182 protein-coding genes, 7 tRNA genes and 3 rRNA genes (2 of these 192 only partly in view) are annotated in these 230,686 nt (G+C 41.0%); 103 read left to right on the top strand and 89 right to left on the bottom strand.

The annotated features are described in order from the left end of the window. Together G6053_RS26805 and G6053_RS26800 are read right to left on the bottom strand one after the other, a co-directional pair. Positions 1–908 carry the 5' portion of a hypothetical protein gene (locus G6053_RS26805; protein ID WP_165309125.1) on the bottom strand. 124 nt of this gene lie to the left of the window's left edge, so 908 of the gene's 1,032 nt are visible here — the first part of the coding sequence; the start codon lies at positions 906–908; its stop codon lies beyond the left edge, outside the window. Then, the gene (locus G6053_RS26800) at positions 905–1,660 is read right to left on the bottom strand and encodes a glycosyltransferase family 2 protein (RefSeq protein WP_206531826.1); all 756 of its coding nucleotides are present in this window, start codon (positions 1,658–1,660) and stop codon (positions 905–907) included. The genes G6053_RS26805 and G6053_RS26800 overlap by 4 nt, the downstream gene beginning before the upstream one ends. A gap of 405 nt (positions 1,661–2,065) precedes the next feature. Here G6053_RS26800 and G6053_RS26795 point away from each other — a divergent pair, with 405 nt between their 5' ends. Beyond that, the gene (locus G6053_RS26795) at positions 2,066–2,677 is read left to right on the top strand and encodes a glycosyltransferase (protein ID WP_241254849.1); all 612 of its coding nucleotides are present in this window, start codon (positions 2,066–2,068) and stop codon (positions 2,675–2,677) included. Here G6053_RS26795 and G6053_RS26790 read toward each other — a convergent pair. The 14 genes from G6053_RS26790 to G6053_RS26725 form a co-directional block, all read right to left on the bottom strand. After that, positions 2,674–3,783, bottom strand: a complete 1,110-nt coding sequence (locus tag G6053_RS26790; protein ID WP_165309124.1) for a glycosyltransferase family 1 protein — start codon at positions 3,781–3,783, stop codon at positions 2,674–2,676. The two genes, G6053_RS26795 and G6053_RS26790, sit on opposite strands and share 4 nt — an antisense overlap. Next, positions 3,780–4,805 (bottom strand): glycosyltransferase family 9 protein, encoded by a 1,026-nt coding sequence (locus G6053_RS26785; RefSeq protein ID WP_165309123.1) that lies wholly within the window; start codon positions 4,803–4,805, stop codon positions 3,780–3,782. The genes G6053_RS26790 and G6053_RS26785 overlap by 4 nt, the downstream gene beginning before the upstream one ends. Positions 4,806–4,809: 4 nt before the next feature. Then, on the bottom strand, positions 4,810–5,415 hold the full coding sequence (locus G6053_RS26780; protein ID WP_165309122.1) for a DUF4254 domain-containing protein: 606 nt from the start codon (positions 5,413–5,415) through the stop codon (positions 4,810–4,812). A gap of 108 nt (positions 5,416–5,523) precedes the next feature. Further along, positions 5,524–7,005: an NADH-quinone oxidoreductase subunit N gene (locus G6053_RS26775; RefSeq protein WP_165309121.1), complete on the bottom strand. Its 1,482-nt coding sequence runs from the start codon at positions 7,003–7,005 to the stop codon at positions 5,524–5,526. A 6-nt stretch (positions 7,006–7,011) separates the two neighbouring features. Beyond that, positions 7,012–8,613 (bottom strand): NADH-quinone oxidoreductase subunit M, encoded by a 1,602-nt coding sequence (locus G6053_RS26770; protein ID WP_165309120.1) that lies wholly within the window; start codon positions 8,611–8,613, stop codon positions 7,012–7,014. A gap of 3 nt (positions 8,614–8,616) precedes the next feature. Then, complete coding sequence (locus G6053_RS26765; RefSeq protein ID WP_165309119.1) at positions 8,617–10,671, bottom strand: NADH-quinone oxidoreductase subunit L; 2,055 nt, start codon at positions 10,669–10,671, stop codon at positions 8,617–8,619. Positions 10,672–10,674: 3 nt separating this feature from the next. Next, a complete protein-coding gene (gene nuoK, locus G6053_RS26760; protein ID WP_108635057.1) occupies positions 10,675–10,983 on the bottom strand; it encodes an NADH-quinone oxidoreductase subunit NuoK in 309 nt (102 codons plus the stop codon). Then, entirely contained in the window at positions 10,980–11,522 is a 543-nt protein-coding gene (locus G6053_RS26755) for an NADH-quinone oxidoreductase subunit J (protein WP_108635058.1), read from the bottom strand. Before G6053_RS26755 ends, nuoK begins: the two co-directional genes overlap by 4 nt. A 4-nt stretch (positions 11,523–11,526) precedes the next feature. Next, on the bottom strand, positions 11,527–12,090 hold the full coding sequence (locus G6053_RS26750; protein ID WP_104383959.1) for an NADH-quinone oxidoreductase subunit I: 564 nt from the start codon (positions 12,088–12,090) through the stop codon (positions 11,527–11,529). 3 nt (positions 12,091–12,093) lie between these two features. Then, a complete protein-coding gene (nuoH, locus tag G6053_RS26745) occupies positions 12,094–13,167 on the bottom strand; it encodes an NADH-quinone oxidoreductase subunit NuoH (RefSeq protein ID WP_165309118.1) in 1,074 nt (357 codons plus the stop codon). A gap of 225 nt (positions 13,168–13,392) precedes the next feature. Further along, positions 13,393–14,679, bottom strand: a complete 1,287-nt coding sequence (locus G6053_RS26740; protein WP_108635060.1) for a citrate synthase — start codon at positions 14,677–14,679, stop codon at positions 13,393–13,395. A gap of 191 nt (positions 14,680–14,870) precedes the next feature. Continuing rightward, positions 14,871–15,116 carry a hypothetical protein gene (locus G6053_RS26735; RefSeq protein ID WP_108635061.1) on the bottom strand — a complete coding sequence of 82 codons (246 nt, stop codon included), beginning with the start codon at positions 15,114–15,116 and terminating at the stop codon, positions 14,871–14,873. A 6-nt stretch (positions 15,117–15,122) separates the two neighbouring features. After that, positions 15,123–16,130 (bottom strand): SPFH domain-containing protein, encoded by a 1,008-nt coding sequence (locus G6053_RS26730; RefSeq protein ID WP_108635062.1) that lies wholly within the window; start codon positions 16,128–16,130, stop codon positions 15,123–15,125. A gap of 5 nt (positions 16,131–16,135) precedes the next feature. Continuing rightward, the gene (locus tag G6053_RS26725; RefSeq protein WP_165309117.1) at positions 16,136–17,506 is read right to left on the bottom strand and encodes a transposase; all 1,371 of its coding nucleotides are present in this window, start codon (positions 17,504–17,506) and stop codon (positions 16,136–16,138) included. 348 nt (positions 17,507–17,854) lie between these two features. On the opposite strand from G6053_RS26725, the gene G6053_RS26720 reads away from it, so the two are divergent. Continuing rightward, positions 17,855–18,217, top strand: coding sequence for a BlaI/MecI/CopY family transcriptional regulator (locus tag G6053_RS26720; protein ID WP_104383965.1), 363 nt, complete (start codon positions 17,855–17,857; stop codon positions 18,215–18,217). A gap of 4 nt (positions 18,218–18,221) precedes the next feature. Continuing rightward, positions 18,222–20,303 carry a M56 family metallopeptidase gene (locus tag G6053_RS26715; RefSeq protein WP_165309116.1) on the top strand — a complete coding sequence of 694 codons (2,082 nt, stop codon included), beginning with the start codon at positions 18,222–18,224 and terminating at the stop codon, positions 20,301–20,303. Between the two features lie 49 nt (positions 20,304–20,352). Here the strand turns inward: G6053_RS26715 and pth are convergent, their stop codons facing one another. The 3 genes from pth to G6053_RS26700 all read right to left on the bottom strand — a co-directional run bounded on the left by pth (position 20,353) and on the right by G6053_RS26700 (position 22,717). Further along, on the bottom strand, positions 20,353–20,916 hold the full coding sequence (pth, locus tag G6053_RS26710) for an aminoacyl-tRNA hydrolase (RefSeq protein WP_075994222.1): 564 nt from the start codon (positions 20,914–20,916) through the stop codon (positions 20,353–20,355). A gap of 80 nt (positions 20,917–20,996) precedes the next feature. Beyond that, entirely contained in the window at positions 20,997–21,593 is a 597-nt protein-coding gene (locus G6053_RS26705) for a 50S ribosomal protein L25 (protein ID WP_104383968.1), read from the bottom strand. Positions 21,594–21,760: 167 nt separating this feature from the next. Continuing rightward, the gene (locus G6053_RS26700; RefSeq protein WP_108635065.1) at positions 21,761–22,717 is read right to left on the bottom strand and encodes a ribose-phosphate pyrophosphokinase; all 957 of its coding nucleotides are present in this window, start codon (positions 22,715–22,717) and stop codon (positions 21,761–21,763) included. A 799-nt stretch (positions 22,718–23,516) separates the two neighbouring features. Between G6053_RS26700 and G6053_RS26695 the strand changes: the two genes are divergently transcribed. From G6053_RS26695 to G6053_RS26645, 11 genes are all read left to right on the top strand, one after another. Next, positions 23,517–26,531, top strand: coding sequence for a DUF2723 domain-containing protein (locus tag G6053_RS26695; RefSeq protein WP_165309115.1), 3,015 nt, complete (start codon positions 23,517–23,519; stop codon positions 26,529–26,531). A 230-nt stretch (positions 26,532–26,761) separates the two neighbouring features. Next, positions 26,762–28,153 (top strand): amino acid permease, encoded by a 1,392-nt coding sequence (locus G6053_RS26690; RefSeq protein ID WP_241254847.1) that lies wholly within the window; start codon positions 26,762–26,764, stop codon positions 28,151–28,153. A gap of 258 nt (positions 28,154–28,411) precedes the next feature. Next, on the top strand, positions 28,412–28,975 hold the full coding sequence (gene pyrR / locus G6053_RS26685; RefSeq protein ID WP_108635067.1) for a bifunctional pyr operon transcriptional regulator/uracil phosphoribosyltransferase PyrR: 564 nt from the start codon (positions 28,412–28,414) through the stop codon (positions 28,973–28,975). A 101-nt stretch (positions 28,976–29,076) separates the two neighbouring features. After that, on the top strand, positions 29,077–30,015 hold the full coding sequence (locus tag G6053_RS26680; RefSeq protein WP_108635068.1) for an aspartate carbamoyltransferase catalytic subunit: 939 nt from the start codon (positions 29,077–29,079) through the stop codon (positions 30,013–30,015). A gap of 379 nt (positions 30,016–30,394) precedes the next feature. Continuing rightward, positions 30,395–33,433 carry a tetratricopeptide repeat protein gene (locus G6053_RS26675; protein ID WP_165309114.1) on the top strand — a complete coding sequence of 1,013 codons (3,039 nt, stop codon included), beginning with the start codon at positions 30,395–30,397 and terminating at the stop codon, positions 33,431–33,433. 6 nt (positions 33,434–33,439) lie between these two features. Beyond that, positions 33,440–35,191 (top strand): TonB-dependent receptor, encoded by a 1,752-nt coding sequence (locus G6053_RS26670; protein ID WP_108635070.1) that lies wholly within the window; start codon positions 33,440–33,442, stop codon positions 35,189–35,191. A gap of 40 nt (positions 35,192–35,231) precedes the next feature. Beyond that, entirely contained in the window at positions 35,232–36,641 is a 1,410-nt protein-coding gene (locus tag G6053_RS26665; RefSeq protein WP_165309113.1) for an SPOR domain-containing protein, read from the top strand. Positions 36,642–36,666: 25 nt separating this feature from the next. Next, positions 36,667–37,374 carry a MotA/TolQ/ExbB proton channel family protein gene (locus G6053_RS26660; protein ID WP_108635072.1) on the top strand — a complete coding sequence of 236 codons (708 nt, stop codon included), beginning with the start codon at positions 36,667–36,669 and terminating at the stop codon, positions 37,372–37,374. Then, the gene (locus tag G6053_RS26655) at positions 37,374–37,784 is read left to right on the top strand and encodes a biopolymer transporter ExbD (protein ID WP_108635073.1); all 411 of its coding nucleotides are present in this window, start codon (positions 37,374–37,376) and stop codon (positions 37,782–37,784) included. Before G6053_RS26660 ends, G6053_RS26655 begins: the two co-directional genes overlap by 1 nt. 58 nt (positions 37,785–37,842) lie before the next feature. Then, positions 37,843–38,670 (top strand): energy transducer TonB, encoded by an 828-nt coding sequence (locus tag G6053_RS26650; protein ID WP_108635074.1) that lies wholly within the window; start codon positions 37,843–37,845, stop codon positions 38,668–38,670. An 11-nt stretch (positions 38,671–38,681) separates the two neighbouring features. Beyond that, positions 38,682–39,989: a folylpolyglutamate synthase/dihydrofolate synthase family protein gene (locus G6053_RS26645; protein WP_108635075.1), complete on the top strand. Its 1,308-nt coding sequence runs from the start codon at positions 38,682–38,684 to the stop codon at positions 39,987–39,989. A gap of 9 nt (positions 39,990–39,998) precedes the next feature. Here G6053_RS26645 and G6053_RS26640 read toward each other — a convergent pair whose 3' ends face one another. Both G6053_RS26640 and G6053_RS26635 read right to left on the bottom strand, forming a co-directional pair. Further along, the gene (locus tag G6053_RS26640; RefSeq protein WP_121120471.1) at positions 39,999–41,018 is read right to left on the bottom strand and encodes a type I asparaginase; all 1,020 of its coding nucleotides are present in this window, start codon (positions 41,016–41,018) and stop codon (positions 39,999–40,001) included. 13 nt (positions 41,019–41,031) lie between these two features. Then, entirely contained in the window at positions 41,032–41,799 is a 768-nt protein-coding gene (locus G6053_RS26635) for a TatD family hydrolase (protein ID WP_108635077.1), read from the bottom strand. Positions 41,800–42,119: 320 nt separating this feature from the next. Between G6053_RS26635 and G6053_RS26630 the strand changes: the two genes are divergently transcribed. From G6053_RS26630 to G6053_RS26620, 3 genes are read left to right on the top strand one after another with little or no spacing between them, the layout of a single operon-like run. Then, complete coding sequence (locus tag G6053_RS26630; RefSeq protein ID WP_241254846.1) at positions 42,120–43,514, top strand: TolC family protein; 1,395 nt, start codon at positions 42,120–42,122, stop codon at positions 43,512–43,514. 1 nt (position 43,515) lies between these two features. Continuing rightward, positions 43,516–44,472: a biotin/lipoyl-binding protein gene (locus tag G6053_RS26625; RefSeq protein WP_108635078.1), complete on the top strand. Its 957-nt coding sequence runs from the start codon at positions 43,516–43,518 to the stop codon at positions 44,470–44,472. A gap of 11 nt (positions 44,473–44,483) precedes the next feature. Then, positions 44,484–45,662, top strand: a complete 1,179-nt coding sequence (locus G6053_RS26620) for an ABC transporter permease (protein ID WP_165309112.1) — start codon at positions 44,484–44,486, stop codon at positions 45,660–45,662. 78 nt (positions 45,663–45,740) lie between these two features. On the opposite strand, the gene G6053_RS26615 is transcribed toward G6053_RS26620, so the two are convergent. The 3 genes from G6053_RS26615 to G6053_RS26605 form a co-directional block, all read right to left on the bottom strand. After that, a complete protein-coding gene (locus tag G6053_RS26615) occupies positions 45,741–46,748 on the bottom strand; it encodes an FKBP-type peptidyl-prolyl cis-trans isomerase (RefSeq protein ID WP_108635079.1) in 1,008 nt (335 codons plus the stop codon). A gap of 23 nt (positions 46,749–46,771) precedes the next feature. Next, positions 46,772–47,782 carry a DHH family phosphoesterase gene (locus G6053_RS26610; RefSeq protein ID WP_165309747.1) on the bottom strand — a complete coding sequence of 337 codons (1,011 nt, stop codon included), beginning with the start codon at positions 47,780–47,782 and terminating at the stop codon, positions 46,772–46,774. Between the two features lie 117 nt (positions 47,783–47,899). Continuing rightward, positions 47,900–50,539: a hypothetical protein gene (locus G6053_RS26605; RefSeq protein WP_165309111.1), complete on the bottom strand. Its 2,640-nt coding sequence runs from the start codon at positions 50,537–50,539 to the stop codon at positions 47,900–47,902. A gap of 269 nt (positions 50,540–50,808) precedes the next feature. Between G6053_RS26605 and G6053_RS26600 the strand changes: the two genes are divergently transcribed. The 5 genes from G6053_RS26600 to G6053_RS26580 all read left to right on the top strand — a co-directional run bounded on the left by G6053_RS26600 (position 50,809) and on the right by G6053_RS26580 (position 57,041). Next, positions 50,809–51,198, top strand: coding sequence for a DUF423 domain-containing protein (locus G6053_RS26600; RefSeq protein WP_108635082.1), 390 nt, complete (start codon positions 50,809–50,811; stop codon positions 51,196–51,198). Positions 51,199–51,346: 148 nt separating this feature from the next. Beyond that, on the top strand, positions 51,347–53,830 hold the full coding sequence (priA, locus tag G6053_RS26595) for a primosomal protein N' (protein WP_165309110.1): 2,484 nt from the start codon (positions 51,347–51,349) through the stop codon (positions 53,828–53,830). A 225-nt stretch (positions 53,831–54,055) separates the two neighbouring features. Then, entirely contained in the window at positions 54,056–54,712 is a 657-nt protein-coding gene (locus G6053_RS26590) for a protein-L-isoaspartate(D-aspartate) O-methyltransferase (RefSeq protein WP_108635084.1), read from the top strand. 34 nt (positions 54,713–54,746) lie between these two features. After that, positions 54,747–56,570, top strand: coding sequence for a DNA mismatch repair protein MutS (locus G6053_RS26585; RefSeq protein ID WP_108635145.1), 1,824 nt, complete (start codon positions 54,747–54,749; stop codon positions 56,568–56,570). A gap of 69 nt (positions 56,571–56,639) precedes the next feature. Continuing rightward, a complete protein-coding gene (locus tag G6053_RS26580) occupies positions 56,640–57,041 on the top strand; it encodes an acyl-CoA thioesterase (RefSeq protein ID WP_104383990.1) in 402 nt (133 codons plus the stop codon). An 81-nt stretch (positions 57,042–57,122) separates the two neighbouring features. On the opposite strand, the gene G6053_RS26575 is transcribed toward G6053_RS26580, so the two are convergent. Beyond that, positions 57,123–57,497, bottom strand: a complete 375-nt coding sequence (locus G6053_RS26575; protein WP_165309109.1) for a DUF779 domain-containing protein — start codon at positions 57,495–57,497, stop codon at positions 57,123–57,125. Positions 57,498–57,499: 2 nt separating this feature from the next. After that, positions 57,500–59,002: an aldehyde dehydrogenase family protein gene (locus tag G6053_RS26570; protein WP_108635086.1), complete on the bottom strand. Its 1,503-nt coding sequence runs from the start codon at positions 59,000–59,002 to the stop codon at positions 57,500–57,502. A 199-nt stretch (positions 59,003–59,201) separates the two neighbouring features. Here G6053_RS26570 and G6053_RS26565 point away from each other — a divergent pair, with 199 nt between their 5' ends. Beyond that, on the top strand, positions 59,202–60,113 hold the full coding sequence (locus tag G6053_RS26565; protein WP_165309108.1) for an AraC family transcriptional regulator: 912 nt from the start codon (positions 59,202–59,204) through the stop codon (positions 60,111–60,113). Here G6053_RS26565 and smpB read toward each other — a convergent pair. Further along, positions 60,110–60,565, bottom strand: coding sequence for an SsrA-binding protein SmpB (gene smpB, locus G6053_RS26560; RefSeq protein WP_108635088.1), 456 nt, complete (start codon positions 60,563–60,565; stop codon positions 60,110–60,112). The genes G6053_RS26565 and smpB overlap by 4 nt on opposite strands. A 411-nt stretch (positions 60,566–60,976) precedes the next feature. Here smpB and G6053_RS26555 point away from each other — a divergent pair, with 411 nt between their 5' ends. From G6053_RS26555 to G6053_RS26535, 5 genes are read left to right on the top strand one after another with little or no spacing between them, the layout of a single operon-like run. Continuing rightward, positions 60,977–62,176 carry a pyridoxal phosphate-dependent aminotransferase family protein gene (locus G6053_RS26555; RefSeq protein ID WP_108635089.1) on the top strand — a complete coding sequence of 400 codons (1,200 nt, stop codon included), beginning with the start codon at positions 60,977–60,979 and terminating at the stop codon, positions 62,174–62,176. A 13-nt stretch (positions 62,177–62,189) separates the two neighbouring features. Further along, positions 62,190–63,311, top strand: a complete 1,122-nt coding sequence (locus G6053_RS26550) for a hypothetical protein (RefSeq protein ID WP_165309107.1) — start codon at positions 62,190–62,192, stop codon at positions 63,309–63,311. After that, complete coding sequence (locus tag G6053_RS26545) at positions 63,308–64,300, top strand: NAD-dependent epimerase/dehydratase family protein (RefSeq protein WP_165309106.1); 993 nt, start codon at positions 63,308–63,310, stop codon at positions 64,298–64,300. Before G6053_RS26550 ends, G6053_RS26545 begins: the two co-directional genes overlap by 4 nt. Before the next feature lie 9 nt (positions 64,301–64,309). After that, a complete protein-coding gene (locus G6053_RS26540; protein ID WP_108635092.1) occupies positions 64,310–65,002 on the top strand; it encodes a CDP-alcohol phosphatidyltransferase family protein in 693 nt (230 codons plus the stop codon). Between the two features lie 2 nt (positions 65,003–65,004). Then, a complete protein-coding gene (locus G6053_RS26535) occupies positions 65,005–65,400 on the top strand; it encodes a GtrA family protein (RefSeq protein WP_108635093.1) in 396 nt (131 codons plus the stop codon). Between the two features lie 585 nt (positions 65,401–65,985). On the opposite strand, the gene G6053_RS26530 is transcribed toward G6053_RS26535, so the two are convergent. Continuing rightward, positions 65,986–66,156, bottom strand: coding sequence for a hypothetical protein (locus G6053_RS26530; RefSeq protein ID WP_165309105.1), 171 nt, complete (start codon positions 66,154–66,156; stop codon positions 65,986–65,988). A 576-nt stretch (positions 66,157–66,732) separates the two neighbouring features. On the opposite strand from G6053_RS26530, the gene G6053_RS26525 reads away from it, so the two are divergent. The 6 genes from G6053_RS26525 (at position 66,733) to G6053_RS26500 (ending at position 73,297) form a co-directional block, all read left to right on the top strand. Then, a 16S ribosomal RNA gene (locus tag G6053_RS26525) occupies positions 66,733–68,259 on the top strand. A 122-nt stretch (positions 68,260–68,381) separates the two neighbouring features. Continuing rightward, positions 68,382–68,455 (top strand) — tRNA-Ile (locus tag G6053_RS26520). A 97-nt stretch (positions 68,456–68,552) separates the two neighbouring features. Further along, positions 68,553–68,626 (top strand) — tRNA-Ala (locus G6053_RS26515). 265 nt (positions 68,627–68,891) lie between these two features. Then, positions 68,892–71,777 (top strand): 23S ribosomal RNA (locus tag G6053_RS26510). A gap of 151 nt (positions 71,778–71,928) precedes the next feature. Next, positions 71,929–72,040, top strand: a 5S ribosomal RNA gene (gene rrf / locus G6053_RS26505). The 16S, 23S and 5S rRNA genes sit together here with 2 tRNA genes alongside, the layout of an rRNA operon. A gap of 315 nt (positions 72,041–72,355) precedes the next feature. After that, a complete protein-coding gene (locus G6053_RS26500) occupies positions 72,356–73,297 on the top strand; it encodes a TIGR01212 family radical SAM protein (RefSeq protein WP_165309104.1) in 942 nt (313 codons plus the stop codon). A gap of 136 nt (positions 73,298–73,433) precedes the next feature. Here G6053_RS26500 and G6053_RS26495 read toward each other — a convergent pair whose 3' ends face one another. After that, positions 73,434–73,901, bottom strand: a complete 468-nt coding sequence (locus G6053_RS26495) for a nucleoside triphosphate pyrophosphohydrolase family protein (RefSeq protein WP_108636676.1) — start codon at positions 73,899–73,901, stop codon at positions 73,434–73,436. Between the two features lie 106 nt (positions 73,902–74,007). Beyond that, positions 74,008–75,657, bottom strand: coding sequence for a pseudouridine synthase (locus tag G6053_RS26490; protein ID WP_165309103.1), 1,650 nt, complete (start codon positions 75,655–75,657; stop codon positions 74,008–74,010). 242 nt (positions 75,658–75,899) lie between these two features. Here G6053_RS26490 and G6053_RS26485 point away from each other — a divergent pair, with 242 nt between their 5' ends. After that, a complete protein-coding gene (locus G6053_RS26485; RefSeq protein WP_165309102.1) occupies positions 75,900–76,712 on the top strand; it encodes a lytic transglycosylase domain-containing protein in 813 nt (270 codons plus the stop codon). Positions 76,713–76,807: 95 nt separating this feature from the next. On the opposite strand, the gene G6053_RS26480 is transcribed toward G6053_RS26485, so the two are convergent. Continuing rightward, positions 76,808–77,455 (bottom strand): outer membrane lipoprotein carrier protein LolA, encoded by a 648-nt coding sequence (locus G6053_RS26480; RefSeq protein WP_165309101.1) that lies wholly within the window; start codon positions 77,453–77,455, stop codon positions 76,808–76,810. A 1-nt stretch (position 77,456) separates the two neighbouring features. After that, positions 77,457–80,192: a DNA translocase FtsK gene (locus tag G6053_RS26475; RefSeq protein ID WP_108636680.1), complete on the bottom strand. Its 2,736-nt coding sequence runs from the start codon at positions 80,190–80,192 to the stop codon at positions 77,457–77,459. A gap of 274 nt (positions 80,193–80,466) precedes the next feature. On the opposite strand from G6053_RS26475, the gene G6053_RS26470 reads away from it, so the two are divergent. Then, on the top strand, positions 80,467–80,976 hold the full coding sequence (locus tag G6053_RS26470; RefSeq protein ID WP_165309100.1) for a GNAT family N-acetyltransferase: 510 nt from the start codon (positions 80,467–80,469) through the stop codon (positions 80,974–80,976). Between the two features lie 110 nt (positions 80,977–81,086). Here G6053_RS26470 and tyrS read toward each other — a convergent pair whose 3' ends face one another. Next, positions 81,087–82,367 (bottom strand): tyrosine--tRNA ligase, encoded by a 1,281-nt coding sequence (tyrS, locus tag G6053_RS26465; RefSeq protein ID WP_165309099.1) that lies wholly within the window; start codon positions 82,365–82,367, stop codon positions 81,087–81,089. A gap of 103 nt (positions 82,368–82,470) precedes the next feature. Here tyrS and G6053_RS26460 point away from each other — a divergent pair, with 103 nt between their 5' ends. Both G6053_RS26460 and G6053_RS26455 read left to right on the top strand, forming a co-directional pair. Further along, positions 82,471–83,154 carry a hypothetical protein gene (locus tag G6053_RS26460; protein WP_108636683.1) on the top strand — a complete coding sequence of 228 codons (684 nt, stop codon included), beginning with the start codon at positions 82,471–82,473 and terminating at the stop codon, positions 83,152–83,154. A gap of 78 nt (positions 83,155–83,232) precedes the next feature. Then, positions 83,233–84,927, top strand: coding sequence for an amino acid permease (locus G6053_RS26455; protein WP_108636684.1), 1,695 nt, complete (start codon positions 83,233–83,235; stop codon positions 84,925–84,927). A 60-nt stretch (positions 84,928–84,987) separates the two neighbouring features. On the opposite strand, the gene rlmF is transcribed toward G6053_RS26455, so the two are convergent. Continuing rightward, positions 84,988–85,899, bottom strand: coding sequence for a 23S rRNA (adenine(1618)-N(6))-methyltransferase RlmF (rlmF, locus tag G6053_RS26450; protein WP_108636685.1), 912 nt, complete (start codon positions 85,897–85,899; stop codon positions 84,988–84,990). 76 nt (positions 85,900–85,975) lie between these two features. Next, the gene (locus tag G6053_RS26445; RefSeq protein WP_108636686.1) at positions 85,976–87,922 is read right to left on the bottom strand and encodes a KUP/HAK/KT family potassium transporter; all 1,947 of its coding nucleotides are present in this window, start codon (positions 87,920–87,922) and stop codon (positions 85,976–85,978) included. 259 nt (positions 87,923–88,181) lie between these two features. Here G6053_RS26445 and G6053_RS26440 point away from each other — a divergent pair, with 259 nt between their 5' ends. Then, a complete protein-coding gene (locus G6053_RS26440; RefSeq protein WP_108636687.1) occupies positions 88,182–88,613 on the top strand; it encodes a T9SS type A sorting domain-containing protein in 432 nt (143 codons plus the stop codon). Positions 88,614–88,695: 82 nt separating this feature from the next. Here the strand turns inward: G6053_RS26440 and ispG are convergent, their stop codons facing one another. Both ispG and G6053_RS26430 read right to left on the bottom strand, forming a co-directional pair. Next, positions 88,696–90,699, bottom strand: coding sequence for a (E)-4-hydroxy-3-methylbut-2-enyl-diphosphate synthase (gene ispG / locus G6053_RS26435; RefSeq protein WP_206531824.1), 2,004 nt, complete (start codon positions 90,697–90,699; stop codon positions 88,696–88,698). Positions 90,700–90,744: 45 nt separating this feature from the next. Next, on the bottom strand, positions 90,745–91,692 hold the full coding sequence (locus G6053_RS26430; RefSeq protein ID WP_108636689.1) for a DUF5668 domain-containing protein: 948 nt from the start codon (positions 91,690–91,692) through the stop codon (positions 90,745–90,747). Between the two features lie 244 nt (positions 91,693–91,936). On the opposite strand from G6053_RS26430, the gene G6053_RS26425 reads away from it, so the two are divergent. The 3 genes from G6053_RS26425 to G6053_RS26415 all read left to right on the top strand — a co-directional run bounded on the left by G6053_RS26425 (position 91,937) and on the right by G6053_RS26415 (position 94,528). Beyond that, positions 91,937–92,671 carry an ABC transporter permease gene (locus G6053_RS26425; protein WP_108636690.1) on the top strand — a complete coding sequence of 245 codons (735 nt, stop codon included), beginning with the start codon at positions 91,937–91,939 and terminating at the stop codon, positions 92,669–92,671. 9 nt (positions 92,672–92,680) lie between these two features. After that, positions 92,681–93,439 (top strand): ATP-binding cassette domain-containing protein, encoded by a 759-nt coding sequence (locus G6053_RS26420; protein ID WP_108636691.1) that lies wholly within the window; start codon positions 92,681–92,683, stop codon positions 93,437–93,439. 183 nt (positions 93,440–93,622) lie between these two features. After that, on the top strand, positions 93,623–94,528 hold the full coding sequence (locus G6053_RS26415; protein WP_165309097.1) for a class I SAM-dependent methyltransferase: 906 nt from the start codon (positions 93,623–93,625) through the stop codon (positions 94,526–94,528). A 94-nt stretch (positions 94,529–94,622) separates the two neighbouring features. Here G6053_RS26415 and G6053_RS26410 read toward each other — a convergent pair whose 3' ends face one another. The 3 genes from G6053_RS26410 to G6053_RS26400 all read right to left on the bottom strand — a co-directional run bounded on the left by G6053_RS26410 (position 94,623) and on the right by G6053_RS26400 (position 99,219). After that, a complete protein-coding gene (locus G6053_RS26410; RefSeq protein WP_165309096.1) occupies positions 94,623–96,401 on the bottom strand; it encodes a hypothetical protein in 1,779 nt (592 codons plus the stop codon). A gap of 84 nt (positions 96,402–96,485) precedes the next feature. After that, complete coding sequence (gene purU / locus G6053_RS26405; RefSeq protein WP_165309095.1) at positions 96,486–97,328, bottom strand: formyltetrahydrofolate deformylase; 843 nt, start codon at positions 97,326–97,328, stop codon at positions 96,486–96,488. A gap of 37 nt (positions 97,329–97,365) precedes the next feature. Next, a complete protein-coding gene (locus G6053_RS26400; RefSeq protein ID WP_108636695.1) occupies positions 97,366–99,219 on the bottom strand; it encodes a DNA topoisomerase IV subunit B in 1,854 nt (617 codons plus the stop codon). A 167-nt stretch (positions 99,220–99,386) separates the two neighbouring features. Here G6053_RS26400 and G6053_RS26395 point away from each other — a divergent pair, with 167 nt between their 5' ends. Beyond that, on the top strand, positions 99,387–100,535 hold the full coding sequence (locus tag G6053_RS26395; protein WP_165309094.1) for an SPFH domain-containing protein: 1,149 nt from the start codon (positions 99,387–99,389) through the stop codon (positions 100,533–100,535). A gap of 22 nt (positions 100,536–100,557) precedes the next feature. Further along, the gene (locus G6053_RS26390; RefSeq protein WP_165309093.1) at positions 100,558–101,667 is read left to right on the top strand and encodes a hypothetical protein; all 1,110 of its coding nucleotides are present in this window, start codon (positions 100,558–100,560) and stop codon (positions 101,665–101,667) included. Positions 101,668–101,832: 165 nt separating this feature from the next. On the opposite strand, the gene G6053_RS26385 is transcribed toward G6053_RS26390, so the two are convergent. From G6053_RS26385 to G6053_RS26370, 4 genes are all read right to left on the bottom strand, one after another. Then, complete coding sequence (locus G6053_RS26385; protein ID WP_165309092.1) at positions 101,833–102,822, bottom strand: hypothetical protein; 990 nt, start codon at positions 102,820–102,822, stop codon at positions 101,833–101,835. A gap of 32 nt (positions 102,823–102,854) precedes the next feature. Then, positions 102,855–103,964 carry a hypothetical protein gene (locus G6053_RS26380; protein ID WP_165309091.1) on the bottom strand — a complete coding sequence of 370 codons (1,110 nt, stop codon included), beginning with the start codon at positions 103,962–103,964 and terminating at the stop codon, positions 102,855–102,857. Positions 103,965–103,974: 10 nt separating this feature from the next. Next, positions 103,975–104,709: a hypothetical protein gene (locus G6053_RS26375; protein WP_165309090.1), complete on the bottom strand. Its 735-nt coding sequence runs from the start codon at positions 104,707–104,709 to the stop codon at positions 103,975–103,977. A gap of 301 nt (positions 104,710–105,010) precedes the next feature. Next, positions 105,011–105,508 (bottom strand): cupin domain-containing protein, encoded by a 498-nt coding sequence (locus G6053_RS26370; protein WP_104385737.1) that lies wholly within the window; start codon positions 105,506–105,508, stop codon positions 105,011–105,013. Positions 105,509–105,707: 199 nt separating this feature from the next. On the opposite strand from G6053_RS26370, the gene G6053_RS26365 reads away from it, so the two are divergent. The 9 genes from G6053_RS26365 (at position 105,708) to atpG (ending at position 113,814) form a co-directional block, all read left to right on the top strand. Further along, entirely contained in the window at positions 105,708–107,933 is a 2,226-nt protein-coding gene (locus G6053_RS26365) for a helix-turn-helix domain-containing protein (protein ID WP_108636701.1), read from the top strand. Positions 107,934–107,981: 48 nt separating this feature from the next. Continuing rightward, positions 107,982–108,209, top strand: a complete 228-nt coding sequence (locus tag G6053_RS26360; protein ID WP_233789610.1) for an AtpZ/AtpI family protein — start codon at positions 107,982–107,984, stop codon at positions 108,207–108,209. Continuing rightward, positions 108,202–108,600 carry a hypothetical protein gene (locus G6053_RS26355; RefSeq protein WP_108636702.1) on the top strand — a complete coding sequence of 133 codons (399 nt, stop codon included), beginning with the start codon at positions 108,202–108,204 and terminating at the stop codon, positions 108,598–108,600. Before G6053_RS26360 ends, G6053_RS26355 begins: the two co-directional genes overlap by 8 nt. A 94-nt stretch (positions 108,601–108,694) precedes the next feature. Further along, on the top strand, positions 108,695–109,783 hold the full coding sequence (gene atpB, locus G6053_RS26350) for a F0F1 ATP synthase subunit A (RefSeq protein WP_165309089.1): 1,089 nt from the start codon (positions 108,695–108,697) through the stop codon (positions 109,781–109,783). A 36-nt stretch (positions 109,784–109,819) separates the two neighbouring features. Next, complete coding sequence (gene atpE / locus G6053_RS26345) at positions 109,820–110,008, top strand: ATP synthase F0 subunit C (RefSeq protein WP_028070619.1); 189 nt, start codon at positions 109,820–109,822, stop codon at positions 110,006–110,008. 111 nt (positions 110,009–110,119) lie between these two features. After that, the gene (locus G6053_RS26340; protein WP_104385733.1) at positions 110,120–110,620 is read left to right on the top strand and encodes a F0F1 ATP synthase subunit B; all 501 of its coding nucleotides are present in this window, start codon (positions 110,120–110,122) and stop codon (positions 110,618–110,620) included. A 28-nt stretch (positions 110,621–110,648) separates the two neighbouring features. Beyond that, positions 110,649–111,191 carry an ATP synthase F1 subunit delta gene (gene atpH, locus G6053_RS26335; protein ID WP_165309088.1) on the top strand — a complete coding sequence of 181 codons (543 nt, stop codon included), beginning with the start codon at positions 110,649–110,651 and terminating at the stop codon, positions 111,189–111,191. Between the two features lie 54 nt (positions 111,192–111,245). After that, positions 111,246–112,820 (top strand): F0F1 ATP synthase subunit alpha, encoded by a 1,575-nt coding sequence (gene atpA, locus G6053_RS26330; RefSeq protein ID WP_108636706.1) that lies wholly within the window; start codon positions 111,246–111,248, stop codon positions 112,818–112,820. Positions 112,821–112,911: 91 nt separating this feature from the next. After that, a complete protein-coding gene (gene atpG, locus G6053_RS26325; RefSeq protein WP_165309087.1) occupies positions 112,912–113,814 on the top strand; it encodes an ATP synthase F1 subunit gamma in 903 nt (300 codons plus the stop codon). A 73-nt stretch (positions 113,815–113,887) separates the two neighbouring features. Here atpG and G6053_RS26320 read toward each other — a convergent pair whose 3' ends face one another. Then, a complete protein-coding gene (locus tag G6053_RS26320) occupies positions 113,888–114,934 on the bottom strand; it encodes a beta-ketoacyl-ACP synthase III (protein ID WP_165309086.1) in 1,047 nt (348 codons plus the stop codon). A 77-nt stretch (positions 114,935–115,011) separates the two neighbouring features. Between G6053_RS26320 and G6053_RS26315 the strand changes: the two genes are divergently transcribed. From G6053_RS26315 to G6053_RS26305, 3 genes are all read left to right on the top strand, one after another. After that, positions 115,012–115,293 (top strand): ATP-dependent Clp protease adaptor ClpS, encoded by a 282-nt coding sequence (locus G6053_RS26315; RefSeq protein ID WP_077437687.1) that lies wholly within the window; start codon positions 115,012–115,014, stop codon positions 115,291–115,293. 103 nt (positions 115,294–115,396) lie between these two features. Next, complete coding sequence (locus tag G6053_RS26310; RefSeq protein WP_165309085.1) at positions 115,397–117,844, top strand: TonB-dependent receptor; 2,448 nt, start codon at positions 115,397–115,399, stop codon at positions 117,842–117,844. Positions 117,845–117,911: 67 nt separating this feature from the next. Continuing rightward, on the top strand, positions 117,912–118,721 hold the full coding sequence (locus tag G6053_RS26305; RefSeq protein WP_108636710.1) for a DUF1080 domain-containing protein: 810 nt from the start codon (positions 117,912–117,914) through the stop codon (positions 118,719–118,721). Positions 118,722–118,835: 114 nt separating this feature from the next. On the opposite strand, the gene G6053_RS26300 is transcribed toward G6053_RS26305, so the two are convergent. Then, entirely contained in the window at positions 118,836–119,540 is a 705-nt protein-coding gene (locus G6053_RS26300; protein WP_108636711.1) for a YjjG family noncanonical pyrimidine nucleotidase, read from the bottom strand. Between the two features lie 118 nt (positions 119,541–119,658). Here G6053_RS26300 and G6053_RS26295 point away from each other — a divergent pair, with 118 nt between their 5' ends. The 13 genes from G6053_RS26295 to G6053_RS26235 all read left to right on the top strand — a co-directional run bounded on the left by G6053_RS26295 (position 119,659) and on the right by G6053_RS26235 (position 134,164). Continuing rightward, positions 119,659–120,534, top strand: coding sequence for a HAMP domain-containing sensor histidine kinase (locus tag G6053_RS26295; protein WP_104385725.1), 876 nt, complete (start codon positions 119,659–119,661; stop codon positions 120,532–120,534). Next, the gene (locus tag G6053_RS26290; protein ID WP_070563139.1) at positions 120,524–121,231 is read left to right on the top strand and encodes a response regulator transcription factor; all 708 of its coding nucleotides are present in this window, start codon (positions 120,524–120,526) and stop codon (positions 121,229–121,231) included. The genes G6053_RS26295 and G6053_RS26290 overlap by 11 nt, the downstream gene beginning before the upstream one ends. Before the next feature lie 10 nt (positions 121,232–121,241). Next, entirely contained in the window at positions 121,242–121,760 is a 519-nt protein-coding gene (locus tag G6053_RS26285) for a hypothetical protein (RefSeq protein WP_241254845.1), read from the top strand. Then, complete coding sequence (gene hemE / locus G6053_RS26280; protein WP_108636712.1) at positions 121,760–122,797, top strand: uroporphyrinogen decarboxylase; 1,038 nt, start codon at positions 121,760–121,762, stop codon at positions 122,795–122,797. The genes G6053_RS26285 and hemE overlap by 1 nt, the downstream gene beginning before the upstream one ends. A 268-nt stretch (positions 122,798–123,065) precedes the next feature. Further along, the gene (locus tag G6053_RS26275) at positions 123,066–123,662 is read left to right on the top strand and encodes an RNA polymerase sigma-70 factor (RefSeq protein ID WP_108636713.1); all 597 of its coding nucleotides are present in this window, start codon (positions 123,066–123,068) and stop codon (positions 123,660–123,662) included. A gap of 76 nt (positions 123,663–123,738) precedes the next feature. After that, complete coding sequence (locus G6053_RS26270) at positions 123,739–124,755, top strand: FecR family protein (protein WP_165309084.1); 1,017 nt, start codon at positions 123,739–123,741, stop codon at positions 124,753–124,755. Between the two features lie 48 nt (positions 124,756–124,803). Next, complete coding sequence (locus tag G6053_RS26265) at positions 124,804–128,166, top strand: TonB-dependent receptor (protein ID WP_165309083.1); 3,363 nt, start codon at positions 124,804–124,806, stop codon at positions 128,164–128,166. 41 nt (positions 128,167–128,207) lie between these two features. Next, positions 128,208–129,731 (top strand): RagB/SusD family nutrient uptake outer membrane protein, encoded by a 1,524-nt coding sequence (locus tag G6053_RS26260; protein WP_165309082.1) that lies wholly within the window; start codon positions 128,208–128,210, stop codon positions 129,729–129,731. A gap of 5 nt (positions 129,732–129,736) precedes the next feature. Further along, positions 129,737–130,012 carry a LysO family transporter gene (locus tag G6053_RS26255; protein ID WP_165309081.1) on the top strand — a complete coding sequence of 92 codons (276 nt, stop codon included), beginning with the start codon at positions 129,737–129,739 and terminating at the stop codon, positions 130,010–130,012. Then, positions 130,002–130,604, top strand: coding sequence for a lysine exporter LysO family protein (locus tag G6053_RS26250; RefSeq protein WP_165309080.1), 603 nt, complete (start codon positions 130,002–130,004; stop codon positions 130,602–130,604). Before G6053_RS26255 ends, G6053_RS26250 begins: the two co-directional genes overlap by 11 nt. Positions 130,605–130,654: 50 nt before the next feature. Beyond that, a complete protein-coding gene (locus G6053_RS26245; RefSeq protein WP_165309079.1) occupies positions 130,655–132,511 on the top strand; it encodes a trehalase family glycosidase in 1,857 nt (618 codons plus the stop codon). Between the two features lie 213 nt (positions 132,512–132,724). After that, entirely contained in the window at positions 132,725–133,285 is a 561-nt protein-coding gene (locus G6053_RS26240; protein ID WP_108636720.1) for a CopD family protein, read from the top strand. A gap of 57 nt (positions 133,286–133,342) precedes the next feature. Beyond that, positions 133,343–134,164: a DUF4476 domain-containing protein gene (locus tag G6053_RS26235; protein ID WP_165309078.1), complete on the top strand. Its 822-nt coding sequence runs from the start codon at positions 133,343–133,345 to the stop codon at positions 134,162–134,164. A gap of 89 nt (positions 134,165–134,253) precedes the next feature. On the opposite strand, the gene G6053_RS26230 is transcribed toward G6053_RS26235, so the two are convergent. The 5 genes from G6053_RS26230 to G6053_RS26210 form a co-directional block, all read right to left on the bottom strand. Continuing rightward, entirely contained in the window at positions 134,254–135,684 is a 1,431-nt protein-coding gene (locus G6053_RS26230) for an NAD-dependent succinate-semialdehyde dehydrogenase (RefSeq protein ID WP_165309077.1), read from the bottom strand. A gap of 161 nt (positions 135,685–135,845) precedes the next feature. Then, positions 135,846–136,280: a DUF393 domain-containing protein gene (locus G6053_RS26225; protein ID WP_165309076.1), complete on the bottom strand. Its 435-nt coding sequence runs from the start codon at positions 136,278–136,280 to the stop codon at positions 135,846–135,848. 81 nt (positions 136,281–136,361) lie between these two features. Continuing rightward, complete coding sequence (locus G6053_RS26220; protein WP_108636724.1) at positions 136,362–137,576, bottom strand: bifunctional 3,4-dihydroxy-2-butanone-4-phosphate synthase/GTP cyclohydrolase II; 1,215 nt, start codon at positions 137,574–137,576, stop codon at positions 136,362–136,364. 71 nt (positions 137,577–137,647) lie between these two features. Further along, positions 137,648–139,132, bottom strand: a complete 1,485-nt coding sequence (locus tag G6053_RS26215) for an LptF/LptG family permease (protein ID WP_108636725.1) — start codon at positions 139,130–139,132, stop codon at positions 137,648–137,650. Positions 139,133–139,233: 101 nt separating this feature from the next. Beyond that, positions 139,234–139,611, bottom strand: coding sequence for an START-like domain-containing protein (locus G6053_RS26210; RefSeq protein ID WP_028070596.1), 378 nt, complete (start codon positions 139,609–139,611; stop codon positions 139,234–139,236). 65 nt (positions 139,612–139,676) lie between these two features. Between G6053_RS26210 and G6053_RS26205 the strand changes: the two genes are divergently transcribed. From G6053_RS26205 to G6053_RS26195, 3 genes are all read left to right on the top strand, one after another. Next, a tRNA-Met gene (locus G6053_RS26205) sits at positions 139,677–139,750 on the top strand. Positions 139,751–140,042: 292 nt separating this feature from the next. Next, positions 140,043–140,116, top strand: a tRNA-Met gene (locus tag G6053_RS26200). A 119-nt stretch (positions 140,117–140,235) separates the two neighbouring features. Beyond that, positions 140,236–142,152, top strand: coding sequence for a peptide-N-glycosidase F-related protein (locus tag G6053_RS26195; protein ID WP_165309075.1), 1,917 nt, complete (start codon positions 140,236–140,238; stop codon positions 142,150–142,152). Between the two features lie 54 nt (positions 142,153–142,206). On the opposite strand, the gene G6053_RS26190 is transcribed toward G6053_RS26195, so the two are convergent. The 3 genes from G6053_RS26190 to G6053_RS26180 all read right to left on the bottom strand — a co-directional run bounded on the left by G6053_RS26190 (position 142,207) and on the right by G6053_RS26180 (position 145,202). Next, positions 142,207–143,886, bottom strand: a complete 1,680-nt coding sequence (locus G6053_RS26190; protein ID WP_165309074.1) for a hypothetical protein — start codon at positions 143,884–143,886, stop codon at positions 142,207–142,209. Between the two features lies 1 nt (position 143,887). Further along, the gene (locus G6053_RS26185; RefSeq protein WP_108636728.1) at positions 143,888–144,664 is read right to left on the bottom strand and encodes an ABC transporter ATP-binding protein; all 777 of its coding nucleotides are present in this window, start codon (positions 144,662–144,664) and stop codon (positions 143,888–143,890) included. A gap of 148 nt (positions 144,665–144,812) precedes the next feature. Continuing rightward, a complete protein-coding gene (locus G6053_RS26180) occupies positions 144,813–145,202 on the bottom strand; it encodes a hypothetical protein (protein ID WP_108636729.1) in 390 nt (129 codons plus the stop codon). Between the two features lie 205 nt (positions 145,203–145,407). Between G6053_RS26180 and G6053_RS26175 the strand changes: the two genes are divergently transcribed. Further along, positions 145,408–145,668, top strand: coding sequence for a hypothetical protein (locus G6053_RS26175; protein ID WP_108636730.1), 261 nt, complete (start codon positions 145,408–145,410; stop codon positions 145,666–145,668). On the opposite strand, the gene G6053_RS26170 is transcribed toward G6053_RS26175, so the two are convergent. From G6053_RS26170 to rplM, 6 genes are all read right to left on the bottom strand, one after another. After that, the gene (locus G6053_RS26170) at positions 145,665–146,489 is read right to left on the bottom strand and encodes an AraC family transcriptional regulator (protein WP_108636731.1); all 825 of its coding nucleotides are present in this window, start codon (positions 146,487–146,489) and stop codon (positions 145,665–145,667) included. The genes G6053_RS26175 and G6053_RS26170 overlap by 4 nt on opposite strands. A gap of 189 nt (positions 146,490–146,678) precedes the next feature. Continuing rightward, entirely contained in the window at positions 146,679–147,548 is an 870-nt protein-coding gene (locus G6053_RS26165; RefSeq protein ID WP_241254844.1) for an SDR family oxidoreductase, read from the bottom strand. A gap of 210 nt (positions 147,549–147,758) precedes the next feature. Next, positions 147,759–148,595, bottom strand: coding sequence for a translation elongation factor Ts (tsf, locus tag G6053_RS26160; protein WP_108636732.1), 837 nt, complete (start codon positions 148,593–148,595; stop codon positions 147,759–147,761). A 198-nt stretch (positions 148,596–148,793) separates the two neighbouring features. Next, the gene (gene rpsB, locus G6053_RS26155; RefSeq protein WP_104385702.1) at positions 148,794–149,591 is read right to left on the bottom strand and encodes a 30S ribosomal protein S2; all 798 of its coding nucleotides are present in this window, start codon (positions 149,589–149,591) and stop codon (positions 148,794–148,796) included. Positions 149,592–149,609: 18 nt separating this feature from the next. After that, positions 149,610–149,996 carry a 30S ribosomal protein S9 gene (gene rpsI / locus G6053_RS26150; protein ID WP_108636733.1) on the bottom strand — a complete coding sequence of 129 codons (387 nt, stop codon included), beginning with the start codon at positions 149,994–149,996 and terminating at the stop codon, positions 149,610–149,612. An 11-nt stretch (positions 149,997–150,007) separates the two neighbouring features. Next, the gene (gene rplM, locus G6053_RS26145) at positions 150,008–150,451 is read right to left on the bottom strand and encodes a 50S ribosomal protein L13 (RefSeq protein WP_077437655.1); all 444 of its coding nucleotides are present in this window, start codon (positions 150,449–150,451) and stop codon (positions 150,008–150,010) included. A gap of 235 nt (positions 150,452–150,686) precedes the next feature. On the opposite strand from rplM, the gene G6053_RS26140 reads away from it, so the two are divergent. The 5 genes from G6053_RS26140 to G6053_RS26120 all read left to right on the top strand — a co-directional run bounded on the left by G6053_RS26140 (position 150,687) and on the right by G6053_RS26120 (position 156,573). Next, the gene (locus G6053_RS26140; protein ID WP_165309073.1) at positions 150,687–152,408 is read left to right on the top strand and encodes a hypothetical protein; all 1,722 of its coding nucleotides are present in this window, start codon (positions 150,687–150,689) and stop codon (positions 152,406–152,408) included. Beyond that, positions 152,398–153,201 (top strand): DUF4292 domain-containing protein, encoded by an 804-nt coding sequence (locus tag G6053_RS26135; protein WP_108636735.1) that lies wholly within the window; start codon positions 152,398–152,400, stop codon positions 153,199–153,201. Before G6053_RS26140 ends, G6053_RS26135 begins: the two co-directional genes overlap by 11 nt. A gap of 108 nt (positions 153,202–153,309) precedes the next feature. Then, positions 153,310–154,623: a peptidoglycan DD-metalloendopeptidase family protein gene (locus G6053_RS26130; protein ID WP_165309072.1), complete on the top strand. Its 1,314-nt coding sequence runs from the start codon at positions 153,310–153,312 to the stop codon at positions 154,621–154,623. A gap of 93 nt (positions 154,624–154,716) precedes the next feature. Then, complete coding sequence (tatA, locus tag G6053_RS26125) at positions 154,717–154,917, top strand: twin-arginine translocase TatA/TatE family subunit (RefSeq protein ID WP_108636737.1); 201 nt, start codon at positions 154,717–154,719, stop codon at positions 154,915–154,917. Between the two features lie 183 nt (positions 154,918–155,100). Further along, positions 155,101–156,573: a LysM peptidoglycan-binding domain-containing protein gene (locus G6053_RS26120; RefSeq protein WP_165309071.1), complete on the top strand. Its 1,473-nt coding sequence runs from the start codon at positions 155,101–155,103 to the stop codon at positions 156,571–156,573. An 8-nt stretch (positions 156,574–156,581) separates the two neighbouring features. Here G6053_RS26120 and G6053_RS26115 read toward each other — a convergent pair whose 3' ends face one another. Beyond that, positions 156,582–157,094: a phosphoribosyltransferase family protein gene (locus G6053_RS26115; protein ID WP_104385696.1), complete on the bottom strand. Its 513-nt coding sequence runs from the start codon at positions 157,092–157,094 to the stop codon at positions 156,582–156,584. Positions 157,095–157,199: 105 nt separating this feature from the next. Beyond that, positions 157,200–157,781, bottom strand: coding sequence for an NlpC/P60 family protein (locus G6053_RS26110; protein WP_104385695.1), 582 nt, complete (start codon positions 157,779–157,781; stop codon positions 157,200–157,202). Between the two features lie 531 nt (positions 157,782–158,312). On the opposite strand from G6053_RS26110, the gene thrA reads away from it, so the two are divergent. From thrA to G6053_RS26085, 5 genes are all read left to right on the top strand, one after another. Further along, positions 158,313–160,760, top strand: coding sequence for a bifunctional aspartate kinase/homoserine dehydrogenase I (thrA, locus tag G6053_RS26105; RefSeq protein WP_165309070.1), 2,448 nt, complete (start codon positions 158,313–158,315; stop codon positions 160,758–160,760). Between the two features lie 88 nt (positions 160,761–160,848). Next, complete coding sequence (locus tag G6053_RS26100) at positions 160,849–161,787, top strand: homoserine kinase (RefSeq protein ID WP_165309746.1); 939 nt, start codon at positions 160,849–160,851, stop codon at positions 161,785–161,787. A 128-nt stretch (positions 161,788–161,915) separates the two neighbouring features. Then, a complete protein-coding gene (gene thrC, locus G6053_RS26095) occupies positions 161,916–163,223 on the top strand; it encodes a threonine synthase (protein ID WP_165309069.1) in 1,308 nt (435 codons plus the stop codon). Between the two features lie 239 nt (positions 163,224–163,462). Beyond that, the gene (locus G6053_RS26090) at positions 163,463–164,650 is read left to right on the top strand and encodes a class I SAM-dependent rRNA methyltransferase (RefSeq protein ID WP_108636741.1); all 1,188 of its coding nucleotides are present in this window, start codon (positions 163,463–163,465) and stop codon (positions 164,648–164,650) included. Between the two features lie 55 nt (positions 164,651–164,705). Next, positions 164,706–165,902 (top strand): MFS transporter, encoded by a 1,197-nt coding sequence (locus G6053_RS26085; protein ID WP_165309068.1) that lies wholly within the window; start codon positions 164,706–164,708, stop codon positions 165,900–165,902. A gap of 67 nt (positions 165,903–165,969) precedes the next feature. Here G6053_RS26085 and G6053_RS26080 read toward each other — a convergent pair whose 3' ends face one another. The 7 genes from G6053_RS26080 to G6053_RS26050 form a co-directional block, all read right to left on the bottom strand. Then, positions 165,970–166,731 carry an SGNH/GDSL hydrolase family protein gene (locus G6053_RS26080; protein ID WP_108636743.1) on the bottom strand — a complete coding sequence of 254 codons (762 nt, stop codon included), beginning with the start codon at positions 166,729–166,731 and terminating at the stop codon, positions 165,970–165,972. Between the two features lie 26 nt (positions 166,732–166,757). Then, positions 166,758–167,954, bottom strand: coding sequence for an aspartate aminotransferase family protein (locus G6053_RS26075; protein ID WP_108636744.1), 1,197 nt, complete (start codon positions 167,952–167,954; stop codon positions 166,758–166,760). 61 nt (positions 167,955–168,015) lie between these two features. Beyond that, positions 168,016–168,435, bottom strand: a complete 420-nt coding sequence (locus G6053_RS26070) for a hypothetical protein (protein ID WP_241254843.1) — start codon at positions 168,433–168,435, stop codon at positions 168,016–168,018. Further along, a complete protein-coding gene (locus G6053_RS26065) occupies positions 168,435–169,499 on the bottom strand; it encodes a hypothetical protein (RefSeq protein ID WP_108636745.1) in 1,065 nt (354 codons plus the stop codon). The genes G6053_RS26070 and G6053_RS26065 overlap by 1 nt, the downstream gene beginning before the upstream one ends. Before the next feature lie 33 nt (positions 169,500–169,532). Beyond that, positions 169,533–170,078 carry an RNA polymerase sigma factor gene (locus tag G6053_RS26060; protein ID WP_108636746.1) on the bottom strand — a complete coding sequence of 182 codons (546 nt, stop codon included), beginning with the start codon at positions 170,076–170,078 and terminating at the stop codon, positions 169,533–169,535. A 21-nt stretch (positions 170,079–170,099) separates the two neighbouring features. Next, entirely contained in the window at positions 170,100–171,053 is a 954-nt protein-coding gene (locus G6053_RS26055; protein WP_104385685.1) for a transketolase C-terminal domain-containing protein, read from the bottom strand. A 2-nt stretch (positions 171,054–171,055) separates the two neighbouring features. Continuing rightward, positions 171,056–171,904 (bottom strand): transketolase, encoded by an 849-nt coding sequence (locus G6053_RS26050; RefSeq protein ID WP_108636747.1) that lies wholly within the window; start codon positions 171,902–171,904, stop codon positions 171,056–171,058. Positions 171,905–172,092: 188 nt separating this feature from the next. Here G6053_RS26050 and G6053_RS26045 point away from each other — a divergent pair, with 188 nt between their 5' ends. Next, positions 172,093–174,510, top strand: coding sequence for a glycoside hydrolase family 3 N-terminal domain-containing protein (locus G6053_RS26045; RefSeq protein ID WP_165309067.1), 2,418 nt, complete (start codon positions 172,093–172,095; stop codon positions 174,508–174,510). A gap of 112 nt (positions 174,511–174,622) precedes the next feature. Here G6053_RS26045 and G6053_RS26040 read toward each other — a convergent pair whose 3' ends face one another. The 4 genes from G6053_RS26040 to G6053_RS26025 form a co-directional block, all read right to left on the bottom strand. Then, positions 174,623–175,177: a NifU family protein gene (locus G6053_RS26040; RefSeq protein WP_108636749.1), complete on the bottom strand. Its 555-nt coding sequence runs from the start codon at positions 175,175–175,177 to the stop codon at positions 174,623–174,625. A gap of 72 nt (positions 175,178–175,249) precedes the next feature. Beyond that, the gene (gene purB, locus G6053_RS26035; RefSeq protein WP_108636750.1) at positions 175,250–176,599 is read right to left on the bottom strand and encodes an adenylosuccinate lyase; all 1,350 of its coding nucleotides are present in this window, start codon (positions 176,597–176,599) and stop codon (positions 175,250–175,252) included. A 124-nt stretch (positions 176,600–176,723) separates the two neighbouring features. Continuing rightward, the gene (locus G6053_RS26030; RefSeq protein ID WP_108636751.1) at positions 176,724–176,948 is read right to left on the bottom strand and encodes a hypothetical protein; all 225 of its coding nucleotides are present in this window, start codon (positions 176,946–176,948) and stop codon (positions 176,724–176,726) included. Positions 176,949–177,099: 151 nt separating this feature from the next. Then, the gene (locus G6053_RS26025; RefSeq protein ID WP_108636752.1) at positions 177,100–177,324 is read right to left on the bottom strand and encodes a hypothetical protein; all 225 of its coding nucleotides are present in this window, start codon (positions 177,322–177,324) and stop codon (positions 177,100–177,102) included. A 339-nt stretch (positions 177,325–177,663) separates the two neighbouring features. Between G6053_RS26025 and G6053_RS26020 the strand changes: the two genes are divergently transcribed. Then, on the top strand, positions 177,664–179,022 hold the full coding sequence (locus G6053_RS26020) for an acyl-CoA dehydrogenase family protein (protein WP_165309066.1): 1,359 nt from the start codon (positions 177,664–177,666) through the stop codon (positions 179,020–179,022). Positions 179,023–179,115: 93 nt separating this feature from the next. On the opposite strand, the gene G6053_RS26015 is transcribed toward G6053_RS26020, so the two are convergent. The 5 genes from G6053_RS26015 to rplS form a co-directional block, all read right to left on the bottom strand. Beyond that, positions 179,116–179,898 (bottom strand): META domain-containing protein, encoded by a 783-nt coding sequence (locus G6053_RS26015; protein WP_165309065.1) that lies wholly within the window; start codon positions 179,896–179,898, stop codon positions 179,116–179,118. A gap of 121 nt (positions 179,899–180,019) precedes the next feature. Further along, positions 180,020–181,843, bottom strand: a complete 1,824-nt coding sequence (gene yidC, locus G6053_RS26010) for a membrane protein insertase YidC (RefSeq protein ID WP_165309064.1) — start codon at positions 181,841–181,843, stop codon at positions 180,020–180,022. Between the two features lie 39 nt (positions 181,844–181,882). Continuing rightward, on the bottom strand, positions 181,883–183,493 hold the full coding sequence (locus G6053_RS26005; protein ID WP_108636756.1) for a CTP synthase: 1,611 nt from the start codon (positions 183,491–183,493) through the stop codon (positions 181,883–181,885). Between the two features lie 125 nt (positions 183,494–183,618). After that, positions 183,619–184,704, bottom strand: a complete 1,086-nt coding sequence (locus G6053_RS26000) for a carbohydrate-binding family 9-like protein (protein ID WP_165309063.1) — start codon at positions 184,702–184,704, stop codon at positions 183,619–183,621. 336 nt (positions 184,705–185,040) lie between these two features. Continuing rightward, complete coding sequence (rplS, locus tag G6053_RS25995; RefSeq protein ID WP_077437627.1) at positions 185,041–185,388, bottom strand: 50S ribosomal protein L19; 348 nt, start codon at positions 185,386–185,388, stop codon at positions 185,041–185,043. A gap of 342 nt (positions 185,389–185,730) precedes the next feature. On the opposite strand from rplS, the gene G6053_RS25990 reads away from it, so the two are divergent. Both G6053_RS25990 and G6053_RS25985 read left to right on the top strand, forming a co-directional pair. Continuing rightward, a tRNA-Pro gene (locus tag G6053_RS25990) sits at positions 185,731–185,804 on the top strand. A gap of 433 nt (positions 185,805–186,237) precedes the next feature. Further along, positions 186,238–188,802: a tetratricopeptide repeat protein gene (locus G6053_RS25985; RefSeq protein ID WP_165309062.1), complete on the top strand. Its 2,565-nt coding sequence runs from the start codon at positions 186,238–186,240 to the stop codon at positions 188,800–188,802. Positions 188,803–189,021: 219 nt separating this feature from the next. On the opposite strand, the gene G6053_RS25980 is transcribed toward G6053_RS25985, so the two are convergent. Genes G6053_RS25980 through G6053_RS25945 form a run of 8 tightly spaced genes read right to left on the bottom strand, consistent with a single transcriptional unit; the run spans position 189,022 to position 206,799 of the window. Then, positions 189,022–189,558 (bottom strand): hypothetical protein, encoded by a 537-nt coding sequence (locus G6053_RS25980; protein WP_165309061.1) that lies wholly within the window; start codon positions 189,556–189,558, stop codon positions 189,022–189,024. A 7-nt stretch (positions 189,559–189,565) separates the two neighbouring features. After that, the gene (locus G6053_RS25975) at positions 189,566–190,819 is read right to left on the bottom strand and encodes a condensation domain-containing protein (protein WP_165309060.1); all 1,254 of its coding nucleotides are present in this window, start codon (positions 190,817–190,819) and stop codon (positions 189,566–189,568) included. Beyond that, positions 190,816–192,087: a condensation domain-containing protein gene (locus G6053_RS25970; RefSeq protein ID WP_165309059.1), complete on the bottom strand. Its 1,272-nt coding sequence runs from the start codon at positions 192,085–192,087 to the stop codon at positions 190,816–190,818. Before G6053_RS25970 ends, G6053_RS25975 begins: the two co-directional genes overlap by 4 nt. A 3-nt stretch (positions 192,088–192,090) precedes the next feature. Further along, complete coding sequence (locus G6053_RS30865) at positions 192,091–194,496, bottom strand: nucleotide disphospho-sugar-binding domain-containing protein (RefSeq protein ID WP_165309058.1); 2,406 nt, start codon at positions 194,494–194,496, stop codon at positions 192,091–192,093. After that, the gene (locus tag G6053_RS25960; RefSeq protein WP_165309057.1) at positions 194,489–195,271 is read right to left on the bottom strand and encodes an alpha/beta hydrolase; all 783 of its coding nucleotides are present in this window, start codon (positions 195,269–195,271) and stop codon (positions 194,489–194,491) included. The genes G6053_RS30865 and G6053_RS25960 overlap by 8 nt, the downstream gene beginning before the upstream one ends. Further along, positions 195,262–195,561: a phosphopantetheine-binding protein gene (locus G6053_RS25955; protein ID WP_108636764.1), complete on the bottom strand. Its 300-nt coding sequence runs from the start codon at positions 195,559–195,561 to the stop codon at positions 195,262–195,264. The genes G6053_RS25960 and G6053_RS25955 overlap by 10 nt, the downstream gene beginning before the upstream one ends. Then, positions 195,549–199,793: a type I polyketide synthase gene (locus G6053_RS25950; protein WP_165309056.1), complete on the bottom strand. Its 4,245-nt coding sequence runs from the start codon at positions 199,791–199,793 to the stop codon at positions 195,549–195,551. Before G6053_RS25950 ends, G6053_RS25955 begins: the two co-directional genes overlap by 13 nt. A 19-nt stretch (positions 199,794–199,812) precedes the next feature. Beyond that, positions 199,813–206,799, bottom strand: a complete 6,987-nt coding sequence (locus G6053_RS25945; RefSeq protein ID WP_165309055.1) for a type I polyketide synthase — start codon at positions 206,797–206,799, stop codon at positions 199,813–199,815. 575 nt (positions 206,800–207,374) lie between these two features. Here G6053_RS25945 and G6053_RS25940 point away from each other — a divergent pair. The 5 genes from G6053_RS25940 to G6053_RS25915 all read left to right on the top strand — a co-directional run bounded on the left by G6053_RS25940 (position 207,375) and on the right by G6053_RS25915 (position 210,790). Continuing rightward, positions 207,375–207,448 (top strand) — tRNA-Pro (locus tag G6053_RS25940). 697 nt (positions 207,449–208,145) lie between these two features. Continuing rightward, positions 208,146–208,946 carry a hypothetical protein gene (locus G6053_RS25935; RefSeq protein WP_108636767.1) on the top strand — a complete coding sequence of 267 codons (801 nt, stop codon included), beginning with the start codon at positions 208,146–208,148 and terminating at the stop codon, positions 208,944–208,946. After that, the gene (locus G6053_RS25930) at positions 208,947–209,813 is read left to right on the top strand and encodes a nucleotidyl transferase AbiEii/AbiGii toxin family protein (RefSeq protein ID WP_165309054.1); all 867 of its coding nucleotides are present in this window, start codon (positions 208,947–208,949) and stop codon (positions 209,811–209,813) included. 524 nt (positions 209,814–210,337) lie between these two features. Next, complete coding sequence (locus G6053_RS31070) at positions 210,338–210,484, top strand: nucleotidyl transferase AbiEii/AbiGii toxin family protein (protein WP_165309053.1); 147 nt, start codon at positions 210,338–210,340, stop codon at positions 210,482–210,484. A 232-nt stretch (positions 210,485–210,716) separates the two neighbouring features. Continuing rightward, positions 210,717–210,790, top strand: a tRNA-Pro gene (locus G6053_RS25915). A gap of 294 nt (positions 210,791–211,084) precedes the next feature. On the opposite strand, the gene G6053_RS25910 is transcribed toward G6053_RS25915, so the two are convergent. Beyond that, positions 211,085–212,095 (bottom strand): substrate-binding domain-containing protein, encoded by a 1,011-nt coding sequence (locus G6053_RS25910; RefSeq protein ID WP_206531823.1) that lies wholly within the window; start codon positions 212,093–212,095, stop codon positions 211,085–211,087. A 247-nt stretch (positions 212,096–212,342) separates the two neighbouring features. Here G6053_RS25910 and G6053_RS25905 point away from each other — a divergent pair, with 247 nt between their 5' ends. From G6053_RS25905 to G6053_RS25860, 10 genes are all read left to right on the top strand, one after another. After that, on the top strand, positions 212,343–215,477 hold the full coding sequence (locus G6053_RS25905; RefSeq protein WP_241254842.1) for a TonB-dependent receptor: 3,135 nt from the start codon (positions 212,343–212,345) through the stop codon (positions 215,475–215,477). 17 nt (positions 215,478–215,494) lie between these two features. Further along, complete coding sequence (locus tag G6053_RS25900; protein WP_165309052.1) at positions 215,495–217,060, top strand: RagB/SusD family nutrient uptake outer membrane protein; 1,566 nt, start codon at positions 215,495–215,497, stop codon at positions 217,058–217,060. A 31-nt stretch (positions 217,061–217,091) separates the two neighbouring features. After that, positions 217,092–217,976: a DUF5017 domain-containing protein gene (locus G6053_RS25895; protein ID WP_165309051.1), complete on the top strand. Its 885-nt coding sequence runs from the start codon at positions 217,092–217,094 to the stop codon at positions 217,974–217,976. A gap of 113 nt (positions 217,977–218,089) precedes the next feature. Continuing rightward, positions 218,090–220,624, top strand: coding sequence for a glycerophosphoryl diester phosphodiesterase (locus G6053_RS25890; RefSeq protein ID WP_241254841.1), 2,535 nt, complete (start codon positions 218,090–218,092; stop codon positions 220,622–220,624). Between the two features lie 32 nt (positions 220,625–220,656). After that, positions 220,657–222,078: a hypothetical protein gene (locus G6053_RS25885; RefSeq protein ID WP_165309050.1), complete on the top strand. Its 1,422-nt coding sequence runs from the start codon at positions 220,657–220,659 to the stop codon at positions 222,076–222,078. Positions 222,079–222,113: 35 nt separating this feature from the next. Continuing rightward, positions 222,114–223,550: an SGNH/GDSL hydrolase family protein gene (locus tag G6053_RS25880; protein ID WP_165309049.1), complete on the top strand. Its 1,437-nt coding sequence runs from the start codon at positions 222,114–222,116 to the stop codon at positions 223,548–223,550. A 157-nt stretch (positions 223,551–223,707) separates the two neighbouring features. After that, positions 223,708–224,385 carry a GDSL-type esterase/lipase family protein gene (locus G6053_RS25875; RefSeq protein WP_165309048.1) on the top strand — a complete coding sequence of 226 codons (678 nt, stop codon included), beginning with the start codon at positions 223,708–223,710 and terminating at the stop codon, positions 224,383–224,385. A gap of 66 nt (positions 224,386–224,451) precedes the next feature. Beyond that, positions 224,452–226,734, top strand: coding sequence for an FAD-dependent oxidoreductase (locus tag G6053_RS25870; RefSeq protein WP_165309047.1), 2,283 nt, complete (start codon positions 224,452–224,454; stop codon positions 226,732–226,734). Between the two features lie 41 nt (positions 226,735–226,775). Continuing rightward, a complete protein-coding gene (locus G6053_RS25865) occupies positions 226,776–228,458 on the top strand; it encodes a sodium:solute symporter family protein (RefSeq protein WP_108636777.1) in 1,683 nt (560 codons plus the stop codon). A gap of 133 nt (positions 228,459–228,591) precedes the next feature. Continuing rightward, complete coding sequence (locus G6053_RS25860) at positions 228,592–229,572, top strand: DUF1080 domain-containing protein (RefSeq protein WP_165309046.1); 981 nt, start codon at positions 228,592–228,594, stop codon at positions 229,570–229,572. A 73-nt stretch (positions 229,573–229,645) separates the two neighbouring features. On the opposite strand, the gene G6053_RS25855 is transcribed toward G6053_RS25860, so the two are convergent. Together G6053_RS25855 and G6053_RS25850 are read right to left on the bottom strand one after the other, a co-directional pair. Continuing rightward, complete coding sequence (locus G6053_RS25855; protein ID WP_108636779.1) at positions 229,646–229,939, bottom strand: Smr/MutS family protein; 294 nt, start codon at positions 229,937–229,939, stop codon at positions 229,646–229,648. Between the two features lie 46 nt (positions 229,940–229,985). Then, the gene (locus tag G6053_RS25850; RefSeq protein ID WP_206531822.1) at positions 229,986–230,402 is read right to left on the bottom strand and encodes a hypothetical protein; all 417 of its coding nucleotides are present in this window, start codon (positions 230,400–230,402) and stop codon (positions 229,986–229,988) included. Positions 230,403–230,676: 274 nt separating this feature from the next. On the opposite strand from G6053_RS25850, the gene G6053_RS25845 reads away from it, so the two are divergent. Beyond that, positions 230,677–230,686, top strand: the start of a protein-coding gene (locus G6053_RS25845) for a copper homeostasis protein CutC (RefSeq protein WP_165309044.1). The gene runs 737 nt beyond the window's last position; only the first 10 of its 747 coding nucleotides appear in the window; the start codon lies at positions 230,677–230,679; the stop codon falls past the right edge of the window.

The raw sequence follows: 230,686 nt of genomic DNA, 5'->3' as shown, positions 1-230,686 counted from the left end.
TTTTGATATGAAAGAGTAAAAAATTGATCTTCGATATTAGAAAGATCATAGTTAACTATCAAATAATTCGTTGAATTATAGAAGTCATATGTTTGTATCGATACATTATCAGTAATAATCTTTTTCTCAAAAGCCATTGCTTCAAAAATGCGGAAGCTTAGGCCTTCCTGCCCATCACGCATTAAATCAATAATAACTTTGGATTTTTTATATTCCTCTAGAACAATGTTTCCATCTAACGGCTTATCTTTAAATTCAATCAATTTATAGCCAGAGGGTTTGAGTATAAAATTGCGTAATTTCTCTTTCCATACCTGTTTCCCCACGACGATAATTTTGCTTTTTATTTTCATTGTAGAGAGACGAGAGGCTAATTTACGGAGCAATTTAATGCGCCTTTTGTCATAAGATGTTATATAGAATAAGTCGTTTTCAATCGTATCGCATTGAAGAGGCTGATCAGAAAGATAGTTATAATTGGTGATCTTCTCAAAACCATATTTTTTTACATCCTTATCTTCAAATGAATAGATCTTATCAAACAGATCCAATTTGTCTTCTACAGGAAAACGCTCTAGATTGTCGTATAGATAGGAAATCAGATATGGAGTATAAGATTTGATTTGCTTAATGGTCTCATAGTCCAAATTATGGGGATTGAGTACAAGGATCTTGTCCTGAGGGCCGAGCTTAGCCAGCGAATCAAGCACATATTGTTGACGTTTGATGTGCTTGATGTTTTTGTTTAGGAAGATTTTGCTCAGGGCATTGCGGAACCGTTCACCGAAACTTTTGTACCGATAGGATCCCATATTAATATGAGAGGCATCAATACCCTTTTCTTGTAACTTCTTTACAATATGGTGGTCGTAATTCCAGTAATCAAAGCTTATAATACAAATCTTCATTTTTTTTCTTCTCTTTTCAACGACATAAAAGTTTCATGTACGCTGAGACTCTGTAAGTAGCAAAGTTGATATCCTCGTCTTCCGTCAAGAATACCTAGTTTCAAAAAGTATGCCTTAAAAAATTTAAAGGACACTTTTGCCAGGTGACTCAATAGCGAATAACGTTTGTTTTTCGCATAGAGCTCCTTGCCTTTAAGCGCTCCATAATGAACCATTTTCTCTTTGTAAGATGCATAATCAGCAAAAGAATAATGCCATATTTTATTTTTTAAACTACCAATCGTACCGTTGACTATCAATGTCTCGTGGACCTTCTTCTTGCTGTCGTATGTAGCCTTACCCTTTTTGAAGAGACGGAAATTCTTGTCGTTTTGTGTTCCGGAAAAATTGATCCGCTCACCGCAAAAGAAAAATAAGCGATACATATAATATGCGTCTTTCGCTTGTGGGTCATTGATGGTCTCCACTATTTCAGTCTGGCATGCCTTAGTCAGGCGTTCATCCGCATCCAAAAATAGCACCCAGTCGTTACTGGCGTATGTCAATGCCAAATTCCGCTGTTTGGTAAAATCTTCGAACTTATTTTGATAGATTTTTACTTTAGGATGCAATCGGGCAAGTTCCAGGGTACGATCGGTACTGAACGAATCCACTAAAATGATTTCGTCGGCAAATTCTAAACTTTTAAGAACTTCGCTAATATTATCCTCTTCGTTGTATGTAATAATTAAAGCGCTTATTTTTTGACTCACTTATACGATTTAATTAAAAAGTTGGACCATACTATATCAATCATAACGTATTAGTTTCTCATTTCGTTACATTAGGCTGGAAAAAATGACAATTATTGTTTTGCAATTTAGTCCTTAAGCTCAAAAAGCTTTTTCATTGTGACAAATATATTACATATTTTTTGTAATAAAACAAAAAAACGGAAATGCTTTTTTACGGAGGATTGTCAAAGAAATGTATTTTCGATTATCAAATACAAAAACTTAAACCTTATTAATTATATATGATTATTTTTGCACGAAAAGTAATAGCAAATTATTTTTTATGACGTTATATTAGCGTTATTTACGTGTTTAAATTCAATATAGTAAGTGGCTATTCCAAAAGTTATATACCAGACTTTCAAGACAAATAAAATTCCTTTATTGACCAAATTTTATATCTGGCGATTTTTAAGAAAAAATAAAGGTTACCGTAGAGAGTTTTTTGATGATGCTCAAGTGGATGCGTTTGTTAAGGAGTCTTTTGACGAACGCACTTATCGTGCTTATTCACGGCTTCAAATAGGTGCTGCAAAGGCTGACTTTTTTAGGTACGCGATCTTGTACATTAGAGGCGGTATATATTTGGATCTTGATAGTGATATTACGGGTAAATTAGATCAGGTAATTCGAACAGATGATGTCGCTGTAGTGGCGCGGGAGAAAAAGTGGCAACAATATTTTGCGCAATGGGCGCTTATTTTTGACAAGGGACACCCCTTTCTGGAAGAAACCATCAAACTCATTGTTGAAAATATTGAAAACAATAGATTTCCGCACGATGTGCATTCGATGACTGGTCCGACTGTTTATTCGCTGGCAATCAATAATGTTATTGCGCGTAATCCGGAGGTCTCGTACCGCATTTATACTGATGATTACAAAGGCATCATGAAATTTAAGTATAAATTGGGGAAGATCCTTATCTATGGGGATCGCTCTAAACACTGGAAGAAACTGCAAAAAGTCATTCCCGTCGTAAAGGCTGAAAATTAAAGTGTAAGGTATTGCTCTGCCCACTGACTGGCCAAATGCTCATCATTAAACTTTTGAACATAATCCAGACCTTTGATACGCATGTCTTGGCGGAGCATAGAATCCTCAATAACCGTTTTGACTGTATGGCGGATATTTTCAATGTCATGTGGTGATACATATTGCGAAAATGGGCCTCCTGCTTCTGGAAAAACTCCTGAATCTGTAGTAATTACAGGGGTGCCTGAATACAACGCTTCAATAATGGGGATACCAAATCCTTCATATATAGATGGGTAGATGAATGCGATAGCTGAGGAATATAAAATAGAAAGCTCTTGCATGTCCAAGCCACTAAGAAAATAGACCCTATGCTCCATTTGATGCTTGCTGATAAACTCTTTAATCTGAAGTTGGTATTTGGTACTTTTTCCCACTATGACTAAAGGTATGTCAATATTTTCTATTGCCTTGACAATGGAAAGTGCATTTTTCCGTTCTTCTATCGTTCCTACATTCAACAGGAACTCATCGGGTAATCCTAAGCGTTTTTTCAAGGCCTCCTTTTCAATGGCCGTCTTTTCTATTTTAAATGCCTCGTGGCAGCCTTGATAGATGATAGCTATCTTTTCAGGCGGGATATCGAAAAATTCAACAATATCATTTTTAGTCTGTTTACTGATCGCAATAATTTTATCTGCCCGACGACAGGCATGCGCGAATTTCTTTTTATAGATCCAACGGTCAATCGGATGGTATAACGAAGGGTAACGCATGAAAATTAAATCGTGCATACTCACTAGCGATTTAATTTTGGCAGAAGCTAGATCGACAGGAATTTCTCCAGAAAGACCATGAAAAATATCGATCTGATCTCTTTTCAAATCCGAAACTATTCTTTTGGTTCGCCAGAGATTGGGGAAATTTTGGTTGATATATCCCTGTGGTTTCTTAATCTGTTCAGGACTGACGAGATTCGCATAGCGTTCGATAGATGTACTGGGCGTATAGAGGATATAGTCATTTTGCGGAGCAAACTTTGATAAAATGCGTATCAGATCCCGGCTGTAATTGCCCAAACCTGATGCGTTGTTAAAAAAGCGTTTTGCATCAAATCCTATCTTCATCTTATCGCTGTTATTTTTTCGATCACCATTTCCGGTGTAATTAAATCAATTGCTTCTGTACCGTCACAATCGCAAGGTTTGTTGCCATACACGGAGCTAGGGCGGTTGGGATGCTCCACTTGGATACAGTCCTCCGCTTGTTGCCCATACCCGGTAAATCCTGCGTACGGATGTGTTGCCCCCCATAACGACAGGCATCTTACGCCCATCAATGAAGCCATATGCAACCCAGAGGAATCCATGCTGATCATCAGGTCCAGATTGGATATGATATCCAGTTCTTCCCGCAACGTAAATTTTCCAATCGTATTATAGGTGTTTGGAAAACGTTCAGTCCAGTTTTGTGCAATTTGAAATTCTTCCTTACCGCCTCCAAAGAGCAATACATCATATCCATGATGTGTCAGGTAGTCCATGATCTGTTCCATCTTTACCTGTGAAAGGATTTTATAGCGATGTTGTGCAAACGGGGCGATGCCAATTTTTTTGCGATCAAAATTACCGAACATGCTGAATGCTACTTTGGGGACATCCTGCAAATTAAGCGCCAATTTATGACTAAGCTCAACGTGGAACCCCAGCGCACGAAATACATCGGCATAACGTTCAACAGTCAGTTTCAGTTGATGCTTAACCTTATGTTCCTTCCGTGTAAGAGCTTTTTTTTCTGCACGGCCTTTGTCCAGTTGTCTGACCCTCATGCCAGCAAGCGAAAATAACACCGCAAGTACGCGCGAGCGTAAATTGTAGTGTAAATCTGCTACAGCGTCTGCACCATATTCTGCCAGTTCCTTTTTCAACCGGACCAGTCCAAAAAAACCTTTATGAATTGTCTTCGGCTCAAAGGAATGGAATCTGACATTCTTTATGCCCTCAAAAAATGGGGCAAAAAACTGACGGCTCACCATGATAATCTCTACCGTAGGATACTGCTGGCAAAATTCTTTCAATACAGAAGCCACCATGGCGACATCGCCCATGGCAGAAAACCGGGTTACTATAATTCGCTGCGGCAATGGCATGTCCTTATTTTCCGGATGTATAAAGTACAGGGTTCAGTTCGGGGTCGTTATACATTTTCATCTGCTTATAGACTTTCATGTATTTTTCACCCGATTCTATAGCCGTCAATAATTCGTCGATACTTTGTGAAAGATCCATACGTTGCTCCAGCAAGATGTTCAATTTTTTCTGACAGGCAGAGATATGCGCTTCTGTGGCATCTGAACGGAGCGTTTCTTGCTCCATATGATAGATTTTTAAAGCGAGGATGGACAACCTGTCGATGGCCCAAGCCGGACTTTCGGTATTGATCTTTGCTGAGGGCAATGCTTCGATATCTTGGTATTTCTGCAAAAAGTAGCTGTCTATATATTCGACCGTATCCGTGCGGTACTGGTTAGACTCATCGATGCGCCGTTTCCAATATAATCCGTCCTTGGGATCGATGGCAGGATTACGTACAACATCTTCCATGTGCCATTGTACGGTGTCAATCCAGCACTTTAAGTACAGGAGATGTTCTAGGGATTGTTTGTCATACGGATTCTGGATTGGATGATCAATCTGATCGTATACGTGGTAATCCTGGATAGCACGTTGAAAAATGGGATTTGCTATTGCACTAATCATGGTACAAATATAAAATATATTATGGAGTTATCCTTAATTACAAGCGCTGTATAAACACAGTAAAATTAGGGATGGATCACACTATTGAAGAAAGAGCGGTGATGATTTTTAAAAAATAGAAAGCAAGGTGTCCGGGAACAGTCCAAGCAAGATCACCAAAAGGGTGCACAGCAAGCCAATACCGAGTAGCAAAGGATTGGATTTGCCAGCATATGGATCCACACTGTCTTTTAAGAATGCGTTCAATGGAATCTTAAAGTAATAAAATAGGGAAATCACCGAGGTTAGGGCTCCCACGATTAATAAAGCAAGCAAGGCAAAGGATTGGAAGCTTTGATACTGTTCGAATACCTTTGAAAATATAAGGAGCTTACCGACAAATCCAGCGGTGGGAGGCAAACCGATCAAAGCGATCAGCACTAAAGAAAAAGCGGTGAACAATACGGGAGATTGCTTGCCCAATCCTTTGTAAGCGTCAATGGAAGTGCTGCCCAAGCTGACTTCCAAACTATCAATAAAGATAAAGACAGCGATATTCATCAGGGCATAAATTGATAAATAGAATAGTAAGACATTCGATTCATTATTTTGATAGACCAATACCGCCATCAACAATATGCCCGTATGACCGATAGAAGAATAGGCCATCATCCGCTTGGCATCTTGTTGACGCAGGGCTGCCAGATTACCGATCAGCATGGTTGCAATGGCAATGATGATGATCGCGTAAGCCAGAAAATCGCTGAAATAAAAAGATACAGTAAGCCAGGCTGCAAGTAGCTTAGAAAGAAGTACCACAACGGCAATTTTCGGTACAGTCGCCAGGTAGGTGGTGATCACTGTTGGTGCTCCCTGGTAAACATCGGGACTCCAGACGTGAAAAGGAAAGAAACTCAGTTTAAAACCAATACCAGTCAGCAGAAAAAGGAGGGCAATGTTAATCATTAGCTGCGGAGCCTCCATCAGCCCCGCAATATGACTTGGCGCATCAAAATTTAAGTTTCCCGTGAAACCGTATAGCAAGGATAAGCCATAGAGCATAACCGCAGCGCAGGTCGATCCAAAGAGTACATATTTCATCGCTGCTTCGGACTGTGCTTTGTTGGACGAAAAATAACCGACCATAACGTAGGAACTGATGGATACGGTTTCTACTGCGATGAAGATCATTAGCCAATTGCTCGACATCGTCAAAAGATTCAACCCTAAGGTCGCCGTTAAGAGTACGGCATACAAATCTCCCAGAGGTCGATCATGCTGATGACGCTGCTGAATAAAAATTGTAATGAGCAGGGTTGAAAGTAGGATAATCAGCCGTGCCGATGTTGCGAATGTATCAATGTGGATCATGTCGAAGAATCCAACCATCTCCACATGGCTTAATCCTTGTCCCAATAGGTAACAACCACTCAACAATAATCCAGCTATTGTAATCGTAAACGATGCTTTGTCCCAATATTTATCAACGAAAAGACTGGCGATAATAGTACCTATAAAAGTAATGATCAGTGTTAATTCCGGTTTGAAATAGGGAATACTACCAATAATTTGATCAATAAATGAACTGATATATGGACTGAATGCGAGCATGCTGGATTAAATAAATTGTTGGATAAAGCTGACCAGATTCAATACACTTGCATTGAGGTTGCTGAATACCAAGGATGGCATTATACCCAGTAAAAGAGCAAGAGCCAAGGTTGGAAATAGAATCAGCTGTTCACGGCTATTGATATCGGTCAGTTCATTGGCCCAAGATTCCCCTCCTTTCAGCCTGATCTCTCCAAAAAACATCCGTTGTAGTGTCCATAACAGATAAGCTGCACTCAAGAGAATACCGATAGAACCTGCTAAGGCCATCCAGCGTGGAAGGCCTGTACCTACACTGGCGGCGTTGAACGAACCGATGATAACAAATGCTTCGCCGATAAATGCAGAGAAGCCAGGGAGGCCCAATGAAGCAAAGAAAGCAATGGCAACATAGCCTGTATACTTGGGCATAAGCTGAGCTAATCCTCGGAAACTATAGATGTTTCGATCATGTACACGGTCATAAACCACACCGACAAGAAAGAAAAGTGCCGCCGATAGAAAACCATGGGAAATCATTTGGAACATGGCGCCTGAAATACCTTCGGCTGTCAATGAGGCTATACCAAGCAATACAAAGCCCATATGGGATACCGATGAATAGGCAATCATCCGTTTTAAATCTTTTTGTGCCAAGGCATTTAATGCCCCGTAGATAATGGAGATGACGCCGATCAGTCCAAGCCACCAATTGGATAGCGCGGCCATGTCCGGGAAGATACTATAGCAAATACGGATAATGCCATAGCCACCTATTTTCAACAGGATACCTGCTAAGATAATGGATACCGGTGTCGGTGCCTCGACGTGTGCGTCAGGTAACCAGGTATGCAACGGTACGATAGGCACTTTGATCGCAAAAGCGAAAAAGAGCACCACAAAGCCAACTAATCTGGCCGAAACACCCAATATTTCCTGATAGCCATCCCAAGCGAAGATTGAATCTCCTAAATAATTCTGTGGATTCATCATGTAGATCATATTGAAGGTATGTGCCCCAGTTTCGGGGTTGATAACCGAAAAATATAAACCTACAATGATTAATAACATAAATACCGAACCAAAAAGGGTATAGAGAAAGAATTTTATCGCAGCATATTCACGCCTAGCCCCGCCCCAGATACCGATTAAAAAGTATAACGGTAGGAGCATGACCTCATAGAACAGATAAAATAAAAAGAAATCCAAAGCACAAAAGATGCCCATTACAGCCATGTTGAGGACCATAAGTAAGGCGAAGTATCCTTTGGGGCTTTTCTGTATATTCCAGGAGGCACCGATTGCCATCAACATCACGAAAGCGCTGAGCAGCAGTAATGGCATGGAAATACCATCTATCCCGATCAGGTAATCTATCTCTAATTTTCCGATGGAGCCCAAGTCCAAGCGAATCCATGCAAGTTGTTCAACAAATTGGTATCCTGCCAGATCTTGTACGCCGGTCTTGCTGGCGTCAAAATGTGCATAGCATATGCCGGCGAGTACAAATTGGACAGCCGTGAATGCTAAGGCAATATATTTGTAACTCGATTTGTATCGTGTTGGTAGGGCGAGGATAAACGCCGTCGCCAGAAGCGGTAAAAATATCAGTAAGGATAAAATAGGCATTTCCTAGAAAAATATGAGATAAATTAAACCAAGTAAAACGAATAGAAAAACGGAATACAATGCAGTCTGTAATTTGCCGTTCTGTACCAGGCGAACCTGGTTGCCGGTCCAGTAGGCAACAGAAGCAACAGCATTGACAAAACCGTCTACAATATATTTGTCTATCCACACGCTCAATCTGGAGAGGGATAGGACGATAAACTGAATAAAAGCAACTAGTGAATCCACAACATAACGGTCAAACCAGTAACAGAACTTCGCTAGTTTCAGTGTGCCATCAACAAAGATCCATTGATAGAGTTCATTGATATAGCCTTGGTTGAACGCCGCTTTCAGCGCCAGACTATTGGTGTTAAGTGAATAGGTTTGTTGTACATACCATTTCCAACCTATTATCCAACTGATGACCGAACCGATCAATAAGATCAATGGAATAATCAAGTGTGCACTGTGACTTGGTGCAAACATATATTCATCCGACAGAAGGCCATCCATCAACCAGGAATCGTGATAGGAAATAGGGTTGAGTGAAAATAGGGGGAATAGACAGCATAGCCCTAATATGGCCATTGGAATCAACATGGTTTTTGAGGCCTCGTGCAGGGGATCACCATGTAATTTGTCCTTGACCTGATCCATGATGCGAAAATTACCTAAAAAGGCCTTAAAGATTAAGCGACCAATGTAAAATGCGGTCAGTATACTGATGATGATAAGACTAACAGGTATAATGAGGTAAAAACCACCTTTTGATAAAGCCCATTCAAAGGAAGATATCACGATACTATCTTTGGAAAGATAACCTGATGTGAGTGGAAAACCCGCAAGTGCCAGTGATGCGACACTCATCAGGATAAAGGTTTTGGGCATGTATTTTTTTAGTCCGCCCATATTTCGAAGATCCTGCGGGTCAAAATCAAGTTGGCTATGTGTTTTGAGGTGTGCCATCTCATGGATAATGGCTCCCGCAGACAGGAATAATAAGCATTTAAAGAAGGCATGCGTTACCAAATGGAATAGCGCAGCATCCCAGGTTCCAATACCGATTCCGACCATCATAAAGCCCAATTGTGAGATGGTTGAAAAGGCAAGGATGCGCTTAATGTCGTATTGACCTAATGCAAAATAGGCTGCGGATGCGGCGGTGATTGTACCGATGATCGCGATAAATAACAATGCACTTTCGTTGAATAACGGAAATACGGTTGCCAGCAAAAATACACCTGCTGCGACCATGGTGGCGGCATGGATCAACGAAGATACCGATGTTGGCCCTTCCATGGCATCTGGCAGCCATACATGTAACGGGAATTGAGCTGATTTGGCCATTGCCGCAAGGAAAAATGCCAGTCCTACTATTGTGAGCCAAATCTGATCCATACTGTTCACCGGAGAGACCCATTGTCCATTGGTGACAGCAGATTGATAGATCAATCCGGTTTCACCAAAAAGGTCAATTAGATTGAGCGTTTTAAATTGCGTAAATATGATTGCTAAACCAATCAGAAAACCGAGGTCTCCGATGCGGTTTACTATAAATGCTTTCTTGTTGGCCTGTACGGCCGTTTCGCGTGTAAACCAGAAACCAATTAGGAGGTAGGAGGCAAAACCAACCAATTCCCAAAAGATATACATGAGCAACAGGCTATCCATAATCACCAGTCCGAGCATCGCAAAACAGAAGAGACTAAGGTACATCCAGTAACGATGGATGCCTGGGTCTCCTTTCATATAGGCTCTCGAATAGATATGTACAGGAAGGGCGACTGTGGGAACCAGCAATAGCATAAGTACGCTCAGGTTGTTCAATAGGATGCCTACCTTAAAAGTAGAAGCACCAATGGTGAACCAGTTGATCTCAGCAGACGCAATCGGATGATTCCAGATGGCCAGCCAGGTGAATCCACCGGATATAAAACTACATGCAATGGCGATCAGGGAGATGGTCCCTGACTGATCACGTTTGCCAGCCATCGCTTGATATAAAAAGGCAATAAATGGTGCGGCTACTGCAAACAGCGCTGTGTATATGGGTGATATGTGGGCAACTGGATCCAATTCTTACTTATCTTTTAATTCTTTTATTTCATCCGGATTGATGGTTTTATAGTGTCTATAGACATTCAGGACCAATGCTAATCCAACTGCAACCGCAGCAGCAGCAAGGACAATGGCGAATAAGGCAAAAATCTGTCCGCCATAACTCACTTTATCGTATTTACCAAAAGCTACAAAGTTTAGAATAGCTGCATTAATCATCAGTTCAATACCTACTAAGATCATAATGGCATTTTTCTTTGAAAGCACGGTATAAAGGCCAATACAGAATATACAGGCACTAACAACCAAAAAATGTGTTAGTGTGATCATCTATTGCGCTCCTTTCTGGATAAATGCGATGCTCCGATAAGTGCCATCATCAAAAAAACTGATATGACTTCAAATGGCAATACATAGAAGGTCATAAATCGTAATCCGATTTGTTGAATATTATTATCTGTTGAAATAATCTCGGTATTATTTTCCCTAGCCTGCTGAATCCATGTCGGCGGTGACTGCTGCCATTCCCGTATTCCGAAAATCATGAGGGTCAGAAAACCCAAGGTTAATACAATGGCCTGCCATCGCGGCATACTGAGAAAAGAGCCACTGCTGTCCTGAAGATCTTTCAGAAGTTCTTTGTTGGAAAGCATAAAGGCAAATAACATCAGAATTAATACACCGCCCACATAGACCATGATCTGTGTGATGGCTACAAAATCGGCTAAGGCAAAGAGGTAAAGGCCCGCCATGGCAAAGAGGACGATAAAAAATAAAAATAGGGCGCGGGCTATATTTTTAAGATTGACCAATAGTAGCGCAGATCCGATTGCCAGTACAGCGAAGGCATAAAATAAAATAATTTCCATGTTCTTATTTTTGCTTTGCTGCCTCCTTTTCAGCTTGAAACTGCGTCCATTCGGCTTTGCGCTGCGCAACTTGTTCGTCGGTCATGTCCGAAAATCCGTAGATCAGATCGGTCAACTTCTGCGAGCTGCGATCATATTCGTTGGTCATGACAATACATTCGGTAGGGCAGACAACAGTACATAGGCCACAGTACATACATTTGGCCATATCAATATTGAATTTGGCCGGATATAACCGTTTGACACTACCGTCTGAAGTTTTTCCGATTGCTTCCGGCGATTTGATCGCCTCAATTTCAATGCAATCTACCGGACATGCTTTGGCACAGAGATCACATACGATGCAATCGTCAATATCCACTTGCAATTGATAACGGGCAACTTCGGGAATAGGCATTTTTTCAGCGGGGTATTGTACGGTGACAATGCCCTCCTGATGGTCAAAGTAATTATCGTTTTTGATATTCAATTCCTGACGCGAACGTCGAGCGCCAAACAAGTGCTTCACAGTCAAAGATAGTCCTTTGATTGCTGTACGAAATGCGTGGGAAGCCGTTTTAAATATCATATCTTATGCTATAATTAAAATTCTCCAAATGGCGGAAATGGCCATGCAAACAAAAGCTAACGGGGTCAATACCTTCCAGCATAAGCTCATCAATTGATCTGCACGTAATCGGGGTAAGGTCCACCGGATCCACATTTGTATTCCGACGATAAATAAGGATTTGGCTAAGGTCCAAAAGATTCCCCAGACAAGGCCTGTTGTCCAGTCTGCCAATCGTACTGCGCCGATATTAGGGAGCGGTGTATTCCAGCCCCCCAGAAACAGGACTACACCCAACATAGCCACCAAAAACATCATGGCATATTCGGCCAGGAAGATAAAGGCAAATTGTATCCCGCCATATTCCGTATGGAAACCACCGACCAATTCAGATTCCGCTTCGGGAATATCGAATGGTGCCCGGTTACATTCGGCAAGTGTTGCAATAAAGAATATGATATAGGTTACAATTAAGTGGGGGGCCTGAAAAATATTCCAGGCGAAAATGCCGCCTATCTCATTAACTTCCCAAAACCCTAAAAATTTGATACTTCCGTTGGTCAGAATGCCCTGGCCGATTGCGATTTCGTTGAGATTTAAAGTCTGTGTTAACATCACGACGGTAATCAGGGAGAGTCCAACGGGTATTTCATAGGAAACCATTTGGGCGATTGCACGCATGGATCCCAGTAGGGAATATTTGTTGTTCGATCCCCAGCCAGCCATCAAAATCCCCAATGCGTCAATGGAGATGATGGCCATAATAAAGAATAATCCGGTATGAGTATTCGCCGGAATAAAATCTTTGGCCCAAGGAATGACCGAAAACCCGGTGAAAACAGCCACAAAAATAATGATTGGGGCAATTCTAAAAAGAATTTTGTCGGCTAATGTGGGTGTTATTAATTCTTTTTGAAGTAATTTAAGGATATCCGCTATCGTCTGTAGGCTACCATATTTTCCGGTTTCCATTGGTCCGAGACGATCTTGGACAAATCCCGCAATCTTACGCTCGGCATATACTGCAAATAAGGTAAATGCTGCTATAAAGGTGAAAATAGCAATTGGAACCAAGATATGTAGTATTGTATCTATCAAGTCTTATTTATAATGATTTTTAATAAGCGACCAATGAATACGCAAACTTAACGAAAAACAGGGAATTTCGATAGGGAAAAATTAAAATATACTAAACAAGTAGATTATCGTGACATATTGGGGATATCAGTATTTAGATTTGAGTATGAAGATTTTGCTTGAGTAAGCCTTATCAGCATAAAAAAAGCATCCCTAGGGATGCTTTTTTTATGCTGATAAATCGAATTAACGATTTGAGAACTCAACGTAATTACGTTCTGTATGTCCAACATACACTTGTCTTGGACGGCCGATTGGCTCTTTGTTTTCACGCATTTCTTTCCATTGTGCGATCCATCCCGGAAGACGACCCAACGCAAATAATACGGTAAACATATCTGCTTTAAAGCCTAATGCACGGTAGATAATACCTGAATAGAAATCGACGTTTGGATAAAGCTTTCTATCGATAAAGTATTGATCATTTAATGCTGCTTCTTCAAGTTTTTTGGCGATGTCCAATACGGGATCCTGAACGCCTAATTTCTCTAAAATATCATCACATGCTTTTTTGATGATTTTAGCACGTGGATCGAAGTTTTTGTATACACGGTGACCGAATCCCATTAAACGGAACGGGTCATTTTTGTCTTTTGCTTTTGCAAGGTATTTTTCTGCATCACCACCATCATTTTTGATCGCTTCAAGCATTTCAATTACGGCTTGGTTAGCACCGCCATGCAACGGGCCCCACAAGGCATTGATACCCGAGGCAACAGATGCATAAAGGTTGGCATTGGATGAACCTACGATACGAACTGTTGATGTAGAACAGTTTTGTTCGTGATCAGCATGTAAAATAAGCAATTTGTGCATGGCATCAATCACAACAGGATCGAATGTTTTTTCGTCGTTAACCTCGCCGAATAACATGTTTAAGAAGTTATCTATGTAACCTAAGTTATTTTTAGGATAAACGACCGGATGACCTAGTGATTTCTTTTGAATCCAGGAAACGATCGTTGGCATTTTGGCCAAAAGATTGATGATCGTTTGATCTTCTTCTTCGTCTGTTAGGTTTGGATTTAAAGATTCAGGGTAAAATGCAGATAAGGCGCCTACTAAACAAGAAAGTTGGCCCATTGGGTGGGATTTGGAAGGAAATCCAGCGAAGAAATTTTTCATGTCTTCGTGAATCATCATTTGCTTTTTAATGTCAGCTCTGAATTTTTCCAATACCTCTTTTTTAGGAAGCTCTCCATAGATAAGTAAATAAGCAACTTCCAGGAAAGTCGATTTCTCTGCCAATTGCTCAATTGGATATCCTCTATATCTCAATATACCTGTTTCACCGTCAAGGAAAGTAATCGCACTTTTTGTTGCACCCGTGTTTTTGTATCCCGGGTCTAACGTAATAAATCCACTTAGATCTCTTAATTTGGAAATATCAACTGCTTTTTCATTTTCAGTACCGACAATGACCGGAAGGTCATAAGAAGTGCCGTCTAAATTTATAGATGCTTTATCTGACATGTTTATATATTATCTTATATCTGATTTGTATGCTAATCTCACAAATTTAACTATTTGATATTTAAAACTGAAAGTTCTTTTGGAATTTAAATGACATCATTACGTCATTTTGGATAATATTGAATAACAATTTACTTAAATACGCAAATAGTTTATTCAAATTTAACACTATCTTATTATGTCCCGAAATATTAATCTATTTTTCGCTGAGCGACTTTTCCCTTATCTTCATATTTCCCGTTTTTGCCCGAGCCAAAAAAAGGTAGGATGACGAAGCATACCAAAATAATAGATGTTAACGTTAAAATTCCTGTTGTCCATAGGATTTTGCCGAAATTTTCAGCATCCAGGAAATGGATACCCCAGAGCCCCAATAGAAAATAGGTGGCGACGAATAGGATAACCAGGGTGAATAATATGCCAAAGATGTATTTCATGATGGGTTATATTTTGTTAAGAATCTGTTTTTTGAGCGCGTCGAATTCGTCCTGTGTAATAATGTTTTCGCGCAGTAGCAATTGTAGTTTTTGCAGTTTTTCGACAAAATCTCCTTCTGCTTGTATATTGTCTTTGATCTCTTCTTTTTGTAGATCAAATTGTTTGCCCAGCTCCATGCCCACACCAAGTTGTGCACCAATACCTGCCAGTCCACCTTCATTTTTAGCGGCATCCCGGAGTGCGCGTAATTTTTCCAATTCCACATAACTCAAACCTGCTTGCTGTGCAGCTTGATTTTGTGTCGTCAAGTCAGCAATTTCACCAATTCGACGTTGTGTGTTTGAGTCAAATTGGGTTCCCAAGATCTTAAAATCTGTAATTTCTAAACCAAGATCTTTAAAATCCTGTTCAACCGCTGTTTTGATGTCCGTGGACAAAATAGGCAGCTGACTATCGATTTCGTTATAACCTAATTTCTTCTGTGCAATCTGTGCGACAATCTGTTGTGGAATCCGGTTGTTAATAATATCTTGAATGGCTGCCGTGCTAACTGTGTCTTGATTGGCGACGATATTTTTATAGAAATGTACCGGTTCTTTGATGACGTAAGAAAAAGTACCGTTCAAGCCTATTTCCACGGGCAGATTATATTGCGGGTCAATATATTTGATCGGGTTTCCCGTTCCCCAGGATTGATTGACAATGGCGGCCGTACGGAAGAAATAAATATAAAGCTTATGCTCTGACTCGAAATTTTGTCTTAATCGCGCTAATGTGGTGAAGAAAGGATGGTTATCCGTTTTTAAATTATAGGTACCTGCCTCCGTAAGGAGGTTTTCGCCTTTTCCTTCATAGACAAGGATACAGCCCTGTCCCGGGGCAAGAATAAGTTTACTGGAATTCTTAATTTCATTCCTTTCGGAAGGAAATTTATACCATAATACACGAGGGTCTTGATTTTTCCACTCAATGACCTCGGATAATTGGTTGTTAAAAAGATTGAATAGTCCCATAATATTTAATTTAATGTGTCGAATTTGGGATTATACCCTTCGAATTTATTGATTTGTTTTCCACTATTATCAAAATAGTAATAGTCGCTCGAACCTTTTACAATAAAACCGTCTTTGAGTAGACAGCCATTTCCATAAATGGATTTAAGGTCTGTGGCGACTGTTTTCTGTATCGCACCGGTCGATATATCCAATAGCTGGATCTGTAGCGGATCATCTTCCGCAGGTGTTGGTTTGTACGCGATCAGAAGCGTTTTGTCATTCTGAGCAACCACGACAGGCTGAAAATAGAGCCGACCCGGTGTAAAGTCTTTAAAACTAATCAGACGGGCTCCTTTAATTTGCCATGGATTGATCAGTACCTTTTTGTAGGGATCGCGGTCGGTAAAAATACCCGATCCACCAAAATCTTTATCCCAGGAAAAGCGGGGGCTATCTTTGGGGTAGCCATATTGATAGTAATACGTGTATTGAATTAACTGAATTTTTTCCTCTGGATAGGAGCTGGATTTACTTGAAAAAGTGAATTCCGTTTTTGTCGTTGGATTAGGGAGTTTTTTCCTCCGTTCATCGTAAAGCTGCTTATCCGGTATTGATTTATTGATTAAAGGGTAATAGGCGATATTTTGCCCTTCATTGTTCATAATCTGATAGGCAGAACCATAATCTTCGTATTTGAATTCAACTTTGGCAATGCCGGTGCTGAGTGCCGGAGCATCTTTGACGTAATTTTCAAGGACACTTTTGTAGGTTAGACTATTTTTGTCCAATTGATAGATATACTTGGATTTGATGATGATGTAAAGGTTTTGGTCTTCAAATACCTGTAAATTAACGTCGCTACTTGATAACTCGACGGGAGTTTCCATCAGCTGCTTTACCCATTCCTTTTTGCCAGTTTTGGGGTCAAATAATCCGATATATACTTTGTTGTCTTTGCCTTCATCAAATCGGTTCCTGGAAGTTCCGACATTGCCCACGACGACGACGTGTGGAGAGTTATCTTTGTCCAGAAATAATGTATTGCTTGCGTAATTCCACTCCAGCGGTTCGGCTTCTTCTTTTTTCTCTGCAGTGTTGGACGAACTATAAGTTGAATAATTTGGTTCTGATTTTTTAGAGAATATAGAACTCAATACACCAATAATGAACATGAGTGCAATAAAGCCCACAACAGCAAACAATACGATTCGGATAGCTTTATATTGATCGGTATTGTTGCGTGGGTAGTTGTAATTGTGATTGATGTTGATGTCATCATTATCTAAAAAAAACTCGGTTCCGCAACTATCACATTTGTAATAGTCGGGACGTATTGTGCTGACTTTTATGCTGCCACAATGCGGGCATTTGATCGCTTTGATGCTTTTAGCCATTTATATTTTGTTGTATTTGTTTTGAATTACTCCTGTTTAAAGTTTCATTTCTAGCACAGAAAGGCATGTATGATTTCATCATAATACTGCCGGTCAAGTAGCGAAAATAAAATAATATACAGTCGAAAGTTAAAATAAAAAACAAGGTATAACAAATTTTCGGCCAGTCATCTTATATTCGATAGGATTGATTTTAAATATGTCAAATATTGATTCATATTGTAACGTTACAAAGAATCGGGGCTTTAGATGTTGTTGACGAGGATATAATTAAAAAATGTAAAATATTTTTGGTATTTACGAATAATTCGTAGATTAGTGAAAGATTAGTAAAGAAAGAATTTAGATATGGAAAAGTTAACAGCACAAGAGGAACAGGCAATGCAATCTATCTGGAGCCTAAATGGAGGTTTTATCAAAGAGATTCTAGATAACATTAAAGGGGAGAAGATGCCTTATACAACTTTAGCTTCAACTGTAAAAAATTTGGAGCGCAAGGACTTTGTGAAAGCTGTGCGTTATGCCAATGCAAAACGTTACGAACCTATGGTCAGTGAGCAGGATTATAAGGCGAAATTTATGAACTCTTTTGTAGGTGATTATTTCAAAAATTCTTATAAAGAGATGGTTTCTTTTTTCGTGAAAGAGGAGAAGCTAACCGAGGACGAGCTCAAGGAGATTATGGATATGATTAAAAATAACAAATCTTAATACGATGGAAAATCTGCTGACCTATATTATACAAGTCAATCTGCTGTTGAGCATCATCTATTTGGGGTATGTTGGGCTATTGAAAGGCTTAACTTTCTATTCATTGAATAGAGCATACTTTTTAACAGGTGGATTATTTGCTTTTATATATCCGTTTTTGGATTTAAAATCGCTTTTTGTACGAGGTGGATTAGACGTGGGGCTGGTGGGTGAGCAGATTTCATTTTATATGGAAGAACAGGATATGCAGGAACGGTTGACGCTGGGTGGGTTGGTAGAGTTCGTTTTTATGTTGGGCGCGGCATTTCTATTGTTGAAATTTGTTTTCCAGTTATTCAGCCTCTTAAGGGTTCATCTGCATTCCAAAGCCGATCAGTGGAAGACGTATTTTTTTAGGAATGTGTTTATCCCTATTGTGCCATTTTCGTTTTTGAATAAAATTTATGTCAATAAGGGACAGCATATGGATGCTGAACTGAAAGATATTTTTAAGCATGAGGATATTCATGTGAAAGGCCTTCACAGCTTGGATATTTTACTGTTTGAAATCATATTGGTGAGCTGTTGGTACAATCCTTTCGTCTGGTTCATGCGCAGAGCCATTCGCCAAAATTTGGAGTTTCTGACTGATCAACAGGTGCTCAATAAAGGAATTGACAAACAGACTTACCAATATAGCCTGTTGAATGTGTCCAAAAAGGGCACTTCAATCGGGTTGAGCAATCAATTTAATTTTAAACTATTAAAACGTCGCATTATGATGATGAATAAGAAGAGGTCATCCAAGATAGAACTGAGTAAATATGCCTTTCTTTTGCCTATATTTTTACTAACGGGAGCTGCATTTACCGTAAGCAAAGCGGAGGGTAATATCGAAGATGTCGTTGAAAAGGCAAATGAGACTACGCTTTTGAAATTAGCTGCAGGTTCACAGCAGGGTGATCCACTATCGGTCAAGATGGCCAGTGAAGCGGGAAAAGTACTCAAGGAAGCCCACGGTACGGATACGATTAAGATAGATACAACTCGCCGGTCGAAGGGGACTACCGTATGGAGCGGTCAGATTGGTTCTTTGAAAATCAAAGGCGCTTCTGATGCGACTGGTAATCCGCTGTTTGTGGTGGATGGGGAAGTTATTAGTAAAGAAGAACTAGATGCAATTGCTCCAGAGCAGATTGAATCAATATCAGTATTAAAAGATAAATCTGCTACAGCAATCTATAGTGAGAAGGGTGAAAATGGTGTCTTGTTGATCACTACCAAAACAGGAAGTAGTACTGGCAAACTTCAAGGAAAAGTGACAGGTCTCTTTGTCAGACAGGACTCCGTTAGTAAAGCTAAGGCCGCAGTGATCAAGTATCCTGCTAATATTCTGTATGTGGTTGATGGTGCACGAATAAGTTCGGGGGAAATGAGAGATATGGATCAAAATAATATTGAAAGTATTCATGTTATTAAGGATGGCTCTGCTTGGGCAAAATATGGTGAAGAAGGGAAAAATGGTGTTATTGAAGTGACCACAAAAAAATGGGCAAAGGAAAATCCGGATAAAGTAGATAAAACGTCACACATACCCAAATCGGAAAATAGCCCTGATGATCGGGTAATTACGGTAGTGGGGTATAAAAAGGGTAATAAGGGGAATGATGCTAAAACAATAACGTTTGAAGGAAAAGCTGTCCAAAGTGATAGCCCGGGGAAAACCGCGAAATTTGTGGCGCGAACGACAACATCTGCGAAGGTAGAGGAAGAACTTAAGAATATTAATGGCATCCGGATCCGTGGTCTATCGGGAAAAGAAAAACCGTTGTTTGTTGTTGATGGCCAGGTGCAATCTAAAGACCGCAATGATCTGAAATCCGGAGATATTGCGTCCATCGAAATTCTTAAAAATCAAAGTGCACAGACTCTTTATGGTACAGCAGGGTCGAATGGTGTTATTCTCATAACGACAAAGAAAAAAGCGGGGGAATTGAATGATGGGAAGGGAGATGGGGAACCACTGAATGGAAAGATAAAGAAAATAATCAATACTGAACTTGATAAAGAACGAAATCGCGCTGCGACAGCAAGGGACAAAGGGTAATAATCATTATTTTCGGATAGAATAAAATAAAAGGGACTGCGGTCCCTTTTTATTTTGTATTGAGGTTCGTCATCGTCAACTCAATGCCAATATTAACAAAGCTTTGGATCATCTTAACGGAATGGTCTATCAATGCCGGAAGTTCCGCCTGTTCTTCTTTATCGAAGGGACCAAGGACATAGTCCACCTGTCTGCCTTTGGGATAATTATCTCCGATACCAAAACGTAGGCGAGGGTATACCTGTCCCCCACAAAGCTGCTCGATGGACTTAAGTCCATTGTGGCCAGCACTGCTGCCTTTAGGCTTCATACGTAGAGAGCCGAAGGGAATGGCCAGATCGTCAACGATCACCAGTACATTCTGGATAGGTACTTTACATTGCTGCATATAATAATTGACCGCTTTGCCACTGAGGTTCATATAGGTAGTCGGCTTGATGACGGTGACATTGTGCCCTCGCTGTTTAAATTCGCTATAATAGGCTAATTTTAACAGCGAGAAACTAGCGCCAGCTTGTTTAACGAGCTCGTCGGCAACCATAAAACCAATATTGTGCCGCGTATCGGCATATTCACTACCGATATTTCCCAATCCAACGATAAGATAATTCATGACGCAAAAATAAAAATTTAATAAACAAAAAAGCACCGAATTTCGGTGCTTTCTGTAGTATTTTAAGAATCTTGTTCAGATTATTTTTTACCACCTTTAGCTGCTTTAGCTGCTTCTTGCTCAGCTTGACGCAATGCACGTGACATGATAACGGATACGATTGTATCGTCAGCATTGTTCAATACTTTTGCGTTGTCCAATTGAACTTGAGCTACACGGTATGATTTACCAACTTCTAAAGATTCCATTGGTACTTCAATTTCTTGTGGCAAGTTAGCAGGTAATGCTTTTACGCGTAAATTGCGTAATTTTTGAACTAATTTACCCCCCATTTTAACACCTGGAGATGTTCCTGTTAATTTGATAGGAATATTTAAAGACACTTCTTTGTCATCAAATAATTCTAAAAAGTCAACGTGAGTAACTAGGTCTGTCAATGGGTGGAATTGTGCGTCTTGAACGATAGCTCTTTTTGTTTGACCGTCAACGTTTAATTCTACGATTACAACGTCAGCAGTGTAAAGAACTGGTTTCAAATCAGCTGCGGATACAGAAAGAGCAGTTTGTTCTTTACCTCCGTAAAGTACTGCCGGTACTAAACCTTGGTAACGTAATTCTTTTGCATCTCTTTTCCCTACGTTCTGTCTTACAGAACCGCTAATAGCAATTGATTTCATCTTTTAATTTTTATAAATTTTGAGGTGCAAAGATAATTTAAATTTTGGTATTATCAAAAAAAACTGCTGATATTGAGGGGGAAAGAAAAAGACTCCAGTATTTCAGCCGAAGGCTTACCATACGAGAGTCTAAATACTAATATCTCAATACGCTATACTAAAAAAGACTATTCGACATCAAATAAATCAGAGATAGATGTATGTTGGTTGACGCTGGTGATTGCTTTTGCAAACAGATCAGCTGTAGACAATACTTTAATTTTTGTGGATTGTTTTGCTTTTTCTGGATCCAATTGAATGGTATCTGTTACGATCATTTCTGATAATACGGAGTTTTCAATTGTTTCATAAGCTTTGCCGGATAACACCGCGTGTGTACAGACTGCTCTTACAGATCTCGCACCATTTTCCATGATCAAAGCCGCAGCTTTTGAAAGTGTGCCGGCTGTGTCACAGATATCGTCGATCAATACAACATCCTGATCCGTTACATCACCAATGATAGACATTGATTCAATTTCATTTGCACGTTTACGGCGTTTGTCACAGATGATCACTTCTGCATTGAAGAATTTAGCAAAAGTACGCGCTCTGTATGACCCACCCATATCCGGTGATGCAATTGTCAAGTTAGGGAGTTTTAGGGATTTGATGTAGGGAACAAAAATAATGGAGCCATCGAGGTGATCAACAGGGATATCGAAAAAACCTTGGATTTGTGCGGCATGTAAATCCATTGTCATGATACGGTGAATTCCAGCTGCTGTCAACAGATTGGCAATCATTTTTGCGCCAATGGCAACTCTTGGTTTGTCTTTTCGATCTTGTCTTGCGAAACCGAAATAGGGGACCACCGCTGTAATGTAGTGCGCTGAGGCTCTCTTTGCAGCATCTGTCATCAACAATAATTCAAAAAGATTGTCGGTAGGTTGGTTGGTAGATTGGATGATAAATACATCGGCTCCACGTACAGATTCATTGTAGAATGGTTGAATCTCACCGTCGCTAAAACGCGATAATGTTTTGTCTCCTAGAGGTTTCCCGTAAGATTGTGCGATTTTTTCAGCCAGTTCTGTAGTGCCAGAACCTGCAAATAGTTTAACCGTGTTGAATTGCAAAGGCATGGTTTTGTATATTTATGTTGGGTTATTGTATTGTCGTTTATTCAATATTTTTATTCCCTAATATTTTTTAAAGTTAAACATTAAAAAAAATGGATTGTTTGCACAATCCATATACTCTTAACTTTAAAAGTTGTCCGACCTGGATTCGAACCAAGACAAACAGAACCAAAAACTGTCGTACTACCCTTATACTATCGGACAATGTCTCTAAAAAGTCAACGTTTCCGTCTTTTTCTTTTTGACGACGCAAAGATAGAGATTTGTTTTAAAAATCAAAATTCAAATTAAAAAAAATCTAAACCCTTTTATAAATAATAAGCCTTGCATATAACGCAGAAAAGGCTTGCGATTGCAAGCCTTTTCTATTGTTTGTTGTCCGACCTGGATTCGAACCAAGACAAACAGAACCAAAAACTGTCGTACTACCCTTATACTATCGGACAAACAATTCAATTGTGTTCGTTATCGTGATGATGTCGTTCACATTTGATGATGCAAATATACGGACTATTCCTATTTCTGCAAATAAAAATGTGTTGTAAAGTGCATTGGGCTTGATTTTCAAATAAATAATTTTTGTTTTGCCCTAAAATTTAAGACATACTTACTGTTTTTTAGCTTAGGTATTGGCCTGCTCCAGCTTATCAATGGCTTTGTTCTGCTTTCTTTACAGCCAATATTGCATCGCGTAATGAAAATTTTCAATTAATATGTGTTAAAAAATCAGAATAAAGTTCATTTCTTATTAACTTATCCTTATTTTCGAGCCGTATTATAATACTTTTACAGTTATCATTTTATGAACTATACTAAAATCAACAATCTTTTAGGATGGATATGTGCGCTCATTGCAACAGTAGCATATGTCATGACTGCCGAACGATCGACGAGTTGGTGGGACTGTGGTGAGTTTATTGCCTCAGCCTTTAAACTTCAAATTGTGCACCAGCCGGGAGCACCATTATTCTTAATGATTCAAAACATCTTCTCCAATCTTGCCGGAGGTGATGTCACACGGATCGCTTTTTGGATGAATGTGGGATCTGCTGTTTGTAGTGGTCTGACGATTCTGTTTTTGTTCTGGACGATCACAGCACTGGCAAAGAAAGTCGTTGCAAAAGGAGTCGGCGAGTCCTATACTGCAACGGACTTGATCAAAATATTTGGTTCAGGTGCTGTCGGTGCATTGGCTTATGCGTTCACGGATACATTTTGGTTTTCCGCTGTTGAATCTGAGGTGTATGCCATGTCTTCGCTTTGTACCGCTGTTGTATTTTGGGGGATCTTAAAATGGGAAAATCATGCTGATGAGCCTGGTGCTGACCGTTGGCTGATCTTTATCGCCTATGTGATGGGCTTGTCAATCGGGGTGCACTTATTGAACCTTCTTGTGATTCCGGCCATCGCCTTAGTGATTTATTTTAAACGCTCAAAAACAGTGACTTCTTCGGGAGCAACCAAAGCATTCCTGATCGGTGTTGTTGTGCTGGCCCTGATTTTATGGGGTATTATCCAATACACTGTCAAAGCTGCCGCTTATTTTGATTTATTCTTTGTGAATAGTCTGGGCATGGGCTTCGGTACTGGATTTAATCTGTTTTTTATATTGCTCATCGCTCTTTTTGTTTATGGTATCTGGTACTCGATCAAAAAAGCAAAACCGATGCTGAACCTGATTTTGATCAGTACCGCATTTATCATCTTTGGTTATAGCTCGTTTGCGATGATCATGGTACGCGCCAAAGCGAACCCGACCTTGAATAACAGTGATCCAGACAATGCCTTTTCTTTTGTAAGTTATTTGGGCCGTGAGCAATATACGAGTGAGCCACTTCTAAACGGGCCGACTTTCGATGCTCAAGTAGTGGATGCTGAGGCAACTTATACTTATCGAAAAGATAGTGATAAATATACGAAAGTAGAGAATGGCATGAATTATAAATACGATAAGACGATGTTTTTCCCGCGTGTTTATAGTTCAAGAGATCAAGGTCATATTGATTATTATCGTGATTACTTAAAGATCCCAGAAGGACAATCGCCTACATTTGGGGATAATCTGAAATTCTTCTTCAGCTATCAGATCGGACACATGTACGGCCGTTATTTCCTTTGGAACTTTGCCGGCCGTCAGAATGATCAGCAAGGACAGGGGTCTTTTACAGAAGGGAACTGGATCTCCGGTGCTAAACCTGTTGATCAGATGCATGTGGGTGGACAAAATGCCATTCCGGATTCGTTGAAAACTGATCCTTCAAATAATAAATACTATTTCTTGCCGCTAATCATAGGCTTGATCGGCGCATTTTGGCACTTTGGCCGAAGACAACGTGATGCCGGAATCGTAGGATTACTGTTTTTCTTTACAGGCCTAGCTATTGTCTTATACTTGAATCAAAGCCCATTGCAGCCACGTGAGCGTGATTATGCCTATGCGGGTTCATTCTACGCCTTTGCGATATGGATCGGTTTGGGCGTATTCGCTATTGCGGATTATTTAAGTAAAAAGGTGGATGGGAAGATGGCCGCAGGGGTGGCTACAGCGGCCTGTTTACTGGGGGCTCCAGTATTACTGGGATTCCAAAACTGGGACGATCACGATCGTTCGGAGAAAACAACCGCACGTGATTTAGCCAAAAACTACCTGGCTTCCTGTGCACCCAATGCCATTTTATTCACCTATGGTGACAACGATACGTATCCATTATGGTATGTGCAAGAAGTTGAAAATTATCGTCCCGATGTAAGGGTGGTCAACCTGAGCTTGTTGAGTTCTGACTGGTATATGCGTCAGATGAAACAAAAGGTGAACCAAGCGGATGGATTGCCAATCAATATTGATGACGAAAAGTTCAAAAAAGGTGTCCGTGAGGTGCTTTATTATCAAGATATGAAAGTACCCGGTCACGTAGATCTTGATTTGGTGATGCAGATCTTATTGTCTGATGACCAAAAAAATAAATTAGAATTGCGTGGTGGTAAATTTGAAAACTTTTTACCGACCAAAAATTTTAGTCTTCCGGTAAACAAGGATGCTGTGCTGAAAAATAATGTGGTTCCCAAAGCATGGCAGGAATCTATTGTCGATACCATGACATGGACGTATAATCGAAACTATGTGTCAAGAGCGGAACTGTCGATCCTAAATGTTCTGGTGAACAATAACTGGAAGCGTCCGATTTATTTTGCGGCGACCGTTCCAAACGATAACTACCTTGGATTGGATAAATATCTGGTACAGGAGGGTTTTGCTTTACGTTTAATGCCTATTGCGACTCCTGCGGGATCTGAAGGAACTTTAGTGAATACACAGTCTGCTTTTAAGGATATTACAACAAAATATCAATGGGGTAATATGGCGAATGCTTCTTATTTAGATCCTGAATCCTACCGCATGATCACCATGATCACCAATACAGTGATGGGCGGAACAGCAACACAATTAATGATGGAAGGTCATAAAGACGAGGCGCGTAAAGTGGCCGTTGAAACTTATGAGAAGATGCCGAAACGTGTGTACTTGATGCGTGATATTTTAGGCTATATTCCAATTGTCAATGTATTGTATGAAACAGGTGAAAACAAGCGTGCGAATGAAATTGTCAATCGTAATCTGAAATTTATGACGCAGAATATGCGCTGGTATCAGGATATCGCTCAAACAAAAGCTGAACTGGAATATTCCAATATCGGGACGGCTTTACGGGCTCTGGGTGCTTATAAAAGTATATTGGCTTCCACTTCGGAAAAACAATTGCTGCAACAGGTGACTGAACTGGAAAAATCGTATAAACAACAATATGGTGTAGAATAATCTTTCACACCATCGTTCAATCAGGAGGAGCTGCCCTAGGCTGCACCTGTTCAAATAATAATTTTTTGAATAGGATGTAGCTGAGGGCAGCTCTTTTTTTTCTAAAAGTGTATTTCTTATTGGTCAGCAAGAATCTTCAGTCGGTTTCATGGCTTTTGGTGCTTGTGAATGCATGAAGGTTTTTTGATTATTTTTTCTTAGCTTAATGGCATAAAAACCAACCTGATATTATGATGAAACGTCAACTGAAATTGTGGGATGCGATTATGCTGGTCATGGGCTCGATGATCGGAAGTGGGATCTTTATTGTGTCGAGTGATATGATGCGGCAACTGGGCTCAGGATACTGGTTGGCAATTGTATGGATACTGACTGCTATCGCGACTGTTGCGGCAGCTATTTGTTACGGTGAGCTATCCTCAATGTATCCCAAAGCTGGTGGACAATATACTTATCTCACCGAAGTGTTCGGAAAACCGATTGGCTTTTTGTATGGTTGGAGCTTATTTACGGTTATTCAAACGGGTACGATAGCAGCTGTTGCGGTTGCTTTTGGTAAGTTTACCGCCTATTTGATTCCGCAACTGAACGATGCTGCACCGCTTTTTCAACGCGGTGAGTTTAAGATTACCTGGATACAGATACTGGCGATGGGCGTGATTCTCTTGCTAACCTATATCAATACGCGCGGGATTAAGAGCGGCAAGTCTGTGCAGTCTTTTTTTACTTCAGCAAAAATTATTGCATTAGTTCTATTGATCGTCGGCGGCCTGTTCTTGATCAAAGAAAATCATTTTTCGGAGAATATGGCGTACAGCTGGGAGGCTTTTCAGAATTTGAAAGGTGAGGGTTGGACGGGAATTTCCGGTGGCGCTTTAATGGGGGCGCTGGCAGCGGCTATGGTGGGGTCGGTCTTTAGTAGTGTTGCCTGGGAAAATGTGACCTTTGTGTCGGGTGAGATTGTGAACCCTCAGCGCAATGTGGTTCGTGCGCTCGTCATCGGAACCAGCCTTGTTATGCTTTTATACATCTGTTGTAACTACATCTATCTTTCTGCGCTGAGCCGTGAAGAGATCGCTTTTGCCACCAATGATCGGGTCGCAATCGCTGCTGCTGAAAAGATGTTGGGACATACCGGTACAATAGCGATGGCCATCTTGGTGATGATATCAACCTTTGGCTGTGTCAATGGTCTTGCGCTGTCCGGAGCACGGGTTTTTCAGACCATGGCCAAAGATGGTTTATTCTTAAAACAAGCTATCCCCAACAACAAATATGATGTGCCTGCCCGCTCATTATGGTTACAGGGGATCTGGGCCTCCTTGCTCTGTTTAAGTGGCCAGTATGGTAATCTGTTGGACATGATCTCTTTCGTTATTGTCATCTTTTATATGATTACGGTACTGGGCGTTATTATTCAGCGTATCCGTAAACCTGAGTTGGCCCGTTCCTACAAAACATTTTTATTCCCTTTTACACCGATCATCTACCTGCTTATTGGTACGGTATTTTGCCTACTGTTAATCATCTACAAGCCGCAGTATACCTGGCCGGGTTTTATACTGGTATTGATAGGGCTGCCTGTATATTTTTTTGCACGGGGCAATAAGAAAAATGACTAAAACAGGTGTATCGCTTCGGTGTTTTTTATACCGGATAGGTGATATGGACCGGAAAGCTGGGTACCCTCGGAACTGATATGTGCCGTGTGGTGCCAGAAAGAATGTCAATGAGCTCGTTTATCTGCATTGATGAGCGGTTGTTTTAAATTTGTTAGTCTCTTCGTTAATGCTGGAAACGAGTTGAAATATTGAAATTAATTGGGAAACGAGCGATAGTTTTTGTTAAAAAAAGTGTAGCTTTGCTCAAACATTCCCATAATGAAACAGTCGATTTTATTAGACGGACCAAAATTTCAAATCACCATTCAAAGACTATGTCGTCAATTGATTGAGAATCACGGTGATTTTTCAAATGCTGTCGTCATAGGTATTCAACCAAGAGGAACTTTCTTAGCTAGACGTATCGTCAAAGAACTTGAACGCATGATCGAAAAACCGATCTTGGTCGGTGATCTGGATATTACATTCTATCGGGACGATTTCCGTACAAAAGGTAATGCAGGTCCGTTGTTAGCAAATAGTACAAATATCAATTTTATTGTAGAAGGTAAAGACGTTATTTTTATTGATGATGTCTTGTGGACAGGACGCACCATTCGCGCAGCCATGGATGCTGTACAGGCATTTGGAAGAGCAAGAAGCATTGAACTGCTTGTTTTAGTCGATCGTCGCTTCTCCAGGCAGATTCCGATTCAACCCGATTATATTGGAATACAAGTTGATTCTATAGATTCACAAAAAGTCATTGTGAACTGGAAAGAATCTGACGATCAGGATAGCATTATCTTGGTCACGGAGAAAAAACCTTTGGGTAATGATTAGAAATCCGGTTCAGTAAAGAAATAACGGAAGGTTCTAATAGGCCCTTGGGAACGAACACTTCAATTAAAAAATGATTAGTAAATACTTGAATATACTATAAAATGTCAGCTGCAGTAGAACAATTAAGTACTCGCCATTTGTTGGGAATCAAAGATCTAAATGAACAAGATATCCAATTGATTCTGGATACAGCGAGTAATTTTAAAGAGGTATTAAATAGACCGATCAAAAAGGTGCCTTCTCTACGGGATATCACCATTGCCAATGTGTTTTTTGAAAATTCAACACGTACGCGGCTTTCTTTTGAACTTGCTGAGAAAAGACTATCTGCTGATATTGTCAATTTTGCGGCTTCTTCTTCTTCCGTGAGTAAAGGGGAGACTTTGATTGATACCGTCAACAATATCCTTGCGATGAAGGTGGATATGATTGTGATGCGACATCCCTACGCCGGAGCAGGTGTGTTCTTAAGTAAACATGTCGATGCGCAAATTGTGAATGCTGGCGACGGGGCACATGAACATCCTACGCAAGCGCTCTTGGACTCCTTTTCTATACGCGAGCGCTTTGGCGATGTAGCGGGACGTAAAGTTGCTATTATTGGTGACATAACCCACTCCCGGGTAGCCTTATCAAATATTCTATGTCTTCAAAAACAGGGTGCTGAAGTCATGGTATGCGGACCAACCACATTAATTCCTAAGCATATTACTTCTTTGGGTGTAAAGGTGGAGCATGACCTGAGAAAAGCACTGAATTGGTGTGATGTGGCAAATATGTTACGCATCCAGCTGGAACGTCAGGATATTGCCTATTTTCCATCTTTGAGAGAGTACTCCATGTTATATGGTCTAAATAAGGAAATCTTGGATTCTTTGGAAAAACCGATTACGATTATGCACCCCGGACCGATCAACCGTGGGGTCGAAATCACCTCCGATGTTGCCGATAGTGAACACTCCATTATCCTGGATCAGGTTGAAAATGGAGTTGCTGTTCGGATGGCGGTATTGTATCTTTTGGCCGGACAACGCGGCTAACTGAATTTTGATTTTGAGCCAGTTTTAGATACCGGAGGACGAAATTGACAGATTCATCAATCAACAATATTATGCCTGACTTTATTTTTGGTCGGGCATATTTTTTGTGCAAAATTTCCGTTATAATACTGGATTATTCACAGATGTTAATAACTTTTGTGTAAAATAGCTCAATTAAAGTATAATTTAGTAAAATGAATAAAACTATCTCTCAAAAGGGGGAAGTTTGAATTGATTTTCAATAAATTTTGGCTTACCTTAAAGCGGCCAATCAAAGAGGAGAGGTCATTAAATTTGCATGTCAAGGCAAATTTACCTCGGTTTGAAGGGAGATTCATTTACATTTGCAGATAAATAACATATTAAGGTTTCACATATTATGTATAAGAAGATTTACCAGGTGGGAGTTGCACTAACCGTTATGGCGACGCCAGCATTAGCGCAACAGACAGAATGGCAACAAATCAACAAGGCATACAAGACTGGAATGGAATTGTATGAACGCGGAAAATTCGGATCCGCATCGGCACAATTTGATCGTGTGGAGGCCTTGCGGACGAAATCCAACCTACAATTGGACGAGACGGAGGAGCTATCTTTATTAAAGGAAAATGTGCGGTATTACCAAGCGGTATGCGCCTTGGAATTGGGCGAGTCAGATGCCGAAAATCGTTTCCTAAAATATATTAAAGATTTCCCTGTAAGCGCCAATTCTAAAGCCGCTTACTTTCAGATAGGTAAATCATATTATGCTAAAAAGGATTATGTTAAGGCAATTGAATGGTTTACAAAGATTGACAGTAAAAATCTCGCCGGTAAAGAAAATGTAGAATATCGCTTTAAATTGGGTTACGCCTCTTTCATGACGAAAGATTATAAGACAGCAAAGCCCTTATTTGAGGGATTGAAAGATCAGAAAACTGAATTTCAGGAAGCCTCAATCTACTACTATGCGTATTTATGTTATTTAGATGCGGAATATAAAACGGCATTGAATGAATTTGAACGTCTAAATGGATCTAAACAATTCGAAAATAGTTACCCTTATTATATCACTGCACTGTATTTCCTGGATAAACGCTACGACGATGTGTTGGACTATGCGTTACCAATTTTGTCAAAAACAAAACAAGAAAATGAAACAGAGATGTTCCGCATTATCGCGGCGACATACTTTATCAAAGGTGACTTAAAAACATCAAAAGATTATTACGATAAGTTCCAGGCACAAGATCAGGGCAAGACCCAAAATAATCAAGATAGCTATCAGATCGGTTATATCGCTTACAAGCTAAAGGATTACGATAAGGCTATCACAGAGCTGGAGAAAATGACGGAGCCTGATGCTTATTACCAGTCGGCCATGATTACCCTGGGGGACAGCTTCCTGAAAAAGGGAAATAAGCAGTCTGCACGTAACGCGTTTTTCAGAGCCTCCAAATTGGATTTTGATCCAGCGATGAAAGAAGAGGGGTTGTTTAACTATGCGAAGCTGTCGTATGAATTGGAGTTCCATCAGGTCGCCCTGGCTTCTACGCAGGAATATTTAAAAACTTATCCAAAATCACAACGCCAGGAAGAAGCGAAAACGCTATTGGCGGAAGTCTTGTTGAGCACTAAAAACTACCGTGATGCGGTCGATATTTTAGAGTCTATTCCAAAACGGGGAAAAGAGGCTAATGCTGCTTATCAAAAAGTAACCTATTACCGGGGTCTGGAGTATTATAATGAGCGTGCTTTTGAAAATGCAATTTCTTTGTTCATGCGTTCTGAACAGCATCGTTATGACGAAGAAATCTACGCTTTGGCTACTTACTGGAAGGCAGAAGCGATGTATGAAGTACGCAAATACGGTGAGGCCGTAACGAATTTCAATAAATTCTTACGTTTGCCGGGGGCAAATAAAACCGATGTATACAGTTATGCAAATTACGCCTTGGCTTACGCAGCTTTCCGTAACGGAAACTATAATACGGCTGCGAATTACTTTGAACGCTTCTTAGCCTCTGGTGGTTCTAAAGGCATAGAGATGAATACACGTAATGATGCCATCGCACGTTTAGGTGATTCATACTTCTCATCGAAAAATTACGGAAGAGCATTAACGGAATATAACAAATTAATATCGTCTAAAGCGCCTAGTCAGGATTATGCTTTATTTCAAAGAGGTATTATTCAAGGATTGCAAGGCGATAATAATGGCAAAATTTCAACATTGAATGCTGTTATTGCTCAGTTCCCAAATTCTAATTATGCGGATGATATTGCTTTTGAAATTCCTTACACCCGTTTCTTGATGGGAGAAAGCGATCAGGCAATTGCCGGACTTCAAACGATGGTTGAAAAATATCCGCGAAGCAGTTATGTGCCACGTGCTTTAGTAACAATCGGGTTGGTTCAATATAATCAGGACAACAATGATGCAGCTTTGGCAACGTTCCAACGTGTCGTTGATCAATACGCTTCTACGGATGAAGCTAGACAGGCCATGCGATCAATTGAGAATATCTATCTGGATAAAGGGGATGCGACGGGGTATATCAAATATGCCACGGGAACCAATTTAGGTGATGTCTCGAAGTCAGAACAAGATTCACGTTCGTTCTCAACAGCAACGACTTTATTCTCGAGAGGCAATTACAAAGGAGCAGTCGAGGCTGTAAATGCTTATTTCGATAAATTCCCAAAACCAAATCAAGAGAAATATGCGCGCTTTGTTCGTGCGGAAAGTAATGCGGCATTGGGAAATACCGAAGATGCCTTACACGATTATAACGTTATCTTGAATGACTGGACTTCACCGTATACGGAACGCACGTTGATTTCTGTTTCAAATTTATATTTGAAACAGAAGAAATATAATGAGGCAACACAGTTGTTGAAAAAATTGGAGCTTACCTCTGAATACAAATCTAACTACGGTTTTGCAATCAATAATCTAATGGTTTCTTATTATGAAATCGGTGATTACAAAGAAGCGTTAAACTACACGAACGCGGTGAAAAATTACGAGAAATCTTCTGAAGAAGAGATCGCGAACGCATTCTTGTATGCAGGAAAATGCTATGTGAAGCAGAATAAGAAAACTGAGGCGATGAAGGAATTCAGTTTAGCAGCTTTGAAGAGTCGTACCGTATACGGTGCGGAAGCAAAATATAATGTCGCTGTTATTCAATTGGAAAATAAACAGTACGATGCCTGTATAAAAACGGCAATGGATTTGTCTGACAATTTCTCCTCTTATGAATATTGGGTAGCGAAAAGCTTTATCACGATGGCTGATGCCTATGCGGGTAAAGGCGATACATTCCAGGCGAAAGCGACATTGGAATCAATTGTGGATAACTACGATGCGAAAGACGATATTTTGCCTGCTGCAAAAGAGCGTCTAAATAAATTGAACAACAAAAAGAAATAGGATACAATGAAGAAGTTGCAAAATAGAAATGTGAAGAAATATACCTTAGCGGCGCTTTTGATGGGCGTGGGATTGAATTCTTTTGCACAGGAAACAGGCAAGAAGAATGATCCTGAAAAACCGGTCACTATTGATTCTTTTGATGTTGTTCGCGATTACAAACCGATTCTTGCAGATGCTGTAAAAATCCGTCGTAGTCCTGATATGACCAACAAACGGGAATATCAGCCCAAATTAAACTACGGTAATATCATTGATAAAAAATTGGATATCAATACTGGTCTGAAACAATTGAATGTGCAGGAAATACCATTTGCACAACCTTTTGAACACAGCAGCAATTATGTCAAATTTGGAATAGGTAATTATAACTCGATTTTAGGTGAAGCATATTTGGCATCCGAGCAGTTTGAAAATACGCGTTTTGGGCTATTCGCAAAACACTTAAGCCAAAAGGGCAATATTGATGGACAGAAATTCAGTACACAGGATATTGGTATTTTCGGACGCCGTGTGCTGGATGCCGTGACTGTAAAAGGTACCTTAGGCTACAATAGGTATGGCACAAATTTCTACGGTCAGACATTTGACCAACCAGGGACGACATTATTGAATACCACCCCGGATAAGCAAACATTCACCGATATCTATTTAAATGGTGAACTGGCAAGTAACGTTGATCCAAAAAATGAGCAGGCGATGAGCTACGCTGCAAAGGTAGATGGTTACCTATTTAAGGATGCTTATAAGGCAAAAGAAAATTCTTTTGCGCTGTCCGGTTATCTCAACAAACGCATGAGCGCTTTCAATGTTGGAGCCAACCTGAGTGTCACCATGAACGATGTCAAAAACGAAAATGATACGGCAAATGTGAAGAACAATTTGTTTTTGATCAATCCGTACATTCGATTTAAGGGGGATAACTACAATGTCACTTTGGGAGCCAACCTGACTTCGGAATTTGGTGATGAGTCCCGTTTTAATGTTTTTCCATCGGTTGAAGCAGATTTTTCTTTGGCTCCGGAATATATCTCTTTATTTGCCGGAGTTAATGGTAATGTAAGACAGGGATCCTTCCGAAATTTTGCGAAGGAAAATCCTTATTTGGCACCAAACGTCAGGATCGCCAATTCAATTGAAAAATTGAATGTATACGGTGGTTTAAAAGGTAATGCCGGTGCAACATTTGGCTATAAGGTGAAGGTGTTTTACAAACAGATCGAAGGATTACCTCTGTTTAAGAATAGTGCGTTTGGCGATAATCAAGGCGGATATATTCCTTGGGCTTTTGATGTGGTTTATGATGGCCAGATCAATAAAGCTAAGCATATGGGATTGGAAGGGGAGATCAATGTACGTTTATCACAATTGGTTAATCTAGGTGGTAAAGTATTTATTGATGACTATAACCTGAGCGACGAAGAAGAGGCTTGGGGCTTACCTAAATTTAGGTTGCAGGCCAATGCGCGTTTCAATATCTCAGATAAATTCTTCGTCGATGCAGAGCTTTCTAGCCAAGGTAATACCTATGCGTATGTTTACAATTATAACAGTGATGGTACTCGTATAGCGGATAGTGGTCACAAGGTGACGATTGCTTCCTTTGCTGATTTAAATGCTGGTGCTGAATACCGAATTAAAAAACAATTTGGTGTTTTCGTGAAAGCAAATAATATCTTTGGAAAGGAATATGAACGTTACATGTATTATCCAAGATTGGGCTTCAATGTAATTGGTGGTCTTAATTATTCGTTTTAACGAATTAAGATTATAAATTTGCATTTTAAATCAGAGAACAATGAATCTAGGCAAAGACATCAATAGTTTATTAAGACGCTATGCGGAAGTATACGTGCCCGGAATAGGTGTGTTCAAAAGAATTCATTCTCCGGCTCAATTCGATAAACAGAACAATGTGTTTTTGCCCCCCATTTCTTATGTTGAGCTGGACTATTCCGCACAACGGGGATTCAATATCGTGCATTATATCCAACAGCAGGAGCATTTGAGTTTGGTGCAGGCGCAGCAAATATTGGATGATACCGTTAGGGCATTGCGAAATGATCTGGGACAATTTGGTCAAGCGAAGCTGGATGATCTCGGTCTGTTGATAAGCTATGGTTCGAGTTTGGTTTTTAAACCGCTGGACCTCTCTGGCTTTAATTTTCAACCTGTTGTCAATCTTGTTGGCCCTGAAATCGAAACAGTTATTCCGGTGCGCGAAGATGAACACGGGCTTGCTGATTCGGTCGAATCTGTCCCATCAGAACCTGTCGTTTGGGAAATCAATGCAGAAGAACCTGTCGTTGAAGCAACAGACAGTGTTGAAAATGAAGAGCAAGCTAAGCAGGAGGAACAAGAGTCCGCGGCTCTTGCCGATGCAGATTCGCTTCCTGTTGCTGAAGCTATTGTTGAATCGGAGATTGAGTCCGATACCCCAGAAGCTGAAGAAGAGGCTAGCCCTGTGGATGCCGAACTATTGGACGCCGTGGCAGTACCAGCTATAGCTAGTCCGGAGGATACCATAACATCTACGGAGGAGCAAATTGACACGCAGAAAGAAGTTGGCGCAATTGCCGCTGCAAATTCTGCTTATGCACCCCATATTTATGAGGAGGAGCCACGCAATTCGAATGCGATCTGGTACTGGCTGACAGCAGCCATTGTGCTGGTCATGATTGCTGTAGGCGTATTGTATACGAATCCGGGATTGAAAAATTCGTTGTTTGGTGGAGCCCAGCCCGCACTAAAAATCGCTGCTGATACAGCCGTTCAGAAAAATAATCTGCCAACTGCTGATTCATCATCCAACGTGCTCGCCGCGGACAGTTTAAAAAAAGTGGATTCCTTAGCAAAAACAACGGCGGATTCACTAAAGGGCACAGCCGTAGAAGTAGGCAATAATACAGCGGCGGCTGGGAAAGCTGCTCCTGTTTTGCAGGCGGATCCAGTCATTAAAGAATCCATACCCGTAGCACAGCCGAAATATCAGGTTGTGATCGGTTCGGCACGGACAATGGCTCAGGCAGAGCAAGAGGCAAAACGTCTTCGGATGCTAGGCTACAAGACTGCACGCGCTGTGGAAGGAAAGTATAAAAGGAATAGAAAGAAGATCATCTTGAATACCTACATGACAAAAGCAGAGGCTGACCTCGCTCAAAAATCTGTAGCGGGAAAAATTGAAGGTGCTTGGGTAGAAACATTATAGAAACTATATAAAACTATTAATAATTATGTCATTAGTGCAAGATACAGCAAGGGCTGCTGTAGATACGTTTAATCAAGCTGCGCAACAACCATTACCTGCTGCTGCTAGTACAGAAAACATGAGTTTGATCGATATGATGATCAAAGGGGGATGGATAATGATTCCAATCCTATTACTGTTCTTTATTGGATTGGTTATCTTTTTTGAACGCTATCTGACCATTCGCAGAGCCGCCAGATACGATAATAGTTTGATGTCTCAGGTGAAAGCAAATGTATTGTCTGGAAATTTAGACTCTGCGTTGGCTGTATGCCGCTCCAGCAACTCGGCCTTAGGACGCATGTTGCAAAAAGGACTGTTACGCGTGGGCAGGCCGATCAAAGACATTGAGGGGGCTATCGAGAATGTCGGTAAATTGGAAGTAGCCAAATTGGAGAAAAATATCAATATCCTTGGTATTATCGCCGGTATCGCTCCGATGCTTGGTTTCGTTGGTACTATCTTTGGGGTAATCAAGATTTTCCATGAGGTAGAATTGGCGGGTGGTATCGACATTGCATCCGTATCCGGTGGTCTATATGTGAAAATGGTATCTTCAGCGTCAGGTCTTGCTGTCGGTATCCTGGCTTATTTAGGCTATCATATCTTAAATATGATGGTTGAACGATTGATTTTACGTATGGAAACCGATGCAGTAGAATTTATTGATTTATTGGATGAACCGGGAAGATAATGAACTTACGAAGTAGAAAAAATAAACCATCTGCCGAAGTACATACTTCAGCGCTAAACGACATCATGTTTTTCCTGATGTTGTTTTTCCTGTTGGCGTCGGCAGTTTCGAATCCGCAAGTGGTCAAGCTATTGTTGCCAAAGTCAAGCGCAGGTGAACAATCTGTTGCAAAAAAGACAATTACAGTATCTATTACAAAGGAGTTGGGCTATTTTATCGATAAAAATCCTGTTCCGGTAGAAGGTTTGGAAGCGGCAATCCAATCGCAGATGGCCAGTGGCGAAGAATTGACCATTATGCTGTATGTCGATAATACTGTTCCTATCCAGAACGTGATCTCGGTCATGGATGTAGCCAATCGTCTGAAAGTGAAAGTGGTGCTGGCAACAGAACCTAAAAAAGATAAGTAGGGGCAATTAAACTTTTTTGAAGTTTATTGCTCATATGTTAATATAGGAGATTTATACAATGCGATATCATCTTCAACATGAAGAAAATAATTTCCCTAAGGCTTTGGGAATATCTACATTGGTCATGGCATCACTGCTTTTGATTGGTTTCTTTGTAGTTTTTAAGGCGCAGGAACCGGATGAGTATGGTATGGGCGGTATGATTGTAAACTATGGAACTTCTCCAGAGGGGATGGGCGACGATTACATGAGTGTAGAAGAACCCTCTATTGATCCGAATGCAAATAGTGAGCGACCGGATCGGATAGATCCTGTGGAGACTCCAACACCTACACCAACACAACAAGTTGCCGAAAAAGCAGTTGTCACGCAAGATATGGAAGAGGCTCCAGCCGTCACAAAAACGGAAAAGAAAGTGGTATCAAAAGCGCCCGAAACAACTAAGCAGACAAAAGAAGTAGCACCACAGGCAAATGCGAAAGCGCTTTTCAAAGGCAATAAAAACAATGGCAAGGGTGCTGGAGACGGTACTGGCACAACACCGGGAAACCAAGGTTCTAAGTTGGGCGATCCCTTGGCAAGTAATTATGGTGAGGGGGGATCAGGTAACGGCAATATGATGTTGTCTATTGAAAACCGTAGTTTTACCCAGCGACCAAGCATTGACGATAATGGTCAACAAGCCGGTAAGGTTGCTGTGGAATTCAGAGTGAATAAGCAAGGCGTGATTACCTATGCGCGTGCGGGAGTAAAAGGGACTACAATCACGGATCCAACATTGTTGGAGAAATGTGAACGTGCTGTCCGCGGTGCACGGCTAAATCAATTGGCTAATGCACCAGATTCCCAAACAGGGCGGATTGTGTTCAATTTTAGATTAAGATAAAAATCATTCAGATGAATGCTTATAAAGAGGCAATCGAGTATTTATATACTCGATTGCCTATGTTTACAAGGGATGGTGCCTCAGCCTTCAAAAAAGACCTTGACAATACCATCAGACTTTGCAATGCGCTGGACAATCCACAGCGAAAATTCAAAACCTTACATATTGCAGGTACCAACGGAAAAGGTTCTACCTCTCATATGTTGGCGGCGATATTGGCGCAGGCAGGTTATAAAACCGGACTCTATACATCACCCCATCTGCTGGATTTCAGAGAACGTATTCGTGTCAACGGCGCCATGTGCGAACAGGAATTTGTGACGGATTTCGTTCAAAAGCATAAGGCGCTGATCGAAGATGTTCAGCCTTCTTTTTTTGAAATTACCGTGGCGATGGCTTTCGACTATTTTGAGAAATGTAAAGTTGATATCGCTGTTATTGAGGTTGGACTTGGCGGGAGACTGGATAGTACAAATATTATTCAACCCTTATTGTCGGTGATCACAAACATCGGTTTTGACCACATGAATCTGCTTGGAAATACATTGGTAGAGATTGCCGGCGAAAAAGCAGGTATTATTAAAAAAAATACACCTGTGGTCATTTCTGAGTATGCTGCCGAAACAGCAGCTGTATTCTTGAATAAGGCTCATGCCGAGGCAGCTCCCATTCAATTTGCATCTCAGGTTTATCAGACCAGGATGTTGAGCGTTGACCAGGATTACCTGCATATTGAAGCGATTGATGGAAATGGTGCCGAAGATATTTATCAGCTTGACCTCAAAGGTTCTTATCAGGTGAAGAATCTTGCCGGTGTTCTTTTGGCTGTGGATGAACTACGTAAGCAAGGTTTTGAAATCAGCTCGTTCCATGTACATGAAGCCTTAAAGCATGTTCAGTCTACCACAGGTATCCAGGGACGTTGGCAACAGCTCTCCAAAGATCCTTTTGTCATCTGCGATACCGGACACAATGAGGACGGCATTCATGAGGTGTTGAAAAATCTAAATGCGACTACCTATAACAAATTACATTTTGTCATTGGAGCTATGCGCGATAAAGACCTGACACATATGTTGCCTTACCTGCCCAAAGATGCAGTTTATTATTTTGCTGCACCGGATATGCCGAGGGCAATGCCCCCGGATTTACTGCGTCAGGAGGCAGTGGCTTTTGACCTGAATGGTGGAGAATATTCTTCTGTACAGGAGGCTTTTTCTGCGGCGAAGGCTGCATACGAAAGGGGAGATCTGATTTTTGTGGGCGGAAGTAATTTTGTTGTAGCTGAAGTCCTGGCGGAGATAGGTGAAAGGTCATAGTACTTTTTTCTAATCGTTAACCGTCAGTTCGCCGCGAATATCTTTTTCTACCCAATAAGCCACTTCTTTTTGATCTTCGAGCTCGCCCTGGAGGTACATAAGCTTAGTGACAGCAGCTTCAAATGTAAGATCATATCCATTGAGCACACCGATGGCTTTCAGGCCTTGTGAGGTTTCGTACCGCCCAAGTTCGACTGAACCAACCTTACATTGTGAAATATTAAGGATATTTTTCCCTTGATCTATGGCTCCTTTTAATAGGTCTAGAAACCAGCTATCTGTCGTGGTATTTCCCGAACCAAAAGTTTCCATCACAATAGATCGTACATCCGAATCCAGGACAGATTTGATGGTCTGCGCGGATATTCCCGGGAAGAGTTTCAATACAGCAACGCGGTTATCCAGTTTGGTATGTAAGATAAATTCTTTGTCAATATTATTTAATAACGCGTCGGTATTGTATTTAAGGTGAATGCCTGCTTCGACAAGTACAGGGTAATTGGGGGATCTAAATGCTTCAAATTTGGCTGAGTTATATTTGAAAGAGCGGTTTCCCCGGAATAATTTGTTGTCGAATAGGATACATACTTCCTGGATAATCGAAACACCATCTTGTTTGGCAGAAGCAATTTCCAGCGCTGTCATCATATTTTCGCGTGCATCTGTGCGGATCTCTCCAATAGGCAATTGTGATCCGGAAAGAATGACCGGCTTTTGCAGGCCCTCAAGCATAAAACTTAACACAGACGCTGTGAATGCCATCGTATCTGATCCATGTAAGATGACAAACCCATCGTAGTTTGCATAATTATCTTTGATGATCTGGGCCATTTCAATCCAGATTTCCGGTTTCATGTTGGAAGAGTCGATGATCGGTTCGAAAGAGTGTACGGTCAGTTTATAATCCAGACGGCTTAAATCAGGAAGATTACGCTTGATTAGCTCGAAGTCGAAGGGGACAAAAGTACCCGTTTCGTCTTTGACCATTCCTATGGTTCCGCCAGTGTAGATAATAAAAATATTGTGCATGGGATTCTATAGATTATATACCAAAAATACGTTTTGAATTCGCGGTTGTAATTTCTGCGACCTGTTCAACGGAAATCGCGTGTAGGTCGGCAACCTTTTGGGCAACATACACGAGGTAGCTGCTTTCATTTTCTTTACCTCGATAAGGAACAGGGGCGAGGTAGGGCGCATCTGTTTCAAGGACGATATGTTTTAGGTCGATTTCTTTGACGACATTGTCCAATCCTGCTTTTTTAAAGGTGACAACACCTCCTATTCCAAGTGCAAAGCCCAAGTTAATCGCATGCTGAGCCTGTTCCAACGTCCCCGTGAAACAATGGAGGATACCAAATAGCTTATCATCTTTAAGTTCCTCCAATAATTCGAACAATTCGGTGAATGCCTCACGGCAATGGATATCTATCGGTAAATTGAGTTCCTTAGCCCATTTTACCTGTGTTCGAAAAGCATCTTTTTGGATGTTTAGCGTACTTTTGTCCCAATAAAGATCCAGTCCGATTTCACCTATGGCATGGACTTTGTTATTTTCCAAGCTCTTTTGGATGTTGTTTAACTCGTCCACATAGTTTTCCTTAACATCGCAGGGATGTAGTCCTAACATAGGAAAACAGTGTTCTGGATAAGCTGCAACCGTATCGAATACAGGTTTGATGGAAGCACTATTTACGTTTGGTAAAAAAAGACGTTCTATATTGTTGTCTAAACAACGTTGTAGGTGTTCTTGCAGTTTATTGGTACCTGAATGGTAGTAGATGTGTGTATGTGTATCAGTAAGCAACATAGTTTTCTGCGTGGAGGCAAAAGTGGGTTAGGGTAAAAAACTTCTTTTTGTTATTATCGAATAAAGAGGTCGGCTTCATTACCAAAATTTCAATTCGTTCTCCAAAGATAACTTAATAATTAACAAAATGAAAATTAATAACGGATTCTCTTCTTATTGGATATTTTAGCTATAAAGCCAAAAACGAGAATTTGAGTCATATATGGGCTATACTTTTTTCTTATCTTGGAAAAAATGACATGTTGTAAAACATACTTTACTATTTGCTGTTAAACAGAAGAACGGTTGTTGCCCTATTTTTTAAAGAATAAATGAATCATATGATGAATAAGAAACTATGTATGGGTTTGTTCACCTTTGCATCGCTTATGGGTTTAAATAAGCTGCATGCACAGTCAATGATTGACCCATCGGTAAAAGATATTATTCAAAAGGCCTTTCAAACAAATAAGGAATTAAAACTGAAGGCATATGAAGTTGATAAAGCAAGGCTGGAAGCCGAAGGAGTAAAAGCCAACAGGCTGCCACATGTTTCCGCATTGGGGTTATATGGGTATGTGCATAGCAATGGTAGCGTGGATATTCCGACCGTGAATGTTCCACTGCTGAACCTGGGACTTTTTGAGGGTGCGACTGGATTCAGCATGCATGGGCAGGCCGCATATGCGGGTGTTTCGGTAAAACAAATTATTTTTTCAGGACTACAGATTCCCAATGGCATAAAGGCACTCCAAGAGAAAGCCCTGGCACAACAATATTTGGAATCTGCGAGCCGAGAGACGCTCTCCAAGGATATTATCGCTTCTTTTGACCAGTTGATGCTGCTGGACGAAGTCGATAAACTTATCGCAGATTCGGAAAAGAGACTAAAAAAAGAGCAGGAGAAAGTCAATAAAGCTATACAAAATGGCCTGGCTATTCCCTATGATCGAGATAAACTCAAATTGGCGCTCCTCGAATTAGAGGAGAAGAAGGTGGAGCTTGCCGGAAATCGTGATCTCCTCTGTCAGAAGATTGAGCAGGAAACTGGAGTTTCTTTTCAGGAAGTCGGCGGCATTCACTATGGACTAAAGCCGATATTTTTGTCGGAAATACCCAATGATGTTGAGCAGCGATCGGAACTTAAAGCCCTGGAAGCATCATCAAAAGCTTATGATTATTTATACAAAAAGGAAAAGGGGGGATCTCTACCGGCTGTTTTTGCTTTTGGATCGGCAAATTACTTAAATGTATTCAATTCAAAATTGAGCATAAAAGACCAGCCGCTATTGGGAACAGTGAATCTGCCCTTAAATTCAATCAAAGGAAGTCCAAATCTATTGGTCGGGCTCGGGGTAAAATGGGACCTCTATACCGGCGGAGAACATCATAATAAAATTAAACAGGTTAAGCTTGACCAAACCATTAATGCGACAAAAAGGGAAGATACAGCGGAAAAACTTAATCTGTTGTTAAGTAAAAATAAGGTAGGTTACAGTACCGGAAATCAAAAACTGAAAGTAGGTGAACAACAGCTGAAAGTCGCTGAAAACAACTTATCAATGGCCGTAAAGCAGTATCAGGCCGGGTTGATTGATGTGACGGAGTTGCTGGCGGCGGAAAATGACTGGTATAAGGTTAACCTCGGTTATTTTAATAACGTTTTGCAACAACGAAATGCTGCCGTCGAATTATTACATACTTCTGGAAAATTATTACAAACTATACATGAGTAACATGAAAAATTTATATGGGATATTAGCCTTGTCTATTTTTGTTTCCTGTACAAATCAAGTGAAAGAAAAACCTATTGAGGGAAAAGTAGAACGTGAACAGGTGACCGTCGTCACAAAAGTGCCCGGAAAAATCGCCAGGATCTTAGTTGAGGAGGGCGACTTTGTACATGCAGGGGATACCTTGGCTATTTTGAGTATTCCTGAGGTGGACGCAAAGGAGGAACAGGCGAAAGGGGCGCTGCAATCTGCCGACGCACAATATAATATGGCCGTCAAAGGTGCGACCAAAGGACAGCTAGTCCAACTGCAAGCAAAGGTGGATGGCTTGAAAGAGCAGTATGAATTTGCGAAGAAATCCATTGGTCGACTTGAAGCTTTATTGCAGGATAGTTTGATTCCACAACAGAAATATGATGAAACTTATGCGAAATACCAAGGCGCAAAAAACCAATACTTAGCTGCGCAAGCCGAAATGGCGGAAGCGCGAGGCGGAGCTCGGCAGGAACAACAGATTATGGCTTTAGGTCAAAAAGAAAGAGCACTTGGCGCCATGTCTGAAGTGAATGTTGCTGCTCAGGAGAAATATGTGATTGCGCCGCAGGACATGAGCGTAGAAACCATCAATCTCAAAGTGGGGGAACTGGCCATGGCCGGCTATCCCATTGTAAATGGCTTTCTTGACCGTTCTATCTATTTTAGGTTTACACTGCCCGAAAATCAGATCGGGAAATTGCAGAAGGGGGCTGTGGTAACCGTAGAGATACCTTATCGGAGCAACGAAAAGGTATCGGCCAAGATCGTTAGCGTAAAAGCATTGAATTCTTATGCCAATATCGCCTCAGCATATCCAGATTTTGATCCACAGCAAGCAGTCTTTGAATTAAAGGTTGTCCCCGAGGATATGGCTGGAACAAAAGATTTGTTAACAAAAACGCTTGTGGTTCTCCATACGAATTAAAGGGAATGGATGTGAAAAGATTTCTAGAATTAATCCAACGGGAGTTTAAGCTCTTTTTTAACAATAAGGTTTTGTTGATGCTCTTTTTAGGCGCACCAGTATTGTATGGTGTTCTCGTTGGTCATGTGTACCAACAGGGAAAGGTCACTGAAATGCCTGTTATTATTGTTGATGAAGACAATAGCCCCTTAAGCAGTTCATTTATAGATATGCTTTCGGACAATGAAAGCATTCGGGTAGCGAAGGTATTACCATCTTTGTTTGATTCGAAGGATGTTGCGATCCAATACGATGCAACAACCATTGTTCATATTCCCAAGGGCTTTGCTTCGGGGGTACAACAAAGCCGTCTACCCGAGGTGACCGTATTCGTTGATGGTGCGAATACGTTGACCTCCAACACGGCGTTAATGGCCGTTAACGTCTGTGCGATGACGATGAAAGCGGGTATTCAGATTCAGGCGCAAATGAAGCGTGGTGTACCGGCAAAGGTGGCAGCTCAACAATATGAACCGTTTAAGACAACGATAGTTAAGCAAAATATTCGAAGCGGTAATTACCTCTATTTTATGTTGCCCGGAGTATTGATCACCGTATTGCAACAGGTCTTGTTATTGGGCTTGGCATTATCTTTTTCTTCGGAGTTTGAGGGGAATACGTTCCCTGATCTTGTTCGGAAAATTTCCAATCCGATTGGACTTATTCTCGTCAAGATATTGCCTTATGTATTGATGTCGATTGGAATATTGCTGCTGTATTGGGGTTTTGGGAAATATTATCGAATGCCTCTGCATGCTGACTTTGGCCGTTTTGTGTTATGCACTTTCGTGTTTCTGCTGGCGGTTTGCTTTATTGGTGTATTAGTGAGTATGATTTTGCCTTCTCAGTTAAAGTCAACGGAGGTCTTGATGGTAATTGCGACGCCTGCTTTTATCTTGAGTGGATTTACCTGGCCGGCGAGTTTAATGCCGGGCTGGGTACAGGGGATTGCCAACGTGATTCCTTCGACACATTATCTGCGGATTTTTAGACTGCTATTTATTCAGCATGCGGAAAACTACCATACCAACAAAGCGCTATGGGCTTTGACAATCATTGCGGTCGTCTGTTTTGTGCTGGCTGTAGCCGTGCTTTGGTGGAAGATAAGAAAATTAAAACAGGCTGATAAGCAAAAGCAGGTTCAGGACTAAAGAAAATATAACAAACAAAAGAGCCGTTCCAACATGTGGAACGGCTCTTTTGTTTGTTAACGAATTTATTATGCTAAATTATTTTTTAGCTGCCGGAGCTTTTGTAGCAGCAGGGGCAGTTGTTGTTGGAGCTACTGTACCTGGAGTAGTTGGCGCTGGCGCTGGAACCTTTCCTGGTTTGATATCCAATACCTCTACTTCAAACACCAATGGTGCATAAGGAGGGATTTTACCTGACGGACGGTCACCGTAGGCCAAAGAAGAAGGGATAACTAAAGTCGCTTTAGTCCCTTTGTTGAACAATTGGAATGCTTCAGTCCAACCTGGGATAACACCGTCAACACCCAATTGGAATTTCAATGCTTCATAAGGGCGTTGTGGCATAAAGATTTTCTCTTTTTTCGCAACATCCGGAAGGTTAGTATCAAATACAAGTCCTGTAGTCAATGAACCTACGTAGTTTACATGGATAGAATCACCTACTTTAGCATTTGCTCCTGTTCCGGGTTTAGTGATTACGTACTGAAGACCTGAAGCTGTTTTTGTTGTTTTCAAGTTTTTATCCTTGATGTATTTCTCCAATTTTGCAGGCTCAGCAGATTTGTGTTTGTTCAATTCTTCTTCAAAGTATTTTTGAACTTGCTCACCCAATTGTTGATCTGTTAATTTTCCTTTTTTGAAGTGTTTTTTCACTTTGATCGAGAACACTAAGAATTTGTCAGCAAATTCTGGTTTAGGTTGGTGAGTTTTCGCAGCCATGGAATCCAAGTTGATTTTGAATACCAAGCTATCACCTTCACCGACATATTTGAATAAACCTGTTGGATCACCTGGATTTTTTGCGATAACGCTGTCTGGATATAATTGAACGATCTGAGGAATGCCCATTTCGTAAGTGCTGCTCATTACAGAATCTCTATCTGTTGATTGTACAATGTCAATAGCTAATAAATCGCCAGATACTGCTTTTTCTTTTGCATTATCATCCACGATCTTATACTCAAGACCACCTTCAGCCTTTTTGAATTTTTGGCATGACGTCATCAAAAGACCGGCAGCCGCGAAAAATAGAATTGCTTTCTTCATTTTCTAATGTATGTTACGATATCTTATTTTGTTAATATTTCTTTATAATTTGGTAAAATGGATTTGAATTTTGCGATCACAACATCCAGACTATCTTTCGAATTTCCGCCGGAAGCATTGAGATGGCCGCCCCCATTGAAATACAATTTACAGATTTCATTACAGGGAACTTCTCCAATCGATCGCAAAGATAGTTTAATTTGTTCATTTCTGTCAATAATTAACGCAGCTAATCGAATTCCTTTGATGGAAAGTGCATAATTGACCAAACCTTCGGTATCTCCTGTGATGACCTGAAATTGATTGAGGTCTTCTTTGGTTACATGAATGACAGCGGTATTATACTCGTGAATGACTTCGAGGCGGTTGAGCAGACAAAAGCCCAGAAACTTGAGACGGCTTTCCGAAGAACTGTTGTAAATTTCTTCATGGATCGCCCAGTTTTGTGCGCCACAGTCAATTAAAGTCGCAATGATACGGTGGATTTCGGATGTCGTAGAGCGAAAACGGAAAGAGCCAGTATCGGTCATAATACCTGTATAAAGACAAGTTGCCATATCCGCACTGATACTGTCTTCATCTTGCATCTCATTCACCAAAAAACGGTAGATTAATTGCGCGGTTGCAGCTGCTGAAGGATCCCAAAAGGCATAATCTTCGAATCCTTCCGGATCCAGGTGATGATCAATCATGCATTTGATTCCTTTTGCCCCACGGATAGGATCTCCCATCTCATGAATACGGCTCAGGCCGTTGAAGTCCAGGCAGAATAACACATCTGCTGTCTCAATCTGCTGATTATGTAGGATAATATTTTGCGTATAAATCTGCACCTTTTCCAAACCGGGCAGCCAGTCTAAAAAAGCCGGGAAATCTGATGGTACGATTAGATTAACATGGTGTCCCTTTGCGGTTAACCAAAAATATAATCCCAAGGATGAACCCAATGCATCTCCGTCCGGCTTGTAATGTGTGGTGATTACAATACGCTTTGGTTCAGCCAATAATTCTTTTAATTCTTCCGATTTTAGCATAGTCATATTAAGTCTGCAAACCTACTATAAAAAATTTAGATTAGACAAATTTTTTATAAACATCTTTTGCATCTTATTTTGTTTTGTTTTGGGTTTAAAAAATTGATTTACAAGTTTTTAAAACTTGTAAACATAAACCTTAAAATCCTTTTTCATGCAAATCAAATAATTCGCATTGTCGCCATAGTTAATCGGTCCATAATAGAACTTTGAAAAGCCTTCCATTGGGAATCCTTCTTGTATCAAACCATCCGATCCAAAGACATAAATCATGCGATTGTCAGTGCCTACTCCCAATACATCGGATTTACCGATACGTTTAAAAAATAGTGGCCTGTTGCTCGCATCTTCAATGAATTTATATTCAAAATAGGAGGAGGAGTCCCTTGCGCTATAGGCCTTCAATTTATTGTTGGCTAAAATGATAAAATCTCGATCGGCACCGCCACTGATATCTTCGAAGTTAAAGAAAGCATCCTTGCCCCAACTTCCCAGTTTTATTTTCTTCGTTTCACCTTCAAAAGGAACTTTGAAAACACTGCCTTTATTATCGGCAACATAGACAAACGAATTTTTTTCATCTGAAGCAGCGACTAGACCGATCGGGTTCTTAACACTTTCGCCTTCGGTGTCCAAAGTTTGTTTTCGGATAATTTTGCCATTTTCATTGAAAAAATAAACAGAAGCTGTACTGGTACCTGCTATAATGTAATTCGTCTGGCCCAAAGCTGTTGTTTTGAGGTCAAATAGAATACGGCTGTCTACACTATTATTCTCCATTCCCTCCACTTTCTTGCCATCTAAAGTATAAGCCAAAATGCGATCCGTGGCTGGGATGTAGATTCGTTGTTCTTTATTGAAGTTGGTCATTGTAGCGCCATAGCTTGCGGTAGAAGGTAGTTCGACCGAAAAGCCGTTCACATTTTTCCCGTCGGGCGTAATCCGGTACAGCCGATTTTTGGTGACAATGACAATACTGAGATCTTGTAATTGAATCGGTTCACCCAAAATCTCGCCCTGAAAAAGGTTTTGCCAAAGTTCCTTTCCATCTGGTGAAAACGCATGTACGGTATGATCCTGCTCTTGGATCATGATGAATTTGTTTTTACCATCCTGATCCAGAATCCACGGCTTATTGATAATACGGTTTTCAAGCTGAACGGTCCATTCCGGTTTGCCACCCAGACGTGTATCACTTTTATAAAGTCCATATAAGCTGGATGCGAATGTGCCTTGATTGCCGCTTAACTGGTATGACCAGGAATAAAAGTTTTGAAAACCAAATTGCTCCTCGTCTTTAAAATTCTTTGCATAATCGGATTTTAGGTTATCCAAAATAGTGCTTTTAGCAGCTTTCGGTTCCAAATAAAAGGTGACATTGCTGCGGCTGTTTTGTAAAGCTGCGTGATTCTTGAAAATAGCAGTGCCCGATAAAAATTGCCTCTCACGGAATGATTCGCGATAATCCCGTAGAATTCCTGTTCTACTTGCGACAACCATGATATTGTCAACGATGGTAAAATAGGGCCTTGTGAAACCCTTGAACGGTTCACCAAAAGAGGCATATAAGAGGTGAGAATATTTAAATTGATAGATTGAGTCACCTACTGAAGAACTGAATTTCTTGAAGTTATTTGCAAATAAGCTGGAATCTGATAAGCTGATTAATCCAAGTACATCTTGATTATCCAATTCAGCCAGTGCAAATTCATCATTGAAGAGCGGTGTAATGACGCTATCAAAGGAAATTTTAGTGTCATCTTCGAAATTTTTAACGTTCTTGCTTATACGGTCATATTCTTTTTGCTGGATTAACAGTTCTTTTAATCCAGAATGAAAGCTGGCTGCATCTGAAATACTGAAATCAATATAAGAAGCCGCATTTTTTGGTAAATAATTTCCTAAGGCCTGAACTTGGGGTGTTTGATTGGCAAATAATTGCAGATAGCTGTTTTTACTTCCTGTAAGATCTGTTTCCCCCTTAAAGATAAGCGCATCCTGTTTAAAATTCATGTTCCAGGAGGTTTGTCCCTTCAGTGAATCGATTAAATTGAGGTAATTGCCAAATTTTGATTTCGTCAATATCCGGGCAACCTGCGCGAGCTGTTCATTGAAAAAATACAGACTGAGGGGAGTATTTTTATTGTTGTGATTGACAAAGAACTCAATCTGTTTTGTATTTATTTTTCGGACATTCTTGTCGAAAATTTGTGCGAGAACCTGTTTTGAATAACTGGCAAAAACAATTTCATGTGAATAGGCACAATAGAGTGTGCTGTCTTTTATTCCCTTATTGAGGCCGAAGAATCGTTGACCCAGGGTGTCAAATGGTTGCACCTTGTAATTGTTGCCGATTTGTCCGATAAGTGTGCCCAGTGAATTATTGTCCAGACTTTGGCCGACCTGAACACTATAAAGTGGTGTTATCTGATCTTTTTCCCGATGAAATGATAACAAGATCTGTTGACCAGTAACGAAGGGGCTGAGTTGTTCACTGCGCAGCAATTCTCCTTTTAATCGTTCGAGATCATCAAAATTTCCTTGTCCCAGGATGGCCTTAAATAATTCGTACTCATTAAATATTGTGTCTACAGTCTCGTCGTTGGCGAAAGATGCAATGGCCAGGGTGTTTTCTGGTAAATATTGTAAGGCCTTTGAATCCTGTTTGTTGTTTTTATTAAAATCTCCGAAAAGATAGATCGTTGCCGCAATGACGGCTATGAATAATAAAATAGTGATGACTATTGTTTTTTTCATCAGAATATATATTTATGAGTGCCCATCTTCAATGGTATAGATGAACACGTTTCAGTCAATTTGTTTTTTATAGTAATGAAGCTATCAACCTGGATAAACTTATGATGGTTTCATCAGTAAAACAAACCTAACAAAAATATGCGGGAAGCGCTAGAAAATCATCCCGATAATGGGGCTTTGTAATATAAATTTAACAAAATATTCCTTATTTTGTTCGGTTTTTAATACATTTATCGGAGAAACACGTTTTCAGCATTCACTTTATTATAATGAATAAGAGAATCATTTTAGCCGCTTCGTTATTAGGAGCATTAGCTGTAATATTAGGGGCCTTTGGTGCCCACGGTCTAGAAGGAAAGGTAAGTGCATATCATATCGAAACTTGGAAAACTGCAAATCAGTATCATTTCTATCATACCTTTGCATTGCTATTCTTATCTACTTTTTCGCGTGCAAAAACCTATTCAATTAAAGTGTCTTTTATCGCCTTTATTGTTGGTATTATCTTTTTTTCGGGGTCGCTATATGTTCTTAGTGTCAGGGAGATAACCGGTTTTGGGAATCCCGCCATCTTGGGACCTATCACTCCTTTGGGGGGGCTATCATTGATCATCGGGTGGATTGCCTTATTTGTGGCCGCGCTAAAGAACAAATCATAACCCTGCTGTTTGCATTAAATAAAGCTCAGGAGCCTTAAAAATATGGAGCCTTCCCAAAGACTAAGTCCGGGAAGGCTTTCTTTTTGAAGGAGGACTTCGCTGTTCTTTCTGCGGCTTTTTTTGTATTTTTATCCCATAATAAGAAATTATGTCCAATCCGCAATCTTCGATTTTTAGTGAAAGAGATACCTTGTTCATTGATGTGGTTCTACCGTTGGCTCTAGCAAGAACATACACCTACCGTATTCCGGCTGACTGGAATGATCGGGTACAGGTTGGGATTCGGGTCATCGTGCAATTTGGACGAAATAAAATTTATTCGGCTGTGGTGAAATCTGTCAGCAAAGAAGCACCACTAAAATACGAAGCAAAGTATATTTTAGATATCATTGATGACAAGCCTATCGTCAATCTGGCTCAATTTAAATTGTGGGATTGGTTGGCAGATTACTATATGTGTAGTTTGGGTGAAGTCATGCAAGCGGCTCTTCCAGCGGCATTAAAATTGGCAAGTGAAACAAAAGTAGCGTCGTCGATAACAGCGGAATTTGACCGATCAACGCTATCTGATAAAGAATACCTCATTATTGAAGCGCTGGAGGTGGCGGGAGAACTTAAGGTCAATGATATCGTAAAGTTACTGGGACAGAAAACCGTATTTCCGATATTAAAACAATTGTTTGACAAAGGTATCGTCCTTATTTCAGAGGAAATTACAGAAAGGTATAAACCTAAAACAAAAGCATTTTTGCGTTTTGCTCCGGACTTTAGAAATGAGAATGCGAAGCGTGAACTTTTGGATAGTCTCAACCGTGCGCCCAAACAGCAGGATGCGGTCCTGGCATTTATGCAGCTCGTCAAGAAAACGGAGGAGATTACGCGGCCTATGCTGGCAGAGGCCTCAGGCTGCGGTAATGCAGCGATCACAGCTTTGATCGACAAAGGTGTATTTGAAATAAAGGAAAAGGTCGTGTCGAGGTTTCAGGGAGAAGATATCGAACTGGATGCCAATTTTCAATTCAATGAAAACCAACAAAGAGCCTACGATGAAATTAGCGCATCTTTTGAAGAGAAAGAGGTGACACTCTTACACGGTGTTACAGCATCGGGTAAAACGCAGATTTACATAAGGCTGATCGAACAGGCCATAGCGGCGGGGAAATCGGCATTGTATCTTTTGCCGGAGATTGCATTGACGGCACAGATTACAGCGCGTCTAAAATTGCATTTTGGTGATAAGCTCGGAGTTTATCACTCTAAATTCAATGACAACGAACGGGCCGAAGTATGGCACAAAGTAATGAAGGACGAATTTCAGGTCGTTATTGGCGCCCGTTCTTCTGTATTTCTTCCATTTCAGGATCTGGGAATTATTATTGTCGATGAAGAACATGAAAGCTCATACAAGCAATTTGATCCGGCACCACGCTACCATGCTCGGGATACGGCAATTTATTTAGGGTTTTTGCATCAAACTAAGGTGCTGTTGGGGTCTGCAACACCATCGTTGGAAAGCTATTATAACGCCAAGGCAAAGAAGTACGGATTTGTACAGTTGTTGGAACGTTATGGTAATGCACAATTGCCCAGTGTCGAACTGGTCAATATTCCTGAGGAAGGGCGAAAAGAAAATATGTTCTCCTATTTCTCAGGGACGTTGTTAAAGGCTATTGAAGAGGCTGTTAAAAATAAGGAACAAGTTATTCTGTTTCAGAATAGGCGTGGACATACCACCATGATCCAGTGCAATACCTGCGGTTTTGTAGCCAAATGTGTGAATTGCGATGTTAGTTTAACTTATCACAAAAGTTCCAATATGATGCATTGCCATTACTGTGGACATGTTGAACCGCCCCTGCGGGTCTGCCCGGCTTGTGGGATGCCACACATCGAAAGCAAGGGGTTTGGAACGGAACGGGTGGAAGAGGAACTGGAATTGCTGATGCCGGAGATTCGTATTGGCCGGTTAGATCTGGATTCCACCAAAGGAAAGTATGGATTTGACAAGATCATTACGGCCTTTGATGAGCATGAGTTTGATGTGCTGATCGGTACGCAGATGGTAGCCAAAGGGCTGGATTTCGGACGTGTCAGCTTAATCGGAGTGGTGAATGCGGATACAATTATTAATTTTCCTGATTTTCGGGCTTATGAGCGTTCGTTTTCCCTCTTTTCCCAGGTTGCTGGCCGAGCTGGCCGCCGGGAAGCCGGAGGACGAGTAATTATCCAAAGTTATACCACCAATCATAGGGTCTTGGAGCAGGTCGTTAACAATGATTATGAGGGGATGTTTATGACAGAAATCACAGAGCGGAAGAATTATCTTTATCCTCCATTTTATCGGCTTATCCGTATTGATATTAAGCATATTGATTTTCAAAAATGTTATGATTCTGCTAATCGTTTTGCTTCGGCACTGCGTCAGCAACTGGGCGCAAGGGTCTTGGGCCCCGAACCGCCACTGGTCTCCCGCGTGCGGAATAATTTTATTCAGACCGTTACCCTCAAGATTGAACGGACAAATATCAGTATTGCCAAGGTAAAGGAGTTGATCCGATCCGTTTTATTGGATTTTGAGCTTGATAAGACCAATACTGGTGTTCGTGTCCAGGTCGATGTCGATCCCTATTAAGACCGTAGCTCTTGTACGCTTATCCGGCAGACTTATGTCATCAATATTCTGAAACTAGTGCAATTTAATTGTTTTTAACTTGCTGTTGCTGTTTGGATTAGGTCTTTTTGAAGTAGCGCAGCTTTGTTCTACGTGCGGTATTCAGTACCATGTATTGGCTTGACGCTAAATGATTTGCGAATAGTTCGGCTAAATATCCCTTTTTAAAAGTAAATTTGAAACATCATGGCGTATAAGTTTATTGATAATTATCGGGAAAGAGGTGCACGCAAGAAATTGGTCGAGCATCTAAAAGGAAGAGGTATTGAAGATCAAAAAGTATTGGAAGCCATTGGAAAGGTACCGCGCCATTTCTTTTTTGATGAAACCTTTTGGAATCAGGCTTATCGGGATATTGCTTTTCCTATCGGTGACGGACAGACGATCTCACAACCCTATACTGTCGCTTATCAATCAGAATTGCTCCACGTGAAAAGGGGAGATAAGGTGCTGGAAATAGGAACTGGATCAGGCTATCAAACCTGTATTCTGCTTGAACTTGGCGCTGAGGTGTATACCATAGAACGTCAGGAAAATCTTTATCAACGGACAATTCAGGTGCTGCCCTATATGGGCTATAAGGCAAATTTCTTTTTAGGTGATGGTTCCAAAGGTATTGTAGAGCATGCCCCTTACGATAAAATCATTGTAACTGCAGGAGCCCCATTTGTACCAGAAATCATGCTGAAACAGCTGAAAATAGGGGGGATTTTCGTTATTCCGGTGGGGGACGAGAAGTCTCAGAAGATGGTAACAATAATTCGTGTGGGGGAAAATGATTTTGATCGAATAGAATTAGATACCTTTCGTTTTGTGCCTTTGGTGGGGGACCAGGCCTGGTAGTTGAATGATTGATGGAATAAAAAATTATTTAGGGATGAATTCAATCGCTACATTATATGCGCAAAAGCATCAAGAAATTGCGTCAACGCTCTTAAAATTAAATAAGCAGGTGAATACCTTGAGCTTCATACGGCTATTCGTTATTCTTGGCGGTGGAGCGCTGTTGTTTTATACTTTTCAGTTGGAAAGTCTACCTCTGGTGTTCTTTTGTTTCTTTGCCTTGTTATTCCTTTTTGCGTATTTGGTGCGCCGGCAAAGTCAACTGGAACTTCAGAAAAATTATTTTGAAGCCTATTTAAAGGTACTTTCCAACGAACAGACCGTAGCTGAAGGGAAAGCAAACATGTATGCCCATGGAGAGCAATTTGAAGATGGCAACCATCCTTACGGTTCGGATATGGATGTATTTGGATCCCATTCTTTATTTGCCCAATTGAACCGCTCGACAACGAAGCAGGGTATTGACCTTCTGGCATCTTGGTTTAGTGCTCCTTTGGATAAGGAGCAGATCTGGCGCAATCAGGAAGCCTCGAAAGAATTGGAAAATGAATCGGAATGGATATGGGATTTTCAGGCAAAACTGCTGGCAAACCTAAATCATAAGCTGGATATTAAAGCTTTTTTGTCCAATTATTTTCAAGATCGAAATTTTAACTTTGGAAACGCCTTCATGCGCATGTATGTCAAGGTTGGTCCGGCTTTATTTGCGGTGGCGCTCATTGGTAGTTTTTTTATCCCCAAATTTGCGGCTGTCGCCACTATATTGGGCCTGTTTCATGTGCTTTGGGCTTTTGCCAAAGCAGGTAACATAAGTTTATTCTCCTCAAGAATAGATAAGATAGGCGGAATGCTGGAATCCTATGCCGATGCCATACAGGCTATTGAAAGCCATTCATGGAAGTCTGCATCGCTACAGGAAATGGCGAATGAATTAAAGCAAGGCAATCATGCTGAACCTATTTCAAGAGCGTTTAAAAAACTCGCCAAACTGATCAATAATCTGGATGCGCGAAATAATGTATTCGTTGGTCTGTTTCTGAATCTTTTTTTGCTTTGGGATTTTAGACAGGTATTGGCGATTATAGATTGGAAAAATAAGTATGAACAGGAAATTTTGAATTCATTTGATACCCTGGCAAAAGTAGAGGCCGTGAATAGTCTGGCCATCTGGAAAAGAAACCACCCAACTTATATTTACCCGGTCATTTTAAACCGTCCTAACGAAGATAAGATTGAAGCACATGGCGTTTTCCATCCGCTGATTCCGAGCGAACAGGTTGTTGCCAATGATTATACAAGTATGGATCATCGGGTTGCATTGGTCACCGGATCCAATATGGCGGGGAAAAGTACGTTCTTGCGGACAATTGGAATAAATGCCGTTCTGGCCTATGCCGGAGCCAGCGTTGCCGCTACAACATTTCGGCTGCCGATTTATAAGCTTATATCTTATATGCGTATCCGCGATAACCTGAATGAAAGTACCTCTACCTTCAAGGCAGAGCTCAATCGAATGAAATTTATATTAGATACAGTCGCTTCCTATACGGATAGTTTCTTCCTGATTGATGAAATGCTACGTGGTACAAATTCGGTGGACAAGTATTTGGGATCCCGTGCGATTATCAAAAAATTAGTCCGCTTGGAGGGGAAAGGAATGGTGGCTACGCATGATTTGCAGTTGTCCAGCTTGGAACAGGAGTTTCCGGGAGAAATCAAAAATTATCATTTTGACATTCAGGTGGACGAGGGGCAGATGCTGTTTGACTATAAATTGAAGACCGGAGAGTGTAAGATCTTCAATGCCTCGTTGTTACTAAAGGGTATAGGGGTGGATATCGAAGAAAATATTGGATAAAAATGACTCAATTGTTTTGGGATAGCCTTACATTTGTGTCCTCTTAAATCCACAAAATTAACACAATAAATGACTTTACAAGAACGTATTGATTTATCGGAAACGCATGTATGTACAACAGTATTTCCTTTTCTGACAAATCATCACGATACCTTATTCGGCGGAAAGGCAATGTCCATTATGGATGAAGTGTCTTTCATGGCGGCTACGAGATTCTGCCGCAAAACTTTAGTAACTGTATCCACTGACCGTATTGATTTCAATAAGGCAATTCCTTCGGGAAGTATTATTGAAGCGATCGCACGTGTCCAAAACGTCGGACGTACCAGTCTCAAGGTGAAAGTTGAAATATTTTTGGAACATATGTATAAAGAAGGACGCGAACTGGCCATAGAAGGTGTTTTTACCTTTGTTGCTTTGGATGAAAATAAGCAGCCAATTCCTGTCTTAGAGGGGCTAGATATAGAATGATCTTCCTAATTTAACTGGGATACTTTTGGTTGCGATGGCAAAGATTTAAAAACGGGTGGAGTAATCCACCCGTTTTTGTGTTTATTCACTACGTTTGACCGGATTAAGTTCTTTTAATTCTTCTTCGGTAAAAAGCCGATAATGTACTTTAAAGGTTTTTCCTAGCGGTGTTTCCAACGAAAAACCACCGGGACCGAAACCTTCCAGCACATCAAGGGTGAAGTGGGCATGTTTCCAGTACTCAAACAAATCCCGGTCTACCCAAAACTCATATCCCTCAACCAATCCGATCATGGCATCATTCATCCGCGGAAAATACCCCCCTTTTTCGAAACATTGAGGTTGAGTACCTTCACAGCAGCCACCTGCCTGATAAAACATCAATGGACCGTGTTGTGCTTCAAGTGTATGAATGAGCTCCTTGGCTTTGTCCGTACTATCTATTCTGTTGGCCATTGTTAAAAGAACCCTAGTTTTTCCTTGCTGTATGAAATTAACATATTTTTTGCCTGCCGATAATGGGCAAGCATCATCTTGTGATTTTCTCTACCAATTCCGGATTGTTTGTATCCTCCGAATGGAGCGCCAGCTGGATAAGAGTGATATTGATTAACCCAAACACGGCCTGCCTGGATGGCGCGTGGAACTTGATAAAGCTGATGTGCATCTCTGGTCCATACACCGGCGCCGAGACCATACATGGTGTCGTTGGCAAGGGCAATAGCCTCTTGCTCATCTTTGAACGTTGTAACAGCCAGGACCGGACCAAAAATTTCCTCCTGGAAAATACGCATCTTATTATTTCCCTTGAATAGCGTTGGTTTGATGTAGTAACCTTCTTCAAAACCTGCACCGACATTATTTTCGTCTCCGCCGGTTAGCACTTCGGCTCCTTCTTGTTTACCCAGTGTGATATAAGACATGATTTTGTCTTTTTGAATTTTGGAAGCTTGGGCGCCCATCATTGTTGTCGGATCCAATGGATCACCAACTTTGATCTGATTGACCCGATCAATGACACGTGCAATAAACTTATCGTAGATATCCTCCTGGATCAATAAGCGCGAGGGGCATGTGCATATTTCTCCCTGATTAAGGGCAAATAAAACAGCACCTTCGATCGCTTTGTCCAAGAATGCATCGTCAGCATCCATGACTGAGCTGAAGAATATGTTTGGGGATTTTCCACCCAATTCCAGTGTTACGGGGATAATATTTTCTGTAGCGTATTGCATGACCAACCGGCCCGTTGCGGTGGAACCTGTAAAGGCTGCCTTCGCAACTTTTGGATTTGTTACCAAGGCCCTGCCCAGTTCGGAACCAAAACCATTGACAATATTTACCACACCGGCAGGTATCAGGTCGCCAATAATTTCCATGAGGACCAGAATTGATGCCGGTGTACTTTCTGCCGGTTTTAAAACAACGGTATTTCCGGCAGCAAGAGCTGGGGCAAGTTTCCATACCGCCATTAAAATTGGGAAATTCCATGGAATGATCTGTGCAATAACGCCTATCGGTTCGTGCACAATCAAGGAAACGGTATTGCTGTCTAATTCGGTTATTGATCCCTCTTCGGCGCGGATTACTCCCGCAAAGTATCTAAAATGATCAATGGCAAGCGGGATATCTGCATTTAGCGTTTCACGTACCGCTTTTCCGTTATCTATGGTTTCTACTGCGGCAATATATTCCAGATTAGCCTCGATGCGGTCTGCAATTTTGTTGAGAATAATGCTGCGTTCGGTTGCCGATGTTTTTCCCCAGGTCTCAAAGGCTTTGGATGCCGTGTCAACTGCCAGATCGAGATCTTCTTTCGTTGAATGCGCGACCTGGGTATATACTTTACCATCCACCGGTGAGATGTTGTCAAAATATTTTCCCTGGATCGGGGCAACAAATTTGCCGCCAATGTAATTGTCGTATCGTTCTTTGAACGATGGTCTTTGAATTGCGCTCATATGATTTATTATTACTTATTTTTAATCCCTTCTTATCAAAGTTAGCCAGCAATTATTCAATACCGTAGCATTATTGAAGCAAAGCATAGCAGCATCGTTGCAGTAAAGCATAGCATATTATTCCAAGATACCCCGAAACAAATGCTTGATTTTTTTTGTTATATTTGATTGATTACCAATTATATTTAGTTGATGCGATATGAAGGATAGGACACTGATTCATACATTGCCATTTTCTCAGGGAAGAGAACTCAGTACGCTGGTGGAAAACCGCCGCGCATTTACATTGGATAGCCTGGAACTGAATATATATGAGACATATCGTGTGTCTGAATATGTACCCCTGCGGTTTGATGACCTGGTCATGATCAATATGATTCAAGGGAAGAAAATTATGCACCTGGATCATATGAAAGCTTTTGACTATCTACCCGGACAGATGATCGTATTGCCAGCCATGGTCGGTATGCATATTGATTTTCCGGAAGCTACACTGGAGCAGCCTACACAGTGTTCGGCGCTCACTATCCGGAAAGAGAAAATAGAAGCAGTATTGGATTATTTAAATGAATTTTATCCAAAGGAACAGTTGGACCGCTGGCATATTGATCCGGAACTTTTTCATCTTTATAATTCCAACGAACTGGCCGAATTGGTTAATAAATTATTTCAGATTATTATAAGCGAAAATCCGCTTAAAGATGTTTTGGCAGATCTTACGTTTAAGGAGCTTACGATTCGATTGCTGCAGTCGCAGTCTCTTATGGCGTTGAAGGTGGGGAAATCGCCTAATAAGGTACTTGTTCATTTACAGGAGTTTATCCGTAGGAATATTACCGAGAAGATATCGATAGAACTATTGGAGAAGGCCGCGCACATGAGCAAGGCCAGTTTGACCAGGATGTTCAATCGGGAACTTGGGCTTAGCCCAATGGAATATGTGATTCAGCAGCGTATTCATAAAGCTAAGCATTTGTTACTCTTGACCCGTAATGTTAAGGAGTCCTGTTTTGGGGCAGGATTCAATGATGTCAATTATTTTGTCCGGCTGTTTAAAAATAGGGTAGGCATCACGCCAGGGGCATTTGTCCTGGCGCAATGGCAAAGTTAGAATTTCATAACGCGATCAAGCTCACGTTTGACATCTCTTTCCTTTATATTTTCCCGTTTATCGAAGTCTTTTTTACCTTGTGCAAGGGCAATTTCAACTTTTGCAAAACCACGTGAGCTGATAAATATGCGCAATGGAACAATTGTAAAACCCCGTTCTTCTCCTTTTTCTTTTAGTTTCTTAAGTTCTTTTTTTGTCAGCAGAAGCTGGCGGTCGCGTTTTGCTTCATGGTTGTAAAATGAACCCATGGAATATTCGGCAATATGCATGTTACGAATGTAAAGCCCATCTTCGAAGAAACTGCAGAAACTATCGTTAATATTTGCTTTTCCCTCCCGTATTGATTTTATTTCTGTGCCTAAAAGTCGAATTCCAGCAACGTATCTGTCCAGTAGATGATACTCAAAAGAAGCTTTTTTATTTTTTATATTGATATCTGAAGATAAAGCCATATATTGTTGTATATTAGTAAGTCTATACCATTGCTAGTGCAATGAACCTAAATGTAACTAATTATAGGATAATTTAAAGTTCGCAAATATAATTATTAAAATTGTCTTATTTTATAGTAGAATTGTGTGGGGAAGATGTTAGGGGAGTATTAAAATAAAATTAACTGTTTTGGGCGGTGTGTTAAAAATATGACTAAATTTAAGTGAAAGTCAGATTATGTTTTCGTATGTTTGCAACGTTTTTTGGAATTATTGTGAATATAGACAACGTAGAATTTCAACTTACATTGTGGATAGAGCAGATTTTTATTCGAAGACAGAGTTTTTTATATAAAAGTCCAATTCGAGAATTTTGTTTGTTACAATAACATCTAAAAGTTAGAAATAGTTTTAGAAATACCTTTTTATCGCATGAGTAAAGGAAAGTTAGGCGAAAAAATATCGCAATTTAAGATTGTAGAGGAGTTAAAAGCTAAAGGCTTATATGCCTATTTTAGGCCTATTCAATCAAAACAAGATACCGAGGTAAAAATCGATGGTAGACGTGTATTGATGTTCGGCTCTAACTCTTATTTAGGGTTAACGACTGATATACGTATTATAAAAGCAGCGCAAGATGCTTTGGAGAAGTATGGTACTGGATGTGCTGGATCGCGTTTCTTAAACGGTACCTTGGATATTCACGTAGAACTGGAAGAAAAACTATCTGCTTATGTAGGTAAAGAGGCCGCGATTCTGTTTAGCACAGGATTCCAATCCAATCTTGGTCCTTTGTCTTGTCTGATGGGACGTAACGATTATATTTTGCTGGATGAACGTGATCACGCATCTATTATTGATGGAAGCCGTTTATCATTTGCGAAAGTGATCAAATACGGTCACAACAATATGGACGATCTGCGCGCTAAATTATCGAGATTGCCTGAAGAAAGTGCAAAACTAATTTGTACGGACGGTATCTTTAGTATGGAAGGTGATATTGTTAACTTACCGGAACTTACTACGATAGCCAATGAGTTTGATGCTGCCGTTATGGTGGACGATGCACATAGCTTGGGTGTTATTGGACACAAAGGCGCTGGTACAGCGTCTCATTTTGGGCTTAATGACGATGTAGATTTGATCATGGGTACGTTTAGTAAATCATTAGCTTCTTTAGGTGGATTCGTAGCGGGCGATGCTGATGTGATTGATTTCTTGAAACACAATGCACGTTCAGTGATGTTTAGTGCGTCAATGACGCCAGCTTCTGTTGCTTCTACATTGAAAGCGTTGGAGATTATTCAAAATGAACCTGAACACATTGAAAAATTATGGAAAAATACGGATTACGCCAAAGCGCAATTATTAGATCATGGTTTTGATCTAGGCGCTACGGAAAGCCCTATTTTGCCAATATTTATTCGTAGCAATGAAAAAACCTTCTGGGTGACTAAAATGCTCCAAGATGATGGTGTATTTGTTAACCCGGTTGTTTCTCCGGCGGTTCCTGCGGAGGAGTCTTTGATTCGTTTTTCATTGATGGCGACACATACTTATGACCAAATCGATGAAGCTATTGAGAAGATGGTTAAAGTATTCAAACAAGCTGAAGTTGAAACATTAATATAAAATCTAATCGTATATGATTCAGATTGTACCCGTTGAAACAAAGAAACAAAAACGGCTGTTTATAGATTTCCCTCATAGCCTCTATGCGGGAAATCCTAATTATGTACCGGCCTTATTTCTTGAACAAAACGATTTGCTTTCCCCTGACAAGCATCCCTTTTACAAACATTCCCAAGCACAACCCTTTCTAGCTTTTCGTAATGATGAGATCGTTGGCCGAATCTGCGCGATTTGGAACAACAACCATAACGCCTTTAATCATGTCAATGAAGGGCAATGGGGTTTTTTTGATTGCATCGATGATCAGGAGGTGGCTAATGCTTTGTTTGAAACTGCTGAAAAATGGGTGAAAGCTAAAGGTGGAGATACCATCGTCGGCCCTATCAATTTGTCAACCAATGATACGGTAGGGCTTTTGGTTGAGGGCTTTGATAGACCACCAGTGGCGATGATGCCCTACAATTCACCCTATTACATGGATTTGATTACCAATGCCGGTTATGGACATAAGGTAGATCTTAGGGCGTATCTGGTCATGGAGCAAACTGCCGATAAGCGCTCTGTAAAGCTTTTGGATAAGTTGGAGGAACGTTTAAAAAGGTCAGGAATTACATTGCGCCAATTTAATGTAAAGGATTTTAAAAACGAAGCTGCCAAGGTTCGTGATATCTATAATAGAGCTTGGGATAAAAATTCAGGATTCGTTCCGATGACGGAAGATGAATTTAACTATACAGCTAAAGATCTGAAGATGATCCTCGATCCACGTTTTGCCATTGTGGCCGAAAAAGACGGGGAGCTCGTTGGTTTTGGCTTAGGTATCCCCGATATCAATCAAATTCTTATCAAAGTGAAGAAAGGCCGTTTACTTCCTACGGGTATTTTTAAGTTGTTGTTCGGAAAGAAAAAAATCAATTTGCTACGGGTATTGATGTTGGGTGTATTGGAAGATTATCGCAAGCTTGGTATTGAAGCTTGTTTGTACGGCCGAATTATTAGAGAATCAAAAGATTCTAATATAAAAGGGGCTGAATGTTCGTGGATGTTGGAGCATAATTATATGATGAACCATGCCATTGAACAAATGAATGGAGAATTGTACAAACGGTATCGTTTGTATCAAAAATCATTATGATAGAAAAAATATTAATCACTGGAGCGAGTGGTTTTGTGGGTTATCATTTGACAAGGGCGGCGAAGGAAGCCGGAATGGAAGTTCATGCTGCCGTTAGAAAGTCGAGTGACGTTTCAGAAATTCGTTCTGTTGTGGATAAATTTGTTTATCCTGATTTCACTGATGAAGCTTCCATCAAAGCTTTATTGGAATCGGAAAACTATACCTATGTCGTACATGCAGCGGCAATGACGCGTGCCAAACGCGAAGAAGATTTAGAAAAGGTCAATGTTGGTTATACCAAAAACTTGGCGTCGGCCTGTTTTTCATTGGAAAACCCAATCCGCAGATTTGTATTTGTAAGTAGTCTTGCAGCCATAGGACCTGTTCCTTATGCATCCAATTTAATTGATGAATGTAATCCCTACTGCCCAGTGACAGCTTATGGTCGAAGCAAAAGCAAGGCGGAACTCGCATTGAGTGAGTTTGAGGGGCAACCGGTGACAATTTTACGGCCTACAGCAGTATATGGTCCCAGAGAGAAAGATATTTTTATTCTTTTCAAGACAATGAACGGTGGAATGGATGCCTATGTCGGAAGATCTCCTCAAAAGCTAAGCTTTATTTATGTGACGGATCTAGTTCAAGCGATTTTAAGCGCTTGCCGTTTTGATCAAGGAGGGAAAAGAGTATACAATCTGAGTGATGGTCAGGTCTATGATAGATATGAAATGGCCAAAATTTTTAAAGAGTTCACGCAGAAGAAAATGATCCGGATGCATATTTCCTTGGGGATTGTCAAAGCAGTGGCTTTAATCTTTGAACGTGTATATAAAAATTCAAAAACAATACCTGTACTATATCCAGAGCGACTGAATGAACTTACAGCAGAAAATTGGGGCTGTGATATTTCATTGGCTCAAAGCCAAATACAATACCAACCTAAATATAATTTGAAAGCGGGCTTAATGGAGGCACTGGCTTGGTATAAAGAAAATAAATGGTTATAATCACAGATAATGAGTGAGTTTAAAATAAATAAAAAGCTTTTTCAAGATCGAAAAAGAACAAATATCCTGAGTGAACCCGAACAAAAGTTGATTACATACCTCGTGCCGAGGGTTCCGAATTGGATTACTTCTGATGGCCTTACGGCGATCGGTTTTTTGGGATCCCTGATGGTTTTAGGGAGTTTTTTACTAGCAGAATATGTTGATATCCGTTATTTACTTTTAGGTATTCCTGGTTTTTTTGTACAATGGTTTGGTGATTCATTGGATGGACGTATTGCATTTTATCGGAATAAATCACGCCGTTGGTATGGATTTGCACTCGATATTGTAATGGATTGGATCAGTACGGTATTTATCGGATTGGGATATGTACTCTATACGACAGGTGATTTTAAATATCTCGGCTTTACGTTGGTCTCCTTATATGGATGGGCGATGATTATATCCCAACTTCGGTATAGAATTACTGATAAGTATACCATAGATGCCGGAATCTTGGGGCCGACAGAAATACGTGTGATTATTTCCTTGGTGATGTTATTGGAGGTATTGATGCCCGGTTCCATTAATTGGTGTGTATTTGTGATTTGCTTGTTGCTTTTTATTATTAATGCAAATGATACACGTCTGTTGTTAAAATTGGGGGATGCGAAGGATAAGGAAGATAAACTGAAAAAACAACAAGAGGAGGCGGGCTAAATATGTCTTCAAGGGTTGTTATTTTTCTAAAAGCACAATTGTCCGCCTTTCTGGGCGGATTGTTTGATTTTGGTGTATATTCTGCCTGTTATAAACTGTTACACATTAGCGCGCCTTTCTCCAATGCAATCAGCGGTAGCCTTGGCGCTGTCGTAAACTTCTTGATCAATCGGTATTGGTCTTTTGGAAGCACGCAAAATTCTGTAGGTAGTCAGTTATGGAAGTTTGTAATTGTTGTCTGTGGCAGTATTCTGCTCAAATCTACTGGCATTCACTTTCTGGTGGACGTATACCATTTTAACTTTTTGTTTTCAAAGCTACTTGTTGAGTTGCTTGTTTCTTTAGGCTTTAATTATACACTTCAGCGTTTCTGGGTCTTTAAAGACGATGGGAAGTAATTTGTTTCCCTTTTCTTCTCGATTGAACGATGCCGTTCAGCTTAATATTGTTTTTTCTGTATAGCTTTTTTGGGGACTTCTAATCCATTTTTAAATTTTAAATTGGTGAAATTGCAATCTGTATTGATAACTCCAGGTTATTTGTAGATCGTTTCAGTGCTATTTTAATTTTGGTTGCCGGCGTTTGCATTTTGGATTATCATCGATAACCATAGCATTAACAGTTATATTCTTTTAAGTAAAGCTAAGGCTATTTGGTTATAATACTAATTGTCCGCTATTGATTATATCTTAGTTTAGCAATAATCTAGATTTAAGTTAGCAATCCATTAGGTATAGTTTAGCTTTTACCTAAACTATACCTAACCAATACCTAAACTAAACCTAAACAAACCCTAACTAAACAATGAATTTATGCTGACCTTGGTTACTTCGCTTTTACATTATATTTCTGCAGTCTCCGCGGTTTGTTTGCGCTTACGCTTTTTATACCTGCCCACCTTCGATCTTTCCAATCCCGGGGTTCTTATTCTAGTATCCCTCATGTTTTCTATTAGCCAGTGCTGTGCTTTTGGTTAAAAACCATTAAGGAGTCAGTACCCCAATCAAAAGAATAAGCGAAAGACGCGTCATTCCCCGCCTTTCTGCTCCAGATTTCTCTCCTGGAGCTGTTTTGCTGACTTCGCATTTATCCTGCTTTGCCAGCTCGGAGGTTTCTGGTTGCACGGGGTAGCAGGCAAGTACCCTGTTAGCCATTCCGACGTTTCACGTATCGTTTCTCCGCTTTGCCTGCCCGTAAGCCTGCCCCCTAAGGCCCTCAGGTCAGCTTTCGATAAAAACAATCCGTCAAGTTTCCAGCGAGTTAGGGGTAAAATGAAATAAATAGGAACAAAAGGCTTGGAAGTTTGTTAATAAACTCCCTATCTTTGCACCACTCCGCAAGGGAGGGACGGTTGCTTCGAAAGAAGGAGCCGATGAAAAAAAGAAGGGTCTGACGGGAGTTAGGCGCGGAAATTGGAAAAAAGAAAAAGAAAAAAAACTTCAAAAGTTTTTTGGAAGTTCGGAAAAAATTTCTACCTTTGCAGTCCCAACGGAAACGGAGGGGAAACAAAAAAGATAAAGAGGGGTGCAATGCCCATCGGAATATAGCGGATACGGAAGTTGAAGCGCAGAAGTTCTTTAAGAAAACACAATCATGTAAGCGTGACGAGTAGACAGACGAAAGTCGAAAGTCATGAACAAATTCAAGAATTGGTTCAATTCGGTCCAAGATCAGAGATATAAAAAAAGAATTCTGATTATGTAAATAGTTGGAATCAAAAACTTCATTTTACAATGGAGAGTTTGATCCTGGCTCAGGATGAACGCTAGCGGCAGGCCTAATACATGCAAGTCGGACGGGATCCATCGGAGAGCTTGCTCAAAGATGGTGAGAGTGGCGCACGGGTGCGTAACGCGTGAGCAACCTACCTCTATCAGGGGGATAGCCTCTCGAAAGAGAGATTAACACCGCATAATATAACTATTCGGCATCGTCTGGTTATTAAATATTTATAGGATAGAGATGGGCTCGCGTGACATTAGCTAGTTGGTAGGTAACGGCTTACCAAGGCGACGATGTCTAGGGGCTCTGAGAGGAGAATCCCCCACACTGGTACTGAGACACGGACCAGACTCCTACGGGAGGCAGCAGTAAGGAATATTGGTCAATGGGCGGAAGCCTGAACCAGCCATGCCGCGTGCAGGATGACTGCCCTATGGGTTGTAAACTGCTTTTGTCCAGGAATAAACCTCTTACGTGTAAGAGCTGAATGTACTGGAAGAATAAGGATCGGCTAACTCCGTGCCAGCAGCCGCGGTAATACGGAGGATCCGAGCGTTATCCGGATTTATTGGGTTTAAAGGGTGCGTAGGCGGCCCATTAAGTCAGGGGTGAAATACGGTGGCTCAACCATCGCAGTGCCTTTGATACTGATGGGCTTGAATCCATTTGAAGTGGGCGGAATAAGACAAGTAGCGGTGAAATGCATAGATATGTCTTAGAACTCCGATTGCGAAGGCAGCTCACTAAGCTGGTATTGACGCTGATGCACGAAAGCGTGGGGATCGAACAGGATTAGATACCCTGGTAGTCCACGCCCTAAACGATGATAACTCGATGTTGGCGATAGACAGCCAGCGTCTTAGCGAAAGCGTTAAGTTATCCACCTGGGGAGTACGCCCGCAAGGGTGAAACTCAAAGGAATTGACGGGGGCCCGCACAAGCGGAGGAGCATGTGGTTTAATTCGATGATACGCGAGGAACCTTACCCGGGCTTGAAAGTTAGTGAAGGATGCAGAGACGCATCCGTCCTTCGGGACACGAAACTAGGTGCTGCATGGCTGTCGTCAGCTCGTGCCGTGAGGTGTTGGGTTAAGTCCCGCAACGAGCGCAACCCCTATGTTTAGTTGCCAGCATGTAGTGGTGGGGACTCTAAACAGACTGCCTGTGCAAACAGTGAGGAAGGTGGGGACGACGTCAAGTCATCATGGCCCTTACGTCCGGGGCTACACACGTGCTACAATGGATGGTACAGCGGGCAGCTACATAGCAATATGATGCTAATCTCTAAAAGCCATTCACAGTTCGGATTGGGGTCTGCAACTCGACCCCATGAAGTTGGATTCGCTAGTAATCGCGTATCAGCAATGACGCGGTGAATACGTTCCCGGGCCTTGTACACACCGCCCGTCAAGCCATGAAAGTTGGGGGTACCTAAAGCATGTGACCGCAAGGAGCGTGTTAGGGTAAAACCGATAATTGGGGCTAAGTCGTAACAAGGTAGCCGTACCGGAAGGTGCGGCTGGAATACCTCCTTTCTAGAGTATCGCGGACCGGTGCTCGTCACGTTACATATGATTGCAAAAGAAGAAAAAACATCAGAAGAAAGTGCCCGCCCCTAATGGAGCGGTCCCTGAGAGAAGAGATGAACAGAATAGCTAGTCCCGTAGCTCAGTTGGTTAGAGCACTACACTGATAATGTAGGGGTCAGCAGTTCAAATCTGCTCGGGACTACTTAAAAGATCTGAGGGATGAGATAGGAGATGGGAGAAACGGTATGGCGACATACAGGATCTCATATCTATAATCTAACATCTCATATCTAAAAAAAGGGGAATTAGCTCAGCTGGCTAGAGCACCTGCCTTGCACGCAGGGGGTCAACGGTTCGAATCCGTTATTCTCCACGTTTTTTGGAAGGAAGTACAGAGAAAGATAACAGGCCATACAGGGTCTAATATCTCAGATCTAATATCTCCTATCTGAGAAAAAGAGTTCTTTGACATATTGAAAGAGAAAAAAAATTACAAGAGAAGACAACAGTATAGAGACAATGCTTGTATGTGTTTGATGTGATGAGGAGACCCTCGGTCAAGGCCGAACGAATCATTACGTAGCATACGGGTATATATATCAAAAGCAGCCGCATAGTGGCAAAAGGCTATGTCGGTGAAGAAAGTAAATAAGGGCACACGGGGGATGCCTAGGCTCTCAGAGGCGAAGAAGGACGTGATAAGCTGCGATAAGCTACGGGGATCGGCAAATGCGACTTGATCCGTAGATTTCCGAATGGGGCAACCTGGCATGTTGAAGACATGTCGTATAAAACGCGAACGCGCTGAACTGAAACATCTAAGTAGGCGTAGGAGAAGAAAATAACAATGATTTCCCAAGTAGTGGCGAGCGAACGGGAAAGAGCCCAAACCGATTATGTTACGGCATAGTCGGGGTTGTAGGACCACGACATTGTACAATGCTATGAACTGGAAGCAGGTGGGAAACTGCGCGACAAGGGTGAGAGCCCCGTACAGGTAAAGAATATTGGCATAGTGGTATCCTGAGTACCGCGGGACCGGAGAAATCCTGTGGGAATCCACCAGCACCATCTGGTAAGGCTAAATACTCCTGAGAGACCGATAGTGAACCAGTACCGTGAGGGAAAGGTGAAAAGAACCCCGAACAGGGGAGTGAAAAGAACCTGAAACCGTGTGCTTACAAGCGGTTGGAGCAGAGAGATTCTGTGACAGCGTGCCTTTTGCATAATGAGCCTACGAGTTACTCTTGTCTGGCAAGGTTAAGTCCTTCAGGGACGCAGCCGAAGCGAAAGCGAGTCTTAATAGGGCGCATAGTCAGATGAGGTAGACGCGAAACCTTGTGATCTACCCTTGGGCAGGTTGAAGTTGCAGTAACATGTAATGGAGGACCGAACCGATAAACGTTGAAAAGTTTCCGGATGACCTGAGGGTAGGGGTGAAAGGCCAATCAAACTGGGAAATAGCTCGTACTCCCCGAAATGTTTTTAGGAACAGCGTCGGCATGGAGTCTGATAGAGGTAGAGCTACCGATTGGGTGCGGGGGAGTCAAATCCTACCAAATCCAGACGAACTCCGAATGCTATCAGATATGGCCGGCAGTGAGGCTTTGGGTGCTAAGGTCCAAGGCCGAGAGGGAAAGAACCCAGACCATCAGCTAAGGTCCCCAAATCCGTTCTAAGTTGAACTAACGAGGTCCGGTTGCCCAGACAGCTAGGATGTTGGCTTGGAAGCAGCCATTCATTTAAAGAGTGCGTAACAGCTCACTAGTCGAGCGGCCGGGCGTGGATAATAAACGGGCATCAAGAACGGTACCGAAGCTATGGATTTGTACTGAAAGATGTACATCTGGTAGGGGAGCATTCCATATGGGGTGAAGATACCTGGTAATGGGTGTTGGACCGTATGGAAAAGCAAATGTAGGCATAAGTAACGATAAGGCGGGTGGGAAACCCGCCCACCGAAAGACCAAGGTTTCCTGATCAACGTTAATCGGATCAGGGTCAGTCGGGACCTAAGGCGCACCCGAATGGGGCAAGCCGATGGACAACTGGTTAATATTCCAGTACTCTTCATAACTGCGATGTGGTGACGGAGTAGTGACACTGCCGCGAACTGACGGAATAGTTCGTTGAAAGGCGTAGGTATTGGGAGTTGTAGGCAAATCCGCAACTCTAGCTGAAACCCCAATAGTACAGCAAAGCTCCGGTGGCGCTGATAGAGCAGGTAAACAGACTTCCAAGAAAACCCGCTAAGCTTCAGGTTATGAAGACCCGTACCGCAAACCGACACAGGTGGTCGAGGAGAGAATCCTAAGGTGCTCGAGTGAGTCATGGCTAAGGAACTCGGCAAAATGGCCCTGTAACTTCGGGAGAAGGGGCGCTGTCTCAGCGATGAGCAGCCGCAGTGAAAAGGCCCAGGCGACTGTTTAACAAAAACATATGGCTTTGCAAAATCGCAAGATGAGGTATAAGGCCTGACACCTGCCCGGTGCTGGAAGGTTAAGAGGGGATGTCATCGCAAGAGAAGCATTGAATCGAAGCCCCAGTAAACGGCGGCCGTAACTATAACGGTCCTAAGGTAGCGAAATTCCTTGTCGGGTAAGTTCCGACCTGCACGAATGGTGTAACGATCTGGGCGCTGTCTCAGCCATGAGCTCGGTGAAATTGTGGTATCGGTGAAGACGCCGATTACCCGCAACGGGACGGAAAGACCCCATGCACCTTCACTATAGCTTAACATTGAGATTGGGTACAGGATGTGTAGGATAGGCGGGAGATGTTGAAGCGGCTTCGCCAGGAGTCGTGGAATCAACCTTGAAATACCGCCCTTTCTGTATCCGGTTTCTAACTCGGTATTTCCGAGGACATTGTTTGGTGGGTAGTTTGACTGGGGTGGTCGCCTCCAAAAAGGTAACGGAGGCTTTCAAAGGTAAGCTCAGTACGCTTGGTAACCGTACGCGGAGTGCAATGGCATAAGCTTGCTTGACTGTGAGACCTACAAGTCGAACAGGGTCGAAAGACGGACATAGTGATCCGGTGGTTCTGTATGGAAGGGCCATCGCTCAAAGGATAAAAGGTACGCTGGGGATAACAGGCTGATCTCCCCCAAGAGCTCATATCGACGGGGAGGTTTGGCACCTCGATGTCGGCTCGTCACATCCTGGGGCTGGAGAAGGTCCCAAGGGTTGGGCTGTTCGCCCATTAAAGTGGCACGCGAGCTGGGTTCAGAACGTCGCGAGACAGTTCGGTCCCTATCTGTTGTGGGCGTTGGAAGTTTGAGTGGATCTGACCTTAGTACGAGAGGACCGGGTTGGACAGACCTCTGGTGAACCTGTTATGCCGCCAGGTGTACGGCAGGGTAGCTACGTCTGGAATAGATAAGCGCTGAAAGCATCTAAGTGCGAAACTAGCCACGAGATGAGACTTCCTTATAGGGTCGTAGGAGATGACTACGTTGATAGGCCATAGGTGTAAAGGTTGAGAGACCAAAGCCAAGTGGTACTAATAGCCCGAAGCTTTCTCAAGCAGACAGACACTGTTGTCTTCCTCTTTAATTTTTGAAACAAAAGAAACGAAACTCTTTCAATGTATATGTCATTTAGACGTGGACATGTATGCGTGCTATGTGGGACCTAACAGGATCCCGGTACTCATATCTCACATCTAAAAAGATTTTTAGGTGCCTATATCGGCGGTGTCTACCTCTTCCCATTCCGAACAGAGCAGTCAAGCCCGCCAGAGCCGATGGTATTGCCGTAACAGGTGGGAGAGTAGGTCGGTGCCTTTTTTTACACGGAAGCCCTTGCTGGAAACAGTCAAGGGCTTCTTTCGTTTAGATCATATCTCCTTTCCAAAAGATTCTAAAGATCAATGGCGCCGCCACAAAGCCACACAGGGATAAGTCTCCGAACTTGTACTATAAAATACGGTTCTGCGGGGTATTGATATAAAGTACTGTACTATTATGTTTTTTATATATTTCCCAAAGAATGATGTAATGGCGCCGCCAAGACGAAAATGACAGAAGAATGGACGATGTTATAGTGCTTTGTTCCTGAGTAATAATCTATTTGTGGTTTTTATTGAGTAACTTTGCGGCGCAATGGGTACATTATTGGATAACGGAATTAAGCCGTATAATCATTACGGCGCTTATTTAAAGCAAAAATATAACGGACAGAAAGTATTTAAAGTGATTGTCGATGGCAATTTCACTTGTCCCAATAGGGATGGCAGCAAAGGCTATGGTGGGTGTACTTACTGTAATGTAGATTCTTTTACGCCCGATACTGCGCGAAAAATTCCTTCTATACGTGAGCAGGTGGAGTCAGGAATTGAACGCGCTCGTAACAGCTATGGCGCAGAAAAATTTATTATTTATTTCCAACCCAATACCAATACGTACGCACCAACACATCTGCTGAAAATGATGTACGATGAGGCTTTAAGCATAGATCCCGACAATACACTAGGTCTTTCTGTGGGTACACGTCCAGATTGTTTGGACTTTGAAAAAATTGCTTTGTTGGAATCTTATACCGATCGTTATGATGTAGATTTGGAAATGGGAATGGAATCGATTTATAATGACACCTTGGAAAGGATCAACAGAGGTTGCTCACACGATGAATTCATTAAGGCTATGGATATGTTAAAGGATACACCTTTGGAGCTTTGTGTGCATACTATTTTCGGATTTCCATGGGAGACGGAGGAGATGATGTTAAAATACGCTGATGAGATTAACCGGTTTCCACAAATTAAGTTCGTGAAACTGCATCATTTACATATTGTCGAAGGTTCAATTATGGGCGTAAAATATAAGCGTGAACCTTTTGAATTGTTCTCTATAGAAGGTTATACAGACTTTCTTTCAAAATTTATTCCACGTTTGCGTTCTGATTTGATTATCCAACGTATTTTTGGTATCGCAGACAAAGAGCTATTGATAGCGCCAAATTGGGGATTACCCAAATCGGGTATTCAGACTTATATTGATAAAGGTCTGGAAGCTCGGAAAGTCCTGCAGGGTAGTCTCTGTTAACTTTATGAATAGGACTTCAGATTGAAAAGATTGTTCATTTCTACAATTATATAAGACTAATAGAATTGATATAGTATAAATAAATACGGCTTCCTTTTGGAAGCCGTATTTATTTTATGTTGTACTGTAAGTCAAATTATCCTTCGACAATGGTCTTTAGATCTGCTGGAGAATAATTAATCGACTTGAGTGTTTTATTGTCAGCTGTTCTAAAGACTAAAAATTTTCCGTCAACTTCTTTGTAGTGTGATTCTACTCCTTTAAGTTTGTAATGCGCTTGCGTAGCGATAGCTTCTGCTTCGTCTTTACATGCTTTACTCATATTGGAGCGTTGTACTTCATCAAAAAGCGCTGAAAATTTATCTTTTAAACCAAATTCAAGAACAGCTCCAGCGAGGACGTACTGAATGTCACATAAGGCGTCGGCAATTTCCACAAGATCTTTATCCTGGATAGCTTCCTCTAGTTCTTTTAATTCCTCAGCTATCAAAGAAACCCGCAGGGCACATCTTTGTTCAGAAGGAATCGTTGGTGTATCCAAGATCGGATGTTGGAATGTTTTATGGAATTCCGCTACGGATGAAAGTGTTTTTGGATCAGTCATATTCTTTTAATTTTTTGTACTCTCTTTTTATCAGGTGCAAATATAAAAAATAAAGGACGGTTAACTGAATGACCGTCCTTTATTTTATTTTTCAAATGAGATTTGATTAGATCAAGTGTTTCAATTGAACAATCTCTCTTTCTTCTAAATATCTCCAGCGTCCGCGTGGTAAATCTTTTTTCGTCAGGTTAGCATAAACCACACGATCCAACTTCACAATTTCATAACCAAGAGATTCAAAAATACGGCGTACAATACGATTTTTACCGGAGTGGATCTGAATACCTATTTCTCTTTTGGAACCTCCTTGTACATAGCTTAAATCATCAGGTTTGATAACACCATCTTCCAATTCAATACCAAAATTAATTTTGTTAAAATCTCCTTGAGTAAGGCTTTTGTTAAGCTCTACATTGTATATTTTGCTGATGCTGTTACGTGGATGGGAGAGTTTCTCAGCAAGGTTACCATCGTTTGTCATCAAAAGGAGTCCGGTTGTATTTCTATCGAGACGACCAACTGGATAAATTCGTTCTTTAGTAGCTTTAGAGACAAGTTCCATGACTGTATGACGCTCTTGGGGATCATCCGTAGTGGTAATATAATCTTTCGGTTTATTAAGTAAAACATAAACCATTTTCTCACGTTTTAAACGTTCGTTGTTGTAACGGATTTCGTCCGTTGCTGGATCAACTTTAGTCCCTAATTCAGAAACCGGTTCACCGTTTACCCAAATTACTCCTGCAGCGATCAATTCGTCCGCTTTACGTCTCGAACAGATACCGGCATTGGCGATATAACGGTTTAAGCGAATCAAGCCATCATCTTCTGTTGAAGTTTCGGCTTTCTTTTTTGGACGTTTAATATATTGTTTCTCGTCGAAATTTTTGTTTTCATCAAAGTTTCTGCTTCTATCCCCATCGAATTTTCTGTTAGATGGTTTATCAAAGCTTCTGCTGCGATTGTTTGATGAACGGTCATCCTTATCGAAACGCTTGAATGAATCTCTTTTCTCAAAAGAGCCTTCTTTTCTGTCAAAAGATCTTGATGAATCATTTCTGTCGGAGCGTTTGAAACTATCTCTTTTATCAAATGAACCTTCTTTTCTGTCGAAAGATCTTGATGAATCATTTCTGTCAGAGCGTTTGAAACTATCTCTTTTATCAAATGAACCTTCTTTTCTGTCGAAAGATCTTGATGAATCATTTCTGTCAGCACGTTTGAAACTATCTCTTTTATCAAATGAACCTTCTTTTCTGTCGAAAGATCTCGAAGAATCATTTCTATCGGAACGCTTGAAGCTATCTCTTTTATCAAATGAACCCTCTCTTCTGTCAAATGATCTTGATGAATCATTTCTGTCGGAGCGTTTGAAATTGTCTTTCTTGTCAAAAGAACGCTCGGATTTATCAAATTTGTTGAAGGAATCTCTTTTGTCGAAAGATCTTGACGAATCATTTTTATCAAATGAGCGGGCTCCTTTGCTGAAAGGTTTGTCTGAATTATCTTTTGAACGGAAGGAATTACTTTCTCCTCTATAGGAAGGTTTGTCTGCGTATTTATTAGATCCGAATGATCTGTTTTCACGGTTATCATCTTTTCTGAAAGAACCTCTTTCAGATTGATCCTTTGAACCAAAGGACGATTTTTTACCGAAACTATTGTTTTTGTCGCCTCTAGATTTGAAGCTATCTGAGTTGCCCCGTGACTTTCTGGAGTTGTCATCACGACTGTTCCTTTTATTGCTGAATGGCATTGTGTTTTGCTAAAATGTGAACTGCAAAGTTAGGTATAATTTTGGGTTTTGCGAAAAAATCCTTATCTTTTTGTCTTTTCTTGCATTCAGGTGATTTGGATGCGAAAAAATACTCTTTAAAATAGTCAAAACGTAACTATTTGTTTTTTAAATAAATACTCTTTACCTTTGTACCCTTGAATTTGGACCAAGCTATTTTTTGATCGATTTGATTCGTGGATAGGATAGCATTAAGGGAGTGAATGATAAGAAAGAAAGTATTATGTAGTAGTTTGATTTTGTTTGCATTATTGCTGTCAAAATTATACTCAACCCCACACAACAACACTTCTGGCGGCGATAAGATTGTTGCAACGAAGTTAGTCGAAACTCCAGCTTATCTTGGAGGCGACGAAGAGAAAAAAGAGAAAAACAATTCTTTTGAATCTTACCTGAGTTCATTGACGTTTGCTGAAGATTCATTACCGATGGATCGTCCATTGGTGGAAAGCAAATTACGCAAGTTCTTCAGTAGATTTTCATTTAAAAAAACAGGATCCTACGATATGCACAAAAAGGCGGAAATCTATTTGCCTAAAATTGCTAAGATCCTGAAATCACACGGCATTCCAGAAGATTTTAAGTACATCCCATTGGTTGAAAGTGGCCTAAGTAAGGCTGTCGTTTCATCGAAAGGGGCTGGTGGTTATTGGCAATTTATGCCAGCAACGGCGCGCTTATATGGCCTGCGGGTCAATGGTGCTGTGGATGATCGAAAAGATCTTGTGAAATCCACACATGCAGCAGCACGTTACTTAAAATATCTTTACGCTCAATTCGGTAACTGGACTTTGGTGGCAGCGGCTTACAATGTCGGTGACGGTAGTTTAAAAGGTTCGATGAGAAGGCAAAAGAAGGATGATTACTTTGCTTTGAAATTGAACAATGAGACTGGATCTTATGTGTATAAATTGGTATCCATGAAGGAAATTATTGAACATCCGCAGAAACATGGGTATTCACGTTATGCGGACAAAGAAACAGAAACGTTGGATAGAGAACCCAATATGTTCTAGATAAAAACAAAAAAAGGATTTCCCATTGAGAAATCCTTTTTTTTGTTAGTCTTATTTGACCGGAGAGTTGATCCATCCGACAGCAGACTTTATCCTTATCTTAGGTCGACAATGTCAAATCCACTGTAATTGCTTTTATTAAAAGTAAAAAAGCTGGATGCAATGGCCTTGTTTCCCTCCTGTGAGCTCAACGTGTAGGTATACCGATTGCCACTCTTATCAAAAATAGTTGTATCGTAGATCAAATTATTCGCTTTATTGATCCGTAATTTGATTTTGGAATAGTTTTTTTTACTATCAATAGGCTTCAGTTCCACAACACTCAAGCTTATTCCTTTTGCTTTTTCTGTATTAGCTAAAGTATAGTTAAAGCCTGAGGTATAGAATGTAAAGATATTGGTTGGGTTGATTTCATTTGTTGAGTTGCTCGCCTCCGATATCTCCACTTCTTTCTCTGCTTTCATGATATTCCATTGTGTTTGGGAATCTGAGATTAGAATTTGATTTTTGGTATTGACATGGTATTTGTTATTTGCCTTGTCAAGATATAAAGTGCCTGCATCACTATGTGAACTTCCGTTTGCTTGTCTGATGTCTAAAGAGAAGCCAGCCTGTATGGTCTTGTATCCATTATATTTTTGACTGACTTTGTTAAGTAACGCCTTTGCGTTATTTTGTGCATAGCTGTACTGACTTGCTATAAGTAGCAAAAAGCTGAGCACGAATCCGATTTGTTTTTTCATGTTAATTGTTTCTTAGCGTCTCCAAATACTGTTCTAATGAATATTCATCTGGATAAAGTACTTCACGTGCTTTACTCCCTTCAAATGGGCCGACAATCCCGGCGGCTTCCAATTGATCGATGATTCGTCCAGCTCTATTATAACCCAATTTCAATTTACGTTGGATTAATGATGTAGAACCTTGTTGATGCATGACAATCAAACGAGCCGCGTCTTCGAACAATTGATCGCGATCTTTTGGATCAAAATCTACGCTACCTGAACCCTCTCCGTTTTCATCAACATATTCCGGAAGCATAAATGCCGATGGATAACCACGTTGTGCTCCGATATAATCGGAGATCTGTTCAACTTCCGGTGTATCGACAAATGCACACTGAATACGTATCAAATCACTTCCAGTAGCCAGAAGCATGTCCCCGCGACCAATTAACTGATCTGCTCCGCCTGTATCTAAGATCGTTCGCGAATCTACCTTTGATAACACACGGAAGGCAAGACGTGCCGGGAAGTTGGCTTTGATTGTACCTGTAATGATATTGACTGAAGGACGTTGGGTAGCAATGACCAGGTGAATTCCTACAGCACGGGCCAATTGGGCCAACCGCGCAATGGGGGTTTCTACTTCTTTTCCGGCAGTCATCATCAAATCGGCAAACTCATCAACAATAAGAACGATATATGGTAAGAATCGATGACCCTCCTCAGGGTTTAATCTGCGATTGATAAATTTTGCATTATATTCCTTTAAATTACGAACCTGTGCATTTTTCAAAAGGTCATATCGCTGATCCATTTCGATACAAAGCGAGTTTAAGGTATTGATCACCTTTTTTGTATCTGTAATGATTGCTTCCTCTTCGTCAGGTAGCTTAGCCAAGAAATGACGTTCAACCTTTTTGAATAGGGAAAGTTCAACTTTTTTTGGATCGACAAGCACAAATTTGAGTTCAGCAGGATGCTTTTTATACAATAAAGACGTCAAAATCGCATTGATACCAACGGATTTACCCTGACCTGTGGCTCCCGCAACCAGAAGGTGGGGCATCTTCGCCAAATCAGCGATATAAACTTCATTAGAAATGGTTTTTCCCAATGCGATGGGTAGATCCATATCTGTTTTTTGGAACTTTTCGGTGGCCAGAACAGATCGCATGGATACCATTTCTGGACTTGAGTTCGGTACTTCAATACCGATAGTTCCTTTACCCGGCATTGGTGCGATAATCCGGATTCCGAGTGCCGCGAGACTTAAGGCAATGTCGTCTTCCAGATTTTTGATTTTTGATATCCGTACGCCGGGTTTCGGTATAATCTCATATAGGGTTACCGTAGGACCGATTGTTGCTTTTATACTTTCAATCTCAATGCTATAATTCCGAAGTGTATCAACAATTTTGTTCTTGTTTGCTTCAAGTTCATGCTGATTGATGGTAATTTTACCACTTCCATAATCTCGTAATAGGTCGAGCGTGGGATGTTGATAACCCGATAAGTCTAATTTAGGATCATATTGACCAAACTGGGCAACGAGATCACTTGCTGTTATTTCTTTTTCCTCTTTGATGTCTTCGACAACCAATCCTGGGATTACAGCAACTTCAAGTGGAGGTTCTGGCTCCGCTTGTGGAGCAATTGTGATGGTTGGGCTTTGGTTTTCCTGTATGCTTGGACGCATTTGTTCCGATTCATCTTCATCCGGTTGATCAATAGTAAAACTAATTGAGGGCGTACTTTCCGTACGCTCTAAGGGGCTATCATCGAAGGTGAGCACAACCTTGTCCTTTGGATCGATATGTACCTCCGGTATGGGATGATGTGTAAATGAAGGACGTTCAAGTTCTTGCTGTAAATCTTTTTCCCGACTGGATTGAAACCTTTCATTTATGGAGGTTGGTCGTTGGAAAGATTCCCTAACGGATTGAATGGAATCGTCCTCTACGTGAACCTTAGTCCTCAAACTATTTGCTGAGTAGGAACCTTCGTCGTCTTCATCTTCCATATCCTCCGATAAAGATTTGGATTTTCGATTGTTAAACAATACAAATTTAAAATCTAAGTTGTACAGTAGTATCAATGTTGTCAGGTATGCAAAGGCTAAAATACAACCAACGCCGACAACTCCAACTTGTGCCTCCAGTAATTTATTGGTCCAAAAACCAAATTTACCTTCCAACATGTGCGGTGCATCCGCCATAAAACCATGCAGGAATCCCAATGTGACTGAAATAAAAACAATAGCTACAAAAGAGTAAACTACCGTGCGGTATAATGGGAGCAGTGATTTTTTGAATAATAGCCGATAGCCCAAAATGAACAATACCGGGATAAAGAGGAAAGCGGCAACTCCAAACCATTCATACATAAACTGGTTGGCCAGTAATGCACCGAATTTTCCTAATTTATTGTCAACGACAGGTAGTTCGACAGTCTCATCGTGAATTTCTTCGGAAGAGCTAAAAAGGGTTCCCCAGCCGCCATTTGTTTTGGCGATATAACTTTGGTCATCTTCCCATGTGAAAAGATAGGAAACAAAAGCAGTGGCAAAGGCCAACGAAAGTACAATCAATAAAATCCCTAGAATTTTGACAGTCTTTTGCTGTGCATCTGAATACTCTCCGGGGAAGTTGGTTTTTTGACTTTTTTCTTTTTTAAATGTTGCCGATTCTTTTGATGGGGCACGCTTGCCAGAAACTGAATTTCCTGCCTGCCTAAATGTATTTCCTTTGTTTGACATTGAAAAGTTCACAATTATACTGCTTACAAACTTAGTTATTTTGATAGTATTTTGAAGATCATGAAGACTATTATTTTAAGTTTGTATTTTTTTCATAAACGAATAATTCCAGATAGGCTATTAAATGAATAATAGCAATGTATAACTAGCAAATACTATGCCCTGAGAAGAGATTTGCAATAAAGATTGGAGTAAATCGGAAAGAAGAGGCTGGTTTGTCTGTCTTTTACAGTTAAAGTAAATTATGTAGTTTTACTGATCAAATTAAGGCATTATGAATAAGTTTCAGATACGGAAAGCGGAACAGGCAGATAAAGGAAGGATTTGGGAAATTATACAACAGGCAATAGCACTACGCAAGGAGCAGGGCAGCAGGCAGTGGCAAGATGGTTATCCGAATGAAGATGTAGTACAGTCGGATATCGATAAAGGATATGGGCATGTGGTGGAGGCTGATGGTAAAATTATCGGTTATGTCGCTATAATTTTCGATATCGAACCTGCTTACAATGCTATCGATGGCAAATGGCTTAGTGATGGCGAATATGTGGGCATTCACCGTTTGGCCTCAGCTCAGGATCCACACGTAAAAGGTCTTGGTACAGCCATTATGCAGGGGGTGGAGGAGATCGCTGTTCTTAAGGGCGTATATAGCATTAAAGTGGATACGAACTTTGACAACGGGGGGATGTTGCATGTATTTGACAAGTTGGGGTATCAATATTGTGGAGAAGTACATTTTCGAGGGGCTTCCCGTCGTGCTTTTGAAAAGCTATTAAAATAAGTGATTATAGTGCCAAGATAACGCAGAAATCAGGTCGTTTTTGGTACCTATTCAATAAAAAAATCCTTCTGATACCGTCAGAAGGATTTTTTTATTGAATAAAGCCACCTTTAAGCAATAATCAAATAGTAGTTTTTCTTGCCTCTTTGCGCAATGATGTATTTATTATTCACTAAGCTGCTTTCAGTGATCACTTGTTCGATATCCGTTGCTTTTTCACGGTTGATGGATACACCACCGCCCTGAAGCATTTTACGCGCCTCGCCTTTTGAAGGGAAAACTTGTGTACTTACAGCCAAGAGATCGAGGATATTGATTCCCGCTTTTAGATCTTCTCTTGTTATCTGAAATTGCGGAATACCTTCAAACACATCCAATACGGCTTCGTGATCTAAGTTGTTTAAAAATTCCAATGTACCATTGCCAAAGAGAAACTCAGAGGTTTTGATTGCTGTCTCGTAAGCTTCTTCGGAGTGTGTGCGGATGGTGATGTCTTTCGCTAATGCTTTTTGGACAATGCGTAAATGTGGTGCGGCATCATGTTCGGTGATGATCGCCTCGATTTCCGTCTGTGGTTTAAGTGTAAAGATCTTAATCCAATTTTTGGCATCGTCATCCGAGGTGTTTAACCAAAATTGGTAATATTTATAGGGTGAAGTCTTCTTTGGATCTAACCATACAGCTCCAGATTCTGTTTTTCCGAATTTTTGACCATCTGCTTTTTTAATCAATTGCGTCGTAATGGCGTAAGCTGTTCCCTGATCTTGACGACGGATCATTTCACTTCCTGTGACAATATTCCCCCATTGATCAGATCCGCCCATTTGTATTTTACAATTATGGTGCTTCCACAGATAGTAAAAGTCATAACCTTGAATCAATTGATAGGTGAATTCCGTAAATGATAGACCATTATCTCCTTCTAAACGTTTTTTTACCGAATCTTTTGCCATCATATAGTTGACGGTAATCATTTTACCGATATCACGAATAAAGTCTAAAAATTTGAAATCTTTGAACCAATCGTAATTATTAACCATCTGGGCATCATTTTCGCCTTCTCCAAATTCAAGAAATTTGCCTAACTGTTTTTTTAGACAAGCAACATTATGCTGTAGCGTTGCTTCGTCAAGTAAGTTACGCTCTGCAGATTTGAAAGAAGGGTCCCCAATCATTCCGGTTGCACCGCCAACCAATGCGACCGGTTTATGCCCCGCATTTTGGAAGTGGATCAATGTCATGATTTGAGTTAAGTGTCCTACGTGTAGAGAGTCTCCTGTGGGATCAAAGCCAATATAGCCAGCGACTTTTTCTTTATTCAGTAAGTCTTCAGTTCCAGGCATAATATCTTGCAACATGCCTCTCCAACGTAATTCTTCTACAAAGCTCATTGTTAAATGGATTTAATTTTTTAATTTACAAGATGCAAAGATAGGAGATTAAGCGTATATTGAGCGAATAATTCCATATAAAAGCACACGCTAATAAGCTAATATGAATTTTTTGTCACATTTTTATTTTGAGCGGTTTGCAACCAATCCCGAGCGAATTGTCGGTGGATTGTTGCCCGATTTATTAAAAAATGCAGATAAAACTTTTGTGCTCAAACCCAGGCAATATGAAAATGAATTGCTGGATAATCCCTTGCTGGAACAACTTTATATCGGTTGGAACCGTCATATAGAAGTCGATCGTCTTTTTCATAATTCAACGTATTTTTTTCATCATACCCATCAGTTAAAGTTGCAGATACAGTCAAGCTTGCAAGGATTACCTATTCGACCTTCCTTTATGGCGCATATTGCTTTGGAGCTCTTATTGGATCATATTCTGACACAGCAAAGGGCTGTTTCCATTGATAAATTGTATGGTGCAATGTCTCAAGTGAACGAAGATGCTGTGCGAAAATTTCTGAAAATAAATCAATTAAGTGATATTCCTAAATTCGATAGATTTTACCATCAATTCATTGAGTGGAAATATCTCTATGATTATGCGCATATGGAGAAGATTGCAGGTGCACTTTTCAATATCTGTAAACGATTGTGGCAATTTGAAGTTCAAGAGAATCAGCGGCAATTGTTGACAGAACAATTGGTTTCCTATTTACATCATCATATGGGGGATTACCAAGAAATTTACCAATATATTCATTACGAATTAGTCGACTTTAAATAGTCTGCCAAAAAATACCAATAGCATAAGACTTTGAAAATATTTATTTTCGCATAATTTTACGCATAAAACTAATTTTACATGTCACATAGACTTTTTCGGAAGAAAAGTGTTGATCAGATCCTACTGGATACCCAAAATGAGGGTGGAACTGGCCTCGCGAAGGTTTTGGGGGTAACCGATCTGGTTTCATTGGGTATAGCCGCTATCGTGGGCGCTGGAATTTTTAGCACCATCGGGTTAGCGAGTTATGAAGGTGGACCCGCTGTTTCTCTGCTCTTTATTTTTACCGCTTTTGCCTGCGTGTTTACGGCTCTTGCTTATGCGCAGTTTGCAAGCACCGTCCCTGTCTCTGGGTCGGCCTACACCTATGCTTATGTGGCTTTTGGCGAGTTGTTCGCCTGGATTATAGGCTGGGCACTGGTATTGGAATATGCGGTTTCGAATACGGTCATTGCTATATCTTGGTCACAATATTTTGTTTCCATGCTGGAGGGATTTGGCTTGCATATACCGGCCTGGCTTTCCATGGCTCCGGGTTATGCCTTTGATGCAGTAGATAAAATGAATCAGCATGGCTTAGCAAACCTTACAGCTATTGATCAGCAAGGGCTTGCAGCATTTAACAGTGCGCCGCGAATTGGTGGAATGCCCATTATATTTGATTTGCCAGCTGGGGTAATTACTTTTTTGGTCACCTGGCTTGTCTATATAGGCATCAAGGAATCTCAAAAGGCGAGCATGATTATGGTGATGATTAAAGTGGGAATAATTCTGGCGGTTATTTTTGGGGGGATATTTTATGTAAAGCCTGAAAACTGGACTCCTTTTGCACCAAATGGCCTGGAGGGCGTCCTCGGAAGTGTTGCTGCCGTATTTTTTGCTTTTATCGGATTTGATTCGATCTCCACAACGGCGGAGGAATGTAAAAATCCGCAACGCGATCTACCTAAAGCCATGATTTATTGCTTGCTGATCTGTACGGTCCTATATGTTGCTATTACCATCGTGTTGACTGGAATGGTCAACTATACTGAACTGAATGTAAAAGATCCTTTGGCTTTTGTATTCAAGTATGTTGGATTTGACCATATGGCCGGCATTATATCCGTGACATCGGTTATTGCGATTACAAGTGCACTTCTGGTCTATCAACTGGCACAACCAAGGATCTGGATGACCATGAGCAGGGACGGGTTGTTGTGGAAGAAATTTGCGACGATTCACCCGAAATACAAAACGCCTTCCTTTGCTACAATTGTAACAGGGCTCGTAGTAGCTATTCCTTCGCTGTTCTTCAAGATGGATTTTTTTGTTGACTTGACAAGTGTAGGAACATTCTTTGCATTTATATTGGTCTGTGCAGGTGTGCTCTACATGGATTATTCTGGATTATCGGCCAAATCCAAATTTAAAGTTCCCTACATCAACGGAAAATATCTAGTAGGTGCGGGACTAATTATCGCGATTGTTTGTGTCGCTATTTATGGCCAGAATATATTAGACGAGTGGAAGAAATCTTCACTTTTGGAAATTTTGGAACATAAAATGTTGGTAATCATATTTTGGTTAACATGGTTAGGTTTGAGCATTTATAGCTTTAAAATGAATTTCTCTCTCCTGCCTGTTATCGGGATACTGATTAATCTATATCTAATGACTGAACTCGGTGCTAGTAATTGGATTATTTTTGTGATTTGGTTGGTAATTGGTCTAGGGGTATATTTTATGTATGGTTATAAACACTCCAAGCTAAATAGATCAGCATCTGCTTAGAATTGGTATTATGATGTTTTAAATAACAAAGGAGCTATTATTCGATAGCTCCTTTGTTATTTAAAATCTCCACAAAAGGATTCGGCTTACTTTGTTGCCTTGTTCCATACGGATAACTTCAGATTCTTTTACATTGATTTTCTTTAGTTTATGCTGCAGAAAGCGAACATCTTCACGGTGAGCAACTAATGAAGAAAACCACTTCACCTGATCTCTATAGAACTGACTTTCAAATATCATACGTGTCAAGAAAGCTTTTTCCCCTCCGTCGCACCAGAGCTCACTTCCTTGTCCTGAAAAGGTTTGGACAACGTTTGTCTCATCTATTTTAGCATCTTTTATACCGGTAGTTTTACGTACAGATTGTTGTAATGCCTCCGTTTGGGAACTAAAGAAAGGTGGATTGCAGATGATCATGTCAAATTTTTCATCAGGAAGGATGATGTCTTTGAAAATTGCTTTTGGATTGTTTTGTAACCGTATTTGGATATTCTTTTTTAAACTCATATTGGTACGGGTAATCTCAATAGCGTTTTTATATGCTTTTTTTATAACCTCAGAACCAACAAAACTCCAGCCATATTCCTGGTGACCAATAATGGGATAGATACAACTGGCTCCCACACCGATATCCAGCACCCGTACCTTTCCTCCTTTTGGAATTTCACCGTTGTTATCTCTGGCAAGCACATCAGCAACATAATGAATATAATCTGCTCTACCCGGAATAGGAGGACAGAGATTTTCCTTTGGAATGTCCCAATGTTGGATGTGGTAGTATTTTTTAAGAAGTGCTTGATTTAATATTTTAACAGCTTCCGGATTGTTAAAATCAATTGTTTTGAGTTTATAAGCATTTACCGTAACAAAATCTTTTAAGGAAGGTTCGATTTTGCTAAGTTCGTCAAAATTGTAGTTATCGAGATGTCTATTTCGAGGGTGTAATTTCTTTGTTGGATTAGCGTCTGCCATGTTATAATATTTGCAACAAAAGTAATGCAATTCTATTGAATAAAAAAGGTGATGCAGAAGCATCACCTTTAAAGACTTAATCTTTTCGTATGAGATGAACTTCCGATGTCTGCGGAAAATTCAGCGGAACTCGCTCAATGGTGACAAAACTGGAATCTAAACCGAATCCTTTTTCTTCGGATAAACTCATTTTTTTCAGGTATCCATAAATGTCCATAATCACTTTCTCGATCCAGGACATCTGATTCGTTTTGGATAATACCTTCTCCAGCACGACAAATTTGAAATCTCCCGGAATATTATGTTTACGGAGGGTCTCGTATTGGCTTGTAATATCAATTTCGCCTTTTTTAACCATATCTTCAACGACTTTTCGGAAAAGTAGACTGATACGCTGTTCTTCTCTAAACCCTAATTTAAAGTCAATGCGAATCAGTTTTCCCGGGATAAGTTGATCAATGGAGTATTCTCTTGTATGTGGGTGATCCATCACATCGACGTGGACTAGCCAATAGACGTCGGCACGCTTCGGTTTTTTATTGATGATGGAATAAATAATCTTAGCTTCAATTTCAGATTTGAAATTCGCACTGGTCAGGTATACCAAATGTGAGGCAAAAGGCGGAACGGACTTGTCTTCGCTCAATTCCGAAATAATTGGATAGTATTTATTGATATTGATAAAATTAACAAAACGATTTTTAATCTTACGTGCGGTATACCAACAGTACATTGTGCCAAACAAAGCAATTGCCAATAGTAGCGTTAACCAGCCTCCATGCGCAATTTTTACACCATTACCAACCAAGAAGGTTAATTCTATCACAAAATAAGCGACCAGGAAAATGCCGATGAGCACACGATTTACTTTTTTCATGGCAAGGAAATAGCCCATTAAAACTGTTGTCATCAATACCGTTAGATTGATGGCAAGGCCATAGGCGGCATCCATTTTACTTGATTCTTCAAACACCCAGATAACGATCATACAGCCAATCCAGAGGATTAGGTTGATCGATGGGACATATAATTGCCCTTTATGTTCGCTTGGGTAGCGGATAGCAACCTTGGGCCATATATTTAAACGTACAGCTTCTGAAATCAGCGTGTATGATCCGGATATCATCGCCTGACTGGCAATTACGGCGGCAATGGTCGCAATAGCAATACCGTAACCGACAAACCAATCTGGCATAATGGAGTAAAACGGGTTTTCACCCCCTAACACCCGGCCTTCTTGTGTCAGTAACCATGCTCCCTGACCAAAATAGTTCAATATTAATGTAATTTTGACGTAGATCCAACTGATACGAATATTTGCTTTACCGCAGTGACCCATATCCGAATACAACGCTTCTGCACCTGTCGTACAAAGAAATACTGCACCAATTAGGAGTAGCGAGTGCGGATAGGTTATTAAAATATGAAAAGCGTAATAAGGATTGATCGCTTTCATTACTTCTGGTGCCAAATGGATATGCGATAAGCCGAGGACGCCAATAATGGTGAACCATATTGTCATCAATGGGCCGAATACTTTTCCCACAACCGAAGTTCCAAACCGTTGAATAATAAAAAGTAACGAAATAATTGTTACGACAATCGGCACTGTTGGCAGGCCCGGAAATTTGATATCCAAACCTTCTATCGCAGAAGATATTGTGATGGCTGGTGTAATCATCCCATCAGCTAATAATGTCGCTGCACCTACCATGGCTGGAAAAATTAGCCATGGTGCTCGCTTACGAACTAAAGAGTAAAGTGAAAGAATTCCACCTTCACCTTTGTTGTCCGCGCGTAGCGTGATCCAGACATATTTGATGGTCGTTTGCAGTGTCAGTGTCCAAAAGACGCAGGAAAGGCCGCCCAAAACCAGGTCTTTTTGAATGGCACCCTGTCCCATGATTGCTTTGAAGACATATAGCGGGGAGGTTCCGATATCTCCAAACACGATTCCTAAACTGATCAATAATCCGGCGAAACTCACCTTATTGATGCTGTTGTGATGACTGTTATCTGTCATTTAAGTATTATTTTATTTCAAAATATAATGCAAAAATATACTTTTTACTTATACTTTAAGCATATGCATTTTCTGCGCCAAATTTTAGCATTTCATTTGACATGTACAATAGCTGTTAAAATTTGTTAAAAGAATCTTTTGATACCTCGTTTCACTAAAAAACTTTTAAACAAAATAGTAACTTTGTTGTTGATAATTCAAATAGTTAGCGTTATATTTGATTAAACCGTAACCAATATTTGAAGTCTAATTTAACACTATGGGGAGAAATCTACTTAAAGCAGCTTATTTAACACTTATTACCGCACTGATTTTGTGCAGCGGGGTAGCTCAGGTGTATGCAAAGTCTCCTGATGGCTATACTTATTTGCAGACTACTGGGAGCCGTAATGAAGAATTTGGTGATAACACAATCAAGGATACGGAGAAACTGATTAATAACGTTAAGGTATTTTATAATCCTATTGCCGAACAGGTCAATCTTTCATTTAAATTGGCCAAATCATCTAGTGTGTCCATTAAAGTTATGGATGCGCTAGGAAACGAGATTCTACAGCTGATGAACGGAAATCTTGATGCTGGTATTCAAAATCTTTCGTTCGAGCATGGGGGCAAATTGACAACTGGATTTTATTTTGTGCGTGTAGTTGCCGGATCAGAGACGGTGGTAAAGAGATTTTCTGTCCGTTAATCCGTGGAAAAAATTCGATTGATAAATCGACATGATTAAAATAAAAAAACAAGGGGATCATTTGATCCCCTTGTTTTTTTGCTTATTCTTGGACTTCATCAATCCAGCGCCCATCATCTTTAATGATCTTGATCAATTCGTCCAATGCCTGCGCGGAGCTTACATTTTTCTTGACGACTTGCTGGCCTCTGTACAAAGTCACTTTATCGGGGCCAGCGCCCACGTAACCATAATCTGCATCAGCCATTTCACCGGGGCCGTTCACGATACAGCCCATAATGCCAATTTTCAAGCCTTTGAGGTGATTGGTACGACTCCGAATCATTTGCGTGGTCTCCTGAAGATCGAACAGGGTCCTTCCGCAGCTTGGACACGAAATATATTCTGTTTTTGATATCCTTGAACGGGTCGCCTGTAATATACCAAACGAAAGCGATGCAATATTTTCCAACGGTGTGGCCGGAGAATCAATCCATATGCCCGAACCTAGGCCATCAATTAATAAAGCTCCCATGTCTGTGGCAGCATATAACTGTATTTTTGAGATAGGTTCCTCTGGATTCATAAACTCGCCCACAGGTCCTGAAAAATCCGATTGCCGATAGGATCTTTTGATAATGACAGGATTATCAATACCGAATTCCTGTAGATTTCGGAAAAATTGACGTTGATCAGCCATTCCGTGTATGTGATCAGTTTCCAAAACAAATACGACTGTCTTGTCTAGAGGCAATGTCTCAAATAGTGGGCTCGTTAAATCCGTATTACGTATTTTTACCATGTTCAAAACACGGTCCTTATTGTCCGTTTGGATAAATTCTTCCAATGTATAGAGCGGATGGATATTTGTTTTGTCCTGAAGTTTAGACCAGGTCATAAAATTATATACCTGTTTTAGATTTGCAGGCATATTAAAGGAAGGCAATTGATCGCCTAGATAGACAAAATCTACGGATTGCTCCCCCATATGATACTTATCCAAAAGCATATCATAGCGGTAACCAACTTTTGTAAGAATTTGGGCGTCTTTTAGATTCTCATTTGAAATATCTGTCACAATCCGGGGAACCAGCGCCCCCCCAACGAAGGTATTGACCTCTTGACTCTGATAGGGGATAGTCGGGCTATCTGGGGAGAGTTGTACGATTTCTTCTTTTGATTGACTTAAGCTGGCTTTTCGTTTGCTATACCTATTAACCAATGCGATTGCTACCGGAGCTTCACGTTCAGGCTCCTCGGTCAAGGAAACCCTTACCGTATCTCCAAGTCCGTCTTCCAATAAGGTACCTATTCCTACTGCGGATTTTACACGGCCATCTTCTCCATCGCCTGCCTCGGTTACACCAAGGTGTAAAGGATAGTTCATGTTTTCAGCAACCATCTTTTCAACCAGCAAACGGTAGGCTCTGACCATCACCTGTGGGTTGGAGGATTTCATTGAAATACAGAGGTTATGGAAACTAAGATCTTCACACATCCGGATAAATTCCATCGCAGATTCGACCATTCCTTCAGGGGTATCTCCATAGTGGCTCATGATCCGATCTGAAAGTGAACCATGATTTGTACCGATGCGCATGGCAGTACCATGCTCTTTGCAGATCTTTACTAAAGGAGCAAACTTTGTATTGATGCGTTCCAGTTCTAACTTATATTCATCCGCAGTATAGGAAAGCTGGTCAAACTTCTTCTTATCCGCATAATTACCGGGATTAATCCGGACTTTCTCTACAATCCGGGCTGCAACTTCAGCCGCATTTGGTGTAAAGTGTATATCTGCCACCAAGGGGACCTGATAACCTCTTTTTCGAAGTTCGTTTTTTATATTTGCTAGATTCTGGGCTTCTTTTATGCTAGGGGCCGTGATACGAACATATTCACAGCCCGCTTCTACCATTCGAATGGTCTGTTCGACTGAACCGATGGTATCCATCGTATCCACAGTAGTCATACTTTGAATACGAATCGGGTTGTCTCCCCCCATAGGGACGTCGCCGATCTGAATTTCCCTGGTCTTCCATTTCGAATATTCTACCTTGGAATTACAATAGATTCCCGGTAAAGTCAACATATTACTTGTGTTCATATATAACACAAAGTTAGCTTTTCTTGACTAAAAATCTGCTGTCAATTAATATCTTCTAATTTTTATTGATGTGATCCCGCCGTTGATGTCAAAATCGAATTTTTGTGTTGCTGTATCGTAATTTGTGGATTTAACCTGTCCTTCACTTTTTAAGAAATCGCCCTCATAATCTGTGGAAGATAACGCATTATCGCTGTTGATGCGGCATGCTGCATTTTTAGGAATTGCGATTTCGATCGAAGATGCACCGGCATCCATAGCTATTTTTGTTGTTGCCAGAGGTTGTCCAAGTTTTAATTTTAGACTTGTCGCTCCGGCATCAATATCCAATAGCTCAATTTTATAAGCTGAAAGATCCAAATTGGCATCAATTGCCCCGATATCAAAGTTCAGCTTCCATACGATAGTTGGATTGAGTGCGATATGCGTATTGTTGTTTTTACTATTAAAATCTTTGTCTTTAAATTTGCCTTTTAAGTTAATATTGATCTTATCTGTAGATTCCCCACGCGTGGTCATACCTAGAAGATAATCATCAGATGTGTTGTAAGCGGTAAATATTGCAGAAGTTGTCGCGCTATCGTTCTTTAATGATGTTGCTCCGAGATCAATGTCTAGCGATGCACGTTGGATTTTATCGTCCAAAGGAACCTGTAGTTTTTGTGTTGTATATGCGGTCTTATCGTTTGGATCGTCCATATCGATTTGCACGCCTTTATTTTTTAGCAGTTGCGTTAATAAGGGCTCTTTTGGGGTAGATAAACCGATATAAGTAAGGAATCCCAAGATGACTACTGTCGCGCCGATAGCAATAAACTGTCCTATTTGTTGATCTTTAGGGACCAACATACGGATTCCTGCGAGTACAATAAATAAAGGCCAATATCTGAAAATTCCAACCCAATTAAAGGATATGCTATTCAGTTGGGATAATAATAAGACAATCCCTATGAAAAGAATTGTAATTCCAGTTGTTATACGTTGTGTGTTCATGACTAATTCCGTTTGTTATATACCCCAAAAGTAAATCGCTTTATTGGACACTGTATGAAAGATTAGGCTATTATACATAAAAATTCGGTAAATGTGACGAAATGGTCGGTAAGTAATTTCGTTTTTCTCCCACTTTTTAGGTTTTTGCTTGTTTATATATTTGACGGAATTAATTACCTTTAATGGATACGTGGGCCAAACATAAAGTTTGGTGCCTGTAATATACAGAATTTAAATTGATAATATGATTTTTCATCACATTGGTGCTTATCTTATACTGCTCAAGTCGGTCTTTAAAAAACCAGAAAAAGGGCGTATCTATTGGAAGGAGACCATACTGACCATGACCGATATTGGAATAGGATCTTTGGGACTTATTGTGATCATTTCAACTTTTATTGGAGCGGTAATGACCATGCAGATTGCTTTTCAGATGGTTTCCGACCTTATTCCCAATTCGATTATAGGTTCTATTAATAGGGATTCAAATATTTTAGAGTTGGGACCTACGATTTCGGGATTGGTATTGATGGGGAAAATAGGCTCATCAATTTCTTCTCAAATTGGTTCTATGCGCGTAACGGAGCAGATTGATGCTTTGGAGATCATGGGGATCAATGCCCCGGGCTATCTCATATTGCCTAAAATATTGGCCGGTGTGACGATGATTCCCATGTTGGTTATTATCGCCATCGTTTGTGCTTTAGTGGGGGGGCTACTAGGGGGCTCACTATCCGGGGCTGTAACACCTGCAGATTATATTTTAGGTATTCAAGATAATTTTAATGGCTTTACAGTCACTGTAGCGCTCGTAAAAGCTGTTGTGTTCGGTTTTATCATTACGTCAGTATCGGCGTATAAGGGATATAAAGTGAAAGGTGGGGCGCTCGAGGTGGGACAAGCGAGTACCGAAGCTGTTGTGGTCGGCTGTATTACCATTCTGGCAGCAGATTATGTAATTACAGCATTAATGCTTTAAAAAGATCTTATGATTGAAATTGAAAATATTAACAAGTCTTTTGGTGAGAACCATGTTTTAAAAGGAATCAGTGCAAATTTCGAACCCGGAAAAGTGAGTTTGATCATTGGTGGATCCGGTTCGGGAAAAAGTACCTTATTAAAATGTATCGTTGGATTGCATCATCCCGAAAAGGGTAAGGTACTGTTTGACAATAGCGATTTCACCAGGATGAATTTTGAAGAACGCGTACCGATCCGGAAAGAAATCGGGATGTTATTTCAGAATTCAGCCCTGTTTGATTCAATGACGGTGGAGCAAAACATTATGTTCTCCTTGGATATGTTCACAGATATGTCTAAAGCCGAAAAATTAGACCGCGCGAACCATTGTTTGGAACAGGTTAACCTGGAGGGAAGAAACAAATTATTCCCCGCGGAACTATCTGGAGGAATGAAAAAACGTGTTGGTATCGCGCGAGCGATCAGTATGAATCCCAAATATCTTTTTTGCGATGAACCAAATTCAGGTTTGGATCCTGAGACCTCTATTGTAATTGATGAATTGGTGCTTAAAATTACCCAGGAACTGAAGTGCACAACAGTCGTCGTAACCCACGACATGAACTCTGTTATGGGGATCGGTGAGTATATTTTGTTTTTATATCAAGGGCAGAAATTTTGGGAGGGGTCCAATAAAGATATGATGCGATCCGATGTTGAGGAATTAAATAATTTTGTATTTGCAAGCCCATTGATGAAAAGCGCCAAAGCTTCTATGGGGCAATAAACGGTGAGATAATAAATATATTTACATTTATCATGGATTTTTGGTGATTTGTCCTATACTGAAGATCCTGGATTACATGTATTTTTCTGCTGTTTTGATGTGGGGAATTTCCATTTCCAAAGAGGATGGGCAGAAGCTAAATTTCAATATAAAAGAAATTTAGCTTAGTTTTGTCGCAAAATTTTGATTTTGGCAACAACGAATATACAACTATTGACCCCACAACATTGGAAAGACTATGAGCTTATTGACTGTGGTGATTTTGAGAAATTAGAACGCTTTGGGGATCTGATATTAATTAGGCCGGAGCCACAGGCAGTGTGGCCCAAGGCATTGAGCGATGCAGAATGGAACAAACGTTATCATATCAAATTCAAAGGGCGTTCGGCTACTTCTGGAGAGTGGTTGAAAAAAAATCCAAAAATCCAGGACCGTTGGCATATCCAATATAAAAACGATGATGTCGCGATCAAATTCAGATTGGGATTGACATCGTTTAAGCATGTTGGAATATTTCCCGAACAGGCTGTCAATTGGGATTATATTTCGGAATCTGTCCGTTCCTTCAAAACTGAAAAACCCAAAGTTTTAAATCTTTTTGCATATACGGGAGGTGCTTCATTAATAGCGAAGGCCGCGGGAGCAGACACAACACATGTCGACTCTATTAAGCAAGTGGTCACTTGGGCTAATGAAAATATGGAAATTTCCAATCTGGATAATATTCGCTGGGTGGTTGAGGATGCATTGAAGTTTGTCAAGCGCGAGCTAAAAAGGGGAAATACGTATAATGGTATTATTTTGGATCCACCAGCATACGGACATGGACCAAAAGGAGAAAAATGGAAGCTCGAAGACCATATTATGGAGATGATGACAGAAGTGGTTCAATTGTTGGATCCCCAAGAGCATTTCCTGATCTTAAATACCTATTCATTGGGCTTTTCTTCGGTCATAGTGGAAAATTTAATAAAAACTGCTTTTCCAAAAGTAGAAAATTTAGAAATTGGCGAGCTTTTTCTGCAAGCTACTGCAGGACCAAAACTTCCACTGGGAGTTTTTGGGAAATTTCGTAAAATTGCACGGTAAATTTTGCCGTTGAATAAACAGGAATATTTATTAATTCAATAAACGCGGTAGGTCCACAGGACTGCCGCGTTTACTTTAGCTCCCAATAGAATGCCTATATGTGAAGATTTTTTAAACGGATGGTTGCAAGCTCCAGCTGTAAGGGTATGGCTTCCAGTGTGCTTTTGGGAAGGTAGGAGAGCTGATCCTGTAGTTTATAATAATAATCTATTCCTGCCTGTAATTGTGCTTTGAATTTGGCAACATAATTTATTTTTTTGTCATTGAATTTATCTTTATTGTCGCTGATATATTTTTGGATATGATCGATGTAAAGGTTTAATTCATTGATCAGCACAAATGGCCGATCCGAATGCTCCAGTATTGATACGCGGCCGTAAATATGGTCAATCATCTGTTTTAAAGAATATTGTTTTTTGAACCAGTACAGATTTGGCCCCGGACAAATGGAAACAGCTGTCTGCTCCTTTTTTCGTTGGATATTATATTTGAGATAAGCTGGGGTAGCCAGCCCTTCACAGAGGCAGGTCTTTTCGGTGATGTTATCGAATGCTTTGTTATATTCTTCAGTCGTAAGTTGCTGTCTTTGCAATTCCAGGATTTTTTGATGTTGGTAAGCGCGCGAAGCGGTGCAGATCGGTTTTTCTCCAAACTCCCGATTGGCGATCAGATATTCCTTTTTGCAAGGGCTTCCGGGCCTTCCTTTTTGGATACGTTCCAATCGTAACTTTTCGGCGCTGCTGGGTCTAAAATTATTAAACGGTACGCCTAAAGGGGAAGCTCCGCTACAGTAGAAATCTGTTTGTTCTGCTTCTGCCAGTGCTTTTAACGTCTCATTGTCCACAGTAGTAGCTTCCGGAACCATTAAAAATGGAGAGCCCCAGCCCACAGCATCAAATTCGTAGTAATTCAATAGAAATTGATGTTCCGTGGCGGTGCCTATACCACCTTGTACGGTATATTTGATCTGTGGTGAATCGGCCAACTGTAAGCCCCGTCCTAGCCAATAGTCCTGATAAATTGTGAAGAGCTCCGCTTGTAAACTTTGTTTTTTCGCCTTGAATTCTTCCAAAATGGGCCCCAATAGAAAACCATCTGTTGCAAAAGCATGTCCACCGCAATTTAATCCAGACTCTACCCGGAACTCAGAAACCCAGACTCCTCTTTTTGCGAGATACTTTGCCTGGATAAGGGATGATCTAAAATCGCTGACTTTTAAAACGACCTTCTTGTCAAAGCTGCTGTCAGCCTTTGGGAAAAATGCCGGTAATTCAGCAAGATAGGCATATAAATGGGGGTTCATTCCTGCGGAGAGAATGACTGAGGAGTGTAATGTGGAATTAGCAAATCCGCGTAACGCGGCTAAGGCATCTGAGTAGTGCTGCGCTAAAGGAATACCATTCTTATAATTTATTTTGTCCACTTTGGACATAATATTAACATTGATGTCTCCGGGTTTCAGATAATTGATCAACAGATCTTGAAGTTCTGTTTTGATCGCGCGATTTGTTTCAATTTCCATCGCGTGATAGATCGGTTTTGAGGGATGAGAATCCGGTAAAAGCTGGAAGTATTTGGTCAATTCTGAATTTTCGGTAAAGGATTGATGTTTCAGGGAATTTATCTGCCTATTGACCACCTGCTGTACGAGATCGAGATAGGCGGTGATTCTATTTGCACGGAAATCTTCTTCCGTTGTGCAGATTGGATAATAAGGAATTTGATATTGTCCGCAGTAATAGCGGCGCATGCGCTCGATGAGCTCGTCGTCAACAATGGACATTACGGAAGAAATTCCGTATTGTGCAACCTTGATTGCCGAGTCTATTGAAAAAGCTAGCCCCAATACCGGGATATGAAAAGTGTGCGTCATTCTTAAATAGTTCTTTTACGAAATAATCAAGAATAACGCGAAAAAAAAATAATGACTACACGTCTAAAGCGGTGATTGTGATCACTATTCAAACACAATGGTTTTATAGTCGTTGAGCATCACACGGTCTTCGCTCAATAAGCGTATTGCTCTGCTTAAAACTGCTTTTTCAATTTCTTTCCCGGCAGTTACCATATCTTTAACGGTATAAGTATGATTGACGTGGCGTATATCCTGAACGATGATAGGACCTTCATCAAGCTGGTCGGTGACAAAATGTGCGGTAGCGCCAATAATCTTTACGCCTCGGGAATGCGCTTGTTTGTAAGGGTTTGCTCCAATGAATGCAGGAAGAAATGAGTGATGGATATTGATTAACCTATTTTCGAATGTAGCCACGAAAAAGGAGGAGAGGATGCGCATAAATTTTGCCAGAATGATATAATCAAAATTGTAATTCTTGATTTGCGCAATCAATTGTGTTTCAAAATCTTCTTTTGATAAGCCTTCATGCGAGATATAATGGAATGGAATATCAAATTTATCTGTAAATGAACGTAAGGTATCATAATTGCCAATGACGGCTTGTACTTCTGCTCCCCAGGTTTCGAAATGTTGCCGAACCAGAATATCTGCCAGACAATGATGTTCTTTAGTGACAAGGACAACAATTTTTTTCCGATTGCTGGGGTTTACCTGGATCTGCGCGGAAGGCGGGAGCACTTCGGCCAGCGAATTGGCAAGCTGTGTCTGGTTGGGGAATAAACCGTTACAGACGACACGGACAAAAAATTTATTTGCTTCTTCATCAACATACTCCCGCATGGTAATGATATTAAGCTGATATTTGGCCAATGTGTTGGAAATATTGGCTACCAATCCAACGGCATCTTGACATTGGATCAGAATTAAGGTTTGATTGTGCATGAAATATAGGTCGTAGGTCGCAAAAAAGCGGGTTAATTTAACCCGCTTTTTTTGTTAGTTCTTCTTCAAGGTCTACTTCTACACGCAGATTCTCGACGATATGTTTTTGTCGGTCCGGTGTGTTTTTGCCCATGTAGTATTCTAATAATTGTTGAATCTTATTGTCTTTTGATAAAATAACAGGGTCAAGACGGATGTCTTTTCCGATGAACAATCCAAACTCGGAAGGTGATATTTCACCTAAACCTTTAAACCTGGTGATCTCAGGTTTGGCTCCTAGTTTCGCAATTGCTTTTTGACGTTCTTCATCGGAGTAACAATAGATCGTTTCCTTTTTGTTCCGAACCCGGAATAATGGTGTTTGGAGGATAGATACATGACCTGCTTTGACCAAATCTGGGAAAAACTGTAAGAAAAATGTCAATAGCAAGAGACGAATGTGCATTCCATCGACGTCGGCATCAGTAGCGATAACAATATTGTTGTACCGTAGTCCATCTAGTCCATCTTCGATATTGAGCGCATGTTGCAAGAGATTGAACTCTTCATTTTCATAAACAATTTTTTTGGACATGCCATAGGAGTTCAATGGTTTCCCTTTTAAACTGAAAACCGCTTGTGTCTGTACATCACGTGATTTGGTAATTGAACCTGATGCGGAATCTCCCTCTGTTATAAAAAGTGTAGTCTCTTGGTTGCGTTCGTTTTTATCGCTGAAGTGGACTTTACAGTCGCGCAATTTGCGGTTGTGTAAAGATGCTTTTTTAGCTCTTTCATTGGCCAGTTTTTTGATCCCTGCAATATCTTTGCGCTCCCTTTCAGATTGAAGAATACGTTTTTGCAATGCATCCGCCGTACCTGGATTTTTATGAAGATAGTCATCCAATGCTTTTTTGACAAAGTCATTGATGAAGCCTCTTACAGTAGGGCCTTCCGGACCGACACTCTGCGAGCCTAATTTTGTTTTTGTTTGGGATTCGAAAACCGGTTCCTGTACTTTGATGGCAATGGCGCCAATAATCGAGGATCGAATATCTGATGCGTCAAATTCTTTTTTGTAGAATTCGCGTATTGTTCTGACAATTGCTTCACGGAAGGCTGCTTGGTGTGTTCCGCCCTGTGTCGTATGCTGACCGTTTACAAAAGAATAGTATTCTTCTCCATACTGTTGACCGTGGGTCATTGCGATCTCAATATCATCACCACGTAAGTGAATGATTGGATAGCGCATGGATTCGGAATCTATATTCCTTTCTAATAAGTCTTTTAATCCATTTTCAGAAATAAACTTCTGTCCATTAAAATTAATGGTAAGGCCTGAGTTTAGAAAAACATAGTTCCAGATCATATTCTCTACAAATTCCGAACGGTATTTGTAATTTCTGAAAATAGAATCATCTGGATAGAATGTTACCGATGTACCATTGCGTTGTGTGGTATCTTTCTGCTCGTCATTCACCAATTCTCCTTTGGAAAACTGCGCAATACGTGTTATATTTTGGCGGTATGACTGTACCGTAAACTGGCTGGATAAAGCATTGACTGCTTTTGTACCCACGCCATTTAATCCAACAGATTTTTGAAAGGCCTTGCTGTCATATTTACCACCGGTATTGATTTTGGAAACTACATCTACGACAGATCCAATTGGAATTCCCCGGCCATAATCGCGTACTGAAACTTTGTTTTCGTTTACGGTGATATCAATGGTTTTACCGGCGCCCATCACAAACTCATCAATCGAGTTGTCGACAACTTCTTTCAATAAAACATAGATGCCATCATCGTAGGCCGAACCGTCCCCTAACTTTCCTATGTACATTCCCGGACGAAGGCGGATATGCTCTTTCCAATCCAGGGACCTAATACTGTCTTCGTTATATGTACTCATAAATTTATGTAGAACTTAGCTAACAAAAGTATAAAAAATAAACCACGATATGTAGTATAAAAGACTAAATTTTTTAGATATCTATAGTTTCCGATAAGAATGGTAAAATTGGCGGTTTCCAAGGAAATGTTTACATTTAGTGTAAGTAATTGTAAAGAGAAAAATTTATGGGGTTATTTGATAAAATCAGAAATGAATTTATAGATATTATCGAGTGGGTCGATAATAGTACTGATACGATAGTGTGGAAATTTCCGCGGTATCAGAATGAAATTAAGATGGGTGCTCAACTTACCGTACGGGAGGGGCAAGCAGCTGTATTTTTGAATGAGGGCGTTGTGGCTGACGTATTTCAACCCGGCAGATATGAATTGACAACGCAGAACATGCCGATTATGACAACCATCAGCGGATGGAAGTACGGTTTTAACAGTCCGTTTAAGGCTGATGTTTATTTTATCAACCTACGGCAGTTTGTCAATCAACGTTGGGGAACAAAAAATCCGATCATGTTACGTGATCCCGAATTTGGGCCGATACGACTTCGGGCCTTTGGAAATTTTTCCTTTCAGGTAAAAGATATCACTGTTTTTATGAAACAGCTGGTTGCGACGACCCCGGTATTCACTGTAGACGATATTACGGAGCAATTGCGCAATATTGCTGTTTCCAGAGGCATGGATGCCATTGCGGAATCAAAAATTCCAGCGCTGGATCTAGCTTCCAACTACGATGAAGTTTCGGTATTGATCCAACAAAAAATAAGTGGAGACTTTGAAGAGATCGGATTGAGCCTAACCAAATTTTTGATCGAAAATATCTCATTTCCAGAGGAGGTCGAAAAAGCACTGGATAAACGAAGCAGTATGGGGGTGGTAGGAAACCTTGGTGCTTATGCACAGTTTCAAGCTGCCAATTCCATGGAAAAAGCGGCGGAAAATCCAAGCAGTGGTGGCATTGTTGGTGCCGGTTTTGGTGCTGGCTTGGGGGCAGGAATGGTTGGGCATATGGGGAATGTGTTTCAGCAAAATAATTTTGATGGCAACAATCCTACGGCTGCGGCTGGGGCAGGTGCTGCGACAGGAGCCGTTGTTCCGCCACCGATACCGAAGGCCATTGCTTATTACTTGGCTATAAAGGGAAAGCAAGAAGGACCATTCGGTCAGGAACAATTACGTGGACTGCTTGGAGAAGGTACACTCACGGCTTCAACTTTAGTTTGGAAAGAAGGACTTGATAACTGGACAGAAGCTGATAAAATTGTTGAATTGAAGGATTTGTTTTCGCAGACTCCGCCACCAATTCCTGGAGTTTAGAGACCTAAGTGCTATCACAAGTATGAGTTTTGAAGAGAAGACCTCCGAAATAGAGCGGGGGTTAAAATGCCAGGGTTGCGGTGCTGTTTTGACTTATCAACCCGGAACTTCCTACCTGGAATGTTCGTATTGTGGAACTAAAAATGAAATTGCGGACAACATGCCGGAAGGTGAGGAGATCGAAGCAACGGATTATAAAGTTTTTGGAAAAGCGATGGAAGGTGTTGCGGATGAACGATATAGCTATCTGGCGGAAGTTGTTCATTGTAGCAACTGTGGGGCTAATTCGAGGTTGAATCCCCATGTTACAGCAGATGTATGTGCTTTTTGTGCATCGCCGTTGGTTATTGATCATCAGCAAAAACGTATCGTTAAACCCCATGGACTCGTACCTTTCTCGGTGGACTATAAGCAAGCCTTTGGTTTATTAACGCAATGGGCAGGGAAAGTCTGGTTTGCTCCCAATGATTTCAAGCGGATCTTCAATATGCGGAATGATCGGTTGAAAGGCGTATATATTCCATTTTGGTCATACGATTCGGATGTGGATTCTTCTTATGAAGGATCACGTGGGGAATATTATTATGTAACACGAACACGACGTAATTCTGACGGTGAAACGGAGGAATATGAGGAGCGCCGCACGAGCTGGTATCCTGCTTCGGGAACGATATACAGCCAATTTAGAGATATTGTTATCTCAGGATCGACTTCGCTGCCCGAAAAGTTTTCGGATAAAATTGGTCCCTGGAACTTAAGTTACCTGAAGCCATTTAACGAACAGTATCTGAGTGGTTTTATTGCAGAAACATTTAGTGTCGACCATGTTGTGGCGGCCCGAACCGCCCGAACTATTATGGATCGCGAAATTGAACGGCAGGTCGAAAATGATATTGGTGGGGATACCCAGGATATTGATCTTATCGATAGTGATTTTAAGTCAATCAAATTGAAATATATACTCTTGCCCGTATGGCTTTCAGCTTATCAGTATAAGGGTAAGAGTTATCAGATCATGGTCAATGCGTTCAATGGTAAGGTGTATGGACAAAGGCCCTATAGCTTTTGGAAAATCGCTTTCTTGGTGCTGTTGATCCTTATTGTGTGTTATCTGTTGAGCTTTATGGGGTAATAATGCTTACAAAAGCAAAAAAAAAACGCCTTCATGATTTCGCTGGCATAAACAGCTATGAAAAGTAAACTGAAGGTTTTTTCTGATCGATTGCAACAAATATTTTCAATAAAAAAGAGCTGTGCCTTTTGAAGCATAACTCTTTTTTATTGTTGTAAAATATAGTTATTTATTTAAAGAAAGCAAGAAGCCAATCGTAAAGTTTGCGTCCCAATCGAATACAAAGGTGTCGCAGTTGGTCGCATCTTTAAGCGCTTTGTAAATGTTGACACCGCTTTTGGTTTTTATTTTATCGGCTTTATAAGAAGTGGGATCATTCAATACCGTGAAACGCTCCTCTCCCTGACGTGTCTGAGATGCTAACTCAAAAGGAACGCCACCGATGATAAAACATACTTCTCTTTTTGAAGCCGGTATTTTCTCACCTAATTTTTTAACTTCTGCATAAACAGCGTCATCCTTTAGATCTTTTTCATAATATTTTGCACCGGGTGCTTCCTCAGATTTGGTATCACCATCAATCCAGGAGATCTTGGTGTTGCCCGAACCGATGTCCACAACAAAAGAATTTTCTTCGTAAGCTTTAGGAAGAACGGATTTAAGTGCAAGTTTTCCCTCTTGTTCGGCTGTCACTAAATTCACAACGAAGCCCATCTTTCTGAGCTCCGAACTGATGACAGTTGTTTTAGGTTCTTTCTGTGCGCCGGAACTGATCACAAAGTGGATATTTTTGGATTTTACGCCTTTATCAAGCATCATACCAATATAATCCTTTAGACCTTTACGGATATCTTCTGTGGTGGCTAATCCTTCATAGGCGAAGGATTTTCCAAAATCTTTGGAGATAATCTCCCAACGGTTTTCTTTATCCATATTGACGACAAAGGAATTGAATCCCGAAGCACCTACTTCTACAACACCCTTATACTCGCCGTCAACGGGCTTTTCAGGCTGATAGTTGAAAGAGCGGGTGCTTTCCGATCCTGAGACTGTAGGTCCGGTAGCTTTGATATTGGTTGAGTCCGGTTTAACCGCGGGCGTAGTGTCAAACTTGCCAGACTGCATCGCCCAATAACCAATAGCAAGGATAGGTAATGCGATAATAATTGCTTTGATAGGCCATCTTAACCTAGCCCATGTCGATTTCTCTTCCATAATTTTGAATAATATGATATTGTTTTGATTAATTAATCGAGTAATGTAAAGCCTTTATCGACTTTCTCCTCCGGTTTGAGTTCGTAGCTCGCATCGGACATCTGAGTGACGTTGAGCACTTTTAAGTTACGCTCGTCGACCTTGCGGATAAATTCTTCCAGTTCGCCCTGCGAAGGAGCGCCGCCTACAGTAATGTTGTTGTTTTGATCCAAGAAGTCAAGGTTGGAACGAATGGATGCAATATTTTGGCTGATAGCACCTGTAGCCGCATTCATCGCTTCTTGAAAAGCCCAGCCATCTTTAATATTAAACACATCGGCAAGCCCATCTGTCGCGTTTTTCATTTTTTGCGTTGCTTCTAGTTTCTTCGAAATGATGGAGATGCTGCTATCCAATGTACTTACATAAATACGGGCCGCGCTTTCATTGTCTTTGAGGACTTCCAATACTTTCGCAAACTGATTGGCATATTGTACATAACTACGGGCATTTTGTTCTTCTGATTCCCCTTCCTTACCCAGCAGAAAAGCTTTGGTGCGTGTTTCCTTGGCATCTCTTGCGTATGCATTGGCTTTTTCCGCATTATTTCTGCTCGCTTCCTCCTTTGATTTTTCGTCCAGATTAGCCGCTTCTGCTGTAAACCTTTTTGCATAGGTGTACTTTTCTTCGGCAGTTTTTTGTGCCGTTTCACCACTTTGAATCATATCGATGCGCACACCGTCCACATTACTGATTTTTTCCTTCACACGTTTTAGGGTGTCTTTCGCATCACGGGATAATAGTTGTAAGGTCTCTATCGGATTGTTTCTGATAATGGATTTTTCGCCTTTGAAAAGTAATACAGTACCCAAGCGATGTAGTAGGGCAATAATCTTAGGTGCTAAAAGTAATAAGGTGATCAGAATAATGCTGAAGATCACAAATAAAATACTCTTTCCTGCATACTCGAGCATAACGGGAAGGTATTTAAAAAAAGCAAATGCACCCCCCAGTATCAATGCCCAAAAGAAAATTGAGGACACCGTCTTTTTTGCTTCCGGAGATTTTAATTGAGCAGGCAAATGGTCTCCCAAAACTTGAAATATCGGGAGCTGCGTCTTTATTTCAGCAGGAATATTAATGTATTGGTCTTTTTTTTCCATTGATTTAGAGTTATGTAATAGATTGATTAATCATATGCAGTGCACTGTTGATTTCTGTAATGACCTCACCGACAGCTGCGTTGCCTATGGCTATTTTTTGTTCGATTTCTTTAATTTTTGGTTCGTACTTTTCATTAATTTGTCCCAGTGCGATTTGCTTTTTCTGTAGATCATCCTGCAATTTGTTGATGTTTTCCGTTATGGTTTTAATTTCACTGTTCAAATTGGCGATCTCCATGGTTCGGTCCTGTTCCGTCCTTCTCTTTTCATTCTGTTTCTGTTCCGATTCTTTGGCAATGGTTTCTTTAAGCTTATTAGCATAATTTGTGCCAGTTGCCACAAGTTTTTCCTTCGATAATGAACTATCGACAAACTTCAGGGAGGTATATGCGGCTTTTAAGGTGTTTTCCTCTACTTTTCCCATTGCAGCAGCAGCATTCCAGACTTCAAAAAAATCAACCCCTTGTTCATTTAGTTTTTCGAGTATGGCGTATACTTTCAGTTTCATTTCTTTGAGATCGGTAGATCCATCGTTGGCTGTTATGGGGATAGGCGGCGGAGTTTTGCCAGTTGCCACAGGGGGCTGTGGCGATGTATATGTAGGTGTGCTTAATTTTTCTTTTGTCGGAGCAGAAGGAACCGGGGCCGGCGATGGGGGAGTGGAACTTGTCTGATCATCCTCGAAAATTAATTTTTTAAGACTGCTTAATATCCCCGAACTTTTTTTGTTTTCATCGTTGCTCATAATTTGACATTTTATTATTACGTATACTAAAATAGTAAAAAATAGGATTGTGACAGCTAAATTTATTGGATGAAATCATCATCAGGTTAATTAATGCTCAAAAAGGATGAATAGACCGTTAGAGGTAATTCCAGTACAGCTATCAAATTGGGAATCATGAGATCAATAAGTTGTGTGAAACAGGGCTCGACTATGCTGCGCAACGGGGGATAGATTGCCTAAAGAGATAACATAAAGCGGGGAAACAAAGATTCCCAATCCTGGATTGGGAATCTTTGTGAAAAGTAGCTGAGGGAGCTTCCTATCTTCCGAAATCGTCTTGAACGCGTACAATATCGTCTTCATCAGAAGGGTTATTCGCATCCGTATGTTGCCAGATTTCAGCCAAAATACCGAAGCCATCCAAGCCGATTAAACGGTGACGTTGTCCCTGACGTAATCTGATCGTTTCGCCTTCTTTCAAGGTAGAGACAACAGACTCTTCATCTGTATCCGAAACCATGACACCTACATTGCCTTGAATGACACGCCAGATTTCGGCACGACGGTGGTGATACTGCCAAGAAAGTCTCTTGTCTGGCGCAACGATCAGAATTTTTGGACTTAATTTTCCGGAAATTCGTAATTCCTGAACATCCAATCCTCCAAAATACTCATTGGCAAACTCTTGTGCCTGTGACTCGTCGATAACAAAAAAGCCACCCCAAGGGCGTGCTGCATCCGATTTCTCAATGTTGAACCCTTTGGATGTCAACATTTCCTGCACTTTCTCAAATAATGCGGTTTTATCTATAGCCATGTTATAAAATTTCTAAAAATTTATTGATCCTTAATTCAGCAGCTAAATATAGAAAAAAATCATTAATGTTTTTAGTTAACCGTTTTAGCTTTGATAAAATCATCAGTAAAACGCGTTTTTTTATAAAATATACAATCCAGGGGTAGGATATGTTTTCAAAATGAAATCCTTAGTTTTGTGATCAATCTAATTTCAGGATATGTCAAATTTTCAAGTCGATCGGGAAAACACAGCATTCATGCAGGCTGTTGCATTTGTTAACCAAACCAATCAGAATGTATTTATTACGGGAAAGGCGGGTACAGGTAAAACGACTTTCCTGAAGTATATCCGTGAGCACAGCTATAAAAAGATGGCGATTACTGCACCGACAGGAGTAGCAGCCATGAACGCAGGCGGTACAACTTTACACTCCCTGTTTTGGCTTCCTTTTGGAACTTTTGTGGAGGACTATGAGTTGCGTTGGGATGAGCAGGACAGTCATATCTATAATAAGTCCCGCTTGTTCAGCACAATAAAACTGACGAAACAACGACGGGCGATTTTGCAGGAACTGGAGCTATTGGTTATTGATGAGGTCTCGATGGTCAGGGCAGATACATTAGATGCAATCAATGTGATATTACAGTCGGTTCGTCGCGATATGCGGCCTTTCGGTGGTTTACAGGTATTGTTTATTGGAGATTTATATCAATTACCGCCCGTGGTCAAAGATGCGGAATGGAATATCCTCCGCGATCATTATTCTTCGGTGTTTTTCTTCAATGCAAAAATCTTACGGGATAGCCCTTTGGTCATGCTGGAACTCAATAAAATCTATCGTCAGCAGGACGAGGGCTTTATTTCGATTTTAAATGCGATACGGAATAATCAATGTACCAGTGAGATGCTGGCTACCTTAAATGGCTACTATCAGCAAGATTTCGTACCAAAAGAGGAAGAACAATATATCACATTGACATCCCATAATCGAAATGCTGACGAGATCAATAGTGCAAAGTTGGCGTCATTGTCCGGGAAAATGCTCAACTTAAAAGCCGTCGTGAAAGATGACTTCGCTCAAGGGTCTTATCCTGCTGAGGAAACGCTATCATTAAAAATAGGTGCACAGGTGATGTTTATCCGAAATGATTCCGGTGAGGAGCGAAAGTATTACAATGGTAAAATTGGTACCGTAAAGGATATAGATACAGCACATGGTACTGTATCGGTTACTTTCCCAGATGGTTCCGAAGAGGTGACGGTAAAAAGGGAAACCTGGGAAAATATCCGTTACAACTATGATAAAGGACAGGATCAGATCAAAGAAGAAATTCTAGGGACATTTTCTCAATTTCCGCTGCGATTAGCTTGGGCAATCACCATTCATAAAAGTCAGGGATTGACCTTCCAGAAGGCAATTATAGATGCGGGTACTTCCTTTGCTGCGGGACAGGTTTACGTTGCCTTAAGCCGTCTGACAAGTCTGGATGGACTGGTGCTTAAATCTATTATTCCATCTTATGCCATCCGTACAGATTATCAGGTGGTTGAATTTGCGCAACGGGCACATTCCCAGTCTAATATCAATGAAATATTGGAACAGTGCCAACGAAATTATCTTGGGCAGATTCTAATGAATGGTTTTCGGTGGGATGGACTCTTGGTGGAGACTTCGGAACTGCTTAAATCAATGGAAGAACGCAATATCGATGGGAAGGAAAAGGCTATTCAGTTCTTTCAGGAGGTGGTTAAACAGCTCCAGACACAGGAGAAGGTAGCACATAAATTTATTGTTGTCCTTTATGATCTTCTTCGGGATAAAGATGCGATTGATTATGATCTGATCTGTGAACGTTCCACTGCAGCTGTAAATTGGTTTTTGCCCCGAATGGATAAGGACCTTATCGAGGCGTTGACAAAGCACATTGAAGAATACCAGATTCGTAAGCGGACAAAGAAATATATTGATGAGCTAAAGGCCATATTGCTGGATTACAAAAGGAAACGCGAACAGTTACAACATTGTCTAATTATTGCTGAAACGCTGTCTAAAAGAGAGGATTTCCAAACAGCCATGCTTGATGTAGCCGCTCAGGTTAAAACGAAAGAAAAGGAGGTGCTGGCAGCTCAAAGTGCTGATGAGGAAGGCGCGAAGAAATTGGATACAAAAGATATTTCATTGGAAATGTTTAAAGAAGGGATGAGTATCGCTGATATAGCAGGTAAGCGCGGGATGGTAGCCGGTACGATTTACGGACATTTGATTAATTTTGTAGGGACGGAGGTCGAAGCAACAGAATTAATTGATCAAGAGAAGCTCGATCGTATCCTGGATGTCATTCGTGCAAATCCAGAAAAATCATCTTCGGAGCTTAAGATGATTTTGGGTGCAGATATAGACTATCCGGATATTAAAATTGGACAAAAAGTTTTAGGATTGTAGTCGGTAAGGATTTATGATGTATATTTGTCAACCTTTTATTTAAGCTAATTGAAAGAGGAAAAAACCAATAAGAAAATTAACAAATGGATTGTTTTTACTTCCATGCCGATCCAGATGGGTGTGACAATATATTTATTTTACTGGGTCGGAAGTTGGTTAGACAATAAATATGCGATTGCGGGTGAATGGGGGATGAAGGGATTGACACTGTTAGGAGTGGTTGTATCTTTGTATCAGTTCATCAGGCAAGCAAATCAAATTAATAAAAATGAATAGTTATTTGAAAAGTGTCCTTGTGCTGCTGATCGTCTTTGTGGCAAGTTTTGCTGCACATTATTTAGTGATATCCGGTATGAATGTGGGGCAGTACTGGTCAAAGGCCACTTACAGTCTCGTTGGTATGTATGCATTTGGATGCTGTTCTTCGTTGCTGGTTGCGGTGCTGGTCTTTTTTGCAAACTGGTCCATGCCTGAGAAATTAGGTGTCATATTTTTGGGGCTGGTGCTCCTGAAGGCTGTTGCAGGGTATATTTATATTAAAGACGGGTTAAAGACCGTTGAAAACAACTTTATCGAATATAACTTTTTGGTTGTATTTTTCATCGCTTTGTTTGTCGATGTATATGTCGCTTTTAGCGCTTTAAATCAAGCAGATAAAAAGGTTTAAACTATTTTTGGAAAAAGTTTAAACAAATGGTGATTTATGCCAAATAAAATTGTATTTTTGCGCAAAATTTTTTATTATTCAATAGTAATCTGAAATGGTGAATCTTAAGAGAGCACTTTTATTATTTGCAGTAATTTTTCTTGCTGTCAATCCTTTTACCTTAAAAGCAGCGGAAGAAGCGCATGGGGATGCGCCTAAAACCCAAGCTGAGGAAATCAAAGCGTATAGTCAACATCACTTACAAGATGATCATTATTTTTCTTTGTTTTCCGATCAAAAAGCAGGAAAACATTATGGTTTTCCATTGCCAGTAATTCTTATTGATAATGGATTGGTTGTTTTTTCTTCTGGCGAGTTTCATCATGGCGAGTCTGTTGTGGAGAAAAACGGTCAATACTACGCACTTTACCATGGTAAGATCTATAAAACAGATGCTACAGGTACCCTAAACTTTGATGAAGCACATCATCCTACGAATGCAAAACCGCTCGATTTCTCGATTACAAAGAATGTAGTAGGTCTATTATTGGCGGCGTTTTTATTATTCTGGGGTTTTATCTGTCTAGCTAAAACTTATAAGAAGGGTGTTAATAACCTCCCCAAAGGTGTTGGTCGTGTTTTGGAGCCCTTGGTTTTATATGTACGCGACGAAATGGCTGTTCCTAATATCGGTCACCGTTATAAAGAATTTATGCCTTACCTGTTATCTGTATTTTTCTTGATCTTTGTTTTGAACTTGTTGGGCATGACTCCGCTAGGTTTTAACGTAACGGGAAATATTACGGTAACTTTATGTTTGGCTTTATTCACTTTCTTTATTACCAACTTTAAAGCGAATAAAGATTATTGGAAACACATTTTCTGGATGCCGGGCGTTCCAGTTCCTTTTAAATTTATTTTAGCGCCAATTGAGGTGTTGGGTATGTTTACTAAACCTTTCTCCTTAATGTTGCGTTTGTTTGCGAATATCACTGCGGGTCACTCTGTTGTGATGGGTTTGATCGCAATCGTTTATTTATTTCAACAACAATTGACAGTCGGTGGTAGTATCGGGGTGTCTATGTTATTGACTTTAGTGTTGTTTTTCTTGGAGCTACTGGTTGCGTTTTTGCAAGCCTTTATCTTTACAATGTTGTCATCCTTGTTTATTGGGATGGCAGTTGAGGAACACGCTCATCATTAATCGAATTTTTTTGTTAAATTTTATAAAATAATTATTATGTACAACTTAATTGGAGCAGGTTTAATCGTAATCGGTGCAGGTTTAGGTTTAGGTAAAATCGGTGGTTCAGCAATGGAAGCTATCGCTCGTCAACCAGAAGCAGCATCTAAAATTCAAACTGCGATGATCATCATTGGTGCCTTAGTTGAAGGTTTAGCATTCGGTGCTTTAATCTTAGGTAAATAATCCAAGCTGATTAAAAGTTTACTAAATACAATCTGCAACGGTTGGTTGCAGATTGTATTTAAACAAAAAAATACAAAACAAAAGAAAATTATAATTTACAATTGTATATAAATGGAAGCATTAATTAATCAGTTCTCGTACGGTTTGTTCTTTTGGCAACTAATCATCTTATTGGTTGTGATCTTTTTATTGGGCAAGTTTGCCTGGAAACCTATCGTCAATGCTTTGGATGAGCGTGAGCAAGGAATTGCGAATGCATTGGAAGCTGCTGAGAAAGCTAAATTAGAAATGGCTCGTTTGACAAATGAAAACGAACAATTGCTTAAAGAGGCTCGTGCGGAACGTGATGTTATCCTTAAAGAAGCAAAAGAGCTAAAAGAAAAAATCGTTGCTGAAGCAAGAACACAAGCGCAATATGAAGGCGCTAAAATGATTGCTCAAGCGAAAGAGGAGATCGACGAACAAAAGAATAAAGCTTTGGCTGAGGTAAAATCACAAGTTTCTTCTTTGTCTTTGGATATCGCCCGTAAAGTGTTAAACAAGGAATTTGAGGACCAAGGTAAGCAAGAAGCTTTAGTAGCAGATTTGCTTAAAGATGTTAAATTGAACTAATCCGGCCACTCAAATTACGAAATAGAATATGTCAGTATTTAAAGTAGCATCGAGATATGCAAAGTCATTAATTGACTTGGCTAGCGAGCAGGGCTCACTGGAAACCATCAAAACAGATATGGATTCGTTCATCGCTGTTTTAAAATCCAGTTCAGAATTGCAAGCTGTTTTCGCCAATCCTATTGTTCCTTTGGACAAGAAGAAAAACATATTGGATGCTTTATTTAAAGATAAGATCAACCCAAATATCTTGGCATTCTTTAAGATCATGATCAACAAAGGTCGTGGGATGATCGTATATGCTACTGCTCAGGAATTTATCCGCGAGTATAACGAGGTTAAAGGTATTGTGAAAGCTACAGTTACCTCTGCAGCACCACTTTCTGAAGCTAATTTGGCAGCGATGAAAGATGTACTTGCAAAAGAAACCAACGCTCAGGTGATATTGATCAATAAAGTCGATAATAAGCTGATCGGTGGCTTTGTCGTCAATATTGGTGACCGCCAGATTGATGCAAGTATTGCTGGTAAGTTGAATAAATTAGAAAGATATTTGAATCAGGGTAACTAAGTTATTCTGGTATTTAAAGTAAAATAAATCAAAAAACCCCTTATAATAATTAAAATGATAGAGGTAAGACCAGATGAAGTTTCGGCAATTCTAAGAGAGCAATTGGCGGGCTTTAAATCAGAAGCCGAACTAGAGGAAGTGGGTACCGTACTTGCTGTAGGTGACGGTATTGCTCGTATTTACGGCTTAACTAAAGTTCAGTCCGGTGAGTTGGTTGAATTTGATAACGGATTACAAGGTATTGTATTAAACTTAGAAGAAGACAACGTCGGTGTTGTACTTTTAGGTCCTTCTGACGAAATTAAAGAAGGAGATACGATTAAACGTACCAACCGTATTGCATCCATCAAAGTTGGAGAAGGTTTGTTGGGACGTGTAGTGAATACATTGGGTCAACCAATTGATGGTAAAGGACCTATCCAAGGTGAATTGTACGAAATGCCTATCGAACGTAAAGCTCCGGGTGTTATCTACCGCCAACCAGTAACAGAGCCATTACAAACAGGTATCAAGGCAATCGATGCGATGATTCCAGTAGGTCGTGGTCAACGTGAGTTGGTTATTGGTGACCGTCAAACAGGTAAAACTGCGGTGTGTATCGATACGATCTTGAACCAAAAGGAATTTTATGATGCAGGTCAACCTGTATTCTGTATCTACGTTGCCGTAGGTCAAAAGAATTCTACGGTAGCGAATATCGTTCGTACATTGGAGGAAAGAGGTGCAATGGCTTATACTGTTGTTGTAGCTGCTTCTGCTGCTGACCCTGCTCCACTTCAATTCTACGCGCCAATGGCAGGTGCTGCTATCGGTGAGTTCTTCCGTGATACAGGCCGTCCAGCATTGATCGTTTATGATGATTTATCTAAACAAGCTGTGGCTTACCGTGAGGTTTCTTTGTTGTTACGTCGTCCTCCGGGCCGTGAAGCATATCCAGGTGACGTATTCTACCTACACAGCCGTTTGTTGGAGCGTGCAGCGAAAATCAACTCTTCAGATGATATCGCCCGTAACATGAATGACCTTCCTGAATCTATCAAGCATTTGGTTAAAGGTGGTGGTTCATTGACAGCGCTTCCGATCATCGAAACACAGGCAGGAGACGTTTCAGCATATATCCCTACCAACGTAATCTCTATTACAGATGGTCAGATTTTCTTGGAGTCTAACTTATTCAACGCGGGTATCCGTCCAGCGATCAACGTAGGTATTTCGGTATCTCGTGTGGGTGGTAATGCGCAGATCAAGCCGATGAAAAAAGTATCGGGTACATTAAAGTTAGATCAAGCGCAGTACCGTGAATTGGAAGCTTTTGCGAAATTTGGTTCTGATCTGGATGCTGCTACTAAAGCCGTTTTGGATAAAGGTGTTCGTAACGTTGAGATCTTGAAACAAGGTCAATATTCTCCAGTTTCTGTAGAAAAACAAGTTGCGATCATTTACATCGGAACAAAAGGCTTATTGCGTAATGTACCAGTAAACAAAGTAAGAGAATTTGAAGAAGAGTTCTTGACACAATTGGAACAACGCCATCCAGAAGTTTTAGCAGCGTTTAAAGCTGGTAAATTCTCAGATGAGTTGACTGCAGTATTAGAAACAGTAGCTAAGGATTTAGCATCAAAATATTAAATAGATGTGAGATGATAGATTTGAGATTTGAGATGTCTTTAAAAGATTTCTTGAATCTCACATCTCAGATCTCCTATCTCCAATCTCAGATATGGCAAATTTAAAAGAAGTAAGAAACCGGATTACCTCGGTATCATCAACACAGCAGATCACGAAAGCCATGAAAATGGTATCGGCTGCTAAATTGAAGCGCGCTACTAACGCTATCTTACAATTGCGCCCATATGCGAATAAACTAAGAGATATTTTGGCTGATGTTTCTGCAAGTGTGGAGGGAAGTAATTCTCCTTTTACGGTAGATCGTGAGCCAAATAAGGTGTTGATCGTGGTTGTTTCTTCTAATAGAGGTTTGGCTGGGGCATTCAATGCGAATGCGATCAAGATGACTAATAACTTGATCGCTAACAAATATGCCGAGCAGCATGCAAAAGGCAATTTGAGTATCATTGCTATTGGTAAAAAGGGTTACGATTTCTTCTCGAAGCGTAATTTCGATGTGATAGCTAACCATTCAGACTTGTTTTCTGATTTAAATTTTGGATCTGTTTCTGTAGTGACGGAATTTATCATGGAACAATTTAAGGAAGGTGATTTTGATCGTGTAGAAGTGGTTTATAACCAATTCAAAAATGCTGCGGTTCAAGAATTGACAGCAGAGCAGATTTTGCCTTTATTACCACCTGCAGAGGGAAACACACAACATACGCATAAAGCAAAAATAGAAGCTGAAGTGGATTATATCATCGAGCCTTCCAAAGAGAAGATTATCGAGGAATTAATTCCTAAAGCCATCAAGATTCAATTATACAAAGCTGTTTTGGATTCCAATGCTTCCGAGCATGGAGCACGTATGACAGCCATGGATAAAGCGACTGAAAACGCTGGTGATCTTTTAAAATCACTTAAGTTATCTTACAACCAGGCACGTCAGGCAGCAATTACGACAGAGTTGACAGAAATCGTTTCTGGAGCAGCAGCTTTGTCAAACGGATAATTCGTTATTCAGGAAAGCATAAAAAAGGCGATAATCGAAAGATTGTCGCCTTTTTTATGCTTAGTACGCTTTGCTACCATCGGATTAAGGCTGACCCCCAGGTAAAACCTGCACCAAAAGCGGCTAAACAAATAAGATCACCCGCTTTGATTTTTCCGGCTTCCCAAGCCTCACATAGTGCGATCGGTATGGAGGCTGCAGTGGTATTACCATATTTTTGGATATTGTTGAAGACCTGATCCTCATTTAATCCTAATGATTTCTGTACAAATTGTGAGATCCGAAGATTGGCCTGATGCGGGATCAACAGGTTAATGTCAGAAGTTTTCAGATTGTTCTTTGTCAAAGCCTCATGAATAACTTCAGGGAACTTTACAACGGCCTTTTTGAACACAGCCTGTCCGTCCATATTTGGGAACGCAGTTCCATCTTCAAGCATTTCTTTGGTCATCAGTAATCCGCCCAATTCCTGTTCAGGCCAGTCTGGCATTTTATCTAACCAGATTCCACTGGATGCCCCCGGATAGTACATAGCGAGCTTTTCTGCCTCAGCCCCATCTGAATGTAAATGTGTACTCAAAATGCCTCTACCGGTTTCTGTTGTTGGCTGCACAACCACAGCTCCGGCACCATCACCGAAAATAACGGATACAGCACGTCCTCTGGTGGAAAAGTCGAGTGCAAATGAATGTTTCTCGGAACCCACTACAAGTACATTTTTGTACATCCCCGTTTTGACAAATTGATCTGCTATGGACAGGGCATAGATGAAGCCAGAACATTGATTTCTGATATCCAGTGCGCCCACTTCGTTCATTTCCATTTCCCGTTGCAGTAATACCGCACAACCGGGAAAATAATAGTCGGGTGACAAGGTTGCGAAGATAATGAAATCGACATCTTCCTTACTGATATTGGCGCGTTCTATGGCTATCTTCGCAGCTTCAACCCCCATTGTGGTTGTTGTTTCTCCGATACGGTCGGCATAGCGACGCTCTTTGATCCCCGTTCTTTCCTGAATCCATTCATCGCTGGTATCCATGAAACGTGTTAAGTCATTGTTGGTATATACGTTTTTCGGAACGTAATAGCCAATTCCTGCGATTTTCGACTGAAACATAATAAATTCCTCTAATTGATTGTTTCTTCCCTTTTATATTGTCGTTAATTTAGAAAAAAATATTCTATTTTTGCAGCATGGGTACCCAAACTGCTGAAGAAACCTTTACGTTAGAAGAGATATTAGCGTCTGTTAAGGACTCTAATCGCCTGATTTTGTGGAATGACGAAACGAATACGTTCGACCATGTGATCCATTGCCTCATGTATCACCTCCAATATACAGAGAAACAAGCTGAAAAAATTGCCTGGAAAGTACATACTGAAGGGAAGTGCGCCGTTTTGGAAGGCACTTTCACTGAAATGGAAATCTACCGCAAAATTTTGAAAGCTGAGGGATTGACGGTCTCTGTCGAATAGATTTACTATCCTTTTTGTTACGGTAATAATATAGTTACGCTTTAAGTTTGTCTCTAAGTTTTAGTTTTATTTGCAATAAACTATAAACTAAGCTGAAGCTCTCATGTCATTTAACGCTAAATCGTTTAAATTTTTATTATTATTTGTATTCTTTCTACCGGTTGTAGTTTTTGCACAAACCGGTCAAATTAAAGCTATCCTGATCGATAGCAAAACATCCAAACCTATTTCGTCTGCCAGTGCTGCGCTTTTAGACGCGAGCAATAATAGTTACGTTAAAGGCGCGCAGTCAGTAGATCAGGGATTTCTTTTATTTACAGATATCAAACCCGGTAAATATAATGTCCGTATCAGTTATGTAGGCTACGAAACGCAGACCATTGAGGGGGTGGATGTGGTCGCATCGAAAAGCAAGGACCTCGGACGGGTTGGCTTAAATTCAACGGGTGAACTGCTGGATGAAGTTGTTGTTGAGGGGAAAGTTCCCGCGATGCAGATTGGTATTGACCGTAAGACCTTTAATGTGGGTGAAAGCCTTGTCAGCGCGGGCGGAACAGCAACAGATGTGTTAGCCAATGTTCCCACGCTTCAGGTGGATCAAGATGGATCGGTGAGCCTGCGTGGATCCAGCAGTGTCAAGATTCTAATAGATGGCCGCGAGTCAGCACTCGCAGGAAACGATGTCACATCTTTGCTTCAGAGTCTTCCGGCCAATTCCATTGAAAAGGTTGAGGTCATCACCAATCCCTCATCTAAATATGACGCGGAAGGGCAGACGGGGATTATCAATATCGTCTTAAAGAAAAATATTCGAACAGGGCTGAATGGATCAGTTAATACATCTGCTGGCTCCTATGATAACTATATGGCCGGTCTTACCTTGAATTATCGAGATCGAAAATTCAATTACTTTGGGTCCTATAACTTCAACAAGCGTCATATGGTTGGGAGTGGGAAGACCGACAATATCTTTTTGAGCGATACAACACGTAATTATAGCGAATCTGAATCGTCCAGGAAGGGAAATAGCCACACAGTAAAAGCCGGATTTGACTACAATATGTCTGACCGTACTTCATTGAGCTTTTCAGGTAATTTGAGCATTCGTGATAATAAGCGAATAGAGGATTTAGATTATCGGTTTTATAAAGAGACAGTAGAAACCGGAACAAGCGTTCGAAATTCGACTCAATTTGAAGATGATCTAGGGTATGAATTCAACGCCGATTTCAGGCATCAATTTAAGCGTCAGGGAGAGGAGCTGACTGCTAATGCGAGTTACGGTAGAGACAAGGAGGATGGCACGAATGATTTTCGTCAAAACTATACTGACGGTCGGAAAGAAACCGCACGAACAAATACGACCTCTGAAGATGGCAAGAATATCAATCTTCAGCTGGATTATGTGCTGCCATTTTCTGAGGTAAGCAAATTTGAGGCCGGCTACCGTTCTCAAATTAGGAAGTCTTTTGATACCCAATTTTCTTTATCACTTGATTCGGTAGGCGATTATGTACCGGATTATAGAATCAGTAATGATTTTGATTTTACCAGTGCTGTCCATGCAATTTATGCAAACTATCAAAATAAGCTGACGGATAAAATTGGCTATCAAATTGGATTACGGGGCGAACAATTTGAACTCAAATCCACTTATTTTTCCAAGGATCCCGATGCTGTGGAAAAAGAATCCAATGCAAAGCAGAACTTTTTTAGACTGTACCCGACATTGTTTTTGACCTATGATGTAGCTGATAACGGTGATAAAGTTCAGTTTAGTTACTCGCGTCGTGTGCAACGTGCCCGAGGTTGGCAGGTCAATCCGTTTCTAAATGTATCCGATGATTTGAATTACCGTCAGGGAAATCCAAACCTGAAACCAGAAGATGTACATAGTTTTGAAATGAGCTTCGCCAAAACTTTTGGAAAGGTCAATTTAATATCTTCGGCTTACTTCAATCATGCCAGTGAGGTTATACAGCCTTTTGTCTACAAAATAGAAGATGGAAGGACCTATAGTCGATGGGAAAACATGACGAGCCGTAATCTTTCAGGCTTTGAATTTATCTCAAAAGTCAATGCGACGAAGGATTTTGATTTTACATTTAATCTTAATTTGATCCACATTAAATATAATGCAAATCCGGACTACGATATAAAAGAGAGAAAGGATTTCGCTTATAATGCAAACTTAACTGCGAATTATCGCTTTACACCTACTTTCTCGGCTCAAATGAGAGGTGAGTATAATTCTTCACGCGTGATGGCTCAAGGGCAGATGAATGCAATGAAAGGAGTGGATATCGCATTGAAAAAGGATGTATTTAAAAAGAAAGCATCGATTATGCTGAATGTTAGAGATGTGTTTAATTCACGGAAAATGAATGGTGTGACAGAGACATCGCAACTTATATCAAATTTTGAACACCGTTGGATGAAGCGAATGGTCACTTTATCACTTTCTTATCGCTTTGGTAGTCAGGATTTAACCAGGTCTAAGAAGAAAGAAGCACAGACAAATGAAATAAACGGTGGCGGTGAGGAATATTAAAAAATATTCCTCTTTTTAAGCCCAAATACGTAATTTTAATTTTGAAACAAACCTAAAACTAAAAAGAATGAAGTTATTAAAAACAGTTCTTGCGGTATCGGTGATGGCATTTTCAGCGCATCTACATACTGCTGTAGCACAAGCAAAAAAAGAAGTACCTGCTTACAAAATTCTGGATTTGCCACGTGTGGATATCAAGAAATTCAAAAAGAATAAAGCCGGAGCATATGTTATTTTCGATGGTACGTCGATGGACGGTTGGAGAGGATATGATAAAACTGTCGTGCCTAAGAGATGGGTTATCAATGAAGGCGCAATTAAGTTTGATAGCCAGGCGAATGTTGGTAAAGATGAAGGCGGAGATCTGATTTTTGCGCATGATTTCAAAAATTTCGAGTTGGAAATGGAGTGGAAGGTTGCAAAGGGAGCAAATTCGGGAATTTTCTTCCTGGCGAAAGAAGTCGAAGGCCAGCCTATCTATATTTCATCACCGGAATGCCAGGTGCTTGACAACGAAAACCACCCGGATGCTAAAATGGGGGTTGACGGAAATCGCAAGTCTACGTCTTTATATGATATGATTCCTGCGAAACCACAAAATGGCAAACCTTATGGCGAATGGAATAAAGTGAAGATCCGTGTGAACAATGGTAAAGTGGAGCATTTCCAAAATGGTGTGAAAGTTGTTGAATACACCCTGTGGGACAAATCATGGATTGATCTACTGCAAAAAAGTAAATTTAGCCAAGAAAAATGGCCATTGGCTTTTGAGTTGTTGAGTCATGTAGGCGGCGAAAGTAAATCAGGATTGATCGGTCTTCAAGATCATGGAAATGACGTTTGGTTTAAAAATATAACTGTTAAAGTTTTAAAATAAAACCGTCACCCTCTTGTAAGTCATAACAATTGTAGTAGCTAACAGGAGGGGGCATTTCTGCCCAATAAAAACAGAAATTATATTATAAAAAAAGCAGCTTTAAAGCTGCTTTTTTTATAATATAGCTTGTAATTCTTTCAGATCGACGATCATGTGCGGGACATCTTCGGGCTTTTCCACACTATTCGGGTTAAAGAAGATTGCATCCATGCCAACATTCATTGCCCCGCGTATATCCGCATCGAGGTTATCACCAACCATCAGTGACTGTGGTGCCCGCGCGCCAGTCGTCTCCAGCGCAAATTGAAATATTCTCGGATCAGGTTTGTTTACCCCCACGACCTCAGAAATAAAGATATTTTTGAAATATTTATTCAAATTGCTTTTTTTCATTTTGGTCTCACAAGCTTCTTTAAAACCATTGGAGATTAGATGTAGGTTGTATTTTTCATCCAAGTAGGCTAAGGTTTCATGGGCATGGGGAAATAAATTCGTCTTTTGGGGACAAATAGCTAGGTATTCCAGTTCAAATTCTTCCGGAAATAATTCAGGATCTACGCCCAATGCTGTAAAGGTATCGGCGAACCTTGCCTTTCTTAATTCGGGTTTTGAAATTTTTCCATGATGGTATAATCCCCAAAGTCGATGATTGTTGACTGTATAAGTTTCAATGAAACGGGTGGGGGATTCCTTGTCAAACAAGCTGTCAAACTTGTATTTAAAATACAATTCGTGGAGACTTTCTTCAGCATTCTTGTCAAAATCCCAGATGGTATGATCTAGATCAAAGAAAATATCCTTTTTCTCACGATTAAACATATGCAAATATACGACCTCTGGGGAGATTTTATCTTATTGTGAATCGGCTAATTTTCTTCTTTGTGTCATAATCGTTGGGATATTTCCGAATGCCTTGGTGAATAGCTATTTTTGTTACATGAAGAAAGCGCTTTTACTCTTTTATTTCCTTTTGTTTTATGCGATCATGCAGTTGATCTGGTGGGGGGTGATGTTCATCCGGTTTGACCCAAGCAAAAAGAATATGATTATAGGCGAGGGTATTTTCTTTTTGATCATTTTTTTATGGGGAGCATGGCGGTTAAAGCGTCTTGTAGAGCGCGAGCAGAAACTGCTGCAACAACAGCAGAATTTCCTTTTGGCCATCACGCATGAGTTGAAATCTCCTTTAGCATCAGTGAAGCTTTATATTCAGACTATTTTACGACGGGATCTGGACAAGGAACAGCAACAGACTTTTTTAAGAAATTCATTAAAAGATATTGAACGATTGGACGATCTGGTGGAGAATGTATTGATGACAACGAAGTTGGACAGCCGCAATTACAGCATGCCCAAAGAAGATTTTAATTTTACTTCTCTAGTGGAGCAAATTGTCGACCGGCTTCAAAAAAATTCATGCAGCTCGCAGGTATTGAAACCCTATCTGGAATCGGATATTATTATCCATGGTGACAAATTTGCGATAAGTAATGTTGTGACAAACCTCATAGAGAACGCTATTAAATATTCACCGGCTTGCGCTATGGTGGATGTAAAATTATATACAGAGAGCAATAAAATAATTTTTTCTGTTGCTGACCACGGTATTGGTATCAGTGATGAAGAGAAAAAACTTATCTTTAATAAGTTTTATCGCGTGGGAAGTGAAGCAACACGGAAAACCAAAGGTACTGGTTTGGGGTTATATATCGTGAAAACTGTGTTGCAGAAGCACGACGCGACCATTAAAGTTAAAGATAACACTCCTAAAGGGAGTATTTTTGAAGTAACATTTGAAAGAAATGCAAAGTAAACAAAGAATATTACTTGTCGAAGACGAAGAACACTTGTTAGAAGCTATCAAGTTGAACCTCGAAATGGAAGGTTACCGTGTCACTACGGCTACTGACGGAAAAAAAGCATTGAAAGTTTTTAAGGAAGAACGTTTCAATCTCGTAGTTCTGGACGTTATGATTCCTGAAATTGACGGATTTCAAGTTGCTGAAACAATTCGACTACAGAATACCGAGGTTCCGATCATGTTTTTGACTGCCAAGAACAGTAGCGAAGACCGGATCACGGGGCTCAAAAAAGGAGCTGATGATTATCTGGTAAAACCTTTTAACCTGGAAGAGTTGATTCTTCGTGTTGGAAATTTGGTCCGTCGTGGAATGAAACCGGATGATCTAAAAGAATTGAATTCTTATCAAATCGGTGATAAAACCATCTATTTTAATTCTTATGAATTGCATCACGCAGATGGAACGATTACCTCTCTGACGAAAAAAGAAACAATGCTATTAAAGCTGTTGATCGAACGTCGTAATGAAGCGGTTTCCCGTGAGCAGATTTTAGAAACTGTATGGAATTATGACGTCTATCCTTCGACGCGTACCATTGACAATTTCATTTTGACATTCCGGAAGTATTTTGAGCCTGATCAAAAACACCCGATCTATTTCCATTCTATCCGAGGAGTTGGTTATAAGTTTACCGACAATAACGCATAGCAAATAAAAGATGATGACAATTAAGGCTAGAATAGCCGTTATTTTTATTGCTGCGTTACTTTTGGGCTATGGTTTATACCAGGGGCATTATCAGACAGCTGTCTTGCTGGCTGGTGGAATTGGTTATCTAATTTGGAGCCATTTCCGGGAGGGCTCAGTTTTCTTGGCAACACAAGCTTTTCATAGACAGGACTATGAAAAGACAAAAAGCTTGCTGTCCCAAATAAAAAATCCAGATACCCTTCGTAAAGGGCGGCGTAATTTCTATGAATTTATGATGGGAAATATTGCCTTGAAAGAAGAACGTATCGATGAGGCCGAATATCATTTTCAGCTCGCTTCCCGTCTACCCTGGAAAAAAGATAATGAAAAAGGTATGGTAATGATCAATCTGGCCAATATTGCACTGCGTAAGACAGATTATGAAAGAGCAAGGGCATATACAGATGTGGCCAACAAATTGCATTTAACTGCAAGACAGGTCAGTATTATTACAAAAATAGAAAACGAAATTTCAAAACATTTATAGTGATTAGTACTTTACAAAACGATTTATTGATTAGAGCTGCATTCTCGCAGCAAACGGAGAGACCTCCGGTGTGGATGATGCGTCAGGCTGGACGCTTTATGAAAGAATACTGGGATATCAAAAACAAGTATTCTTTTCTCGAAATGTGCAAAACACCAGAGATTGCAGCGGATGTAACGATGTTGCCTGTGGATTTGTTGGGAATAGATGCAGCAATCTTGTTTTCGGATATTTTGGTTACAGCAGAAGCAATGGGTGGAGATCTGTCATTTGAACAAGGTGTAGGTCCTCGTTTTTCTAATCCAATTCGTTCTGTCAAAGAGGCAGAAGCATTATCAGTTGACTGTTTGGATAAATTGCAATATGTAGCTGATGCCATAAAAGTAATTCAGCAACGTCTTGATAATCGTATCCCATTGATCGGTTTTGCGGGAGCACCTTTTACCATTTTAAGTTATTTGGTGGAAGGCGGTTCGTCAAAAGACTTTAAATTGACGAAGTTGATGTTAAACAATCAACCTGAGTTGGCGCATACGATCCTTCAAAAGATTGCCGATGTGACTGTAGCCTATCTTAACATGCAGATCGAGGCAGGTGTAAATGCAATCCAATTGTTTGATAGCTGGGCATTGGCCTTGTCCTGGAATGATTACCGTGATTTTTCACATTATTACAACAAACAGATTATCTCCAAGCTGAACCGCAAGGATATTCCGGTAATCTCTTTCTGTAAGGGATCATCTGTCTTTGCTCCGATGATGGTAGAGGCGCAGCCAGATGTGGTTTCTATCGATTGGAATGCGGATCTAAAAAATATAAAGCAGTCTTTACCTCAAGGGATAGCAGTTCAAGGAAATTTAGATCCTTTTGTCTTATATGCTGAAAAACCTGTGATCAAAAAGAAAATTATAGAATTATTTGAACGTATGCGCGGAGAGCATGGTTTTATATTCAATTTGGGACATGGTATTATGCCTGATATTCCTTTTGACAATGTAAAATACGCAATCGAGGTGGTGAAAGAATTTCGCTATTAAATCTTCAGTTGCGATTATCCGGAGAACGGATTTTATCCATACCGATCAAAAACAAAAGAAGACTTGCCATAACTGGCAGGTTTTTTTTTTGAACAGGAGATGGCAGCTGCAAGTAGTTAAAAGTAAGATTTTTATTGTTTTATAATGTATTGGAATGCGGCTTACGCCAGGGTATGGTGAAAATTCGTGCAAAATATGTTAAAATGAGCACACTTACTTTTTTTGTAAATGTTGTTTTATTTTATAGCTTAGTCGCAAAACCTAATAAATGAGTAAAAATACCTTGATGGATGGATTGCTGATTAATGAAGAAGCGCTAGAGGAAGTGTTTCATCATTATTTTGACGAGCTTTGCCGCTTCTTGGGGTATTATACACGTGATGTGCAGTTAGTGGAGGACTGTTTACAGGATGTGTTTGTTAAACTATGGGAAGATCGGGATCAAATCCATATTTTTCATGTCAAGACCTATCTTTATAGGGCAGCGCGTAATCGTGTGCTCAATGCCCTACGCAATGAAAGTGCACGTACTGCTCATTTGGAACGTTGGTTTAAAGAAGAAATGATCCGTCAGGAGGCAGAGGAGTGTGTCAATATGGAGGAATTTTCCCTTGTTTATCAGGAAGCTATTGGCAAATTGCCTGAGAAATGTAAAATCGTCTATCAATACTGTAAGGAAGAACAAAAGACTTATCAGCAGGCCGCTCAAGAACTGCAAATATCCATCAAGACCGTCGAAAATCAGATGTCCATTGCGTCTAAAAAAATACGGGCACATATACTTGAACGCTATCAAATACTTTATCCAGATTCGATTCTACTGGTTTTAGCGATGTGTGGTACAGGCCTTTCCACCCTCGTTTAAATATTTTTGAAAAAAATACAAAATCTTTTAGGGGTTTTCTCCGCTCTAGGTGTCTATTTGTCGTAAACCCAAAATAATGAATAGCAGTTATAAGCCGTCACTGGAGCAATTAGTTCGATATCTAAGAAAAGAGAGTGATGTAAAGGAAAATGCAGCGATTGTAGCTTGGCTTGATTCAGGTGAACAAAATCGTCATTATCTTTTGCAGCTGGAAAACGAATGGATACATCTCAAAGAACCACCTTTGGTCATAGATAGGGCAGATCGTCCGGGGATATGGAACAAAATCCAAGATCGTATCCAACCGGTGGTTAAAACCGTTGTCTTTGACCGCAATCGTTTTTGGTGGCTGGTCAGTGCTGCGGCAATTCTTATTTTTCTGTCCGGTACATTGGGAACGTATTTTATTCAGCGTAATATTTTAATGAATAAATCTTCGCAGGAGCATACAGTTGTTTATACGGCGTTGGGACAAAAGTCACAAGTTGTATTGCCAGACGGTTCAAAAGCTTGGTTAAATGCGGGAACAAAGATGACCTATTCGCATGCTTTTAATCAATATGATCGCAAGATTACACTCGATGGTGAGGCATTTTTTGATGTGGTGAAAAAAGAAAATATGCCGTTTACCGTGCAGACTTCCCATTTGGATGTTGTGGTTAAAGGAACTGCTTTTGATGTTTCAGCCTATGCGGATGATGCGAAGATAGAGGTATCCCTGCTGCGTGGAAGAGTTGCGATAAAAGATAAAAAAGGACAATTGATAGGAGAATTAAAACCTAATGATTGGATCCAACTGGATAAACGGACTGGTCGGTATACGCAAATACGACAATTGGACGCGGTACAATATAGCACCTGGAAATCAGAAGAACTTGTTTTTGAGAACGAACCTTTGGAAAGTGTTCTTAAGAAATTGGAACGTTGGTATGGTGTCAATATTACTTGGAGGGGCGCAGAGTCCGATAGACATTATACATTCAAAGTGAAAACTGAAAGTTTACGAGAAATTTTGGAATTGATCAATGTCATTACACCAATCCAATATACAATAGCAGGCAAATCTGTAGCTATAGTTTCAAAAAAACGATAACCAAAAATTGATGATGTAAACTACTTAAAACAAAATATACCATAAATTATGAAAAAGAAACCTATTCTGATGAGTCTTTTACTCCTCAGCCAGACCTTTTTTGCTGTAAACGCGCAGCAGATATCAGGCAAAAAGGAGTCTTCAAATCTTAAGTCACTTATCGAGATTGTTGAAAAAAAGTATGGTTATTCATTTATGTTCAGTAATTCGGATGTAGATGTCAAGACCCCACTTTTCTATGATAGTCAGGCAAGCAGCTTGGAAGCTCTGTTGAAAGATGCGCTACAAGAGAGCTCGATTACATACGACATTACAGGGAAACGGATTTTATTAAAACGTAAGGCTGCAAACAAACAGCAAACGGGGCAAGTAAAAGGGACTGTTGTAAATGAAAAAGGTGAACCACTACCAGGTGTGAGTATACATGCTTCGGGCAGTGGAAAGACCGTCGCTACAGATCTTTCAGGTACTTTTTCTCTAGAAGTCAATGCGAAGGACTTACTGCAGGTGAGCTATGTCGGGTATCAAAACCAGCAAATTAATGTTCAGCCTGGAAAAGAGATCAACATCTCTTTAAACAGTGGAAACAGAGAGCTTGATGAAGTTGTTGTGATCGGATATGGTACGTTAAAGAAATCGGACGTTACGGGTGCAATAGCGAGTATCAATACAAAAGATCTGGCAAAACGCGCGACGACAAACCCAGCTGAGGCGTTACAAGGGGTGGCTGCCGGTGTTAATGTGCAGAAAAATAGCGGTATCGCCGGAGCGGGAGTACAAGTCAAGATCCGCGGGGTCAATACCTTCGGTAGTAATGAACCATTGTATATCATAGATGGTTTTCCCGGGGCAATCAGCAATGTCAACCCCAATGATATCGAAAGTATGGAAGTGCTTAAGGATGGAGCGGCCGCAGCTATTTATGGTTCCGTTGCGGCCAATGGTGTTGTTATTGTCACAACCAAAGCTGGTAAAGCCGGGAAAATTCTTGTGGACATCAATAGCTTTACAAATGTAACAGAAACGTCTAATCGACTAAAAGTACTCGATGCCGATGGATATATTAAGGTGCATCGTCAAATGTATGATGAATACAATAAATATGCTACGACAGCAGTCAAACTTCCTGACTATATCAATAAGCCAGGCGCGCATAATACCGATTGGCAAGAGGAGGTGTTCCGTACCGGACTTTCTACAGCGAATAGTGTCGCCATCAGGGGCGGGCAAGACAATACCCGCTATTCCCTGTCCGCGAATTTAAGTAATGACAAAGGTGTCGTTATCGCGAACGATTTCAAAAAGGAAAATGTCCGTATGAAATTGGGAACCAAGAAGAATATATTTACAGTGGAAGGGAACATGGCCTATACCAACTCGAAATATCATGGACCTAATTTTAGCCTAAAAGAGGCCTATATGATTTCACCTTTGGTACCCGTTTATGATACTGCGGAAAAAGGTGGTTTTGGTTTGACAAATTGGGGTGGTATTCCCAATAATGTCAATGTGGTTGCCGACGAGCATTATAAAACGAGTTGGACAAAAAAACAGGATTTCGCCGGAAATGCTTTTGTTAGTGTAGATATTATGAAAGGTTTAACCTTTAAAACAAGTTATGCCTTTAACGCGATTAATACACAGAACTATTTCCATTATCCACCATTTGCTTCTGATGAAAAGAATCCTTATGAATTTCCTTTTTATTCCGAAGGGCGTAGCTATTGGCAGGAGCAGGTCTTTGATAATCTCCTGAACTATAAAACAGAATTTGGAAAACATAGCTTAAACGCGCTTTTGGGTAGTTCGTTGAATATGCAGGAATCCAATTGGAATAATGTAGGGGTAGAAGGCAAAAAGATTGTCTATTCTGTTGAAAATGGAGGACTAGTGACTAAAGAAAGCGCAGAAGGGTTTCTAGATCCAAATTTTATGACGATCAGTTCGGGACAAGGTGGAACATTCTCCGCAGATGGTTCTAAATATGACTATAATCGTATGTCTATCTTTGGACGGGTCAATTACTCGTATGCTGATCGTTACCTTGTACAGTTAACCTTACGTCGTGATGGCTCATCTAAATTTGGAAAGGATAGTCGATATGGAAGTTTTCCTTCAATTGCATTGGGCTGGAAGATCGATGAGGAATCATTCTTCCCGAAGGAATCTTTTGTGTCTAATCTGAAATTAAGGGGAAGCTGGGGGAAACTGGGAAATGAGGTCGCATTGGGATACTACGACCACCAAGCGTTGATCAGTACCTACAATAATTTATACATGGGTTATGTACGCGGAAGTGGAAATCCTTGGCCCGGTAGTACCGCAATGGGACTTGAGAATCGCCTGTTGAGTTGGGAGACAACGGAATCAAAAAATATAGGCGCAGACTTCGGCCTGTTCAACAACCTGTTGAAAGGTTCGGTAAATTACTTTATTAAGACCACCAATGATCTTTTGATCACTAAGAAAGTAGCTCCTTCTGCGGGTTTGGAAGATCCGACATTAAATGTCGGAAAGATCCGAAATTCAGGTTTTGAGCTTGAACTCAAATATGCAAATCGGAAGAATGCGTTTCAATATGATATTGGATTAAACTTGTCAACTTTAAAAAATAAAGTGGTGAGCCTCGCTAACGAGGACCAAATCCTTTTGGGGAACGGTTTAAAATTCGATACGGAGCATTTTCCGAACCAGACCCGTGTAGGTTACCCTATTGGAGGATTCTTCCTTTACCAAACCGATGGTATCTTTCAGAGCATGGAAGAGGTGGATAAACATGTCAACAAGGAAGGTAAATTACTACAGGAGAATGCCAAACCGGGCGATATCCGTTTTGTCGATGTTGATGGCAATGGTGTAATTGATGATGATGACAAAAAATATAGTGGCACGGGGATTCCCAAGTTGGAGGTGGGGCTGAACCTTGGAGCCTCTTATAAGGGATTTGATTTTTCGGCACTGATCGGAAGCGGTTGGGGACATAAACTCTATAACGGGAATAGGTACTTTTTTGAAGCCATGAGTTCTGGATCAAACTTTTTGAGCAGTACATTAAATGCATGGACAGAAAACAACCGTAATACGGATGTTCCGCGTGCTGTATTACAAGATCCAAATGGAAACAGCCGTGAGTCCACACGCTTTTTGGAATCAGGTAACTTTATTAGACTACGTCAGCTGCAGATTGGGTATACTTTGCCTAAAAATTTATTGCACGCGATCCGTTCAGAAAATCTACGGTTTTATATCAGTGGACAGAATATATATACCTGGACAAAATACAAAGGAATTGATCCTGAGTTTGCGCCATCTGGAGTTAACAATAAATCCAGCGTGTTGAATACAGGGGTAGATCGTTATATTTTTCCATTTACCAAGTCCTATTCCTTTGGAGTTCAATTTACATTTTAAGACTTGGTTATCTATTGTATCATAATTAAAGAAACTAGAAGATGAAAAAGAATAGAATAAATTATAAATGGATTCTTTGTATCGCTTGTGCACTAAGCACGACATTTTCCTGCAGCGATAAATTGGACTTAACATCACCGGATAAACTCACTTCAGATAACTTCTGGCGTAATGCCGAGGATGCTGAGTCTGGACTTTCTGCTGCCTATTCACAGTTGGAAGCCGCAACGGATGTATGGGAATTTGCAGAGGTAAAATTCCCGGTGGAGGCCTATCGCGAAGACGTGTGTGAAATTGGTAGTGATGCATTGAATTATCAAACCTGGGTGGAACTCTATAATTTTAGCTATACCAATGGTAATAGCCAGTTTACGGCATATTGGAGTAAAGCCTATCGTGGAATTTCATACGCAAATCAAGTGATTGAGAAGACCGCGCCGATTGAAATGGACGCAAATAAGAAAAATCAGATTATTGCTGAAGCAAAGTTCTTGCGCGCCTATTATCATTTAAAACTCTTGCTCAACTGGGAGAAGATTGTCGTCCGCGATCAATATATCACCAGTGAAGGAAAGATTAACAAGGCTTTGTCTACACGTGATGAGGCGTGGGCTTTTATTATCGGGGACCTGGAGGCTGCGGTCGGCAATTTGCCTGTGAAACAGGAGGCAGCCAATGTTGGTCGAGCTACCCGAGGGGCGGCGAATGCTTACCTTGGCTACAGTTATTTAACGTCGGCCTATGAAAATACAGCCAAGAAAGAGGAATTGCTCGGAAAAGCAGAACAGGCCTTTAAAGCCGTATCAGGATATAACCTGGAAAAAGATTTTCTCTCTATGTTTGACGGCACCAATAAAAATAGCTCAGAATCTATTTTTGAACTTCAATTTACTGATAATACCGCTAACGGTGCGAGTTACCGGACAGCACTGCATAAGTGGATCGCTGTAGGAGAGCTGGGCGGTTGGGATGAAATCTTACCGAGCAAGATGCTCTTAAACGAATTTAAAAAGGAGGGTAAGATCGCTACAACAGGACGTTATGACTCACGTATGTACCAGACGGTGTTCTGTAATGATCCTTACTTTAATGACTTAAAGAATGGGGGAGTTTATGGCTTTACCTACGATGAAATATTTGGGGCTAGATCTGACCGGGCAAGTTTCAGAAAGTATTTGCCACGAACAGCAGCGGATTTAGATAAGTCCCGCACAGCAGTCAATCTTCCATTGATGCGCTATGCTGATGTTTTATTATTATTGGCTGAAACCTTAAATGAACGTAATCGTCCTGCAGATGCCATCCCTTTGATCAATCAGGTACGCCAGCGGGCAGATATGCCAGCACTCCCTTTGAATTTGCCTGTTACCGAAGTTAAAAAACGCATTGAACATGAGCGTATCGTGGAGTTTGCCTTGGAAAATACCCGATTCTACGATATGAGAAGATGGGGGAAAGCGAAAGAAGCATTGCAAGCTATCGGGCGGAATAGTTTCGATCCGGCTAAGCACAACTTTTATCCTGTCCCATTATTGGAGATCAAGTCAAATGATAAAATTAATTAAGGAGCATGTTTACCGTTTTTTTTATCATGCTTTTAGGTGTAGGAATAGGGATAGGACTTCGGTCCTTTCCTATTCTTAAACATACAGGTATTCTTGTCCGATTGGTCATATTTGCCTTACTGTTTCTTTTGGGACTAGAGGTCGGACAAAACCCAAAAATAGTAGACAATCTTGATACATTGGGGTTGCAGGCTATACTGATCACATTGGCCGGGGTCGCTGGGAGCGTTCTTTGTTCATGGTTAATTTATCGTTTATTCTTTAGCAAACATGAAAGGTAGTTTGATCATTCTCGCATTTTTTATCATGGGTGTTTTTGTCGGTTTCAAGGGAATTATTCCGGTCGAATTGTTGAAAGAAGAATGGAATACTTATGTCCTCTATGCATTGATGTTGTTGGTCGGGGTTACCATTGGTTATGATAGGGAACTCTTGGTATCTCTACGAAAAGTTAATTTAAGCATCGTACTCGTTCCCCTGGCAACTATCGTTGGAACATTGTTAGGTACGTTTATCATCAGTTTCTTTATCCGGGACTGGGATGCTGCTGAAAGCATGGCGGTGGGATCTGGATTCGGTTACTACTCTTTATCAAGTATTTTTATTACACAATATAAGGGTGTCACATTAGGAACCATAGCGTTGATGTCGAATTTGATGCGTGAACTATTGGCGCTATTAATGGCTCCATTAGCTCGAAAATGGTTTGGCCCATTGGCACCGATTTCTGTTGCCGGAGCCACAAGTATGGATACGGCATTACCCATTATCACACAATATTCCGGCAAACAATATGTTCTCGTTGCGATCATTCATGGTATTTTGATTGACCTCAGTGTGCCCTTTTTAGTTACTTTTTTTTGTTATTTATGAGAAATAAGATCAAAACCTTGTGGGTTACAATTAGCTTTTGTTTGATTTTGATGGGATGTAACACGGTCAAGTCTCCTAAAATGGATAGCTATGGTGGATTGTTAAGGGTCGAGCAGCAACCAGAAGGTTCCACTCGCCGAACAAATCCCTTTTATACTGACCGCGGGGCTTGGATCGGATTTGGCATTCACGAAAATAAGAACGTGACCGGTTTTTGTGGACCTTATGATCTAGATGGGCGTACCTGGTTAAGTAGTGCACTGCTGCAGATTGGAACGGCTCCGACAGGAGAAAAAAATCTACTGAGCCGTGACAGCAGCTGTTATTATCCAGATCGACTGTGGATGCGTTTGCGGGGAAAGGATATGGAAGTAGAACAAACTTTAAAACAGGTCTCGTCAACAACAGCCATATTGCATATTAAAAACAAAGCATCAAAAGTACTATGGATATATGGCAATCTCAATCAGGGGAAATGGACACTGGCAGGCAATACGCTATGGTCAAAACTTCCAAATGGAGAACTTCTTTTGCTGTCTTTTGAGGCTGGTGTGAACCTAAACTCTAATCAGGGAAAATATGAAGCTTGTTTAGAAAAAGCAGAGACAGAGATTGTCCTGACCCATTATGCCAACCCGATTACCTTAGAAAAAGCACTTGTGGCAACAAAAACTGCTGTTGAGCAAAGCAAGGCTTTGAGCATACAACATACAGCACGCTGGGCGAATTATATCAGCTCAAATACTCGTCCGGAACTCTCCATGGAGGAACATCGCATTATGGTGAAAAGTATGATGACGCTGATGAGCAATTGGCGGAGTGCAAAAAAGGAATTAAAACATGATGGTGTGGTTCCTTCACATGTAGCCGACTACTTTGTTGGATTTTGGGCCTGGGATTCATGGAAGCATGCCGTTGCATTGGCGCAGATAGATCCCGCTTTGGCGAAAGATCAGGTTCGCGCTATGTTTGACTTTCAGGATAGCGTAGGGATGATTGCCGATTGTATTTACACGGACCATCGCGAAAATAATTACCGTGATTCCAAACCGCCATTGGCTGCCTGGGCCGTTAATGCGATCTATGAAGCCGATCATGACCTATCGTTTGTACGGGAGATGTACGATAAACTGGTCTTGTACCATCAATGGTGGTTCCGTTACCGGGATCACAATAAAAATGGTATTTGTGAGTACGGAGCCACAGATGGAACATTGGAAGCTGCTAAGTGGGAATGTGGTATGGACAACGCTATTCGGTACGACAGTACCCAGATGTTATGGAATGAAAAAGGTGCCTGGAGCATGAATCAAGAGTCTGTGGAACTCAGCGCTTATCTTGAGTTGGAACGAAAATATCTGCTGCATTTTGCGGAATTGCTCGGTGTGCCATTTCGGGGGAAAAAAGAACCCTACCTTGCCATGGACTACTTCTTCGATCAAGAGCAAGGGTATTATTTTGACCGCAAACTGGATGGAGCGCTTATCCCTTGTTTTGGTCCCGAAGGTTGGTCACCATTGTGGACTGGTTTAGCTACGGTGCCGCAAGCTGAAGCTGTAATTCGAGTGATGCAGGATACGGCTAAATTTGCCTCCTTTGTACCTTTTCCTACTGCGGCTCTAGACAACGCCAAATTCATGGATAGAGGATACTGGCGCGGGCCTATTTGGTTGGATCAAGTCTATTTTGCCGTTTCTGGTTTAAGGAAATACGGTTATCAAAAGGAAGCCGATCTGTATACCAAACAGGTCTTTGAGCGACTGGAGGGATTATCCGATAATGGGCCAATTCATGAAAACTATGAGGCACGCACGGGTAAAAGACTCAAAGCACCCCATTTTAGCTGGTCTGCTGCTCACTTATTTTTGTTATATAAGGAACTGAAAACTCCTCAGCAGAAAAAATAGTAGGTTGAAAATAGTCGAGATAACAACACTTCGGATCTGGTAAGTTGTACGATCTATGCCGAATTTGAAGCGTTGTTTATTTAATATGCATTACTGAAAACTATAGTTATGTAATAGAGATGGACTTTTGTCTTTTTGTATACTATATGTAAGATTTATCTAATTGAAGCCTAGTTTTATTGATTGCCCCTAACTTTTCTTATTTTTGTATCCATGGTCTATTTATACGCAAAAGCAGTTCATATTATCTTTGTGGTTTGTTGGATGGCTGGATTATTTTATATCGTTCGCTTATTCATTTACCATACCGAAGCTAAATCCAAATCTGCAGAAGAGTATGGGGTTTTGCATAAACAGTTTATACTGATGGAGAGTAAATTGTGGTGGATCATCACGACACCTGCCATGTATCTCACCATTGTGGCTGCCCTCGTTATGCTGTATATTAATCCGGGATTATTGACCATGGGCTGGATGCATGTTAAGCTTACTTTTGTATTAGGGTTGATCCTTTATCATTTCGCTTGCCAACGTATTATGTTTCAGTTAAAAGGGGAATCATCGACGTGGTCCTCGACCAAATTGCGCCTTTGGAATGAGCTGGCGACCGTCTTATTATTCGCAATCGTATTTACCGTTGTATTAAAGTCTGCTCTCAATTGGATATTTGGTGTCCTCGGACTTTTAATATTGTCGATCTCCTTAATGATGGCTGTGAAGCTCTACAAAAAGTTCAGAAATAAAAGTAATTCGAACAAAACGTTAAATTCTTAGTTTTCTTAATCCTTTTCTATTCTAGTTAGTCGAACGATTATAAATTGAAAAAGGAATATGTACAAGAGACTTTTGACCGTGATCATGTTGCTCGCTATTGCAACTGGAGGATTCGCCCAACGTTATAGACCTTATGGCGGAACATTAAATATTTATTCGACCGATGTTCCCTTCTTTCTTTATATCAATAATGTTTTGTACAATAATAGACCGTCGATTGACCTTCGTGTGCCAAATTTGCAAAACCCGAGATATAATTTGCGTATCGTATTTGCAAACAGACAGCAGAGAACTTTAAACGGAAGAGGTGTGCAGCTCGTCAACCGAAAAGGTCAATATATGGATGTTGTATTTTCAGTAAGCAGCCGTGGGGGGAATCGAGGGATTGTACTGGAATCTATGAATCCTGTAGGTCGATATAATGATAATTATCGTAACGAGGATAGCTACGATGATGATAACGACAATGATGGTGATTACAATGAGGATAGATACGATCGGGATCAACAACAATACGAGCGATATGGCCAGTCTGAGGATGATAGAAGTAATAATCAACAATATCAGGAAGATCCGATCGACAATACTGGTTATCAGGATAAAAATGATGCGAACCAGTTGAATGATCTGCTCAATCAAAAAGAAAATGATCAGGATCGTTTGCAGGTCGCTGCGCAGGAATTGAAAAATAGACGATTGCGCAGTTCAGAAATCATAGACCTCATGGAATTATTTATAAGAGATGACAACAAATTGGCTTTTGCTAAATATGCCTATCCAAGCTGTATGGACAAAGAGAATTACGATAAGGTAGGCGATGCATTGTCATTTAGTTCAACTCGGGAAAAATTGACAGCATTTATTAAAACTCAGCGTTAACTGCGAACTAAGGGGCTATTTGTGTCAAATTTCCAAACAACAATGGATTTTGTGTCATAAGCAGCCCCTTTTAGATGAGTATATCGTATTTATTCGGCGAAACAGATGTACTTCAATTCCATATATTCATCGAGTCCATGTTTTGATCCCTCACGACCGACGCCAGATTGTTTTACCCCACCAAATGGGGCTGCTGCATTTGATATTAATCCCGTGTTAACGCCTACCATGCCCGCCTCCAATTGTTCGGCAACACGGAAACAACGATTGATATTGGTACTGTAGAAATAGGAGGCAAGACCAAATTCAGTGTGATTGGCCATGGCGATACCATCTTCTTCTGTTTTGAAACTGAATAATGCGCAGACTGGACCGAAAGTTTCCTCATGGAATATTAGGGCCTCTTTAGGAATATTGGTCACTACAGTTGGCTGGAAGAAGAGGTCTTTGATCACATTACCTCCTGTAGCCAGTTCTGCTCCATGCTTTAGAGCATCTTGGACGTGATGCTGTACTTTTTCCAAACCTTTGGCATTGATCAAAGGTCCAACTTGAACCCCCTTGTCTAAGCCGTTGCCCACCTTTAGTTGACTTACAGCTTGAGTGAGCTTTGTGGCGAAAGCATCGTATACATCTTCCTGGACCAAAAAACGGTTTATTGAGACGCAGGTTTGTCCGGAATTACGGAACTTACCGGCGATAGCACCTTCCACGGCGGCATCAATATCTGCGTCATTAAAAACAAGAAAAGGTGCATTTCCTCCGAGTTCCATGGAGACTTTCTTAATGTTTGAGGCGGACTGTTCGATCAATGTCCTGCCGACTTCAGTAGACCCCGTAAAAGAGAGTTTTCTGACCAGATCATTGGTGGCAAGTTCCTTTCCGATACCAGCGCTGTCCTTTCCGGTAATCACGTTAAAAACACCTTTTGGCAAACCTGCTTCTTCGGCTAGTTTGACTAATGCGATTGCAGATAAAGGCGTTTGGGACGCAGGTTTGAGTACTACAGTACAACCTGCAACGAGTGCCGGAGCGACCTTTCGGGTGATCATGGCCAAAGGGAAATTCCATGGTGTAATCGCGGCAACGACACCAACTCCCTGTCGGATTGTCATCATTCGTGTGCCTTTTTTCTGAACGGGGATAGTCTCGCCATAGGCCCTCTTACCTTCTTCGGCAAACCACTCAACAAATGAATTCCCGTAATCTACTTCTACTTTCGATTCATTGAGCGGTTTTCCACTCTCTAGTGTCATAATTTCAGCAAGCAGATCTTTATTTTGTTGAATAAGATTATACCAATTGCGAACAATAGTACATCGTTCCGAAGTTGTCGTGTTTTTCCAGCTTTTCCAGGCTTTATCAGCAGCCTGTATGGCTTTTGTGCAATCTGCAACCTTTAAATCAGGTAAGGATGCGATTGTTTTTCCAGTGGCGGGGTTGACGACATCAAACGTATTTTTTGATGTGATGAATTTTCCGTTTATATAGGCTTTGTCAATTAAGAGTGGGTTTTTCATTGAATTCATTATTTTTTGTTAAGGCATCGCTTTTACATGTGCCCCTTACTTATTTATTCTTGTGGACATATCATCTTGGCCTGCCTGTTAAAGCAGCTTCTGTTGGAACAAAATTCTTATGCCTATTGTTTCGCAAACAAACGATTTTATGGGAAGCTTATCTAGACGAATTTTTTTCGTTGTTGCTCATTGGGAACCGTACAATACTTATTTGTGCCAAACCATTTGTAGCGATTTTTTGCAAAATAATCATAACCTGCGTCACGCCATTTTTTTGGCAGTATTTTTAAAAAATAGACGATTGAATAGGGAAGGCCTAATGTTTTGCAGATATTCAATATCGCCTCGCTTTTGATATAACTACCTGTAGGTGATAAATAAATGATGGAATCTATATTTTTTGGAATCGCATTTAAATTATTTTTAGCGAAGTCAGACTGTAAGGAACTAAACAGAAACCTATTATTGGTATCTATTTTCAATAGAATTTGAACAAAACGATTACAAACTAAGCAATCACCGTCAAAAAAGATGATATGTTTCCCTTGCGTATCCATTAGTATAAAGTTACGTCTATTTCCCGAAAGTACTGCCATGATAACATCACATCTTTCATAAAAAAAAGCGGTGTTTTTTCCTAGAAAAACACCGCTTTTTGAAATTCTTTTCGTTCTTTATTATAAGTTCTTCATAATGGTATGCCCCATACGATCCCTTTTTGTTTTCAGATATTCCTCATTGTAGGGGTTCGCTGTTATTTCAATTGGAACGTTTTCTACAATTTCTAAACCATAACCAACCAATCCTGCACGTTTTGTTGGGTTATTGGACATCAGACGCATTTTAGTTACCCCGAGGTTTCGCAGGATCTGTGCCCCTACACCATAGTCTCTCAAATCAGCTTTAAATCCAAGTTGTACATTGGCATCAACAGTATCCAATCCATTCTCTTGCAATTTGTAAGCATGCAATTTATTGATTAGTCCAATACCACGGCCTTCCTGATTCATATAGACAATCACTCCTTTTCCTTCTTCTTGGATCATTTCCATTGCCTTGTGAAGTTGAGGTCCACAGTCACAACGGCAAGAGCCAAAAATGTCGCCTGTCACACAAGAACTATGAACACGGACAAGAATAGGTTCATCTTCGTTCCATTCTCCTTTATAAAGGGCAAGATGTTGTTCACCAGTATCTTTTTGTGTAAAAGCTTTCATTTGAAAATCACCATATTGCGTAGGCATATTGACCGTTACTTCTTCATTGATCAATGAATCGTGTTTTAAGCGGTATTCAATAAGGTCCTCAATACTGATAATTTTTAGATCAAATTTTTTGGCAACTTCCATTAATTCTGGCAGTCTTGCCATTTCACCATCTTCTTTTAAGATTTCGACTAATACACCTGCTGGTTCAAAACCCGCCAAACGAGCAAGGTCAACAGTTGCTTCGGTATGTCCTGTACGGCGCAATACACCACCGTCTTTAGCAATCAATGGAAAGATATGTCCCGGTCTGCCCAACTCTTCGTAGTGAATATTTGGGTCGATCATTGCCTTGATGGTCTTTGAACGATCAGATGCTGAGATCCCTGTTGTACAGCCATATCCTTGTAAGTCAATAGAAACGGTGAAATTAGTCTCGTAAATGGCTGTATTTTGCCCCACCATAAGGTCAAGATGTAAAGCATCAGCTCTTTCTTTGGTAATAGGAGCACATACTAAACCCCGGCCATGGGTTGCCATAAAGTTGATAATTTCGGGAGTTGCGTTGCGGGCGGCGGTGACGAAATCACCTTCATTTTCACGATCTTCGTCATCTACGACGATAACTACTTTTCCTGCCTGTATATCAGCGATCGCTTCTTCGATCGTGTTTAATTTGAATTCCATTTATTGTTAAATTGTATTGATACAAAGTTAGTGTAGAATCTAATTTTATTTATAATAAGGCTGTCACAAATCTAATGGGACTCCTTTAATTTATTCTTTTTACCAAATTTCTCTTTGATCCATTTCCAGGCTGCTTCAGCTTTTAATTTATACTGATCTATATCAAATAGTGCTGAATCTGTGGTTGATTTATACGTTAAAAATGCCGCTAGTGGCGTCAATATGATAATGGCCATCCACATACCCACAGCTGACGATATCGCACCATCTTTGGCTGTTTTTTCGGCGACAGTAGAGATGATATGATAGATTAAAAAGAAGATGATGGCCATAACGACCGGAAGACCGAGACCGCCTTTTCTAATAATAGCGCCTAAAGGTGCTCCAATAGCAAATAAAAGAAGACAGGATACCGCTAATGTGAATTTTCTATGCCATTCGATCCGATACCGAATATCTTTGGTCTTGTAGTCCTTAAATTCGAGTGTACGGCTATTGAGATCTTCTTTTAAATAGTTTAGCTGGCTCAGGGCATTCATGGTGACCTGTGTCCGTTGTTCAGGCTGTACTAGATCAGCTATTAAATCGTTATAAGGCTTCACTTTCGCTTCTTTTACTTTAGCTTGCCCCGGTTGAACGGCATTAAAATACTTTGAATAGATATTGTACCGTGTATCCAAGGTTCTTGTAATTGCCCTGCCCATACTGTCAATTTTGATATGGTTCGAGTCAATGTACATGTCCAATTGCTTGAGATTCAGCATGGCATGGTGGCTTTTAAAAAGGCTTTCATCCGTTTTGCCCTGTTGAAAACTCCCCATGTCAAACTTCTGTTCCGTCTCCTTAAACTTGAAGCGTGTGAATTGCTGGCGTGGATCGTATGTTTTTGAGTTCTTGGTTCGCGACTCTTCATAGCGTATTCCATCCTTCAATTTGAGGATCATATAGCTGTTGTCAGGCGAATTATAAATGTATCCCTCTTTAGCCATCAAAACATTGTTGGCTGTACTACCTCCACGATGATCATAAATCATCAGATCATATAGAATCGTTCCTTCCTTATTTTTTCCTCTTGCACGAATGGAGTATCCCGGTATTGTATTGTTAAAAATACCCGGTTTGATTAGAAAATCAGCTTTTTTATTGCGGACATCTGTCAATAGGGTTCCCATTTTTAGGTTGACAACCGGTAAGATATAATCGGAAAATAGAAAGGAACTTGTGGCAAAAATTGCGACCAGTACAAATAGGGGAGTCATGGCTTTGCGTAGCGATACACCCGCAGCCTTTATCGCCACGAGCTCATAGCTTTCCCCAAGGTTACCGAAAGTCATAATGGAAGACAATAGCATGGATAAGGGCATTGCCATTTGAATTTGAACAATGCATTGGTACCCAATAAGCTCCATAATGGTGTACCACTCAAATCCTTTTCCGATCAAATCATCAATGTATTTGAATAGAAAAAGCATTAATAATACAAACATCACAATAAAAAATGTGACGATGAATGGTTTAATGAAAGCTTGAAGAATAAGTAAATGAACTTTTTTCATCCGTGACGCTAAGCAAATTGATGCCTTTACATTAAAGCATCTTCCAGCCAAGGAGCTCTTTTAGAGCCCTTGGTGAAAATATATTGCAAAGATAGGTTTTTTTATGCACCTATAACACTCTGAAGATAGACGATTGAATTTTTCCAGATTAATTTTCTATTTTCCAAGTCCTCTTCTTTAGCAAAATCTGTTATTTTAAGTGCAACATCGTTTGTCAGCTCATCCTGATCTATCTCCAGATCGAAATAGTATGGATCATCATCGAGCCACTTAAAACGCACTGATTTGTTTTCTTTGGAAGCTACGATTTTTGCGCGATGCGGTTCATCATCCCAAATGAAGGTGTAAACAGTGTCTTTGTAGTTTACATCATCTGCAAACCATTGAGCCAGTTCGTTTGGTTCTTGCAAATACGGAAATAAAATTCTAGGTGAAGAGTTGATGATATATTCTAGTTGGAATTTTATTTTATCTGCCATATAAATGTTTTTTTAAATTTTAGTTTGTTTAAATCAAAAATAAGCTATATTTGCATTCCCAAAATGGCGGGGTAGCTCAGATGGTTAGAGCGTTGGATTCATAACCCAAAGGTCGGCAGTTCGATTCTGCTCCCCGCTACAAATCTCTTTCCATTTTGCTTTCTATCGCATAAACTTATTATTTGTAATAATACATATTTATTTTGTTATTGCAAGTTTTTTTGTGAAAAGTTGAAGGCTTTTTCACAATTTTTTGAATTAAAAATCTTCACCATCTTATCCCGACTTTTTTTGCGACTGAGTCATTATTTTACTTCGTTAAGAATGAGTTTGTTGTGTGGGATATAGCTTTTTGGTCGTAATAAATCCTTAAAAAAAATAAAAAAATCTTTTGAATTGACAGGTGAAGTGGTATATTTGCATACCGAAACGGCGGGGTAGCTCAGATGGTTAGAGCGCAGGATTCATAACCCTGAGGTCGGCAGTTCGATCCTGCTCCCCGCTACTAAAAAAAGGAAAGTCTATATTCAGACTTTCCTTTTTTTTGAATAAATTTTTGGAATAATCCTGACGATCCCCTTAAGTCAAGAGGGACCGTTTCTTAGCTTTTATTCTATTACTATAATGAACTTCAGACCTATTCTTATTCTGGTGTGGCTTATCATCAGTTTTCATGCTATTGCGCAAAAGCAAGCAATAACCCATGTTGTCACGCACAATCGTAGTACTGTTATTTGTGATGCTGCTAAAGGTGCAAATCCTTATCCTGCATGGGGCGTATTTCCTCAGGCCGAATACCCTGTAAGAAAAATAACTATGCATGTCACTTTGGGAAGTCCTGATAGCTTGAACACAGCACATTGGGATTATCTGGATCATATCCTATTGAGACGTAAAGGAGGAGCGAAAGGAGAGGAGCTCAACTACGAATTGGGCCGGATGCTTACGCCTTATGGGAGCATTTACAACAAGGGGTGGAACTGGAAGTGGCAGGTAGATGTAACTGACTTTGCCCCATTTTTGCGGGATAGTGTTGAGATTGTATATGTACACTCGGGTTTTGAGGATAAAACTGTAGGTTGGGCACTTAGCATAGATTTCGAAATTCTATCGGGTCCCCCAGTTGTTACACCCCTGGGTGTAACAACTTTGTGGAACAGGGCCTATAAATACGGTGACCCCAACGAGAAGATAGAAGAGAATTTAACGCCGGTGACTTACGAATCGCCGAGGCATGCGGCTTTAAGCCGGATACGTATTCAGCATACGGGACATGGTATGGACAAACCTCGTGGTTGCAGCGAGTTTTGTACGCGATGGCGTGAACTCATGCTCGATGGAAAGGTTGTTGACCTACGGGATATGTGGAAAAAGTGTGGCGATAACCCTTTATACCCACAAGGCGGGACCTGGATCTTTGATCGGGCGTATTGGTGTCCGGGTGATCTGCAGCAACCCGATATAATTGATGTATTCACAAAGCCGGGACGGCATACTGCAGCTTTGCGCATGGAACCCTATACTGCCGCTGATAATATACAGGCGGTTGAAAATATCTCAGCTTATTTGTTTCATTATTCGAAACCCAAGCAAAAAATAGATGTAGCCGTCGAATCTATTATGGTACCAAACGACGAGCAACGTTTTTCAAGATTAAATCCAGCCAGTTCTGGCCCACGGATATCTTTTAGAAATCTCGGGGCGGATCCATTGCATTCGCTTACAATAGTGTACGGCACTAAAGGCTTTCCTTCCAAAACATTTCATTGGAGGGGAGAACTTTCTTTTAATCAAGTGGCAGATGTGTTGCTACCCGGGGAAATTCAGGAAAAAGACGGTGAAAATGTCTTTCATGTAGAACTTGTCAAACCGAACGGTAAGAAAGATGCATGGTCGGAAGACAATGAAATGAAAGCTTTTTTTACGGCCCCAGAGAAATTTCCCAATGAATTTGTTGTGAAATTTCTTACAAATAAAACACCTCAAGACAATAGTGTTTTTTTAATGAATGCCCGGCAAGATACAATTTTTCAAAAGAAAGCAGCACAGTTGACAGCCCTCACACTTTATACTGATACGATACGCATTGCTGAAGGCAACTACTCTTTTCGCCTGATAGATACGGCTGGAAATGGACTGCAGTTTTGGGCACAACCCGAAAAAGGAGATGGTTATCTTCGCGTTTTTGATCTGAAAGGAAATCTTATTCATGCATTTGAAAGTGATTGTGGAATAGGAGAAATGTTTAGCTTTAAGGCTGTTTCGGGTTTTGAAATGGATACAACAAAGGCTCGTTATGCATTTTCCCTGTATCCAAGATCTGTGGTTGATCAAACGCAATTAAGTGTGGTATCGAATAAGCTGAGCGATATGACCGTGCGGATAACAGTTGACGGTGTGCAGTGGCAAAAGCACGAATATAAAGCTGTTAAGGATGCCGTGTTCAACTACGATCTTAATCATCTTCCTAAAGGAAGGATAATTGTCGAAGCTTTTATGGATGGTATCAGCCGGTTTAAGGGGCGGATCAATAAAAAGTAATGGTGAAAAATACACAGGTTCTGTCTATTGGAGCCTGTGTATTCATGTAATTGCTTAATTGTCATCAAAGGCGAGGCTTTTCCAATCGTCTTTTTGGAGATATTTGAGCATAATAAAAAATAATAACCAGCCAAGCGCCGCTAAACCCCATACCAAAAGTTCATATTGAAAAATCACTTTATGGAGATAACCTAAAAGTCCCAACAAGCCTAAAATCAATAAATTGACCAGCGCTTTGGAACTGGACTGACTCGCTTTGGAAAAAGGATAATTTTTGACCAGAAAGAGCATGATTAGAATACTTTCTATCCCACCGACAGCTGAGGATAGCAATAAATCATTAATCGAACCGATGCCGAATAATGGAACACAAATACAGAGAAATAAGAGATTAAATGGCAGTACATATTTAATGAGGCAGGCTTTAAGTACCCCTGTCATAAATTGACCCGGACAGTTCATTGGAGCAACATAGTAAATCCAGGCTGCTTTATATTTATTGCTCTGCGTGATCAGCTGAAATACTGTTAAAATGGTTAGCAGCGATAGATAAAACATAATGATATATAAGCCCGATTCTCTTAGCTTGGTCAGCTTCTCTACAAATGGCAGCCCCTCACCGGTCCGTAAAAACAGGAATATAAAATAGATGGGCAGATAAGCTAAGGATGGATAGAGCTGCTGTTTAAATTCTCTTGTTTTTGCACTTATAAGCCATACAATACTAAATCCAGCCTCTTCGAGCGGAGATGAGCATACGCCGGCTCCCAATTTTTTATAGCATGGTCGTCCTGTATTGGTGTGTGAAATTGCCTGATCGGTTTCAGATAAAGGTGTATCACCACTTGCAAGAGCGGCTATTTTGGCATTAAAACCTTTGGAAAATAATTTTGTACAAGCATAAACACCAAAGAAAGGAACAACTAAGCCCAAAAGGGAAAATATAGTGGACTGTAGACTATGGTTGCCCTGAAGCAAGGACTGAAAAGAGGCGATCCAAGTACTGGGAAATATCCATAGAAATTTAAGTTGTTCAATTGTCAGCTGTGACTCAACGATTGTTTGAATCAGATTGGGACCAAGATAATAGGCTAGAAAAATGACCAATGAAAGTCCGATCTGTATATAGGCAATAATATCCTTAAATTTTTGGATGGGGAGATATTTGATGCTGATCATATAGAACCCGTTAACGAAAACCAGGGCAATCAGTGTACTCAATAGAAGTTGTAGAATCAATAGAAAAATACTCGTAATATCCCAGTTAAATGAGACATAAACCACTACTGGTAGGCATAATGCAATAATCTGATTGAAAAGCTTAATGGCGATAAATGTTATTCGCGATAAAGCCACGGTCCTATCGCTAACAGGCTTGGGCATAATAATGTACTGGTCCCGAGTGTCTAAAAGTATAGGTGAAAAGTCTGATACCAATGTAATGCTGAGCATGCTGGTAAAACAGAGTAACATAATGGAAAGTGCTAAGTAACGATCTGGAATGAGGATGAGAATAACCATGAACATCAAGCCAATGATCATATACATAATAAATTGTATAATGGAGGTGGACGATGAGGATTTCCCGGCATTCCGTTTCTTAAATGTAATCGGTTTTCTATTATCTAAGGTAACTTTTGTTTCTAAAATAATTTTAAACTGCGTATAGTTAACACCCAGGCTTTCCCAGACACCCTTAAACAGAAGAATAAATCGTAAGATAAATTTTTCCATATTATTGAATAGCGCTAATGATGTTAGATGCATCCAATGCACCGTTATCGGTATTGGTTAATTTTGCGAATATGTGTTCGAGTGATTCATTGGGATCCGACTTTAGTTCATTGATAGTACCATCGGCAATGATACTTCCCTGATTGATCAACAGGATTCTATCGGAAACTTTTTCAACGACGTCCATCATATGGGAACAGTAAAAAATAGTTTTACCTTCTTTGGCCAGCAGTGATATGAGTTCTTTTACAAAAATCACCGCGTTGGCATCGAGTCCGGACAGGGGCTCATCCAGGATGATAATTTGTGGATTATGGATAATGCCAGATATCAAAAGCACTTTTTGACGCATGCCTTTAGAAAAGGTATCCATTCTACTCGTAGCATTTGCGGCCAGGCCAAATGCACTTAATAATTTTAAGGAACGCTCTTGAATTGTATCGTCTTCCATACCATATAATTTTCCGACAAAATCAAGGTATTCCATCGGAGTCAGGACTTCGTACAGCTCTGCATTTTCGGGGACGTATCCGAGCTGGGATTTTATCGAAAGAGGATCTTTTTGAATATCGATACCTTTGATTTCGACCTGACCAGTAAAATCTTCGATCAAGCCGGTCAAGATCTTGACTGTCGTGGATTTTCCTGCCCCATTGGGGCCTATATAACCGATGACCTGGCCCGGAAATATATCCAGATTGATTCCTTTTAAAATTTCTTTAGTTCCGTATGATTTTTTTAGGTCAATAATACGAATGAGCGGTAAGGTACTTTCCATGTATTTAAATCTTTCAATATAAACTTACATAAAAATACAGAGTTACACGCTTTATTTGAATGCTGAATCCCATATTTCTTTGCAAAAATGTAATATACAAAAAAAGGAGTCCTAAGACTCCTTTCAAAACTACTTTATAATCGGAAAACTACCTATCATTTTTTGGATATCCCTCTTCATCAAGATCCGCTCTCAAATCTTCTTCGTTCTCGGCCAATTTTTTATCCAACGGGGATAAACGGTCATGTTTGAAGGTATCTATACGCATATGTGCATCCTCGAGATCCTCTTCCTCCAAATCTTCGCGATCTGCATACTCATCGCCTACAAAAGGGTTGGAATCGTCATAACTGGAATCATCGTCTATTGCCCCTTCAGATAGTGTATCATAATCTGCCGGATGATCATAATCCGGATCATTATCATCTACATCCAGTTCATAACTTTCCAGCTCTTCATTATAAGCTAAGTTTTGATCTGAATCTGGATAATCCGATTCGACCTTTCCCTTCGTTTTTTTGTGTTCTGTGCCAGCCATAATCTTATGATTTATCTACAGTAATAAAACAGGCCAGAAGATAAAAAGTTTTAAAAATTAATGTTGATAATTAGGAAAATGCATTGTTTTTTTTACCCCGAAAATGGCTTTGAAGTAACTGCCATAAAAACGTAAAATTTATCCTGATAAAGCAAACAAATTGAGAACAATAATGTTTAATTAAAAACAGTAAATCTTGGCCACTATGATTTTCAAGCGTTTAAATTATCAGACATTACAGAGTTTACGTCTACAGGGGTATAATATCCTGTTGACTATCGGGCGTTCGGAAGATGAGAACCCAATTTATTTTCCCATGAAAATGGAGTCGTTCAATTCCACGCCGGCAAATACCAATAGCGAGGCAGAGCAGACAGTTCAAGGACAGAAGATATTGGTTTTAGACGAAGCAATACAACGGTCATTGAACAATGACCTCAATGGAATCATTCAGCTTGATCATTAGCTAGATCCTTTCTTCGATCTTTTGTAAGCGCTTGGGGTTGTATTTCTTTTTTTCTTATAAAAGTTGGTGAGGTGGCTTTCGTCATTAAAGCCTAGTTCATCTACAATCTGTTTCATTGTGTATTGGCTAGACGCTAACCTGTCTTCAATAAGTTGGATACGGATATCATCAATGTATAGTTTGTAGCTTTTCTGCTGTCTTTTCTTAAAAAAAGCACCAAAGTAATTAGCTGAAATCTGAAAATGATCTGCTATATTTTTAATTTGTAGTTTGTCAGGGAAATAGATGTTCTGTTGAATATAGGCCTCTAATTCCTCAGACATTTCGCGGGACTCATTGACCGTTAGGTTCAGTTCCTTTAATATATTTTCAATGAATGCAAACAGCGACATCACTTGATGAAAGATAAATGTGGAAGTTGCCGCATCTTCAGATTCCGCCTGTTGATAAATCAGCGACAAGATTTTTTCGATTATCTTGCGGTTTTCTTTTTTTAGGGACAGGCTTTTATTTAGTAATGTTACCGAATTGAAAATATGCTGTGGATTGTGGGACAGACAAAAATTTTGCTGTATATGATGCAGATCTTTGAAGTAGTGACTTGAAAAATATAAAATAAATACACTTGAATCTTTCTTACTTTCAAGTATTTCTGAACCAGTGTTCAGAAAAAGTAAATTTTCTTTAAGAAATTTAGCTCCGGTATTTTTCGATACCAAGAGACCTTCCGAGATATAAACTAAGGCAAAATCAAAGCCTAATTCGTGCAGATTTATCTTTTGTTTATGTTTGATTTTTTCGGGTAGGAAGGATAAACTCATTAGACGTATGTAACTTTTATTTTATAATTGTTGATGAATCAGAATGCCATGATAGTTCTTTAGCTGTCTAGTGTATGCCAATATATTCTGTATATCCAGCTGAATCGAAGAGCCAAATATCGTTATTTTGGCGTTATATCCGTTGATTTTTACAGAAAACAATAGATTTTTCTTGAAATAGGGAAATCACTAGGTACTTTTTGCATTTCGCGTCATTTTCTCAATGTTGTCCCATTGTTCTTCGGGAATAATATCCAGACCGTTAAACTCCCCTGCGCCTTTTAACCATTCTCCACCATCTATTGTTATCACATCGCCATTGATGTAGCTCGAATAGTCAGATACCAGATAGGCGGCGAGATTTGCCAGTTCGTCTAATTGACCTAGACGTCCGAGGGGTATCCGTTTGGTCGGCGATAAAAGCTCACCCAACTCGCCCGGAAGCAAGCGCTCCATAGCGCCGGAAGTCTGAAACGGCCCCGGGGCAATAGCGTTTAAACGTATCCCTTTTTTGCCCCATTCGACAGCGAGAGATCTTGTCATGGCTAAGACACCGGCCTTGGCTGTAGCCGAAGGAACAACGTATCCTGAACCCGTCCAGGCATAGGTGGTTACGATACTGAGCACCGTTTTGTTTTGATCCTTATTTTCGATCCAGCGTTTGCCCAGGGCCAATGTATAATTTATACTTCCCTGAAGAACGATTCCAATGACGGACTCAAAAGCACGATGACTCAGGCGTTCGGTGGGGGATATAAAGTTACCGGCAGCGTTGTTGATTAAGATGTCTATCCCGCCCAGTTGTTCATATCCGTAAGCAACTACACGTTCTACATCTTCATAATTCCGCACATCGCCGGCTATGGCTAGGCATTTGCCTTGATGTTTGTCGGACAATTCTCTTGCTGTATGTTGAATCACATCATCCTTTCGGCTGCTGATCAGGCAGGAAGCACCTAACTCCAAGAAATAATCAGTCATCGCTTTTCCTAGCCCGGTACCGCCGCCGGTAATTAAAATGCGTTTGCCTTTTAGTGAATCTTCTTTTAGCATGCCCATATCTTATTTCATTTTTATGTATGATTAAGTTACATAAATTTGAATGAAAAAAAAAGCGGTAGCTGAAAGACAGGGAAACACGAAAGACTGATAGCAATTGATAAGGAGATGGGCTTGTAAGGGGTGAGCCTCTATATATAAAAACAGGGACTATTTTGTGAATAATCCCTGTTTTTATTTTACCGATCTATTGCTAGAAAGGGAACTGGCTTATGCGCCTAATTGTACGCGTTTGAAAGCAGTTACTGTTAATCCTTTAGAAACTGAATCCAAGAATTGAGCGATATTTTTAGAAGAATCTTTTACAAATTCTTGGTTCAACAAAGTCGTGTCTTTGAAGAATTTATTCAATTTACCTTGAGCGATTTTCTCAGCCATATCTGCTGGTTTTCCTTCAGCAATGATTTGTTCTTTCGCGATAGCGATTTCACGCTCAATTGTGTTTTGATCAACACCATCTTTATCAATTGCAATAGGGTTCATTGCAGCGATTTGCATTGCAACATCTTTACCTGCTTCTTCAGCACCAGCTGCATCAGCAGAAAGACCTACTAATACACCTAAGCGGTAGTTACCGTGGATATAAGCGATTACTTTCTCAGCAGAGATTGTTTCGTATTTAGAAACGTCAATTTTCTCTCCGATTACACCAGTTTGCTCAATCAAAGCATCAGCGATTTTCTTGCCATCAAGTTCCAAACCTTTTAATTCTTCCAAAGAAGCTGGTTTGTTGTTCAATGCTAGGTCTGCGATTTTTTCTGCGAAAGCTACGAAATCTGAGTTTTTAGCTACGAAGTCAGTTTCACAGTTTACTTCAACTACGATACCTGATTTACCATCAGCAGTTGCTTTAGCGATGATAACGCCTTCGTTAGAGTCGCGATCCTGACGGCTAGCAGCTACCTTAGCACCTTTTTTGCGCAAGTAATCTACAGCAGCTTCAAAGTCACCATTAGACTCAACCAAAGCTTTTTTACAATCCATCATACCAGCGCCAGTTTGTTGACGCAATTTGTTTACATCTGATGCAGAAATTTGTACTGACATGTTTTATTTCTTTTTATTATTGTTTACTACTGAAAATATTATACAATATTAACTTAAAGCATGTTAAGCTAATATGAAGTTTAACATTCCTTGATCATCAAGTGTTGTTAAACCAAAAAACCGGACAGATAGGCTAGTTCAAGAAAAGTAATCTTTTCCAGAAACTAACGCTACGCTATCCGGTTTGGAATAAAAATATTATTCTCCGTCTTTCGCTTTGCGAGGACGTTTAGCTTCTGAAGCTTCACTATTGTCAACTTTTGCTTTAGCAGCAGCAGCATCTTTTTCAGCTTCTTCTTCTTTGTCGCGTTTGCGCTCGTCCAAACCTTCTTGGATTGCTTGACCAATAATGCTTGCGATTAAGCTAATAGATTTACTAGCGTCATCATTCGCAGGGATTGGGAAATCAATGTTTGAAGGATCAGAGTTTGTATCTACCATCGCGAAAGTAGGGATGTTCAATTTCATTGCTTCAGAAACAGCGATGTGTTCCTTTTTCACATCAATGATGAATAAAGCAGCTGGCAAACGGTTCAAATCAGCGATACCTCCTAAAAGGTTTTCTAATTTGATACGCTCACGTTGAATCATCAACTTTTCTTTCTTAGACAATACATCATAAGTACCGTCTTTTTGCATTTTGTCGATGTTAGACATTTTTTTGATAGACTTACGAACTGTAGCGAAGTTAGTAAGCATACCACCTAACCAACGCTCAGTAACGAAAGGCATATTAACCTCTTTAGCTTGCTGTGCGATGATTTCTTTTGCTTGTTTTTTCGTTGCTACGAATAAAACTTTACGACCTGATTTTACGATTTGTTTAATAGCTGAAGCAGCTTCTTCTAATTTCGTAAGAGTTTTGTTCAAGTCAATGATGTGGATACCGTTGCGCTCCATGAAAATGTACTTAGCCATTTTCGGATCCCATTTACGTGTAAGGTGACCAAAGTGCACACCTGCATCCAATAAATCTTGATAAGTAGTTCTTGCCATTTTTTGATCCTCCTTTGATTAACGTTTACTGAATTGGAATCTTCTACGAGCTTTACGACGTCCTGGTTTCTTACGCTCAACCATACGGTCATCACGTGTTACTAAACCTTTAGCGCGTAATGCGGGTTTAACTTCTGGGTTAAGCTCAACCAAAGCTTTTGCGATCGCTAGACGAACAGCTTCTGCTTGACCTTTAACACCACCTCCGTTAACGTTTACTTTTACATCAAAGTTTGCTAATTCACCCGCTACGCCTAATGATTGTGTAGCGATGTATTGCAAAGGTAATGTTGGGAAATACTCTTTGTAGTCTTTACCGTTTATAACAATGTTTCCGCTACCAGCAGTTAAGTAAATGCGGGCAACAGCAGTTTTTCTTCTTCCTGAAGTGTTAGTTGTTGACATGTCGATTCTCCTTAAAATTTAACTGGTTTTGGATTTTGTGCTTCATGCTTGTGCTCAGTACCAGCATAAACGTAAAGGTTCTTAAACAATTGACGACCTAAACGGTTTTTAGGAAGCATACCACGAACAGCTTTCTCAATGATGCGTTCAGGGAATTTAGCCATTAACTCTTTAGGAGAAACGAAACGTTGACCACCTGGATATCCAGTGTAGCGTACGTAAACTTTGTCGCCTAATTTGTTTCCTGTCAATCTAATTTTGTCTGCATTGATAACAATAACGTTATCTCCACAGTCTACGTGTGGGGTGAATGTAGGCTTGTGCTTACCACGAATTACCTTCGCGATGTTGCTCGCCAAACGCCCCAAAATCTCTCCTTCAGCGTCAACAACGATCCACTCTTTGTTAACGGTGTTCTTGTTGGCAGAGACAGTTTTGTAACTTAACGTATTCACTTGCTTTTGTTTAAATAATTTGTAAAATTTTATTTATCTTCCCCTTATCACAAGGGTCTGCAAAGGTACATCTATTATTCTATATTTTAAAATCTATTTCACTTATTTTATTGAAAACGAGCCAAGTTTCTTGCGGACTGGGCTAATCTCAATATTTTTACAACTTACGCGAATGAATATTGTTACATTAGTTAGTATATTGCAGGAAGAATTTTTAATTATTTAGTGGAAGTAGATGAGATTGACTTTTTTAAATAAACGTGTTATTTTAAGTTTTGTTGGATTTCTCTTTGGTACTGTCAGCGCTTTGCAGGGGCAATCATTGGAGAAAAAAAGTAGACCTTATGATGCACGACTCAAAAATGTACAAGAGATATTAAAGCAAGGGAAAATTGGTCCAGGCGTGGATTCATTGGATGCTATACTCGCAGATTATCCCAAAGCAGATGATATCTATTTTACAAAAGCGATCCTTTTTGCCCAAATGAGAAATCAGGACGGCGCGATTGATGCAATAAAAGCCGCGTTGGAAATTGAACCGAAACCCGAGTACCTCAGCTTCGCCGTAGATGCATTCAAAAGCAAAAATGATGCAGATAGTGCATTGATCTATTTGGATAAATTGATTGATTTAGATGATAATAATACGGCTTCATTAAAGCGTGAACGAATTATGCTACTTTTTAACGGAGGACATAAAGACGTCGCGTTGAAGTATTTTTATAAAACAAAGGAAATTGAATCTGCTTCCGATACATTGGATATGGTAGGTAGTGTGCTGTTGAACGATGCCGGTAATCACAAGGCGGTAATCGACCTTTTGAAACCCTGGGCTGACAATGGAACCAAATTGGCCCAAGTATATGGGCAATTGGCGCAGGCTTATAATCTTTCCAAAAACTCAAAACTTGCCCTAGAGTATATCAATAAAGGAATTCAAACTTCACAGGAAGATTTTCTTTATTTTGATTTAGCAGATCTGTACCGCTTTGATAAAAAGATCAAATTATCGTTCGATGCCTTAAAAAAAGGCTTTCAATCTAAAAAGATTGATTTTGGTGATAAAAATAGAATCATCATGACTTTGTTGGGGCCAAAAAGCCCCTACACAAATGCGCAGCTTTTGGAGTTGGCTAATAGCTTAGTTGAGGTCCATCCGCGAATTGCGGAAAGTCACATGGCCAAAGGACAGGTATTGTGGCTCAACGAAGATAAAACGGCGGCGCAAAGTTCCTTGGCCGTTGCCGTAACTATGAATCCTTACCAGATCGATGCTTGGCGGATGTTAATGAGCCTGGATATGGATAAGGGCGAGTTTGATCAAGCCATTGCCCATGGTGGTGAAGCCCTGCATTATGTGGCCAATAATCCGACCATACTCTATTTCACCAGCATGGCTTATCTGATGAAGAAGGATACAGAGAATAGTCGCAAGTTTATGGAGGCTGCATTAAATAATGCCCAGGATGAAACTCCTTTTTTACAAGCCAATATCTACGGTGGGCTGGGCGATATCTACAATACATTGAAGATGTATAAAGAATCGGATGCCGCTTATATGGAAGCGATTCGACTGGATAGCACAAATGTGACGGCCATGAACAATTTAGCGTACTATTTATCGTTAAGAAAAGAACGACTTGATGAAGCGACAAAGTACGCTGCTATGGCTACAGCAATGCAGCCTAATAACGGTACATTTGAGGATACTTATGCCTGGGTCTTGTTTGCCGACGGTAAATATGAGGATGCGTTAGTCTGGATTCAAAAGGCGCTAAAAAATACAAATCCGCAGACTGCAGTGTTACTGGAACATTATGGAGATATTTTGGTTAAGCTCGGTAAGACGACAGAAGCGGTAAAGCAGTGGAGTCTGGCATTGGAAAAAGGAATGGATTCTGAAGAAAGTAAACAGAAACTAAAAAAGAAGATTGAGACTAAAAGTTATGTGGAATAAAATTGTTTGGGTAGGTATTCTGGTACTTCTGCTTTCTTCCTGTAGCTCAAAAAAGAAACTGCTGAAAGGAGCGGATCTCAAATCAGAGAATGAACTGGTCATCAAAGACGATACACGGGAGGCAAAGAAAACGACTTTGCGTAATCTCTTTTTGACCAATTTAAATTACTCGACCTTTTCAGGAAAAGCAAAAATGCGGCTTGACCTTGGTAAGGATAACTTCGATGTCACCTCTAATATCCGGATTGAAAAAGATAAGAAAATCTGGATTTCGATATCGGCAACCCTCGGGATCGAAGTCGCTCGTGTGTTAATAACACCAGATAGTGTGCAGATCCTGAATAAGTTTCAGAGCGAATATATGGTCAAACCATTTGATTACCTATACCGTTTTGCCAGTCCGGATCTTACTTTTGCTAATCTACAGGATTTATTATTGGCTAATCTGTCTGTTAACCTCTTGTCGGATATTGATGCAGTGAACTTTCAGCAGGATCCGAATTCTGTACAATTGGACGGAAAATTGAATGAGCTTGATTTTCTATATCAATTGAACAATAACAATCGGCCTTACCAGTTCCGGTTGTCACAGTTGTCGAAGAAACAGTTGCTCGAAGCAAACTATGGTGAATATGCAATGGCTTCCGGACAGGAATTTCCGATGCTGTTAAAAGTGATTATCTCCGATGGACGTCAGGAGATAAAAACAGAAATTAATTTTAACAAAGTTACGTTTAATGAACCTGTTGAAATGCCTTTTTCAGTGTCATCGCGATATAAAGTAATCCGATAAGAAGTGATCTATTTCCGTTAGATTTATTACTTTCGCATTTAGTTTGCTAGTGTAGATGAATATAATGGAGTTGGGAAAGGGGCAAATACGAAATAAATAGTACTGTAAATGAACTTTAAGAAAACGATATTTGGTATAGTAGCATTCATTTTGATGATTGGTATTTCTGCGGCTCAGACAAGGGCTGAGCTGGAAAAGCAACGGGAGAAACTCAATCGTGAAATTGCTGAATTGCAGAAAACTGTTAAAGAAATTGCCAAGGAAAAATCGTTGACACAACAACAGGTGACAGCGTTGAGTAAGCAAATCAACTTACGTGAACAAAAGATAAATACAATTACTTCTGAAGTAGCAGTAATCAATAAACACATCAATGCCAATACAGCTGCAGTTAACAAATTGAAAGCTGAACTGGAAAAAATGAAACGTGATTATGAAAAAATGGTCATGTTCGCTTTCCGTAACCGTAATGCCTACAATAAGTTGATGTTTATTTTTGCTTCCAAAGATTTTAACCAAGGATTTAGACGTGTAAAATATTTGCAGCAATTTAATGATTCCCGAAAATTGAAGGCCGCTGATATTGAGAATACAAAGAAACAGATCGAGCAAAAAATTGCGCAGTTGAAGGCTGACCGAAATAAACAGGTGGCACTAATGAAGGAGCAAGAAAATGAGAAGCGAACCATCGCTCAACAGCGCTCTGTTTACTCTGGGCAACTGAGTGAACTTATTGTTACGGAACGTGGTGTGAAGAAAGATATTACGCAAAAGCAAAAAGAGGAGCGTCGTATCAATGCAGCGATCAAAGAAATCATAAGAAGGGAAATTGAAGCTGAAAGAAGGCGTGCAGAAGCTGCCCGTCGTGCCGCTGAGGCTGCCGCTGCGCGTAATCGGAAAGCCAATGAATCAGCAAGTGCGTCGAAAGGTAAAAACAATGCTAATACAAAGAGTGGCAATACCGCGCGTAAATCAGATTCTGAGGTCTTGCGTAGCACACCAGAGGCGATCAGGCTTTCCAACGATTTTAGATCTAACCGTGGCAGCTTGCCTTGGCCAGTTTCCAATGCGAAGGTCATGCAGGGCTTTGGTGGAGAAAGTGTTGGTAGAAATGTAAACTGGGATCACGAATCCGTGAAAATTCAAACATCCACTGGCGCTGCTGTCAAAGCTGTTTTTGCAGGTGAGGTAAGTAGTGTGTTGACGATGTATGGACAACGTATTGTGATGATCAAACACGGGGAGTACTTTACAGTATATAATAATTTAGGTAGTGTAAGTGTTTCCAAAGGGCAAAAGGTAAGTACAGGTCAAACAATAGGTACGGCGGATGTGGATTCAGATACGGGCGTACCAATGGTAGACTTTTCTGTTTATCAGGGGTCAACCCCGCTGAACCCGATGTCCTGGTTGGCTAGATAAGAAATAATTACTATATTTAATAATTATCATTACATTTGTAAGGAGAGAGAAAAGATTTAGTTTAAAAGAATTGAAAAACAAGAAATTATAGTTATGTCAACATCATTATTAATCATGGGAATCGGGGGGCAGGAGTTAATTATCATTGTAGTAATATTGTTACTATTATTTGGTGGCAAGAAGATTCCTGAATTGATGCGCGGATTGGGTAAGGGCGTGAAGGAATTCAAAGAAGGCCAAAAAGATGAGTCTTCCCCTGAAAAAAAATCCGAAGTAGAAGATAATACCAAATAAGGGAGATCACGTCCCTAGTAATATAGATACGATTTTGTGTTGAACAAAATCGTATTTTGTTTTATCCTGGACCTATAGCTGAATAGTCCAGAACCATTTTTATACTAAAATCCATTTCTAAACGTTTAGATTATTGTTGATTTTTTAAGAGAAAAAATCGAACCTGGATTTAACAGTAAATTTATGATCGGAAAACAGACGTTAATTTCAATACTAGGAGGGGTGTGCTATGTGCTACCGCTCATGGCTCAAGAAGGCGCTGTGGAAGGCATGAGAGAAGCCACGCATCAAATCATCCAAGGAAGGATTGAAAAAGAAAAACAGGAGATTTATCAATACTTAGACAGTGTTAAATCTTCAGGGAATAGTCGAAATGATGATGCTACCATTACCGATGAAGAAATACAACTTGTTCGCAAACTCAAAGCAATAGAGCGGGAAATACCTTTAGATTACTCACCACGGGTAAAAGATCTGATCTCCAAATACACCTCTGATAATTACAATCCATATATGTGTAGAATGATGGGACTTGGCCAGTATTACTTTCCAATGTTTGATCGTATTCTGGATGAAGTTGGTGTACCTAGGGAACTGAAATACCTCAGTGTGGTCGAATCATCGTTGAACCCCAGGGATATTTCGAGCGCCGGTGCTACAGGGCTGTGGCAGCTGATGTATTATGAAGCAAAGACCTATAACTTGACTGTTGATAGTTATACCGACCAACGCATGGATCCCATTGCTTCGAGTTATGCGATCGCGAAGATACTGAAAGAGGCCTATGACCAATATGGTGACTGGCTTTTGGCAATCGCATCCTACAATGGCGGAAAAGGTGCTGTGGGCAGGGCAATTCAACGATCGGGTAAAGAAAAGCCTACCTTTTGGGATATTGCCCCCTATCTTACTCAACAAACCCAAAATTATATTCCCAAATTCATCGCCATGACTTATGCGATGAAATATGCAGAGGAAAACAACATAAATGCCGCTGATACTGAGCTTTCTCTACGAACTCAAGCATTAGACGTCAATAAACGGATCTCGTTAAACCAGATCGCGGAAGTGATGAATGTATCCAAAGAAACACTCCGTGCGCTAAATCCGAGCTTTAAAAAGAATATTTTAAATGGTACGGAAGAAACTCCTCTAAGATTGGTATTGCCTGTATTGGATAAGAAAATAGCGACCGAAGAACTTTACGCTGCACTTAATACACCTATTCCTGCTGCGGTAACAACGACGAATAGCGCTGGCACCAGCGAGCCTGCCGAGCTTTTAAAAGGTGGAAAATACAAGGTCAAAGTAGGGGAAACATTCGCTTCCATCGCTGAAAAGTTTGAAGTTACTGTTCAGGATATAAAATCATGGAATAATTTGCGCGGAAGTCAGATTGTACCCGGACAAAATTTAACGATCAAGAAGGAAGATAGTTATGTCAGTACAAGGCTAGCGCATAACGCTGAGAAATCGGCCAAAAAGAGCCAACAACGTGCTTCTACACGTACAGCATACTATGTCGTAAAAAAGGGGGACACCTTATCGCAGATAGCCAATAAAAATGGTGTATCCGTTGGCCGCTTAAAAAGTGATAATGATCTGAACGGAAGCCGGATTAAGCCGGGAATGAAACTGAAAGTGTCAAAGAAATAGCAACATGGTTATACCAACCATGCTGCATCTTCTTCGTTATCAAATTCTTCGAGGGTAACCGTAACATGTTCTTTTAGGATCGTAGACAATTTAGTGCCATAGTAGTCACTAAAGATCGGGAACTTGTGGTGGCTCCTATCGATCAGTACGGCCGTTCTCATCTTCTTCAATGGAACATTCAGGAATACACCCAAACCGTAAGCCAGCGCTCTGCCACTATTTAATACATCATCCACCAGGATGATCGTTTTGTCTTTTGCCATGTCAACAGGTAAATCCGTGCCCGCACTCAATGACCGGCTTGTTTTCTTCATGGTAACTTTAATCAAAAGAATTTCCTTGTCTGAGATATCCTTTAATATCGCCTGAAGGCGTTGTGCAAATACATAACCCCGATCGGCAATCCCAACCAAAACAAGTGTTTCGTCTTCAAAATTGTCTTCTAAAATCTGATAGGCAATACGGATAGACTTCTGTTTTATTTGTTCTTTATTTAAGATGAGCGTTTTCTTTGAAGACATAATAGTATTTCAATGATTATAGGGTAAAAATAGGATATTAAATTGTATAAAAAAAGTCCAAAGCCGTTTAAAGCTTTGGACTTTTGTATCTCGATAACGGAATCCTTAATTCAGTTTATTATCTTTTTCTGCTTTTAATATTTCGGCAGTGAGCGATTTATGATCTTCTGGCAAACGGCCACCATTATAATAGTAGCGTCTCCAATAGGGCTCGTCCAAGTTGCTGATCATAACACCCTTGCTGGACGAAGCATGAGCAAATTTATTATCACCAATATATACACCTACATGAGTGATGCTTCTGCTTCTGATTTTGAAGAATACCAAATCTCCTGCTTTCAATTCATTCTTTTCTACAGTCTTTACTTGCGAATACTGATTACGGCTGTTGTAGCCCAAAGAGGTGTTAAACACCTTGTCGTATAATTCGTAAGAAAATTTAGAGCAATCAATACCTCGTTTGGAGTCTCCGCCCAACCGATATGGCGTACCTAGCCATTCGTAAACAAATTGATAAAGTTTTGTATTTGTGGTTGCTGAGACTGCAACTCCCATGATTTGTGAGAAGTATTCTTTGGCGAGATTATCAGGATCTGATTCTGGTTTGGAGTTTCTGTTGGTTTGTGCCTGCGACACTAGACATAAGCCGATAAATAGCATTGATGCTATAAATTTCTTTGTTTTCATTAAATCGCTTTTTTGTACAACATTTAACTTTTTAAAATTCAATACTGTCATCTATTTTGGACAGCACTGTTGCGAATATAATACAATATCAGTTTAAGGTCAAATTTTTTTTAGGCGATTTAACGAAATTTTAACAATTTTAACATCTTTCTTAACGCTTTTTGGACATATTGAAATTTAATCGGTCTGTCGAACTTTTACTACACGCAAGTAGAGGTATCGGTTCATATAAAACAACCGGCTTATGTTAGAATATCATTCTTTAAGACTTGTTTTTGTGAATCTGAAAAAAAATATTAATTTTCTTTAGGAATGTGATAATATTTGTTCTATATTTACTGCACATAAGCAATAACAATGAACACAAACACAATTATTACAACGATTATTATTACCACCGGGATAAAACTTAGGAGGAAGTAGTTTCATTGTATATAATTGTAGACACAATATTTCGAAGCGCTTTCCTCAAAAGGGAAAGCGCTTCTTTTTTATCACATAAATCAAACTAAACAAACAGTATAAATCAGTATGAAAGTTTTAAAATTTGGAGGAACTTCAGTCGGAACAGTAGAAAGTCTCAAAGCAGTCTTAAGCATTGTTAATAAATCCTATGATGCTAAGGAAAAGCCACTGGTGGTATTATCTGCGATGTCAGGAGTAACAAATTTACTAACCCAGTTGGCAGAGGACGCGGCAGAAGGAAAGTCCTTTTCTGATGGACTTAAATCTTTGGAGGATAAACATTTTGCAGTCGTGAAAGAGCTTCTCGCAGTTAAGTTCCAAAATCCAGTTTTCACCAAACTTAAGTTATTTTTCAATGAGATCGAGGATCTGCTCCAGGGAATTTTTGCACTGAAGGAGCTAAGTAATCAAAGTAAGGACCTGATTCTAAGTTATGGTGAGCGATGCTCGAATTATATGGTTTCTAAAGTAATGGAACAGTATATACCGGAGTCTCTATTTATTGATGCCTCGCATTATGTAAAGACCGATTCCGACTTTGGTAATGCCCATTTAAATGAAGCCCTGACGGAGCAGCTCGTGAAATCAATGTATATCACACACAGTGATAAATTGCTTTTTGTAACCGGTTTTATCGGTAGCAATGAGAATGGTCGCATCACCACCTTGGGAAGAGGCGGATCGGACTATACTGCTGCCATTTTTGGGTCGATACTTGATGCGACAGCGATTGAAATCTGGACTGATGTTAATGGCATGCTGACTGCTGATCCCCGGATCGTGAAAAAAGCCTTTTCACTCCCGGTGCTTTCCTATACTGAAGCAATGGAGCTTTCTTATTTTGGTGCTAAGGTAATCTACCCACCAACCATGATACCCGCATTTTTGAAGAAAATCCCGATTGTCATCCGCAATACTTTTGAGCCTGATTTCTCGGGTACGGTAATCCAATTTGATAGCGGAAAAACAGCGTTGCCAATCAAGGGGATTTCTTCTATCTCGGATATTTCTGTGATCAATTTAAGTGGATCAGGAATGATCGGCAAGTCTGGGTTTAGCGGACGACTTTTTACGCTGTTGGCAAGGGAGCAGATTAATGTTGTATTGATCACGCAATCTTCTTCGGAGCATAGCATCACCTTTGCGGTTAATCCCTCGGATGCGAAGCGTGCAATACAGTTGATTGAAATTGAATTCGAACTGGAAATCCAGGCAAATAAGCTGGTCATTCCTGCTATAGAGGATAATCTTTCTGTATTGGCCATTGTTGGCGAAAATATGAAACGGACTCCGGGGATGTCCGGAAGGTTATTTGCTGCCCTTGGACGAAATGGTATCAATGTAAGAGCTATAGCACAAGGGTCATCGGAATATAATATCTCCGTCATCATCGGTAAAGAAGATTTGGCCAAAGCGCTCAACGCTGTTCACGATGCTTTTTTCGCGGAGTTGAAAAAAACATTGCATGTATTTAATATCGGTACAGGTAATATCGGTGCAACGTTATTTAAACAATTGGAGGATCAACATGATTTTCTGCTGGATAAGAACGATATCGAGATCAAAGTGGTTGGAATTTCCAATAGCCGTAAGATGTTATTTAATACCGAAGGTGTAGAACTAAATAATTGGTCGGCTGAGCTGGAAAAAAATGGTTCCGAGGCGGATCTGGCTTTATTTATTGAGAAAATGAAAGCCCTAAACTTACCAAACTGTGTGTTTATTGATAATACAGCAAGCAAGTTGCCAGCCACGTATTATGAAGATATTTTTAAATCCAATATCTCCATCGTAACCTGTAATAAAATCGCGAATTCTGGAAAGTATGCACAATATAAGACGCTTCGCGATACTGCCCATAAACATGGGGTGGACTTTTTCTATGAGACCAATGTCGGTGCCGGGCTACCTATCGTAAGGGTTCTTAAAGACTTGATGTTGAGTGGTGACCGTATCTTAAAGATCGAGGCCATTCTTTCAGGTACGATATCTTACATCTTCAACAATTTCAAAGACGATGCTACTTTTTTCAATGTTGTTAAGCAAGCGCAAGAGTTGGGCTATACCGAACCGGATCCAAGGGATGATTTGGGGGGAATAGACTTTATGCGTAAAATGTTGATTTTGGCAAGAGACGCTGGCTATGCCGTTGAAGCGGAAGATGTAGATCTGGGACCGATTCTTCCGGAGGCCTGTCTAAAGGCCGATACCGTGGACGCCTTCTATGCGGAATTACAAAATGAGAATGCTTATTTCGAAGATATGAAAGCAAGAGCTGCCCGTGAGAAGAAAGTAATACGTTATATCGGAAAGCTTGAAAATGGAAAAGTTTCTATAGCGATCCAATTTGTAGACGAAAACCACCCTTTTTACGCGTTATCGGGTAGTGATAACATTATTTCCTTTACCACAGAAAGATACAAAGAACGCCCTTTGGTTGTCAAGGGCCCCGGGGCCGGGGCTGAAGTGACTGCGGCGGGCGTGTTCGCAGATTTGGTTAACGTTGGAGCATAAGACTATTTTGAAGTAAATAACGATTGAAGTAATGGCTAATAATTTAAATGTAGAATATCTAAAAGGTAAAGTCATCGATTTGGACAAGATGCTGCCGGAAGTTCGGGTATTTGCTCCTGCAACTGTTGCGAATATGATCTGTGGTTTTGATATACTGGGTTTTGCGGTGGAGCAGCCGGGAGATGAAGTTATCATGCGGCGCAAACAGCAGCCCGGAGTGACCATAAAAGAGATCACAGGAGATGATGGTAGACTCCCGCTCGACCCCAGTAAAAACACCGTGTCTGCTTGTGTTCAGTACCTGTTGCAAGCGCTAAATATTGCGTCGAAAGTCGGTGTCGAAATTGAATTGCACAAGCACATGCCAATCGGATCGGGTTTGGGCTCCAGTGCGGCGAGTACGGTGGCCGGACTTTTTGCGATCAATGTTATGCTTGGCAACCCATTAACGAAAGAAGAATTGTTACCGTTCTGTGTCGAGGGGGAGCGATTAGCCTGTGGTACCGGTCATGCCGATAATGTTGCGCCGGCACTTTATGGAGGTATAACGTTAATCAGGGGCAATGAGCCTTTGGATGTTGTTTCTATTCCTTCACCGAAGGAATTAGTGGCAGCAGTGGTGTTTCCACAGGTCGATGTCCCTACACGTGACGCACGACAATTAATCAAAGATAAAGTCTTATTAAAAGATGCTGTGACGCAATGGGGCAATATTGCCGGATTGGTAGCGGCTTTATTTAAAGAAGATTATGATCTGATTTCCCGGAGCATGAAGGATATTCTTATAGAGCCCACGCGTGCGATATTGATTCCGCAGTTTTATGAAATGAAGGAAATCGCACTACAGCATGGAGCTCTGAGCTTTGGTATATCAGGTTCAGGCCCCTCGGTCGTTGCAATGACACGGGATGAGCAGATCGCCAAAAAGATTGCAGACAGCATCCAGGCTCATCTCAAGGAAAATGAAATTGACAGCTTTGGCTACGTCTCAAAAGTAAATATAGAAGGACCGAGAGTATTAAAATAAAAATTTTGCCATACCGTGTTTATAAAAATAGTACATGGAAGGTGGCGCCTGACTGATCGTATGACCACTGTTTCATATACAAGGGGACCGTATTCAGTATAGATGTATGTTAAAGTAAATATTAAAAGATGAAGTTTTACAGTACAAATAATAGAACATTGGCTGTCTCTTTCAAAGATGCCGTATTTAATTCATTGCCAGCGGATAAAGGGTTGTATATGCCTGAACAAATACCGCAGCTGGACCCTTTATTCATCAAAAATATCCAACAATATTCTTTGCAGGAAATTGCGTTGGAGGTAGCCTCGACACTTTTAGGGAGTGATATTCCTAAGCCGGATTTGAGGAAAATCGTCAATGAAGCGATTAATTTTGATGCACCCGTAAAATTCCTGACCGATAGTACAGCTGTACTAGAGCTATTTCATGGACCTTCTTATGCTTTTAAGGATTTTGGAGCTCGATTTATGAGCCGTATTATGGGATACTTTTCTAAAGCTGATGATAAATTGCTGGATGTGCTCGTCGCAACTTCAGGCGATACTGGAGGAGCTGTGGCATTAGGTTTCTTGGGAGTAGAGGGGACTCGTGTGACCATATTATATCCCAAGGGCAAAGTTTCCGAGGTACAAGAGCTACAGTTGACAACAAACGGGCAAAATATACGTGCCCTTGAGGTCGATGGTACATTTGACGATTGTCAGGCGCTCGTGAAACAGGCGTTTAATGATGAAGGGCTCAATCAAACATTGCGATTGACATCTGCCAATTCAATCAATATTGCCCGATTGATCCCGCAAACCTTCTACTATTTTTATGCTTATGCCCAACTGAAATCCCAAGGCATCAATGAAGTCGTATTTACTGTGCCAAGTGGTAATTTTGGAAATATTGGCGCAGGTTTGTTAGCTTACAAAATGGGACTTCCTGTCAAACATTTTGTGGCAGCGACAAATGTCAACGATACCGTACCGAGATTTCTTGTTTCAGGACAATACGAACCCAAACCTTCTGTCCAGACATTGAGTAATGCCATGGATGTGGGAAACCCAAGCAATTGGGTGCGGATTCAGGATCTTTTTGCAGGTAATCTTGCAGAGCTAAAAGCAATGCTTTCTTCCTATACCTTTACTGATAAAGAAACAAAAGTTGGGATGGATAGACTCGTGCAAGAAGCAAATTACATTGCCTGTCCACATACGGCGATTGCTTGGCTTGGTGCGAAAGCTTATGCTAAAGAAAATCCGGGTCATTACGCCTCGGTATTCTTATCTACAGCACATCCCTGCAAATTCCCGGATGCGATAGATGCTGAAGTGTTCGCAAAAATTGCATTGCCGGACGGTGCAGAAGCGTTGCAAGGAAAAGAAAAACTAGCGGAACCTTTGGCGGTAGACTTCGAAGCGTTCAAAAGATATCTAATCAACCATAACTAAACGCGGAGGGGGATGTCCAGAAGATTGGACTCCTCCTTTTTTTTATTTTACTCGTAAATCCTCTTACGATCTCTTTCCAAATGTTTAATTCTTAAGAACTTCGCTTTCACTTTCTGGATAGTGTTTTTATAAACTAGCTTTTGTCGTTTAACACTTGGGTATTCGCTGGTTTTATTACTTAGGCTTTTTATATCGTATGTTTCATTTGGATGTCGAAATAATAAGTTAATTTTGCAGTAATGAAATCAGTTTATTTGAATAAGGGTAAGGATAAAGCTGCCTGGCAATTGCATCCTTGGGTATTTTCTGGAGCAATTAAATCATTGTCCGATAAGATAGAAGATGGCGAAGTTGTTGGCGTATACAATGCCGAGCGAGAGTTTATCGCATATGGATTATTTCACAATAGTTCCCGGGTAGCCATTCGTTTATTGGAATGGAATCCAAACGCTCAGATTGATGCGGATTGGTGGCGTACCCGTATTCAAAAGGCGGTAGCGGCGAGAGAGCATTTACTCCAGGATGGTATGACGAACACGGTCCGCCTCATTTTTGCGGAAGCAGATTTTCTGCCTGGATTAATCGTTGATAAGTATGCTGATTTTATTTCCATTCAAGTTCATTCGGTAGGGGTAGAGAAGGTTAAAGATATTATTATCGCAGAATTAAATACCCTACTCGATCCTACAGGTATCTACGAACGGAGCGATCTAAAATCCCGTGAACATGAAGGTTTACCTGATACAAATGGTCTTTTGTCTGGAGAGTTGCCGCCTGAATTTGTAGACGTTATCGAAAACGGCCTTCATTATAAAGTAAATATTATTGACGGACAAAAGTCGGGATTTTACTGTGACCAGCGGGAAAATAGATTGTTGACCGCAGGATATGTCGCCAATAAACGTGTATTGGATTGTTTCTGCTATTCTGGTGGATTCACATTGAACAGCTTAAAAGCTGGAGCAAGTCAAGTCGTTTCGGTGGATAGTTCGGCATTGGCCATTGAAACGTTGGAAAAAAATGTTATCGAAAACGGATTTGAGCCAAGTCGGCATAAAGCAATATTGTCCGACGTCAATAAGCAATTGCGCAAGTTTATGGATGAAGGAGAAAAATTCGATCTGATTGTCCTGGATCCACCTAAATATGCGCCTTCCCGGTCAGCTTTGGATCGTGCGTCACGGGCTTATAAAGATTTAAACCGTAGGGGCTTAATGCTGCTGAATAGCGGTGGATTATTAGCGACCTTTTCTTGCTCTGGCGCAATGGATATGGATACCTTTAAGCAAGTACTAGCATGGGCAGCATTGGATGCAGGCAAAGAAATACAATTTATTAGACAATTCCACCAGCCAGAGGATCACCCTGTACGGGCCTCCTTTCCAGAAGGTGAATACCTCAAAGGATTGTTGGTACGTGTAATATAAATGCAGATATATAGGTTGATTTGAATGAATCGACCTTTTTAATTTAAGCGAAATCATGATCAGAGAAAAAGAAACCAGACCTATTTTTTCTATTTTGTTTGCCGTGAGTATGGTGCACCTGCTGAATGATCTTATTCAGGCTGTAATCCCTGCGACCTACCCTTTATTAAAAGAAGAGCATCACCTGAGTTTTTCACAGGTTGGGATGATTACATTGGTGTATCAGATTGCTGCGTCAATTTTTCAGCCTGTTGTAGGGTCTTTTACCGATAAGCGCCCTGTGCCATATTCGCAGATTATCGGTATGTCCTTTTCCCTTGTGGGCATGTTGCTCTTTTCCCAGGCACATACATATGCATGGATCTTGTTTTCCGTTTTCCTGGTAGGTATTGGTTCCTCGATTTTTCACCCTGAATCTTCGCGGGTAGCCTATATGGCTTCGGGTGGCAGACGCAGTATGGCTCAGTCTATATTTCAAATCGGCGGAAATGCAGGTACGGCTTTGGCACCTATTATCGTTGCTTTTCTGGTCTTACCTCGCGGTCAACAGGCCATCGCCTGGATGTGTTTATTTACCATTGTTGGTCAGTTTATCTCCTATTATATTGGTACTTGGTATAAACGTAGGCTTGCAAATGTTTCCAGAACGACAAAAAGAGTTATTCGTGTACCGGATCTACCCAATTCACGTATTGTGACTACCGTTGTTATTCTACTGTTGTTGATCGTGTCAAAGTATTTCTATATCGCCAGTATTACAAACTATTTTCAGTTTTATACCATGAAAAAATTTGGGATAAATGAAGTTGAAGCACAGGTGTACCTGTTTTACTTTCTGATAGCTGTTGCGGTTGGTACCTTGCTCGGTGGAGCTTTCGGGGATCGTTTTGGCAGGAAATATGTAATTTGGTTTTCGGTTTTAGGTGTAGCACCTTTTGCATTGGCTTTACCCTACGTTGGTCTAACCATGACCGGAATACTGATTGTCATTATCGGACTGATATTGTCTTCGGCCTTTCCAGCCATTATAGTCTATGCGCAGGAATTACTGCCTAAAAAGCTAGGAATGGTTTCGGGGCTATTTTATGGTTTTGCATTCGGCATGGGCGGGATAGGATCTGCCGTTCTCGGTTGGCAGGCAGATCATACCTCCATCGAGTTTATTTATCACCTGTGTTCATATTTACCCTTGATAGGTATCGTCGCTTATTTTCTTCCAGACTTACAAAAGACCCCTTACAAAGAGATTTAGTATACGATTTAATAATAAATAAGAGGGCGGATATTGCCAAAATATCCGCCCTCTTCTCTTGTTTATATTATTTGATGCAATCCATCCAGGCTGTTGCCATCATTTGTGCTCCTGCTAGCGTAGGGTGTACACCATCCGCTGCCCAATAGGCTCCCGGAGCTGTCTTTTGTGCGTTATCAAAGATTTTCTGATAGGGGAGGAGTATCGCATTGAATTCTTTTGCGATTTCACGTGCAGTCTCCTGATAGGCTAAAAATTTGGGATACCAGGCATCTGTGATATGGCCAACACCTTTTACGGCAAAAGGTTCTCCAATTATCAGTTTAACATTCGGAAGTTTCTGCAAGGTCTCTTGCAACAATTGTTGGTATTGGGATTTATATTCTTCAACAGTTGTTTTGGCTCCACGGTCTATGGTTCGCCAAAAATCATTTACACCGATTAAGATACTCAATACGGTTGGTTTGATTGCTAAAGTATCCTCTGCCCAGCGTTTTTGAAGGTCGGGAACACGATTGCCGCTGATTCCGGTATTGTAAATTTTTAGATTCTTTGCGGCATATTTATTCAATAGTTCGCTTGCAGCCAATAAAGCATAACCGCGCCCCAAGGCGTTGGTGTCATTGGCTTTTCTGTTATCCCTATCGCGGCCCACATCCGTAATGGAGTCGCCCTGAAATAGGATGACGTCTCCATCATTCAAACTTATTTTTGAAGATTTGAAGCTGTCTCCATAGGCGTAAGCTTCGTTGTCCAATAAATTAGCACCAGTCAAAAGACCGGCACCAATTATGCTTTTTTTGATAAATGATCTGCGGTTTGTGCTCATTATTAGGTTTTTGTTATGCTTTAAAGTTACATACTTTTAGCATATTTTTCTAAACCTTTTACAATGATGTTACAGGCTTTTTCTATTTCAGCTTCGGTAATGGTCAACGGTGGGGCTACACGAAGTGCCGTTTCACAATGAAGGTACCAGTCGATCATCACTCCCTGTTCAGCACAATACTTACTGACACTATAGACTTGCTCAAAGCTGTCCAATTGTAAGCACATCATAAGTCCTAGTCCACGGATTTCTCTGATTGCCGGATGGCTGAGTTTTTTACGAAATAAATTAGCCTTGTAAGCTACCTGTTCTACCAACTTCTCCGATTTAATTACAGCAAGCGATGCACGTGCAGCGGCGCAACTTACAGGATGGCCTCCGAATGTGGTGATATGACCCAACATCGGATTGTCTTTAATGACATCCATTACTTCTTTAGCGGCAACAAAGGCGCCCAATGGCATACCGCCACCAATGCCTTTGGCCAACATCAGTATATCAGGTACAATACCGAAATGTTCGAAGGCAAACAGTTTTCCTGTACGACCAAAACCAGTCTGGATTTCATCAAATATGAGTAGTGTGCCTGTCTCATCACAACGTTTTCTTACCGCTTGCATATAGGCTATATCAGGAACTCTGACGCCAGCTTCCCCTTGAATGGCTTCTAGGATGACGGCTGCAGTTTTATCTGTAATATTCGCTAAGTCCCCGGGATCATTAAACGTAATAAAGTCTATTTCCGGAAGGAGTGGGGCATAGGCCTGACGGTATTCATCGTTCCCGATAAGACTAAGAGCACCTTGTGTACTACCATGATAAGCCTTCTTGGCTGCGATAATTTGCCTTCGTCCGGTATACTTCTTAGCTATTTTCATAGACCCTTCTACAGCTTCTGCACCACTGTTGGTCAGGTATACCGATTGAAAATTTGAAGGTAATTCTGCTAATAATTCTGTTGCAAACAGGACTTGTGGCGCCTGAACAAATTCACCATAGACAGTGACATGCAAATACTGATCGAGTTGAGTCTTTATGGCTTCGAGCACCTTGGGGTGACGATGCCCAATATTGCTCACATTAAATCCGGAGACAAGATCCATATACTCCTCTCCATTAGGCCCATATAGGTAAACCCCTTCGGCCTTAACCACTTCAACCAATCTAGGTGAGCTAGAGGTCTGAGCGGTGTTCATTAAAAATAATTCTCTATTGCTTAACATGATTTTACAAATGTCCGAAAATAAAAAAGAAGTCTTTAAGACTTCTTTTTTATTTTCGGGATTATCTACCCCTATTTTTTAAAGATTTATAGAGATGTTCCCTGAACTCCTGCTCTACTTCAAAGAATTGTGAAGCCCGGGCATTGCCTATTACTTTGGCAAATTTTGAGCGGTACTCTTTTTTTATCTGTACCTCTTTGGCATCATACTGTAATACATCCCTCGATCCACCTCTAAAACTGTTTTTAGGAGCACCATTTAATTTTTCTTTCCGGATATCCCATAACGTCTGGCTATATTCATTATACAGCGGAAAAAATTGCTGTGCTTCTTTGGGAGTCAAATCTAGTTCTTTAGTGATGTAAGCTATTTTTTCATTTTCAATAGCTTGGAAACGATTTTTGTCTTGTGCAAAGCCCAAGGCAATAGAAAATATACTAAAGAACAATGTTATCCATATGTTTTTTTTGTTGAACATCATTATAAGGTATAGTTTAGATAATCTTCTATCTCTTGTTTAGATATATTAGTGCCAAATCCTTTTGTCGGAAGATTTGTTTCATCCGTATATTGGGACATATATATAATGTCATCCCCTGAAGCAGAAGCAGAAAGATAATTAATAATTTCCTGCTTTGGTATTTCAGATAAATGTTGACTCAACTGTTCTTCGGCTAAGTTATCTTGCTCTTGAGCAAAAGCATTTTGTTGCTGGTATTGGTATCCCCAATACCCCCCAAGGCCTAACATAGCTGTGAACGATGCTGCTACGGCATATCTAGCATACCATTTTTTTGGTTTCCCTAAGTGATGGATAGGCGTTGAATCTCTTTCTTGTTCAGCTTCCTGAATAGCGCCAATAATCTTATCTGAAAGATTATCAAAATAATGAGAGGGAATATCAAAACCTGCCGCGGGAATGGCATCTTTTAATTTTTCTTCAGTAACACGGGCTAAAATAGTTGCTTCAAGATCTGAATGATAATTTACAGGAACTTCAAAACCCTCTGTTGGTACAGCCTCCTTCAATTTTTCTTCAGTAATACGGGCTAAAATAGCTGCTTCAAGATCTAGCTGATAATTTACAGGAACAGCAAAGCCATCTGTTGCAACAATATCCTTTAATTCTGTTTCTGCAAGAGTTGTAGTGATATTTTGCTCAAGCGTTTGAAAATAACCTGTTGGCACCGTAAAGCCATCCGATTGGATTTTTTCTTTTAAGTTTTCTTCTGAAATTCGATGAAAGATATCTTCTGTTAATATCGCAGCATATTGTTCAGGAATAGTAAAGCCCTCCAAAGTGACCTTGTTTTTGAGGGAATCCTCCGCTATTTTGCTCAGCACGAGATCTGGGAGTGAATCAAAGTATCCTTCAGGAACCTCAAATACAGATTCATCCTTGCATTCCATCCATTTGACTTGCCCTATTATTTTAGATTCCAAATCACTGAAATAATTTTCAGGCACGGCAAAAGGATTTTTACGCAATGATTCTGGAAGATGATTAAACTCCAGCCCATCATGATATGTGCTATTTTCCTTCATAGTATCTATTAGAGCCTAGTTGGGCTAAAAGGTTTAATCGTGGTTATTAAAAAAAGACTCTATTTTTTTTACGGCCAAATGATAGGAGGCTTTTAACGCTCCAACACTTGTACCCAGTACTTCCGAAATCTCTTCATACTTCATATCTTCAAAATATTTCATGTTGAAAACCAATTTCTGTTTCTCGGGCAATGTCAATAAAGCCTGTTGCAATTTCATTTGCGCTTTGTCGCCATTAAAGTAATTGCCATCAGCAAGTGTTTCTGCTAAATAAGCAGTCGTGTCGTCGTCCAACGACACGTTCTGCTTTTGCTTTTTTTTATTTAAGAATGTAATACATTCATTTGTTGCGATCCGATATAGCCAGGTGTACAATTGTGAATCTTCACGAAAGTTACCAAGGTTCTTCCATACTTTGACGAAAATATCCTGCACGACATCATCTGCATCATCATGATCGATTACCATTCTTCGCACATGCCAATAAATCTTTTGTTGATATTTTTTCAACAATAAACGGAAAGCTTCTTCTCGCGTATTTTCTTCGGCGAATTTTGCTATAATTAAAGCGTCATCCATATATTGACCTGTGTAGTTTTCTTATTTTCTTTTGATTACCTTTTGAGCAGCAGCAACGATAGCGTCTGCGTTCAAACCATATTTCTCCATAAGTTGTGCTGGAGTACCTGATTCTCCAAAGCTGTCATTTACGGCTACATACTCTTGTGGGCTAGGTAATTCTTTTGCCAATACCTGTGCAACGCTGTCCCCCAATCCGCCTAGACGGTTGTGTTCTTCAGCAGTCACGACACATTTTGTTTTTGCAACAGATTTCAAAATCGCTTCCTCATCCAACGGTTTGATGGTATGGATATTGATGATCTCGGCACTGATGCCCAATTCAGCTAATTTTTCTCCTGCTTGAATGGCTTCCCATACCAAGTGACCTGTAGCGATGATGGTTACATCTGTGCCTTCATTTAATAGGATCGCTTTTCCGATGACAAATTCCTGATCCGCAGGTGTGAAGTTAGGAACTACCGGACGGCCGAAGCGTAAATAAACCGGACCTTCAAATTTTGCTGCCGCAATAGTAGCCGCTTTTGTTTGGTTGAAGTCGCAAGGGTTAATTACAGTCATTCCGGGTAACATTTTCATCAATCCAATGTCTTCCAAAATCTGGTGTGTTGCACCATCTTCACCTAAGGTTAATCCAGCATGAGAAGCGGCAATTTTCACATTCTTATCTGAATATGCAATAGATTGACGGATTTGGTCATAAACACGGCCCGTAGAGAAGTTGGCAAATGTACCTGTGAAAGGAACTTTACCACCGATAGTAAGTCCAGCAGCGATACCCATCATGTTTGCCTCAGCAATACCGATTTGGAAAAAGCGCTCTGGGAATTCTTTGATAAAATCGTTCATTTTCAATGATCCGATCAAATCAGCACATAATGCTACTACATTTTCGTTTTGTTTTCCAGCTTCCAATAAACCAGCCCCAAAACCTGAACGTGTATCTTTTGACTCTGTGTAAGTATATTTTTTCATTTCTAGTAATCTCCTAAAGTTTCAGTAAGTTGATTCAATGCCGACGCCAATTGTTCGTCATTTGGAGCAACACCGTGCCATTTATGAGAACCCATCATGAAATCAACACCTTTTCCCATCTCTGTGTGCAATAAGATAATCACTGGTTTACCTTTTCCGGTACGTGATTTTGCTTCTGCTAAGCCAGCAACTACTGAAGCCATATCGTTTCCTTTAGTCACTTCCATCACATCCCAGCCAAAAGCTTCCCATTTAGCACGAAGATCGCCTAATGACAGTACCTGATCTGTAGATCCATCGATCTGTGCATTATTGTAATCAACTGTAGCAATCAAGTTGTCAATTTTGTTGTGCGGCGCATACATTGCGGCTTCCCAAACTTGGCCTTCCTGCAATTCACCATCACCCATTAATACATAAACTAGATTATTGTCTTTATTCAATCTTTTTGCCTGTGCGGCTCCAATAGCAACGGATAATCCCTGACCCAAAGATCCTGACGCAATACGGATGCCCGGAAGGCCTTCGTGTGTCGTTGGGTGACCTTGTAGTCTAGAATTGATTTTTCTGAATGTTGCCAGTTCGCTTACTTCAAAATACCCCGCACGTGCCAATGTACTGTAAAATACAGGTGAAATGTGTCCGTTTGACAAGAAGAATAAATCTTCACCTTTTCCGTCCATATCAAAGGAAGGATTACGTTTCATTGCATTGAAATAAAGCGCCACAAAGTAATCTGTACAACCTAATGAACCACCTGGGTGTCCTGATTGACAAGCGTGTACCATACGTACGATATCACGTCTTACTTGTGATGCAATTTGTTCTAGTTTGTTAATATCTGCACTCATTTTTTTTGTTGGTTTCACAATTGGTCGTAAAGTTAACTATTTTTAAGCTAGATGCTTGTTAAAAAGTGAATTTCTTTATTTTGATCAGCCCCTGACCTGTGGACTGCCCCCATTTCAACTTTTAACTTTTTGATGTTGACTTTTTTTGTACCTTGCTTTTAATTATAAAACCCACAATTTTCAAGATAATGCCCTGTCATTCTAAACGCTTATTGCTTGTTGCTGCATTTTCCGCATTACAATTCTATTCTTTCGCTCAGGATAAAGCCATTTATCATCAAGATTGGATCGATTTCAATAAAAACGGTAAAAAGGATGTCTATGAGGATTCCAAACAACCCATAGCGAGTCGCGTAGATGATTTATTGAGCCAGATGACTACCCAGGAAAAGGCTAATCAAACCGTTACCCTCTATGGGTATGGACGAGTTTTGAAGGATGAACAGCCTGCCGCCGCCTGGGACAAGGAAATATGGAAGCATGGATTGGCCAATATTGATGAAATGTTAAACAGCTTAGCCTATAATAAGTCCGCAAAAAGTTCTTTTTCCTATCCCTTCAGTCGTCATGCTGTCGCTTTGAATAATGTGCAAAAGTGGTTTATTGAACATACTCGCCTGGGGATCCCTGTTGATTTTACGAATGAAGGGATACATGGTCTAAACCATGATAGGGCGACACCATTACCGGCACCGATCAATATCGGAAGTACCTGGAATACAAAATTGGTTAGAACCGCTGGTGAGATCGTCGGAAGAGAAGCTAAATACTTAGGATATACCAATGTCTATGCGCCTATCCTCGATGTTTCTCGCGATCCGCGCTGGGGACGCGTAGTGGAAACTTATGGTGAAAATCCCTTTCATATTGCTGAAATGGGGAAACAAGCTGTATTGGGTATTCAGCAAAACGGCATTGCTTCAACCCTGAAACATTATGCCGTTTATTCCGTACCTAAGGGTGGGCGGGACGGAAACGCACGGACAGATCCGCACGTTGGATTTCGTGAAATGCATGAACTCCATTTATATCCTTTTAAAAGAGTGGTTAAAGAGGCTAAGCCGCTGGGGATCATGAGCAGTTACAACGACTATGATGGTGTTCCAGTTTCTTCAAGTAAATATTTCCTGCAAGATTTGTTGCGGAAGGATTATGGATTTGAAGGTTATATCGTTTCCGATAGCGAAGCGCTCGAATTTATTAGCAGTAAACATCATGTTGCCACAGATTATAAAGACGCCATACGGCAAGCATTGGAAGGCGGACTTAATGTCCGGACGAATTTCGATCCGCCGAACACTTACCTGACTCCCTTGATGGAACTTATCGACGAAGGTGGACTAGACATGAATGTATTGAATCAACGTGTTCGAGAAGTGCTGACGGTCAAGTTTAAACTGGGACTATTTGATCATCCGCTTGTCGACAATACCAACTTAGCGGATCAGAAAGTCCATACCCAAGCCGACGAAAATATTTCGCTGCAGGTGAACAGGGAATCCATTGTTTTGCTAAAAAATGAACAGGATCTCCTTCCTATTGATATCAATAAATACAAGCGGATTTTGGTCACAGGCCCCATGGCCGAGGCAACAAATTACACGACAAGTCGCTATGGTCCATCCAATAATCCAATAACAACTATTAAGGATGGTATTATAGCATATGCCAAGGACAAAGCACTGCAGGTAAACTATACGAAAGGGGTGGATGTTGTCGATAAAAACTGGCCTGAAAGTGAAATTATACCAACGGATCTGTCGAACGAGGAAATTGAAAGTATGACCACAGGTGTCCGCCTTGGGCAGGAATCAGATCTAATTATCGCCGTCATGGGCGAATCAGAACGTGAAGTTGGTGAAAGCCGATCTCGCTCAGATCTCAATCTGCCCGGTAAACAGCGTGATTATTTGATGAAGTTAAAAGAAACCAGAAGGCCTATCATTCTGGTACTCGTAAATGGAAGACCGTTATCCATCAATTGGGAAAATAAATACTTGCCTGCGATTGTGGAGAGCTGGTTTCTCAGTGGTCAATCTGGACATGTTGTGGCAGATATGTTATTTGGTGAGTATAATCCGAGCGGAAAGCTTCCGATTTCTTTTCCTAAATCTGTTGGACAGATCGAAATGAATTTCCCGACCAAACCCGCGGCACAGGCGGGGCAACCCGGTGTGGGACCCAATGGCTGGGGAAATAGTCGGGTTGTTGGATTCCTTTATCCTTTTGGTTATGGCTTAAGTTATACCGACTTTCAATTTTCAAATTTGCGGCTGAATAAAAAGCAAATACGACCAACAGACTCGTTGACTGTTACGGTAGATGTACAAAATATCGGAAAAAGAAAGGGAGCGGAGGTCGTTCAACTATATGTCAAAGATGTGGTTTCTTCCGTTACAACTTACGAGATGGATCTGCGTGGTTTCGAAAAAATCGAATTGAATCCTGGTGAGAAAAAGTCTGTTCAGTTTTCAATTTTACCGGCACATCTAGAGTTGTTGGATCAATATAACAAGTGGACTGTAGAGCCGGGAAGATTTGAAATCTTTATCGGAAATTCATCCGCTAATCTGCCGTTGAGAGATTCTTTTGATGTCGTCAATTAGTGATGTCGTTGTGCTTGCATCAATAGAGATATCAAATCGCTCTAAAAATAGAAAATGGATCCGGTACATGTGCCGGATCCATTTTCTATTTACTATTGGTTGGTATGAGTTCCTACATTGCTTCTGCAACGACTTCCGTTACACCCGGAACCATACGTTTTAATAAACCTTCGATACCAGCTTTTAACGTAATCGTTGATGAAGGGCAACCACTACAGGATCCCTTTAATTCAACAGTTACGATACCTTCGTTGAAGGATTTGTAATGAATGGCACCGCCATCCTGTTCAACAGCTGGCCGTACATAATCATGTAATACCTGTTGAATTTTTACTTCTGTTTCTGTGCCTTCAAAGTTTACTTCTGAATCATGATGCACAGCTTTTACTGCAAGCTCAGATTCAACAGCACCTTTTACAAAGTCTTTCAATAAGGCTTCAATATCTTCCCATTCCGCATCTTCTGTTTTGGTAATGGTCACAAAATTGCTTGCGAAGAATACACCGTTTACAAAATTGAATTTGAACAACTCCTGTGCGAAAGGTGAATCTTGTGCAGCTTCTTTATTTGGAAAATCCACACTACCGTTGATCAATAATTTATTGACCAAAAACTTCATGGTTGAAGGATTGGGAGTAGATTCTGTATATACGTTGATAGTAGCCATTTAAATTTTATTTTTATTCCAAACAAAGATATATCAAAAGAAGCGTTGTTAAGGTCATCTATAAGTCAAAGCTTATAAAGTGACACCTGTGTAATTAGAAGGGCTGATTGCTTTTAATTCCGCTTTTACCTCTTCAGAAACATTGAGATTGTCCACAAACGATGCAATGGTCTCTTTGGTCACCTGTGTATTGGTGCGTGTGAGATCTTTCAGTGCTTCATAAGGTTTTGGATAACCTTCCCTGCGCAAGATTGTTTGTAACGCTTCGGCAACAACAGCCCAATTATTTTCAAGATCATTCGCTAAGGCCTGTTCATTCAATATTAATTTACGTAAACCTCTCAATGTCGATTTTACCGCAATTAAGGTATGTGCAAATGGAACACCGATATTACGTAACACAGTTGAATCTGTTAAGTCCCTTTGAAGACGTGAAATCGGTAATTTGGCCGCTAAATGTTCAAATATAGCATTGGCAATGCCTAAATTTCCTTCTGCATTTTCAAAGTCGATTGGATTGACTTTGTGTGGCATTGCAGAAGAGCCAATTTGACCGGCAGTGATTTTTTGCTTAAAATATTCCATGGAGATATAAGTCCATATATCACGGCACAGATCGATGATAATATTATTGACTCGTTTTAATGCATCACAGCTTGCGGCAAAATTGTCATAGTGCTCAATTTGGGTCGTGGTTTGTGAACGATCCAATCCCAAGATAGTATTGACAAAGTTATTACCGAAGTCAATCCAGTTGGTTTCTGGATAAGCTACATGATGAGCATTGAAATTACCCGTTGCCCCACCAAACTTTGCTGAATACGGTACGGTATGTAAAAGCTGTAGCTGACGCTCAATACGTTCGACAAAAACATAAAGTTCTTTACCTAAGCGAGTTGGAGATGCAGGTTGTCCGTGGGTACGGGCGAGCATAGGAATGTCAGACCAAGAGGTTGCCAAAGACCTTAATTCATGGAGCAATTCATCAATGACCGGTGTATAACATTCTTTGATAGCCTCTTTCCAGGAAAGTGGAATGGCTGTGTTGTTGATATCCTGAGATGTTAAGCCAAAGTGAATAAATTCAAGATAATCCTGCAAGCCCAGTTTTTCAAATTGATCTTTTAAAAAATATTCAACAGCTTTAACATCATGATTGGTAACTTTTTCGGTATTCTTGATCCAGATTGCATCTTCTTCAGAAAAATTTCGATAGATATCTCTTAATTTTTCGTTCAACGTTTTATCGAAATGTTGCAACTGAGCGATTCCTGATTCGCTTAACGCTATAAAATATTCGACTTCGACGCGTACCCGATATTTTATTAAGGCAAATTCAGAGAAAAAAGCCGCAAGTTCATTGGTGTTATTGTAATAGCGTCCGTCAATAGGCGTAACTGCTGTTAAGGATGATAAAGCCATAGATTGAATGATTTTTGGCAAAGGTAAAAAAATGCTTGGAGCTTAGCAATTTAATTGGGATAGATATAGAAAAAGCCTCCGTTAACGGGAGGCTTTTATACTGTTAAAATTCTGTTTCGAAGAATTAGTGAGCAGCTTTAGTTGAGTCAACAGCAGTTTTAGCTGAGTCTACAGCAGTTTTAGCTGAATCAACAGCAGTATTAGCTGAATCTAAAGCAGTGTTAGCTGAGTCTAAAGCAGTGTTAGCTGAATCAGTAGCTGCGTCAGTTTTTTTACCAGTTTCACCACATGAAGCGAAGGCTACAGTTAAAGCCAATCCTAAGAAACCTAATTTGAATGCGTTTTTCATTTTATTAAAATTAAAAGTAATTTCTAAATCTTGTTATTTAAGACTTGATACCGGTAAATGAAAAAGGTAACCCTGCTCTTCAATATTTTTTTTAAAAAAAGAGGCTTCTCTTGCGAAAAGCCTCTTCGAATACGTTATTCAGTTTCTAAAATTATTTTTTAGTAGCAGCTGAATCAACTTTAGTAGCAGCTGAATCAACTTTAGCAGCAGCTGAATCTACAGTAGTTTTAGCTGAATCTAAAGTGTTAGCAGCAGAGTCAACTAAAGCAGATGCTGAATCAGCAGCACCTTCAGCTTTTTTCTCAGTGTTGTTACAAGATGCGAAAGCTACAGTTAAAGCTAAACCTAAGAAACCGAATTTTAATGCGTTTTTCATTTTCTAATTTTCTAATTTAAATTGAAATATTTTCTTTTTCATCTCTTAATACACCGAACCCAAAAAGGTAACCCTTCAAAAAAATATATTTTTTTTAAAAGATATAACTGCCTGAAATTTAGTTTTTTATTTGTAAAAAATAATCTTCAAATTAGTCCTTTTTAACTGATCTATGGGCTAGAAATTAAAAAAGGCACAAACGAATGGTTCGATATTCTTGTTTGGAGAGTTATATAGGATACGGGTAAAAATAGGAAAGCAGGGTGTTACTTGCTGATCGTTTGCACAAACAATTTTCAATTATTTTTATTAATTTATGAGGAAACGCTCTAAAAAAGAATGACGATTATGTTTGATAAAGTTAAGAATATAATGGATTTGGCAAAATCAATAGACTTTGGCAAATTGGAGGAAATCTCGAAAAAGGTAGATCTAGGCGCTGTCATGGATGCGGTCTCGAAGATGGACGATAAGCAGCTCCATGGTTTAATGAAGATGCTGAATGCCGGTAATCAGAAAAAAGAATTGCCCCCTATCAATGGAGATTTCTACGATATGGATAGCAAATTAAATGGATCAGACCGCCAACTTCAACTAAGGGTACGTGAGTTTATGGAGGAGGAGGTAAAGCCTATTGTCAATAAATATTGGTTAAGGGACGAATTTCCTTTTGAAATTGTACCAAAACTAGCCGCCTTAAATATCTGCGGGTATACTTATGAAGGATATGGATGTATGGGCGGAAGTTCGCTGATGGAAGGCATTATTGCTGCGGAGATTGCTCGGGTAGATGCTTCAGTCGCTACTTTTTTTGGTGTACAGAGTGGTTTGGCCATGGGTTCGATTTATATCTGTGGATCAGAAGAACAAAAGCAAGAGTGGCTGCCAAGAATGCAAAAGATGGAAGTAATTGGTGCTTTTGGTCTTACCGAGCCAGAAGTCGGTTCTGGAGTCGCGGGCGGTTTGACAACAACTTGTAAGAAGACTGACGAGGGATGGCTGTTGAATGGTCAGAAGAAATGGATTGGCAATTCGACCTTTTCTGATATCACGATTGTCTGGGCAAGAGATCTGGATGATGGTGAGGTGAAAGGTTTTATTATCCGTAAAGACAATCCCGGTTTTTCAGTTGAAAAAATCAAGGATAAAATGGCTCTGCGGATTGTTCAGAATGGATTGATTACCTTAGATAATTGTATCGTTTCCGAGGCAGATCGACTGCAAAATGCCAATTCTTTTAAAGATACGGGCAAAGTACTTCAGATGACGCGCGCGGGAGTGGCATGGATGGCAGTAGGCTGCGCGCGTGGAGCTTATGAAAATGCGCTGGATTATACACGCAAAAGAAAACAATTTGGTAAACCTATTGCGTCTTTTCAGTTGATCCAAAATCATTTGGTCGAAATGCTTTCTAACCTTACGGCTATGCAAACGCTCGTCTTTAGGCTTTCTGAACTCCAGGATGCAGGGCAGCTGCGGGATGAACATGCTTCACTTGCTAAGGTCTTCTGTTCATTGCGTACGAGAGATATTGTATCTAAGGCGAGGGAAGTCATGGGGGGGAATGGCATTTTATTGGAATATAATGTCGCCAGATTCCTTGCCGATGCCGAAGCTATTTATTCTTATGAAGGGACCAAAGAAATTAATTCGCTTATTGTTGGACGAAGTATCACTGGATTTAGTGCCTTTGTTTAAAACGTTTGCCAAATCCTGATGGGAGCGAGAGAAGGCTGTAATGAATAAAAAAAGATAAGGCGCTGTTAATTCCAGCGCCTTATCTTTTTTATTCTATTTGCGCTTAAATCTCATAATGGCAATATCACTCATGATAAAAGTCAGTGTATTTTCACTGACATCGTAGCTGTTTACTTTTTCTAATGTAGAAAAGAAAGTCGCTTCGCCGCTACCCTCACAAGCCATTTTTGTAGACATGATCGGTCCAAAACTGATTTGATGCCCGTTTGTCTTAAAAGTAGCGTTGTAATTGTTGCAACTGCTATTTCCATTTATCTTGCCATCTGCAGTGTTGAATGTCATCGTTGGTTTACGATTCGGATATAATCCCTCAAAAGCGATACGTGGCCCGGAAATGTAATCGAGCTCCCAGGTTCCGCTTAAATTTTGCTTTTCCTCCAATAATTTAAATTTTGCTAAGGGAGCCATTCTTGCTTTATTTAAACTGAGGATACCATTGTTAATGGTATAGTTGTCTGCTGTGATCAATGCTTTGGATAAAGCTTGCTCGATGGACATATCCGGGCACGCCATCATCGTTGACATTCCCTGTGCGAATTTGATTTTTCCATTGGCAGAAAAAGTAAGTTCACCACCTATGCCGTTACAACCACCGCTGGCGCTGTATCTTTTTTCTTCCAGTTTGAGGAAAGGAACTTTGCCATTGACCTGGGCGGCGACCGCTTTCCCACCGACTTCTATTAATTGCCATTTTTTTCCAGTAAGAAGGGCAGATGTATTGTCCGTGTCTTGTTTGTCTGAATTCTTTTTCGATACTGCGCAACTTGTCAGCGCTAGAACAGCCATCATCAATACCAAAATGTTTCTAAATCTCATCTTTTAAATTTTTATATAAAACACTATTTCTAACGTTTGGTTTGGCAAAGCGCTACAAAAGGCACTTAACAAAATAAGGCTTCCCATTGGGAAGCCTTATTTATCAGCTATATAAATTGTACTATTTATTTTTGTTTTGTTGTGCTTGTTGCTGAGCACGCATCATTTCTTCCATTTTAGCTTGGAAGCTAGACTTCTTTTCAGCTTTAGGATTCTTTTTATTTTCCTCCAGTTTAGCTAAGATTTTATCGTCATTTACCATTGAACGGATTACTAACTGTGTCAAGAACGTAAATAATGCACTTAAAAAATAGTAATAGTTCAAACCAGCAGGGAAGCTATTCAAGACAAAGAAGAAGATCAAAGGCATGATATAACCCATGTATTTCATTTGACCAGTTGCGCCCGAAGTCGCATTGTTATACCAAGTGGTCAACAATGTTGTTAGGGTCATCAAAATACACATCAAAGAGATGTGGTTGAATGATCCAAAGATAGGTGCAAATGTAAACAAGGTGTCATAGGTAGACATATCCTTCATAAACAAGAAGCTCTGTCCTCTCAATTCAAATAAATTTGGAAAGAAATAGAAGAAAGCAATTGTAAATGGCATTTGAAGTACAAGAGGCAAACAGCCTCCGAGTGGATTCACGCCGACCTGTTTATACAACTTCATCTGCTCCTGTTGCATCAACATTTGATTGTCTTCACCGACTTTCGCTTTGATCTCATCCAACTGCGGCTTTAATACCCGCATTTTAGCCATGGATACGTATGACTTGTAAGTCATTGGTGAAAGAACCAGTTTTAACAATAATGTAAGTAACAAGATGACAATACCATAGCTCATATGGAAACCATCCAAAAAGTTAAATGCAGGCACGGTGATCCATTGATTGATCCAGCGCATAGGTCCCCAGCCCATGTTGATAATGGATTGGTAGTCATTTCCTTCTGCTTTTAATACATTGTATTGATTTGGCCCAAAAAAGAAGTTCAATGAATAATTATTGTCTTTATGGTTGTCAAAAGCCAATTCAGCGTTGGTGTTGTAAAATTTTATGACATCACCTTCCGTCGCATGTTTTACATCGATTTTCGCGTTAACGAATCCATCTTTGGCATTTAGGATATTGGAGAAATAATGTTGCTTAAAAGCAATCCATTGTACTTTCTTTTCCAGTGCTTCATCATCATCCTTCGATTCTGACAAATGGTCTACCTTGTTATCTTCTTGATAATAAAGGGTAGATTTTTGTCTCTCAGATTCAATATTCTGTTCTTTTTGTCTAAGAACGGTACTCCAGTTCAATGTCAATGTTTTTTGACTCTGTGGGATCAGGTTTTGAATACCTTTTGTATTGACATTAAGAGCTACATTGTAACCTTTTCCGGCAATAGAATATACATACTCAATATATTGATCGGCACTGTAATTCAGTTTGAATTTTACTGATTGTTTTCCTTCGCCGGAAACCTGAATGTCCGAAGATTCAGTATTAAAGAATAAATCGTTTGTCGAGACGTTCTGTCCTGCTGCATTGAAGAGGAAACCAAACTTATTATCTTCACCGTCAAAAAGCATCAAAGGTTTTCCATTGAAATTCTTTTCACCTTTGAGTTCGACTGATTTCACTTTACCACCTTTTGTGCTGATTTTGGCAATGATGGCATCATTTTCAAGTGTAATGATTTTTTCAGTTCCAAATTTTGATGCACCAAAAGGTTTTTTCAGTTCAGCTGAATCTGCAATCACTGCTGTTTGCGCTGTTTTAGCTTTTGCGGTAGAGTCACTTGTTGCAGGTTGTCCTTTTGCAGCCTGAGCTTTAGCCTCCTGTCGCGCTTGTTCTTGTTTGATTTCTGATTCTGAAGGCTTCATCAGGTAAAATGAACCAGTGATGATGGCAAACATCAGGACCAAACCAATTAGGGTATTTCTATCCATCTTTAATAACTAAACTTAATTAATTTTATCCTTCTAATACTACTTTGATTTCTTGTTGGCCAAAGCAGCGGCTACAAAGCTAACAAAAAGTGGGTGAGGATTTGCAACAGTTGACTTTAATTCTGGATGAAATTGTCCGGCAACGAAAAAAGGATGGTTTTTCAATTCGACAATTTCAACTAATCCAGTCTCCGGGTTGAAGCCCGAAGCGATCATTCCTGCTGCCTCATATTGTTTTAAATAGTCATTGTTAAATTCATAACGGTGACGGTGTCTTTCGGAAATTTTTGTTTTTCCATAAATGGCAAAGGCTTTGGTGCCTTTTTTAATTTCACAGTCGTAAGCACCTAAACGCATTGTGCCCCCCATATTGGTGATGTTTTTTTGCTCTTCCATCAGGTTGATGACAGGATTGCTGGTGTTCGCATCCATTTCAAAACTATTGGCATCTTTTAATCCCAATACATTTCTGCCAAACTCAATGACCGAACATTGCATACCAAGACAAATACCAAAGAATGGAATGTTATTTTCACGTACATATTTGATCGCGTTTAATTTGCCGTCCAGACCACGTTCGCCAAAGCCTGGAGCGACCAATACACCGTCCATACCTTTTAGCTTTTCAGCGACGTTTTCTTTTGTAACACTTTCGGCAGCGATATAACTCACCTTTACTTTACATTCATTCGTTGCACCGGCATGGATAAATCCTTCGGTAATGGATTTATAAGCGTCTGGAAGTTCAACATATTTTCCTACTAAAGCAATGCAAACTTCACTTGTTGGATTTTTGAGCTTACCTAGGAAGTTTTTCCAGTTTTCCAGATCCGGTTCATTTTTATTGGAAAGTTTTAGCTTTGTTAGGGCTGTTTTATCCAGGTTTTCTTTTAACATTAATAATGGAACATCATAGATGGTCGAAGCATCGATAGATTCCACAACAGCATTGATGTTAACATTACAGAACTGTGCTAATTTTTTGCGGATTTCCTGAGATAATTTGTGCTCTGTACGGCATACCAGGATATCTGGTTGTACACCATATTCCAATAATGTTTTGACCGAGTGCTGTGTTGGCTTGGTTTTAAGTTCGCCGGCTGCAGCTAAATATGGGACCAAAGTTAGATGAATAACTAAAGAATTATTCGCCCCCAGTTCCCAGCGTAGCTGTCTTACAGCTTCAACAAATGGAAGGGATTCGATATCCCCTACAGTTCCACCGAGTTCAGTAATAATGATATCATATTCACCGGATTCCCCCAAAAGCTGCATGCGGCGTTTGATCTCATCAGTGATATGTGGGATGACTTGAACGGTTTTTCCTAAATATGCCCCTTCACGCTCTTGTTGGATGACGTGTTGGTAGATACGACCTGTTGTTACATTATTCGCTTGTGAGGTAGGGACGTTTAAGAAACGCTCATAGTGGCCAAGGTCAAGGTCAGTTTCGGCTCCATCTTCAGTAACATAACATTCACCATGCTCATAAGGATTCAATGTTCCTGGGTCAATGTTAATGTAAGGATCGAATTTTTGAATAGTCACTTTGTAGCCACGTGCCTGGAGAAGTTTAGCAAGGGAGGCTGCAATAATACCTTTCCCTAACGACGAAGTAACGCCGCCCGTAACAAAAATATATTTAGTCATAACAATTAAAGGATTTTCAATTTTATGTGGTCAAAATGACCAATAATAGTTGCTTTATGTACGGGATACAAAGATAGCAATTTTTTATTCAATATTATAATTGAAAGATTCACTGAATAAATAAATTAAAAATAGATGTTGCCCTGGTTATCGATTGTAGCCTTTAAATCGGGTTGCGATTTCGACTTAATCTCAATGCGATAGAACTTATTGGCATTGGAAAAGACAAGTTGATAATGCTTATTGATATTAATGATTTCAGGGTAAAATTTGCTCAATTCATCAAGAGACGTTGCATAGCGCTTATTTGCATTCCAGTAAATTTGTTGCATGTAAAAAATATTCCAGACAGTTTTTTCCAATGCCAAAAATTGTTCATCTACGAATTGTTGGTCATCTTGATCCACAAATTTGATATGTCCCCATCGTTCGGGATAATGCATGTTAATCAGACCAATGGGCGACCATACCCAGTTTTCTTCCGCAAGTGTCTTGCCAGTATTATCCTTTCTTTTGATATAACCTTTTCCATTGACATCATAGTGCCATTGTACGCGGGAGAAATTTATCTTCCACACTTCATTTGCCTTGATTTGATTTCCTTCACCAAAGTATTTTAGACTTTTGACCGGGATCTTCATTTCGACGGTCCAAAAATTATCTTTATCGGTTGGATTATTTATTGTTCCATCTTTATAAACAGCACTTTGGATATCTTTGGTGTCCCAGTTTAAGTTAGCTTTCCCACCAAAACGATAAGGTTTGGTCATGAGGAGATCCATGATCGTATTCAGAGCATTAACTTCAATTTCAATATATTCAGGAGATTGCAGATTAGGTTTCAGAAATACCTCAAAGTCATTGTCATGATAGATGATGGTGTCTTTCTGTCTGAGGTAACCATTGATGTGAGGTTCTTCCAACTTAGCAAACAGATAGAGATTTTCGTTATCCCAGAGCATTTTGACACGAGTTTCTAGCGCAGGTTTTGGTTTACTGTTTCCTTCTATGTCTTTGAATGTATTTGTCCATGCTGCCTTTGCCCAAGATATTTCGTCATCTTTACCATCAATTTCGATCGCGGTTTGAGCTTTTTGGACAAAGTAAATCTCTGGCTTAGACTGTAATCGGAGAAAATCACCTACATTTCGCTGTGCAAAAATGGTTGTCGTCTGTAGGGTAAGAGCTAATATAAAAAAAACAGTTTTCATCAAGATATTGTATGTCTATTAGTTACCAAGAAATTTATGTAAGCGCGCTTAATGGGGCTGTTTTTATAAAATCCTAAAATTTCCATTGATTTCTATGTATGGAAGATTGGCAGTGCTAAAAGTAAGTAAAATGTTTTAGCTAAGCAAAGAGGGGTGATTCTTTTTAAGAAATCAGATTCGATTGTCTTAATTTTATTACATGGGGTTTCGTGTTGATCTAAGTGGTAGGGTGAGCGGGGTGGATTTGTCCCGGGTAGGAAGATGGTTGATCTGGTAGGAAATAAAAAAAGGCTTTGATAAAATTCAAAGCCTTTTTTTATGCCGTGGTAGTCGTAATTAGATTCTTTTTGATTTAATACGAGCAGCTTTACCGGTAAGGCCACGTAAATAGAATAATTTAGCGCGACGAACTTTACCATAGCTGTTTACTACAATTTTTTCAATGTTTGGTGAGTTTACAGGGAAAATACGTTCAACACCTACACCGTTTGAGATTTTACGAACGGTAAAAGTAGCGTTAGCACCTTCGCTGTTTAATTGGATTACTACACCTTGGTACACCTGAACACGCTCTTTATTTCCTTCGCGAATTTTATAATGAACGCTGATGGTATCTCCGGCTTTGAAAGCGGGAATTTCATTTCTTACTACCGCTTGTTCTTCTACAAATTTTACTAAATCCATGATTTCGAGTAATTATTAACGATTTATATCCTGTAAAAATCGGAATGCAATATTACGACTTATTTTTTGAATATGAAAATACTTTTTGAAAAAACTATCGACTGTTATTCAAATCGGACGCAAAGATATGAAAATGAAATGGATAATCTAAAGTTATTTTGAATATTCCTTTATATGGTTATTTGACCGTGTTTTTGCGCTTTAAAATGGTCCTTATAGATGCTGCTGATAAAAATATTGGTCAATCAATCAGTAATTTAGTATAAAAAATGCATTGAGGTATTGACAAATTCAAAAATTGATTCGATATTTGTGCCACACAAAACAAAGGTGATACCTTTTCGGGGTGTAGCGTAGCCCGGTATCGCGCCACATTTGGGATGTGGAGGTCGTAGGTTCGAATCCTGCCACCCCGACTAAAGAGCTCTAACGAAAGTTAGAGCTTTTCTTGTTTCTAGGCAGGACGAGAACCTACGGCCGGTTAAGTTGCTATGGGGTTCGATCCGAAGGAGGCTCAGGGTGGTGTCTGGGCCATGTGTGGCTGAGCCAATCCTGCCACCCCGACTAAAGAGCTCTAACGAAAGTTAGAGCTTTTCTTGTTTCCGTCTATTTTTCTTCTTGGCTCCATTATTGTATAAATTCAGTTGCCGATAGCAAGCAAAAGAATAGGGGATCGCGGAAACAAGATGGATATGACCTATAAATAGCCTTTTAGGATCCAATTTTTTCGTGACGATTTACCCAATGTGGATAGAATTCTTTAGTTTTGGCTCTGCTAGCTAAGGAAGATTACACTATTGCCCCCTCGGCAAAGAAACGTTTGGAAAAACTCAGAAATACGGACGAACAATGATATTGAAAGAAAAAATCGGCGACACCTACCTGAAATGCCTGCTTACTGGAGTACTTTCGGCTATGTTAGTTACAGGACATGCACAGGAAGTGGTGAAACAGCAGAAAGAGAAGCAACAGCCGCAACAAAAAGAAAAGCAACAGCTACCCGGGCAACAAACTACGGAGCAAGTCCAGACGATGGATTCCATTGATGTCGTACGCGATTACCGGCCGATGCTGGCCGATGCCGTCAAGGTGCGCAGGAGTCCAAATATGCAACTTATCAACCGCGATGCGATCGAAACGGAGCTGCGTCAGATCGCTACCAGCATCTATTTGGCACAACAAAAATATAAACAGGCATACTACCATGAGTTGATGAAACGTCATCCGGACGCTTCGCAAAGCAATATCGACAATTACCGCATCAGCTATCTGGCTTACGGGGCAGGCGAATACAAAAGAGCGAGCGGTATGTTGGAATCGATGAAACCTTCGGATGCCTTTTATCAGGGCGCGATCATGACTTTGGGCCATATTGCTCTGGAAACGGGCGACAAGCAAGGGGCACGAAATGCCTTTGTCAAAGCGATGAAACTGGATCTCGACCGGCAAGTGAAAGCCGATGCGCTCTTTAACTACGCCAAAGTGCTGTTTGCCATGGATTCCACCCAGGCCGCCCAGCAAGTTCTCGAGAAATATATCGCCCAGGAAGTGAAGCCTGCAGATCCGGGTGCCAAAAGACAGGAAAGTCCGGAAATACTATCAGCTGAGATTCTGCGAGGGACGACCAACTTTCATGCAGGGGTCAGCATGCTGGAATCGCTGAAGGAACGCGGCAAGGAAGTCGATGCGATCTATCAAAAGGTAACCTACTACCGTGGACTGGAGTTCTATAACGAGCGTGCTTTCGAAAATAGTATATCTATGTTTATGCGTTCGGAAAAATTTCCGATCAATGCGGAAATGGCGGCTCTGGCGACCTACTGGAAAGCGGAGGCAATGTATGAAGTGCGCAAATTTGGGGAGGCAGTAGAAAATTTCTCCCGGTTCCTGAGCTTGCCTGCGGCAAAAAACAACGAGGTCTATAATTACGCTAATTATGGGCTAGCCTATGCGGCCTACCGAAATAACCGTTTCGCGCTGGCAGCCGATTATTTTGAGCGCTTTCTGAAGGCCGGAGCAAGTACCGTAGATGAAAATATACGGTATGACGTGATCGCACGTCTGGGCGACTCGTATCTGTGCCTACGTGATTACGGCCGGGCCAACAGCTACTATGACAAGCTGATCAACGGGAAAGCGCCCAATCAGGACTATGCGTTGTTCCAACGCGGTGTACTCTTTGGATTGCAGGGCGACAATGAAACGAAGCTCAGTACCCTGCGGTCCGTTCTGAAACAATTTCCGGCTTCGAACTATGCCGATGACGCGGCCTTTGAGATCCCTTACACCTATTTCACTATGGGCGATTATGAGAACGCGCTCAAAGGGTTGCAAGCAATGATCGAAAAGTACCCGCGCAGCAGCTATGTCCCACGTGCGCTGATGACCATTGGGCTTGTACAGTATAATAACGATGAACCCGAACCAGCGAAGGCCACCTTCCAACAGGTGGTGGAAAAATATGCGCGAACCGCCGAGGCAGAGCAGGCGATGCGTTTCATTGAAAACATCTACCTCGATCAGGGCGATGCGACGAGCTACATCCGGTATGCGATCGGTAGCAATGTGGGTAATCTGAGTCCTGCGGAGCAGGATGATCAGGCTTTCCAGGCAGCCCATTCCCTCTTTGCCCGGGGAGAATATGGAGCCTCTGTTGAGGCGATCAATGCCTATTTTGATAAATTCCCGAAACCCAAACAAGAAAAATATGCACGCTACATCCGCGGGGTGAGTTCGTATAAGACCGGGCATCCGCAGGAAGCGCTGCACGATCTGAATATCATCCTGAACGACTGGACAAGTAAGTATACGGAGAATACTTTGCTGACAGTGGCTGCTTTATATCTGGACTTAAAGGAATACAACGAGGCCATTGTCCACCTAAAAAAATTGCAGCTAAATTCTGAATATAAAAAACACTATGGCTATGCGGTAACTAACCTGATGATCTGTTATTTCGAACTCGGTGATATGGAACAGATGGCCAAATATGTACAGTTTATAAAGGCTTACGATGGTGCAACAGAGGAGGAAATTGCCAAGGCACACTTATACAGTGGCAGGGCTTTTCTGAAGGACAAGGATATAGTGTCTGCCATGAAAGAGCTCAATCTGGCCGCTCTGAAGAGCCAAACGGAGGTAGGCGCAGAGGCACGGTACCGTGTGGCGCAATTGCAGTATGATAACAAGGAGTACGACAAAGCCCAAGAGACAGCCTTTGATGTGATCAATAATAGGGAGGCATATGAGTATTGGGTGGCAAAGAGCTTCGTATTGCTTGCAGATACCTATGCGCGTAAAGGCAATTCTTCCCAAGCGAAGAGTACGTTGAAAAGTGTGATTGAAAATTATGAAAAAGATGATGATATTGTCCCTTCAGCAAAAGAACGTTTACAGAAATTGAACAAAAAGTAACAGCAATTTTTGATGATTGAAAAAGCGTTAACGGAAGTTAGCGCTTTTTTGTTTAATCCTAACAGTCAACAAAACCAAAAATCAATACATACGGTAGTTGCATTTCCGAAAAAATAAAGATCCATTTACAAGGAGGCCTGAAACTATATATATATTTATCTCACAAAACCAATGGTTACAGACGATTCTTAAATGATAAAATACAATCGTAAGCTAATTTTATTCTATTTGCTGTACTGTTAATGATGACTCCGATAAATGCTTTCTTAATTTCTGTATCGGTAGATATGTAAATAAAATTGATAGTACACCAGCCAGAAGCCCATCTAAAATAGCCATTGCGGTTGCATTTAACCTATAGTGTGTAGACAGATTATATTGTGCCAGCAAGAGACAGAGGAATACAAATAAACCCGTTACGAAGCCATGGATAATACACAGCTTCGTAATAAATTTATTCCTGTTCAGTTCACTGTCTACTGTTAAAGCGATTGACTCCTGTTCTATGGCTGCGATCACCCGTTTGATAATATCCATTGTAAGGACAACAGGTAAAAATATGGCCATCGGTAGCGTCAGTCGAGCCAAACTTTGCGGACCAGCGAAAAAGTGCGTATATCCCAGCTCCTGGAAGCTGGCGTAAGCAACCAGGAAATTGAAGAAAACATTGGGGAGGATATAATAAATTGCGCGTTTTCTTAAAAATCGCCTGAGCGTTGTTTTTTTTATTTTCTTTGATTCCGTAAACTTCGTCATGGGTATTCTATAGGGGCAAGGTCATGAATGCAATAGCCGTATCTTTTATTTTAATCGCTTCTTCTTTTGGTAAAAAATCTTCATTGGACATAAACGTAAAATCCATTTGTTGATTAAAGGTCGTTGTAACCAAGGTATTTGAATTCAACCAGGGGAAAGCCACTGTTGGACTGTATATGGTCTCCAGAGTGAAGTTGTTGTACTCGTTTGGAATTTGGAGCTTACCCATATTGGATAGCGTGAGGTCATGTCCTCCCGGACTTGATTTTAACATGGAAATCATGCGTTCCACCAGCGGATGCATCTGTTCGCCCATCCAGAGCAGCTCCCGGGCTTCCATCTTTTCTATTTTTTGTGTGAGTGCTCTTTTTATGTCTTTCGCGTTACCCATGATATTATCGTTTCCCTTTTTTAGGGAAAGTTCCACTGTCGGAGCGAAGGCGAACATATGATCTTGTTTAATTTCCGGGATAAAGTGGCGGATGTCAACCGGGCTGATCACTTTATTTTTTGCAGCCTTACCTTGCACCTCCCGAAAAGCTTGCATAAATGCCGTACATAAGAGTGCATGGACAGTAATGCCTTGCGCCTTGCAACCTTGGGTTATGGCCGCCGTTGTTTCCGCATCCAGTTTCCAGTGCATCGCATAGTTTTTCCCCTGGTTTCTTTTTCTGCTCTTTCGTTGCAGGAAAAAGAAGAATCTCGCCAGCAGTAAATAGAACTTGGCTTTGCGTGATTTTTTTCGGAGCTCGAAGCTCTGTGGTAGAAAGTCATTAACCGATTCAAAGAGCTGGTAGGGTTCGAGTTCCTTATCGGGGTTATCCAATAGGTAAAGTAGCTCCCGCATCAACGTTACAATACTGGTTCCATCGCAGACACAATGTGGTAATACCCAAAGCAACTCCGAATTGGAATCCCCTTTGATCCATACCAATTGGGCTAGTGGTTTACTGTCAGCTTTAAATGGGCGATACCATTCCCGTTCCGATTCGGCGAGCCAGTCCATATCCGTTTGACGGCTGAATATAACGAGTGGAATGGATTCCATGTCTTCCTGTACAACAAAATGGGGCTGTTGTGCATCTGCCATCTGGATGACTGATCGGAGCAAAGGGTGTTTCCGTTGAATTTTTGCCAGCGCTCTCCGAAGATGTCTTTCAGCGATCTCCCCATTGATTTTAGCTGCAAATACACAGTTTAAGGGCGTTTCGGTATCAACATACATGATCCGTTCCACCATCATTAGTTTTCTTTCGATCATGATGCCACCTGATAATCTAATTGTTGTCTGATCCGGTCTATGATCACATCCCGGATGGCCAATGCTTCACTATAGGGAAGGTAACCTTCGCTTCCCATAAAGGAAAAATCCATTTGTCCACGAAAGGTAGAGGTGACCATTGTCGTTGTATTGCCCAAAGGACCAATGACCGAAGGACTGAAGATTGTTTCCAGGTTGAATGTGCGATATTGATCGGGTATCTGTATACGGCCCAAATTAGAAAACATACAGTCATTGGATGATTTACCCCGTTTTAAGAGTTTGGTAAAGTTCTTCAGCGCATCATGGGCCGATTCCATCACCATCATGGTGATATAAGGATTGAGTTTCGCTGTTTTGCGTTCCACTTCATCCTGCATCAACCGGAGGTTATCCAAAAAGCTCATCTTCTGGTTCGAAGACATGACAATCATCAATCCGAACGCAAAAATATGGTCATCTTTTATCTGTGGCGCAAAACGTCGGATATCTACGGGACAGGAAATTTTATTGAACGCTGACGAACCACGTACGCTATGGAATGCTTCCAAGACCGTAGCCCCCAGAAATGTGTTAACAGTGATATCCAATGACTTGCAATAAGAAATAAGTTGCCTGCTGGTGCTTTCGTCCAGCTTCCAATGAATTAAATAGTCCGTCTGCCGATCGATCGCTTTTCTGCTGACCGGAATACATTTAATCGCTAAAGCTGCTAATCGACCGATTGTTTTTGCCTTAAATCGCTTCTTACCACTCTGTAAGATATGTTCCGGTACGACATCTTCAATACCACGGATAGGATTTTCCAGCCCGATCTCCGCAGTAGGGTTGTCCAACACCTTTAAAAATTCATGTAATAGTGCCATGGCCGAGCCGCCATCGCATAGACAATGATGGAATACAAATAACATATCCGAAACATCCTCACCCCTTATCCAGACAAATCGGATTAGCGGTTTGGACTGATAATCGAAGGTCGAATGCCATTCCCTTTTGGACTCTTCCTGCCAGTCATCTTCGCTTTGTCGGTTTACGAACCGTACCGGAATAGATATGGTTCGTTCCGGAACTTGAAACCAAGGTATATTCCTGTAATCATGTTGGATGAGTGCCCGTAGCCAGGGATGTTTTTCCTGAAGGCGGCTCAGTGCATATCGAATGTCCTCTTCATTGAAAACACCACGTAGCCGAAAAGGAATAACGGCATTGAAGGGTTCGGTTCCATCCCCCAGCAGCATGCGTTCACCAAATAGTAGTTTTCTTTTCATAGCCTATACCTGTGCCAACGTCGAACATTCTTGTTTTACAAAGCCTTCCAATAGCGCTACAGCCTGATCGTTGCCACCAGCTGTTTGAAAAGTTTTTTGTACCTCCTTAGCGGCATTTCTGTATTTGGGGTTATTCAATAACTCAAATACAGTGTCGCGTAGGGTGTCAATGCGCATGCGTTTGTACCGGATACTCAATCCGCATCCGGCCTGCTCAATGAGTTTGGCCGTATGAAAATGATCATACGCAATCGGTGTGATCAGCATGGGCAGACCGTTTGTAAAGGTGTCGTTCACCGTATTGAAGCCTCCGTGGCAGATAACCATGTCCATCTGTGGCATCAGAGCGGATTGGGGAACGAAGCCGCTCACGATAAAATTGGAAGGCCATTCGTCGAATATTTCCGGTGGAGTAGCAGCAATAATTGTCACCGGTTCATTTGCGAAAGCCTCGATCAGTTTGCCGAAAAATGCTTTTCGAATATCCACGAGTAGTGTACCTAAGGATACAAATATCTTCGGAGTAGTGCTTGCTGCCAAACGTTCCCAGTCAAAAGGAGTGTTATTTGGACGACCTTTGACCGGTCCGACAAATTTCATGTGTGGCGGTACTGTTTCAAAGCCGGCGAAAGCTTGTGACGTAAATATCAGGTTGAGCTGATGAGAGTGTATAAAAATGCCGTCGTCATAAATTCCTACGGCCTTCTGAAGATCTTTGATCAGGTTTTGCTGCCATTCAAATATCTTAGGTGCATTCTTTTCCGTGTCACCCATGACGTCAGGAGGAACAGGGGTTGTTGTCACACAAGGGATCTGATGTTTATGTGCGAATAGCGCGCCTCCAAAGGTAATGCAGTCGTTTACGATCACATCGGGCTGCCATTGGCCGAGAAGACGTTCCAATCCCGGCATCATCATTTTTGCGATCGGCACATAGGTTTCTTCCAGTGCCAGTTTCATGACTTCGGGGCCTGAACAGGAAGGACCATCGTCCTGACGTTTCAATAGCTGTTGGAGTTCCTCCTGAAAAGGTGCCAGATCTGCTTCCGGATAGATATAACTTCCACCTGTAGGAATATGATGATCAGCTAATGGCGTTATACCAAACCACCGGACTTCATGCCCACGGGCAAGGAGGCTCGCACCAACGCTTAACGTTGGACTGATATGTCCGAAAAATGGTGGTACAACGATGAGGAACTTCGCAGGCATTTCCGCCCTTGGGGTAACAGAAACAGCTGCCTTTTCCAATAAGTCTGCTGCAGATTTTGTGCCTCCGGCTTCGATAAAGGACTGCTGTACGGTATGTGCAGCTTCGCGGTAGGATGGATTGTTTAGAATGGTATGAACACACTCTTTTAAGTGATGCGCCTTAAAACGATTGAAATTCAGTCGTTCACCGGCACCAGTACGAACTACGCGGCCACCTACATGCGACTGGTCGTAAGCGATCGGGATGACCACAAGTGGCAGACCCTGTGAAAGAGTTTCGGAAACGGTATTATGGCCGCCATGACATACGACTGCATCCAGATGTGGTAATAGATCCAATTGAGGGATTTGCTGATAAACCATAAAATTCTGAGGCCAGGATTCAAATAGCTGCGGATCTGAAACAACGACCACAGTCAAGTCCTCGCCGGCAAACGCATTGATTACTTTTTGGAAAAATGCTTTCTTATGATCATGATCAAAGGTGGTACCGATACTGACCAGGATTTTTTTTTGATTACTGGTATGCAGTTTATCCCAGTCAAATCCCACGGATATCCGACGTTCGGACAGGACAGGTCCTGTAAATTGATAGTTTGAGCTGAGATCCATCTCACCAAAGAAATAACGGGATGTTAAGACAAGTGTAAGCAGGTCCGAGCAATCCAAAGATTTATTTCCGGTTACCCCGAGCTCCTGTTGTAAAGCGACGATCTGCTTTTCTTCCCATTCGTGCACTTTTGGGAGTTCACTAACAATTTTAATGGCTGCGGGAGCCGTTACAGTAGTCGCATAGCGAAATCCCAGTTTTTTTGCCGCAACAGCAGCGGCGAATAACTGATGGTCACCAATGACGAGATCAGGTGCACATGTTTCTAATAAGTCAAGAATACCTTTATAACAATGTCTATTTAAAGGAATAAGCACATCTTCGTATAGAAATTTAATGCTATCAATACCATAAACAATCTTTTTTGAAATAATATCGAGATATTGTTCACTTTCTTTTTTTTCTTCATCGGTCTGGTCATACTGAATAAGCAATAGCTTCCCTCCAGCCGGAAGTTTATCGGTTAAGTTTTTGTCAAGACTGATCCAGGCCACCTCATGTCCTCTTTCCAAAAGTTCAGCACCAATGCTCAACGTCGGATTGACATGACCTGTCAGTGGGGGGACAACAAACACAAATTTAGCCATGGTTTTGTAATAAAGGGTTAGATAAAAAATGAACGATAGTTTCAGCTATCCGTACAGGTTCTTGTATGGGAATATTATGGTCTCCGGGAATAAGCTCCAGCTGTGCACCGGGGATTTTTGTTTGTAGCCATTCGCCCGTTGGCTTGCAATTGGAAACATCTCCATACAGCAACAGGGTAGATGGTGGCAACGCTGTTGCATCTATTTCATGGAGGAAATATTTCTCCTTGCTCATATCGGCTTTGATGCTCGTCTGATTGAATAAAAATTCGTAGAGGCGATGGTTTTTTTCAAACTGTCGCTTACCCATTTTCATTTTCGTCGTATCGGTAAAATTTGCGATATAATGCTCCAAAAACTCCTTGCTATATTCATCTATAATATTGCGTGCTTTTTCATCCTGCGGATCCGGAGCTTCCATAACGACTAACTTTTCCACACGCTTAGGCATCCGCAATGCCGTCTTAAGTGCAATAAGTCCACCAAAACTATATCCTAACAGATGGATGTTTTTAAGCTGTAGCGTATCCAACAAAGCAATTAGATCGGATGACATATTTTCAAGATCATAGCCTTCCAATGCACGGTCGCTCATGCCATGACTTTTGAGGTCATACATGACGACGTGAAAATGCTGCGCCAGGACTGGGGCAATATTAAAATAGTAAATAGAGAGGTTGCTGAACATACCGTGGATCAGTACCACGGTATGTTCAGCGCCTTTGTTAAGTTCTTGTATGTGAACTTTCCTGTTGTTGACCGTAATTATTGGCATTCGTAGATATAATTGATGATCATACGGAGGTCAAGATTGATCAGTTGATCCAGGTCCATCGAAGATAACCAGCCGGTAAAATCAATCTGCTCACCAAAATGTGCTTTGATTTTTTCCGAAAAAGAAACAATTTCAATGCTGTCCATTTCGAGATCTTTTGTAAAGGAGCTTTCCGGCGTGATATCCATCTCTTCAACAAATTCTTCGCCGATAACCTCTGTGATAAAGCCTTTTAATAAAGCGAATAATTCTTCATGATTTAATTTTAGTGTCGTGTTTACAGTGTCCATCCGATAATATAATTTTGGTGTTTGATCGTTTTTATTTCTATTTGATTGATCCAGAGATGATCTCCCTCGATACGTTTTACTTCGTGTCTTTTGGGGTTACCTTTTAAGCCGGTGCCCAGGAATTTTCCATAAGCTTCCTTCGCTACCCAAAAGCGGGTTGTCCATTCGGCCTGCTCTCTGCCTTGGAGCAATTCCATTTCCGCATCGGTAAAAACCAGTGGGTAAAAACCGGCACTCCGTTCCTCGATGACTTCCATGTCAATGCCAACCGGTTTGTCCTTCCGGGCTATAGCCACAGCATCCTTACCTTTATGAGCCAGTGAGATATGAATATCGTTTGTCATATCGCCCAAAAGATAAGGTTTGCCTACTTCGTCTGAGCGGATTTCAAACGTAATCGGATAGCAGGGATGGTTTTTCTGACGGTTTAAAAGCTGTCGTACCGCGTCTTTTACCGCAACACGACTTACCATCCAACTTTTTCTGCGATTGGGCAGCAACTGTTGGTAATGCTGTTTTTCAGTTTGGTTGAAATAACGTTTCAGAATAAAGTCCCAGGAAGCGACACGCGTATAAGCCTGGTGAAAGAAGAAAACAGCTGGTGCGATTTCCGTTGAGAGTCGGTTGTGCAACGGTGACATGGAAACATTCCAGAGTGCCTCATCGATTTCCAGCCGTCTATTTTGCCAGCCACGGATTGCGCACCATACTTTTCCGTTTCGTTGGAGCGTAATGTTTGCGATAGCAAACTCATCGTTCAGCTCCGTCAACATACAGGTGCATTCGAATAGACCTTCTTGGTTATGTATATCGTCGAAAAATTCAATTTCCCTAATCTTGACCGGGAACGCAATGCGATCTTTTGTCAGCGTGAGCTGCAGCCATAAGCCAAACAGTTGCCCGGCATTATCCAGTAAAGAGCCTTTGCCGCCATTGCCTTTGATCTTACCTGTTATCCCTTTTTTACCTACGGCAGTTACCTCCATAATCCCTTGATAGGCTGTTCCGTGAAACATATGCTTCTCATAAATCTCTTCAGAAGTACGTGTAATAGGTAAGGTTTCGCCGATGGAAAGGTCAAAGCTTGGCGGTGGGGGATATACGGTTGATAAGCCTACCTCCGCATTTGCAAAATTCTCAATATCCAGATAGGCGCGTTGTGGAGTGCGCCATTCACCCTTAACTGTTTTTTCAAAAGGTTTGGCTACGTTCATCCATTGAAACACACTTACCTGCATGATTTTATGGATTTTTGAGCCGGATTGCTCCGCCTGTGCCATTTCAGCTAGCAATTCAAAGATCATGGTCATCGGAATCACAGGTTCCATATCGGCAACCTCTGACCATCCCTGTGGCTGCCGTAGTAGACTATGGTCGATCAGGTAGGGATGGCTCTCCAGATTGATCTGTAGTTTATTTGAGAAATGGGAACTTACAGGTTTCTCTAAGACAGCAGGTGGCGCTACAACCGAGACAAAAGCAGGTTGTGGCCTATTTTGGAAGAGATTTAATACTTCCTCTTGCATCCTGATCATATCGGCGATATTCTCCCGAAATGTCTGTACCAAAGGATGGTTGTCTTTTACAACGGTATTTGCGTTCAATTGAGCCTGGGCTGTCCCCAAAGATTTTCCTAAATTTTTGAGCGCTTCAAAATCGCGGACAATAGGTGATCCAAGCTGCAACGTCATCCCTTTATTTGCTGCTTTTTTTGTGTGGTTTTGTAACGCCAGAAAATCCAGCGCGACCGTTTTACCTTCCACAAACAAAGCGGCGACCACACGTTGTAACTGGGCAAGCGCCGAACGCGTTGTGACACTGGAGGCCAATGTGCTAAATGCTTTTCCTTTTAAGGTGTCGTCAATAAAACCGATCAATCCACCGGTACCCACCTGGATGAAGAAACGAACACCTTCTTCATATAGCTTTTCCGTCAGCTCACGAAAACGGACTGGCTCGACAAGGTGTTCAGCACTCAATTGACGGATAGCCTGTTGGTCCGATGGGTAAGGCATTACTGTTGTCGCTGACCACAGAGGGATCTTGGTCTGCTGAAATTGCACTTTTTCCATGCCTGCCAGGATCAGGTCAAGTTTGTCTGCTACAAAAGGTGAGTGAAAACCCGACTGGAACGGTAAGATCTGATGAAATATCTGCTTTGCCTTCAATAGGGGGACAAGCTCATCCAAAGCCGCATTACTGCCACAGAGTATGACCTGATGTGGGCAGTTGTCATTGGAAACATAAATATTGGCGATCTCCGCGATCAGAGGGGTGATTTCCGCAAGGCCTGTTCCGATGGCAATAAACTTGGAATCCTTGAGTTCAAATGTCTGCGGGTTAAGTACATCAATAAGATCTTTGACCGAACTTGCTTCCGCCAGCTCCGAAGAGTAGCCGGCGAGCCATTCGCCCAAACTATGTCCGGCGTTCATATCAGGATAGATCCCCAGTTTTTTGAGGGAATTATCAAGGATGCTACAGGCATTGAAAATATCCAGTGCATCGTTCAACAAACCTTCACCTTCCGTTTGTATGGGCGCTGTCAATCCAAAATAGCGGCTGACCGAGTTGACCTCTCCCTTGGCTAAGCCATCTAACCCCGGGAAGACGAAGGCGACCTTGCCTCCCTCTTGTAATAATGGCATAGAGGTATACCAAATATCTTGTTTGTTGCGCCAGTCCCTATCTTTAGCGACAATTTTGATTGCTTTTTCAATCCGTTCCGGTGTTGGGTCAAATAGAGCGAGACGATAATTGCCTTCACCTACTGCTGTGTCGCTATGCTGTAAGGCCACAAGCAGTTCCGCATGTGTTGGCCGGGCAAGTAACAATACCGGATCTTTTTTCGGCATATCGTAACCCGTTAATACCACATGTGCATTGATACCGCCAAAACCAAAAGCATTGACTGCTGCCACTTTGGGTAGACCTGTCTTTGACCAGCTTTTTGCTTCCTGCACGGGTGCAAATCGCGTTGTCTGCATATCAGCGGTCGGATTTTCGCAATAAAGCGTCGGTGGTAATGTATCGTGATGAAGCGCCAAACAGGTTTTTATCAGCCCCGCGATTCCTGCCGCAGGCATGGCATGACCGATATTGGATTTGACCGAACCGATTCCAGCAACAGGCGCAGCCACATCCTTACCAAAAAATTGCGCTAAGGTCTGCAGCTCTGTTTTATCCCCAAGTGGAGTTCCCGTACCGTGTGCTTCCAGGTAACCGATCTGTTTTTCGTCCAGTTCAGCATTTTTCCAAGCCTGTTGTAGTGCCTTTAGCTGACCTTTAACGGACGGACTCATGAGACTTGTGCCATGACCATCGCTGCTCACGCCGACCCCTTTGACGACAGCATAGATTTTATCTTGGTCATGTATAGCATCTTCAAGCCGCTTTAATACAACAAAACCACAGCCTTCACCGATTAGTAAGCCATCGGCATCCATGCTGAATGGTTTGATCTGCTGGTTGTGGGAAAGGGCTCCCAACTGTGTAAAGATACTCCAAAAAGCAGCATTTTGCCCTGTATGTACGCCACCGGCGATCATTAGGTCACTACGGCCACGCTGCAATTCCTGCACCGCATGGTCCACCGCGATTAGTGCGCTGGCGCAAGCTGCGTCTACTGTAAAGGCTACGCCGCCTAGATTGAAGCGGTTGGCAACAAGGGAGGCAACAAGGTTGGGGATTAAGCCCATGGCCGTATCAGCGGCAAAGCGCCCCTTGCGTTCCTGGAATGCTTGCTTTACCTTTTCGATATCAGCCGAAGGAACCTGCGGTAAAAGTTCCTGTAAAAGTGATGAGATCTGTTCGCCCGTGCGTACGATTTCTATGGCACGCGTAGCACCAGGACCAGTATAATTTCCTTTTCCGATCACAATTCCTGCCCTTTCCAGGGATTTTTGCTTTTGGAATACGCCGGCATCTTCCAATGCTTTCTGTACCAGGTCAAGCGTGAGCAGGTGGTCGGGTTCGGTACCCTCAACAGCGAGGGGCAATATGCCAAATGCTGTCGGATCGAAAACATAGTCCGAAATAAAACCACCACGTTTGCAATAAAAGCGGTCCACGGTTCCCGGACTTCCACTAAAATGGATCGGGTCAATCCGATCAGCCGGCGCAAATTCGGTAGAATCAACCTTATTGACGATATTTTGCCAGAATATATTGGCATCCTGTGCTCCCGGAAAGACACAGGATAAACCAACGATGGCAACATCTGTTTTCTTCATAATCAATGGATGTGACGGTTTACCAATTTTTGCCTGACATAATTAAAACTTGGCTGTCCGTGCCGTACTTGATCTCATTAAGGAAAATTTCTTTTCCTTCATCCAAAGGAATCAGGGAGATGCCACGACGTTCATATTCTGTCTCCAAAGTTTGTGAAACCATACCGGCACCCTTCCATGGTCCCCAGTTGATTGAAAGAACTTTTCCTTTTAGGCGTTTATTCAATACATTGGCATAATCATCCAAAACACTGTTTGCTGCAGCATAATCTGTCTGGCCTTTGTTGCCATAAACAGATGCTATACTGGAGAACAGGACGACGAATTGACAATCTGAACGCAGTTGTTCGGCCAGCACGCGCAGTGGTTTTACTTTGGTGTCAAAGACGCGTCCGAAGGAGCTGGTTGTCTTTTGCTTGAAGAGCTTATCTTCCAACAGCCCGGCACCGTGAATAACACCATCGAGCTGTCCATATTGCTCATAGATCTGATGGAGTAAGGCGGTTAATCCAGCTTCATCACAGAGATCCAACGACTCATAAACGACGGTGTTTCCCAGTTGCTCCATATCACGGACCGTCCGCAGAATCTGATTGTTTTTAAAGATGCGCAGGGTCTCTTTCTCGATTTGTGCCGGAGCATGGAATAGCCCCGATTGAATGAGGTGGGCCCTGATCTGTTCCTTGCAGGTCATCGTCTCCAATTCTTTTGCAATAGGCGTATCTTTTCTCGGATCTACTGATCTACCCACAAGAATGTAGGTACAGGGGTAGGAGGCAGACATGTGTTTTACCAATTCGGAAGTAATACCCTGTCCGCCACCAAGTACAAGGACAACAGATTTCTGATCCAGTTGGATTTGCACTTCTTCGTTGCCTGTTGATAGCGGCGAAGGAATAATATCGACTGTATGTCGTTGGTCATTTTTATAGATAACCTCTACGGTTTTATCTGTCGTTAAGATTTCTTTTAGTGCAATTTCTGCAATTTGATCCGTCTCCTGTGGCGTGTTTAAACTGATCAATCGACAGCTGGTCTGTTCAAACTCACGGGCCAGACTTTTAAATAATCCTGGGTAACCCTGGTAATGACGTAGCGCATGTGTATCGTTTGCTTTTGTGACATGTGCCGGGATGTCTGAGATTAAATAGACCCATTTGGCCCGATCCAGATTCATTTTTTTGATCAGATCAACTTGGTCTATAATATTATGTTGGATTTTTGCTGAAAATATGTCGGAGATAATCAGTCCATCGAAGACGGCAAGATCATTTTGCGGATTGACCAATTCCGCAATAGCACCATGTTTTTCGAGCATGTTTTTGATAGCCAAGGTCTGTTGCCCATGGTCCGGAGCAAGGGCAAAACGTTTGCCTTGCAGAATTTCAGTATTCTGTGCTGAAGCATTATCTGTAGGTGTCAGATCAAAACGAAGTCGGGATAAGAGGTTCTGTTCCGGAGCGGTATCACTGACTTCACTGATCCATGAAGCAAGACCGTTAAGGGTCTTAATGGCTGCGAGGGTTTCCATCAGATCTTCGGCCTGCTCAAGGTCCTCACCAAAACCGATTTTGGTTTTCAGTTCGGCAATGATTTCCATACGTTTGATCGAGTCTATGCTCAAGTCCGCTTCGAGGTCCAGATCCAATCCCAGCATTTCTTTGGGATAACCGGTTTTTTCACTGACAATATTTAGGATTGCTGTCTGTAGTTCCGGAAGGGAGAATGAAGATCTGTTTGCTGATGTTATTTCCATTGTTGGTACTCCTGTTGGAATGCCCATTGCCGGTTCCCCTGTTGCGCCGCTGAATTCCGTTAACCAGGAAACCAGGCCATTCAAGGTTTTTATGGCGGCCAATTGTTCCATGATCGTGTCTTCATTTGCATCATCAAACCTTAATGTTCCGAGCTCAGTGCGTAGTGTTCCGATAATTTCGACCCGTTTGATGGAATCGATACTGAGATCCGCTTCCAGATCCATTTCCATGCCCAGCATTTCATGCGGATAGCCGGTCTTGTCGCTTACCACCTGTAACAATAAAGTTTTAATGTCTTTAGTTGCTGTTTGTACGGCTGTTGCGACAGCGGGACTTTCCCTGAGAGCTGGTTGTACCGGAATCTGAGCAGAACGATCTGTGGCCTCATTTACCGTTGGGTTCGAATAGACCGGCATCGGTGTTACTTGTGGGTTTTGTCCCAAAAAGGAAAGCATGACATCACGTTGTGCCTGGATCAGCATTTTCATGCTGTTCAAATATTCTTGCAGCATACGTTCTGCAGCTGGTTGTGCAGCTGTTGTTGCGGCTATAGGATTATTAAGGTTACTCATTTTAATGGGGCTTATTATTGGCAATGCGCCATTGACAGGTAAAGTTCCTGTTGTTGGATAGGCAGCCTGTCCATTGACACGCCAGATAGCAGGGTTTTTCTTATATAAGTTTGGCTGATCTAGCTGGATAGGCTGAACCTGACGTCCTTTAAAAAGTTTGTCAATAGTGAAATTGCGGCCAGTTCCCAAATATTGCGCAAACATACAGAGGAGGTGCGTGAGTTTGTTGCGGTTGTTGTCCTCCACATATAAGGTCAATTGATCTTGCTCCAGACAGGATTTGGTCAGGCCTGTCAGCACCTTGCCCGGGCCTACCTCAATAAATATCCTTGCGCCATCTGCATACATGGCCTGGAGTTCCTCAACAAAGCGGACAGGCTGGACCAGATGATTTGTTAGTTGGATCTTTATTTCTGATGCGGTAGTAGGATACAAACCTGCAGTTGTGTTTGACCATACGGGCATTTGCATTTCACGGAAAGGAACATCCTTTAATACATGTGCATAAAGCTCCTTCGATCTGGCGACCAAAGGGCTGTGGAAAGCACAGGCCACTTCCAGTTTTTTGGCAGAGACACGTTCCTGTTTTAACAGCTCCATCAGTTTCCCGATAGCTGCTGTGCTACCTGCGACAACACATTGTGTCGGTGAATTGTAATTCACAGGATAACAGCCTTCGACACGATCGAGGAGCGTCTTCAACCGTTCGGCATCTGCATGAACAGCAACCATGGTGCCGGGATCTCCATCTTCTACCGAATCCAGGATGGATTGAGCACGCTTGCTGCTCAGTTCGACTAATTGTTCTTCGTCAAATACACCGGCGAAACACAATGCCGGTAATTCACCGTAGCTATGGCCTGCTAGCATATCTGGGATGATACCCAGTGACTGGAGAAATTTCGCTAAAGCTAAATCGACAATACCCAAAAGTGGTTGTGCCAGACGTGTATCTTTAATGGTTTCTTTTTGTTGTTTTAAGGATTCGGCATCAAACGTACTTGAAGGAAAGACCACTTTTTCCAGTTCAGGATATTGTGCAATAAGTTTCCGCATTTCAGGGAATACCACAAAGAGATCACGAGCCATATTGATGCGCTGACTGCCCTGTCCCGGAAACAGGAATGCTGTTTTACCTTCGCGTTTATTGACAATAAAGGTGTCTTTGCTTTCAATGCCAGATAATGCTAGTTCGATTTTCATCATCAGGTCTTCGGCGGTATCGGCAACAATACTGAGCTGGATCGCTTTTTCAGAAACTATGGCTAAGCTGTAGGCGATATCTTTTAGCAGGAGGCTATCGTTGATATCTAAAAGTGCTTTTACCTGACCCAATTGTCCCTTAGCTTCGTCGTAGTTATCGCCACGAAAAACGAACAGTTCCGATGGCCATGATTGCAATGTGATTGTACTATCCTCCTGCGGATGGTTTGCAATCACGGTATGGAAATTCGTCCCGCCAAAACCAAAAGCACTGATGCCGGCATAACGTCTTTTTTCTCCCCATAAGCCAGTTTCGGCATGGAAAGCAAAGGGGCTAGTTTGTGCGTTATAATATGCATTTGGCTGTTGGAGATGGAGTGTCGGCGGTTTTACGCCATGAAATACAGCCAGGGAAGCTTTGATCAATCCTGCTAATCCCGCGGCGCATTTTGTATGGCCGATCTGCGTTTTGACTGAACCTAAATGCGTTTGTGCCGGTAGTGCTCCTGAACGGCTGAATAAGTTTGTCAGTGCGCTCAGCTCTGTTTTATCACCGACCACTGTGCCCGTACCATGGGCTTCGACCAGTCCAACAGATGCTGCGCTGATACCTGCTTGGCTATAGGCCCGTTCCAAGGCCCGTACCTGACCGATTTTTCGCGGAGCTGTAAGTCCTAGCGCTTTACCATCGCTGGAACCACCGACACCTTTGATGACTGAGTAGATGCGGTCACCATCACGTATGGCATCTTCGTAACGCTTGAGTACCAATATGGCTACCCCCTCGCCCAGAGAGATACCATCCGCTGCGCTGTCAAATGTAGCACATCGTCCTTTGCGTGAGAGTGCGTGAGTGCTGGAAAACATCAGGTAATCGTTAATCCCGTTATGGAGATCAGCTCCACCGGCAAGTACCATATCCGATTTACCAAGGATAAGCTCCTGGCAAGCAAGGTCAATCGCCGCGAGAGATGAGGCACAGGCGGCATCAACAGTGAAATTCCGGCCGCCAAGATCTAGTCTGTTGGTGATTCGGCCGGCAATGACATTCGCTAGAATACCGGGGAAGGAATCTTCGGTCGTATGGGGAAAAGCTTCTTTCACTTCCTGATGAAGTTCTCCGAATACCTGTTTGTAGTATCCTCTAAAGCTGTAGCTATTGGCAAGGTCATTACCACCTTCGGCGCCGATGATAACAGAAATATTTTCACGGTTGATTTGTTTTTCGCCATAACCGGCATCTTCCATAGCACGTTTGGCAACCAATAAAGTCAGTAGTTGTGTCGGTTCAATGGCGGCGAGGGATTGCGGTGGAATCCCGAAAGCTAGTGGATCAAAATCAATTTTCGGAATAAAACCACCCCATTTCGAGTGGGACACATCGGGGCCGTCTGTGTTAGGTTGATAGTAGATATCTTTGTTCCAGCGTTCATCCGGCACTTCGGTAACGCTATCTTTTCCAAGGATGATATTGCGCCAAAATTCTTCTAGATTTTTGGCTCCAGGAAAGATACATTCCATCCCGACAATGGCGATATCCAACGGTTTTTCGCTGGAAAGCGGTTCTTCCGGTAATATTGCTTCATGGATATACTGCTGATTGCCAATGCCGACATGTTGGTGCAGCGTGTCTAGGGAGATCACCTGGTTCTGCATGGTTGCAATCTGGCCGATCATATACATACCCAGATCCAGTTGTTTACTCTTGGGGATGTTGACCAGTTGATCGCCTTGACGGTCGAGACCTTTAGCAGCGATACGCAGGCGGCCGACGTTTAATTTTTCGAGTTTTTCCCAGACTTCTTTCTTATCTATGCCTGCAGTCAATAGTTTGGCTTTCTCATGGTTGAAATGTTGGGCAAAAGCGGTATTTAGGCAACGTGTTTCATGACCCGGTGCGGTCTCCAGTAGAACGGTATCTTTGGCTTGCATAGCTTGTCTCTGAAATTCTTCCTGAATAGCTCCGCTGCTTACCGCTTCATGTGTATAAAGATATGCAGTTCCCATCAGTACGCCTACTTTTACACCACGCGCAGCTAAAGGAGCTGCCATAATGGAGACAAATGCCGTAGAAAACGCATCGTGGATACCGCCGGCAAAGAAGACGTTGATCTGTTCCGGGTGATCTTCTTTTAAGATACGTTCGATCTGTTTTTCCCAGAGTACAGTGCTTGAGAGAGGCCCTACGTGACCGCCGCATTCGCGACCTTCGAAAATGAAATTTTTTGCGCCTTCTTTGAGGAACATGTCGAGCAGTGCTGGGGAAGGAACGTGCAGGAACGTTGTTATACCTGCTTTTTCAAAGACTTTAGCCTGTGCGGGACGACCACCGGCAATCAGAACAACGGGAGGTTTTGCTTCTAGAATATAAGCACACTGTTCTTCACGCAATTCCTGTGGTGCAAAACCTAAAATTCCCACTCCCCAGGTTTTGTTTCCTGCAAGCTGTTTGGTTTCCATGACCAAGGCTTTGGCCTGTTCGCCGCGAAGCAGAGATAGCGCGACAAAGGGGAGTGCGCCGGCTTCTGCCACAGCATTGGCAAAAGCAGGCACATCACTGACACGGGTCATGGGGCCTTGTGCGATCGGATAACGTAGGCCAAGTTGTTTCGCTAACGCATTATTTCCGTCGATGGGGCGCAAGGCTTTGGCCTGTTTTAAATGACCATACATCGCCTCTTGAAACCCAAAAACAAGTTTTTTCAAGGTCCTAAAATCTTCGTAAAGATCGATGGCTAGGGAAATGTCTTGTCCCATAGGGATATAGCTGACTGCTGGATTTAAGTCAGTAAAATACCTGCTGAGTTCGGAGGCATCGACCTGGTCAGATAGTACAGGTGAGTTTGGCCGCACCAGTACACGATGGTTCGCGATCACCTTAGTTTCTGTTCCGTTTAATTTTTCACAGCGTGTTTTAAAGTCCTGTGGAATGGAACACTCCGGGAAAAGAGCAAGTTGACTGTCCAATACGATTCCAGTGGCACCGAGGGCTTTCGCTGCAGCAGCGGTATGCAGACCTATGCCGCCTTGTACCCATACGGGGATAGACTGGATTTCTTTGATAATGCGCTGGAAGAGCACAAATGTGGATTCATAGCCGACCAAGCCTCCGGCTTCATTTCCTTTGACGATAATTCCTTTTGCATCAAGTTTTTGGGCTTGAATGGCCTCTTCGAGACTGCTGACCTGATACACAATGGACAGTTGCGGGGCTTTGGGAGCCGGAGTTCTGAAAGGAACAATGACAACACTCACTTTTTCCGGAATATGAAGGGACAGAAGTTTGTCATCTGGAAAATGAATTCCATAATTAAATACAGCAGTCTGATCAAGTTGATTCAGTGCTTCCTGAGCGCAGGCTAAGTCGTACCCCAAACTTAATACGGGAAATGCCCCCGCCTGATGGAGTTTGGGCATAAGATTGACGTCAGGCTTTTCAAAAGGTGTTAATCCAATAATGGTTAAATTTTTCATGCATTGATGAATTTGAACATATAATAGCAGGAGATCCCATAACAAACATCAAAATCTTTGTGGTTTTGATAGGAGGGTTGTTATGTTGGAATAAAAGTAGTTAATTTTTATTATATATTTAATGATAAAGGTAATTTGGTAATGATTTTTTAACAAAAAAGTAGTAAATACTTGAATGTTATTAACCGATATGCTACAAATTTATTTAAATTTAGTTTTGATTTTTATTTTTTGCTGACTCTTGAGGAAAATAACAGAATACGTTATGTTTGAATAACTAAATGGATAATTTTATCTCATAAACTTTTATTAATATTGTTTCTTGGTAATTGCTTGTCTTTTTTTTACTGTTTGATCATCGTTGTAAAAACCTATTTGGGATGTTTAGAAATGATAAAAGCAAATCGACAGATTGAATTTTGTGTATGGTATAATAGTTGGTGTATTTAATTTTAAAATTAAATATTAATAATGGTCAATATATCAGTTAATTAGTTTTATTTTTATGGTAATGCTTGCAAAACATGCATAAGAAGCGTATATTTGTGCCACACAAAGCAAAGGTGATACCTTTTCGGGGTGTAGCGTAGCCCGGTATCGCGCCACATTTGGGATGTGGAGGTCGTAGGTTCGAATCCTGCCACCCCGACTAAAAAGCTCTAACGAAAGTTAGGGCTTTTTTTGTTTCTAGGCAGGGCGAGAACCTACGGCCGGTTAAGTTGCTATGGGGTTCGATCCGAAGGAGGCTCAGGGCTGGTGTTTGGGCCATGTGTGGCTGAGCCAATCCTGCCACCCCGAAAAAAGTCACTTATTATCAGTGGCTTTTTTGGTTTTCGGACATATTTCGGATAGAATCTTTAAATTTTAGATGTGGTAAAGTTGGAGGAAGTGGGGTTCATGATAACATATAAGTACTGATATATCCACCAATAACACACGGTGTTGACTTCAACCTTAAATTTATCTTTCTCAATGAAGGATTTCTTCCAACAATGTTTTCTAAAGGATAAAACCTCTATCTGGATCGCTGTGGTCATGAAGGATACGGCTAAATCTCTCGGTAGTATGGTTTTCTAAAGCAAATATGTCTTCGCGACCTTTAAAAAAGTTGAGAAGATAGGTTATGTCATCGTTAGTGAATTTCACTTGTTTTTATTTTGGTTTTAAGATAATGAATTGAGATATACATCTTAAAAATATTAATAAACTGGTACGCTTTCGTTTATTAAAGGTGCTTACTGAGATTTGGTATTAAACGTTGTTTTTTGGATAATTGTTACTTATCTTTACCAATCGTGGAACGATAAGACTCAATTTTTAGGTCTTATCGTTCCACAAAAGGTAATATGGCAGACAGCGTTTATATATCAGCACACCTCACAAAACCCCAACTCGAGTTCTTGAAGTTGCTGGATGACTATGAAATTCAGCTATTCAAATTTACCGAAATCGAACAGTTGTTGGGGCAAAAGTTTGACAACTTAAGTGAAATCTTAGAAAATCTGGTGGACAAGGAACTGATTGTACGGATTGAGAAAGGTAAATTTTGCAAACAAGGTTTTAGGGACGAATATGTCATAGGGACTTTCGTTGCTGAAAATAGTGCTGTTGCGTATTGGTCTGCACTCAATTTACATGGGTTGACGGAACAATTTTCTAATACTGTCTTTATTCAAACGACACATAAAAAATACGACAAATCAATTCTAGGTACTTCTTATAAATTCGTTAAGATTGCGCCCAATAAAAAATTGGGTATCATGCACAATGGTTACGGCAACCTTCAATATCCGATCACTGATGTAGAGAAAACAATAGTTGATTGCTTTGATCTGCCCCAACATTCTGGTGGCTACGCAGAATTGATCAGAGCAGTTGGTCAAGCGCAAATGCACCCCACTAAATTAGTCGAGTACTGCAAGGCTGTGAATAATATAGCGGTTATCAAACGAATTGGCTATTTGGTCGCACTTCTCCAAATTACCGGTATGGATCCTTTTATAGATTTTGCAAAGAAACAGGTAAATAATAGATATAACTTGTTTGACCCCCAGGGATTGGACGAAGGTGAATTTGTTGCGGAGTGGCGATTAAGGTTAAATATCAGCCGGGAAGAATTGTTAGACATATCCAATAAGCAATATTAAATGATACTGAAAAAGGAAATAGAGAAAAAAGCTTTGGAACACGAAGTGTCCAGAAGTACCATTGACAAGGATTGGGCATTAGGACATTTTGTCGACGCTATATTTTCGATAGATTCCTGCAGAGAAGCGCTAATCTTCAAAGGAGGAACATGTTTACGAAAATGTTATATACCGGATTATCGTTTTTCAGAGGATTTAGATTTTACATCTATCAATTCAGATTTTCAATTGGATGAAGACTTATTGCGGCAAGTAATGTCAATAGTACAAGAACGTACTGGTATGCAATTACATTTAGAAAAGCTCACCGATCTTCGGCACAATGATATGCCGACTGGCTACGCTGCAGTTGTTAAGTTTTGGGGAGCCGATCATTCCAAGGACCAAATTCCACCAGATCCTTCCCGTTGGACGACTTCGATTAAAATTGAAATTATTCTGTACGAGAAGATGCTATTTGCATCGACTTTGAAGACGGTGTACCATGACTATTCTGATCAGCTGAGTTCTGCAGTCGATGAAATTGCCTGTTACGATATAAGAGAAGTGTTGTCTGAAAAGTTAAGAGCCTTGATCCAACGCTCCTATACAGCACCTCGAGATTATTATGATATTTGGTATTTATCCAAGTATGCATGTGATCTTGATTGGGCAGAAATCAAACATGCTTTCTTAGAGAAAATGGCTTTTAAAGGGCTTGAATTTACTGGGATAGATCAGCTTCTGAATGCTAAAAGTGAAAACACGGTTAAACGAGCATGGAAAAATAGTTTAGGACATCAGATCGCAACTAGAAAGCTACCTGCTTTTGATGAAGTTAAAAAGGACTTGGAATTATTGTTTAATACAATCTTCAAAAGGATATAATGGCATTAAATGAAAACTCACGAGTAAAGATTCCGACGTTATTACATTTAATGCGTTTGGGGTATACGTATGTCTTTTACGAGAACGAATTAGGAGACAGGATTAGTTAGATAGCATACAGCGAATTAATCTAATCTGAATATGCTTACTCTATGAATCAAAGCTGAAATCATAAAAACAAGAAAGTGGAGTTGAATTTGGAGCTTAAGAAGCTAAAGGAGCAGGCTGAAAGTTTATCGTTAAAACGTTACCCCAACTTTCTAATATCAAAGATTATCTTTGCCCTTTCAGCATCTTCATGAGGTCTAGATCTTTCAATCATACCACGATCTGCCAATTGGTTTAATCTATTAAACAAAAACATGTCACCTATACATCCTCCACCGAAGCTATCCCAGATATCACAAAGCGTGTAGCCAACAACCAATGAAGATCTTTGCGGAGCATCACTAATTCTATTCAATAGATAACCGTCAAAAAAATCCTCATCTCCCGAAACGTATTCTCCTGACCTATCTTAACAAATGAATTTACCGCCTGAATACGTTGAAAAGGATTATTGGGTAACATTCGCTTTGTTCCATATTTTCAAAAATGATATAGGCAGAGAAACCGTTTTTAAAGGCGGAACAGCATTATCAAAATGCTTTGGAATGATACAACGGTTTTAGGAAGATATTGAACAGCAAAACAATTCGTTTTACCGGACTTATGTCATGCTGATGATTGGAGTTTGGTATAATACTTATAAATGTACCCCTAAAAAATAAATTATGAGCGGCAGCATTTTTGAAATTATTGAACAATATATCAGCAAGTTAAGTGTGTTGTTGTAAAATAGTTTGTTTTCAAAATATTTTTAGTGTACTTTTGTGCCACACAAAACAAAGGTGATACCTTTTTCGGGGTGTAGCGTAGCCCGGTATCGCGCCACATTTGGGATGTGGAGGTCGTAGGTTCGAATCCTGCCACCCCGACTAAAGAGCTCTAACGAAAGTTAGGGCTTTTATTGTTTCTAGGCAGGACGAGAACCTGCGACCGCTTAGGTTGCCATGGGGTTCGATCCGAAGGAGGCTCAGGGTTAGTGTTTGGGCCATGTGTGGCTGAGCCAATCCTGCCACCCCGACTAAAAAGCTTTAACGAAAGTTAGGGCTCTTATTGTTTCTAGGCAGGACGAGAACCTGCGACCGCTTAGGTTGCCATGGGGTTCGATCCGAAGGAGGCTCAGCCAATCCTTCCACCCCGACTAAGAGCGCTAACGAAAGTTGGGGCTAAAGAGATTTCCGGATGATAACTTGAGTAGGATTGCGTTCGTTTAAAGTTTTCTTTTGAAGTATAGCTTCGGCCGCCGCCTTTCCCATCGCCCAAAAATCAGTAGATATGACCGTAATGCCCCCTTCAAGGATCTCTTTGACGTCCGTGTCATTGTAGGAAATAAGACCTATATCCTCTCCCAATGTAAACCCATGTTTCTTTGCCAATTTAATTAAGGATACATCATCGGAATCATAGCGGCTAAAGGTGATAAAGGCGGTGTACTGCTCAAATTTTGTCTCATCTACTTCTGGTAGAATGTCATAATTGATTCCCGATTCCTTACAGTAACGGACGAATCCATTGATAACATGTTGGGCATGTAAGGCTTCTGGATGTGCTATAAGTATAATTCTTTGATATTTTTTGATATTGTGCTGCAGTAGCGTAAGACTATTATAAATATCGTATTCATAATCCTGATAAATAGCCGTATAATCTCCTGAGAGCCCAAGTTGATTATAGTCGATGATAATCCGCTTATTTGGTGGTATGAGGTTGATAATAGGGGCAGGATCATCTTTCAAAAATGTAACAATGACAAAATGCGTATAGTTGTTGATGTTTTCGGTAATAATATTACGGAATACATTAAAGTTGTGATGGTGAAAGTAGACATCGATCGCCGCTGCACCTTTAGTTTCAGTTAATAACGATTGATAGATCTGTTCACGCATGGTATTCATTTTGTCGAGAAGAAGCAGGATACGGTAAGAATGTTGTACCTGTTTTTTCTTGACATAATATCCTTTCCGATAAACAGACTCAATTACCCCCTTTTCGAGTAGATAGTTAAGACCTTTCAAAACCGTTTCTTTGCTCATGCCGAGCTGATCCTGCAATTGATTTAATGAAGGGATGCGGTCTCCGATATGTAAATCATCCTTTTCGATCAATGTATGGATGTGATCGACCAATTGAAGATACTTCATTCGGGAGCCGTTGCCTGTTTCGCTTGTAATGGACATGTGATGAATAGTGATTTACGATAATAGAGTCAAACTTAGATAAACTTGCTTTTATATGCAAGTTTTGGTGTATCCTAATCCAGAGGTAGGTTTAACTATTTTCTCTCCTTTTAAGACGATCTCTAAAAAAAATAACATCTTTTTTCACTTTTTTTTTTGCAACGGCAAAGATAATTTATACTTTTATAAAAGCAAACCAGTCTAGACCAGACTAGATTGCAAAAAATAACTAATTATAAATACGACTATGATGCTATTTAATTTAAGGGTTGCCCTGCTCTTGGGTACTCTTTTTCTCTCCTACTTTGCTTTTGGTCAACAGTCCTCGACTGTGAAGGGTGGAGTATTCAATACGGAAGGAAATCCTTTAGTTGGGGTTACGGTTTCAAATCAAAATAAATCTAAGACAACGACCACAGATTCGCTCGGCAACTTTTCAATAACTGTAATTTCACCTAATGAGCCACTGCTATTTTCAATGGTGGGTTATGTTGCTGTAAAGAAAACAGCAGCATTGGGCCAGTTTATGCAGGTCAAATTACTGCAAGATACGCGCATGCTGGATGATGTTGTCGTTATAGGTTATGGTACGACCACTAAACGGGATCTGACCGGAGCGGTAGGTCAGGCTAATCTAACAGATATGCGCAAAGCCCCCGTAGCCAACTTTGAGGAGGCCTTAGCTGGTCGGGTAGCTGGCGTTAAGGTGAGTTCAAATGATGGACAACCGGGTGCGGAACTCAGTATCGTTATTCGGGGTAATAATTCCGTCACCCAAGATAATTCCCCACTATATGTGGTTGATGGATTTCCCGTCGAAACATCTGTTGGCAACACCATTAATCCCGAAGAGATTGAATCTCTGGAAGTATTAAAGGATGCTTCTGCGACAGCGATTTACGGAGCCAGGGGAGCAAACGGGGTTGTCCTCATAACAACCAAGAAAGGTAAGGTTGGAACTCCGGTTATTAACTACAACGGCTGGGTAGGACTCAATCAGATCATCAAAACGCAGGAGCTGCTAAACCCTTATGAATTTGTGAAATATCAATTGGAACAGAATCCCACCCTCTATACAGATATTTATCTAAAGGATGGTAAGACTCTGGAAGATTACCGCGGCATGGAGGGTATCAATTGGCAGGACAAAGTTTTTAGAAATGCAGTTACCCATAATCATTCTATAGCGATACGTGGTGGTACCGATCGTACACGATATGCCGTTTCCGGATCATTATTAAATCAGGATGGGATCATACTAAACAGTGGGTTTAATAAATATCAAGGAAGAATTGTGCTGGATCAGACCATAAACAAGAAATTAAAAGTAGGGTTGAATTTAAACTATACAGCCTATAAGCGATATGGTACCGTAGTGTCAGAGTCTCAGCCCAGTCCGACAGCGAGTCTGATGTATGGAATATGGGGATTTAGGCCAATCACCGGAAATCCACTTACAGATGCCTCACTGATAGATGATCTTTTTGACCCGGATATGGATCCTAGCTTAGGTACTGATTTGCGAATCAATCCCTATCTAGCCGTGCAGAATGAATATAATCCACTGTTCAGTGCAAATCTCGTGGCCAATGGCTATTTCGAATATAAATTTGCCGATGAGTTGACGTTTAGGGCAACTGGTGGCTATACCCGTATAAACCAGCGACGGGAAGTATTCTTTAACTCAAAATCCAGAGCAGGACATCCCTTTTCAAACAATAAAGTAAATGGTTCTATTTGGAATAATGAAGTTACTAATCTATTAAATGAGAATACGCTGTCCTATGATAAGAAATTTAATGGGGGGCATCGGCTAAAGGCGGTCGTCGGGTTCACTGTGCAAGATGTCCGAAATTATACCAATGGATTTACGTCCATCTTGGTACCCAATGAATCATTAGGTATTAAAGGCCTGGACGAAGGACAGATTACGATGGCGCCAGTGACTGACGCATCCAACGGACTGATATCCTATCTAGGGCGGGTTGATTATAATTATCGTTCAAAGTATTTACTGACACTGTCTTTCAGAAGTGACGGCTCCTCCAAATTTCCAAAATCAAACAGATGGGCTTATTTCCCTTCGGGATCTTTTGCATGGCGATTGAAAGAAGAGAATTTCATGAAACCGATAAAGATCATCAGTGATGCAAAGTTGCGTGTTGGAATAGGTTCAACCGGAAATAATCGCGTATCAGAATATGCTTCATTGACTGCCTTGCAGATGAATCCAGCCTCAGGCTACAGTGTGGGCAACAGCGCCGGTCAGGGAATGGTACCGACGAATCTTGGAAATCCAAACTTAAAATGGGAGACCACCGTTCAAACCAATGTTGGCCTCGACCTCTCCATACTCAAGAATAGAGTGTCCCTTACAACAGATTATTATCACAAGGAGACACGTGACCTATTATTGAATGCGACCTTGGCTCCCAGTATGGGATTCCTGACAGGCTTCAAAAATATCGGCCGTGTATCTAACAGCGGAATCGAATTTACATTGGAGACCAAAAACGTACAAACTCCCAATTTCTCCTGGAATTCGAGCTTCAATATCGCATTTAATAAAAATAAAGTACTTGAACTCAATGAAGGAGAGCCGAGTTTGGCTACACGCGTTACCTGGGGTAATTTCAATAATGCCTATCCTTATATAGCAATACCCGGACAGCCGATCGCTTTATTTTATGGCTATCTTTTCGATGGCGTATACCAATACGCAGATTTTGATCTGGCCAACGGGAATTATCTACTTAAAGCAGGTCAGCCCAATAATGGTACCCCCAGAACAAATATTAAACCCGGCGATATCCGTTTCAAGGATATCAATGGCGACGGACAGGTAGATAATTATGACCTCACAATAATAGGTAATCCAAATCCAAAACATATTGGCGGATTCAACAACAACTTTAATTATAAAAACTTCGATCTGAATGTCTTTTTACAATGGAGTTATGGAGGAGACATTTTAAACGCCAATCGCATTGAGTTTGAAGGTGGGGATCCTGTCGCGCGTGGTTTTCTGAATATGTTTGCTTCTTTCGCTGATCGCTGGACACCAGAAAACCAGACCAACGCACTCTATCGTGTCGGAGGCCAGGGGCCAGCTGTTTATTCTTCCAGAACGATTGAGGATGGATCTTATCTACGACTAAAGACCTTGTCTTTAGGATATACATTCAGTACTGATCAGCTCCGAAGATTACGAATGAAATCCATACGACTCTATGTGGCTGCACAAAATCTAGTTACATGGACAAAATATTCAGGGCTCGATCCCGAAGTGAGCACCCGTCCTGGAGCATTGACCCCTTCGTTTGACTGGTCGGCTTATCCGCGTCCTCGTACGATGACCGTAGGACTTGACCTTAATTTTTAAACTAACCTTTGATCAAGATGAAACGCATTTTTATTTTTTCCATATGTATCGCTTGTCTAACCAGTTCATGTTCCAAATTGCTGGATAAAGAACCTGACTTTGTGACCACTGAAAACTATTTTCGAAATGAAAGCGAATTGATGAACAGCCTCAATGGCGTTTACAACAGACTCATCGATACCTATGGGCGCATGTATAGTCGTGGACTTTTCAGTTATTTTGTCGTGAGTGACGAAGCCTATTTCAAGAATATATCAATCAACAATATTCGAGTGATGGTCATGGACGCTGCTGATCTGGACATTACTAGATTGTGGGAGACTTTATACGAAGGGATAAATCGGACAAATTTATTATTGGAAAATGTCGATCGCGTAGAGATGGATGTCACCAAGAGAAACGCCATCAAGGGAGAAGCACTCTTTATGCGTGGATACTACTATTATCTCTTGACCGATTTCTTTGGAAAAGTACCTTTAAAACTGTCCTCTACGCAATCACCCAACGACCCTTATCCCGCTCAGGCTACACTGCCTGCTTTGTATGCACAAATTGTGAAAGATATGCAAGAAGCAGAAAATTTGGTCCACGAAAGTGGTGTCGTTGCCAACGAAAGAGTGTCCAAAACAGCCGTTCAGGCCATACTGGCCCGTGTATTTTTAAAAATGGCCGGACAGCCTCTTCATGACAATTCCCGTTATCAAGATGTTATCGAATATGCAGATAAAGTGATTGCTTCAGGAAAGCATCAGCTCAATCCCAATTACAAGCAAATATTTATCAATCATTCACAAGATATCAATGAACCGAAGGAATGCCTTTGGGAAGTTGGCATGTTTGGAAATAAGATCGGCAACATCGATCAGGCTGGTATGGTTGGTATCGAGAACGGTATAGAATGTCCCGATGAACGTATTGGGTTTTCAGGCGGAGCAATGCGGGTTACAGCCAAATTATATGATCTATTTGGTCAGAAAGATACAATGCGGCGCGATTGGAGTATCAGCCCCTATCGATTTGTAACTACTGCAGGGGTTACGCAAAAGCAATATTATAGCACAGCTCAGCTTTACGAACGAAACCCCGGAAAATGGAGACGGGAATATGAGGCCGGTACCAAAGTGAGGAGTGCCAATTCGACCAATTTTCCAATTATAAGGTATAGCGATGTCTTGCTGATGAAAGCGGAAGCAGAAAATGAGGTCAATGAATCCCCCACAACAGCAGCCTACGAAGCACTTAATCAAGTTCGTAGGAGAGCTTTTGGTAAGGCATTAAATGAGGTCAATGGAGCTAGTGATGCGCCGATCGGAATGGATAAAATAGCCTTTTTAGACTACATACGCGACGAGCGCCTGCGTGAATTTTGTTTCGAAGGTACCCGTAAGCATGATCTGATTCGTTGGGGCATTTACGTGCCCATTATGAATGCCTTGGGACGTGAAATTTCGGTCAATGCACCCGCTGCACACCGATATGGCGGTAATGCTGGCCTGAATACGACAGAGAGAAACGTGCTGTTTCCCATACCAAACACAGAAATAACCATTAATAAACAGATTATTCAAAATCCGGGTTGGTAAATCTGGTGGATCATAAAATAAATAGATGAAGATGAAAATAGTGATAATATATCTCATGCTGGCCATTTTGTGCGTCAGTTGCATGAAAGAAGATATCGCCAGTGCCGATATGGAGGTCAGGACAGATGCCGCTAGTTACAAGGTTGGCGACACCGTTGTCTTCCGATTTGAGGGTGCTCCAGACAATATTGTATTTTATTCTGGAGAGAACGGGCACAACTATGAACTGAAGGATCGTCTTTATGCGGATAACGATTTACAGGTGGATTTCAAAACACTTGTCCAATGGGGTGTTATTTATGACAACCTAAAATTATTGGTTTCCAATGATTTTACCGGAATATACACAAAAGAAGAGATCGACAAAGCCACGTGGACCGATATTTCCGAAAAAGCCACTTTCTCCACTGGGCAAGACAATACACCTTCTGGAATCGTAAGCCTGAAATCATATCTCAGTCCAGTTGATACGGCATCACTTTACCTGGCATTCCGATACACAGACACTCAAAAGGCCCAACAAAATAGATGGGTCGTTCGCAGTTTTAATGCGGTAAAAGTATCACCTGAGGGCGTGCAGACTAATGTTGCCACGATATCCAATGCGGGCTGGAATGCCGTAAGTTTTCTAAATGACAGTAAGGTATGGACCATTTCCGCAACACAGCTATTGATGCATGGCGGTGTTGCATCCGATACCGACAATGATGATTGGGTGATTACCAAAGGCTTTAAAGTAAGGGAGTCCATCGCGGACAAAGGCGTAGCACTGAAAAACATCAGCTCAAACCTGCGGGAATACAAATATGTATACAAAACTCCCGGAGTCTATAAAGCCGTGTTTGAAACCTCCTCCAACTGGTACAGCGGTCGCAAGGAAGGGTACGCCGAAGTAACAATTAATATCCAGCCATGATTGATATGCAGCTGTTAACTAGAAGATACGGTCATTGCGACGGAGTATGGAGGACGATGATAATATTGCCATTGCTTTGCTTTGCGAGTGTTTTCGCACAAAGCAGGGCTGATGTGAGCTTGAAAAATAGTAAGCTACAACTGATCTGGAGTCGCGATAAAAATGGTTATCATCTTCAGTCCGTTACCCTAAACGATGGCCTGGGGCAAAAGGAGCATTTAACGATGGCTGCACAGCAGCGAACGATCCTTTACGCAAAAAATAAGCCGCTGGACAGATCTACAATTGTTTATGATCATGCTGGGAAGCTTATTCACTTCCCCGATTCTCAATATCGCTATGTGATTCCAGTGTGGTCACAGAGTTTGTCACCTGTGAGCCTGAATACAGCAGGTGAAGTATGGCACTATCAACCGACTGCAGTGACTTCAACTTCACCCTCGGGGCTGAGATTTCAATACGAAAACGAAAAAATTGCCCTGTCCGAAGAATGGAACCTTGATCCGGGTCAGACGCATGATATCCGGGTAAAGATAACTTTAAGGGCGAAAGAAAACGGTTATTATTCCTTGTCCACGCCATCACTGGCGATTGCCGATCGCCAGCAGTTTCAGTGGGCGGTGATTCCGGGATTATTTCAAGGAGCGGCGCTCAATCCTGACTTTGTGGATGCATACGCATACGGACACGGTATCCCGGATCGTCCGGTCATTGTCCGCGAACGTACTGCCTCCACCTTAGCTTCGCTATTGACCACGCAATCTGGAGTGACCTTAGCAACCGTGGCCGAACCGGGAACAGCAAGGAACCCTTGGTCAAAAGATGCAAAGACACATTCAGACTGGAAGCTCGGATTGTCATTGATGAACCGAAATAAGGAGCTAACACCGACACTCTATCACCCGGTACTAGGTGAGGAGGGGTCCTATTTGAAAGAAGGACAAGAGATAACATTTTCTTTTCGCTATACCATTCAGAGAACTTCTTGGTATAATGTACTGGGGCATGTGATAAAAGATGTTTATAAGTTTAGTGATTTTTTAAAACTGAAAGAAACAAATCGCTCCTTAACGGATCGTCTCTACGCGATGTATGATTATGTCATTGCCGATAGCACCTCCAAGTGGCGGACAGCAAACTATAAGAATGCAGTAATCGGAGCCCAGGATTATCTGGGGGGAGTATACGGGTCTGAGAAAGATGCCATGAAAAACTCCGATTACGGTGCCATGTGGATGCTGGCTGCGCTGACCGGAGATAACAAACTGAAGCAACAGCGACTACCGGCAGCCTTAAACTTCAAGTTGCAACAACAGCAACAGCAACCGGGATTCTTTTATGGATCAGCCGCAGGGCAGTATTTCCTATATCGCAGTCAACGGTTTACCGAAGAATGGGGGCCCTATAGCGAACCCATTGGTACCAGCTATTACATGTTGATGGATATCGGTAATATATTACTTTTTGAGCCAGATCGCTCTGATCTTAAGCAAGCGTTGCGCAAAGCCGCAGATTGGTTGTTGTCCAAAATGCATCCCGATGGGCATTGGGAGGTTGCCTATGATAATAAGACCGGTAGGGCCATGTTTGAGGATGTATCCGATCTCCGGCCAACATTTTATGGACTATTGGTTGCGCATCAGTTGTTAAAGGACGAAAAATATAGAGAAGGAGCAATCAAAGCCGCAAACTGGTTTGTCAGACACGCAGTGGAAAAAGGATGGTTCCTGGGAGTTTGTGGCGATACGCGATTTGCACCTGATTTTGCAACGGCACAGTCTATACAGGCCCTCCTCGATATGTATACATTGACCGGCGATCTACGCTATCAGACAGCAGCCTCTCAGGTCGCCAGATATTATACAACATCAATCTATACACACCCCATCCCCACTCGGGAGGTTAAGCATGTGAATGGTATCGACCGTCAGGATTGGGAGATTAGTCAAGTAGGGTTGGGATTTGAACATGGCGGTATTATGGGGTCTGCAAATCATCATGGTCCTATTTTGCTGTCGAGTCATGCGGGGCTGTTTGTAAGACTGTATGCACAGACGAAAGACAGCTTATTGTTGAATATGGCAAGAGCCGCTGCCTGGGGACGGGATGCATTTGTGGATGCAAATACCGGGGTTGCTTCTTACTACTGGGATGCGATGAATAAAGGGGCAGGGCCATTCCCGCATCATGCCTGGTGGCAATTGGGATGGATTACCGATTATCTGCTCTCCGAAGCAGCGGTTCGTTCCAATGGTAACATCTCCTTTCCGAGTGGATTTATAACACCTAAAGTAGGGCCACATCGCAGCTATGGTTTTGAAAAAGGGAGCATATTCGGCAAGCCTGTTGATCTGAAAATGAAAAAAGGGCTTATCAGCCTTGATAATGCACATATAGACTACATTCTTGCTACCAACAGCGACAATAAAGAGCTCTATGTTGTTTTGCTGAACAATAGCGTGGATCCACAACAGGCTAGGCTGAAATTAGATGCAGGCCATTCCCGGGATCTGTTTGGGCTAGTTCAGAAGGAGGCCTATCTTCTCAATTCCGACGGGACGGATGAGATGCGGATGGCAGCATCCTCAGATTGGAAAATTTCCCTGCCGGCAACAGGGCTAAAAATAATGAAAATCAGTTATCAATAACCATTTAAACAACCAATAACATGAATAGCAACATGAAACAGAAAAAAAAATACTGGATTATATCCATATTCTTTGGAATGATGTTTACGGTCTTAAGTTGTACTGGAGTCGAAAAGAGTTTACAGGCAAATGAAACGCAGGTAGAAAATAAGCTTGCACGAATGGCATCTACTACCGGACAGTTAGATTCACCCATGGTGAAAAGTCTGGCTTATCAGGTGATCGTCAACAACGATACCCTGGACGTATGGCAAGAAACCTGTTATGATCTGGCTGAAAATGGGGGGCAAACCGATGTACATACCGCTTTATTTACGTATGTGCCAGGTACTCAGGTCAAGATTATTTGCAGCAGTTCTTTCTCAAATTTTACGCTGTCACCCAAAAGGTTGGATATACCGGTTACCAAGAACGGAAATGAATTGACGTTTACCATCCCGGAGTATTACAATTACGCATTGGCTATCCCAGGTCGTGCACCCTTACTTTTGTTTGGATCTCCAGATTATAGCGCCTATAAACAGGGGGCAGTTGTTTTTGCCAAGGGAATCCATCATGGTGTAAATGGAGTTTTTAAACTTGAATCCAATAAAACCTATTATTTAGAAGAAGGGGCGATTCTCAGGGGAAAAGTATTGATAGAAAACGTATCCAATGTCAAATTGATCGGTAGGGGCTATATTGATGATCGCACCGCTCCTGTAGCGGGAAATTTTGTTAAGGTCTACCGTAGTCAGCATGTGGAACTTCGGGGATTTGGCGTCCGGCATGCGGCTTTAGGCTGGCAAGTAGATATGGTCAATTCGTCGAATGTCGATGTGTCCCATCTCAACCTGTTGAGCTTTGGGCAGAACAATGACGGTTTGGATTTGGGCTCAGGATGTCAAGATGTGCATTTCTCCCATTGCTTTATCGGATCAGGAGATGATGGTTTTGGTTGGCACGCAACAAATGCAGCTGCAGATGGTGAAACACCGCTTTTAAATTGTCATGCCCACGACTGCATAATCTGGAAAAACCAGGTAGGCGTGGGTATCCGCATAGGATCTTCATTAGAGACCAGTAGTGTCGAACAGCTCACCTTTAAAGATATTGATATCGCCAAAATGGCCTGGGGTGGCCATTCGGTAGCGATCCCACATTCTGACTGGGCGGATGTTAAGAATATCACGTTTGAGGGCATCCGTGATGAGACCGCTGGAAATACCCGATTTGTACTGATGTATATTAAGCAAAATGCAAACTCAAATCCGGTTTATAGGCCCGGGACTATTTCTGATATTCGATTTATTGATTGCGTCAGCAGTGCGACGGCGGCAATTTTCGAGGGCTATGACGCCAATCACATGATTAAGGATGTGACCTTCAAAAACGTAAAAGTCGGGGGTAGGGATATGTTGCAGTCTGATATCGTAGCGAATTCCTTTACTTCGAATATCACCGTCGTGAATTGATGTTCAACTAGTTTATGATCACTTAAATCAACGAGATGCGTACATATCAATCAGTTATAACTTTCCTATTGGTTTTTTTAATAATGACCGATCTGGGGGCACAGAATAGTGTGGAGCTCAACAAGATTGCAGCCTCACAAGGTGCCGCTTCGCAACTGTTATTTTCTGTGGATCTGGCGAAAGAAGAACTTATTGCGCCCGGTGATTTTAAGCGTGATGATGAGTGTGTCGTGCGTGGTGGTATGCCTAATTTTTTTGCCAAGGTCAGCAAGGGGCAGGATGTAACAGTAGCATTCATCGGTGGAAGCCTGACACAAGCCAATTATTGTTACCGGATGCAGATTTCAGCTTACTTGCAGGCACGCTACCCATCCACCAGATTCAAGTGGGTCAATGCTGGCGTATCCGGAACAGGCACGGACTTGGGATCCTTTAGAATCAGGGAGCAGGTATTATCGCACAATCCCGATCTGGTCATCATCGATTTTGCAGTCAATGGCGCCTATGCTGCAGGTATGGAAGGTATGGTGAGGCAGATTATCCAACATGATCAGCATACCGATATCTGTTTAATCTATGCCATCTTGGCTGCGCAGACCAAGGCATATAATAATGGAAAGATACCGCCACATATTGAAGCTTTGGAAGCATTGGCCGATCATTACAGTATTCCTACAATACATTTGGGAATGGAGATTGCGCGCTTGGAATCTCAGGATAAGTTGTTGTGGAAGGGAGAGGTAGATTCTGCAGGAGATCGTATTTTATTTTCTACCGACGGAATCCACCCGCTGAAAGCCGGTGGTGATCTTTACGCTGCAGCCATTGCCCGCGGGATTGAGAAGATGAAAGGACATTCACAAATGGAGATACATCCATTGCCTCAGCCGCTGTTATCTGATGAGTGGGATATCGCAGGGATGTACATACCCACCGATCTTGCTGATTTTGATGTTAAATGGACCGCGTTTCCTACAGAAGGATCTAAATTAAGGGCCTTCAATGGATGGTTTGACAGCTTGATGGTTGCTGATGAAAAAGGCGCGCGCTTTTCATTCACTTTTGAAGGTGATCTATTTGGCCTGTTTGACATAGGTGGGCCAGAGGTGGGGCAGCTTGAAGTATGGGTAGATGGTCATCAGATAGGGCTCCATAAATCGCAGTCCGGAGGATTTCAACCTTATCAAATGGCGGCAGAGAATCACGACAATATCCTGTTGAATCGATTTAACGCATACTGTAATAACCGATATCGAGGTCAATATGATGTGATCAAGGTACCCAAAGGAAAGCATGAAGTCAGTTTTCGTATATCGCCATTGAGAGCGGATAAAAAGATGATATTGGGTCCGTCTCAACAAGAAGATATTGACCGTCATCCTGCGAAATACGATTCATCCAAGATTTATTTAGGACGGATACTGTTACGTGGCAAACCAATTTTAAAGACTACTGGAAAAGAAAAAGGATGAAACGGCCGAAGGGCGCATGACCGAGTGTACCAAACGATTGAGCTTACGAACACCTTAAAAACCAATTTAAAGAGTAAACGATGAATATCATTGAAAATAAATACTTATGAAGAGTGTCTTGGTTAAAGAATAATTGATGAACAAATAATTTAAACGGATGAAAATAACTCAGCTACTAAAGCGATTAAACTGCCTGTTACTCTGTTTGAGTATGACATACACCTATGCCCAATCTGTATTGACGCAACAGCAGAAATGGGAGCAAAAGATACAACGTTACGAACGTCTGGATGCGCAAAATCCACCGCCCAAAAACGTCATTCTTTTTGTTGGTAGTTCGACCATCGAAAATTGGAAAACGCTAAAAGATGATTTCGAAGGGCAGGCTGTACTGAATAGAGGAGTATCCGGCACCAAGACAGTGGATCTTTATACCTATAGAGAACGGTTGATTACGCCCTACGATGCAAAGCAAATTTTTATTTATGAAGGCGACAATGATATTGGACTTCGTTGGTCGACAGACCGCATTGTTGAACAGTTCGCTGCCTTATTTGGTGCAATAAGAAAGTCGAAACAGCATGCCGAAATAATCTATATATCCATCAAGCCTTCACCACGCCGATTGAAAGATAAAATACAGATCGAAGAAGTTAATGCTAGAATTAAACAATTTATGGAGCAGCAGCCCAATACCGGATATGCTGATGTTTATGCCCCGATGCTGGATGCCAATGGTGATTTAATACCAGCATATTATCGCATGGACGGGCTGCACCTTACTGCCGAGGGATACCATATCTGGAAAGATGTGATATCCAAATTTATAAAATAGGTGGATGTACCCAGGAATAATTAAATAATAAATTGAATTACAAAAAGGATAAAAAAGAAAGAATATATGATTTATAGTAAGGGAGGAGCCTCCAGGACGTTGAAGAAAGAAATTATTGCCGCAGATCTCGTAGTTGTTGGCGGTGGGATGTCTGGCGTGTGTGCTGCGATTACGGCAGCCAGGCAAGGTTTGCGTGTCATCTTGGTGCAGGATCGCTCTGTACTCGGGGGGAACGCCTCCAGTGAGGTGAGGTTGTGGATATTGGGCGCCACTTCCCATATGGGTAACAACAATCGTTGGAGTCGGGAAGGTGGTGTTATTGACGAGATATTGGTTGAAAATGTGTATCGCAATCCGGAGGGCAATGCTGTTATATTGGACATGATTTTACTCGACAAAGTAAAGCAAGAGGCCAACATTCGATTGTTGCTCAATACCAGTGTCTACGAAGTCCATAAGGAAGCTGGTGATCGTATAAAATCTTTGAGCGCTTTTTGCAGCCAGAATTCAACACAATATGAGCTATTGTCATCCTTATTTTGTGATGCGTCCGGAGACGGGATAGTCGGCTTTTTATCTGGAGCAGCTTTCCGTATGGGCGCTGAACCCCGGCAAGAATTTGACGAAGCTATGGCACCCGACACCTCCTATGGAGAGCTTTTGGGGCACACGCTCTATTTCTATACCAAAGATGTCGGAAAGGCGGTGTCTTATACAGCCCCGGCTTTTGCGATGGATGTCACCAAAGAAATACCACGGTTCAAAAATTTCAATGCCAAAGAGCATGGCTGTAAGTTATGGTGGGTGGAGTATGGTGGGCGTCTGGATACGGTGCACGATACCGAAGAGATCAAATGGGAACTTTGGAAAATCATCTATGGTGTGTGGGATTATATCAAAAATTCCGGACAATTTCCCGAAGCCGACACCCTGACATTGGAATGGGTTGGAATGGTTCCCGGAAAACGGGAAAGCCGTCGGTTTGAAGGAGACTATATCCTGACACAAAAAGACGTCGTCGAACAGCGTCAACATCCGGATGCCGTAGCCTATGGGGGCTGGTCCATCGATCTACATCCTGCGGATGGCGTCTTTAGCGACCGTCAGCCCTGTAACCAATGGCATAGTAAAGGCGTTTTCCATATCCCTTATCGTTGTTTATATAGCCGTAATATCGAAAACCTCTTTTTGGCGGGTCGACTGATCAGTGTATCCCATGTCGCATTTGGAGCGACTCGGGTAATGGCGACATGTGCGTATGTTGCACAGGCTGTGGCGATGGCCGCAAAACTATGTGTTCAGCAGCAGCTTTTACCAAGAGAGATCGGTCAGCCAGGTTACATGAAGGAGTTACAGAAAGAACTGCAACGATCCGGTCAATATATCCCCGGTTTTCATTTATCCGATAGCAGCGATCTTGTACAGCAGGCCGAACTAACCTCTTCGAGCAACCTGGACTTTAGGGGATTCTCTAAAGAGAATATGCTGTGGAAACCTCTGACTATAGCTGCAGCACAACTTATACCTGTCACTGCTGGTACCTTACCCATCTTTTTTTTGGATATTGAAGCCACGCAGACAACAGTGTTGGATGTGGAGCTCAGGGGCAGCGAAAGAAAAGCTGGTTTCACGCCAGACCGGGAGCTGGCGAAAATGCAAATTCGTGTAAAACCCGGCTTTCAGACAATAACACTGGATTTTGGATTGGAGATCAATGAGGATCAGTATATTTTCCTCACATTTCTCCAAAACGAGCATGTGCGATTGGCCTATACCCATCAACGGGTATCCGGATTACTATCCGTTTTTAACGGCGTGAACAAAGCTGTTTCAAACAATGGGAAACAGGTAGCACTGCCGGGATCTGGAGTAGATTCATTTGAATTTTGGACGCCACAACGTCGCCCTGAAGGACATAATCTCGCCATTCAGCTAACAGCAGGCCTTTCCGTCTTTGGAGTCGAAAATGTGCGTAATGGTATTGATCGGCCAACAATTCGTCCGAATGCCTGGGTCGCTGCTCCTGACGATCGGCAGCCTGTAATTTCGATTAAATGGAAGCAGAAGCAGCGCATAAGGAGGATCGAAATTAATTTTGATACCGATTGGGATCATGCAATGGAGTCTGTATTAATGACCCATCCCGAGACCGTTATGCCATTCTGTGTGCGGAATTATACTATCGAAGATGGAAATGGAAAGATTATTTATACGCAGCAGGGAAACTTTCAGACCAGAAATGTGATTGAACTTCCAGAATCCTGTGTTACAGACCAGCTGATTATAGCTCTCGAGCACCCTTCTGCGGAAGTGCCAGCAGCCATCTTTGCTATTCGGTGTTATGCATAGTCAATAAATGATAATATTCAGTAATTTAATGTTTAATACAGATGATAGATACAGTAGTTATAATCGTTTTTTCGGTATTCATAATGCTTGTTGGGATAAGCTTCTCACGAACCGGAAGAAACCTGAAGTCCTTTTTTGCTGGCGGCGAATCCGTGCCCTGGTTCATAGGAGGGATGTCCCTGTTCATGAGCTTTTTTTCAGCCGGAACTTTTGTTGCATGGGGCTCCATAGCCTATAGCCATGGCTGGGTAGCAATTACCATTCAGTGGACGATGTGTATTGGCGGACTGATTACAGGGCTTTATCTAGCTCCTAAATGGAAGGCTACAGGAAATCTTACTGCTGCCGAGTTTATTAAGGAGCGCCTGGGGAGCGCTGTGCAGAAGTGTTACATCTACGTCTTTATGATCGTGTCGGTATTTCTCAAAGGGTCGGTCTTGTATTCGGTGGCCAAACTTGTTTCCGAATCGTTGGACTATCCTTTGATACCAGTTACCATCGTTTTGGGAATCTTAATGATTGCTTATACCGCCATCGGAGGGTTGTGGGCGGTCATGGTGACAGATATTCTACAATTTGTTGTCCTGACAGCAGCGATCGTGATTGTCATTCCATTGGTTTTTGAGGAAGTTGGCGGTGTGCAGTCCTTCTTGGATAAAGTGCCTGATGATTTCTTCAATGTTGTCAATGGTGAATATACATGGGGTTTTATTGTCGCTTTTGCTTTATACCATATTTTTTATATTGGAGGTAATTGGACGTTTGTACAGCGCTATACAAGTGTTGATACACCCCGGTCTGCATCCAAAGTTGCTTATTTATTTGCTGCCTTATACATCGCTAGCCCGATTTTGTGGATGATTCCGCCCATGGTTTACAAGGCGATCAATCCGGATTTGACCGGATTGGCTACAGAGACGGCCTACATTATGGTCTGTAAGCAAGTGCTGCCTGCGGGATTACTTGGATTGATGCTTACGGGGATGTATTTCTCTACATCGGCATCCGCAAATACAGCCTTGAATGTTGTATCAGCTGTTTTTACAAACGATATTTATAAGGGAACATTAAACCCGCAGGCATCGGAAAAAAAGCTGATGTTTATCGCTCGTGCGTCATCTTGGTTTTTTGGGTTTTTTATGATTATTGTAGCGCTGATTGTACCACTGATTGGAGGGATAGTAGAATTTACTTTGAGTATAGGCGCCATTACAGGAGGTCCTTTATTGGCGCCGCCGATATGGGCATTGTTTTCAAAGCGATTGACAGGAAAGGCAACCCTGTATATAACCGCTGTTAGTCTGGGCGTCAATCTTCTGTTTAAAATTATTTTCCCTTTGTTGATAGACTATAAACTTACTAGAGCCAATGAGATGCTGCTTGGTGTTATGCTGCCCTTCGTTTTGTTGGCTTGTGTTGAACTTTATGCGAAATCACGTGGACAGGTAAGTTCGGAATACATTGCGCTCAAACAAATTAAAGCCGCGCGTAAGGAAAATGTACAGCAGATTGATAAAGAAGAGGAAATAGCATTGAAAAGCCAGAATAAATTTGGATTGAAGATGATTGCATTTTCGCTCACCTTTATTGCGCTGCTGCTTTATATATTGTGCTTTTTCTTTGCAGACCGTTCGCCATTAGTTGGCGGAATTGCGACGGTAATACTTATCACCGCATTGATTCCATGGCGCGCAGCTAGTAAAGTTTTTATAAATCGGGTTTAAATTGATGTCAGCACAGATTATCTGCGGCACTTCGTTTTCTTAGTGTTTTTTAACTTTATATGCTTGTAAACCCGCTATTAAACAGTTAAATTGCTTAAAATTTATTGTCAATTAGAATATAAACATAAATAAGATGAAAAGAAATACGGCTTTTCTTTTGGGGATTTTAGCTTCTTGCGCATTGCCACAAGTGATTTCTGCTAAACCACTCGCAAAAGAATATGTACATTACGGGCAAGAAGTTGAAGGAAAAGAGTTGATCGGGCGCTGGGATATTGAAGTCGATGTCAATGGTACTCCGGCACCTTCCTGGCTTGAAGTGAAATTGTCAGGCTACAAGACTTTGGTAGGCCACTATGTAAGCACTTCAGGAAGTGCACGGCCTGTTTCACAGGTTTTTTATGAAAACGGGAAGTTCAAATTTGCGATACCACCACAATGGGAAGGCGGAAAGATGAATTTAAGTGTAGAAGGGGAGATCTTAAACGGAACATTGCAGGGCACTATAACGGAACCAGATGGAAAAACACATCGTTTTAAAGGAGTACGTGCACCTGAGTTAAAAAGAACGGCCGCCGTAAAGTGGGGGAAACCGATCCAGCTTTTTAATGGAAAGGATCTGTCGGGATGGAAAGCGACTGGAAAAACCAATCAGTGGATTGTGAAAAATGGTATTTTAACCAGTCCACAATCGGGTTCTAACCTAGTCTCGGAACAAAAATTTGAAGATTTTAAATTGCACGTTGAATTTAAAATTCCTTCGGGCAGCAATAGTGGAGTTTATCTTAGAGGGCGCTATGAGGTACAAATTGAGGATAGCCCGAAAGATGCGCATCCTAATGCCGTCCTTTTTGCAGGCGTCTATGGTTTCCTGGCAGCCAATGAGATGGTGAACAAAGGGGCCGGAGAATGGCAGACCTATGATATTACATTGGTGGGACGCCTGGTGACTGTCGTTGCCAATGGTAAAACAGTGATCAGCAATCAAGAGATTCCGGGGATTACCGGCGGAGCACTGGATAGTAAAGAGGGCGAACCTGGTCCGATCTATTTCCAGGGTGATCACGGACCGGTTGAATTCCGTAAAGTGGTTATTACACCGGCCGTTAAATAACCCTAAAAGTTGGACCAAGTTAGAAAGTAATTATTCATGTGATGAGCTCGATATTTTATCGGGCTCATTCCTTTTAGATTCCAATTACAACGACCACCACGTCTTCGTTCTGGTAAGAAGTATAGTACCGATCAATTGAACCACTTTCTTTGTAATCCTGTAGTTCCTTAAATATCATTTTTTTTAAGGTACCTTTTCCCTTTCCGTGGATAAATTTGATTTCGTTCATCTCCCAATAAATGGCTGCATCCAGGTTGGACCTGAGGTAATCAATAGATTCTAGCATAAGTTCGTCAGCCGAGTAGTCTTCCCAGTCTTCGAGGAAAGCATCTGCGTGTAGATCAACTATAGCGGGTGGTTTGCGCATGATTCAAATATATTACAATGCCGCAAATGTAAAACAAAACAACGACTTAGTAGGCGAGATCAGCGATGAAATCAACAGCCCGGACGAATTTTTCATACCATTTTTTTATAATGGCAGCAATTTCATATTCTCTTTCAGCATGATTTAACATCAATAACTCCAGCGATTGCAATAACTGCTTATGATCCAGGAACAAACCGTCGTAATCACGATAAGCAGAAACTGTTTCTTGAATAAGTTGCAGACTTTCGTGTCTGGACACGATTGTCACATGCCGGGAGGAAATTCGGTCCAGCAGACATTCTTTCTGAAAATCGGACGCGATATGCCTATCGCATGCTTGATTAAACAATATTTCAAATTCAACGAGCTGGCTTTCTAAACCATGTATAGCGGACTGGAGCTCCTCAAAAGTGCCGATGATCCTTTCCTGTATTTCCATGTTTTTTGATATAATAGCCATGATATTTTATCTAAATTTTATATAATGTTGGTTATTAGAATTTTAAATAAAAGCATGTAAGGTATATACAAATGGTTTGAATAAATGTTTTTCTTAATTTGAATAATAGTTGACCAACGCTATTCGGAGTTCGACATAACAGTTATTGGATTTTGAGGGCTTCCGTGGAAAAACGGAGTAGATTATCCGAATTGCCCTGTAGCTGAAAAATAGGTATTTTGCTTTTTTTTTGCGTTATTCGCATTGCGTAAAAACGGGTTAAAAATAGAATTGAATGAAGGAGA

The organism is Sphingobacterium sp. DR205 (assembly GCF_011064245.1).
GTDB classification, from domain to species: Bacteria; Bacteroidota; Bacteroidia; order Sphingobacteriales; family Sphingobacteriaceae; genus Sphingobacterium; species Sphingobacterium athyrii.
This window is presented reverse-complemented; position numbering and strand designations above follow the sequence as displayed.

What these genes read in the sequence shown, in the direction of transcription:
- G6053_RS26790 (WP_165309124.1), bottom strand. Translation starts at nt 3,783, where the DNA reads ATGAAGATAGGATTTGATGCAAAACGCTTTTTTAACAACGCATCAGGT.
- G6053_RS26785 (WP_165309123.1), bottom strand. Translation starts at nt 4,805, where the DNA reads ATGCCATTGCCGCAGCGAATTATAGTAACCCGGTTTTCTGCCATGGGC.
- G6053_RS26780 (WP_165309122.1), bottom strand. Translation starts at nt 5,415, where the DNA reads ATGATTAGTGCAATAGCAAATCCCATTTTTCAACGTGCTATCCAGGAT.
- G6053_RS26775 (WP_165309121.1), bottom strand. Translation starts at nt 7,005, where the DNA reads ATGCTCGCATTCAGTCCATATATCAGTTCATTTATTGATCAAATTATT.
- G6053_RS26770 (WP_165309120.1), bottom strand. Translation starts at nt 8,613, where the DNA reads ATGCCTATTTTATCCTTACTGATATTTTTACCGCTTCTGGCGACGGCG.
- nuoK (WP_108635057.1), bottom strand. Translation starts at nt 10,983, where the DNA reads ATGATCACACTAACACATTTTTTGGTTGTTAGTGCCTGTATATTCTGT.
- G6053_RS26755 (WP_108635058.1), bottom strand. Translation starts at nt 11,522, where the DNA reads ATGGAAATTATTTTATTTTATGCCTTCGCTGTACTGGCAATCGGATCT.
- G6053_RS26750 (WP_104383959.1), bottom strand. Translation starts at nt 12,090, where the DNA reads ATGATATTTAAAACGGCTTCCCACGCATTTCGTACAGCAATCAAAGGA.
- G6053_RS26740 (WP_108635060.1), bottom strand. Translation starts at nt 14,679, where the DNA reads ATGTCAGATAAAGCATCTATAAATTTAGACGGCACTTCTTATGACCTT.
- G6053_RS26735 (WP_108635061.1), bottom strand. Translation starts at nt 15,116, where the DNA reads ATGAAATACATCTTTGGCATATTATTCACCCTGGTTATCCTATTCGTC.
- G6053_RS26730 (WP_108635062.1), bottom strand. Translation starts at nt 16,130, where the DNA reads ATGGGACTATTCAATCTTTTTAACAACCAATTATCCGAGGTCATTGAG.
- G6053_RS26725 (WP_165309117.1), bottom strand. Translation starts at nt 17,506, where the DNA reads ATGGCTAAAAGCATCAAAGCGATCAAATGCCCGCATTGTGGCAGCATA.
- G6053_RS26720 (WP_104383965.1), top strand. Translation starts at nt 17,855, where the DNA reads ATGGAAAAGTTAACAGCACAAGAGGAACAGGCAATGCAATCTATCTGG.
- G6053_RS26715 (WP_165309116.1), top strand. Translation starts at nt 18,222, where the DNA reads ATGGAAAATCTGCTGACCTATATTATACAAGTCAATCTGCTGTTGAGC.
- pth (WP_075994222.1), bottom strand. Translation starts at nt 20,916, where the DNA reads ATGAATTATCTTATCGTTGGATTGGGAAATATCGGTAGTGAATATGCC.
- G6053_RS26705 (WP_104383968.1), bottom strand. Translation starts at nt 21,593, where the DNA reads ATGAAATCAATTGCTATTAGCGGTTCTGTAAGACAGAACGTAGGGAAA.
- G6053_RS26700 (WP_108635065.1), bottom strand. Translation starts at nt 22,717, where the DNA reads ATGCCTTTGCAATTCAACACGGTTAAACTATTTGCAGGTTCTGGCACT.
- G6053_RS26695 (WP_165309115.1), top strand. Translation starts at nt 23,517, where the DNA reads ATGAACTATACTAAAATCAACAATCTTTTAGGATGGATATGTGCGCTC.
- G6053_RS26690 (WP_241254847.1), top strand. Translation starts at nt 26,762, where the DNA reads ATGATGAAACGTCAACTGAAATTGTGGGATGCGATTATGCTGGTCATG.
- pyrR (WP_108635067.1), top strand. Translation starts at nt 28,412, where the DNA reads ATGAAACAGTCGATTTTATTAGACGGACCAAAATTTCAAATCACCATT.
- G6053_RS26680 (WP_108635068.1), top strand. Translation starts at nt 29,077, where the DNA reads ATGTCAGCTGCAGTAGAACAATTAAGTACTCGCCATTTGTTGGGAATC.
- G6053_RS26675 (WP_165309114.1), top strand. Translation starts at nt 30,395, where the DNA reads ATGTATAAGAAGATTTACCAGGTGGGAGTTGCACTAACCGTTATGGCG.
- G6053_RS26670 (WP_108635070.1), top strand. Translation starts at nt 33,440, where the DNA reads ATGAAGAAGTTGCAAAATAGAAATGTGAAGAAATATACCTTAGCGGCG.
- G6053_RS26665 (WP_165309113.1), top strand. Translation starts at nt 35,232, where the DNA reads ATGAATCTAGGCAAAGACATCAATAGTTTATTAAGACGCTATGCGGAA.
- G6053_RS26660 (WP_108635072.1), top strand. Translation starts at nt 36,667, where the DNA reads ATGTCATTAGTGCAAGATACAGCAAGGGCTGCTGTAGATACGTTTAAT.
- G6053_RS26655 (WP_108635073.1), top strand. Translation starts at nt 37,374, where the DNA reads ATGAACTTACGAAGTAGAAAAAATAAACCATCTGCCGAAGTACATACT.
- G6053_RS26650 (WP_108635074.1), top strand. Translation starts at nt 37,843, where the DNA reads ATGCGATATCATCTTCAACATGAAGAAAATAATTTCCCTAAGGCTTTG.
- G6053_RS26645 (WP_108635075.1), top strand. Translation starts at nt 38,682, where the DNA reads ATGAATGCTTATAAAGAGGCAATCGAGTATTTATATACTCGATTGCCT.
- G6053_RS26640 (WP_121120471.1), bottom strand. Translation starts at nt 41,018, where the DNA reads ATGCACAATATTTTTATTATCTACACTGGCGGAACCATAGGAATGGTC.
- G6053_RS26635 (WP_108635077.1), bottom strand. Translation starts at nt 41,799, where the DNA reads ATGTTGCTTACTGATACACATACACACATCTACTACCATTCAGGTACC.
- G6053_RS26630 (WP_241254846.1), top strand. Translation starts at nt 42,120, where the DNA reads ATGATGAATAAGAAACTATGTATGGGTTTGTTCACCTTTGCATCGCTT.
- G6053_RS26625 (WP_108635078.1), top strand. Translation starts at nt 43,516, where the DNA reads ATGAAAAATTTATATGGGATATTAGCCTTGTCTATTTTTGTTTCCTGT.
- G6053_RS26615 (WP_108635079.1), bottom strand. Translation starts at nt 46,748, where the DNA reads ATGAAGAAAGCAATTCTATTTTTCGCGGCTGCCGGTCTTTTGATGACG.
- G6053_RS26610 (WP_165309747.1), bottom strand. Translation starts at nt 47,782, where the DNA reads ATGCTAAAATCGGAAGAATTAAAAGAATTATTGGCTGAACCAAAGCGT.
- G6053_RS26605 (WP_165309111.1), bottom strand. Translation starts at nt 50,539, where the DNA reads ATGAAAAAAACAATAGTCATCACTATTTTATTATTCATAGCCGTCATT.
- G6053_RS26600 (WP_108635082.1), top strand. Translation starts at nt 50,809, where the DNA reads ATGAATAAGAGAATCATTTTAGCCGCTTCGTTATTAGGAGCATTAGCT.
- priA (WP_165309110.1), top strand. Translation starts at nt 51,347, where the DNA reads ATGTCCAATCCGCAATCTTCGATTTTTAGTGAAAGAGATACCTTGTTC.
- G6053_RS26590 (WP_108635084.1), top strand. Translation starts at nt 54,056, where the DNA reads ATGGCGTATAAGTTTATTGATAATTATCGGGAAAGAGGTGCACGCAAG.
- G6053_RS26585 (WP_108635145.1), top strand. Translation starts at nt 54,747, where the DNA reads ATGAATTCAATCGCTACATTATATGCGCAAAAGCATCAAGAAATTGCG.
- G6053_RS26580 (WP_104383990.1), top strand. Translation starts at nt 56,640, where the DNA reads ATGACTTTACAAGAACGTATTGATTTATCGGAAACGCATGTATGTACA.
- G6053_RS26575 (WP_165309109.1), bottom strand. Translation starts at nt 57,497, where the DNA reads ATGGCCAACAGAATAGATAGTACGGACAAAGCCAAGGAGCTCATTCAT.
- G6053_RS26570 (WP_108635086.1), bottom strand. Translation starts at nt 59,002, where the DNA reads ATGAGCGCAATTCAAAGACCATCGTTCAAAGAACGATACGACAATTAC.
- G6053_RS26565 (WP_165309108.1), top strand. Translation starts at nt 59,202, where the DNA reads ATGAAGGATAGGACACTGATTCATACATTGCCATTTTCTCAGGGAAGA.
- smpB (WP_108635088.1), bottom strand. Translation starts at nt 60,565, where the DNA reads ATGGCTTTATCTTCAGATATCAATATAAAAAATAAAAAAGCTTCTTTT.
- G6053_RS26555 (WP_108635089.1), top strand. Translation starts at nt 60,977, where the DNA reads ATGAGTAAAGGAAAGTTAGGCGAAAAAATATCGCAATTTAAGATTGTA.
- G6053_RS26550 (WP_165309107.1), top strand. Translation starts at nt 62,190, where the DNA reads ATGATTCAGATTGTACCCGTTGAAACAAAGAAACAAAAACGGCTGTTT.
- G6053_RS26545 (WP_165309106.1), top strand. Translation starts at nt 63,308, where the DNA reads ATGATAGAAAAAATATTAATCACTGGAGCGAGTGGTTTTGTGGGTTAT.
- G6053_RS26540 (WP_108635092.1), top strand. Translation starts at nt 64,310, where the DNA reads ATGAGTGAGTTTAAAATAAATAAAAAGCTTTTTCAAGATCGAAAAAGA.
- G6053_RS26535 (WP_108635093.1), top strand. Translation starts at nt 65,005, where the DNA reads ATGTCTTCAAGGGTTGTTATTTTTCTAAAAGCACAATTGTCCGCCTTT.
- G6053_RS26530 (WP_165309105.1), bottom strand. Translation starts at nt 66,156, where the DNA reads ATGGCTAACAGGGTACTTGCCTGCTACCCCGTGCAACCAGAAACCTCC.
- G6053_RS26500 (WP_165309104.1), top strand. Translation starts at nt 72,356, where the DNA reads ATGGGTACATTATTGGATAACGGAATTAAGCCGTATAATCATTACGGC.
- G6053_RS26495 (WP_108636676.1), bottom strand. Translation starts at nt 73,901, where the DNA reads ATGACTGATCCAAAAACACTTTCATCCGTAGCGGAATTCCATAAAACA.
- G6053_RS26490 (WP_165309103.1), bottom strand. Translation starts at nt 75,657, where the DNA reads ATGCCATTCAGCAATAAAAGGAACAGTCGTGATGACAACTCCAGAAAG.
- G6053_RS26485 (WP_165309102.1), top strand. Translation starts at nt 75,900, where the DNA reads ATGATAAGAAAGAAAGTATTATGTAGTAGTTTGATTTTGTTTGCATTA.
- G6053_RS26480 (WP_165309101.1), bottom strand. Translation starts at nt 77,455, where the DNA reads ATGAAAAAACAAATCGGATTCGTGCTCAGCTTTTTGCTACTTATAGCA.
- G6053_RS26475 (WP_108636680.1), bottom strand. Translation starts at nt 80,192, where the DNA reads ATGTCAAACAAAGGAAATACATTTAGGCAGGCAGGAAATTCAGTTTCT.
- G6053_RS26470 (WP_165309100.1), top strand. Translation starts at nt 80,467, where the DNA reads ATGAATAAGTTTCAGATACGGAAAGCGGAACAGGCAGATAAAGGAAGG.
- tyrS (WP_165309099.1), bottom strand. Translation starts at nt 82,367, where the DNA reads ATGAGCTTTGTAGAAGAATTACGTTGGAGAGGCATGTTGCAAGATATT.
- G6053_RS26460 (WP_108636683.1), top strand. Translation starts at nt 82,471, where the DNA reads ATGAATTTTTTGTCACATTTTTATTTTGAGCGGTTTGCAACCAATCCC.
- G6053_RS26455 (WP_108636684.1), top strand. Translation starts at nt 83,233, where the DNA reads ATGTCACATAGACTTTTTCGGAAGAAAAGTGTTGATCAGATCCTACTG.
- rlmF (WP_108636685.1), bottom strand. Translation starts at nt 85,899, where the DNA reads ATGGCAGACGCTAATCCAACAAAGAAATTACACCCTCGAAATAGACAT.
- G6053_RS26445 (WP_108636686.1), bottom strand. Translation starts at nt 87,922, where the DNA reads ATGACAGATAACAGTCATCACAACAGCATCAATAAGGTGAGTTTCGCC.
- G6053_RS26440 (WP_108636687.1), top strand. Translation starts at nt 88,182, where the DNA reads ATGGGGAGAAATCTACTTAAAGCAGCTTATTTAACACTTATTACCGCA.
- ispG (WP_206531824.1), bottom strand. Translation starts at nt 90,699, where the DNA reads ATGAACACAAGTAATATGTTGACTTTACCGGGAATCTATTGTAATTCC.
- G6053_RS26430 (WP_108636689.1), bottom strand. Translation starts at nt 91,692, where the DNA reads ATGAACACACAACGTATAACAACTGGAATTACAATTCTTTTCATAGGG.
- G6053_RS26425 (WP_108636690.1), top strand. Translation starts at nt 91,937, where the DNA reads ATGATTTTTCATCACATTGGTGCTTATCTTATACTGCTCAAGTCGGTC.
- G6053_RS26420 (WP_108636691.1), top strand. Translation starts at nt 92,681, where the DNA reads ATGATTGAAATTGAAAATATTAACAAGTCTTTTGGTGAGAACCATGTT.
- G6053_RS26410 (WP_165309096.1), bottom strand. Translation starts at nt 96,401, where the DNA reads ATGACGCACACTTTTCATATCCCGGTATTGGGGCTAGCTTTTTCAATA.
- purU (WP_165309095.1), bottom strand. Translation starts at nt 97,328, where the DNA reads ATGCACAATCAAACCTTAATTCTGATCCAATGTCAAGATGCCGTTGGA.
- G6053_RS26400 (WP_108636695.1), bottom strand. Translation starts at nt 99,219, where the DNA reads ATGAGTACATATAACGAAGACAGTATTAGGTCCCTGGATTGGAAAGAG.
- G6053_RS26395 (WP_165309094.1), top strand. Translation starts at nt 99,387, where the DNA reads ATGGGGTTATTTGATAAAATCAGAAATGAATTTATAGATATTATCGAG.
- G6053_RS26390 (WP_165309093.1), top strand. Translation starts at nt 100,558, where the DNA reads ATGAGTTTTGAAGAGAAGACCTCCGAAATAGAGCGGGGGTTAAAATGC.
- G6053_RS26385 (WP_165309092.1), bottom strand. Translation starts at nt 102,822, where the DNA reads ATGGAAGAGAAATCGACATGGGCTAGGTTAAGATGGCCTATCAAAGCA.
- G6053_RS26380 (WP_165309091.1), bottom strand. Translation starts at nt 103,964, where the DNA reads ATGGAAAAAAAAGACCAATACATTAATATTCCTGCTGAAATAAAGACG.
- G6053_RS26375 (WP_165309090.1), bottom strand. Translation starts at nt 104,709, where the DNA reads ATGAGCAACGATGAAAACAAAAAAAGTTCGGGGATATTAAGCAGTCTT.
- G6053_RS26370 (WP_104385737.1), bottom strand. Translation starts at nt 105,508, where the DNA reads ATGGCTATAGATAAAACCGCATTATTTGAGAAAGTGCAGGAAATGTTG.
- G6053_RS26365 (WP_108636701.1), top strand. Translation starts at nt 105,708, where the DNA reads ATGTCAAATTTTCAAGTCGATCGGGAAAACACAGCATTCATGCAGGCT.
- G6053_RS26355 (WP_108636702.1), top strand. Translation starts at nt 108,202, where the DNA reads ATGAATAGTTATTTGAAAAGTGTCCTTGTGCTGCTGATCGTCTTTGTG.
- atpB (WP_165309089.1), top strand. Translation starts at nt 108,695, where the DNA reads ATGGTGAATCTTAAGAGAGCACTTTTATTATTTGCAGTAATTTTTCTT.
- atpE (WP_028070619.1), top strand. Translation starts at nt 109,820, where the DNA reads ATGTACAACTTAATTGGAGCAGGTTTAATCGTAATCGGTGCAGGTTTA.
- G6053_RS26340 (WP_104385733.1), top strand. Translation starts at nt 110,120, where the DNA reads ATGGAAGCATTAATTAATCAGTTCTCGTACGGTTTGTTCTTTTGGCAA.
- atpH (WP_165309088.1), top strand. Translation starts at nt 110,649, where the DNA reads ATGTCAGTATTTAAAGTAGCATCGAGATATGCAAAGTCATTAATTGAC.
- atpA (WP_108636706.1), top strand. Translation starts at nt 111,246, where the DNA reads ATGATAGAGGTAAGACCAGATGAAGTTTCGGCAATTCTAAGAGAGCAA.
- atpG (WP_165309087.1), top strand. Translation starts at nt 112,912, where the DNA reads ATGGCAAATTTAAAAGAAGTAAGAAACCGGATTACCTCGGTATCATCA.
- G6053_RS26320 (WP_165309086.1), bottom strand. Translation starts at nt 114,934, where the DNA reads ATGTTTCAGTCGAAAATCGCAGGAATTGGCTATTACGTTCCGAAAAAC.
- G6053_RS26315 (WP_077437687.1), top strand. Translation starts at nt 115,012, where the DNA reads ATGGGTACCCAAACTGCTGAAGAAACCTTTACGTTAGAAGAGATATTA.
- G6053_RS26310 (WP_165309085.1), top strand. Translation starts at nt 115,397, where the DNA reads ATGTCATTTAACGCTAAATCGTTTAAATTTTTATTATTATTTGTATTC.
- G6053_RS26305 (WP_108636710.1), top strand. Translation starts at nt 117,912, where the DNA reads ATGAAGTTATTAAAAACAGTTCTTGCGGTATCGGTGATGGCATTTTCA.
- G6053_RS26300 (WP_108636711.1), bottom strand. Translation starts at nt 119,540, where the DNA reads ATGTTTAATCGTGAGAAAAAGGATATTTTCTTTGATCTAGATCATACC.
- G6053_RS26295 (WP_104385725.1), top strand. Translation starts at nt 119,659, where the DNA reads ATGAAGAAAGCGCTTTTACTCTTTTATTTCCTTTTGTTTTATGCGATC.
- G6053_RS26290 (WP_070563139.1), top strand. Translation starts at nt 120,524, where the DNA reads ATGCAAAGTAAACAAAGAATATTACTTGTCGAAGACGAAGAACACTTG.
- G6053_RS26285 (WP_241254845.1), top strand. Translation starts at nt 121,242, where the DNA reads ATGATGACAATTAAGGCTAGAATAGCCGTTATTTTTATTGCTGCGTTA.
- G6053_RS26275 (WP_108636713.1), top strand. Translation starts at nt 123,066, where the DNA reads ATGAGTAAAAATACCTTGATGGATGGATTGCTGATTAATGAAGAAGCG.
- G6053_RS26270 (WP_165309084.1), top strand. Translation starts at nt 123,739, where the DNA reads ATGAATAGCAGTTATAAGCCGTCACTGGAGCAATTAGTTCGATATCTA.
- G6053_RS26265 (WP_165309083.1), top strand. Translation starts at nt 124,804, where the DNA reads ATGAAAAAGAAACCTATTCTGATGAGTCTTTTACTCCTCAGCCAGACC.
- G6053_RS26260 (WP_165309082.1), top strand. Translation starts at nt 128,208, where the DNA reads ATGAAAAAGAATAGAATAAATTATAAATGGATTCTTTGTATCGCTTGT.
- G6053_RS26255 (WP_165309081.1), top strand. Translation starts at nt 129,737, where the DNA reads ATGTTTACCGTTTTTTTTATCATGCTTTTAGGTGTAGGAATAGGGATA.
- G6053_RS26250 (WP_165309080.1), top strand. Translation starts at nt 130,002, where the DNA reads ATGAAAGGTAGTTTGATCATTCTCGCATTTTTTATCATGGGTGTTTTT.
- G6053_RS26245 (WP_165309079.1), top strand. Translation starts at nt 130,655, where the DNA reads ATGGGATGTAACACGGTCAAGTCTCCTAAAATGGATAGCTATGGTGGA.
- G6053_RS26240 (WP_108636720.1), top strand. Translation starts at nt 132,725, where the DNA reads ATGGTCTATTTATACGCAAAAGCAGTTCATATTATCTTTGTGGTTTGT.
- G6053_RS26235 (WP_165309078.1), top strand. Translation starts at nt 133,343, where the DNA reads ATGTACAAGAGACTTTTGACCGTGATCATGTTGCTCGCTATTGCAACT.
- G6053_RS26230 (WP_165309077.1), bottom strand. Translation starts at nt 135,684, where the DNA reads ATGAAAAACCCACTCTTAATTGACAAAGCCTATATAAACGGAAAATTC.
- G6053_RS26225 (WP_165309076.1), bottom strand. Translation starts at nt 136,280, where the DNA reads ATGGCAGTACTTTCGGGAAATAGACGTAACTTTATACTAATGGATACG.
- G6053_RS26220 (WP_108636724.1), bottom strand. Translation starts at nt 137,576, where the DNA reads ATGGAATTCAAATTAAACACGATCGAAGAAGCGATCGCTGATATACAG.
- G6053_RS26215 (WP_108636725.1), bottom strand. Translation starts at nt 139,132, where the DNA reads ATGAAAAAAGTTCATTTACTTATTCTTCAAGCTTTCATTAAACCATTC.
- G6053_RS26210 (WP_028070596.1), bottom strand. Translation starts at nt 139,611, where the DNA reads ATGGCAGATAAAATAAAATTCCAACTAGAATATATCATCAACTCTTCA.
- G6053_RS26195 (WP_165309075.1), top strand. Translation starts at nt 140,236, where the DNA reads ATGAACTTCAGACCTATTCTTATTCTGGTGTGGCTTATCATCAGTTTT.
- G6053_RS26190 (WP_165309074.1), bottom strand. Translation starts at nt 143,886, where the DNA reads ATGGAAAAATTTATCTTACGATTTATTCTTCTGTTTAAGGGTGTCTGG.
- G6053_RS26185 (WP_108636728.1), bottom strand. Translation starts at nt 144,664, where the DNA reads ATGGAAAGTACCTTACCGCTCATTCGTATTATTGACCTAAAAAAATCA.
- G6053_RS26180 (WP_108636729.1), bottom strand. Translation starts at nt 145,202, where the DNA reads ATGGCTGGCACAGAACACAAAAAAACGAAGGGAAAGGTCGAATCGGAT.
- G6053_RS26175 (WP_108636730.1), top strand. Translation starts at nt 145,408, where the DNA reads ATGATTTTCAAGCGTTTAAATTATCAGACATTACAGAGTTTACGTCTA.
- G6053_RS26170 (WP_108636731.1), bottom strand. Translation starts at nt 146,489, where the DNA reads ATGAGTTTATCCTTCCTACCCGAAAAAATCAAACATAAACAAAAGATA.
- G6053_RS26165 (WP_241254844.1), bottom strand. Translation starts at nt 147,548, where the DNA reads ATGGGCATGCTAAAAGAAGATTCACTAAAAGGCAAACGCATTTTAATT.
- tsf (WP_108636732.1), bottom strand. Translation starts at nt 148,595, where the DNA reads ATGTCAGTACAAATTTCTGCATCAGATGTAAACAAATTGCGTCAACAA.
- rpsB (WP_104385702.1), bottom strand. Translation starts at nt 149,591, where the DNA reads ATGGCAAGAACTACTTATCAAGATTTATTGGATGCAGGTGTGCACTTT.
- rpsI (WP_108636733.1), bottom strand. Translation starts at nt 149,996, where the DNA reads ATGTCAACAACTAACACTTCAGGAAGAAGAAAAACTGCTGTTGCCCGC.
- G6053_RS26140 (WP_165309073.1), top strand. Translation starts at nt 150,687, where the DNA reads ATGAGATTGACTTTTTTAAATAAACGTGTTATTTTAAGTTTTGTTGGA.
- G6053_RS26135 (WP_108636735.1), top strand. Translation starts at nt 152,398, where the DNA reads ATGTGGAATAAAATTGTTTGGGTAGGTATTCTGGTACTTCTGCTTTCT.
- G6053_RS26130 (WP_165309072.1), top strand. Translation starts at nt 153,310, where the DNA reads ATGAACTTTAAGAAAACGATATTTGGTATAGTAGCATTCATTTTGATG.
- tatA (WP_108636737.1), top strand. Translation starts at nt 154,717, where the DNA reads ATGTCAACATCATTATTAATCATGGGAATCGGGGGGCAGGAGTTAATT.
- G6053_RS26120 (WP_165309071.1), top strand. Translation starts at nt 155,101, where the DNA reads ATGATCGGAAAACAGACGTTAATTTCAATACTAGGAGGGGTGTGCTAT.
- G6053_RS26115 (WP_104385696.1), bottom strand. Translation starts at nt 157,094, where the DNA reads ATGTCTTCAAAGAAAACGCTCATCTTAAATAAAGAACAAATAAAACAG.
- G6053_RS26110 (WP_104385695.1), bottom strand. Translation starts at nt 157,781, where the DNA reads ATGAAAACAAAGAAATTTATAGCATCAATGCTATTTATCGGCTTATGT.
- thrA (WP_165309070.1), top strand. Translation starts at nt 158,313, where the DNA reads ATGAAAGTTTTAAAATTTGGAGGAACTTCAGTCGGAACAGTAGAAAGT.
- G6053_RS26100 (WP_165309746.1), top strand. Translation starts at nt 160,849, where the DNA reads ATGCTGCCGGAAGTTCGGGTATTTGCTCCTGCAACTGTTGCGAATATG.
- thrC (WP_165309069.1), top strand. Translation starts at nt 161,916, where the DNA reads ATGAAGTTTTACAGTACAAATAATAGAACATTGGCTGTCTCTTTCAAA.
- G6053_RS26090 (WP_108636741.1), top strand. Translation starts at nt 163,463, where the DNA reads ATGAAATCAGTTTATTTGAATAAGGGTAAGGATAAAGCTGCCTGGCAA.
- G6053_RS26085 (WP_165309068.1), top strand. Translation starts at nt 164,706, where the DNA reads ATGATCAGAGAAAAAGAAACCAGACCTATTTTTTCTATTTTGTTTGCC.
- G6053_RS26080 (WP_108636743.1), bottom strand. Translation starts at nt 166,731, where the DNA reads ATGAGCACAAACCGCAGATCATTTATCAAAAAAAGCATAATTGGTGCC.
- G6053_RS26075 (WP_108636744.1), bottom strand. Translation starts at nt 167,954, where the DNA reads ATGTTAAGCAATAGAGAATTATTTTTAATGAACACCGCTCAGACCTCT.
- G6053_RS26070 (WP_241254843.1), bottom strand. Translation starts at nt 168,435, where the DNA reads ATGATGTTCAACAAAAAAAACATATGGATAACATTGTTCTTTAGTATA.
- G6053_RS26065 (WP_108636745.1), bottom strand. Translation starts at nt 169,499, where the DNA reads ATGAAGGAAAATAGCACATATCATGATGGGCTGGAGTTTAATCATCTT.
- G6053_RS26060 (WP_108636746.1), bottom strand. Translation starts at nt 170,078, where the DNA reads ATGGATGACGCTTTAATTATAGCAAAATTCGCCGAAGAAAATACGCGA.
- G6053_RS26055 (WP_104385685.1), bottom strand. Translation starts at nt 171,053, where the DNA reads ATGAAAAAATATACTTACACAGAGTCAAAAGATACACGTTCAGGTTTT.
- G6053_RS26050 (WP_108636747.1), bottom strand. Translation starts at nt 171,904, where the DNA reads ATGAGTGCAGATATTAACAAACTAGAACAAATTGCATCACAAGTAAGA.
- G6053_RS26045 (WP_165309067.1), top strand. Translation starts at nt 172,093, where the DNA reads ATGCCCTGTCATTCTAAACGCTTATTGCTTGTTGCTGCATTTTCCGCA.
- G6053_RS26040 (WP_108636749.1), bottom strand. Translation starts at nt 175,177, where the DNA reads ATGGCTACTATCAACGTATATACAGAATCTACTCCCAATCCTTCAACC.
- purB (WP_108636750.1), bottom strand. Translation starts at nt 176,599, where the DNA reads ATGGCTTTATCATCCTTAACAGCAGTTACGCCTATTGACGGACGCTAT.
- G6053_RS26030 (WP_108636751.1), bottom strand. Translation starts at nt 176,948, where the DNA reads ATGAAAAACGCATTCAAATTAGGTTTCTTAGGATTGGCTTTAACTGTA.
- G6053_RS26025 (WP_108636752.1), bottom strand. Translation starts at nt 177,324, where the DNA reads ATGAAAAACGCATTAAAATTCGGTTTCTTAGGTTTAGCTTTAACTGTA.
- G6053_RS26020 (WP_165309066.1), top strand. Translation starts at nt 177,664, where the DNA reads ATGACGATTATGTTTGATAAAGTTAAGAATATAATGGATTTGGCAAAA.
- G6053_RS26015 (WP_165309065.1), bottom strand. Translation starts at nt 179,898, where the DNA reads ATGAGATTTAGAAACATTTTGGTATTGATGATGGCTGTTCTAGCGCTG.
- yidC (WP_165309064.1), bottom strand. Translation starts at nt 181,843, where the DNA reads ATGGATAGAAATACCCTAATTGGTTTGGTCCTGATGTTTGCCATCATC.
- G6053_RS26005 (WP_108636756.1), bottom strand. Translation starts at nt 183,493, where the DNA reads ATGACTAAATATATTTTTGTTACGGGCGGCGTTACTTCGTCGTTAGGG.
- G6053_RS26000 (WP_165309063.1), bottom strand. Translation starts at nt 184,704, where the DNA reads ATGAAAACTGTTTTTTTTATATTAGCTCTTACCCTACAGACGACAACC.
- rplS (WP_077437627.1), bottom strand. Translation starts at nt 185,388, where the DNA reads ATGGATTTAGTAAAATTTGTAGAAGAACAAGCGGTAGTAAGAAATGAA.
- G6053_RS25985 (WP_165309062.1), top strand. Translation starts at nt 186,238, where the DNA reads ATGATATTGAAAGAAAAAATCGGCGACACCTACCTGAAATGCCTGCTT.
- G6053_RS25980 (WP_165309061.1), bottom strand. Translation starts at nt 189,558, where the DNA reads ATGACGAAGTTTACGGAATCAAAGAAAATAAAAAAAACAACGCTCAGG.
- G6053_RS25975 (WP_165309060.1), bottom strand. Translation starts at nt 190,819, where the DNA reads ATGATCGAAAGAAAACTAATGATGGTGGAACGGATCATGTATGTTGAT.
- G6053_RS25970 (WP_165309059.1), bottom strand. Translation starts at nt 192,087, where the DNA reads ATGAAAAGAAAACTACTATTTGGTGAACGCATGCTGCTGGGGGATGGA.
- G6053_RS30865 (WP_165309058.1), bottom strand. Translation starts at nt 194,496, where the DNA reads ATGGCTAAATTTGTGTTTGTTGTCCCCCCACTGACAGGTCATGTCAAT.
- G6053_RS25960 (WP_165309057.1), bottom strand. Translation starts at nt 195,271, where the DNA reads ATGCCAATAATTACGGTCAACAACAGGAAAGTTCACATACAAGAACTT.
- G6053_RS25955 (WP_108636764.1), bottom strand. Translation starts at nt 195,561, where the DNA reads ATGGACACTGTAAACACGACACTAAAATTAAATCATGAAGAATTATTC.
- G6053_RS25950 (WP_165309056.1), bottom strand. Translation starts at nt 199,793, where the DNA reads ATGAAGAAAACAGATGTTGCCATCGTTGGTTTATCCTGTGTCTTTCCG.
- G6053_RS25945 (WP_165309055.1), bottom strand. Translation starts at nt 206,799, where the DNA reads ATGAAAAATTTAACCATTATTGGATTAACACCTTTTGAAAAGCCTGAC.
- G6053_RS25935 (WP_108636767.1), top strand. Translation starts at nt 208,146, where the DNA reads ATGGCAGACAGCGTTTATATATCAGCACACCTCACAAAACCCCAACTC.
- G6053_RS25930 (WP_165309054.1), top strand. Translation starts at nt 208,947, where the DNA reads ATGATACTGAAAAAGGAAATAGAGAAAAAAGCTTTGGAACACGAAGTG.
- G6053_RS31070 (WP_165309053.1), top strand. Translation starts at nt 210,338, where the DNA reads ATGAATTTACCGCCTGAATACGTTGAAAAGGATTATTGGGTAACATTC.
- G6053_RS25910 (WP_206531823.1), bottom strand. Translation starts at nt 212,095, where the DNA reads ATGTCCATTACAAGCGAAACAGGCAACGGCTCCCGAATGAAGTATCTT.
- G6053_RS25905 (WP_241254842.1), top strand. Translation starts at nt 212,343, where the DNA reads ATGATGCTATTTAATTTAAGGGTTGCCCTGCTCTTGGGTACTCTTTTT.
- G6053_RS25900 (WP_165309052.1), top strand. Translation starts at nt 215,495, where the DNA reads ATGAAACGCATTTTTATTTTTTCCATATGTATCGCTTGTCTAACCAGT.
- G6053_RS25895 (WP_165309051.1), top strand. Translation starts at nt 217,092, where the DNA reads ATGAAAATAGTGATAATATATCTCATGCTGGCCATTTTGTGCGTCAGT.
- G6053_RS25885 (WP_165309050.1), top strand. Translation starts at nt 220,657, where the DNA reads ATGAAACAGAAAAAAAAATACTGGATTATATCCATATTCTTTGGAATG.
- G6053_RS25880 (WP_165309049.1), top strand. Translation starts at nt 222,114, where the DNA reads ATGCGTACATATCAATCAGTTATAACTTTCCTATTGGTTTTTTTAATA.
- G6053_RS25875 (WP_165309048.1), top strand. Translation starts at nt 223,708, where the DNA reads ATGAAAATAACTCAGCTACTAAAGCGATTAAACTGCCTGTTACTCTGT.
- G6053_RS25870 (WP_165309047.1), top strand. Translation starts at nt 224,452, where the DNA reads ATGATTTATAGTAAGGGAGGAGCCTCCAGGACGTTGAAGAAAGAAATT.
- G6053_RS25865 (WP_108636777.1), top strand. Translation starts at nt 226,776, where the DNA reads ATGATAGATACAGTAGTTATAATCGTTTTTTCGGTATTCATAATGCTT.
- G6053_RS25860 (WP_165309046.1), top strand. Translation starts at nt 228,592, where the DNA reads ATGAAAAGAAATACGGCTTTTCTTTTGGGGATTTTAGCTTCTTGCGCA.
- G6053_RS25855 (WP_108636779.1), bottom strand. Translation starts at nt 229,939, where the DNA reads ATGCGCAAACCACCCGCTATAGTTGATCTACACGCAGATGCTTTCCTC.
- G6053_RS25850 (WP_206531822.1), bottom strand. Translation starts at nt 230,402, where the DNA reads ATGGCTATTATATCAAAAAACATGGAAATACAGGAAAGGATCATCGGC.